The organism is Actomonas spartinae (assembly GCF_051209155.1).
GTDB lineage: Bacteria > Verrucomicrobiota > Verrucomicrobiia > Opitutales > Opitutaceae > Actomonas.
The window spans coordinates 1,032,720-1,263,405 of record NZ_JBPJGB010000001.1 but is presented as its reverse complement, the minus strand read 5'-3'; the positions used below and the strand labels follow the sequence as shown (position 1 = coordinate 1,263,405).

Here is a 230,686-nt window from a genome sequence, read left to right as displayed (position 1 = left end):
CCCCCAGCGAGCACGCTTCATCGCCGTTCCCACAAACCCCCGTAATGGTCAGTCCCAATTCCTCCGATTCGTCCGAGGGCTCCCCCGCCCCCGGCGCTACCAAATCCATCAACGACGTCGTCATCCGCCTCGCCGGAAACTCCCAGGACGGCATCCAAACGATTGGCGGCTTCCTCGCCCGCCTCGCTGGCCGCAGCGCGCAGGAGGTCATGACCTACATGACCATCCCGTCGACGATCTCCGGCGGTCCCTCGATTTTTCAAGTGCGCATGGGCACCGGCGACATCCTCAGCTCCGGGGACGAAGCCGACTTCCTCGTCGCGTTCTACGAGCACAGCTACAAGAACCACATCGATCACCTGCGGAAGGGCGGCATCCTCATTTTCGACAGCGACCACGTCTCGCCCGAACCCAGCCATGATTACCTCGCCGTCGGCGTGCCCTTCACCAGCGCGACCATCGAAGCGGTCGGCGGCTCCGCCAAGGAAAAGGGCAAAAACATCTTCGTGCTCGGCCTGCTTTGCCGCCTCTTCGACCTCGATGTCGCCAAGCTGACCGGCCTCATCAAGGAGCGCTTCGGCAAATTCGGCGAAGACGTCGTGCGCAACACCATGCTGGCCTTCGACGCCGGCTACGCCTGGCCCGCCCAGAACATCCGCGACATCTACCACAAGCTCGCGACCCCCGACGCGTCCAACGGTCACCCGCAGATCACGACCGACGGCAACACCGCCATGACCCTCGGCCTCATCACCGCGGGCGTGCGCTACGGCGCCGGATACCCGATCACCCCGTGGTCCACCATCATGGAGACCCTGCGCACCGAGCTGCAGAAATACGGCGGCCTCTTCGTGCAGGCCGAGGACGAGCTCGGCGCCATCGCCTACGCCCTCGGTTTCGCCTACGCCGGCCACCTCTCCATCACCGGCTCCTCCGGTCCGGGTCTCTCCCTCAAGATGGAGGCCCTCGGTTGGGCCACCATGGCCGAACTGCCGCTCATCATCATCAACGTGCAACGCGGCGGCCCCTCCACCGGCCTGCCGACCAACGTCGAGCAGTCCGACCTGATGCAGGCCATCTACGGCTCGCACGGTGACTCGCCCCGCGTGGTGCTCGCGCCGCAGAACGTCGAGGACTGTTTCTACATCGCCCTCGAAGCCTGCCGCATCGCCAAGGAATACTCCACGCCGGTCATCATCCTCACCGACCAGGCGCTGTCCTCCCGCATCGAGGCCTTCGACGAACCCGATGTCGACGCGCTCATGGTCGCCCCCGACCTCGACCTCACGCCGCAGGGCGCCGACTTCAAGCCCTACCCGATCGACGGCCTCACCCGCCACGCGCACCCGGGCACCAAGATCGAGGGCGCGCCCTACCCGACCGTCACCGGTCTCGAACACGACGAGCACGGCCATCCCTCCGGCAACCCGGCGCAGCACCAGAAGATGACCGCCAAGCGCCGCAACAAGATCAAGCAGCTCGGCAAATCCCTGCCCCGCCCGGAAATCCACGGCGATCAGGAAGGCGACATCCTGCTGGTCGGCTGGGGCTCCACCTACGGCCCGCTGCGCGAAGCCGTCAACCGCGCCCGCAAGGACGGCCAGAAGGTCGGCCACATTCACCTGCGCCATCTCAATCCCCTGCCGCCCGAGCTCGAGCGCATTTTCTCGCGCTTCCGCCAGGTCTTCGTCGTCGAGATGAACGACCAGGGCCTCTACGGTTACGGCCAGCTCGCCACCCTGCTGCGCGCCCGCTACGCCAACCCCGCCATCCGCTCGATCACCAAGACCGACGGTCTCGCCTTCAAGGTGCGCGAAATCCTCAACGGCATGGCCGAGCTCTCCGGCTCCCGCTACGCCAGCGTCTCCGGTTACCCCGACGTCTGAGCGCGCGTTGCGAGCAAATCCCAACTCTCAAAATCCCAAATCCCAACCAGGAAGCCGGTCTGACCTCTCCCGTCTGACATCAGACTTCATCCTTCCAAACTTCTCCTTCCGCCATGTCCGCTACCGCAGAAGCCCCGGCCCCCGACCAGCCCAAGCTCACCAAAAAAGCTCTCACCGCCGACCACCCGACGTGGTGCCCCGGTTGTGGTGACTTCGCCGTGCTGGCCTGTTTCTACCGCGCCCTCGAGCAACTCAATTACCCGCACGAGTCCATCGTCACGATGGCCGGCATCGGTTGCTCGTCGCGCTTCCCCTACTTCGTCAACACCCACGGCGGCCACTTCATTCACGGCCGCTCCGTCCCCTTCTCCGCCGGCATCAGCCTCTCGCGCGATGACCTCAAGGTCTTTGTCTTCGGCGGCGACGGCGACGGCTTCTCGATCGGCGGCAACCACCTCGATCACGTGGCCCGCAAGAACGTGAACCTGACCTACGTCATCATGGACAATCAGGTTTACGGTCTCACCAAAAAGCAGACCTCGCCGACCTCCCCCGAGGGCTTCCGTTCCAAGACCGACCCCTGGGGTGCGATCGACCAGCCCATCAACCCGATGCGCAAACTGGTCAACTCCGGCGCCACCTTCGTCGCCCGCTCGCACGCCACCCAGATCAAGCACATGACCGAGATGATGGTGCGCGCGGCCGAGCATCCCGGCTTCGCCGTCGTCGAAATCCTCTCCGAGTGCGTTGAGTTCCACCCCGGCGCCTTCGACTCCGCCAATCCCCGCAAGGGCGGCGGCTTCGAACTCATTGACGAGGCCACGCACGACAAAACCGATATCACTGCCGCCATGGGCCTCGCCAGCGAACCCTGGCCCGGCAAGTTCGGCGTGTATTACGAGGTGCAGCGCCCGACCAAAAACGCCCTCGAGGCCGGCCTCATCGCCAAGGCCCGCGAGAAGACCAAACAAGCCGACGACGCGACCCTGCTCAAGCAGACCTTCGCCCGCATGCGCTGAGCGTCTTCGCAGCGCGCCTCCCTCTCAAACCGCCGGCCAAGCACCGGCGGTTTTTTTTGGCGCTCGGCGACCGACGCCTTCGCGAACGCGGCGGCGCGACGCCGAGGGGCAGACGGGTGCGGATGCGGTGAGGCAACGGGTTATCGAACCGCGAAGAGCGCGAAGACACGCGAAGCCACTCCACCGCAGCACCGCGTCCGGAGGTCGCGTTCGCCGGACAGGGACCACGTTCCCGCGAACCATCGAGGAACGCTAATCGACGCTGATTTTCGCTGATTGGTTTGAGCGAAGATTAGCGCCTATCAGCGTTCCCAAGCATGTTCTGCCCCGTCAGCCGGAGCTTCAGCGAAGGCGGGCCTCCCAGCATCTGCGCCCATCCGCGTCATCGGCGGTTCAACCAAGTAATCCACTCCGCCGCAGCACCGCGTCCGGAGGTCGCGGTCCACCTTTTCCGATCAGGTGGACGCCGACGCCTGTCCCGCGAACGCGGTGATCCCCGACGGCGTCGCGCATGCCTCTCCGGCTCTGTGCTCCGCTGTGCGCTCCGTGGTTAAAAAACTCCCTGCCCCTCAGCATCTGCGCCCATCTGCGTCATCTGCGCTTAACCACCACGCATACCGCTCTGCTTCGCGTCATTTCGTGATCGACTGCGTCCAGCCCGGCAACCGCCCGATCGCATCCACAGCTTGCGCTCGGCTCCAAGCCCGCATGAGGTGGCCCCCATGACCGACACCACCCGCGCCGACGGCCGCCTGCCGCATCAGCTGCGCCCGATTTCCTTCCAGGCCGACATCGCGCCCAACGCCACCGGCTCCGTGCTGGTATCGTTTGGCCACACCCGCGTCATCTGCGGCGCGACCATCGAAGCCCGGGTGCCCGGCTGGATGCGCGCCCAGAACGTGTCGGGCGGCTGGATCACCGCCGAGTATTCGATGCTCCCCTACAGCACGCACGACCGCAAACAGCGCGACAGCTCCAAGGGCAAGGTCGACGGCCGCTCCGTTGAGATCCAGCGCCTCATCGGCCGCTCACTGCGCGCCATCGTGGACCTCGAAAAACTCGGCACCCACACCCTTTGGATCGACTGCGACGTGCTCCAGGCCGACGGCGGCACCCGCACCGCGTCCATCACCGGCGCCTACGTCGCCGCCCGCCTCGCCGTGCAGAAGCTGCTCGACGTCGGCCGTATCACCGAGAACCCGCTCAAGGACTCCATCGCCGCCGTGAGCGTGGGCATCGTCAATGGCACCCCCATGCTCGACCTGCCCTACACCGAGGACCGTGACGCCGAGGTCGACGCCAACATCGTGATGACCGGCAGCGGCCAATTCGTCGAGGTGCAGAGCAGCGGCGAGGAATCGACCTTCTCGCCCGAACAGTTCTCCACCTTGCTCGCGCTCGCCCAAGGCGGACTCAAGGAACTGGCCGCCGCCCAGACCGCGTTCCTCACCCAGCAGTTGCTCGGCGCCAAATAAGGCGCCCCGCGCGGCGCGGCGTTTGATGAACAAGTTCTCATCTTAAGCTCACGCAGCGTTCATCTGCCGGGAGTTAGCTCATCGATCGGAATCCTTCCGATTCGATGTCCGGCACCACCTCCCCCACCGCAACCTCCCGCACTCTGCCCTCGCGCCCGTGGCTCCTGGGTCTGGGCCTGCTGGTGATTGTGCTCACCTGGGGCATCTCGTGGTCGTGGCAGCAACCCCTTGAGGGTATCGCGCTCGACCAACGTTTCCGACTGCGCCGCCACCTGCGTGCACCCCGTGGTCCCGCGCCGCTCATCGTCGGCATCACCGACAGCAGTTTCACCCTCGCCGAACGCGCCCCCGAACTCGTGGCCGCCGATCCCGCCCTCGCCCGCTTACAGGCCGGCTGGCCCTGGGACCGATCGATGTTCGGCGACACCGTGCGGCGCCTGCGCGCGGCCGGCGCCAAACTCATCGTGTTCGACATCGTTTTTGCCGGTCCCAACCCCGGCGATGCCGACTTCGCCGCCGCTCTGGCCGAACCCGGCGCCCCGGTTGTGCTCGCCTCGCTCTGGCAGGTGGAACACCGCGCGACCGGCGAGGCGGTGGCCGTGCTGCGCGAACCCTCCGCGCCGCTGCTCGCCGCCGGCGCCCGCCACGGCTTCGCCAATGTCTGGGCCGACCCCGACGGCGTGCTCCGCCACAGCGAAACCCAGCTCGACGACGCCAGCCTGCTGGGCCTCGCGCCCGACCCAAGTGCCGCCGTGCCTTCGCTCGCCTTGGCGGCCGCTCAAACCCTCGCCGCCGAGTCGCGCGCAACCAGCCCGCTCATCGACTACCGCTTCGCCGCAGCCGACATCCCGGTCGTGCCCATCGAGGACCTCTTTTTGCCCGATCGTTGGCAGGGCGACTGGCTCGCCGACGGGGAATTTTTTCGCGATCGCATCGTGTGGATCGGCCCCTTGTCCGAGATCCAATTCAAAGACGTGCACCTCACTCCGCTCGGCCGCATGCCCGGTGTGATGGCGCAGGCCCAGGCGGCCGACTCCTATCTCAACGATCGCGCCCCGCGCAGCTTCCCGCCGGTGTTGGGTGCCGTGCTGGTGCTCCTCCTCGCCGCTGCCGGACTCGGGCACACTGCGCGCCCGCGCCGCGCCAGCCGACAGGGGTTGCTGGCGATTGGCGGCGGCGCGCTTTGGCTCGTGCTCGCGCTGGCGGCGTTCGTGCTGGCCGATCTGGTCGTGCCGCTGGTTGCGCCCGGCGCGGCCTGGCTTAGCGGCTGCGCGCTGGGCATCGGGGCGCAACTGGTGAGCGAACAACGGGAGCGCCGCCGGCTGCGCTCGATGTTGGGACGCTACGTCTCCGAGGAGGTCGCTCAACTCATCGCCGACCGGCCCGACAACTTCGCCCAATCTCTGCGCGGGGAACGTCGCGCCGTGACCGTGCTCTTCGCCGACTTGCGCGGCTTTACGTCCTGGGTGGAGGACGCCGATCCCGAGGCTTTTGTTGGCCAGCTCAACACCTACTTCACCGCCATGGTCGACTGCGTGCTCGCCCACGGCGGCACCCTGCAAAAATACATCGGCGACGCCATCCTCGCGGTGTGGGGCGACACCCGCACGGAGGGACCGACGGAGGACTCCGCCCGCGCCGTCGCCGCCGCCCTCGCCATGCAGGCCGCGTTGCAGGGCCTCAACACGCAATGGGCGACCGAGCCCGGTCGCGCCCAACTTCGCATCGCGATCGGCGTGCACCACGGCACCGTCATGGTGGGCAACGTCGGCCATCCGCGCCGCATGGAGTTCACCGTGATGGGCGACGCCGTGAACACCGCCTCGCGCTTGGAAACCGCCAACCGTCCGCTCGACACCGAGGTGCTGGTGAGCGCGCAGATCGCGACCCTGCTGGAGGGCCGCGTCCGCTTCCTCCCCGTCGGTCCGGCCACGTTGAAAGGCAAACGCACCCCCCTCGATCTGTTCATCCCACTCCACCCCGTCGCCGCGGAGGCTTCGACGTGGTGGGCCGACGCCGCGCGCGCGCAACAGGCATGGAGCGAGCGCGACACGCCGACCGCCAACGCGATCTGGTCCCGCCTCGCGGCGCAGGACGTCCCCTTGCGCGCCTACTTCCACCGCCGCAGCCAACTGGACGCCCCCACCCTCGACCTCACCGCCAAGTGATTTCGCCATGACCACCCGCCCCATCGTCTATCTCCTCTTCGCCGTCGCCAGCGCTCTCGGCGCCCTGGGCGCTCCCCAGGCGCTCGAGCAGTCCGAAGTGATCGAAGCCGTCAACGACGTGACGCTCATCACCATGCCCGCCGGTTCGACCGCGCCCGCCCGTCGGCACGACCAATTGCACGCCCCCGACCGCCTGCGCACCGGTCGCGCTTCCCGTGCCGAACTCCAGGCACCCGACGGCACCATCACCCGGCTCGGGGCGAACACGCTGTTCGCCTTCGACCGCGCCACGCGCTCCATGCAGCTCGACCGCGGCAGCGTCTTGTTTCACTCCCCGACCGGTCGTGGCGGCGGCACGATCAAGTCACCCTCCGCTTCCGCCTCCGTGCTCGGCACCACCATCATCGCGGCCGCCACCGCCGACGGCGGTTTCAAACTCCTCGTGCTCGAAGGTCGCGCCCGGGTCGACTTCACCACCGGTGCCCGCCGCGAACTCAACGCCGGCCAGATGCTGTTTGTGCGTCCCGGCGGACTCGGGACCGGCACGCCTGGCCCGACCATCCACTTCGACCTCGAGCGCCAGGTGAAGAACTCAAACCTGGTCAAAGGCTTCAAACGCCCGCTCGCCTCCCAACCCAAAATCGACCGCGCCATCGCCGACCAGCGCCGCGCCGTCGGCCAGGGCCGCTACCTCGCGACCGGCTTCCTCGTTTACGCCGCGACCAGTGACACGCAGGTCAACGGCATCGAAGCCGCCGGACCGGATGCCGACGACAGCTTGGTCGGCGACTTCAACCAGCACCAGAAACTCGCGCTCAACTCCGACGTCACGCTCGCCTCGGCCACCCTGCCCGCCAACCGCGTCTTCCGCGCCGAGTTCCTCATTCCGGCCACCGAGAGCGAGTTCCTCAACCTCGAGTCCGACACCCTGCTCACCGGTCTGCTCGGCCGCACCGTTACGATCGCCTCGCCGGAGCTCAGTTTCGCCGACGCCGGGGTCCCGGCCTTCAATCTCGTGGGCAAGCAGGCGATCGTCTTCACCGGCTCCACCACCTTCACCAACCTCGCCGCCAAGCTCGACCTGCGCGACACCCACTTCCTGCTGGAGGGCGACTTCTGGGCCGATGCCGGCGACACCGCCGCGCTCACCCGCCTCACCTGGGCGGTGGCCCCGACCGACGCCGTGTTCCAAACCACCGCCGTCAACCTGATCGACGCACAGGCGCTCAACTTTGACGGCTTCGCCACCATCAACCTCGGCGCCCGCACCATCGCGCTGACCGACGTCGCCTTCCCCGCCGGCTCAACCGTGCGGCTGGTGAGCGAGACCGGCCAACTCGCGCCCGCGCCCAACACCGGCGCCGCCGTGCAACCGGGCTTCGTCAACTTCGTGCGCGACGTCACCTACGGCGGCGCGCCGGCGCAGGACCACGTGCCGATCGCGGCCGGCGGCACCGGCCTCGGCACGCCCAGGATCACCATCACCACCCCCAACCCCGGCAACTGATGCAACGCGCGCTCCTTCACCTTGCCCGGCTCGCCGGTGGACTGGTCGCACTCGCGACCCTTTGCGTCGCTCAGACGTCCGCGCCTGCCGCGAACGAAGTCCCGGAACTCTTCGCCGGCGAGTTGGACGACGTAGGTCCGCAATACCTCCTCGTCGCCCAACCCAAACCGCGCCCCTGGGCGCTCTGGGCCGACCTTGAGATCACCGGCACGACCAACGTGACCCTCGTCGAAACCGACGTTTCCGCCTCCACCCTCACGGTCGCGCAGGTCGGCCTCAACCGCGACTCGACCCGGCGACCGCTCTGGAGTGGCACCACCGGGTGGCAACTCGGCGCGCGCGGCCAGGCCTACCGCTACGGCTACCTCGCCGGGGAAAACCAAAAGATCAACCTGGTCGAAATCGACCGGAACAACTTCGACCTCGCCGGCCTGCACGCCCGCGTCGATTGGCAACGCGGCCCGTGGTTCGCGGCGCTCACCGCCCGCGCCTCCACCCTGCGCTCCAACGCCACCGATCACACCTTCTACGAAGAGCTCGCTACCGAGTGGGCCTTGTTCTGGCAAAAGCCGCTCAGTCCCAAACGCACCCTCGCGATCGGCTTGGACGGCGCCCTGCGCTTTTCCGACACCGACTCCTTCGGCCTGCTGCCCCACGATTGGAACAACCGCGTCGAACAGAGCGTCGCCGTCATGATCGACCAAAGCCTCGGCGCGCACTGGCACCTGCGCCCCACCCTGCGTTACCTCATCAGCCACTACACGGCCGAGGAACGCGATCGCTCCGATCAACAGTTTTCCGCGCGCGTCGCCGCGACCCGCCCGCTCGGTCGCCATGCCGAGCTGCGGTTCACCGCCGGCTTCGATCACCGCGAGAGCACCGACCCATTGGTGCCCGATTTCCAGAAGTGGGACCTCGCACTCGGACTCGGTGCGCAATGGCGTTTTTGAAGCCTGTTTTCCGCGCCCAAAGCCCCTCGCTGCTGGTTATTACTTAGTGAAAATCGGTTGCCGTAAGGAGGACTCTCTAAACGCTGGGTAGTGCCAGCTCACCGCTGGTCCCCAACGCGTCACGACATGTCCTCTTCCGCTCCGCTTCGGATTCTCCTCATCGCCCCCGCCGAGTTCCCGGCCGCGGCTTATCAGGAGGAACTGCAGAGCGGTGACTGCCCCGCCGAAATCGACCATATCGGTTCCATCCAAGAGATCGCTGCAAGCGATCGCGTCGGCAGCTGGAGCACCGTCGTGGTCGCCCGGGACCTGATCGCACTTGAGGCGGACGCCATCGACCAACTGCGGGCCACCTGCCGGGGCAGCCCGCCGGTGCTGGTGCTGGCCCCCACCGTGACCGTGGCCGACACCAAGACCGCCCTCGACGCCGGTGTCGCCGCGATCATTCGTCACGACCAACCCAACGAAGTCGCGGCCGCCATCGTGCGCGCCAAGCGCTACGAACGCCACCGCCAGCAACACGAGGCCGACCTGCGCAAGGTCGCCGCCAGCGAACGCCGCTTCGCCACCCTCTTCCACAGCAGTCCGATCGCCGCCATCATCACGGAGATCGAAGACGGCACCATCGTGGACGTGAACCCCACCGCGTGCAGCCTCGTCGAACTCGAGCGGGACGCCATCGTCGGCCACAAGACCATGGAGTTCGGCGCCTGGGCCGATTTCTCGCAACGGCGCCGCCTGGTCGCCGACGCCCTGTTCGGTGGCGTGGGCCACACCATCGAACGCGAAGTAAAGATTCCGGGTCGCGCGACCAAGACCGTATTGGCATCGTTCTCCAGCTTTGAACTCGAAGGCCGTAACCGCCTGCTCGTGATGATGCAGGACATCACCCAGCGCAAAGCGGCCGAGCACACCCTGCGCGAAAGCGAGGAACGTTACCGCCTGCTGGTGGAGAACTCCCACGACCTCATCTGCGAGGTCGATGCCTCCGGTCGCTTTTGTTATGTGAGCCCCAACCACCTCGCGGTCACCGGCTACATTCCCGATGAACTCGAGGGTCGGCAGGTGCAGGAGTTCATTCACCCCGACGAGCTCGACGACGTCGCCGCCCTGCTCACCCAACTCCAGCACCGCGCCGAGGTGCGCCTGCAGTTCCGCCACCGCAAGGAACATTGGCTCACCTTCGAATCCTCCCTGCAGGTCTACCACACCTCGGCCGGCGAGCGCCGCGCGGTGGTGATCTCGCGCGACATCACCGCGACGATCAAAGCCAGCGCCGATCGCCAGGCGCTCGAGCAACAACTCCGTCAGGCGCAGAAGATGGAGGCCATCGGCACCCTCGCCGGCGGCATCGCCCACGATTTCAACAACATCCTCACCGCCATCTTCGGCTACCTCCAACTCGTGCAGTTGGAGATGCCCGACGATTCACCGATCCGCGAAGAACTGGTCGGCGCGCTCGAGGCCAGCGAACGCGCCCGCGATCTGGTGAGCCAGATCCTCACCTTCAGCCGCCGCCGCGAACAGCAGCGCGCCCTCGGCAAAATCGCGCCCATCATCCACGACGCGCTGCGCCTGCTCCGCGCCTCCCTGCCCGCCACGATCGATTTCAAGGTCGAGATCGACGAGAGCGCACCGCCCGTGCTCTGCGACGGCACGCAGCTGCACCAGGTCATCATGAACCTGGGCACCAACGCCGGCTACGCCATGAACCAGCACGGCGGCGTGCTCACCCTGCGCCTCACCCAGGGCCAGGCGGAGCCCGCGCTCTTCGACAGCTACCCGCAGCTCGCCAACCGCCAGACCCTCTGTCTCAGCATTTCGGATACAGGCGTGGGCATGGACGCCGCCACCCGCGAGCGCATCTTTGAACCCTTCTTCACCACCAAGCCGTCCAACGAGGGCACCGGCCTCGGTCTCGCGGTGGTGCACGGCATCGTGCAGGACCATGATGGCGCCATCATTTGCGAAAGCGAACCGGGCGCCGGCACCTGCTTCCGCATTTATTTCCCCACGGTCGATCCCGCGAGCCTCGACGTCGTCGCCACCCCGCACGATCTGCCCAAGGGCTCCGGTCAGCGCGTGCTGCTGGTCGACGACGAGGAATCGGTCGTCAACATCGGCAGCCGCATGATCAAGCGCCTCGGCTACGAGGTGGAATCCTTCACCATCTCCGGCGAAGCGCTCGAGCGCTTCACCCGCACACCGCAGGACTTCGACATCGTCGTGACCGATCTCACCATGGGCGGCGCGACCGGCGTCGACATCGCCCGCCGTGTGTTCGAGCTGCGCCCCGGCCTGCCGCTCGTCATCGCCACCGGCTTCATGAACGCGCGCGACGTCGATACGGCCCGTGCCCTCGGCGTGAAATGGTTCCTCGAAAAACCCTTCTCCTTCCACGGCCTCGCCACGCACCTGCAGAAGGCGTTGCAACACGCCGCGCCGGTCGACCCGCGGTGAACCGTTCCGAGATGTGGCCGCGAGCGTGAGCGCGTGGGCGTCGCACCGAGCCGCTGCTGTAGCCGGGGTCGTCCCTGCCCGCCATAGCTTGGGCGTCGGCGGGTGACCCCGGTCCCCCATCTCGCCTTAGCGTGTGTCTGGGAAAGCCGAGGGGGCATCGCTGGGAACGCAGCCGGAGGCAGGCAGGCGGAATCAGGCTGACTGTGCCCGGGGGCACAGTGGTCCGGTGCCAACGCCGCGCGAGGCCCTCTTCCCACTCACGCGGGCCCCTCGTCTTTCCCAAACAAACCCTACGCCGACTTCTCCTGCGTCAACTCCTCACGGATGCCGCGAAAATTCCCCTCTTCGGCCGCCCGCACAAAACCTTCGGTCACGCTCTTGAGATTTTCCCACTGTGCGCGAATCCGGGCCGCCTCCAGGTCGGTGATCTGCTGGTCTGCCGCCGAGGCGGCGATCACGCCCAACATGTCCGCAAACTGCTGCACGATGGCGTTGGTCGAGGGAATGAGCGCAGCGCTGGAGCTCGTCGCCTTCGGGTTGTGAATGAAAAAACCACCGGCGCGCTCGGCCACCCATTGCGCGATGCGCACGTCGCCCGTCGTCTTGAGCAACTGCTCCACGCGATCCAGCGGATTCACCGCGCCACTGCCCGCGCTGGCTGACGGCGGCTCGGCCCATTTGTAGATGAGCGAAAGCGAAAGGCCCATGTCGGAGCACACCTGCTTGGCACTGGTTTTTTTGAGCAGTTCCTTGAGTAAAGCGTGCGACTCCATGATGGCGAAAGATGGTGCCGATCGATCACATGGCAATCCCGCGGTGCGCGGGATCAGGCCGCCCCGGCGTTGCGCAGGTCGTCACCCAACAGGCCGGTGATGACCTCCATCCAACCAAAGGGTCCGCGGCCGTCTGACCGCCGCAGCCCAGGCAGATCGAGATCAGCCCAGGTGCCATCCTCCCGCGCCACGAGAAACGGCAGGTCAACCGCCTCGAGCAAGGGCACGTCGTTGGCGCTGTCGCCGAGACCAACCGACTGCACCGGCCGGCCGTAGGCGCGCTCGTAAAGGTCGACCACGCGACGCACCGCCTGGCCCTTGTCGGTCCCGGCACCGGTGACCGTGTGGAAGCGTCCGCCGTGGCGACACTCCAAGCCTTCGGCCGCAAACTCGGCCTCCAAGGTCGACCACGTTTCCGCGGGCAGGTCCTCGATCAAGGTCTCGCTGTAGTGGCGGCGCCGCGCGCGCCCGGCCGCTTCCAGACTCAAGCCGGTGAGGGCCGCGAGATCTTCGTCGGTGATGTTGCGATAACCGCGCAAGGCTTGGCCGGTGCGTTCGCGCACCCGATCGAGTCGCGCATGAATGTCCTCGGCGACCAATCCGAGCGCGAGCGCGCTGCGCCCGGGTTCACCCGGAGCGGGCGGCCAGCCCCCGGTGGGCAGTCCGGTGGAATCGGGCGTGATGATGGCAGCGCCGTTTTCGACGATGGCGGGGATGGAGCGAATGCCCAGTTCCTGCCGCAAGGCACGTTGTTCACTCGCGGTCTTGGAGGAGCAGAAGATGACGGGCACGCCCATCTCGCGCAGCCGGAGCAAGCCCGGCCGCGCCGCTTGCGGCGAGAAGCTCGACCACTCGAGCAGCGTGCCGTCGAGGTCGGTGAACACCAACCAGGGCCGGTGCGGGTCCAACAATGAACTCAGAGACATGTGGGGCAGATCGCGTGGGTTCAGTTCAGCTCGCACCGGGAGCACCCGACGACATCGGCACGGTGGTGCCCGTGCTACCGCCGCTCGAAATGGCTTCCTGCGCGGTGTCGAAGAACACATCAAAATCCATCCGATCGAGGCTCTTGTAGACGCGCATCGGCGCGAGCTGCTCGCCCTCCTTCAGATAGTTGCGGCGCTGCAGGTCGCGTTCGATTTCCTCGCGCAGGGATTCCGGGCAAAGTTTCGAGTGATAGATCGTGCTCAGCGAGGCCGCGATCATGTCCTCGACGTGCTCGTCTCCCTTCACCTCATGCAGGTGCGGGTTGCGCGACTCGATCTGACTGATCTTGACCATGCGGTGCATGTCCTGCCCGACGCCTTCGCCCTCGGCCAGGATGCCACCGTATCTCTCCAGCAGGTGCACGTAGTGGAAGGTCTCGACGGCATAACCGGTCGCATAGTCGATGCCCATCGCGAGCTCGGTGGTGAGCGCGTGTTCGCCGGCGTTGCCGGTCTTCACAATCTCGGTCTCGAAGCCGGTGTGGTGGCCGACGAGACGATTGAGGAAGAGGTTCGAATGCCGCGAGCTGCGCCCCCACTTCGCGAAGTAGAGCGAGTTCTCCACCACCTTGGGCTTCGAGTGCCAGGAGATGCGCACCATGGCGTGGTCACTCGGGTTGAGACAGAACCCGGCGGCGTATTCCTTCACATACTCGTTCACCGCGCCGGGGAAGTAGTTGTCGCTGTCGACGAAGCCGACGTATTTGCGGCCCATCAGCTTCGCCAGCAGGGAACCCATGATCATGCCCTCGGCCTTGCCGTTACGCACGAGCTCCTTGTCGTCGAGGATCTCGGTGTAGCCGGCGGCGGCAAAGGCCGCGGCGATGGCCGGATCCTTTTGATGCACCACCAACACCTGCTTGCGGGTAAAGCGGCAGAAATTGTTGATCGCCTCCTGCTCGAGGAAAAATTTGTCCACCGGCGCGCGCGGGCTGTTGGACACCACGATCACCAGGCAGTCGTGCGGAATGCCGACCAAGACGCCTTCGATGAGCTTCAACCGCTCATTGCGCACCGGCACCACGATGGCCATCTGGCTCTCGATCTCGTGCAACGCTTCCGACGGCACCCGGCGCACCACCGAGTCATCATCATTGCCCGGCGAGGCATGCTCCGGACCGGCATCGAGCTCATAAACTTTTTGCAGGCCATAAATGCGCACGGCCCCCAAACGCTCAAACTCCCGCGGGGATTCAATGCGCATGCGCGACCCCCTCGTCCCTACCCCAAACCGGGCGCGTCAGCACGCTGCCGCCGGTGTTATCAATATGAGAAACATGCATAGCCCCATTTGAGCAAGATGGATGCCAGCAGCCGAAACCCTGGGTTAAGACTCATTGAAATCCACTTGCATCCACACGGGAGCCGACTGTGGTCGGTGCCTTCGTCATGAGCTCCGCCACGCCAGCTTCGCCCCCGCCGGAGGTTTCGCCGCGCATCGAGGCCCGGATCGAGGCGGAGATGTCCCGCCTGCTGTTTCGCTCCGTCCGCACCGGTTTGATTTCCAACTTCGTGCTGGCGGCGCTGCTCGTCGCCGGTTCGTGGATTTATGTGAACCAGACACTGGCCTTGGCGTGGCTCGCGGCCAGCGGCGGCGTCGTGTTGGCGCGCTGGTGGCAACTGCGTCGCTTCAATGCCGCCGCCCCCACCGATGATGAACTCCCGCGCTGGCGGCGCGCCTTCGTCCTCCTGCTGCTGCCGGCCGGCCTGCTCTGGGGGGTGGGTTCGTGGATCTTCATCAACAACACGCACCTGCTCCCGCTCGTGCTGACGATTCTCATCGTCGCCGGCCTCAACTCCGGCGCCGCGCGATCCCTCGCTTCGGTCAAGGCTGCTTCGCTGTCCTACATCGTCGCCACCTTGACGCCCGTCAGTCTGCACTTCGCGCTGCGCCCTGAGATCGGCAGTTGGACCATGACCGCCTGCACCCTCACCTTCGCCGTCTTCCTCAACAGCACCGCGCGCCTGCACCGACAAGACCTGCGCAAGCTCCACCGCTTGAATTTCCAAAACTCCGAACTCGTGGAGGTGCTCAGCGAAGCCAAGGACCGCGCCGAATCGGCCAACCGCGCCAAGAGCGAGTTCCTCGCCGTCATGAGCCACGAGATCCGCACCCCGATGAACGGCGTCATCGGCATGCTCGACATCCTGCGCCATTCCGATCTGCCGGAGCCCCAACAAAAGCAGGTCGACATCGCCATGAGTTCGGCCGACTCGCTCCTGCACCTCCTTAACGACATCCTCGACCTCTCCCGCATCGAGGCTGGTGAACTCACCTTTGAGACGACCCCCTTTGCCCTGCGCAACCTCGTCGGCGAAGTGGGCGCCCTGCTCGCCGCGCCCGCCTCCGCGAAACGGAACCACATCCGCGCCGCCATCGACGATGCCGCGCCCGACCACGTGGTGGGCGACCCCCTGCGGCTGCGCCAGGTCCTGCTCAATCTTCTCGGCAACGCCGTGAAGTTCACCGCCAACGGATCGATCGACCTCGAGGTGGAAACCGTCGCCTGCGACGCCCGCTCCGCCACCCTGCGCTTCGCCGTCATCGATACCGGCATTGGCATGTCGCCCGAGGTGAAGGCCAAGCTCTTCCAGAAATTCAGTCAGGGCGACAGTTCGACCACCCGCCGCTACGGCGGCTCTGGCCTCGGCCTCGCCATCTCCCAACGCTTGGTCAAGGGCATGGGCGGAACCATCGAGGTGGAAAGCGTGGAGGGTCAGGGCTCGACCTTTGCCTTCACCCTCACCCTGCCCCTGCCCACCGAACCGCCGCTTGCGCCGGCACCTGTCCGGGTGCCCGGCAACTCCCCGCCCCCGCGGCTCCCGCGCGTTTTGGTCGCGGAGGACGACCGCACCAACCTCGCGGTCGTGCAACGGCTGCTTCACTTCCTGCAGATCCAGAACACCGCCTGCGGCAATGGTGCCCAAGCCGTTTCACTCGTGCTCAACGAAAGCTGGGATCTCATCCTGATGGATGTGCACATGCCCGAGCTCGATGGCATCGAGGCCACCCGTCGCATCCGCGCCAACCCCACGACCGCCGAGCTCCCGATCATCGCCCTCACGGCCAGCGCCTCCCCCGAAGAGCACCGCACTTTTCTCGAAGCCGGTTTTTCGGCCGTGCTCACCAAGCCCATCACCCGCGAACGCCTGGCGGAATGCCTCGCGGAGTGGTTGCCGGTTTGACGCCTGCAACGCGGCGGCTTGAGATGGCGATCTCCCTTTCGTCATGTCCACGCCCGCCAAACCCAAGAAAGTTGCCCTTCTCACTGCCGGTGGCCTCGCCCCCTGCCTCAGCTCCGCCGTCGGCGGCCTGATCGAGCGCTATACCGAGATCGCCCCCGACATCGAAATCATCGCCTATCGCGGCGGCTACAAAGGCCTGCTGCTCGGCGATTCCTACCAGGTCGGTCCCGCCGAACGAGCCGCCGCCGGCATCCTCCACCGCCACGGCGGCAGCCCCATCGGCAACAGCCGCGTCAAACTCACCAACGTGAAGGACTGCGTGAAACGGGGCCTCGTCGCCGAGGGTCAGGACCCGCAAAAGGTCGCCGCCGATCAATTGATCAAGGACGGCGTCGATGTCCTCCACACCATCGGCGGTGACGACACCAACACCGCCGCCGCCGACCTCGCCGCCTACCTCGCCAAGCACGACTATCCCCTCACCGTCATCGGCCTGCCCAAGACCATCGACAATGACGTCTTTCCCATTCGCCAATCCCTCGGCGCCTGGACCGCGGCCGAACAGGGCGCCCGTTACTTCCGCAACGTCGTCGCCGAGCACAACGCCAACCCGCGCATGCTCATCATCCATGAGGTCATGGGCCGCAACTGTGGCTGGCTCACCGCCGCCACCGCCGAGGCCTACCGCAAGCTGCTCGCTACCGAGGAGTTTGTGCCCGGACTCGGTCTGGCCCGCGCCAACCTCGACGTGCACGGCGTCTTCATTCCCGAAATGGCCCTCGACCTCGAGGCCGAGGCCAAGCGCCTGCGCGCCGTCATGGACGAGACCGACAACGTGAACCTCTTCATCAGCGAAGGGGCCGGAGTCGAAAGCATCGTCGCCGAAATGGAAGCCAAAGGTGAAGCCGTGCCGCGCGACGCCTTCGGTCACGTGAAGCTTGATGCCGTCAATCCGGGCAAGTGGTTCGGCCAACAGTTCGCCGCCATGCTCGGCGCCGAAAAAGTGCTCGTGCAAAAGAGCGGTTACTTCGCCCGCGCCGCCCCGGCCAACCAAGCCGACCTCGATCTCATCCGCGACTGCGTGCACCACGCCGTGGACTGCGCCCTGCGCAACGAGGGCGGAGTGATCGGTCACGATGAGGACCAGAACAACGTGCTGCGCGCGATCGAGTTCCCGCGCATCAAAGGCGGCAAGCCCTTCGATCCCGCCACAACTTGGTTCAACGATCTCCTCGGCGCCATCGGCCAACCGCGCGGCGCCACCGTCGAGACCTCGCACTGAGATCACCTACCCGCCAACCGCGGATCGCGACCGATCCGCCCTCTTCCTTCCCCGGACCATCATCATGATGGTCCGTTTTTATTGGCGCGCGTGCTTCGAGACAAAACCTCCCCAACCTCGTCCCCGGGTCCGAACGGATAAATCAATAGGCCTGTTTGTCTTCAGGATAGGCCAGACATAACCCCGCCATTCATGTCATATCGTCCTGATTTATACGTATTTACGAGATTTTGGCTCGAATCAACCATGCTTCGGGCTACGATTCCCTCGTCGACGATCCATGCGCCTCCCGAGGAACATCCCCTATGCCCTTTTGCGCTGCTGCCTCCTGCTCGGATGCGGTGCGGGCCTGCCGGCGGTGCACGCGCAGCTGACGGTTGATGGCATCATTTCGAGCGACTACACCAGCTACAACGCCGTCCTCGCCTCAGACGGCACCTACCTGCAGGACCTGCGCGCCGATCAGCAGACCGGCCAGTATGCTGACGATTTTGTCGGCGGCACGACGGACAATCCCGGGTTCATGATGAACCTCGCCACCTATGACGCCGGCACCTCCGCCGGATCGCTCGACTACATGGTGATCCGCGTGCGGATGAACACCTACGATCCGAATGGTTACAACAACAACGGCAAGTTGCGCTTCGGCATCGATGCCGACGCCGACAACGACGTGGACTTGTTCTTCGGCATCGACGGCACGCAAAGCGGTCCGCCCACGCTCGGTTTCCAAGATCCGGGCACCGACCTCAACATCAGCCCGAGCACGAGCTCCATCGGCAACAACTTCACCCCCACCTTTGAGTCCGGCGACGCGCTTTTCAGCCTGAGCGCCGCCGAGATCACGGCGCTCATGACGCTGACCGAGGGCACGACCTACAGCTACCACGACGCCGCCACCATCGACGGCTCCATGCCCGGCTTCAGCATCTTCGCCACCAACAAGGTCAATCAACCGGACGCCGACGCCTACGTCACCTTTGCCATCCCCGTCCTGTTGCTCGCCGAAGCCATCGAGGACTACAACCCGTCGATCAGCTTCGATACCAATTCGGCCATCCGCATGATCGCGTTCACCGCGACCAACAACAACACGATCAACCAGGACCTTTTCGGGTCCAACGGCATCGATGGCGCGACCACGTTCGACAGCGCCGGCTTTTCCGCCGTCATGACGCCCGATGGGGTCGTGCCCGAACCCGCCACCTACGCGCAACTCGGGGCCATGCTCTTCGTCGCCGGCGGCTTGGCGTGGCGCCGACGCCGCCAGCACGCTCGCGACCTCGCCAACCGTTGATGGCCAAGTCGAGGTCCAGCGCCGCTCCGTTCTCGCGGGCAAACCTCGATAGTTGGGCCATCGACCTCATCCGCATCGCGTGGGGGTTGATCGCTTGGAACGCCCGTAAAACCAAGTTCCGGCTCGGCCTCAGTCGCCGTTGTCCCTGTCAGGCACCCAGCGATTCCGGCATCGCCGGCGAAACCCGCTGCGAGGCCTCCTTCCTGCTCGATCGGCCCACCCGTTTTCAGTTTGTCTGCCCGGCCTTGCGCAACACGCCTGCCGGCTGGCGTTGCCATCACGACCGCGCCACCGTGCGACCCTACTGGGGTCGCTGCATCCTCACCTACGCGACCCTCGCCCTGCTGTTGTGGGTCACCGGCGCCACCTTGTGGTTTGGCAGCTTGCGCATCGGCGGCGTGCACAGGGTCGCCTGGCTGGATTGCGTGTGGCCGCCGCGGCACGAACGGGTCGGCGAAGCCCGCGCCGAACACTTTCGCAACCAGTTCCAACACGCCATCTCCGAGGGCAACATCCCGGCCGCGATCGTCGCGCTCCACTCCGCCTTCGTCTCCTGCGACACCTGCTGGCGCGACGGTTTGGTGCTCGCACAGATCTACGAACGCACCGGCCAATTCGCCGCCGCCGATCACATCTTTGACCAGGCGGAACAACGCGCGCCCGATCATCACACCACCATCACCGTGGCCCGCCATGACGCATTGCTGCACTCGCGCCGCTTCCGCTCCCTGGCCGAACTCGCCTGGCGGGAATTCCAGCACGCCACCAACGATCGTGAAACGTGGCTCGTGCCGCTGGCGCATGCCCTCGCGGCCGATCCACTCGCCGTCAAGGTGCTGCCGCCGACCGACGAACGAAACGATCTCACCTCCGGCGAACGCGCCCTCCTGGAACTGGCGGCAAACCACCAGCGGCCCCTGCCTGCGTTCATCCGCAACCAAATCATCACCACACCGGCGAACAATCCGACCCAGGCCATCCTGCGCTGGCGGCTCCTGCTCGATCAGGGCGACCGTCTCGCCGCGCTGCAGGCGATCAATCGCGACACGGCAACCCTGAGTCGTTTTGAACTGGAGCTCGCCCGCTGGGCGACGATCGACCCGCGCACCTCCGCCGCCCAGGCGGCCCAATGGTGGCTGGACCTCATCCCCCTCGACCCCGCGCCCGCCCACATCGCGCGGCTGGTGGCGGTGGCCCTGCGTTCCCCTTTCCAGGTGCCGCTCGCGGCGCTGCGGGTGCGCCTGCCCGATGACGACCGCGCCTCGCTGGCCGCGCTCTGGGTCCTCGCCGTCCGACAAGGAGACGCCAACCTCGCGACCGATCTGCTCAAGGACATGGGCTACTTCCCCGAAGCCAACGCGCTGCCCCTCGACCCCAATGCCCTCGCGGCCCGGCTCCCGATCACCGCGACCCTGTTGCCCATCCCCCGCGAGGTGCTCTACGCGCTCATGCCCTCGCCCGGCCAGGCGGGTGCCGCCGCGACGGTTGATCAAATCCTGCAAGGTTCGGAATAAGGTGGCGGAGCGCCGGCTCCGACCCGCCATGACCTTCCTTCCCCGTCCCGTTTGCCTCGCCCTCACCGCTGCGACCCTGCTCGTGAGTCACGCCTTCGCCGCCCCATTGCCCATGGGTGCGGAAAACACCCGCCCCGTTGGCGTCGGCACCGAGATGATGTCAGCCGAGCTGCTCGACCTCGAGGGCAAGGCCGTCGATCTCCGCGACCTCGTCATGGCCAAGCCCACCGTGCTCATTTTCTACCGCGGCGGCTGGTGTCCCTACTGCAACACCCACCTCGGCGAGCTGGCCACCATCGAACCGGAGCTCGACGCCCTCGGCTTTCAGGTGATCGCGATCAGCCCGGAACGTCCGGAGACCCTCGCCCAGGCCCTCAAGGACAATCCGCCTCCTGCTTCGCGCATCCTCCTCTCCGACCGCAATATGGTGGTCTCATCCTCCTTTGGCCTGGCCTACCAGATGCCGCCGGATCTGGAGAAAAAGTATCGGGAATACGGCATCGATATCGCACCGATTCCGGACAATCCGGATCACCATTGGCTGCCGGTGCCGGCGGCCTTTGTCTTCGATCGTGGCGGCAGCGTGACCTACGCGTTCTTCGATCACGACTACACCAAACGCGTCGAACCCGCCGACCTGCTCGCAGCCGCTCGCGACGCGCTCAAGTAGGCCTCCGGCCCGCGGCGCGCCAAATTTCTGCGTCGCATCCCCAGAGGGGTTTGTTTCGCTGCGGTCACACACCCGACTGCATGACTGAACCCACTTCCTCCCCCGTCGCCGCCGACTCCACCAACGATCGCGGCGGCATCGGCGGCCACCCTCGCGGCCTCTCCACGCTCTTCTTCACCGAAATGTGGGAGCGTTTTTCCTACTACGGCATGCGCGCCTTGCTCGTGCTGTTCATGACCCTCGCGATCACCGAGGGTGGCCTGGGATTCTCGACCGAAAAAGCCGCCAACATCTACGGCACTTACACGATGAGCGTGTATTTGCTCGGCATACTCGGCGGCTTCATCGCCGACAATTTTATCGGCGCGCGCCGCGCCGTGCTCATCGGCGGCATCATCATCGCGAGCGGCCACTACTCGATGGCGCTGCCGTCCGAGACGACCTTCTTCATCGGTCTCTTCCTGGTCGCGGTGGGCACGGGGCTGCTCAAGCCCAACATCTCCACCATGGTGGGCAGCCTTTATTCACCCGAGGACGCCCGCCGCGATGCCGGCTTCTCGATCTTCTACATGGGCATCAATATCGGTGCCCTCACCTCCGCCCTCGTTTGCGGTTGGCTGGCGCAGTCCGACACCTTCCGCGGCATGTTGGAAAGCTGGGGCATGAACCCACACGGCAGTTGGCACTGGGCCTTCGGTGCGGCCGGCGTCGGCATGACCTTCGGCCTCATCTCCTACCTGCGACGCGCCGGCACGCTCGCCCACGTCGGCCAGGCGCCGTCGCGCGAGGCCGATGGCAGTCGCCCCTGGGGCAAACTCGGTCTGGTCGCAATCGGTTCGGCCGCGCTCATCGTGCTCATGGTCTTGGCCGAGACCTACACCGCGATCGTCTACGTGCTCTTCGCCGCGCAAATCGGCGCGGTGTTGTTCTTCGCCTTTCGCCCCTCCGATGAGAGCCGGCGCATGGCCGCCATTCTCGTGCTCTTCATCGCCGCCCAGGTATTCTGGGCCATCTTCGAGCAAGCCGGTTCCTCCGTGCAGCTCTTCGCCGATCGTCTCACGCGCAATCAGGTGCTGGGCTTCGAATACCCCTCCACGTGGTGGCAATCGGTCAACTCGATCTGGGTCATCCTCATGGCGCCCTTCTTCGCCTGGCTCTGGATCAAGCTCGGCAAGGGCGGTCCCAGCAGCCCGATGAAGTTTGTCTTCGGCCTCCTCCTCGTCGGCCTGTCCTTCATCTGGATGATCCCCGCCGCCAAGCTCGCGGCGGAAGGCCTCGTGAGCCCGGCCTGGTTGCTCGGCCTGTTCTTCCTCCAAACCGCCGGCGAGATGTGCCTGAGCCCGGTCGGCCTCAGCACCATGACCAAACTCGCCCCCGCCCGCCTCACCGGCCTCGTGATGGGCATCTGGTTCCTCGCCGCCGCACTGGGCAACAAACTCGCCGGCCTGCTCGCCAGCGGCTTCGACGAAAACGACCTCGCCAGCCTGCCCGACTTCTTCCTCACCCAGGCCCTCTTCGTCGGCGGCGCGACCGTCGTGCTGCTCGCCCTCGTCCCGTGGGTGAAGCGCCTGATGGGCGGCGTGCACTGAGGCGGCACAGTCATTTCAGCGTTTCCGCATTTCCGCTTTTCAGCTTTCTAGAAGGCCATGCCCGCGAATCTGCACTTCCCGACCTACGTGTATTGCGAGTCCCTTCAGCCCAAGGGACTCGACAAACTCAACGCCGAGCTCGTGACCGAGTGCGACCAGTTGCGCGCCTTCGATGTCGCCGGGCGCAAGTGGTCGGAATCCAACTACCCCGGCGGCTACACGAGCTACGCCTCGATGAACGAGCTGCACCGCTTCTCCAGCACCTTCGAGGGACTCGAGCGAAAGATCGCCAAACACGTCAAAGCCTACGCCAAGCTGCTCGAGTTCGACCTGCGTGGCCGTGAGGTCTACATGACCGACTGCTGGGTGAACATGATGCCCCCGGGCACCAGCCACGGCCTGCACATTCACCCCCTGTCCTTCATCAGCGGCACCTACTACGTGCAGACCCCGCCCGGCTGCCCGGGCATCAAATTCGAAGACCCGCGCCTCGACCGCTTCATGGCCGCGCCGCCGCGCAAGACCAAGTGCAAGCCCGAGCACGAAGCCTTCGTCACCTACCCCGCCGAGGCCGGCAACGTCGTGCTCTTCGAGAGCTGGTTGCGCCACGAGGTCCCGGCCAACCAAGTCTCGGAAGAGCGCATCTCCATCTCCTTCAACTACGCCTGGCACTGAGACCGGCGCGAAGGCGCCGGAACTCCCAACCGCACAAACCCCAAATCCCAACCCAAGCAGCGGGGACAACTTTCACTCGTTGGGGTTTGGGATTTCGAGAATTGGGATTTTCATGGCGCAGTCATGATCGTAATTCGCCGCATCGTCGACCGCCGCCGGGCCTACACCGGGATATTCCTCCCCGGCGAACCGGCGCGGATCTTCCCGACTGACGACGTGCAACACGCCCGCATCCTGCAGATCTACAAGCAGGACAAACGCTACGAAGACGTGCTCAACGACTTCACCGACTTCGGCCTGAACCAGCCGCCCGCCCCCAACTTGTCACGTCCGACGTGACAAACTCCCCCGCCCGGCCGGCGGGTTCATCGCAGCGAGAAACCGGTTCGTCGCAATAATAGACCGGTTCGTCGCAGAGTGGTCGCCGCTCCGGCACACCGGTCCAACCTGTGGACCCACCATGAAGCAGATCGAGGTCACCGACGACGTTTACGAGGCCCTCAAGCGCCTCACCACCGATTTCAACCAGAGTCCCAACGACGTTCTCGCGTCACTCCTGCACCTGCCGGTCTGCTCGGCCACGCAGGAGGACCCGCTCACCGGTTACCTGCTCAGCCCGGAATTTCGCAGCAAGTTCACCGACGCCGACAAATACCTCGCCATCCTCGGCTGGGTCGCCGAGCAGCACCCCGCCGATTTCCGCGAATACATCGAATCGCTCAACCGCGGGCGCCGCTACCTGAGCATGAGCCGCGAGGACATCATCGCGCAGTGCCGCCACAATCAGGCCCGCCAGATTCCCGGCACCCCCTTCTGGGCCATCATGAACATCGACACGCCGACCAAGCGCCGCTTCCTCTCGCGCGTCCTCGAGTTCTGCGGCTACCGCGAAGAGCTGATCGACTTCACCTGCAATGTCATCGGCATGCGCCGCCCCGCCCGCCGTATCTCCTTCGCGGCCTGACCGGCCGCCCATCGCCCCCAGTCGGTTTCGCAGGGCGCAAGGTTCGTCATACGAACATGGCGTTGATGCTTGGGTAGCGAGCGGTCGCGGTGAACGTGCGGGGCGCGGCCCGTCGATAAGGCTTTCGCCTCGCGGGCTTACCGCCCACGATGCCGCGCTCGTGAGCGCGTCCCCCGACCCAGCATCCTCCCCCGCCGGCAATCCCTCAGCGCCGGAACCGGCCCCGGCCGCCCCGACCGCCGCCGCCGGGGGCGACATCGAAAACAAGACCCGCGACCTGCGGAACTTTTTCGCCTCGATCCGTTATTCGGTCGAGGGCTTCGCCGCCGCCGTAAAGCACGAACCGTCCTTCCGCGAGGACCTGTTGTTCGTCATCCTGTTGGTGCCCTTTGCGGTCATCCTGCCGGTCAACGCGGTGTCGACCGCCCTCATGATCGCGGTGCTGGTCCTTATCATGATCGTCGAGCTGCTCAACTCGGCCATCGAGTGGACCATCGACTACCTGCGCCCGGAAATCCATCCGCTCGCCAAACGGGTGAAGGACATGGGCAGCGCCGCGGTGTTCTTGAGCTACATCAATGCGATCGTTGTGTGGATCATTCTCCTCTGGCCTTCCAACTCGGTTTGGCGCCGATTGGCCGATTGGTTTGCGGGGAGCTAATCCCCGCGCCAGCTTGCCCCGAACCCGACCTGTCTTTCTGCCCCTGTGAGTCTTCCTCCCGTTTCCCGGCTCTTTGCCGCCCTCCTGCTGGCTCTGCCCGCAGTCGCCCAACCATCGATTCAGGCCAGCGCCGAAGCCCTCGCGGCTCAGCTGCCCCAGATCGATCTCAATCGCCTGCCCGTGGCCAACGCCGAGGCTTTGATCAAACAGATCGCCCCGCCGCGTTCCGTGTTCGCGACCCTGTCGCGCGACGGCCGCCACCTCGCCTTCACCGTCAACGCCGGCGGCCAGACCCGGGTGGACGTCGTGGCCACGGACGCGCCCTACGAGAAACAGTCCATCTTCCTCGGCGACATTCGCGGCGCCCAGATCCACGCCCTGCACTGGACCTCGTCCGATCGCCTCGTGCTCGCCACCGAAGATTGGGCCATCGTCACCCTCTCCCTCGCCGACGGCTCCGCCCGCATCGTGCTCGATCCCGACCGTTTCTCCGCCCGCATTGGCGATGATTACGACGCCGACAGCCGCGACAACCCGCTGGGGCTCGAAACCTACGCGCGCCCCCCGCGCCTGCTCCGCCTGGCGCCGGATGCCGACGACGAGGTGATCGTCGAGGGCGTTGTGGGCACGCACCTGCGCAACGCCATCGCCACCACCGCCCGTCTCAACCTCGTGACCGGCGAGTGGAAACGCATCGACACCGTGCGCATCACCGAACCCGCCAATCGCATGTGGACCGATGCCCAGGGCCGGTATCGCCTCCTGCTCGACCGCACCAACCTGCCCATGTCCTGGCGCGTGCGCGCCACCGACGACGACGGCGACCTGCGCGGCTGGCGCTCCCTGCGCAGCGTCCTGCCCGACACACTGGCCGACGCCTTCTCGGTCGATGCCAAACGCCTGTGGACCGATCGCGCGGTGCCCCTCGGTTTCGGCGCCGATTCCCGCCTGCTGTTTTTCGCCACCAACCTCGGCCAGGACACCTACGGCATCCGCGCCTGGGACTTTGCCACCGGGTCTCCCGCCGCTCTGGAAATTGATCATCCCGCGGTCGACCTCGCCCCCCCGGTCGCCGATTTCGCCCCGCGCCTGCTGGGCCTGCACGAGCGCAACCAACGCCGCAACAACCCCGCCGTCTACTACACCGACTTCAGCGCCAAGCCGCCGCCCAACCCGCTCGTGTTTGACCGGGCCGATCCAAGTTTCCTCGTCGGCGTGCGCACCCCCGTGCTGGCGGCCGGCGCCCACTGGCTCGATCCCACCCTCGCCGACCTGCAAGTTCAGCTTGAGGCCGATCACCCCGGCCGCGCCGTGCAGATCCTCGACTGGGACGACCGCCGCCAACGCTTCCTCGTCAACGTCTCCACCGAAGCCTCCACCGGCCGCTACTACCTTTACCGCACCGCCGACGACGCCTGGGTCGAGCTCTTCCGCCGCGATGCCATCGACCGCGAGGACGAGCGCCATGTCGTCGAGACCTTTGTCCTGCCCGCCGATGCCGACCACCCCACGCCCTTGCGCGGACGGCTCACCCTGCCGCGCATGCCACTTGGCAAACGCCCGCCGCTGGTCTGCTTCCTCCCCGACGGCCCCTGGCAACAACCTCACCACGCCCGCTCCGCCCCCGCGCAGATGTTGGCCGAGTTCGGCTGCGTCGTGCTCGAGTTCGAGCCGCAAAACGTCGCCGGTCGCGGCACCGCGGCCCTGCTGCGGAACCGCGACCAACCCGCCGAAGGCACCACCCGCGAACTCGATCGTGCCCTCGCCTGGCTCGAGGGCCGCCAACCCTTCAATCCCAACCGCGTCGGGCTCATCGGTGTCGGCTACGGTGGCTGGCTCGCGCTGCGCGTAGCCGAGCTGCGCAGCGGCCGCATTCGGGCCGTCGCTTCCCTCAACGGCTTCGACGACCTCGATTACCTCTTCACCGCGCCGCCGCCGCGCGAGCGCCTCGAGACGGCCAGCCGCGGCCTCGAACGCGCCAACAACATCATGCAGTATTTCGACGCGGTTCGTTCCGACCTCGACCGCCTCGCCGCCGTCACCTCCGGCGCCGGCAGCACCGAGCCCACCGACGCACGCTCGTTCTCCGCGACGCCCCGCAGCGATGAGTTTGAAACGCCCTCCACCGTGAGCGAATCCAGTCCGTTCGCCTCACGCCTCGCCGTCGCCCAGCGCATGGACCGGGCCGAGGAGCTCACCCCCGCATCGCTGCAAGTCGGTTTCGCCCGCTGGTTCTTCGGCCGCGACGCGGCCAAGGATCCCGCGTATTCAGTGACTGAACACATCGCGGACCTGCAAAGCGCGGTCTTCCTCTGTGCCTCGCCCGACCGCGAGAACCGGCCCGTCGACGACACGCGTCGCATCGCCTCCGCGCTGGAACGGGTGCAAAACCCGGCCGACGTCTGGATCATGCCCGCCTCGCCCTGGGGGCGCCCCTTGGCCGATCGCAGCGAGGTCTGGCTGCGCGTCGCCGCTTTTCTCAATGAAACCTTGGTCAACTTCGACGTGCAGATCGGCACCGTTAAGGAGGTAAAAGAATGATCCGCATCCCCTCACTGGCCCGCCGCGGCCTGACTCTTCTTTCCCTGGCCGCGCCGTTCACGCTGCCCGCCGCCGAGACCGCCCCGGAGTCCGACGCCGTCTCCCTGCCGCCTTTTTTCGTGGAGTCCTCCACCCGCGAACAACGTTGGTATCTCGCCACCGGCCCGGACTTCGAGCTGCTCACGACCAACGACACGGAGTTCGCCCGCGGCTACGCCCGCCAGTATTACCAACAACTGGCCTTGGTCCGCCTGCTCGTGCCGGAACGCTACCAGTGGAAACCCTTCCTCCCCACGCAGCACCTGGTGGTCGGCACCGACAGTCGCCGCCAGGAAACCGACGCCGCGATGCAGGAGGCCATCAATCGCTTCAAGACCGAGAACCAGAAGCGCGGCGAGGCGGCCGCCAAAACGAACACCAAGTTTCTGCCCAACCTGCGCATCAGCGGCCACGACAGCAGCGCGGTCTTCGCCTTTCAGGACGAACCCGAGCGCGATACCACCAACGACTCCTTTGCCATGCGCGTCCTGCGCCCCGGTTCCCGGAGCGGCGGACGGGATACCCCCGGCTTTCACTTCACCGCATCGCGCCTGGAGGAACTGCTCAGTCGCCGCACCCCGGCCCTGCCCGCCTGGTTCATCGCCGGCATGACGCGAGTCTACCGCAATTGCTTCTTCAGCGACGACGACATTCAGGTCGCCACCTTGGTGTGGGAATCGTCGGATGTGTCCGGACTGCTCCGCCGCGATGCCGACTATCCGCGCGAGATGATGGTGCTGCCCGACCTGCTCTCCGCGCCGCCGCCAGCCGCTCCCGCGCGCCGCGCCGTCTGGGAACGCCAAAGTGAACTTTTCGTCCGCTGGGCCCTGTTCGCCGACGAGGGCAAACACCGCGAGGCCCTGTGGTCCTTTGTCGACCGACTCGAAGTCCAAGCGGTTTCCGACAAACTCTTCCAACGCCACTTCGGCTTTGGCCTCGCCGAAGCCCGCGACCGCTTGAGCGACTACCTGAATGTCGCCGTCAGCGAAACCTTCGAGCTCGCCCCGTCGGAGAAATTTGTCCCGCCCGAGATCGTCACGCGCCGCGCCGATCCCGCCGAGGTCGCCCGCATCAAAGGCGAATGGGAACGCCTCGAGACCGCCTACGTCCGCCAGCACGTGCCGTCCCTCGTCGAGCTCTACCTCAATCGCGCCCGCGGCACCGTGCACCGCGCCCGCCAAAACGCCGACACACCGGAGCTGAAGGCACTCGCCGGCCTCATCGAATACGAGGCCGACAATTTTGCCTCCGCCCGCACCGAGCTTGAAGCCGCCGTCGCCGCCGGCATCCGCCGACCCCGCGTCCTGCAGGCACTGGCCAACCTGCGCTTCCGCGAACTGCGCGCCCGCTACCCGCAACCCGCCACCATTCCCGCCGAAGCGATCGGTGCCGTGACCGTGCTGCTGGACGCCGCCGTGCAAACCGATCCTCCCATCGCGGAAACCTACCTCCAACTGGTCGAATTGTGGCTCAACACCGATGCCACGCCGGACGCCGATGACCTCGCCGCCTTGGCCGCCGGCACCCGTGCCTTCCCGCAGTGGCCCACCCTGGTCGCCAACATGGCCATCCTCCAGGCACAGCGCGGCCAGCCGGCCTCCGCCCTGCAGATCATCGGCTACGCCCGCGCCCGCGTCCGCGATGCCAAGACGGCCCAGTTCCTCGATACCCTTCACGCCCAGATCACCGCCGCGCTCGGCCCCCGGTAACCGCTCCACCCAAAAAGGCGGAACAAGCTACCGCCCCCCCTAGTCCACAGCGGAAACGCGGCGCTACCCCTCCGCCCCTACCCGCCATGCTTTCCCCCTCCCTCCTTCGGCCGGTCGCCGCCGGCCTCCTGCTCCTGTCCTCCGTGCTGCATGCGCAGCAACGACCGCTGATCACCTCCGCCGACCTGCAGGCCCTCATTCCGCACCTCCAGTTTGAGGGTCGACCCGTCGCCAACGCCGACGCGCTCGCGCTCAAACTCGCGCCCTTCCGCACCCAACTCGCCAGCCTCTCGCGCGACGGCCGCCTGCTCGCCTACACCGTCACCGAAGGGCCTTACACCCGCATCGACATCCGCGACCTCGATCGGCCGGCCGAGGTGCATCGTGTGCAACTTGGCGACATGGCCACCGCGGAGGTGCTCTCCCTGCGCTGGACCTCACCACGTCAACTCGTCTTCACCACCGAAGACTGGGTCGTGGCCGCGGTGGACTTCGATGCCCAACGCTCCCGCAAGCTCATCTCCCCGCGCATCCTCCAGGCGCGCCTCACCGACACCTACACGATCACCGAGGGCCGCGCGGTCGATCCCTACAACCGCTTCGAAATGGACCGACCCGCCCGCGTTTATGGCGTCGATCCGAGTCGACCTGACAGCCTGCTGCTCGAGTCCGTGGTGGGGAGCAACCTGCGCAACGCCCTTTACCAAACCTTGCGCCTCGACGTCCGCACCGGCGAGTGGGAGTTCCTCGATGAAACCCGGATCACGCGACCGGCCGTCCGCCTGCTCTCCGACCAGGCCGGCCACGTCCGTCTGCAGGAAGACCGCACCAACTTCCCCTACGAGTGGCGTGTCCGGGTTTTGGATACCAACGGCCGCCCCAATCGCTGGCGCAATCTCGACGACGTTTTGCCCGCCGAACTCGCCGCCTCCTTCGAAGCCCCCGTGGCCGACCTCTGGTCGCGCCGCAGCATTCCCCTGTGCTTCTCCCCCGCCGACCCCAACGTCCTGCTCTACGCGACCAACCTCGATTCCGACACCTTTGGCGTGCGCTCGGTCGACCTGCGCACCGGCGAGCCGGCGGCCTTCAGCGTCGGCGCCGCGGATATGGACCTGGTCGATCCGGTTGGAGAAATCGCTCCCCGCGCCATCGGCCGCAGTGAACGCTACATGCGCGCCGAGATCGCGGCGATGTATTACACCGACTTCCAACCCGCCCCGCCCCGCGATCCCTTGGTCCGCGACCGCACCGATCAACGCATCGTCGGCGTGCGCACGGCCTCGTTTGCCACCGGCCGGATGTGGTTGGAGGACGAGCTCAGCGCCGTCCAGGCCGAGGCGAGCGCCCAGTTTCCGCGCCGCCGGGTGCTGCTCGAGGAATGGAACGACACGCGCGAACGCTTCCTCGTGCGCGTTGAATCTCCCGGCGACCCCGGGCGCTTTTTCCTCTACGACCGCCCGCTCGGACGCTGGGTGGAACAAATCCGCATCGCGCCGCAGCTCGCCCCGGCGGACCTTCATCCCACCATTCCCTTCGCCGCCACCGCGCCCGACGGCGAACCCATCACCGGACTTCTCACCCAGCCGCGCGACCCGCTGCTCAAAAAACCCCCGTTGGTCATCTACTTCGCCGACGGCCCCTGGCAGACCGCCCCGCGCGCCTACTCCGGCGCGGTGCAGATGCTGGCCGAGTTCGGCTGCGCCGTGCTCCAACTCCACTATCGCGGCAGTGCCGGCCTCGGGCGCAACAAACTCCTCGGGGCGCGGGAAGCTCCCGACCTGATGGCCGCGCAGGATACTGCCGCGGCGCTGGATGCGCTGGCCAGCGACTACGGCTTTGACCGCCGCCGGGTCGCGACCATCGGCGTCGGCTATGGAGCCTGGCTGGCCTTGCGCACCGCAGAGATTCTGCCCGATCGGGTGCGTTGCGTCGTGTCCCTCAACGGCTTCAACGATCTCTCCCCACTCCTTCGTGCGTCGCCTGACCGGGAACTCCCGGGGCAGCGCAACGAGAACCTCGAACGCGCCCAAAACGCCATGGCGATGTTCGACGAAATCAAGGCATCCGTTGAGAGTCTGCTCGACTCCGCCGAAGAGGAGGACCCGCGCAACTCCGCCGGCAGCGGCAATGACCTTTCCGCCGAACTCGCCCAATCCGGCGCCACCGAACGCATGCCCTCCAACGACGACTTTGGGCTCACCAGCTTTGATTTCGACACCGAGTCCGCCAGCGAAGGGGAAGACTCCGGTATGAATGATGTTTTCTGGGCCAACAAACGACGACTGGACGCTGCCCAACGCATGCGGGATGCGGTGGAGGCCACCCCGGTCGACGCCCGCGCCGCCTTTGCCGCGTGGTATTTTGAACCCGCCCAGGCCCGGGGCGAGGACCTCTCCGTGCTCACCCACATCGACCAACTGCAGGCCGAGGTGCTCATCTGTCAGGAAACGCTCAACCCGCACGCCCCCACCGAAGACGCCGTCGCCCTGCGCCGCGCGCTCGACCGCGTGCGCAACCCTCCGGAATATTGGGAGATTCCCGTGCACGCCTGGAGTCGCCCGCTCGACCAACGTCCCGAGGTCTGGCTGCAGGTTGCCCGCTTCTTCAACGAAAACCTCTACAACTTCGACGTGCAGATTGGCACGTCGGTGGAAGTCAAATGAGCCCGCACCCGATGAAGCCCCGCCCTCTCTTCGCCGGCCTGCTGGCGCTCAGCCTCTTGCACCCGGTTTCCGCCCAGGACACCGCCCCGCCGCCACTGCCGGCCGACGAAGAGGTCTACATGCTCCCGCCCTTCCTCGTTGAAAAATCGGTGCAGCGCCGCGTCTGGTCCTACCTCGCCACGCCGGACCTCGAGATTCTCTCCACCGGCTCCAACCAGGCCGCGCAGGAGTTCGCCCGCAACTACCACCAACAGGAAGCGGTGCTGCGACAGCTCATCCCGGAACGTTTCCTGTGGCAGAGCCCGATCCCGCAGGTGCTGCTGCTGGTCGACGACAACGACGGCGACCTCGTATCCGACGAGGCCCTACAAGCCTTCTTCGCCCGCCACGACACCGTCGTGGGCGGCGGCCGCCCCATCCGCACCACCCCCAACCTGCGCCTGGTCGACCGCGACCGCACCGCGGTTTTCGCCACCCACAACTTCGAGGAAAAGGACGTCGATTTCCTCCAAGGCACGCGCGACCTCGAGGTCAGTTGGTTCGCCAAACAACGGGAGGCCGACGCGAACCGACTGCACCTCGTCTTCACCGCCGACCGGGTGGCCTTCCTACTCAATCAACGCGCGCCCCTGCTGCCCGCCTGGTTCCGCGCGGGGTTCCTCAACCTCTACCAGCAGGTTCAGTTCGGCGAAGACGCCCTCGGCTTCGGCGAGGCCGCGTGGCGCACCCCGGCCGAGGCCGACCGGCTGCGCCTCGACCCGGACTACCCCCGGGAGATCGAGCCCTTTGCCTCCTTCTTCACCGTCAATCCCAGCGAGCTTTCTCCCGCCCGCCAGTTGGCCTGGCGCGAGCAGGCGACCCTGCTCACCCGCTTTCTGCTCTTCGGCGACGACGGCGCGCACCGCGACGCGCTCTGGGCCTACCTCGACCGCATCGCCCTCACCGGCGTCTCCGAGCGCAGCTTCATCCGTTGCTTCGGGTTCGACTACGTGGAGGCCCGCGATCGCCTGAGCGATTTCCTCCCCTCGGCGGTGCTCACCTCCGCGGTGTTCGAACTGGCCGAGATCCCGCCGGCGCCAAACTACTCGATTCGCCGGGCCACGCCCTTGGAGGTCGCCCGCATGCGCGCCGAATGGGAACGGCTGGAGGTCAACTTTGTGCGCGAGCAGCATCCCGAACTGGTCGACGCCTACCTCGGCCAGGCCCGGGCGACCGTGCAAAGCGCCCTCGCCAAACTCGACGACACCGCCGATCTCGAGGCCACCGCCGGTCTGTTGGAATACGATGCCGGTGATCACCCCGCCGCCCGTCGCCACCTCGAGGCCGCCGTGGCCCAGGGGGTCGCCCGACCGCGCGTGCTGCAGGTGCTGGCCCAGCTGCGCTACGATGAAGCGCGCGCCCGCCTGCCCTCCGACGCGCTCCTCACCACCGAACACACCGGCCCGCTCCTGCACCTGCTCCGCGCCGCCGCCGCCCAGCGGCCGCCACTGCCCGAAGTGTATGCCTTGCTGGGTCGCATCTGGATGGAAGCTGACTACGCCCCGGCGCCGACGGACTTCAATCAGCTGCTCGAGGGCGTGAAATACTTTCCCGACCAACCGGCCGTGATCACCCGCACCGCCATCGTGCTCGCCAGTCACGGCCACCTCGAACGCGCGCTGCGCCTCATCGCCCACGGCCTCAACTACGCCCGCAACGACCACACCCGCGCCACCTACGAGGAGCTCCAACAACGGCTGCAACAAGCGCAACAGGCGCACCTGTGAGGCCGCATCCGGGAATCCAACTTTTTGTCGCGTCCCCCTCGCCGGTCCTCTTTAACTGACTTCCGTTCTGGCCCCGCTGCTTCCCTGGATCGACTGACTCCCGATCGCCCCGCTTGCCCGCCGCTCCATGACCCTCTCCGGCCCTTTGCTCCGGACCTGCTTCTTTTGCGCCAGTTTCGGCACGGTCACCGCCACCGTCGCGCAGGCGCAGGCTGACCCGACTCAAGCCCCCGTCGTCCTCCGCGAGGACCAGCTCACCACGGCCTCGCTTTCCCCCGACGGGCGCTTCGTGGCGGCCGCCTTCACGATTGGCCACACGACCCGCATCGAGCTCACCCCCGTCGCCGACCCGGCCGCTCGCACCATCGCCTATCTCGGTGCGCCGCCCAATCCGCGCGTGACGGATTTTGTTTGGGCCCACGATGGCACCCTCGTCTTCGCCACTGAGGACTGGGTCATCGCCGCGGTCCGCCCCGGCCAGTCCGCTGTGGAGGTGCTCACCGACCCCTCGGCCATGGAAACCACCTTTTCGGTGCCCGTGGTCTCGGCCCGCACCCTCAGCGACAGCGCCGACACGGACTATTCGGCATCGGAGCGCCTGCCCCGCATTCCCCGCCTGCGCGGTCCCAATCCCACCGAGCCCCACGCCGTCATCATCGAGTCGGTGACCGGCAACGCGCTCGACAACGCCGACATCCGCACCCACTCGCTCGACACCCGCACCGGCGAGATCAGCAACCTGGACTGGGAGCGTATCAACCATTCCGATACCCGATTTCTCAGTGACGCGGCCGGCCGTTTGCGCCTCATCACCGAGCGGGTGGGTCGGGAGTTCACCGGCAAGGTTCGCCTCGATACGGGAGGTCGCCTGGGCAAGTGGACCCCGCTCGACCGGGTCCTTCCGGCCGACTGGGCCGCGTCCTTCGCCTTCGCCCTCGATGACGCCCACCGGCAGCGCAGCCAGGCCATCGCCTTCGGCCCGGCCCCCAATCAATTGATCTTCGCCTCCAATCTGCCCGACGGTTACTGGAGCCTGTTCACGATCGACCTCGGTTCCGACGAGCCGCCCGCACCCTACCTGCAGCAAAGCGCCGCGCACAGCGTCTACCCCCGCGACTATGGCGCCCCCCGGCCCTACGGCCGTCTGGAGCAGCGCACCCGTGAGGCCTTGGCCGGTATGATCATGACCGATTTTGCGCCGAACTCTTTTCCAGCGGTGCGGATCTCGCCCGGCCCCGGCGGCCAGGACGTGCTGCTCGAAACAGCGGGCGAACCGGCCGATCCGGTCTGGCGGAGCGAGGCCTGGAGTCGGCTCACCACGCATCTCGACCGCGACTTTCCCGGCCGCCGTCCAGTCGTGTTGGACTGGAGCACCGATCATCGTCGTTGGCTTGTTCGTTTCGAATCGGCCGAGGAGCCCGCCCGGGTTTTCCTGCACGACCTCGACTCCGCCAGTTGGGTGGAATACTACCGAACAAGCCCCGCCCGGGAATGGACCCAACGGAATCGCGTCGAGGCGGTCACGTTGTCCGCCCCCTCGGGAGACTTTCGCGCCCGGCTCATCCACCCCCACGCGCCGCGGGTGACCCGACCGCCCTTGGTGTGTTTGTTTTCCGACGAACCTTGGGAAAGCCCCCGCCCGTCCTTCAACCCGGTGGCGCACTATTTTGCCGATGCCGGCGCGTTGGTGTTGGAGTTGGAAGCCCCCCTGCCCCTGTCTCCGCACCAGCCGCTCCCGCTGGCCCCCGATGCGCTGACCGCCAGTCGCGTCGAGACCGTGCTCACGTGGCTGGACCAGGAACACAGCATCCGCCCTGGCAAGATGGCCACGGTCGGCTGGGGTTTTGGCGGTTGGCTCAGTCTGCGGGTCGCCCAACTCCTGCCTGATCACTTCGATGCGACCGTCGCGCTGAATCACCAGAACCGCCTGCGCGAGGCGTTCTACCCGCCTAAATTTTTGAGCCGCGGGGTGCGCGTGCAAAACCAGCAGCAGGAGACCTTGGCCATGGCCACGGCCCTGCTCGACGGCCTGCGCCGCCAGGGCGAGGAACTGCTCAACAACGGGCAATCCTTCGGCACGAGCTCGTCCGCGGGCTCGCCGTCGGATCCATTCGATCCCGATGAGACGGACGAAGACGGGAACAACCCCGCCTCCAACGAATACCGGCCGCCAAATCTCATCCTCTCGGCCATCACCCAGCGCACCATGACCGGTGCCCGTTCGCTGCGCGCGTTGGAATCCCAGCCGCTGACGCCCCTGCTCCTCCAACAAACCCTGCGCGACCTGCCCGAGGAGGCCATGAAACGCTCCTTGGTCGAAGATGCCGAACACCTGCCCGCCGCGGTGTTGCTCGGCGTGGAGGAGGGCAACCCCTACCTCGGGGACAACCCTTCCGGTCCGCTGGTCCGAGCCCTGCGCCGGCAGGACAAATCGGTCGAACGCTGGATGATCGATGAAGCCAGCTGGTCCCGCGACCTCACCGAGCGCACCGACGTCTGGCACCATGTGGCCGCCTACCTCGCCGCCAACCTCTACAACTACGACGTGCAACTGGGGCCCGCCCAACGGATGCCATGACCACCCGCTTCAATCGCCTCCTGCGCTCCGGTTTGCTCACCCTCGCCACCGTCTGCTGTCTTTCGGCCGAGGAGGAAACCACCGTCGTGCTCCCGCCCTTCGTCGTCGATGAGGGCCAGCAGCTGAAGTGGCACTTCGTGCGCGCCGAGGGCTTTGAGATGCTCACCACCGCCAAACCGGATGTTGCTCGCGAGTTTGCGGAAAACTACCTGCTGCAGCAGCGCTTGCTGGACTGGTTCATCCCCGCGCGCTTCCGCTGGCACTCCAGTCAGCCCGACCGCTGCATCATCCATGAACTCCCGCGCAGCCGCATGCAGTCCCACGAACTTTTGGAGGACCTCTTCGGCGACGCCGATCAACGCAAAAAGTTGATCGATGCCGGAGCCGATGTGTTGCCCAACCTGCAAATCGCCGAAGGCGACAGCAGCATGATCTTCGGCCTGCGCGAATCCTTCAACTCGCTGGTCACGCACTCGGTCAGCGAACTGCGTCGCCAAGGTTACGAAGTCACCCCCGAAAACATCGCCGTGCTCACCGGTCAGTCCTACCGCTTCACGCCGGAACGCATCACCTGGCTGCTGCAACACCGCACGCCCCCGCTGCCGCCGTGGCTGGTCAATGGGCTGGCCGCCCTCTACGCCGAAGCCGCGGTGGGTGAAGGTGAGCTGGCGGTCAATCCCATCTCGCGTTTGGGCACGGTCGAAGCGGCCGAACGGCACCGCGTGTCGGACTCGAGTCCGCGTGAGCTCTATCCCTTTGCGCAACTCTTCACCGGACCGCCCGAGGGCGACACCCGGCTCTGGGTGGACCAATGTCGCCTCTTCCTGCATTGGATCCATACGCAGGAGTCCCCCCGCTATCGCGAGGCGCTGTGGGCTTTGGTCGACGACCTCGCCACGCACGGGATGAACGAGGCCTTGTTCCGGCGGCATTTCGGTTTCGGCTACGCCGATGCCCGCGACCTGCTCAGCGACTACCTGCCCGAATCTGTCTCCCTGCAAAAACCCCTGCAGGCGCTGACCTCCGCCGTCTTGCCGGAGATCGACGTGCGTCGCGCCACCCCGACCGAAATCGCGCGGCTACGGGCCGAGTGGGAACTGCTGCAGGTGGCTCACGTGCGGAAGCACCAACCGCAGGTGCTGGACCTTTACCTCAACAAAGCCCGCGCCCAAGTCGCCTCGCTGCTCCAGTCCTCCGATCAGGATCCCGCCACGCAACTGGTCGCGGGTTTGATCGAGTTTGAGGCGGGCGACTCCGCCGCCGCCTACCCTTATTTGCGCAACGGTCTCGCCCTCGGCGCCAGCCGCCCGCTCGCCCACTTTGCCCACGCCCGCATCGAGTTCGACCGCGTGACCGGCACGCAAATGACGACCGAGGAGGCCGGCCCCATCCTCGCCCATCTGCAACAGGCCCTCACCGCCGCGCCGCCGCTGCCGGAATGTTACCAGTTGCTCGCCGAATTCTGGCTCAAAGCGAACCGGGCACCAACCCGCCGCGAGTTGGCCCAGTTGGACGAGGGCGTGCTGCATTTCCCCACCGCGCCTCAAATCGTTGGCCGCGTCGCCATCCTGCATGCCAATCAGGGACGCGTGCAACGCGCCCTCGCGGTGCTGGATCACGCCTTGCGCCTGCTGCCCGCCGGCAATCAACGCGAGCTCCTGCTGGGCTTGCGCCAGCAACTGGCCTCCGCCGGCTGAGCCGCGCGCTCAGCGCGTGCGGAACATCAGCACCACCCCCAGCACGAGCATCACGAGGTTGGGCGCCAAGGCCGCCCAAATCGGGTCAATGGCCGCGCGCGCGCCGAGGGCCGTGCTGGCGCGGAAGAGGATGAAGTAGAGCAGAAACAGACCGATCGATTTCGAAACGCCCACCGCCGGATTGGTGCGCACCCCCGCCACCGCAAAGGGCACCGCGAGCGAGATGATGATCAGCGGGCCGAGCGTCTCCGCCAGCAAACCGTAGTAGCGCACCGCGTAACGCTTGAGCTTGGGGTCATCGGTCGCGCGGTGAAACGCCATCACCCGCTCGAGCTCGAAAAACGACAAATCCTTCGGCTTCTGGTCGAACACCAACATCAACTCCGGATCCTCCTGGTAGTGCCGCACGGCTTTCTCCTCAAAGGCCAGCGTGCGCTGCACCTCGGTGGTCTCGGGATCGATCCACGTTTCGCGCCCATCCACAAACACCCAACTTCCGGTCGCCGCGTCATACCAGGCCTCGCGGGCTTGGAGGCGGGTCTTCTCCCGGCGCTCTTCATCCAACTCCGTGACCATCACGCCGTAGCCGCGATTGGTGTAGCGGCTGAATCGATTCATGAACCACATGCGGTCCTCGCGCCGATTGTCGAATGCGACCGAATACACCGCCTCCACCCGGTCGGCGCTCTCGATCCGCCCCTGCCCGCGCACCCGCAGGTCCTGCAGAATCTCCCGCGAGGTCTCGACCGACCAGGGAATCACCGTGCCGTTCAGATACCACGTCGCGCCGCACAGCACCAAACCCGCCAACCAAATCATCCGGGTGATGCGAAAGAAACCCATCCCCGCCGCGCGCATTGCCGTGATCTCCAAGTTGCGGTGCAGGCGACCGAGCGCGTAGAGCAGCGACAACAACAACGACAGGTTGAGCACCACCGAGAGAAAGCTCGGGAGCTTGATCAGAAAATAGAAACAGATGTCCACCGCGCCTGCCCCCACACTCGTGAGGTCGGTCAAGTCGTCGACCATCGCCGACATCAACAGCAGGCCCATGGTCGCCCCCAGCACGAGCCCCAGGGCCCCGAGCCACTCCCGCAAAACGTATCGATCAATCAAGGACATGGGGGAAGTGATGTGTGAAAGTGAAGGGGAGTAAGGGATGAGGATCACACCGACAACCACCGACTTGTCGGATGTTCGCCCCGACCCCCTTTCACTCACTCCCTTTCACTCCCGACTCAACCGAGTCGGGTTCCGCCGGCGTCATTGTCCAGCCGGTGAAGCCATAGAGCAGCGAAATGAGCGGGTTGAGCAGGTTGAGGAAGGCAAAGGGCAGATAGGCCAGCGGGAATACGCCCAAGGTCGCGAACATGTAGGCGCCGCAGGAGTTCCATGGAATCAAGGGCGAGGTGACCGTGCCGCCGTCTTCCAAACAGCGCGAAAGGTTCTTCGCATGCAGCCCACGGCGCGCGAACGCCGTGCGATACATGCGCCCGGGCACCACGATCGCGAGATACTGGTCCGAGGCCACCACGTTGATGCCCACACACGTCGCGAGGGTCGAACCGACCAAACCGCCGCGCGTCTTCGCCAAACCCAGGATGGCATTGGCGATGCGGCTCAGCATACCCGAGCGCTCCATCACCCCGCCAAAACACATCGCGCAGAGAATGATCCCCACCGTGCCATACATGCTGCTCAAACCGCCCCGCGTCAGCAGGTCATCCACCGCGGCGAGTCCGGTTTCCGCCACATAACCGTCGTAGGCGATGGTCAGCACCTCCGCGAGCGAGACGCCCTGCAAGGCACTCGCCGCCAGGCCTCCCACCGTCGCACCGAGCAGCAACGCCGGCAGCGCCGGCACCTGCAGGACCACCAGCCCGATCACCAATAGCGGCGGCAGGAGCAGCCAGGCCGACAACTGGAAGTGGCTGCCGATGCCCTGCACGATCGCGTCGACCGCGCTGCCATCCACGTCACCGCCGCCGAATCGCAGCCCCAGCAGCGCATACAAACCGAGCGCGATCACAAAACTCGGCCCCGTGGTGGTGAACATGTGTCGCACGTGCTCAAACAGCTCGGCCCCCGCCACCGCCGGCGCGAGGTTGGTCGTGTCCGAGAGCGGCGACATCTTGTCGCCAAAGTAGGCCCCGGAAACAATCGCGCCCGCCACCATGGGCAAGGGCACCCCCAGCCCCTGCCCGACCCCGATCAGCGCGACCCCCACCGTGCCCGCCGTCGTCCAGGAACTGCCCGTCACCAGCGACACGATGCCGCAGATCAAACAGGTCGCCGCCAGAAACACGCCCGGCGAGAGCAGCTTGAGCCCCCACACGATGAGCAGCGGCACCACCCCGCTCGCGATCCACACCCCGATCAACACCCCCACGATCAACAGGATCAACACCGCCCCCAGCGACAGGCGAATACCATCGAGGTAACTGCGTTGAATCGACCGCCAGTTCATGCCCAACCGCCACGCCAGCAGGGACGCCACCGCACTCGCCGCGATGAGCGGGAGGTGCACCGGTATCGACGCGTTCAATACACTGCCCAGATAGGGCACCCTCGCCAGCGCCCGCAGCAGCGGCGTGACCACCGCGATCTCCGGCAGCTCGTTGAGATTGAGCACGGCGCCCGCCAAAAAAACCACCAGACACCCGACCGGCACCAACGACTCGCCCAAAGTGGGCTCACGAACGGTTGACGAGTCGGGCGGCATGATTGCGCGCGACTCTAGGCGCCGATCGAATCGTTTGAAGGCAGAACTGCAGCCACCCGCCAAACCGCGTCCGGGGGTCGCGGTCCACCGCCACCCCACCTGTAGCCGGCCTCGGTGCGGTCGGTCCAAGGTCGGCGTCCCCGGCTACAGCCCGACCGCGCCTCAAACCCTACCGCGTTGCCGCCAACCACGCGTTCACAAAAGCGTATTCGATGAAGTTGGCCACCCCGAGCTCACGCGAGGCGATGAGATCGTTCCGACGCCCCGCGGCGGTCTGGCCCGGCGCAAACGCCAGCACAAACAGGGCTTCGCAGCGCTTGCCGAGCGCGACCGATTCCCGGCCTTCATCGGCTTCGATCAGGAGTTGATCGCGACCGACTTCGCCTTGCAGCGCTTTGGCGAGCCGGACCACCCACTCATCGCTTTCTTCATCGGCGTAGAGGGCGATCGCCTTCTCCAGCAGGTCATCCCGCCGCTCCCCCGCCAGCACCGCCGCGCAATACGCGTAGATCGCGGCGTAGGCCCGACGGTCGGTCGGAATGGATACGTTCTTAAATCCGCGCTCAAAGGCCTCGCTCGCCGCCATCCATTCCCCGGTGAAAATGTAGCTGTTGCCCACCGTGTAGAACGTCGCGCGCATCCGGCGATCCGCCCGCAACAGGTCCGTGCGCGCCGCGACCACCGCGGCGGGATCGCCCCGCGTCATCGCCAGCATCAATCGCTCGCGGCCGACATCCACCTCCAATCCCGTCAAAACCGCCGCTTCACTCAGCGCGCGATCAGCCACTTCCAGATCGCCCATCATGCGCGCCGTTTCAGCCCGCGCCAACATGGCGCCTTTCTCCACCAACTTGGTCGGTTCGCCTTCCATCTCGCGCAGCACCACGTCCGCCTGCCGCTGCTGCAGGGCGATGATGCCGCCGTGCACCGCCGAAACCGGCATCGCGGGCGTGCCTGTCGGGTCCGGCCGGGAGACATGCAATTGCGCCAACTTGGCCGTGCTCGCCTCAAGCGCTTCCAACAGGGTCGCCGCGGTTTCCTCCGGCAACACCTGGGGCAGCAACTGTCGCAGGGCGGCAAGGTCACTGTCCCGGTAGGCTCCGGATTCCGCGGCCCGCATTCGCACCGCACGCACCGCCCAATCGGGCAGGCCGATGCGATCAAAGTCCGCCATCAGCTGCTCCCAATCCGCCGCGGTGAGATTCAAGACCTCGACGGGATCCACCTGCAGCATCTCGTCGATGCGCCGAGCGGCATCGCCCGCCTCGCCATTGGCTTTGATGATCGCGGCCCGCATGGGACGTTGCGCCTCCAACACCTCCATCGCGCGTGGTTCCGCGGCAAGAATCTTGTCGCGCATGCGCTCGTCCTCCCCTTCCGCAATCAGGTCGATGTCCGCCAGATCCACCCGCATCTGCAACACAGCCATCGCCGCCGTGGCCGACTCCGGATACATCACCTCCAGCTTCTTCACCGGCTCCCACCGTTCCTCCGGCGGCAGGCCGCCGACTTGGAACAACTCGATGCCCGGCGGGGTGATCGTCCACGCGTCGATGACGCGCATTTGCGCGGCGACCCGATCACCCAATTCGTCGTCGAGCAAGGGGCCCGCGCGCACCAGCTCCAGCACATCCGCCGCGCCCTCGATGTGACCCGCCGCCGCGAGAACCATGCCTTCGAGAACCGGCAGCGTGGTGTCCCCCGGTTCCATCTCAAGCAGCGCCTGCCAATAGTGCGGGTTCTCCGTGATCAACTGCGCCGGATCGAGCATCTCGTAGCTGCCACCCAGCCCCGCGTCCACCCGGGCGGCCGCGTCCCGCAGATCTCGCACCAAGGCCGCGATCCCCGGGTGATCGTCGGCGTCGAGTTGGGCGAGCTCGTTGGTGAGCGCCTGCACATTGGCCCAGGCTTCGTCCTGCACTTCCCCCGCCGTCGCCGCGACAATGTCCGGGCTGGAGTCGATCGACGCGCAGCCGGCGCTGAACAGCAGCACCGCGGCCAGCGCCACGTGTGCCCATCCTCTGGATACAAGGGAGCGTAAAGGGGTTGATTGAGAGATCATGCCAAATTTGGTCACTGGGGTTCAGGACGGGATCGACCACGACGGGCTCGCGCCCCGGATCCAATCCTGCTCGTCCGCCGGCGCGCCGTCGTCGCCTTCCGGTTCCGGTGGCGGGGCGACGGTTGGGTCCCACACCTCCGGTTCGAGCTGACGCAGGCGCAGCAGCGAAGCGGTGTATTCCACGAAGTCGACCACGCCGGTCGCGACGCAGCCCTCGAGCAGCGCGCGTTGGCGCTCGGGATCGAGGCCACGTTGAAAGGCCCGATAAAAACGCTGTTCGCACACGCGCCCGGCTTCGGTGATTTCGCTGATGTTGTCGCCCACGGGTTCACGGCTGGTTTCGCCCGCCATGCCGCGGGCGAGCAGACTCACCCAGTCATGCCCCTGCGCCAGTTCGCGCGCGCGCTCGATCAGCGCGTCGGCCCGGACGTCGTCGCCGCCGAGGCGATTAAAGGCGGCGCCCATCAAGGCGTAGTAGGCGCGGTATTCGGTCTCGTTCTCCTCCGCCTCCGCCGCGGTCACAAAGATCGTCGCGCCGTCGTTCCAGCGGCCCTGCGCGGCCGCCGCCAGGGCCGGCAGCGCCGGCGCGGTGAGCGCCAGCCCCGGCTCCAAGGCCGCGACGCGGGCATCGATGTCGTCCACCCGTCCGCTCCACAACGCCAGCCACACCCGGGTCGGCGCGCCGGCGTCGGCGATCTCGGTTGGCAAGGCATCGAGCGCGGCCTCGGCTTCATCCCAGCGCCCGAGGTGACCCAGCGTCTCGGCCTTCGTGACGAGCGCGTAGGCGGTCTCCTGCGGACTCGGATCCGATTCGCTGAGGCGACGTTCCGCTTCCTGCAAGCGACGCACGGTGCGATCGGCAATGATCGGGTGCAAGGGCAGCACGGCGACGCCGTCGGGGCCGTTGCCCACGTTGAAGAACGCCACCGGACGCAGGCTGCCGTCCTGTGCGGCCTGGCGTAGCTGGTCGGTTTCCTCTTGGCCGATGAGATTCGGCAGCCAACGCCACCACTGCTCCAAGGCGCCGGGCAAGGCGAAGCCACGCATGCCGGTGGCGCGACGGGTCGTCTGCAAAGCCTCGGCATAGAGGCCGGCCTCGGCCAGCGCATCGGCCAGGCGATTCAAATCACGTTCGCCATAGGCGCCGCGACTTTCGCCGAGCTGCCCCAGGATCTTGTCCACTCCGGCCGCGGCCCGACGAACCTCCGCCTCCGGGTGAAACCGGGCGGCCGTCAAGGGGCTTTGCCGGGCGACAACTTTCCAATCCTCAATCATGTTGGCCATGAGGCCATCGACGAGTGCGGCCTGCTCATCCATCCGCTCGAGGTCCACGCCACCGGCGCGCAGCCGCAGCATGAGGCCGGTGACCGTCCAATCGAGGTCGTCGGGGCGGAAGGACTGCGCGGCGCGCACCGCGCCCATGATTTCCTCGGGTGGCAAATTGGCGAGCAGGGCGTTGCGGCGTTGCAACTGGCGCCGACGCACCCTGCCCATTTCCTCGCCCATGCCGTAGGTCAGGCGGTGCACGGGCATCGGCAAGGTCGGTCCGTAAATCTGCAGGTCGATGAGCCAGGTCGCCCGATCGAAATAACCGCGCGCGGCCCACAACATCTGTTGGTAGAGGGCGACCACCGGGTCCTCCGGCGTGGTCTCCATCATCGCCCGCCAGAAAGCCGGATTCGTCGAGGTGAGCGCGACCGGGTCGATCGCTCCCACGCGAATGGTCTCGTCGCTCTCGATCTCGGCCGCGAGGGCATCGGTCTGCTCCACCAGTCGCGCGATGCCCGGAAAATATTCGGCCGGCATCTGCCGCCACATTTCGACGATCGCCTTCACGTGCTGCCAGGCGGCGTATTGGAGGGTTTGCCGATCGCGTTCGAGTTCGCGGTTGGCCGCTTCGGCCTGCTCACGGGCCGCGGCGACCGCGGCATCCACTTCGGCCGACGCGGCGTCGGTCGCGCCCACCGGGGCGGACGTTTCCCCCGGTGGCTTCGCAGTCGTCCCGGTCGATTCGCAACCCACCAGTCCGAGCCCGCACGTCCAGACGACTCCCGCGCAAAGGAGGTAGCGGCTCCATCGAGATTGTTCGGCCATACGGTTCATGAGTTTCTTCGCGACGATCTCATTGACGAGGTCAATCGGGCAAAGTTCCGCCCGACCGGCGGGCATCAGGCGACCCATCCGTCGCTCGCGGACAAAAACACCGTTGCAGTTACGGCGGGTGGCCTTAGGCGGTTGGGCCCATGTCTGCCCCCAAAGAGGCGTGGTCCTCCCGACTCGGTGTCATTCTCGCGGTTGCCGGTAGCGCCGTGGGTCTCGGCAACTTCCTTCGCTTTCCCGGTCTGGCCGCCCAATACGGCGGTGGGGCCTTCATGGTCGCCTATTTTATTTCGCTGCTGCTGATCGGCATTCCGATCTGCTGGACCGAGTGGACGCTGGGCCGCTACGGCGGCCGCAAGGGTTACCACTCCACCTCGGGCATCTTCAACGCGCTGCTCAAGCACCCCGCCGCAAAATACCTGGGCGTGATCGGCTTCGTCGTGCCGGTCATCATCTACATGTATTACGTCTACATCGAGGCGTGGGCGCTCGGTTACGCGCTCAACGCGCTCATGGGCAACCTCTCCATCGACGGAAAGGACTACGGCACCTTCTTCGCCAACTTCACCGGCGCGGGTTCGGACGGCGTGGCCTTCAAGTTCGGCCTGCGCGACGTGGGCATCTTTGTGGTGGTCGTCTACGTGGTGAACTTCTTCTTCATCTACCGCGGCATCTCCAAGGGCATCGAGGTGGTCTGCAAAGTCGCGATGCCCGCGCTCATCTTCATCGCGATCATTATCCTCGTGCGCGTGCTCACCCTCGGCACGCCCGATCCGGCGAAGCCCGACCAAAACGTCATCAACGGCCTCGCCTACATGTGGAACCCCGGTGACGTCGCCGCGGGGTTGAAGAACCCGCAGCTCTGGCTCGCCGCCGCCGGCCAGATCTTCTTCTCCCTGTCGGTCGGCTTCGGCGTCATCATCACCTACGCCTCCTACCTGCGCAAAACCGACGACGTGGTGCTGTCCGGCCTCACCGCCACCGCCGCCAACGAGTTCTGCGAAGTCGGCCTCGGCGGCCTCATCACCGTGCCCGCCGCCTTCGTCTTCCTCGGCGCCGCCGGCATCGTGGGTCAAGGCACCTTCGGCCTCGGCTTCAACGTGCTGCCGCAGGTCTTCGCCGCCATGCCGGCCGGCCATCTGTTCGCCTCGATCTTCTTTGTCCTGCTTTTCATCGCGGCGGTCACCAGCTCCTTGTCCATGCTGCAACCCGGCATCGCCTTCCTCGAGGAAGGCCTCGGCATCGAGCGCAAGGCCTCGGTCGCGCTGCTCGGCCTCATGACCGCCGTCGGCACAATGTTCGTGTGGTATTTCTCCAAGGACCTGAAGGCGCTCGACACGATGGATTTCTGGGTCGGCACCGTGATGCTCTTTGTCCAGGCGACGATCCTCGTGATCATCTTCGGCTGGGGCCTCGGCATCAAACGCGGCTTCGAGATCGCACACGAAGGCGCCGAGATGCGCATCCCCAATATCTTCGGAGTCATCATCCGCTACATCACCCCCACCTACCTGTTGGCGATTTTCCTGATGTTCCTCCTGCAAAATGTCTTCGGCTGGAACTACTCCTTCAGCGATCCGGTGTTTGAACCCACCGGCTACATGAAGGACCTCGTCGGCGATGAGCCCAGCCACGTCGCCCGCATCACCGTGGGCTTCATCCTCATCATCACGGTCTTTGCCCTGGTGTTCGTGAACATCGCCGGCAAGCGGTGGACCACGAACCCACCGCGGCCCCTCGAAGACTAAACCCACCCCGAACCAAATCTCACCATGCTTCTCGCGACCATGACCATCGGCGGCTGGATCAACATGCTGCTCTCCGTGGGTTTCGTTACCTGCCTCTTCGTCTACTGCATCACCCGCGTCCTCCGCGGCCCCGGCGCCAAACACCAACACGAGCTGGCCCACGTCGAACCCCTCGACGAAGACGAGAGCGCCTCACGCTAAGTTTAACCAAACCCACCCCGCTTGGAGCCCGGCCGCCGTCGCGCAGCCGGGCTCTTGATTTTCCGGAAAATCGCTTAAAACTTCCGGCCCTTCAATTTTGGCGTCCGCTCCGCGGAGCGCCCGTTTGTCGAAAATCGAAAATCCGAATTCGAAAATCCAAAATCCAACCATGCCTGAAACCCACGAGTTCCAAGCCGAGATCAAGCAGCTGCTCGATATCGTCGTTCACTCCCTCTACACCGAAAAAGAGATCTTCGTCCGCGAACTGGTCTCCAACGCGTCCGACGCGCTTGAGAAGCTCCGCCACACCCAGCTCACCGAGAAGGACATCTTCGAGGGCGACAAGGAGCTGGAGATCAACCTCACCACCGATGACAAGGCGCACACCCTGACCATTCAGGACACCGGCATCGGCATGACCCATGACGAGCTGGTCAAGAACCTGGGCACCATCGCGCACTCCGGTTCCAAGGCCTTCCTCCAGGCTCTCAAGGACGGCGGCGCCAAAAACGACAACCTGATCGGCCAGTTCGGCGTCGGTTTCTACTCCGCCTTCATGGTCGCCAAGTCCGTCAAGGTCTACTCCCGCTCCTGGCAAAGCGCCGAGTCCGGCCACGTCTGGACCTCCGACGGCTCCGGTTCCTACTCCGTCGAGGAGGTCGCCGACCTCTCCCGCGGCACCAAGATCGTGATCGAGCTCAACGACGACTCGCACGAATACGCCACCGCGGATCGCGTGAAGGCCATCCTCGAGCGCTACAGCGCCTTCGTCACCTTCCCGATCAACCTCAACGGCGACCGCGTCAACAAGGTCTCCGCCCTGTGGCTCCGTTCCAAGTCCGAGATCACCGACGAGGAATACACCGAGTTCTACAAGTTCCAGGCCCACGCCTACGACGAGCCGCGCCTGAAACTGCACTTCTCGGCCGACGCCCCGCTGGCGATCAACTCCATCCTCTTCGTCCCGCAGAACAACCCGGAGAAGTTCGGCATGACCCGCGCCGAGCCGGCCGTGTCCCTCTACTGCCGCAAGGTCCTCATCGATCCGTCGCCCAAGGACCTCCTCCCCGAGTGGGCCCGCTTCCTCAAGGGCGTCATCGATAGCGAGGACCTGCCGCTCAACATCTCGCGCGAAACCATGCAGGATCGCGCCCTCATCGACAAACTCGGCAAGGTCGTCACCAAACGCTTCCTCAAGTTCCTCGGCGAAGAGGCCAAGAACCGTCCCGACGACTTCGACAAGTTCTACCGCGAGTTCGGTTATTTCGTGAAGGAGGGCGCCGCCACCGACTTCACCCACAAGGAGCAGCTCTCGAAGCTCCTCCGTTTCGAATCCTCCCTCACCGACAAGGGCAAGCAGACCTCCCTCGCCGACTACGTGTCGCGCATGGGTGAGGAGCAGAAAGAGATCTACTTCCTCATCGGCCCGAGCCGCGATGCCATCGAGCGCGGTCCCTACCTCGAAGGCTTCAAGGCCCGCAACCTTGAGGTGCTCTTCTGCTACGAGGCCGTTGACGACTACGTCATGCGCCACCTCGGCGAGTTCGACGGCAAGAAGCTCGTCGCCGCCGACTCCGCCGACGTAAAGCTGGCCGACAAGGAGCAGGAAGGCGAAGCCCTCTCCAAGGATGAGATGGACGCCCTCGCCAAGTGGCTGAAGGAAACCCTCGGTGACCGCGTCAACGAGGTGAAGGCCTCCGACCGCCTCGTCGATTCCCCCGCCGCCGTGCTCAACGCCGACAGTTTCATGACCCCGCAGATGCGCGCCATGATGAAGGCCATGCAAAAGGACGGCGAAGAAGGCGCCGCCCCGCCGCCGCTCAAGGTCAACCTCGAGCTCAACCCCCGCCACGCCGTGATCAAGAAGCTCAGCGCCGGCAAGGACACCGACGCGGAGAAGAGCGGCCTCGTCGCCGAGCAACTCTTCGACAACGCCATGCTCGCCGCCGGTCTGCTTGAGGACCCCAGCACCATGGTCCAGCGCCTCTACAAGCTGCTCGAACAAGTCTGAGTTCCTCGACCCACTCCGCTTCATGCTTTCAAGCGCGCCCGAAACCGGGCGCGCTTTTCTTTTGGCCACCTTGCCAATCAGCCCACCGGTCCGCATTCTCGCCGCCATGAAACGCATCCCGAGCGCGTGGCTGGGTGCCGTGGTGCTGCTGATGCTCGCCGGCTGCCGCTCGACTCCGCCGACCTTCGAGCTGCAGGCGCCGCGCTGGAGTTTCGACTTCGACGTGAACCAGTTTCTGACCGGTCCACCCAAGACCGAACTCAACCTCGCCGAACTCGGCTTCGATGCGCTGGCGGCGGTCAACCACGACCACTTCTTTCCGCCCGACACCCAACGGGCGCTCATTTCGGACCAGGCCGCGGAGGCCGGGTTGTTCCATCTGCGCGAACCCCTGCAATCGACCCTCTACGGCCGTTCGCCAGACGGCGCCTGGCACACTGCGGGTGAAATGATGCAGGGGACGCTGCGCGCCGTCCTCAATCTCGAACAGCTTCGCGAAGGGCGACGCTACCACTTCTGGTCAACCGGCTCGTTCACCGCGCTCTATTGGGCACCCGACAGTCGTCGCTTCGCCGCCACTGAGGTTCGACTCGATGGCCGCCGCAATACCTTCCTGATCGATACCCTCGAGCTCGACCAACAACGCATCGACATACGCACCGACGAACTGGATCCCTTCATCGCGGCGGCCCAGTTCGCGCGCGCCACCCAGAACGAATTCCACGGGTGGCTCAACCCCACCCAGTTTCTGCACTGGGTGTTCGGCGCCCCCGACGAGAACGGGCTGCCCCGCTGGGGCGTCGAGTTCGTGATCGACGCCACGCTTCCCCCACCCGCCCTGAACGCCCGCGTTCTGCGCGCCTACGTCCGCGATTGACCCACCGGGCATCTCCCGGCGGTCTGTTCTCATTCCTCCCGTGTGGTTCGTGGGCCCACCCCGTCCTCTCGTATGCAGCACAACATCGTCAATGACGCTCACGGTCCGCTGACCGCGCCGATGGCCCAGGCCGTGGAGAAGTGCGTGCATTGCGGCTTTTGCCTGCCGGCCTGCCCGACCTATCGCGAGCTCGGCACCGAGATGGACAGCCCCCGCGGGCGCATCGTGCTCATGAAGGAGGTGTTGGAAGGCACGCTCTCCGTCGCCGATGCGGGTCCGCACGTCGACGCCTGTCTGGGTTGCCTCGCCTGCGAACCGGCGTGCCCTTCCGGCGTGCCTTACCGCGATCTGGTCAGCGCCTATCGCGCCAACACGGAACCGCAGCGCTCACGGCCGCTCATGGAAAAACTCCGACGCAAACTCGTCTCGGCCACGATTCCCCATCCGGCTCGGTTTCAATTCGCCGCGCGGGCGGCTCGATTGGCCAAACCGTTGGCGAAGGTGCTACCCACGGCGCTGCGGCCGATGCTTGAACTGGTCCCCGACGAACCGCTCGCGCCGCTCGTGGTTTATCCGCCGAGCATCCCGCCGCCCGATGGCGTTCCGGTGCGCGCCCGGGTCGCCCTGTTGCTGGGGTGCGCGCAGCAGGTGCTCGATGCCGACATCAATGACGCGACCGTCGAGGTGCTCAATCGCAATGGCATCGAGGTCATTGTGCCCGAAACCCAAGGCTGTTGCGGCGCGCTCAGTTGGCATGTCGGCGATCTGCCCGCCGCGCAGAAGTCCGCCATCAAGAACCTCGCCGCCTTCCCGGCCGACGTGAATGCCATCATCACCAACGCTGCTGGCTGTGGCTCGGGCATCCACGAATATCCGCTCATCCTCAAAGGCACGCGGGCTGAAGCCGCCGCCGTCGCCTTCGCCGAACGCACCTGCGACATCAGCGTGTTTCTCGCGAAACTCGGCGCCGACCTCGCGCCGATTCCTACGCCAACCCGCCCCTTGCGCATCGCCTACCACGACGCCTGTCATCTTTCGAATGCACAGGGTGTCACCGCGCAACCCCGCGACCTGTTGCGCGCCATTCCCGGCGTGGAGGTGATCGAAGTGCCGGACGGCACCACCTGCTGCGGTTCGGCCGGCAGCTACAACATCGATCAACCGGACATCGCCGCGTCACTCGGCCGCCAAAAGGCGCAACACCTGCGCGCGACCGGCGCCGACCTCGTAGCCACCGGCAACATCGGCTGCCTCACCCAGATCAAGACACACTTGGCCAAAGACGGTGGTCCGCCGCTGCCGATTCGCCACACCATCCAAATCCTGCGCGACGCCTACGCCGGGAGGCTGTGATGAATCGCCGTTACCTCGTCGTGCTTTCGAGCCTCGTCCTGGTCATTTCACTCGGGATTACGCTCACACAGCGCGGTGACTCGGCCAGAACTGAAGATCCATTCGACTACCGCACGCCGCCTTGGCGCCTGGTTGAGCCCTCCTCGGAGTCGTCCGCCTTGCTCGCCCGGATGTGCGACGATCCCCGCGCTTTCCTGGCGGCGATGCAGACGGTGCCCATCGATGACCGCGTGCGGGTGTGGGCGGGATCATGGATCACCCTGGAGAACCAACAACGCTCGCTCCTCGCTCGAAAAATGCCGGAGGAGGTGCGCGGCCAGGTCTGGGCCGACGGCGAATTCCGCGATTGGCTACCGCAGGATCCGCTCCACGCCCTGCAGGTGGTCCGACGGCTTGCCCCCGAGGACAACCCGGGGGGCCATGCCATCGCGGCTCTCGCCCTCTGGGCCAGCCGCGATTCCGTCGCCGCCTCGCTGTGGCACCGCGACCAAGCCGCCTCCTTTCCGCATGGCGGCTTGGATTCGGCCGCCGGCGAAATCGCCGCCCAATGGTGTCGCCAGAACCCGGCGGCGGCGGGGCGCTGGGGCCACCGCCTCACCGGCGACGCCCGTGATCACGCGGCCTACGCGATGGCCACGGAATTGATGTGGTCCGCGCCGGCGACCGCGGCTACGTGGACCAACAGCATCCGCGACGGAAAACTGCACGCGGCCGCCGTGTGCCAAGTCGCCTTGTTCTGGCTCAAGCACGACGCGGCGGCGGCCCGGCGGTGGATCGCCGGAGATGCGCTGCGTGAGGCGGAGCGCACACTCGTTTACCGTCATTTCGGCCTGGAATAGCCAGGCGACGGCGGCAGCCATATCGTCCAGATCATCCGTGACGCTGGCTCAGACCTAAGGTAACCTCAACGTCGTGCACTCCCGGCCTACGTGGCAGCGTCCACTCAACACGCTCCTGCAACACGGAGGCGCGATCGTGCTCTGTCTGCTTCTCGTCAAAGCCCCACTCAGCGCCGCCGCACCGTTCGATTACCGCCTGCCGCCGTGGCAGGAAAAAACATCCAGCAACCACAACCTGCCGCTGCTCGCCGAGATCAGCGCCGATCCCGCCGCGTTTCTGGCCCGACTCGCCGCCATCCCGATTCCCGAACCAGAAAGCCGGCTCGTTTCCTGGCGGATTCCACTCAAAGATCAACGGGCAGCGCTGGAAGACAGGCTTCCATCCGGCGCTCACACCGGCATCGCGGGGGACACGGCGATCCGGGACTGGTTGCCCGACAATCCCGACCAGGCCCTCCGCAACATCTCGCTCTTTCCGCTCGAGAAGGACCCTGGCCTCTATGCGGAGTTAAGTCTCGCCCTCTGGGCCAATCGTGATCCCGTCGCCGCCTCCCAGTGGCATCACGACCACGCGGCAACCTTTCCCCACGGAGATATGGACCGGGCCGCCGGTGAAATCGCCGCCCAGTGGTGCCGCAAGGACCCGGCGGCGGCGGGGCGCTGGGTCCACCACCTCAACGGTGACGGCCGTGGTCACGCTGCCTACGCGATGGCCACCGAGCTGATGTGGAGCGATCCAAGCAATGCGGCCAAATGGATCGACGAGATCCAAGACGAGCGCCTGCACCGCGCGGCGGTTTGCCAAGTGGCTTTCTTCTGGTTGCACGTCAGAACAACCGACGCCCTCACCTGGATTCAGTCAAACGCGCTGACCGAGGCGGAACGATCGATCGTCAGGCGTCACTTCGATCTGCCCTAAACTGCGTTTCGCAGTATCCCGAAGGAAGCGGTGTTGCAGATTGCAGGACCAACGGAACGTGTTCGCTGCGCCATCGGCACTTACACAACTGGCATGGGCTTTGCGCTTTTGGAGGCATGGTTAATCGCAACAAGAACCCACAATCCCTTGTAACCATGAAAACACTACGCATTCCCCTTCTCGCCTCGCTCGTTCTCGCGCTCGGCCCGGCTTCGTCGCTGCATGCCGATCACCATCAAGCCGAGATGAAGCATCCCGACGGCGTCGTGAGCGTCGAATTTGAGGACATGGCCGACTTCACCGACTTCGGCACCTCCATGCACCCGGTGCCGGCCGAACAGCAGGCCCTCGCCAAGGAGCTGCGCGCACAGATCAAACGCATCGCGCCGCGCTACATTCCGGCCGACCGCCATCTGGAGCTCACCTTCCTCGACATCAACATGGCCGGCGAATTTGAACCCGACATCACGCCGGGCGACGACGACGTGCGCATCGTGCGCGGCATCTACACCCCGAGCTTCCTCGTTGAGTATCAGGTCACCACGCCCTCCGGTGAGGTCGTGAGCAAGGGCCAACGCCGCATCTCCGACACGGCCTTTCAGCAGATCATCAACTTCCGCAGCAGCGACCAACTCTTCTACGAAACCGAGTTGGCCCGGCAGTTGATCTACGACATCTCCCGCTCGATTTCCTGATTCTGGCGTGAGCCAACAATAAAAAAGCGCGACCCTTCAACGGGTCGCGCTTTTTGCATCCGAGTTGTCCGGGAGCCTTCAGTTCATCGCTTCGAAGAACACTTCGTCGCGCGAACCATCCGTCGGGCCGGCAATCGCCGCGACCTTGGGCTTCGCCGGCGAGCCCACGGGTCGGGCAACGGCCGCAGTGGTCGACCGGACGGCGGGCGCATCGTCGTATTCGGCCATTTTCATGCCGACAAGATCGGCCAGCAGGTGGGCGGCGCCGCGAAGTTCGGCCGACTGGGCGTTGAGCTCTTCGGCCGCGCTGGCGGTTTCCTCGGCGTTGGCCGCGCCGGTCTGGGTGACGCTGTCCATCTGCGTGATGGCCTGGCTCACCTGATCGAGCCCGGTCGTCTGTTCGGCCGAAGCGTTGGACACTTCAACCACCAGTCCATCGACCTCGCGCACGCGGGTCACGATATCCTGAAGGGCGGCCACCACCCGACTGGAAAGGTCAACGCCCTGGTGGCTGCGCTTCATCGCATCGTCGATCTTTTCGGCCGTGTCGCGAGCGGCGGCCGCGGAACGATGCGCCAGGGCCCGCACCTCATCGGCGACGACTGCAAAACCTGCACCGGCCTCGCCGGCCCGGGCGGCTTCGACCGCGGCGTTGAGCGCGAGGATGTTGGTTTGGAACGCAATCTCGTCGATGGTCTTGATGATGCGGCCGATTTCCTCGGAGGACTGCTGGATGGCCTGCATGGCCGCTTCCAGGCGTTCCATCTCCTCCACCCCGGTCTCCGCCGACTGCCGGGCAATGTTGGCGACCTCCTTACTGGAAGCCGCATGGTCACGGTTGCGCCGGGTCATGCTCACCAGTTCCTCCACCGAGGAGCTGATCTCCTCCAGCGACGCGGCCTGCTCGCTGGCGCCTTCGGCGAGGGTCTGGCTTGAGCCGGAGACCTGGGTCGCCGCCGTCGCCACCTGCATCGCGCCTTGATTGATCGAGCCGGCAATGGATGTCACCAAACGATTGATACTGCGCACCGTGAACCACGCCAATCCCACGCCCACCAAGCCCGCCAGCAACGCGCCGGCGATCGAGCTCGTCGCAACGGCGTTGAGGCCGAACGCCGTCGAGTCGGCATACTCCTTGGTGCGTTCGAGCGAACGCGTCATCACCGCCGCCGTGACGTCGTCAAACCGATCGGCCGACTTGGTGCGCCGCACTTCGAGTTCGGCGATCTTCCGGTTTAGCGCAATGATCTCGAGAACCCCGTCCCGGTAGCCCGTGATCGACTGCCGCACATCGGCAAGTTCCTGACGGTCGACCGCGAGATGGGTGACCTTGTCCAGTTCGTCACACTTGCGAATGATCGCATCAAAGGTGGGCAGCGCGGCTTCGAGAACTCCGGTATCGCGCAAAACCTGCCCCTTATAATTGGCCACCCGCACCTCGTTCCCCAGCTGAAGGATCTCCTTCGCCAAATTCAGTTTTTCGTGGCGTTCCACCAGCGCGGCCTCGTCGGCGCCGTCCGCAATCTCCCGCTTAAAAACCTCACTTTGGTTGGCGCTGAAGTCGGAGACCGAACTGACAAAAACCTGCGCGGTTTCATCCAGGGTCTGCCGAACACCGGCCAGCTTCTCCTGCGTCTCCTGCGTCTCCGCGATGCCCACCTCATAATCTTCGAGCGCCGATTGCGCGTCGACCACCGCCTGTGCCAAGGCCGTAAGCTCCGGATGCGCCTGCACCAGTTGGTTGGCATTCTTCATGTCATTCGAGAGCTCCGCCAGCCCGGCCCTCGCCGTCTCCATGTAGGCGGCGTTACCCGTGAGTCCGTAGGAACGCACCGCCCGGCTCATCACCGCCGCGTGCTCGCTGAGCTCCGACGCGATCGTGACCTGCGGCACGATCGCTTCCGAGAGGAAGGACGCTCCCGAAGCCGAGGTATACATCCGCCAGACTGCCACAGACCCGAGGGCTCCGCAGAGTGTTAACAAGAGGGCATAGCCGAAGCCGATGCGTTGCGCGAGAGTGCGGGGACTTTTCATGACTGCGTTGAGTGCGCCCTCTCTTTCGTCACGGCTTGAGCTCGTTCGTAGCCCGTTTTTTTTGGGAAAAATACCCACGCAATTCTTGCGCTTGCACCGAACAACCCGCGCTTGGGGCCGCGACCTGACGCAAGCCCGCCAGGACGCGCCGCTTTGCGACGTCTACGGTCCCGGATAACGCCCCGCGACGAGAGCATCGACCACTCGGTTCGCCACAAGATATGCGGACATTTTGGCCGGCGTCCCTCCGGCCGGATAGGGCGCGGTCGTGCTCCAACCGGCATCCTTGCCCGGAGGAGGCATCGAAAAGTTGCTCGCGGTCCGCAGGACCAACACGCGCTGCGGGTCGACCAGATTGGTCTGAGCCAGGCGATGCAGCGCGGTCAGCGTGCCATTGTCTTCCATGTTGCTCATGACGAAGTTGGCCGCGCCGTCGGTGTGCAGTTTCATCCAGTCGTTCGCCCAGGCATTGAGCAGGGCGCCGTGCCAGTAGGTGCTCGAACCAAGTGAGTCCCCAATGAGCACAAAGGGCGGACGGGCCGCCGCCGGAAACTCCTCCGCAAACTGCGCCCGAAATGCAGCCAGCTCGGGGTCGTCGGGCAGGACCACGTCTTTGGTGATTGAATACGCCCACTCCACCAGCTCCGCGTTCAACTCAAAGGCGATGGTTTCGACGGTCCATCCGTCTTCCAAGGTGTTGGGTTCGTGCGCGCCCAGAGCGACGAACCCGTAGGGCCAGTCGGCCGGAATCTCCCGACCATCAATTTCATAAGCAAGGTCACCGTCGACCACCCACTTGGCCCAAGCGGCCGAACCCAGCGAGCAGTCGTTCGGATCCGCCCCCGCAATCCCCGCGATGACCCAATAGGCCTCGCGCAGGTCAAAGCGTTGATCGAGTCCCAAGGCCATGATCGTCGCCGTCGCGTTGGTCACCCCGCCGCCCGTGCAAATGAGCAACACGCCATCCTCCCGCCAATAACCGGCGCGATGACCCAGCGGAAAGGTGACTTTCTCGTCGAAGCCCCCCCGCTCCACCCAAGTCTGCAGTTCGCCGAGACCATCGCCCGTGTCCTCGCCGATCTCATACATCGTGACGACAACCACCTTCACCTCCTTCATGGCCAACGCAGAAGCGCTCGCCGCGAGTGCGGCCGCAAACCCCAAGCTCAACCCCTTCAGCCAGCGCCCAAGTGTTCGTTTCATGCCCGCCAACCAAGCAGGCGGCGTGCAAGTGCTCCAACGAAATCAAGCCACCGTCGACGCGCCCGCGCGCTCGTCCCGTGCCCGCCACGCCAGGGCGGCCTCCACCATTCCCGCCAAACGCCGCTGGCGCTCCAGGTCGCCATCGCAAAGGTGGCCCAACAGCAACGCCCGCACCGCGTGGTCGGCTTCCATCAATACACGCAACAACTGGTCGTCATTGCGCTCCGTGGCTGACGCCAAAGGGGCGGAATGCGTCGAGAAGGGGGATGAGGTGAGGTGCATCGAGTGATGTATGCGGACTCACGAACCCAAAGGGGTCATTCGGACCCGTTTTAAACTTCCCAATGGGGGTATTATTCCCGCCTCCGCCCCTGACCACGTGCCCCCGGATTCCACCGACCAAAAACCTCCCCGCGCTTGCACCAAATCAGCCCGCCCCGAAGACTTGGCGCAAATGGGTGACGTTACGCTCTTGCTGGCGCAGATCGAATCCGGGGCCCCCGAGGCCCAGGAGCAACTCATGCCGCTCGTCTACGACGAACTGCGGCGCATTGCCTCGAGCAAACTTTCCCGCGAGTCAGCCAACATCACCCTGCAGCCCACCGCCCTCGTCCACGAGGCTTGGCTGCGCCTCGGCGGCGACGACCAGGCCGCATGGCAAAACCGCCGCCATTTTCTGGGAGCCGCGGCCGAAGCCATGCGCCGCATCCTCATCGACCGGGCCCGGCGGCGGCAGACGACGCGACGCGGCGGCGACATGGTCCGCGTGGAACTGCCCGACGACGTCACGGACGACACCCTGCAAAACGACCAGCGTCTGCTCGCCCTGAGCGAATCGCTGGAACGCCTGCGCCAGGTCGACGAAGCCAAATACGAGCTCGTGCGTCTGCGCTACTTCGCCGGCCTCACCCTCGAACAGGCGGCCGACACGCTCGGCGTTTCCCTCGCCACCGCCAAGCGCTGGTGGGCCTTCGCCCGGGTGTGGCTCCTGCGCGACATGACGGCGGAGGCCGGCGGCGATTCGCCAGCCACACCGTGATGCCCCCGCCTTCCCCGCGGCCCTTTTTGCCCCGACCGTGAGCCAAACGGCTCACAAATCGCGCCATCATTGAGCGGAGTTGAACGACCCCCGGATAGAACTCGAGGAAACCCTCTTCATCGCCGCGCTCGAACTGCCCGTCGACGAGCGCGAGGCCTTCTTGCGCACCCACTGCGAGGGCGATGCCGACCTGCTTAAGAGCGTGCGCATGTTGCTCACCCTGCACAGCACCGAAGATGACATCGAATCGGTCGTGCATGACCGCCTCAACGAAGAGTTGCACGAGGTCGCGACGGGCAAAGGCGACCAGGAACTGGTTGGCGCGCAGCTCGGACCCTACCATATTCTGGAGTGCCTCGGCGCCGGCGGGACCGGCGTCGTGTATCGGGCGCGCCAGGACGAACCCATCCGCCGCGAAGTCGCAATCAAAGCCATCAAACCCGGCATGGACACCCGCGAGGTCCTGCTGCGCTTCGCGGCCGAGCGTCAGACCCTCGCCCTCATGGATCACCCGGGCATTGCGCGCGTCATCGACGCCGGCGCGACCGATCTCGGCCGGCCCTATTTTGTCATGGAGCTGGTGGAGGGTGAGCCGATCCACCATTTCTGCCGTCGTCACCAGCTCGGGTTGCGTGCCCGGCTCGAGCTCTTCCGCGAGGTCTGCCACGCCGTCGAACACGCGCACCGCCGCGGTATCATTCACCGCGACCTCAAACCCTCCAACATCCTCATCGGCGGCGAAGCCGACGCCCCCCGTTGCAAGGTCATCGACTTTGGCATCGCCAAGGCCATGGCCGCCCGGGCGCCGGAAGACGGCGACCTCACCCGCCAGTCGGAGTTCATCGGCACGCCCGCCTACATGAGTCCCGAGCAAGCCGCCGGCGAACTCGACCTCGATACCCGCAGCGATGGCTACAGCCTCGGCGCTGTGCTGCACACACTGCTGGTCGGTGTCCCACCGCTGCCGGACGAGGTGCGCACGCTCAACGAGATCGCCCAGCTCCATCACCGCCTGCGCGACGGCCCCGCGTCGCGCCCGAGCGCGGCCTTTGCGCAGCGCGACGCCACCGCCCAAGCCGAGCACGCCACCACCGCCGGCGCCACATCCGCCGCCTGGTCCCAGGCGCTGCGCGGTGAACTGGATTGGATTGTGCAACGCTGCCTCGATCCCGACCGCGAGCGGCGCTACCCCACCGTCGGCGACCTCGCCGAAGATCTGCGCCGACATCTCGACGACGAACCCGTCGCAGCCGTCGCGCCCAGTCGGCTCTACCTTTTCGGCAAATCCCTCCGCCGCCACCGCTACGCCTACCTCTCCACCGCGATCGTCGCGGCCGCTTTGGTCGCCGCGACCATCGTCAGCCAGACCCAGGCCCGTCGCGCGCTGCGCGCCGAGCAACACGCCGCCGCCGAAGCCGCCACCAGTCGCGCCGTCGTGGAATTTCTGCGACAGGACGTGCTCGCCCAGGCTTCGCCCGACGCACAGCCGGATCGGGACATGAAGATCATCACCGCCCTCGAAAACGCCGCGACACATATCGAGGACGGACGCTTCGCCGGCCAACCGCTCGTCGAGGCCGATGTGCGCTTCACCATCGCCCAATCGCTGCACGATCTCGGTGCCTACGAAACCGCTCACGACCACTACGATCGCGCCTGGCAACTGCGCCGCGACCAGCTGGGAGCGGACGCCCGGCCGACGCTCGTGGCGCAGGAAGCCCTGCTGACGAATCTCCTGTCGCTGGGCCGCTACGACGAGGCCGAAGCGGCAATGGGCGCGGATTACCTTGCCCGCCTCGAAAACGTGCTCGGCGTCGACGATACCCTCGTCCTCGAGGCCACCGGCCGGGTTGGCCTCATGCGCCGCCTGCAAAGTCGTTTTGACGAAGCTTTTCCTCTGCTGCGCAAAGCCGCCTCCCGGCTCGAAGCCAAACTCGGCCGCCTCAACCCGGCCACCCTCCGCGCCCTGAGCGAACTCGCCGCCTGCCTTGGCATGACCCACCAATACGTGGAGGCCGAGAACCTGCAAAAGGACCTCATCGCGCGCCAGACCGAGGTTTACGGCCCCGAGCATCCCGCCACCCTGCGCACCCGCCAAAGTCTCGCCAACAACTACAACCGCCAGATCCGCAGCGACGAGGCCCTCGCGCTCTACCAGGATATCTATCGGATCCGCCGGCGCGTGCAGGGAGAGCACCATCCGGATACGCTCGGCACGCTGCAAAACATGGGCTCGGCCTACTCCCGCCAATTCCGCCTGGACGAAGCGGTCGACGCCTTCACCCGGGCCCGCGCAGGCTACGCTTCGACCCTCGGCCCGGACCACCCGAACACCCTGCTGATCCTCTTCAACCTCGGCAACGTGCTCGGCGACCTGAATCGCCGCGACGAGGCCGTCGCCGTGCTGCGCGAATGCATCGAACGCGCCTCGCGCACCCTCGGCCCCGACCACTACCGCACGACCGACGCCATGACGGTGCTCGCGCAAAACCTCGGACGATTGGGCCGACGCGACGAAGCCGCCGCGATCTTTGAAAAAGCGCTCACCTCCCGCCGCGCCCAGTTCGGCGAACGCAGCCCGCGCGTCTTCGTCACCGCATTGCTCTACAGCGAGTTGCTCAACGAAATGGACCGCGGCGCCGAAGCCGTGCCCATCATGGAACGCACCCTGGCGGGCAGCGTGGAGGTCAACGGCCGCGATTCCATCAACACCGCCTACATGGCCGGGCAACTCATGCGCGCCCACCTCTTGACGGGCAACCCCACTGCCGCCGCCGAGGTCGGCCACCGTTTTCTCGACGAGTTGCTCGCCCGCTACCCCGACCGCCACATCATGGCGCTTTATCAGTATTGGCTCGCCCGCGCCGAAGCCGGGGCCGGACACCCGGAGATCGCGCGGCAATTGGTTGACGCCGGCACCGCGCTCTATGCCGCGCAGGAGGCAAAGATCCCCGAGGCCGACCGCGCGGCGTTCGCCACCGCCCGCGCCGCCGCCCTTGAGGCGATCGCAAAGAAATCGCCGGCACAGTGAGCCGATCGCGCGAGCAACCACGCATCATGAGGCACGCGATCCGTGCTCCTCATGTCGTCCTCTGCCTCCACGTTCCCGTCCACCTCCTCCCCGCCACCATCCGCTCACTCCGCGCCACACCAGCAAACCGCCTGGGTCCTCCGCGGCGACTCTCCCACGCCCGCTGCGACCAAAACTTCTCCTGACTGGGTGGCGGATTGTTACTGTGCCGTCCACGACGTCGATCCGGCGGATTTCATCGAACACTTGTTCCGCCGTTCGCTCTACCCGCATGCCCGCCTGCTCCGGCCGGTCATCGAAGCACTTCACCCCGGCGCATTCCATCTGGATCGCGAGTTCATCGCGGCACTCGCCCATTTGCGTTCCCGCCGGGATTTCCCCCTCGAAGCCAACGATTTCTTCGACCAAAGCCGCCGGGAACGACGCTGGCGTCATCGGCTCCGCCTGCGGGTATCCGCCGAACGCGCCCGCCGGGTAATCTGGAATCTCACGCGGGAGAAGGATTGAGCGCGGTCGCGGGATCGCGTGAACTGACGGCATGCCCCGCCCCCCCTTCTTCGGCGCGCTGCGGTGCGCGCTGCTCCTTGCCTGCGCGCTCCCCTCCGTTTCCGCTCAAACCGTAAAGTCGGCCGCGCCCGCCCAACGCTGGTTGGAAAAGCAGTGGGTCGCGCAATGGATCGCCCCGGCTGGCGCCCCGGCGCGCGGCTACGGCGTGTATCACTTTCGCAAGCACATCGCGCTCGACGCCGAGCCCGATCGTTTTGTCGTCCACGTTTCGGCCGACAACCGCTACCGCCTCTTCGTCAACGGCACGCCCATCCACATCGGTCCCGCGCGCGGTGACCTCAAACACTGGCGCTTCGATTCACTGGACATCGGCCCCTTCCTGCGCGCCGGCGACAACGTCATTGCCGCTCAGGTCTGGAATTTCGCCGAACACGCCCCGGTCGCTCAGCTCACCGACCAAACCGCCTTCATCCTGCAGGGGGACGGCGACCTCGAAGCAATCGCCAATACCGACGCTTCGTGGACCTCTTTCACCAATCCCGCCTACCAGCCGATCGGCGACATGGGCAGTCGCCTCTGGACCTACATCGTCGTCGGACCGGGTGACGAAGTGGACGCTGCCCGTTATCCGTGGGATTGGTCCGACCCCGCCTACGACGACGAAACCTGGACTCCCGCCCGCCCCCTGCGGCCCGGCCGCCCACGCGGAATCGGCACCGACGGCATCTGGCTGCTGGTGCCCCGGGAGATTCCGCTCATGGAGTCAAATCTCCTGCGCCTGGCCACCGTGCGTCGCAGCTCCGGAGCGGACGTCCCAGCCGGGTTTGTGCGCGGCACCGCCCCCGCCACCGTGCCCCCCAACACGCACGCCACCATCCTGCTCGACCAAGCGGAACACACCACGGGCTATCCCGAACTTCAGGTGAGTGGCGGCGCCGGCAGCACGGTCAAGTTGACCTACGCCGAATCCCTCTACGAGGGCGACGGCACACCCGCTTCCAAGCTCAAGGGCAACCGCGACGCGATCGAGGGGAAACACATCCTGGGCTTCTTCGACCTATTCCACCCGGACGGCGCCGACGATCGCGTGTTCCGCCCCTTGCGCTGGCGCACCTGGCGCTACCTGCAGATCGATATCACGACCGCCGATGAGCCGCTGGAATTGGCTGACCTCACGGCCGAATTCACTGCCTATCCTTTGATCGAGAAAGCACGGTTCGTCAGTCCCGCCGCGGAGCTCAAACAGATCTGGAACATCGCCTGGCGCACGCTACGCACCGGGACCCACGACATCTTTACCGACAGCTCCTACTACGAGCAGCTGAGCTACGTCGGCGACACCCGCATCGAAGCCTTGGTCAGCGTGGTGGTTGGCGGCGACGACCGGCTGATGCGCAAGGCCATCTTCGCCTTCGACGAGAGCCGCAACCCGAACGGGCTCACCTCCTCGCGCTGGCCCGATTCCCGGCACCAAATCATCCCGCCCTATTCACTGGTCTGGATCAGCATGGTGCATGACTACTGGATGCTCCGCGACGACGAGGACTTCGTGCGCGCGCGCCTCCCCGGTGTCAGAGAAGTGCTGCGCTACTACGCGGAACACTCCGATCCGACCACCGGCGTCTACACCGGCCGCAGGTGGTGGAACTACATCGACTGGATTCCAGGCTGGGGCCGCGATCCGGTGACGGGACTGGGGGGCGTGCCGCCGCGGGACGCCGATGGGGCCTCGGCCATCCTCGACCTCCACCATGTCTACACGCTGCAACAGGCCGCCGAACTTTTTGCCGCATTCGGGTTGGCGGATGAGGCACGCACCTATGTCGAACGGGCGGCAAACATTCGTCGCCACGTTCTGGATACATGCTGGAACGCGAACCGCGGTTTGGTGGCCGACACACCCGCGCAGCAGACCTACAGCCAGCACGCCAACACCTACCTCATTCTCACCGCGCCACCGGAGGAAAAGGCTCAAATGTCCGCTGTCGCCAAGCGGATGTTGCGCGACACAGATCTCGCACCGGCGACCTTCTACTTCAGTTTTTACACCCACGCGGCGCTCGTGCGCGCCGGCTTCGGCGATCGCTATCTCGACTGGCTCGAGCCATGGCGCGACGTTTTGGCCATGGGGCTTACCACGGTGCCGGAAACGCCGGCACCGGACTCGCGTTCCGACGCCCACGCCTGGGGATCCCACCCGATGCTCGGCCTGCTCAACACGGTGCTCGGCATCCAGCCCGCCGAACCCGGATTCAAGTCGGTGCGCATCGCTCCGCACCTCGGCAAGTTACCCCGCGCCGAAGGGTCGCTGCCCCACCCACTCGGCGACATCGCGGTCAAACTGCTCGCGACGCCTGAGGGTGGCATCGAGGCCGTCGTCACCCTGCCCGACGATCTCAGTGGCACCTTCGAATGGCGCGGCCAAACCGTGCCCCTCACCGCCGGCACCCAAAACCTCAGCTTGTAGCCGCGAGCGTGAGCGAGTGGTCGTCGGTTACTCCGCCCCGGTCGCCACCGGACGCGTCGGGTCCGCCACCCACTCGCTCCATGAGCCCGCGTAAAGCCGTGAGCCGCCCAGTCCGGCCAGCTCCATCGCCAACAGGTTCACGCAGGCCGTGATGCCGGAGCCACATTGATGAATGACCTCGGCCGGATCACGACCGGCCAAAACCCCCTGCCACGCGGCCCGCAGCTCATCCGGCGCCCGAAACGTGAGGTCGGCGTTCAGGTTCAGATTGTAGCAATGATTGACCGCCCCGGGTATGTGCCCCGCCACCGGATCCAAGGGCTCCACTTCGCCGCGGTATCGCTCAGGCGCCCGCGCATCGACCACCAAACCGGCGCCGGCCTGCACCGTTGCCGCGTCCACCCATCGCGTATCGTCGGGCCACGGCGTGAGATTGCCCGGTATCCCGACGGGGATGACGGTCTCCAAGGGGCGCGACTCCGCATTCCACTTTTGCCAGCCCCCATCGAGCACGGCGACCTGCGGATGCCCGATCCATCGGGCCATCCACCACAGGCGCGCGGCATACTGGCCGCCGACCTGATCGTAGGCGACGATCGTGGACTGCGCGGTCACTCCGGCGGCGGCGAGAAACACCGCGAACGCATGCGGCGAAGGCAAGGGATGACGACCGTTGCGGCCATCGGGCGGGATGGACAAGTCCGTGTCCACGCCAGCGAAGCGAGCGCCCGGCACATGCCCGGCCTCATACCACGCCCGACCCGCCTCGGGTTGACCCAAGTCATGGCGGCAGTCGAAGACGACGACGTTGGGATCCGACAAACGCTGGGCGAGGGACGCGGTGCTGATGAGCATGATCACGATCTGAGTCGGAACTCCGTCACCGAACAACACATTCCCCGCAACAAGCTCGCCAAACGTCGGTGTGGGCTCCAATCCTGCGCGCCATGAGCGAATCGTCCGCCGTCAAACCTCCCGTTCTCTCCCCCGCCGATCCCTGCCCCTGCTGCTCGGGCAAGGCCTACGCCGAGTGTTGCGAGCCTGTGATCCAAGGCACCCGGCCGGCCGCGACCGCCGAGGAGACCATGCGCTCCCGCTACACGGCGCACGTGACGCACGACTTTCGCTACCTCCATCGCACCTACGCGGAGAGCAAGGACACGCCGTTCGATGAAGCCGAATACGGGATCGACATCAAGTGGACCAAACTCGAGGTGCACAGCCACGAACCCGAAGTGCGTCCCGACGTTTCGCACGTTGATTTCTCCGCGCACTTCGAGGAGCGCGGACAAAAGGGGGTGATGCACGAGAAGTCGGAATTCAAGCGCATCGACGGCGAGTGGATCTTCACCCGCCCGCTGCGCGAGGGACCTGCTCCCGTGATCAATACCGCCAAGGTCGGCCGCAACGACCCCTGCCCCTGCGGCTCCGGCAAAAAATACAAAAAATGCTGCGGCGCCTGAGCAACCGCAGCATCTGAGTTAAGTCGGGGTTAACGAGCGGATCAGCCCGCCGCCTCGGCGGCTTTGCGCTCGGCCAGAGCCGTCTCAATCTCCGCCATCTTCTTCGCATCAAGCGGATAGGCCCAGATCGCCCACGCCTTGATGAGCGCGAAAACCGCGGGAATAACCGAGAACATCAGCGTAATGCCGAGGATGGAACGCTCGGTTTGCACCTCATTGGCAACGAAACCGAAATAGGCCAACAGGGCACCGGCGAGCGACCCAGCGATCATGCTACCCGTCTTCAATGAGAAAAGCTGAGCCGAGTGAACCAGACCGGTCGAGCGGCGACCAAACTTGTATTCACCGTAGGCAGCCACGTCTCCATACATCGACCAGATGATCGCCGCCGTCGGACCATAAACGAAGGTGCCGATCGTGTTGACCGCGATCATGAGACCGAACTGATCGGCCGGGATGAAAAAGAAGGCCAGAACACTCAAAGCCGTGATCAAGCAAAGCACGACGGCCAAAGGCTTCTTATCGTAGTTACCCAGGAAGAGTCCGACACAGAGAATACCCGCGACATTGGATAGCTTGGCCGCCCCCAGAAACAACGAGGCTTGGTCGAAAATCCACCAATACTTCTCATCGCTCACTCCGACGACGTATTTGAAATACTGAATCGTGACCGAGTCGCGGAGCACCAGAAAAGTGGTCGAGGCCACCGCGCCGTAGAAGAGGATCACCCAAGGCTTGTTCTTGAGCAGTTCGCCCAGCTCTTCCTTGAGATTGTGCTGCTGGTTTGCCGGCGGCTGCACCCGCTCCCGAGTCGTGAGGAACGTGACCAGGAAGAGTGCCACCGAGGCCACCGCGAAGATCGCCATGGCGTGCTGGAACCCCTTCACCTCGTCGCCCGCGCCCAGGGCCTCCACCATCGGCCGCACAAACAGAGAGATCAGAAAACCACCGCCAAAGGCGCAGGCAAAACGGAAACTCGAGGCCACCGTCCGCGCTTTGGAAGACGGACTGAGCACGCCCATGAGTGAACAATAGGGGACGTTGATCGCGGTGTAGATCAGCATCATGGCCGAGTAGGTCACGTAGGCGTAAATGAGCTTGGATGCCCCCTCGAGATCAGGATTGGCGAAGATCAGGTATCCGCAAATTCCATACGGGATGGCCATCCACAGCAGGTAGGGGCGGTATTTGCCCCAACGCGTCTTGGTGCGGTCCGCGATCGCGCCCATCGCCGGATCGGTGAAGGCGTCGATCAGTCGCGTCAGGAAGAACATCGTGCCCGCCGCCGCCGGCTCGATGCCGAACACATCGGTATAGTAATACAGCAGAAAGATGCCGAAGGTCTGGAAGAAGAAGTTCGACGCCATGTCGCCCAGGCCGAAGCCGAGGTTCTCCTTAAACGACAAGCGATCGCCCTTCGCGGACGCAGATGGGGTTTGGGGCATGGCGCGACCGTAGGGCTCGACCGGAGACGAACAAGCGCGAAAGCGCCCAAGGCCTTGCTCCATGATAAACAGGATCGACCCGACGCGCGTCCGCCCGCTCGATGGAGTCCGCCGTGACCAGCTTTGCCGAGATCTACAGCCATCCCGACATCGTGCGCCAGTTCGACTTCTCTCGATTGGAATTCACCGAGGGCGAATTCCTGCGCGCCGTGATGCGCCATCCCGGAGACCCCTACTTTCTTGACCTCGGTATCGGCGCCGGTCGCACGACGCGTTTTTTTGCGCCGCTGTGCGGTCGCTACGTCGGCGTCGATCTCGCCCCGGGGATGGTGGCTCACTGCGAAGGTCTTTTTGCGACCCAGATTGCCCAACACGGTTGGCAAATCGAACAAGCCGACGCCGCCGACCTGAGCCCTTGGGTCGAGGCGTCCTTCGACTTCGTATTTTTCAGTTTCAACGGCTTGGACTGCCTGTCTGTCGCGGACCGGAAACGGTGCCTGCGAGAAATCCACCGCGTGTTGCGCCCCGGAGGCCAGATGCTGATTTCATCCCACAATCTGCAAACTATCCCGGTGACCTATCACGCGGACAACCCGGAGATCACGCCGGAGCGCTGGTCAGACATCCAGCGGAACAACCCGCCCTTGGCCGAGCTTGCCGACCAACCTGAAACCCTTTTCTGGGACGGCGTCTATGGCGCCGACGAAACCGTGCGCCACGTGTATGTGCGCCCGGTCCATCAATTGGCCGAATTGGCCCGACTGGGCTTCATCGATGCCGTGGTCATGCAGGGCGAAAACGGTGCCGAGGTGGCGCCCGCCGAACTCGACCACCTGACGACATTTTCGCTCTATTATCGCGCGACCAAACCGCCTAATCCCGTGGCCACGGAAACCGCGTCCGGCCCGAGGTGAGCGGGTGCTCGGCTTTGCGGCCGTCCATGTAGACGGCGACCCACTCGGCGAGACGTTGGCCGAGACGGCGGCAGGCTTCGACCTCGCGGTCCGTGCGCGGCTCGCCGGCCACCGTGGCCCCGTAATGCAGGGTGAAACCCTGCGCCACGTAATCGGTCACCCCGAAGACGAGGAAACCGTAATTCATGAGGATGGTGTTGAGCGTTTGGCAGGTGAGTTCCGCCCCACCGCTCCAACCACCCTGAGTGGCAAACGCACAGCCGATGCGCCCATCGATCTCGGCCCACGCGGGCTGCACCTCCACGTCCCAGAAACGTTTCATCTCCCACGGCACCGTGCCCATGTTGGTGGGCGCGCCGAGCGCGATGCCGTCGCACCATTTCACGTCGGCCAAGGTGGCTTCGGTGATGTTGCGCAGGCGCACCTCGATCCCATCGATCCGGCGCGCCCCTTCGACAACCTGCTCGGCCATCTTGGCGGTGTTGCCGCTGGCCGAAGAATAGAGAACCAAGACGTTACCCATACCGCTAAGCTGGCCCGCCGCGATCGAGCGGCAAAGGGCAAAAACTTATTCGACTTCGCTGCAACCACGAGACGTTCACCGGTGTCCTTCGCACCATGAGTTCCCCCACGCGCCGCGCCGCTTTCCTTGCGTTTCTCCACCGCCAATGGCGGGAATGGCGCGGGTTCCTGCTGTTTTTCTGCCTGGTCCTGCTGCCGGTGCGGTCGGCGGTGATCGACTATAGCCCCGTGCCAACCGGCTCGATGAACCCTACCATTCTGGAAGGTGACGTGGTGTGGGTGGATAAACTCGCCTACAGCCTGCGGGTGCCGCTCACGCGGATTCATCTCGCCGACTGGGCGGAACCCCAACGAGGCGACATCGTGGTGGTCTTGTCGCCGGCGGCCGATCGCACCCGCCTGGTGAAACGCGTGATCGGGGTGCCGGGCGATCAAATCGAGATGACGGGCCACCAACTCATCCTGAACGGCACGCCGCTGAACTATGAAGCGCCCGAGGCCGACTACGCCGCGCAAATCGGCAGCCAGCTTCGGCCCTACGCCTTCTTCGCCGAAGAGCAGCTCAGCCCGGAACTCAATCACGCGGTAATGGGATTGCGCACCACGCGACCGCCCCCGAACTGGGGCCCGGTGACGGTTCCGGCCGGGCGGCTTTTTTTGATGGGTGACTCCCGCGACAACAGCCACGACTCCCGGGCATTCGGATTCGCCGACCGACAGGACGTGCTCGGCCAAGCCAAAGGCGTGCTGGTCTCGCTCGACTTGAACGACACCTACCTGCCGCGCTGGGAGCGGTTTTTCACCGCCCTGCGCTGACACTGCTTCGGCCGTCCTAGATCAAATCAACCAGCACGCGGCGGCCGGAGCGCATGGCGTCGTAAATCGCTTCGACGATGACCATGTCGCGCAGACCCATGGCACCGCTCACTTTGGACTCGCGGTCCTCCTTCACGCACAGCGCAAAGTCATCCATCTGCGCGGCCTGTTGGTTGAAAGGTGGATACTGGATTTCGCCCTCGGGTGTGAAGAGGCGGATGCCACCGTAGCCGAAGGCCGGGCCAATCCGACACCACCCCTTCGCGGCGCTCGCCTCGAAGCGGTTGCCGCGGTCGTTGTAGCTCGTGCGCCCCTGCAGGACGGCGCCATCGGCCCACTCCATGGTCCATTCGAGGGTCTCCTCCACATCGGCGAAAAACTTCGGGCGTTGTTTGGGCAATGCCTGGGCCGTGACCGCGATCGGCGGCACTTCGGCTTTCGCCATCAGGGCTTCCTGAATCACATACACGCCCAAATCCATCAGCGGCCCCCCGCCGGCGAGGGCATGCTGCGCCCGCCATTGCGGTCGATCCATGACGAAACTGAAATTTCCGTTCATCTCCTGAAACGGACCATAGTGCCGGGTCGCAGCCAGTTTGCGCAGCACTTCGTGATAGGGATCAAAATGCAGGCGATAGCCGATGGAGAGTTTCACGCCCTGCTTCTGGCAGGCCTCCATCACCGCCACCGCTTCGCTCACGGAAACGGTGAAGGGCTTTTCACAAATCACATGCTTCCCGGCCATCGCCGCTTTGATGGAATGCTCGGCGTGCAGGGCGTTGGGCGTCACCACATACACGATGTCGATGGCATCGTTTTCGGCCATGCGATCCATGCTGTCGTAACCATAAACCGATGACTCAGGGAATCCATATTCCTGCGCCCACCGTTTCCCCTTCGCCTGATCTCCCGTCACGACTCCCGCAAGCTGGCAGTGCGCCGTCTCCTTCAGCGCCGGACCCAGTTGGTAGGTGGAGTAGGAGCCGAGCCCGACGAGGGCCACCCCCAGCTTGCGCCCTTCGCCCGCCGCGCGCAGCGAGCGAGGTAGCACCAACGCTGCCGCTGCCGCCAGCGAACCGGACTTCAGGAATGAGCGACGGGAGAAGGGGATGAACTCGGATGGGGGCATGCCCGCATTCCAACGGGCCCTTGCCGCGTCTGGCGAATCAATAGGCCCCGCAGCGCGGCGACCGTTCAACGGAGTTTGGCGACCTACGGGTGCTTCAGTCCCAGCTTGTCCAACTTCTTGTAGGCGATGCTGCGCACGTAGGGGTGGTTGGGATTCCGTCGCACGAAATCCTGGTGGTAGTCCTCCGCCGGATAGAACGTATCCAACATCACGATCTCGGTCGCGATCGGCTTATCAAAGTGTTGCCGCGCTGCATTGCGGGAGTCGCGGGCTGCCTCGAGCTGGGTTGCGTCGTGGGCCAGGATGATGCTGCGATACTGCCGCCCGAAGTCCGGCCAAACGCCGCGCGGATCCGTGACATCGTGGGTTTTCCAAAAGTAATCGATGAGCTCGCGGTAACTGGTCTTTTCCGGGTCGAAGGTGATCTGCACCACCTCGGCATGGCCGGTCGCACCGGAACTCACCTGCTTGTAGGTCGGATTCTTCTCCTCCCCCCCCGCGTAACCGGAAACAACATCCAACACCCCCGGGAGCTGTTCATAAACCGCTTCGACACACCAAAAGCAGCCGGCGCCGAGCGTCGCCTTTTGCGGTTCGCCACCAATGACCAGGCGCGAAAACGAGAAACAGGCGAACAAGAGGAAAGCGAAACGTTTCATAGGCGGGAGAACCACGAGTCTAGTCGCTTATTCCCCGCGGCGCGAATCAGACGACGAATTTGCCCGCGCTTCGCAGGACGACCGCACCAGAGTCGCGCGGGGGAAACCACTTGCCGCCGCGAGGGGGTGGCGCAAGGTCACTGGCTTCGCTCCATGGCCCCCTCCCCGTCGCGCCAGTCCAACCGCAAGGCCTTCATCTTCGTCGCCCTGCTCGCACTCGGTAGTGCCATCGCGCCCTGGGTGCACAATCACGACTACCTGCGCGACTTCATGGACTACGGCTTGGTCATGTCCGCGGCGGGGCGAATCAACGCCGGTGAAGCGCCCTACGTCGACTTCGTGACCCCAATTCAAGCCGGTTTCCTCCACCTCAATCGGCTCATCGAAAAGGCGGGCGGCGGCACCTACCTTGGCATGACCCAGGGAGCACTCTGGGCCGTCATGCTGGGCGGGGCGGGCATCTTTTTGCTGCTCCGCCCTTCGCTGGGGGGAGGTATTGCGCTGGGCGCGGCGTGGAGCCTGGTGGTCTGCGCACCAGCACAGCACACGATCCTGTGGCACAATACCTGGGGCGTGCTGACCGCCTCGTTGGCCTGCATCGCGGCTGCGCGGCTCTTTGGGGACAAAGACGCAAAGTCGGCCGGGGGCGGGCTCTGGATTGTGCTGGCGAGCGCACTTTGTCTCGGCGGGATCAACAAGCTCAACTTCCACCTGATCGCGCTCGCCGGCGTCAGCGGCATCGTTCTGCGCGGTATCTTCCTCGGGATTCTTTCGTGGCGGAAAGCCACTGCGGCAGGGCTCATCGTTCTCGGCTGCGGACTTGCCGCCCCCTTGGCCATCGAGCTCGGTGCCACCGGAGCAAGCTGGTCGACCTGGCGCTACAACGTCATCGATCTCGCCGCTGCCGATCGCGCCGCTTATCTGAAGTTTCTGCTGCAACCCGGGTTCTACCTGACGACGGTGCACGACTATTACGGCCGACTCCGCTTCCCTTGGATCGGCGCTGCGAGCGTGGCGTGCTTCGCTTTCGTTGTCGTGGCGGGCTGGAACAAACGACCATGGCTCGACCGTTTCGCCTTGTTGGTCGCGGCCATCGGCGGCGCCGCCGGAACGCTGGCGGCACTCGCCACCAATCAGGACATCGCTTACGTCGCCTACGGTTTGGCCGTGGGGCTGGCGGGTGCGTTGCTGGTCACCTTTCGCATTCGCCCACGCCATCGCTTCGCCGTGACCGTCGCGGCGCTGTTGGCCTTGTTGCCCGCAATCGCGGCATGGGAGTCGGCGTGGCAGGGAAAGCGCTCACAATTCGGGCATGCTTTGAGTCCGCGCTCCGCCTACGAGGTGCTCGCCGATCGGGATCCGCAATTCGCCTATATCGCGGGCCTCCACATCCCCCCCAGTATGGCCAACTCGCTGGAGCTGATGGGCCAGAGTCTACCGGCGCCGGAGGCGAGCGGCGCGTATCCCGTGTTTTACGCGCAGTCGTTGGAATGGCTTCAACGTATCTGGCCCGCCGTGACCGTTCGCGGCGTGCCCTTGTGGATGCACAACGGCACCAGCTATCAGGAGAGCGAACGCCAATTGGTGCACCGATTGATCAGCACACCGTCACGCTTCGCCGCGATCTATGATTCGGTGGCGTGGAATTTTTGGCCCTCCCCGCTCGACGTGCCGATCAACATGTTTTGCCGGACCCACGAAATCGGCAGCGACATTCGACAGCGGGTGCCGATTCCGACCCTGAATCGGGAGGCCGACGATATGTTCACCATCAATACGCTGGGAATAAATTATCTGCCGGAGCTCCTCCATCTGGAAAAGGGATACTTCTATACGACCGAGACCGGCGCGCTCTTCATGGGCACACCGGAAGATCGCGCGGTCGTTCGCTTCGATGGCATCGCAAACCAGCTGGTTGTGCGTGCCGTCATCAAGCGCCTCGCGGCCGGATCCGATGAGGAAATCGCGGCGCGCTTCCTCTTCGAATACGACATCGATGGCGTCTGGCACAAACTCCAGGAGCAGACCCTCACCTTGCCGGCTGGTGAATCCGAACTCGTCCAGGAAATCGCTTTCGACGGTCGTCGGCATTTCATTCGGTTTACCGCCGAGGCGTTGGATCGTCCGGCCAACGACGCCATCGTTGGTTGGTTCCCGCCCACGATGTTGCACTCGCTTGACGAGAACACTCCACCCCCACCCCTGTTCCGAAACCCCAATCCCGTCATCCCGGTGCCGGACGGCTTCACGGCCGCCGCGATCCAGACGGACTGGATACCCGATGAAATCTTCCTGCGGGGTGGATATTTGGAGAACGGCGCATGGTGGCTTCGCGACGGCAGCCAGATCTGGCTGAAGAGCGCCGAAGGGCTGGGCGCCTTTGATGGAGAAATCACCGTCACCGATCCCGGTGAGGGCCGACTACCAACCGTTCGAATCGTCTGGTATAAAGGCGGGCGCCTGCAAGTGATGGAGCAGTTCACCCTTCCGCACGACTCCCGCACCCGCGGTTTCCATGCCTGGTCCTCCGGACCCGACGGTTGGTTCGGCGTTTTGATCGACGCCGGCAGCACAACGCTGCCCGCCCAAATCAAAATCACCAAAACCGCCAAACCCTGAGCCCCACGAGCCGGCCGAAGCGTGCGCGCAAATCCGCATTGACAACCCCCGCGCAACCTTGGTTTCTTCACGCCTTTTTCCGCTATGACCACTTCCGAAGAAACCCAGCGCAGCCTCACTCCGGAGGAGATTCCCTTCTCCACCCCGCAGGCGCTCAAGCAGTATACCACCGACACGGGCAAAATCCTCCCGCGCAAGTATACCCGACTTTCCGCGAAGCAGCAGCGCCGCATCACCAAGACGATCAAGCGCGCCCGCAACCTGCTTTTCGCTCAATAAGAACAGCTTAGCAAAGTTCACTGAGCCGGTGCTTTTTGACAGCTCCGGCTTTTTTGTGCCCCCACGTGAACACCCAGATTTATTCACCCACGCCCGAAAACCTCGCGTTTCTCGCCGAGAAACTGCGAGCTGGTGAATTGGTCGCCGTGCCGGCCGAGACGGTATATGGCCTCGCCGGAAACGGCCTCTCCACCGCGGCCTGCGAACGCATCTTCGCAGCCAAGGACCGGCCGGCCCACGATCCACTTATTTTGCATCTCTCTTCGGCGGACGACGCGCCGAAACACTGCGAATGGACCGCCAGCGCCCAAAAACTCGCGGACACGTTCTGGCCTGGTCCCCTTACCCTGGTGCTGCCGAAGCGCAGTCACGTGCCTGACATCGCGACCTCGGGCCTGCCCAGCGTCGCTCTGAGAGTGCCGCAGCACCCTGTTTTTCAGGCCCTGCTGCGATTGCTGGATTTCCCTTTGGCCGCACCCAGTGCCAACCCCTTCGGGTATATCAGTCCGACCTGCGCCCAGCATGTGCTGGATAACCTCTCCGGCCGGATTCGATACATATTGGACGGGGGAGAATGTGCGGTGGGGGTTGAATCGACCGTCCTGGATCTGCGGGACCCAAGCCAACCGAGGGTATTGCGCCCCGGCGTTGTCACGGCGGCAGCCATTGGCGAATGCCTCGACATCCAACTCACTTCCGACCACGCGACGACGATCGCAAGTTCGGTCGCCCCAGGGCAACTGGACAAACACTACAGCCCGCGCACGCCGCTCGAACTGGTTGATCAACTGCCCGGTGAACACGCCCCCGATGTCGCCCTTGTTTCATTCCGTAGGTTGACCGCGTCGGCACGGGCACCCTGCTACCACTTGAGCGACGATGGATCGGGAGAAACCGCGGCGCACAATCTCTTCAAACTGCTGAGAGCGCTGGATCAAAAAACGTATCGGCGCATCTACATCGAACGCCCCCCGCAAGGAGTGCGGTTTCGGGAGGCCTTGCTCGATCGGTTGAACCGCGCCGCTCAAAAATAAAGGCGGAACGCATCGTTCCGCCTTTCGATGTGCAACCAGGATCAGTCCCGCTCCGGGGTGTCGTCCTTCTGCGTCGCAACGACGTAGTAGTCCTTGTAGGACTTGTCGTAGTATTGCGCGTAGTAGTAACCCGAGACCGCGAGGTTCAGGCCGTTGAGCACTGCGCCAAACACCGGGACATTGCTTTCCAGCAACTTCTTGGCGGCATATTGGGCCGCTTTTCGACGGACCTTGTTGAAGAAGATGGTGAAGAGGGAACCGTCCACCAAGGGCAGGATGATCATCGCGTCTGAAACAGCGGCCAACGGCGGGGTGTCGACAAAAACGCGGTCGTAGCGTTTGCGCAAATCCGCGACCATGGCCTCGAAGTTGCGGGAGTTGAGCACGTGCGTGGGGTTCTTGGCTCGCCCGCCGGTGGGGATCACATCCATCCCGGGGAACACGTCCTTGATGACCACATCATCAATGGAGGCCTCGCCCCCCACGATATCGATCACGCCCTTCACATTCTCCAATTGCAGCGTCTTGTGAATGTTCGGCTTCCGGAGGTCGCAATCCACGATCACGACCTTTTCGCCGTGCGCCGCGAAAGTCAGGGCAAGATTGGTCGTGGTGAAAGACTTACCTTCGCCGGGAATCGTGCTCGTGGTGAGGAAACACTTGGCGTTCTTGGACTCTTCTTTGAGCCGCAGCGAAGAGTGCAACGTGAGGAAGGCCTCCGAAACCTGGCGGTCGGAATTGTTCGCAACCACCTGCGCTTTCTCCACCGGATCCAATTTCTTGATTTGCGGAATGACGCCCATCAGCGGGACGCCGATCACCGATTCAATATCGAAGGAGCTCTTCACCCGGTCGTCGATGAAGGCGACGAAGAAGGCAAAACCCAGTCCCAGACCAATACCGCCCACGAATCCCAATCCCAGATTGAGAATCAAGTTCGGAGACACGTAGTTACCCTCGCGCGGAGGCTGTGCGTCATCAATTACGCGAGCGTTCTGATTGTCCATCGTGGTCCCCAACGTCGTCTCCCGCATGCGGGACAAGATGTGATCGTGGAGCTCTTTGTTGATCAGGTATTCCCGCTCCTTCTTGTCATACTCAACGGCAGCGCGGCTGAGGGCCAGTGACTCGGTTTCCTGGTCCACCAACTCGGCCTTGGCCTCGGCCAAACTCCGCTGTGCGGCCTCATATTGTGACTCAATCTGACTGACGACGCCACGGATCGCGGATTCCAGCTCCCGATTGGTCTGCTCAAGCTTCCGCTTGGCCTCAATCATGCGGGGGTGCTTGTCGCGGTAGCGCTCTTGCAGCTCGGCAATCGCGATATTCTCGGCGGCAATCTCCCGCTTCAAGGCGGCGATGTGCTCATCGGTGGCGACGAAAGGAAGTTCAGCGATTGCCCGCAGATCCCCGTCGCGTTCCTGCAGCTGATTAAACCGGACTTCGACTTCCTTGAGTTGGGTCGAAACGGTCGTGACGTAATTTCCCAACGCCTTGAGACGATCGGTCACGATGTCGCGTCGCTCATCCAGAGAGACCATGTTGTTCCGCTCGCGGTAGGCCTGCAGTTCTTGCGCGAGCTCGTCGACCTTCTCGCCTTGGGTCTCCGCGCGGACCTTCAAATCATCAACGGCCTTCAAGGACTCGGCGATACGTTGCCGATTGTTGAAGTTAATGAACTCATCCGTGAAATAGTTGGCGACCTTGGCGGCAATGACCCGATCAGGGTGCCGAAATTGGATCGCAATCACCAAGCTGAGGCGTTGCGGAACGATCTTTCGGTTCTCCGCAAGGATTCCATGGGGAGTGACCGGATCGCCTTCTTTCCCCTTCTGGTAGGGAGCGAGGAACTTCACCAATTCATCGCCAGTGATACGATCAGCGACTTTCTCGATGAGGTTCATGCTTTCCAGCAGCTTGACCTGAGTATTCAGATCCTCAGCACCGCGAATCTGGGTGTCGACCACGTCCTCCACTTGCAGGACCGTAGGGTCGTCCCGCAGCAACTGAATCGTCGCAGTCGACTCGTAGATCTTCGTCGCGCTGACGGTGTAGACCAAGGCCGAGGAAAATACGACGAGGAAGACGACGATGATATACCAGATCCGCTCGCGAAGGATCAGCACGTAATCCTGAAGGCTACGATGAGCGGTGCCGTCACCTTCGCCATAGCCGGAGGAACCGTAGCCTGAATAACCGCCGTAGCCATATCCCGACTCACCGCGACTCGGACCAACCTCTTTCTCAGAAGAACTCATTTAAAACAATCCTTACAGGATTCGCTCCGGGACATAGATAAGATCGTCCGTTTGCAGAACCCAAAGTTCACTAGAATCTCCCTCAATGATATCGTCGGCGTTGATGGTGACCGTCTCTGCCTGACCCTCTTCGCCCTTGCGGGTGAGCTTGATTTTGCGCCGATCAGCCAGGCGGGTGAATCCACCGGCACGAGAGATCGCATCCAAAAGGGTCAATCCCTCTTCTCGCGGGAACTCCACCTCGCCGGGTTCACCCACCGAACCAAGAACGTTCACCGTGCGACGAGCATACTCGAGCACGACGATGTTGATTTGGGGATTCACCAAGTAATCCCGATCATAGAGTTCGGCAACATGACGTTCCGCGTCGCGGATCGTCAGCCCTTTCAAGTTCACTCGCCCGATCAGTGGCAGAGAGACAACCGATTCCCGGGAAATCCGAACCTCACGGTCCATTTCTTCCTCCTGAAAAACTCGAATTTGAAGGAGGTCGAGCGGTTGAAGGATGTAATCGTCGGTCTGCCCAGAATCGGCTTTGGCCTCACTAGTAACCGCGTCGAGGTCTTGCCCCCAAACTGAGCTCGAAAAAAGAACGAGCGAGAGCAACAGAGCGCGTTTCAACGATAGCATTGGGAAAAAAAAGAAGAAGACCCTACGGGCCTTCTTCCCAGAATTTCAAGATACTGAAAATACCTCCCGCAATATCAGTAGCGGAGTTGGGCAGTGAGGGAGAAGATGGTGTTGTCGAAGTCACCACCAACCAGGCCACTGTCGTTGTCGCTATATTGGAACGAGCCGCGGAGCTTGAGGTATTCGTTCACGATGTAGTCACCGCTGACACTGCCGGACAGGTAGGTGTCGGAAGCGCGGGTGAAGTAGTCGATCTTACGAACCGAAACGCGGGAGCTCAGCTCAAAGTCAGGAGCGATCTTGGAGTTGAATCCGACGAACGCGTCGAAGTTCTCCTGCGAAGCGCCGGTGCCGGAGGTGCCGAAGTCATTGCCGACACCAAAGGTGAGGCTCGTCTTCTCAGAGTAGAGGTATTTGAAGTCGGACTTCAGACCAAAGGAGGTGCGGCCACCGCCACCACCCAAGCTACGATCGGTCACACCCACACGGAGGAAACCACTGAGCTTCGGAGAGAATTCACCACGAGCACCCACGCTGTAGAACCAGTCTTTCGAGTCGGAGTTAACAATCGGGGTGTCGATTTCGCGGTAGCGAACGCCAAAGCTCATGTCGACCTTGGGCGAGAGCTCGTAGAAGTAGCGGACCGGAAGCTCAGTGCGAACGCGGTCAAGGAAGCCCACGTTCTTGTAATCGGTGTCCGTGTAATCGAAGCCGAAGAGCAGGGACGATTTCGCCGTCATCTCCATCTCATGCTCCACACCGGCATTCAAAACGTCACGGCGGTTGAGGATCGGAGAACGGGAATCGACCGTGTTCTGATTGAGCTGGCGGAAGGACATTTTACCCTTGGTCGACGACTTCTCATCCTTGTGTTGGATGTTGAAGGTCACATCGGAGAGCTCCGAATCCAGATCATCGTTGTCGCTAAAACGGGTGATGTTCTCAACATACGAGAGGCTGCCATTCACCAGCGCGTTTTTGCCGAACTCATAGGAGAGACCCGGGGAGAAGCGGAAAATCGTGTCGTCGCGCACCGGGTTCGACGCACTGGTGGCGCCTGGCGCCACGTAGTCACTACCGAGAGTAACGTTGTCATTGATGTCGATGCCGACCTTCGCGGTGACAAAGAGCTCAGCGCTGCTGCCGATAGCCAAGAAAGGCGCGGCGTAGGCCGAGACTCCGAGGAGCGCGGACGCAACGGTAGCCGAGAGGATATGCTTATTCATAGTAGTCTGTGAGGTGATTAGGTCGTCGCAGTTAGGATTACTTAGCTCTGAAAAGAAAGGTAAATCTTGGCGGTCTCGCCGAGAGCGAACCACGAAGAAAGGGCGCCGGATGGAAGCAAACCAGAAAACGAATTCATTCGAGAGGCACGGGCGTCAATTGCAAAATAGTTGAATTCTCCAATCCTCGCTGAGGAGCAAGGAGGAGCTTGATGAATGGCCCCGCTCCTGCAAATTCCATGCCATTACCATGATTGACAACACTTCGGGCGCGTCAGCCAAAGTCGGCCCCCCAGTCAAGGTCGTCAAAGGTTGGAAACGGCTGCTGCCGCTTATTCCCTACCGGTCGCGGAATGGATGGCGCGTTCGGGTATTCCCCGGCATGCTCATGGTGTGGCTCTTCAGCGCAGCTGCGGGGACCTACTTCAGCGGAGGCGTCGCCCTCTACGTCAACGATCGTTACCGGAACCACCTCGACGGCATCTCGCTGTTTGACCGCCTCTATCCGCCGAATTGGCCGAAATACCGCATCGCCCGCGGCGAGAGCCTCATTCGAAATGGCCGCGAGGCCCTCGACAAAGGAGACGTGGCAACGGCCATCCACCTGCTGCGAACCGGCCTCGCCCGCAGCCCGGCCAACCTGGAAGGAAGGCAACTTCTCGCCGATATTTTTGCCTACGCCAAGCGTAGCGACCTCGCAGAAACCATTCTCATGGATGGACTAAAACCGGACTCCTTCGATCCAACGAATGACGCCTACCTCCGGCGAACGTTGGCATTCCTCTTCCAGCGGCAACGGGATGAGGTCGTCATCGAACTAAGCGAAGAGATGTTGAGCAGCTTCGAGCTCCCCTCTCGTGTCGCCGCTGATCTCGCTTTCGCTCAGGCCAATGCCTATTTTTTCCGGGGCAATTTTGATCAAGCCGAGAAAACGCTGCGCAATTTCGACCTACAAACCACGCTCGAAGGACGGCTGCTCTCCGCGCGAATTGAGTGGGAACGTGGTTTTCAGGAACTGGGCTTGGTCTTGATCAACCAACTCGCGCACGAATTTCCCGATCACCCAGAGGTTTATCGGTTTCGAACCGAGTGGCTGGCCGACTCCGGTGAGGTGGATCTCGCCCGCCAAGTCAGCCTGCTGCGACGCATTGATCGGCCAAACGACCTGCGTCCACGCTTGGATTTCCTCAACGCCCTCCATCAGTCCCAAGATGTCGCCGCCATCGCGGCGGAAAGCACCGCGCTGCTGCAAAGTTTCCCGGATCAGCCGGAGGCCTATCTCCTCCTGGGTGATTTCGCCGCGAATGCAGGCCTCCCCGAAATCGCCAAACTCGCCTACGACGAGGCCGAAAGACGTGACTTCCCCACCAGCGGTCTGGCGCTCATGCGAGTCGAGGCGTTGATCGTCGCCCGGCGCTACCAAAACGCCGTCAACCTCTCCCACGAACTGCTCGATCAAAACCCGGACTGGGAAACGTCCCTCGCCCCCGTTTTCAATGGGCTCCAATCCATCGCTCACTACGCACTGGGCGACCGCGAGTCCGCCGACCTCTATCTGGACGATTTCCTCAACCAACGAAACCTGCGGGCCGAAAACCTCATCGCCGTTTCCAATCGCCTCGATTCGGTCGGCGCCAGAGATCAAGCGCTCACAGTATTGCAGCGCGCGGTGCAAGTGGACCCGGCCAACCAGCCGGCGCTGTCAGCATTGGTGAAGTTTGAACTCCTCGCGCCGGACTCGCCCGAATTGAGCACTCACCTTGCGCAGCTCCTCGGGATGCGACGTCCCTCACCGGAGTTGCTGCGCCAAGCGTATCAAACCTTGGGACAGGATCGCTTCATTTATCTCTCAAACCGCGAGGAGCTGATCCAATCCGTGAAGCAATCCTTGATCGGCCGAAACCGGACCGCATCGCGCTGACGCCGCCGCCGCGCCCGCAGATCTCGCCTGCCCACGTTCAGGCCTCCGACAGGTAGCTCGCCAGGGCCTCCAGAAGCCGGGCGTTTTGCGCCTCGGTGCCGATCGTAACCCGCACCCACTCGGGCAAGCCGTAGGGTCCCACCGGTCGCACAATCACCCCCACCCTCTGCAGCGCGGAGAAACAAGCCCCTCCATGACCGACCTTGATCAGGAGAAAGTTCGCTTCAGAGGGGACATACTCGACTCCCAACTCGTCGAATCCACGCGCCAACTGCGAAAGGCCTTCACCATTCGCCCGCCGACAAGCACGCACCCATTCATGATCCGCGAGTGCCGCCAACGCTCCCGCTTGGGCAATCGCGTTCACATTAAAGGGCTGCCGCACCCGCTGCAGCATGGCCGCCAGTTCCACCGTGCTGAGTCCATAGCCGATGCGCAGACCCGCTAATCCGTAGATCTTCGAAAACGTGCGCAACACGACCAAATGGCGCACCCCTTCGCCCTGTAGCAGATCCGTCCAATCCGGCTCGTTTTCGAGATACTCGGCGTAGGCTTCGTCCAACACGACGACGACATGCGCCGGGAGACGATCGATCCACGCCCGCACTTCAGCGGCCGGATTCAAGGTGCCGGTGGGGTTGTTCGGGCACGGTAAAAACACGAGTTTCGTTCGCTCCGTGATCGCGCGCTCCATTGCCGCCAAGTCGTGCACGTGGTTCACAAGCGGCACCTCCACCGGCGTGGCTCCAAACAACAGGGTCACCAACTTGTAGACGATGAACGCCGGCGCTCCCATCACCGCCTCGTCGCCCGGCCGCAGAAACACGTGGCCCAGCAATTCAAGCAACTCGTTCGATCCGTTGCCCACGACGACTTGGCTGGGCTCGACGCCGTGCCGCCCCGCCAAGGCCGCTCGCAGTGCCACGCACCCACCATCTGGATACAACTCACAGTCCGCCAACGCCGCGGTCATCGCCTCGATCGCTCGCGGCGAAGCGCCCAACGCGTTCTCGTTTGAGGCCAACTTAATGATACCCGCCGGGTCCAGTCCCAACTCCCGCGCCACGTCCTCGATCGGACGACCCGGCTCATACACCGGTTGAGTCAATACACTGGGGTTCACGAGATCGCGCAGCTTCATCACCGCGAACCAACACGATTCGACAACGCCACAAAAGCCAAATACGACCTCACCCATGCGTCGCGTTTCGCCATTCACCTCCTGCTTTGTGCTCCTCGCCGCCACGCTCGCCGTTGTCGCCCGCGCTGAGCCCACACGCCTCCTGACGGGCGAGATTGACGGCGCCTTCTACACCGTTGCCGCTCCTCCCCACGATTCGGCCTGGAACGGCCACCTGCTCCTCATCGCTCATGGCTACCGGCCGGAAACGGCCCCGCTGGTGGCCGATCTCAACCCGGAACAAAGTGCTTACGCCACCCTGCTCGCCGAAGGTTGGATCATCGCCAAAACCAGCTACCGCCGCAACGGCATCATCGTGAACGACGCCATCCGCGATCTGCGCAACCTGCGCGACCACGTGGCGAAAACCTTTGGCAACCCGCGTCGCACCTTGCTCACCGGCGATTCGATGGGCGGCACCATCGCCACCTTGCTGGCCGAAACGGAAGACGCCCCCTACGATGGACTCATCGCCATCGGCGCCGCGCTCGATCTCAAGGAGCCCAACGGCTCGACCGGCGTCGCCCTGCGTCCCCGCCATCCCCTGCTCTTCATCGCCAACCGGTCCGAGATCGCGGGTCCCCGCAGCTACCTGGAGACCGTTCTGAGCCAACCCTCCTCCTTTGGTTCGCTCCCCCCGGCGCTTTTCCGCATCGACCGAGATGGCCATGTGAATGTGAACCAAGCGGAGCGGCTCTACGCCGTGCGCGCGATGTCAGCCTGGCTGGACCGCGGTCGCGACGTCCTGCCGGCCAACAGTCCGCGTCAGCCGCACGACGCCACCCAAACCCCGCCGGCCCAACCTTCGCAAGTTGCCTTCGACGGCGACCAACGCGGTTTCACGGCGACCGTCACCGAAGTCTCCGCCATCTACGGCAATGTCTGGCTCGACGCCCAACCTGCCGACTTCGAAACCATCGGTTTGACGACCGGCCTCTGGGCCCAACTCGAGGCCGGCGGCGACACCTACCGTTTCCGCCACGGCCGCGATTTCTCCGACGTCGAACGCGGCGAGTGGGTCGCCTTCCCCAACGCCGACGGTTTCTACTGGTTGTCGCGCAATTGGGGGAACGCCGCCGCCACCGCCAACCTCCAGGTTGGCGACACCGTGCACATCCGACGTTTCGAGCCGACCAACAACTGAACCGGCCCGCCGCGCCTAAGTGCGACTGGGCACCCGCACCACATCCATGCCCGCGGCCACGGCCGCCCGCACCCCCGGTTCCGCATCCTCGAAGACGACGCACTGCGCCGGCGCCACCCCCATCCGCCGGGCAGCCTCCAGGAACATGTCGGGCTCCGGCTTGCCCCGCCCCGGGGCGACGTCCTCCGGCGTCACCACGATCTCGAACAGCGCGTCCAAGCCGGTCGCTTCCAACGCCGGGTGCGCGATCAACGGCGCGCCACCCGTGGCGATCGCGACGGGCGCCCGCTTCGCCACGTCGCGGGCGAAAGCCACCACCGGCTCGATCATCTTCACTTCGCGCAGGCACTCGAGATAGAGGTGCTCCTTTTCGTGCGCGACTGCTTCGGCATCGATGGTCAGCCCGTAGTGCTTGGCCATCAAGTCCGCCACTCCGACCGTGGGCACGCCACCGAGGCTGTAGAAGAGGTCCTCATCCAACGGCCCCGGCACGCCGGCCTTCCGCATGGCAAGATCCCAGGCCCGGTAGTGCACCGGCATGGAATCGATGAGCGTGCCATCGAGATCGAAGATGTAGCCGGCGTAGGCGTGGGTCGGGAACTGGATCTGCATAAACCCCCAGCCAAGGGCAGCAGACCCAAGTCATGCAACCCTGGGCGCACCGCGCGCCGCGACCGTCACCAGAAGATCACGTAAAAGATCACCGTCAGCACACAGACACCGATACCGACCAGCTTCGCACCGGAGGACGTCTCCAGCTCGATCGCGTCGTTGGTCGGCATCACCACCGGCTCGGGCAGAGGCTTGAACTTCGTGACCAACGCGCCCACCGCCAACACGAGGAAGAAGCACAGTGCCATGCGATCGAGGAAGGCCATCTCGCCGGAATACCACCAGCCATTCGAAACGAGCCACGGCCCCAACACCCACTTAAAGGCGGCATACGATACGGCGTTGATCACGATACCCAGCCACCCGAAGAACCGCGGCGTGCGCGGCGAGAAAAAGCCAAAGATGAACACCGCCAGAATGCCCGGCGAGATGAAGCCTTGGAACTCCTGGATGTAGGCGAAAATGGAGGTGAGTTTGTTCAACTGCGGCGCCAGCAACGCGGCGAGCACCACGAAGATGGTCACGAAGATCTTACCCATGCCGACCAACTTCATCTCGTCCTTCTCGCCGGTGAACTTCGCATAAAGATCCATCGTCGCGATGGTCGAAGCCGAGTTGAGCATGGACGCAAGCGAGCTGATCACCGCACCCGCCAGCGCCGCCAATACGAACCACGAAATGAGCGGCATGGGTTTCACCAACTCACGCACCAGCACCGGAAACGCGCTGTCGTAATCGTAGCCTCCACCCGGCAGCGCCATCTGCTCACTAAAGAGGTTGAAAGCCAGGATACCCGGAATCACGACCAGGAAGGGAATCAACAGCTTCAGGAAGGCCGCGAACACGATACCCTTCTGCCCTTCCGCCAGTGACTTCGCACCCAGCGTGCGCTGCACGATGTATTGGTTGAGCCCCCAATAGAAAAAGTTGGGAATCCACAGGCCGACCAATAACGCGGTCCACGGGATATCCGAGTCCTCCACCGGTCGCACCATGTGCACCTTGCCGCCCGCCGTGTTTGGGCCGTTGCGCACCTCGGCCTCACCGTCCTTGCCATCATTGAGCAACATGAACCGCTCCCACGGCCCCGCCGCCTCGAGGTCGGCGACGGTCGCCGATGAATTTTGCACCTTGGTCAAGATCAACTCCTCCGCCGGCTTCTCGGCCAAAGTCGTGAAGGCGAGCACGGCGACGATGAATCCGCCCACGATCAGCGCCGAGCCCCACACGAGATCGGTCCACGCGCAGGCCCGCAGACCGCCGATGTAAACATACACCGCCGCAAAAATCGCGATGAGCCAGCAGCAGGCCGTGAGGCTGTTGAGCACCGGCACGTCGTGGTAATACTCCGACACAAACTTCGCGCCGGAGAAAATCACCGAAGCCGTGGTCACAAACACCAGCGTCACGATGGCCGGGATCGCCATGGCCATGCGCGACACCGTGCCGTAGCGATACTCCAAAAACTCCGGAATCGTGTAGAGGCCGACCTTGAGGAACTTCGGCAGGAACCAGAACGCCACCACCACCAGCGTGATCGCGGCCATCCACTCATAAGAGGCGATCGCCATGCCGAGCCAATTGGCCGACGAGCCCGACATGCCCACAAACTGCTCCGTCGAAATGTTGGCCGCGATGAGCGAAAAGCCCACCAGCCACCAGGTCAGACCGCGACCGGCCAGGAAGTAGCCGCTGGCACCGGCCTCGGAGCCGGCACCCTTGCTCTTCCAGATACCAAGCCAAATGACGCCGACGACGGCGGTGACGAACAGAACGACTTCGAGTAGGTGCATGAGAATAAACGTGAGAGGTGGAAACCGGGAACTGCGGCGCGACCCAAGGCTGCCAGGTCAAACCAACCGTCCCCCCAAAGTGCCGAGGGGATCAGGCGGTCGTGAATTGAAAGCTGGTGACCGAACGATAGGTCTCGCCGGGCCTTAGGATCGTATCCGGAAACTCCGGACGGTTCGGGGAATCCGGGAAGTGTTGCGTTTCCAAACAGAAACCGGATCGCGGCTGATAAACCGCCCCGTCCTTGCCGGCGTCCCCCGGCTTGATGAAAGCACCGCTGTAAAACTGAACCCCCGGTTCGGTGGTCCAGACTTCCAATACCCGCCCGCTCATCGGCTCCATCACCTTCGCCGCCAAGTGCCGCGTGCCGTCCGCCTGATCGAAGGCCCAGCAATGGTCGTAGCCCTGCCCGATCGCGATCTGCGGGTGCGCGTCATCGATCCGCGAACCGATCGGCCGTGGCGCCCGGAAGTCAAACGGCGTGTCCGCCACCGGCGCGAGTTCGCCCGTCGGGATCTGGCCTTCATCCACCGGCAGAAAGCGCGATGCATGCTGCATCTGCAGGATGTGGCCCGTGATCGCGCCGGAGCCCGCCAGGTTGAAGTAGGTGTGCTGGGTGAGGTTGACGGGCGTCGCGGCGTCCGTCGTGGCGCTGTAGGTCACTTCCAGCGTGTTGTCCGCCTTCAGCAAGTAGGCCACCGTCGCGTCCAAATTTCCGGGATACCCGGCATCACCGCTCGCGCTGTGCAGGGTCAGGGAGAGGCGAGCCTGCTCGCCTTCGGCCACCACCTTCGCCTGCCATACCCGCCGATCAAATCCCTTGGGGCCGCCGTGCAAGTGACACGGGATCCCTCCCGGCGAATTGTTGGTGGGCAGCGAGAACGTTTCGCCATCGAGCGAAAAGCGCCCCGCCGCGATGCGGTTCCCAAATCGTCCCACCACCGCGCCGAAATAACTTCCGCCGGCCTCGTAGGCCGCCAGCGTGTCGTAACCCAGCACGACATCGCCCATCGCCCCGTCCCGATCGGGCGCCAGCCAACGCACAATCGTTGCCCCGTAGTTGCTGATGTCGACCCGCATCCCGCGGGCGTTGGTGAGGCTGAAAAGCTCGGTGGACTCACCGTCGCGAGTTTCGCCAAAGGGCTGGCGCGAGACGGTGGCCCAGTTGCCGGCACCGGTCAGGTCGTGGGGGTTCGACGACATTGCGTATTAACGAGGTTTGGGTTGAAGGGGACGCTGGACTCAAGGGTATCCGCCCGCCCAGCACAAGACCCGCTTGCCCCAGCCGCTTAATCAGCCCGCGGCGACGGCAAATGCCGAGCCACCGCCGCCTGCAGCGTCGCCGCCAATGCTTTACGGTCGCCCGTCGCGGTCAGCACCTCCCCCCAGCGCACGCCGGCACGCACCCATTCAAGTCCCGCGAAACCCAACAGGTGCGGCGCCAAAGGCATTGTCCCCCACCATGCAACCTCCGTCCGCGGGTCGGCGCCATCCGGCACTTGGTAGTTTAGGGTGACCGGGCAAACCAACCAGCCGCCCTTCACCGCCGGCTCCAACATCGAGGGCCGAAAGGTCCGCACCCTCGTCCCGTCGGTGCTCGTGCCCTCCAAAAACACCACCAGATTCACGCCCGCCGCCATCACCGGCGCCAACTGCTCCCCGACCCGCACCACATCCGCCCGCACTTCGCGCCGTAGAAACAGCGTGCCCGCTCGCCGCGCAAACCAGCCGAACAGGGGCCACCCCTTCACTTCCGCCTTCGCCACAAACACCGTCGGCGCGAGCGCAGAGAGGACCAGAATATCCAGGTAACTCACGTGATTGGGCGTCAACATCACGCCCTGCGGCGGCGCCGGCTGATTCGGCTCCACCTCCACCTCCATCGCGCGCAACGCTCGCTGACAGGTGCGCTGCAGCCACCGCGCCCGCCCGGCGACACTGTTTCGCTCCGTCCTGGGCATCGCCAAATACCCCACCCCGCTGGCCGCTGCGCCGAGCAACAATTTCCCGACCCGCCAAAAAGCGCGAATACTCCAGCGCCATGGGATCGGGGGGGACTCGGGCAGTGATCCATCTACGGCCATGGACCCGCCATCACGGCAAATCCCGGACTTCAGGCGAGGTATTTTCGCGCAAACCGCGACGACATGTTCGCGATATCCAACACCGTGAGGAAGTCGATGGTGCCAAACTCGCGGTCGATCGCCGGCTCCCCGCACACCCGCGCTCCGGCGCCCAAATAGGCCACCATCAAGCGTGGCACCGCCAAGGGCTCCGCCGGCGCCGGTCGGCAACGACAGCCGTCCACCGGCCGCGTCCGCCACCCCTCATCCGCCAGAAACCGGGCCGCCAGTCCCTGATACGTGACCAACGCCCCCGCCTCATCCTGCGAAGAAAGCGAGCTGCAACCGATCAGGTAGCGCAGACCGCGCTCCCGCGCCCGCTGGAAGATGCCACGCCAAAGCAAGGAGAGCACGGTCTGATTGCGATGTTCCGCCGCGACACAAGCCCGACCCAGTTCGAGCACCTGCGCCCGGCGATCGGCGAAGGGCGCGAAGTCAAATTCCTGCGCGCTGTAGTATCCATAATTTCGCGACGCCGTGACTCCGTCCTGCATGCGGTAGGTTCCCACGACCGCGCCGGTCGCCTGATCCAACACCAGCAGGTGCTCACAGGCCGGATCAAATTTGTCCTCATCCAGTCCGGTCAGGTGGGACGAAACCAAGCCTTCGTTGAGCTCCAAGTTGAAGACCTCAAAGCGCAGTCGCTGCGCCCGTCGCAGGTCCGACTCGCCCTTCGCCCAATACGCCCGATAACGACTGGTTCCGACCGACCCGACAGTAGCGCGCACACTCATGAAAACGAAAGCGCTGCCCAACCCCCATTAGCCGGTGCAGCAGTTCATTCCCCTGCGAACCGGGCGGCAACCGTGCAAGCGCCCTCCGCGCCCGTCGGCGATTTGTCACCATTGTCACGCGGCGCTCACTCCGTCGCAACGAAACCGTCGCCTTCGTCACCCTAAAGCCGCCATGCGGCGGTCAGGACAGATACTTGCGCAGCACCCGCAACGGCAGGGACTCGAGGTCGAGCCAGGTGAGGAAAACAATCGTGCCAAACTCGCGATCGAGCGACGGCTCCCCGCATATGCGCGCCCCGAGCGCCAGATAGGCCGCCATCAACTTCGGCACCTTCAATGGCTCCCCCGCCGGCACGCCGCAACGCCAGGCCGGCAAGGGCAACGTCCGCCAACGCGGCTCGACCAAGCAGCGTTTGGCGAGTTGTTCGTAGGTGCCCATCCCCCCCGCCGCATCCTGCGAGGTGAGTGAACTGCAGCCGACCAGATAGCGCGACCCGTGCAGCTTGGCGTAGCGCGCGATGCCTTTCCACAGCAGGCCGAGCACCGTTTGATTCCGATGGCCTTCGGCGACACAAGCCCGCCCCAGCTCCAGAATTTCACCGCGCGCCGGCTCCATCGGTGAGAGGTCAAACTCCGTCGCGCTGTAATAACCGTGATGCCGCGCGGCACTCTCCCCGGTCTGCATGCGGTAGGTGCCCACCACCGTCGCCGAATCGCGTTCGATGACCAGCAGGTGGTCGCACACCGCATCAAACCTATCCTCATCCCGGCCCGTCGCATAGGATTCGATCAAACCTTCATGCAACTCGAGGTTGAAGACCGCGAAGCGCAATCGCTGCGCCGCCTCGAGATCGGCGGCCGAGGTGGCCAGGCGCAGGACGTATCGATCGGTTTCCGCGCTGAGCGGGTGAGCCAAGGTAGGTGAGGTCATGTTCATGCTTCCCGGTGTTCGCGCAGCAATTGCCGCAGTTCGCCCAAGGTCCATACGCGCGCCCCCGACCGTCGATTGGCGGCGCCGATTTCGAAAGCCAGACGCCATTGCCGACACAGGGTGCGCCACCCAAACCACACCGAATGGCGCGGATCATACATGCTGGTCGCCTCCGACGTGACGCCATTGAGTTCGATCACTTGGAACCGCCCCGCTCGCATCGCCTCGACCGACTCCGCCCGCAAATCATAGCGGCCAAAATAGAACCCCTCGTAGGCCCGACTCACGCGATCGACCGCCGCCGTCAGCTCGGGCGTGATCTGATCTTCGCCATCCAAAAACAATGCGCCGCGGCAGTGCGTGCCGAGTTCGCTCAAGGCGATCTGTTCGCCCTCGGCCGGAATCTCCGCCAATCGCGCGGAAAATTTTTCGAGGAAGAAACGCGCCATCCCGATCGCCCGCCGATCCTGCAGGATGAGTCGCTCCAAGGTGCGGCGGCCATCGCCGGTCACATGCACCATGCGTTTGTCGGTCACCGCGAAGATGCGGCCCTGCGCATCCGCCGGATGACGCACGTAGAAGACCCCCCACTCCATCCCCGGCACGTAAGCCTGCGCGATCAAGGGTCCCGACTCACCACGCAACGCCGCCTCCACCGCGACCGCATCCCGGGCAATGACCACCCCGCTGCCGCGTTCACCACGATCGGGCTTCAACACAATCGGATAACGTAGATCGTTCTCCGCCATGAAGCGTCGCACCGCCGCGTTGCGCGCCGGAAAAGCGCCAGGCTCGATCACGGCCCAGGTCGCCACCGCCTCGCCCGCGCCAGCCAAGCCGCGCAAAATGGCCGCTTTCGAAAAACCCACCACGCCGCCGGCCGCCGGCATACCGGGGTTCACCGCCGTGAACAGCATCGCCCCCCGGTGGCGGACCGCGAGCCAGAGACAGGTCAGCACCACCGGCGGATAGATCGCCCAGATCGGCCAATACTCCCACCGCGTGAACCGCGTCCACGCCGACACGAGCAGACGCCAACGCCGCCAGCCGACCGAGGCGGGTATCACGGCGTCGAGCGAGTTGCGCAATGCGCGCTCGTCGAGCTCACTTGTCGCGTAGTTTGGGCCAGTTTGCATCGGCCTGTTTGATGAATCCGGGAATATCCGACTCCCAGGTCTTTTGCACCTTGGCGGAGTAGTTGAGATAGAGTTTGCCGTCGACGATGCGCCAGGCGTCCGGATCGATCGGCGCGGTCTTGCCCTGGCTCACCGCCCAGGCACAGAAGCCACCGTATTGTGGCGCATACTTTTCCGGATTGGCGGCAAACAGATCGCGATTTTCCGCACTGGCGAATCGCCAGGTGGCATCCCGCCACTCAAACTCGAAATCGCTGTCGCCCTCGACCGGACGACCGGCGGTAAAATAGGCGACCGGATCGTAGCCCTTGATGGCCAGTCCCCGCCAATTGGTATAGATCTCGTCGGCCTTCGCCGCGGCGGCGAGCCCGACCGCCATCAGGGCGCAAAGTATCAGCTTCTTCATTACAATTTACCTCCGATGACCGGCAGCGTTTTACGGTAAAGCCAGAGCACGAACGCGCTACAGACCCACACCACGAGGGCGAGGACGAACAACGAACCACCGTCGTCGTTCACAACCACCCCGAGTTTCGTGAGGTGAAAGAAGATCGCACCGCTCATCACCCCGACCGCCAACGCCGCACCGACCGCGACCAGCCCGGGAATGAACAACAGCACGCTCGCCAGGAGCTCAACCACCCCGGACCCGATGCGCCCCCAGGGCTCCTGGCCCACGGCGGTAAAAATGGCCACGGAGTCCGGATGGCCACTGAACTTAAAATAGAGGGTCTGCAGCAGGATCACCGCCGCGACCACCCGCGCCACCCAGCTCACGATGGTGAGACCTTTGCTTAATTCCAGGGTTGTTTTCATATGGGGCGTGCGAGTTGCGGTGGGTCGGAGCTATTCCGGAAATGTGGGAGAAATCGCCAGCACGCGGGGCAATCGCCACTGGCGCTTGCCGCCACCCACGCGCGGGGTGCCCGGCCAGTTCTGCGGTTCGTAATCGAAGACGACCCACTCCGCGCCAATGCGAATGCAGCTGATGCTGCGCGTCGCCGCGTTGTCACGGCTCATGTTCACCGACGCAGCCGAGGCCTCCGTATCATGGGAGTGGTGAAAGGCGGCGATGGCGGCGGCGTCATTACACTGCGGATACGCCCGTCGCCGGGCGGCCGCGATCCGCGTGGGTTGATGCGACGACGAGGTGATCGGCCCCACCACCTGTTGATCGAAGTCGATGCGCCGTTGGCAACCGTTCCAGCGCAGACGCGCCACGCCCCCCGCCCCATCGATCGCCACGAGCTCAAACGGCGGAGTGCGCCCAAGATCCACGTCCTCCATCGTCGCGATGGCGTCATGCGCATGGCTCGCCGCCATCGCCAGGGGGGCAAGACGCCCGCGGCTGTCACGATGGCCGTCGGCCGGAGGCGACCACGGCGAAGCGTAGTCGTTCAAAAGCGCCGCCGTGACGCCGAACTGGTTGACCGCCAGCCAAGTGCCGCCGCTGTCGGGATCTGTCGGCGCCAGCCAGGTCACCCCGCGATCGGTCGCAAACTCCCGCGGAGCCAGCTCGGCCGCGCGAGTATGCAGTTCATCGCGGTTGAACCACAGGGTGTAACCATCCGCGTCGCGATGCGGCAGCCAGCTCAGCGTGCACATGCCGGTGCGAGGGTTTGACGGTATTTAAGCGTGGACGGCGCCATGCCAAAATCGGCCGGCAGCACCACGCCATGCGCATGCGCGATCACGGCGATGAGCGCAAAATGGTGCACCGTGTGGTTGACCAAAAATTCCAGTTCGCGGGCCAAGGACGTGACCAGCACGCCGCCTTCGCTGGTCTCCGCGGCCAGCCGCAGCGTGCGATCCGTGACGCCGCCGCCGGCAAAGTGTTTCAATCCGCTTTCGATCTCACGCCAAATGGCGACGGCATGGTCGGCTTCCGTTTCGATGCGGATGTCGCGGGCACGGTTTTCGTAGTCCAGTTCGCCCTCCTCGAGCGCGCCGATCAGCGCTTGGTAGTGCTCGATCGCATGCCGGAAATGGCCGCCGGCCGAGGAGTTGAAACAACCCGCCACCGGCACCGTGTAGTGAGCAACGCCGAGGCGCTGCACGACTTCGATACCTTGGGCCACCAAAACGAGGTTGGCCCTCGCGGCGGCGGAAACGAGAACGGAAGGGGTCACGACGGGAGGCGATTGCATTCGGGCATGAGAGTCGAGCCGCGCAAATTTATTCCGCGTAACAAAACGGTCACAACCCCACCGGCTCGACTCCGGTCTGGAGCCAGGGGGGGGCCAGCGGCCCGTCGTGAGTTGCGGCAGCATCGCCTTCTCCCTTGCGCTGTCGCAGGTCCCTTGGCGTCGTGCATGTCGCCGACCGGACCTGATCTGGCGGTCAGCCGCAACCGCATGAAGCCAACACCAGCCCGCCCCATCCTAGGTTACCGCATCCTCGAATGGACGCTCTACGGACTGCTCTTGGCGGTGTTGGCAAAAGCGGCAGCTGACCTCCTGTTCTCGACCTTCATGATCTACGACGACGAGGGCTACGTGCTGATCACCTTGCGCAATGCCTTCACCGCCGGCCCGCTGTTTGACGAGGTCTACACCCAATACGGACCGTTTTTCTACCTCTGGCACAAAGGTCTGGCCGCGCTGGGGGGATGGGAATGGACCAACACCACCGGCCGATGGATCACTTGGTTTTATTGGCTGGGATTGAGCGGGCTTTGCGCGGATCTGGTTCGTCGGCTCAGCGGCAGTGTGATCGCCACGCTATCGACCCTGAGTATCACCTTTACTGCCGTCTGGGTCATGATCAACGAGCCCATGCATCCCGGTGGCATGATCGCGTTCTTGGTGGCACTGGCCGCATGGCTTGGAGTGTGGCGCGACCCCAGCCGCCACGCGTGGTCAGCCGCGGCCATCGCCATGGTGGGCACGGCGCTGGCCTTGAGCAAAATCAACACCGGGCTGTTCCTGCTTGCCGCCCTGTGGTGCTGGTTGGTGCTCGCCGGTCGCGATACCCGGACCGGCAAGGCCGTGGCCCTACTGACCGCCGCTTTGTTGCTCGTCGGCCCGATGGTGGTGATGAACGGCCTGCTGGACACCGATTGGGTGACGACGTTTGCGCAAGTCAGTGCGCTGGCGCTGGTGACGACCTACGCGGTGGGTTGGCGCAGCGTTGAGTTGGCCACGGATTCCGGCCGGGTCTGGCGCGCAGTTGGGTTGGGTGGATTGGCGGTGGCGGTCGCCATCACCGGCACCACGCTCGCGTTGGGCACATCGCCCGGTGGATTGCTCAATGGCGTGTTGCTGGGACCGTTGCGCCACCCCGGCGCCTATTCGTTTCCGATCCTGTGGCGGCCCGGAACCCGGGAGTTGAGTCTGCTGATCGCCATCCTCATCGTGGCCGCGCTTCGCTGGTCCGACGCCCGATGGATCAACCCGCTCATCCACACGCTTCGCGCGGCGCTGGCGCTCGCGCTCATCGCCGCGATCTGGCAATGGCTGCCCGCCAGTATCATCGCCCTCGGCGTATCTTACGCACTGCCCCTCTCCGCGGTGTTGGCCTACCCGCTGATCAAAGACAAGGCGGCCACCGGACGGTTCTGGATCGCGATGCTCCTGACTTGGCAAGCATTGCATGCCTATCCGGTCGCGGGCAGTCAGCTCAACTGGGGCACGTTTCTTTGGGTGCCGCTCATGTGCTTGGCGGCGCACGAGAGCTTGCGCTGCGTGCCACCGGTATCGTTTCGCCGCTGGGCCTTGGGCGCCGCGGCCGCGGCCGGCCTGTTGGGCGGCGGGCGCGCCGCGGCTGAGTTGGCCATCCGCGGTTGGCACAACCAGCACGCTGGTGATCGACTGGAACTCCCGGGAGCAGAGTCGCTGTTATTGCCCAGTCGAATGACGAGCAACCTGCAGTTCCTGACGCGCAACGCTTCGGCGCATATCTCAACTCTTTTCAGCCTAACCGGCGTCTACAGCTTCAACCTTTGGACCGGACTCCCCACTCCCACGCTCGCCAACGCGACCCACTGGTTCTCCCTGCTTTCCCCCGCCGAACAACAAGCGATCATCAACCGCCTCGAGAACGATCCCCGGGCGGGCGTCATCGTGCAGCTCGACGTGGTGCGCTTTCTCTTGCGCGATGGCCGGGATATCTCCGGACCGTTGGTCGACTTTCTCACCCGCAACTTCACGCCCGTCCTGGAAATCGACGGCTACGGCCTGTGGCTGAAAAAAGATCGCCAGGTAGAGATCCTTGGCCTTGCCCGCTGGAGCTCGCCAGGGACCCTGCATTTCTCTTTGTCGGAACCGCTGCCCGAGTTTTCCGCCGTGGAGCTGTGGGAGTTGGACGACCCCTTCCGCCATCGCCTCGTCAAGTCATCGCCCGGGGACTACGAACTCCGGCTCGATCACTCCCCCACGGTCGATTCATGGTTTGGCTATACGCTCGACCTGCCGACCGGATCACCGGGTATCGACGGCGTGCTCATCTTCCGCGACGAGGCCGGCGATATGGTCCAGTCGCTGCGCGTCCCGCCCTGGCCGGCCGAAGCGTCAACGACGACGGGCGACCAATAACAAGCTCACTCCCAACGGCACGAAGACACGCTTCGTCGCCGGAGTCACGAAGGCCCACCGCGCGAACCGATTGAGCCACGCCGGCGGCACGGTGTCTTCGCTGCGAGTCACCGCTTTGATCAATCCGAGTTGACGCAGCAATTTGCGTCCGCGACGCAGGAGCAAAACCGCGGGGAAGGCCAAGGTGTTGGTGTAGCTCACGTGCTCGACCACCCAATCGGATTCAGCAAACAAAGCCGCGAGTCCCGCCCGCCGATACCGACGAAAATGGTGCAGCGACTCGTCCCACTCGCTCCACAGCAACATGAAGGCCGGCACCGTGACCACCACCGTGCCACCCGGCCGCAACAGCCGCGCAAACTCCCGCACCACCGCCTGGTCGTCGGGCACGTGCTCGAGCACATCGAGCGCTGTCACCATGTCGACGGAGGCGTCGCCCAACGGCACTTTGTCGCCCGCCAAGCCGATCACTTGCTCCGGCGAAAATCGCTGCCGCAGCCGCTGAATGGACTCTTCGTGGTCATCAAGCACCATGACGCGACAATCCGACTGCATCTCCTCCGCAAACGCCCCGGTGCCAGCACCGCAATCGAGCAGCAGGGCGTCGCTGCGCAAAGCGCCGACCCGCCGCAACCAGCTTCGCACGATCTCCCGTTTGCCGGTGTAATACCAGTGGTCGGTTTCGATCGCGGCCAGGTTGTCGTATTCAGCGGAGTCCATGCATCGGGCGATTCAATCTTGTCGGCAGGCTTCGACCGCCCAATAGCTCTGTCGATGAAATTTTCGGCGACATGAGGATCGAATCGTTGCGCGCAACGATACCTCGATGGGGTCGACTCGGCGGGATTCTGTGCCTCGTTTTGTTGCACCTCGGTCTATCGATCTGGGGCCTCCGCGCCGCCGGCCCAACCAGCGACGAAATCGCCCATTTCACCGCCGGCTATTCGTATTGGAAATACAACGACTACCGCCTGCAGCCGGAGAACGGCAACCTGCCGCAACGGTGGGCGGGGCTGGCCCTGCTCCTGCAGGAACCGGCCTTGCCAGTCGACGGCCTGGAACACATCTGGCGCGCTTCCGATGTGTGGATGATCGGGGAGGTATTTTTCTTTCGAGCGGGCAATCCGATCGACCGCATGTTGTTCCTCACGCGCTGCGCCATGCTCGTTTGGCCGCTGGCCTTGGGCGCCCTGGTGTTTTTTTGGTCCAAACGACTGTGGGGCGAAGCCGGCGCCTTTCTCTCCACCGCGCTGTATGCCGTCAGCCCAACGGTGCTGGCCAACGGCGCATTGGTGAACTCCGACACCACGGCCGCGGTCGCGCTGCTCACCGCAACCTATTGCTGGTGGCGTTGCCTGCACCGGGCCGGTTGGCGCACCGCCGCATTGAGCGTGGGCGCCACGGGTCTCGCCTTCGTATCCAAATTTTCCTGCGTTCTCCTGATCCCGGTTTTCGCCATCCTCGCTGGTTGGCGCTGGTGGCATCAGCGTGACGAGCTCGGTCGCTTGGCCCGACTCACGCTCATCCATGGTTTCGGCGCTTGGTTGGCGATCTGGTTGTTCTTTGGCCTTCGTTTCACTCCCGAAGGCGCGGGCATGCCGCCCGTCGAGAAATACTTCCTGCCGTGGGATCAGATGCTGAGCCTCGGCGGCCCCATGAACACACTCATCGAGTGGGCGCGCGATTGGCGCATTCTGCCCGAGGCGTTTATCAACGGCTTCGCGCATGTGCGTTACCAAGGAAACGCGCGCAACGCCTTCCTCTTCGGCGAATTCAGTCGGACCGGCTGGTGGTGGTTCTTCCCGGCAACCTTTCTGCTCAAAAGCACCGTCGCCGAGTTGATCACCGCCATGGCCACCACCGCGGCGGGGATCCACCGGCTCGCCCAGGCCCGCCTGCGTCGTCTCAACCCGGCCTCGCCGATGTGGCCCTTGCTCGCCTTCGCGCTGGTTTACGGCGTTTTTTCACTGACCAGTAACCTCAACATCGGTCACCGCCACATCCTCCCCCTTTACCCGATCCTGTTCATCGCCGCCGGTGGTCTGGTGACCGCAATCCCCAACGTTTCAAAGCGCTGGTTTCTCGGCGGTCTCCCCCTGCTATCACTCGCCGGTTGTCTCGCGGTCGCCCCTCACTTCCTCGCCTTCTTTAACGTCACCTCCGGCGGTCCCGATCGGGCCTGGACCAAGTTGGTCGACAGCTCACTCGACTGGGGCCAAGGCCTGCCCGCGACCGCCCAATGGATGCGTGACCATCGCCAGGACGATGAACCCATCTACGTCAGTTATTTCGGCACCGACAGCCCCCGCTTTCGCATGCCGGACGCCATTGAGCTATCGCCCTTCTACAGCCACTACCGACCCCGCCCATGGGTCCCCCTCCAACCAGGACTCTACGCGGTCGGCGCCACCATGCTGCAGGATGTCTACAGCCCTTTCGCCGGAGAATGGAATCCGGACAAGGAGGCAGGCTACCAGTTTCTTCGCCGCACCTTGCTACCGGCGATCGAATCAGGTGAGCAAGACGCCACCATCATCGACTTCGGCTACGGCGACACCGAACAAGTCTGGAAGTTTGACCGCCTGCGCTTCAATCGACTGGTGGCTTACCTCCGCTTCCGGCGCCCCGAAGCGACCCTGAACCACTGCATGATGGTGTATCGTCTCACCGCCGAGGAAGTGAGGGTCGTCGCCGCCGGTAGCAGCCAGGAACTGGCGGACCTCATGGAAGCAGCCCGCGACCAACATCACTGAGAATGCCCCCCTCCCCGCGAATGACTTGGTCCTCAAGGCGCACCCTGGCCATCGCCGCCGGCCTGCTGGTGCTACATGTTCTCCTGGCCACCTTCGGTCTCTCCCGCGTGGGCTTCACCAACGATGAAACCGCCCACCTCACCGCGGGCTACACGTATTGGAAATTTAATGACTATCGCCTCCAGCCGGAGAACGGCAACCTGCCGCAACGCTGGGGCGCCCTTCCCCTGCTCGCGCTCCAGCCGGACCTGACGCCGGCAGATCACCCCGAATGGTGGCAACAAACCGAACTGTGGCTGTTGTCGGATCACTTTCTCTTCGGTTCCGGCAACGATCCGGACCTGCTGCTGCGGTGGGCGCGTCGCGCGATGGTGGTATGGAGCGCGGCACTGGGCCTGCTGGTTTTCATCTGGTCACGTCGGCTGTGGGGCGACGCCGGGGCCCTGGTTTCACTTTCGCTCTACGCCTTCAGTCCGACCCTTCTGGCCCACGCCCCCTTGGTCACGTCCGACGTGACAGGAGCGTGCTGCCTCCTCGCCGCGGTCGGCGCCTTTTGGCGGGCCTTGCGGCAGGGCGGAAAGTGGCTGGCCGTGAGTGGGATGGTCACCGGACTGGCTTTCGTCGCCAAATTTTCCTGCGTGATGCTGCTGCCGGCCTTCGCGTTGCTGGGAGCATGGCACGTGGCTTTGCCGCCGGGGGATAAGCCGTCGCGCGCTGCCGCCGGACGCACCTTTGCGCTGCTACTCTTGCTCAACGGGGTGGCCGCCGTCGCGTCGATTTGGCTATTCTTCGGACTGCGCTACGGAGCGAGCGGACCGGCGATGCCGCCGATCGAGAAATTCATGCTTCCGTGGGAGGAAACACTCTCCCTCCCCGGCATGGTCACTGCGGTCATTCAGTTTGCCCGCGACCTCAAGCTCCTGCCCGAAGCCTACATCGAAGGCTTCGCCTTCGTGCGCTATTTCGGAACCGCCCGCGGAGCCTTTCTCGACGGGGCCTACAGCACCACCGGTTGGTGGTGGTTCTTTCCTGCTGCGTTTTACTGGAAAAGCACCGTCGTCGAGCTGCTGTGCACGGGCGCGCTCGGTGCGCTGTTCGTCGCCAAAATCCGGCGGCCGTGGCCCCACCAACTCCGCAGCCTGACCCGCTTGGCCCCATTGCTCGTCTGGGCAGTCGTCTTCGGGACCTTCTGCCTCACCAGCAACCTGAACATCGGCCAACGACATATTCTCCCTCTCTACCCCGTCCTGTTCATTTTGGCCGGAGCTTTGTTTGCCACCGTGCCGTCCCGGTTTCGAAAAGGCATGATCCTGCTTCCGCTGACGTCCGCGATCATCGCGCTGAACATCGCCCCGCACTACCTCACCTTCTTCAATGCGCTGTCCGGGGGACCGAAGCAGGGTTGGAAAAAACTCGCCGACAGTTCACTCGACTGGGGCCAAGGGCTGCCGGAACTCAGCCGCTGGGTGCAAGAAAACCGCCAACCCGACGAGACCTTGTATGTGTCCTACTTCGGTAGCGATGCATTGGCCCGGCGTTTGCCCGATGCGATTCCTTTCGCCCCGATTTACGATCACTTCCGCCTCCGTCGTTTCGAAGAGCTTGAACCTGGCCTATACTGCATCGGCGCGACGATGTTGCAGGACGTGTTCAGTCCCGTGAACGGGCCCTGGGACGCCGCCAAGGAAGAGGCCTACCGCGCCGGTATGGCCTGGGCTCGGCAACAACTCGAAACCGGCCAGCTGGAGAATCGCATCATCGATTTCGGCCGCGCCGGCACCGCGGGCCTCTGGCAGGTCGAGCGACTGCGCTTCGCCCGCCTGATGCTATACCTGCGCGAGCGTCGCCCCGACGCCATCGTGGCCAACACCACCCTGGTCTTTCGCCTCAACGAGCTGGAGCTGCGGGCCATGATCGATGGCCCCCCGACGGTGGTCGAGCGGATGATCGAAGCGGCCAAGCGCGGAGAGATTCCCGGACGCGACAGCTGATTACGGCAGCTTCCGAATCCACTCGTTGAGGGCTTCGGCATCATATGGCACCGTTGTCACCTCAGCCGCCGCGGCGTCCGGGTTCATGGTTTCGAACTTCTCCGCCCAAGCTTTTAACAACTCCAGATCGACTGCCTGCACGCGGCTCACCCGGATCACATAGGTTGGAGCGAAGGTGCGTTCCATGACCAGGTCCAAGGTGAAGGCCGAGCCATAATCCTGATCGACGGAAACGAAGCGAGTCCCCGAGGCCAGATCCACGATCACGCGTTGAACCACGTAGACGCCATCGAAGGTCTGGCGATCAAAGTGAAATACGAACTCGTCCAGGCGTTTCGCGAAGGTGAATGGGTTCAACGACGATTGATCGTGCAGGAACCACATCACGTCCGCCGCCGGATCAATGACCAGAATCCGGTTGCCCGCCGCGGTCTGTTCCTGGGCGAAGTCCTGTAGCCAGTTGGCTGTCCGCGCCGCATAGTTTTCCGCGTTGTATTCCTGCCGCGTGATCGCAGGCACGCTCCAACCCAACCATTGAAAACCAGCCAAGCCCGCCAGGATCCACCAGGACCTCCGCAGCGCCGGCACCCGGGACCACACCCAGATGATCGCCATCACCAACAAGAGGTGCGCCGGCAACGACAGGCGCCGGATCACCGGGTCATCCCACTTGCCCCAAAAATAACAAAGCATCAACAGGGTGTGAGCCATCAGCCCGAATATCGTGATGAGCAGGGCCGTGTCGGCCGGCTCCCGCCGCAGGACCTCCAAGCCCTGCTTGTAGACCAACAACCCGAGGAAGCCCAACGCCAGAATGCCCAGCGCGCCCAGCAGCCAAGCGTTCGGCTGCGACCCATCGAAGGAGAAGAAAAAGTTCAGCGCATGCCCGATGTTGTCGTAGAAATAACCGAACCCGAATGGCGAGGTGGCGCCTTCCACATCCTTCAACTGCCAGGAAGCTTCGCTCAATTTGAAGACGTTCTGCAGCCAAGGAACCGGCAGGAGGAGCAGCGGGGTCGCAAAAGCAGCAAAGGGCAGATGGATCGCCCGACGGCGCCACCACCCGTAGGCCACGACCACGCCAGTCGGCACCACAAACAGCGCCGACTCATACCGCACCTGAGCCAGTAGAACCGTGGCGTAGAGCAAAGCCGACAATCGGTCGTCATTGGTCGGCTGCTCCGCGAAGCGCATCCCCAGCAAAGCGACGAGCAGGATCATGACCAGATTCAGAAGTTCGAATCCGGCACCGACGGCATTTTGCACCACCAGCGGCACCAAACAGACCCAGGCGACCGCGACCACCCCGGCCCAATTTCCACCAAACCGGCGACCGAACAGAAAAAGCAACGTGGTGAACGCCAGTCCCAGCAGCGCATTGAGGACAAAGACGTTTTCGAACCGATAACCCGTGGCGTCGTGCAACAGCGAAATCAAAAACGGAAAGAACAAGGGACGCTTATCCACCCGCGTGTTGAGCGTCACAAAGTTGCCGCCAAAATCGTAGGCCCGCAATACGATCGCCCCTTCGCGATGCTCGTGCAGCTGTTTGGCGGTGGAGCTCAGTAGGTATTCGTCGGCGACGATCTTAAACCCGTGCGGTTCGACCACCTGGAGGTAAACCGCTCCCAGCACCGCCGCCAAGACTCCGGGAACCAATCGCCGCCAGCCCACGCTCGAAGCGGCCGACGCCTGCGGATCGCGCCTGGCGCCACGCACCAGGTCTCGCCCCAGATGATACACCAAGCCCGCGAAAGCCGCGGCGACGAACCAGAACCCGTAATCGCGCACGGCTTCGACCGCCTGCACCGGCGTCAGCGCGACGAAACCCAGCAGGACCGCCAGCAGCCCCACCAAGCCAAACAATACCAAGCGTTTGAACATAAAAAAACCGCCCGCACAGTGTGCGGGCGGTCGGAAGATTCAATGCCTAAACCTTACTGGAGGTAGGTCAGGGTGCGAGCGCCGGCGATGCCGGAAACGATGATCGCGTTACCCTGGGTGTAGTTGGCCGGGTAGGACTCGCTGGCCACCGTGGAGAGCGACTTGATGTAGGCGTTGGCGCCGACGAGCGAGGTGATGTCGACCGTGGAGGTGCCGTTCTCGAGGAAGTATTGGTCAGCGGCGGAACCCAGCTGGCGCATGTTGTTCAACACGGCCTTGTCCTGGGAGGACTGACGAACCTTCTGGAAGGCCGGAATGGCCATGGCGGCGAGGAGGCCGATGATGACGACCACGATCATGATTTCGACGAGGGTGAAACCCTTGGAGGAATTGGAACGCTTCATACTGATTGGATTGGTTTTGATGATGATTATAGAAACGCCCGGGGTGCGGACGTCACTCCGAGCAAGTAAAACCGGCCATTCTTTCGCAAGTTCAATCTCGCAAATGATTTGTGCGTAGTATTACGCAAACTTGGCTGAGGCGGATGCCCCACCCTCTACCTCCCAAAAATGCATTTTGGCGCGAAACCTAGCCACCCGCCAACGATTTGCGCATATTCAACCTAGCCCTGAGCGGCAAATGGGCTCCTATTGGAGGCCGAATATGCACCTGCTGAACCGCCTTCCCTTTCGCGCGCTGTGGGTCGGTTTGGCTATCGCGGGAGTGATGGCCAGCCGTGCCGATGAACTGCGTCTTGCCAACGGCGATCGTATTTCCGGCGACTTGATTCGGCAAGACGACAGCCGGGTCGTCTTCCGTTCCCCGGTGCTCGGCACCCTCGACTTGGCGGCCGAACAGGTTGCCGAGGTCATCAAGAGTCTCCCGGCCAGCGACCTCGCCGACCCCGCGGCCGCGGAAGCCGCCAAAGCTGTGGCCGCCGTCACCCCTCCGGCGTCCCCTGAGCCCAAACCCACCGCCCCGAAGGCGCCCGACGCGCAACCGAAGCCCAAGTCCCGCGCGGAATCCACCGCGTGGTCCGGCAAACTGGAACTCGGCTACCGCCAATACGACGGCAAGCGCGACGACACCAACTTCGACTTCCGCGCCTCCGCCGAGAAGAAGATCGGTCCCAACGACCTGAAAGCCGCCGCCCGCCTGCTCTACGGCAAACAGAGCGAAAAAGTCACCACCGAGCGTTACGACGCGAGCTTCCGGTGGCGCCGCGAACTCGGGGAGCGCACCTTCGCCCAATCACTCACCAGCTACTACCGCGACCCGATCAAGGACATCCTCAACAACTTGGAGCAAAACGTCGGTGCCGGCTATCGCCTCCTTAAAACCGACGACCACGTGGTCAACGTCGGCGCCGGCCTCACCGCCCAATACCGGACCTCCGAATTCGACGACGGCAGCGTTTATGCCCTGGTTGAGCTCTTCCAGGACTACAGCTACCAGATCAACAAGCGGGTGAAGTTCTCGCAAAATGCCGTCGCGCAGTATTCGCCGGACGGTCAATCCCGCTTCATCACTGTCAACAACCAGCCGTCGCAAGTCTCCACCGGCGAGTCCAACTACAAGTTGCGCTTCGATACCGCCCTCCAAGGCAAGCTCACCGACAGCATCTCCCTGAATCTGCGCTTCGAATACGAATTCGACAACGCGGTCGTGACCGAGAGTGCCCGCGCCGATCAACGCATCACCAGCTCGATCGGCTACGGATTCTAGGGCGCCTCACTTCGCAGGCTTGCGCGCCGGAGCCTTTTTCGTGGCCGCTTTCTTGGCCGGGGCCTTCTTGGCGGGAGTCTTCTTGGTCGCGGCCTTCTTCGTCGCGGCCTTCTTTTTCACCGGTTTGGGCGCCGGCGGCGGTGCCAGCAACTCCTCGACCGAAATCTCCTCCGCGTCGCGCCAGAGTTGCTCGAGTTGGTAGTTCTCGCGCTGCTCCGGCATGAACAGGTGGATCATGATCTGGTAGGCGTCGAAAACGATCCACCCGCTGCCGTCACCCGATTCGACGCCCGCGATGGGCGCGCCCGCAGCGTCGAGCACGCGCTCGGCCTCGATGCGCAGCGCCCGCAGGTGCGGGTTGGCCATACCGGTGGCCAGGATCAGAAAATCGGTGATGCTCGAATGCTCTCCGACCGCGAGCACGCGCAGATTCTCCGCCTTCTTGGCGTCGAGCGCCTTCACCAAATCGGTGAGCAGGGCGCGGGCATCGGGCAGTTTGGCCAGGGAGGTGGCAGCGGTTTTGGACGTGGCAGGCATGAAGTTGGTCAGCGGTATAGGCCCTTTTCACGAATGAACTCAATCGTCTTGTGGGGCATGAAATAGTCGAGCGAGAGGCCTTGCCGCATCCGCTCGCGCAGTTCCGTCGAGCTCAACTCGATCAAATGGCCATCGCAGCGGTGCAACCTCAGCCCCGGCACCTCGGGCGCTTTTTTGGCCGGATGCCCGGGGCGTTCGAGGAAGATGAACTCGATCAAACCGGCCAATTCCTCGATCGCGTGCCATCGGTCCAGCTTCGGCACCTGATCACCGCCGATGATCCAAAACAACTGCGCCTCCGGGTAACGTTCCCGAAAATGCCGCACCGTATCGACCGTGTAGCTGATCCCACCACGTCGCACTTCAAAGTCAGATACTTCAAAGCGGTGATCCCAATCAATGGCCGCCCGCACCATCGCCACCCGGTCCGCTCCCGACGCGCTCACCTCATAGTCTTTCAAGGGCGCCTGCGCGGCCGGCACGAGCACCACGTGGTCGAGCCCGTGTTGCTCCAAAGCATCCTGTGCCGCGATCAAATGACCGAAGTGCACGGGATCAAAACTGCCGCCCATGAGACCAATCTTCATGGCGCGGTTGTGAGGGGCATCGCACTTGGATAGAAGCGCGAAGTTCAGCGCTACTCCACCGGACGAACAAAACCCCGCTTGTCTTGGTGGGGAAGTTCACCCTTAAAACTGCCCTTTCCTCACCCCGCGCCCCGGTGGTGGAATGGTAGACACTGGAGACTTAAAATCTCTTGGCCGCAAGGCCGTGACGGTTCGAGTCCGTCCCGGGGCACCAACCTTCGCTCCGCTCCCACGGCGCTTCGGCTGGCGAGGCCAGCTTCCTCCCATCCCTCCCCGTTTTGGCCGCTCCCCCCTCCTCTGTTCACGACGCGCTGACGCAGCCGAATCGCTACGGCTTGCGGCAAAAGATCGGCGCCGTGCTGGGACCGGTCCTGTTGCTGGCTTGTTGGATCTTGCCCGCCCCGAGCGGGATGAGCGACGAAGCGTGGCGGACCGCTGGGGTCGCTGCGCTCATGGCGGTGTGGTGGATCAGCGAATCGGTGCCGATTCCCGTCACCGCCCTGCTGCCGATCGTGCTCTTTCCTCTCGGTGAACTCGCGCCGATCAAGACCATCATGCCGGCCTACGCCGATCCGATCGTGTTTCTCTTTCTCGGCGGGTTCCTGCTCGCGCTGGCCATGGAACGCAGCGGTCTGCACCGGCGCATCGCCTTCGGACTCATTGGCATCATGGGCCTGAAACCGCGCCGTATCCTCGGCGGATTCCTGCTGACGTCCGCCTTGCTCAGCATGTGGGTCAGTAACACCGCCACCGCGCTCATGATGCTGCCGATCGCCCTCTCTGTCGCTGCCTTGATCGCGGATGACGAAAGCAGCCCCGCCCAAACCCGCGCCTTCCGCGCCGCCTTGCTGCTGGCCGTTGCTTACGGAGCCACCACCGGCGGCATGGGCACCCTCATCGGCACTCCGCCCAACGCCCTTCTGGCCGGTTTCATGCAACGCACCTATGGGGTATCCATCGGCTTCGGCCAGTGGATGTTGATCGGCGTGCCGGTCGTGCTGCTGGCTCTCCCGCTGGTCTACCTGGTGCTCACACGGATCGCCTTCCGCGTCGGGTCCCAACCGCTGGAAGCGGTCGGTCGTCTGATCGCGGCTGAAAAGCAACGCCTCGGTCCCTTCGCCGGCGCCGAGCGCATCGTGGCCATCGTCTTTACCCTCACCGCGCTGTCCTGGGTGTTTCGCCACTACCTCGCCGAACTGTCGCCGATGATCTCCGACACCACCATCGCGATCGCGGGCGCGGTCGTGTTGTTCATGATTCCGGACCCGCAAAAGCCGGGTCGCTTCGTCATGAGTTGGGATGCCGCCAAAGCGCTGCCGTGGGACGTGCTCCTGCTGTTCGGCGGCGGCCTCTGCCTCGCCGGTCGCGTGCAGGCGAGCGGGCTGTCCGCCTGGCTCGGCGACCAAGCCGCGACCTTGGACGGCATGCCCTTCGTGCTGATTGTCGCGACCGTTTGCCTCGGCATTCTGCTGCTCACGGAACTCACCAGCAACACCGCGACCGCCGCGACCTTTTTGCCCGTCATCGCGACCGTCGCCATCAGCCTCGGCCAACATCCCCTGCTCCTGCTTGTGCCCACCGCGCTCGCGGCCAACTGTTCCTACATGATGCCGGTCGGCACGCCGCCCAACGCCATCGTTTTCGGCAGCGGCGCAATTCCCCTGCCCGTCATGGCGCGCACCGGTCTGTGGCTCAACCTCCTGCTTGTGCCGCTCATCGTCGCCGTGATCTGGCTGCTCGGGCCCCATGTTTTCGGATTCCAAATCGACGTCCTGCCCGAATGGGTGGCACCGGCGATCCCTTGAATTTTCTTTGAGGGGCGACGCGGGCGGCGAACGTATCAATCAGGGTATGAAGACCCTGTTCTCTCTCCTCCTTGCCCTCGCTCTGCCCGCCGCCGCGTTTGCCGCGCACCACGAAGATGGCGAAAAGACCGCCAAGACGGACGACTACCCGCTCAAGACCTGTGTCGTTTCCGGCGAAAAACTCGGCGGCATGGGCGATCCCTATGTGATCATGTATCAGGAGGCCGGCAAACCCGACCGCGAAGTCCGCCTCTGCTGCGAGATGTGCAAAGGCCGCTTCAACAGCAACCCGGCCAAATACCTCGCCAAACTCGACGCCGCCCACGAATCCGCCGACCACGCGGATCAAGAAAAGCCACAGCCTCACGCGGCCGCCGAGAAGCACGACCACTCCTGATGTCTTCCCGCGGGTCCAGCTCTTGGCTCGGCTACCTGGCGGTGGCCGCGCTCGCCGGTGCGATCGGTTTCATCGCGGCCCGGTCCGGTCAAAACGAACCGATGGCGATGAACGCCGACGGTGCTTCGTCCGGCTCCACCACGGAACGCAAGGTGCGCTTCTACCAAAGCCCCATGCACCCGTGGATTACGTCCGACAAACCCGGCCGTTGCACCATTTGCGGCATGGCCCTGGTCCCCGTCTATGAAGGCGAGGCCGGATTCGGCGACGGAGAGACGGTCAAACTCTCCGACGCCACCGCCGCCGTCATCGGTGTGGCCACCAGCCCCGCCTGCGTCACCGAGCTCACCCGCACCCTGCGCGTCAACGGCACCTTTGAGGCCGACCACACCCGCCACCGCGTGCTCTCTGCCCGCGTGCCCGGTCGCATCGAAAATCTCAATGTCGACCAAGTCGGTATGAGTGTCGCCGCCGGCGACCCGCTCGCCACGCTTTACAGCCCGGCCATGCTCACCGCCCAACGCGTCTACTTGGAGCGCATCGCCGTGGGACCGAGCGCGATTTCCACCTCCGAGATCTCCGCCGCTCGCGAGCGTCTGCTCGACCTCGGCGCCGACGAAAGCGACATCGCCCGACTTGAGCGCACGCGGAAACCCGAGGCCAACGTGACCGTGCGCGCTCCCTTTGCCGGCACCGTGATCGCCCGCGGCCCCAGAGCCTACGAGGGCGCTTACGTATCCGAGGCCGAGAGCCTCTTCGAACTCGGCGACCTGTCGTCGATGTGGTTCGTGTTCGACGTCTACGAGTCCGACCTCGCCCAGCTGAATGAAGGCCAAACGGTTCAGGTCACCCCAGCCGGAGCGACCGGAACGCCCCTCACTGGCCAGATCTCGTTCATCGATCCCAACCTCAATGAAATGACGCGCACCGCCCGCGCCCGCGTCGTGTTGCCCAATCCGGACGGCGCCCTGCGCCACCGGCAGACCGCCACCGCCAGCATCACGATCGACTTGGGCACCACGCTCACGGTGCCGCGCAGCGCCGTGCTCTTCACCCGCACCGAGCCCACCGTCTTTCTGTCCCTCCCCGACCAAGCCTACCAGCCCCACACCGTCAAAGTCGGCCGGGCCAACGCCGACGTCTACGAGATCATCGCCGGACTCAATGAAGGTGACGAGGTCGTCACCCGCGCCACCCTGCTCCTTGAGGGTCAGGCCCAGCTCTCCGCACCGGCCGGCGGCATGGCCATGGAGGGTATGGCGGTCATGCCCGCGGCCACCGACGCCGCCGACGACATCGCCGCCCTGGAACCGCTCATCTTCGCCGCCGCTGACGCCGCCGCTGCCCTCGCCAACGACGACGTCACCGCCTACGCCGAAACCCTGCCGCGTATCCATGAAGCTTGGACAGCTTACCTTACGGCCACGCCGCACGCGGCCGACGGTTCGCTCGCCGCCATGGTCGATGACCTCGTCGACGGCCCGACCCTGGAGGAGGCACGCACGCCGTTTGAGCCGTTCAGCACCCAGGTCGCCGATCTGGCCCGCAGCGCCGGGCTGCATCGCCAGGGCAAGGTCAGCATCTTCCAATGCCCGATGTCCCCCGTGCTGGGCACCGGCCGCTGGGTGCAACGTGACGATGAGCTGCGCAATCCCTTCTTCGGTGAGATGATGCTCACCTGCGGTTCCCTCCTCGAATGATCAACCGCCTCGTCCATTGGTCCCTGCACAACCGTTTCGTCGTGTTGTGCGCCTTCCTCGTCCTCTGCGGTTGGGGAGTGGTTTCGCTGCAGCGCGTGCCGATCGATGCCATTCCGGACCTCTCGGAGAACCAAGTCATCGTCTACGCCGATTGGCCCGGACGCTCTCCGCAGGAAGTCGAGGACCAGATCACCTACCCGCTGTCGGTCGAGCTGCAGGGCTTGGCCGGCGTGAAGACGGTGCGCGCCTCCTCGATGTTCGGCTTCTCGTTTCTCACCGTCATTTTCGACGAGAAGACCGACAACGCCTTTGCCCGCACCCGCGTGCTCGAGCGGCTCAATGCCATCGGCGAAGGTCGCTTGCCGAGCGGCGTCACCGCCCGCCTCGGCCCCGACGCCACGGGTCTGGGTTGGGTTTATCAATACTACCTCAACGACGAATCCGGCACGCAGGACCTCGGCTCTCTCCGCACCCTCCAGGACACCTTTGTGCGCTATCAAATCGGCGCCGTGCCCGGTGTCGCCGAGGTCGCGTCGATCGGCGGGTTTGTGCAACAGTTCGAGATCGAGGTCTCGTCGGCCAAGCTTCGCCAATACGATGCCACCCTCGGTGAGGTGCTCGACGCCGTCGCGGCCAGCAACGCCAACGTCGGCGGCAAAACCATCGAGGAAAACGGCACCGAGTTCATCGTGCGCGGCGTGGGTCTGATCGAGTCCGTCGAGGACCTCGAACTCATCGCCGTGCAAGCCCGCGACGGCACGCCGCTGCTGTTGCGGGATCTTGCCCAGATCCGCATCGGCGGCGCGTTCCGGCGGGGCGCGCTGGACGTCGATGGCCGCGAGGTGGTCGGCGGCATCGTGGTGATGCGCTACGGCGAAAATGCGTATCAGGTTATCCAGGACATCAAAGCCCGCATCGCCGCCATCACGCCAGGCCTGCCAAGCGGCGTGACCATTGAGCCCTTCTATGACCGCAGCTCTCTCATTGAGCGTGCGATCGACACCCTCAAGGGCGCCCTCACCGAGGAGATCATTCTCGTGACGCTCGCGCACGTGCTCTTCCTCTTTCACTTCCGCAGCATCCTCATCGTGACCCTGCCGCTGCCGGCCTCGATCCTGATTTCGTTTATCCTCATGGATCAGTTCGGCATCCCGTCGCACATCATGTCGCTCACGGGTATCGCCATCTCCATCGGCGTGCTGGTGGACGCCGGCATCGTGATGACCGAGAACGTGATCCGCCATTGCGAACGGGAGCAGGAGGAACGCGGCGCAGGGGCTCTCACGCGCAAACGCGTCTTCGAGCTGACGCTCACCGCCGCCCAACAGGTCGCCCGCCCCATCGCCTTCTCGATGGGCATCATCATCCTGGCCTTCGTGCCGGTGTTCCTCCTCGGCGGGCAGGCCGGCAAACTCTTTCATCCGCTTGCCTTTACCAAGAGCTTCGCGCTCATCGGCGCCACGCTGCTCGCCGTCACAGCGGTGCCGGTGTTCTGCACCCTGCTGGTGCGCGGGCCTTTTCGTTCGGAGGACAACAACGTGCTCATGCGTTTCCTGCTCCGCGGCTACGATCCGTTGCTGCGCGCCGCGCTGCGGAACCGGGCGGTGGTGCTGATCGGCGCCGTCATCCTGCTGGTCGGCACGCTGCTTTACGCCTTCGGTCTGCCGCGGGCATGGAACGAAAAGTTGCCCGACTCGATCGCGCGCCACACCCAGGGCTTCGGCCGGGAGTTCATGCCTCCCTTGGAGGAAGGTGACCTGCTCTTCATGCCCGTGCTGTTGCCCGCCACCTCCTTGTCGGAGGTGAAACGCATCATGTCCTGGCAGGACGAGGTGATGAGCCATCATCCCGAGGTCGTGCGCGTCGCCGGCAAGCTGGGTCGCGCGGACACCGCGACCGACCCGGCGCCGGTCGAGATGATCGAAACCACCATCACCCTTAAGCCCAAGGATCAATGGCGTCCGGGCGTGACCAAGGAGCAGATCGTCAATGAACTTTCCGAGCTGCTCACTCAGGTGCCCGGCTACGTGCCCGGGTTCCTCATGCCGATCGAGAACCGCATTCTGATGACCAGCACGGGCATCCGCGCGCAGGTCGGCGTGAAGCTCTTCGGCGACGACCTCGACGCCCTGCAGCAAAAGGCCTTCGCCATCGAAAAGGTCATCCAAACCATTCCCGGCGCCGCCGGCGTCGCGCCGTCCCGCGTGCAAGGCAAGCCCTACCTTGAGATCCGTATCCGCCGTGCGGATATGGCGCGCTACGGATTGCGCGCCGCCGAAGTGCTGCGACTGGCCGAGACCGGCATCGGCGGCACTGTCCCGACCAGCACCATTCGCGGGCGTGAACGCTGGCCCGTGCAGGTGCGCCTCGACACCGCCGATCGCGGGGACATCGAGGCGCTCGGTGAGATCCCTCTTACCACGCCCAGCGGCGCGATCATCCGACTTAGTCAGGTGGCCGACATCGTGCGCGTGCTCGGTCCCAGCGAGATCGCCTCCGAAAACGGCCGACTGCGCGTCTTCGTGCAGGCCAACGTGCAGGACCGCGACCTCGGTTCCTTCGTCGACGAAGTGAAACGCCGCGTCGAAACCGAAGTCGCGTTGGATCCCGGCATGACCATCGCTTTCGCTGGCGAATACGAAAATCAGCTCCGCGCCCGCAACACCCTGCGCCTGATGGTGCCCGCCGTGATCGCGATCATCTTTGTGCTGCTGGTGATGACCTTTCAATCGGCCAAGGAAGCCGCCCACGTCGTCCTCGCGGTTCCCTTCGCCCTTACCGGCGGATTTCTGCTGCAGGGTGCTCTCGGTTACCCGTTTAGCGTCGCGGTGTGGGTCGGCTACATCGCGCTCTTCGGCACCGCGATCCAGACCGGCGTGGTCATGGTCGTTTATCTCCAGGAAGCCGTGGAAAGCGCGCGGCGTGAAACCGGCCGCGCGCTCACACCGACCGAACTCACCGAAGTGGTGATCGCCGGAGCCAAGCTGCGTTTGCGTCCCAAGGTCATGACGGTCGCCACCACCGTGGCCTCGCTCACGCCGCTCTTTTGGCTCGATCGCAGCGGTGTCGAAGTGATGCGCCCGATCGCCGCGCCCGTCGTCGGTGGCATGGTGTCGAGCCTGTTGCACATCCTCATCGTCACCCCGGTGATCTTTCTTTGGCTGCACAGCCGACGCGAAGGAAAAGCAGAACCCGCGTAGTCAGCGCCGGGATTCTCGAATAGGTTGATTCATATGGCCGACGACCCCAGCTCCAACGAGATCGTCTACATGGGCATGCCCCATGAGCGCGTGCTGCGGCCGCGCTTCTACGTTGCGGTGGCACTCACCCTGCCGGTCCTGATCATCGCCATGGGGCCCATGCTCGTCCCTGCCTGGGCGCACGGTTTTCCCGGTCTCTCCCACGCCGCCAACGGCTGGTTGCAGGCATTGCTGGCCGCCCCGGTCTTTTTCTGGAGCGGACTCTTCTTCATCCGGCGCTGGTGGCTTTCCATCAAGGAGCGCGACACCAACATGTTCACGCTCACCGTCACCGGCACGGGCGTGGCCTACTTCTACAGCCTTGTCGCGCTGATCTGGGGTGAACATTTTCCCACCGCGCTGCTCACGGATCACGGCGCGCCGCTCTATTTTGAAGCCACGGCTTTCATCACCACCGTCGTGCTGCTGGGACAGATCCTCGAACAGCGCGCGCATTCCCGCACCGACGCCGCAATCCGCGGGCTGATGGACCTGACTCCGCCGACTGCGCATCGGCTTGATGCCGACGGCAACGAGGAGGACGTGCCTTTGCAGGAAGTCCAAGTCGGCGACCGCCTCCGCATCCGTCCCGGCGAAAACGTGCCAGTTGACGGCGAGGTCGCAGACGGCCGCAGCGAGGTCGACGAAGCCATGCTCACCGGTGAACCGGAGCCGGTCCTGAAAAAGCGCGGCGACACCGTCAGCGCCGGCACCGTCAACACCTCCGGCACCCTCGTCATCACCGCGCGCGGCGTCGGCGGCGACACCCTGTTGGCCAAGATCATCAAACTCGTCGAGGAGGCCGCCGACAGCGAACCGCCCATCGCGCGCCTGGCCGATCGCGTCTCCAATATTTTTGTCCCGTCCGTGCTCGCAATCGCGGTCGTCACCTTCGGTGCGTGGACGCTTCTCGGCGGCGACGAAGGCTGGCTTTGGGGCCTGTTGAACGCGGTCGCCGTGCTCGTGATCGCCTGCCCCTGCGCACTCGGACTCGCCACGCCGGTTTCCATCGTCACCGGCATCGGTCGCGGCGCTCAAGCCGGAGTCTTGGTCAAGGACGCCACCGCGCTTGAGCGCCTCGCCCACGCCAACACCCTGCTCATCGACAAGACCGGCACGCTCACCGAGGGACGCCCGCAGGTCGTGGGCCTCGAATCTCGCGACCAACAAACCAACGAGGATCAACTCCTGGCACTCGCTGCCGCCGTGGAAACCCACAGCGAACATCCGCTGGCCCGCGCCATCATCGACGCCGCCAAGGACCGGAATCTCACGATTCCCGACTCCATCGACTTCGCCAGCGAACCGGGTCAGGGCGCACACGCCACGGTCGACGGCGACACCATCACCGTCGGCCGAGCCGATACCAACGCTCAGATCGACGAGCACCCGCACGCCTCCTTGGTTGCGGTGCGACGGGGCGAAACCTTGCTCGGGCACATCGCCCTCGAGGATAAAATCAAATCCAGCACCCCCGCCGCACTGAAAGCCCTGCACCAACGTGGTATCAAGGTCGTGATGGTGACTGGCGACCGCGAGGCTTCCGCCCGCCGTATCGCCAACGAACTCGGACTCGACGCGGTGCACGCCGAAGTGACCCCTGAACGAAAACAGGAGCTGGTCAAAGCCGCCAGAGCCGACGCGACTGGCGGCGCCACCGTCGTCTTCGCCGGCGACGGCATCAATGACGCGCCCGCCCTCGCTGCCGCCGATGTCGGCGTGGCCATGGGCACCGGCACCGATGTCGCCATGAACAGCGCCGGTCTCGTGCTCGTGCGCGGTGACCTCGCGGCGCTCGCCGCCGCGGTCACGCTGGCGCGCGCCACCCTGCGGAACATCAAGCAGAACCTCTTCTTCGCCTTCTTCTACAACAGCCTCGGCCTGCCTGTCGCCGCCGGTTTGTTTTACCCGCTCACCGGCTGGTTGCTTCACCCGATGTTCGCCGGTGTCGCCATGAGCCTAAGCTCCATCAGCGTTGTCTCCAACGCCCTGCGGCTGCGACGAGTCCGCTTGGACGACTGAGCGTTGGGCCAGTGCGTCGAACCCGCGCACATCAACCATTGGGCGGGGGCAAAACGGACCTACTGAAGGCCGATTTAAGGCCCAGTCTGGTCGACATAAATGGCTTTTATTTCGTTTCTTACGAAATTTCATCGCGTTGCATTCTGCACTGACTCAGGGCTGCGAACCCGAGGGGCTCTCCTCTCGATTTGTCCAACAGCCCATCGACCCAGCTGGGCGCTTCAACAACCCACTACTCCCATTCGACTCATGAAACGATCTGCGTTCATCTGCGCGGTTGCGGCTACGGCATTGTCCTTTGCCACCGCCAATCCGCTCTCGGCCCAAGGCCGCTCCAACACCAACGGCGGCAGCACGCCCAACGGAAAACCGTTCGTCTACCTCAACGAGCTCATCGCCAACAACTCGGCCGCGATCGCCGATCTCGAATCCGACTCTTCGGTTCTGCTCGCCGGCCTCGCCGCCCTGGAAAGCCGCGTCAGTGCCAACGAGGGCAACATTGCCGCCAACGCCGCCGCCATCGGCGGAATCCTCGACGAGATCGGCGCGATCAACGGCACCATTGCTGCTCAGCAAGCGGAGATCGGTGACCTTCACGCTCAAATCGTTCGCGTCGATGCCGAAGCCGATCAGGACAAGGCCGAACTCGAAGCAGCCTTGGCCGCGCTTGGGCAAACCGTGTCCAACGGCTTTGCCTCGCTGCAGTCGCTCTACGCCAGCCTCGCCGCCACGCTCGATGCCCAGGCGGCCGAACTCGCCGCGTTCAAGCTCGAGGTCGCCGATCAAAACGCCGCCGCGCTCGCTCAGATCGACGCGATCAACGCGACCATCGCCCAGCTTCGTTCTGAAATCCCCTCTCTTTCCGACATCAACGCGATCGTGGCCAACAACACCCTGGTCATCGACCTGCAACAGAACGTCGCCACGCTGCAAAGCGCGGTTTCTGGAATCAACAACGACATCCTTGCCCTCGACGGTGAGCTGACCCTCGTGCAGGCCAGTATCTCCGATCTGGATACGCGCGTCACCGCCAACACCGACGCCATTGCCGATCTGAACGTCCGCATCGACACCCTCGGCAGCAACACCGGCCTGCCCTCGCTTGACGACGAAGTCGCTTCTCTGCCTGCCCTGCTTGGCAACGTCACCGCCGTCCTGCCGAACGCCTACGCCTTCAACTACGATGGCAACAACTACAACAGCTCAAACCTCATCTACGACGGTGGCCGCGACATGTATGACGCCGGCAACATACTGCAGTCTCCACTACAGAATAACGGAGCGCTCGACTACTGGCCCGGGGTCGCGACGGCCATGATCCCCTACACCAACGGCCAGTTGGCGAATGGCGACGATGCCTACGGCACCGACTCATCCTACTACACCATCGAAGGCAGCGGCGTGTTCGTGCTGTCGGTTCGCAACGCGACCGTCGACCGCGCGTGGATCTCCGGCAACCTCGGTGCCGACGGCAGCGGCGCGGTGGTCGGAAACGCGTTTGAAGTCACGTTTGAAGGTGCGACCTACCAGGTGTTCACCAAATCCGTCACCGACGCCTATGGTCGTGACCCGTCTGTGGTGCACGTTTGGATCCTGCCCGCCGGCGTGGAAATCAACCACACCTACTCCAACAGCACCAATTCGGACTTCGACCAGATCGCGACCGTCGGTGGTGAGCCGCTGGGCGACTTCTACTACCTGCTGCTGTCCTCGCATCCGCCCTTCCACCCGTCGCAGGCGCAACTTGAGCAAGTCGTGGCCGAGTTCTTCGCCGCCACCCGTGGCTAACTCGAGCCGTTAAACTCACGCAGTCTTTTCAGGGCGCCCATCACGGGCGCCCTTTTTATGCCCGACAGCCCGGGGCCGCCGAACCGCATCGTAACCTTTGTGACATTTGCCCCTTGGTGACACTCCCGTGTCGACCACGTGACGTCGGCGTTACAGTTTGGCGACATGATGCGCCGCCTTGTGAGTCTGTCTGCCCTGTTGGCGCTGGCCGGCGCCGGCTGCCAATCCGTCAGCACCCGCGCCCGCCAGCACGCGGAGGTCTTCCAAAGCCTTGCTCCCGCAGTGCAGGCCAGACTGTTGACCGGCGAGGTGCGCACCGGTGACACCCCGGCGATGGTCGAGATCGCGTTCGGCACACCCGACGACGACAAATCCCTCAGCACCAGCAACGGTCGCATCCGCCGAAGTTGGGTGTATACAGAGAAGCAATACATCAAGGAAGGCTCCCAGCTGCTGCGCGTCGACGAACGCCGCCACTCCGCCGAAGTCGCCGACGTTTACCGGGTCGTTCACGTGTTGGTGCGCGAGGTGACCTTTCTCGACGACCTGGTCGTCCAGGTGCGCGATCCGCGCCGCGAAGCGCAGGCGCTCGCCGCCTTAAAATAGCAGCGCGCCCGCCCCGCCACAGACCAGCACCACCGCCCACGGCGGCAACTTGGTGAACTTCAATCCCACGAAGGCCATGGCCGCGAACGCGATGCGCCGCGTCGAGGTCATTGCGGCCGGCCAAATCGGATCAATCAGCGCCGCGACCAGCAGTCCGACCACCGCCGCGTTCGTGCCCCGCAGCGCCGCCTGTGCCGCCGGCAGGTGGCGCAGGCGCTCCCAATACGGCATCGCACCGAGCACCAGCAGCCACGAGGGCACATAGATCGCCACCAAGGCCAACACGCCACCGGCAATCCCCCCCGGACCCGTCGAGATCGATGCGCCCAGAAAACTGGAGAAAGCAAACAAGGGCCCGGGCAGGGCCTGCGCCGCACCGTAGCCCGCCAGAAAGATCTCCGGATCCACCCAGCCCCGGCCCACCGTAAATGCGTCGAGCAGCGGCAGCACCACATGCCCACCGCCAAAGACCAAGGCACCCGCCCGGTAGAACCCATCAAAAACAAGCAGCCCCTCACCGCCCACCCCGGCGCCCACGAGCAGCGGCAGTCCGACCAACAGGGCGAAAAAGCCGGTCAGCCAAATCCAACCCGGCAGCACGACTGACTCGCTCGCAGCAGTCACCGCGCTCGACCGCTCCGCCGTATGGCCGCGAAACAGGATCCAACCCGCCAACGCACCGGCCAGGATTGCGACTACTTGCCATCCCGCGCCTTCGGTCGCGACCAACAGCACGGTCGCAGCGAGCGCGAGCCCGGCGCGCGGAACATCGGGACACAATTTGACCGCCATCCCCCAGATCGCCTGCACCACCACCGCGACCGCCGCCAGCTTAAGCCCGACCACCCATCCGGCCTGGCCGACGTCGCCCAACGTTGCGACGCCGAGCGCGAACCCGATCATGAGCACCGCCGATGGCAGCGTGAACCCCACCCACGCCAGTAGGCCGCCAACAAACCCGCCCTCGCGCAGCCCGATCGCATACCCCACCTGACTGCTCGCCGGTCCCGGCAAAAACTGACACAGCGCCACGAGGTCGGCGTAGTCCGCATCGCTCAGCCACTTCCGTCGCTGCACAAATTCGGTTTGAAAAAAACCGAGGTGGGCCACCGGGCCGCCAAAGGACACGCAACCCAGTTTGAGGAAACACCAGAACAACTCGGACAAGGTGACGCGGCGGGCAGGCATGAACACGGTTTGCATACGCAACTCGACGCCTCCCGCAACCGATTCCGGCACGTCAACGTCGGCCATCGCGGTCCGGGGTTAGCACGATGCCGCCTTGGCCACCGCACCCTCTTCCGTTCAAATTCGAACCATGCGCTTGCAACCCCTGCCCCGCCCGCTGCGCCTGTGCGCCGTCGTATTCCTATTGGCCGCGCCTCTCGTCCGCGCCGCCGACGATCTTCCGTTTTTAAGCAATCTCTTTGGCGATCACATGGTGCTGCAGCGAGACCAGCCCAATCGCTTCTGGGGCTGGACCCAGCCCGACACTTCGGTGGCGCTCACGCTCGACGGCACCACGTATCAAACCACCTCCGGCGAAGATGGTCGCTGGCAAATCGCCTTCACACCGCCCGGCGTTGGCGGACCCTACACGATCGAGATCCGTGGCGAAGGCCACGACCACGTGCAGCTCACCGACATCCTCGTCGGCGACGTTTGGCTCTGCTCCGGCCAGTCGAACATGGCCGTGCCCGTTGGTTTCATGGACGGAGCCGACGAGGTGCTCGCCACCGCCGACAACGACGCCATCCGCATGTTCGCGGTGCGTGGGCGCGCCGCCTATTCGCCACTGCCCACCGCCGGCGGCGAGTGGATCGTGAGCACGGCGGACTCCGCCCGACGCTTCTCCGGCATCGGCTACCTGCTCGGCCAAGGCCTCAATCGCGAGCTGGGCGTGCCCATCGGGCTCGTCTCCGCCGCCGTCGGCGGCACCGCTATTGAGTGTTGGATCAGCCCGACGGGCCTCGCCTCGTTCGACGAGTTCAGCGCCAAGCTCGCGGAAATGGAGCGCCTCGTCGCCGCCGGCGTGGAAAACGAATACGGCAGTTTCCTCATGCACTGGCTCGACGACTACGACCTCGGGCAGGACGCCGATCCGGCCTGGTCGGCGGTCGAACTGGATGACTCCGATTGGACCGACGTCGAAGTGCCGACCGGCTTCGGCAAGCTCGGGGTCGGCGAGGATCCGGGCGTCATCTGGATCCGCCGCACCTTCACCCTGCCCTACCCGCTGCCGGAGGGTGAAGCCCGGCTCTTTCTCGGTCAGGTCGACAAGATGGACAGCTCCTACATCAACGGCACCTGGGTTGGCGCCAGCTCGTGGGTGGGCAATCCCCGCCGTCACCGGGTCGCGGCCGATTTGCTCAAACCGGGGGAGAACGTTGTCGCCATCCGCATCTTCAAACGCACCGGCGCTGGCGGCATCCCGGCCAACGAGGAAGGCATCCCCTATCTCCAGCTCGGCGACGAATCGAAGATAGATCTCGCCGGCACCTGGAAGGGCAAACTGAGCGTGCACGCCGCTCCGCCGCACCCGCTGCCGCTCGATTTCGAAAACTACCCCACCGCGCCGATCGTCGAGTATCAGGGTTTCATCGCCCCTCTCGCCGGTTTGGCGATCAAGGGCGCCATCTGGTATCAGGGCGAAGCCAACCAGGAATATCCGGATTCCTACTACGACCTGCTTCCAGCCCTCATGGCCGACTGGCGCGAACATTTCGGCCAGGGCGACTTTCCTTTCCTCGTGATCGGTTTGCCCCAATTCATGGGCCGTAGCGACGAAGCCGGGTTCAGCAACGGTTGGACCAAGATCCGCGACGCCCAGTGGAACGCCACCCAGCACACTCGTCGCAGCGGTTTCGTGAATGCGACGGATACCGGTGATCAGAACGACATCCATCCCCGCGACAAACAACCCGTCGGGGCCCGTGCGGTGTCGGCCGCGCTCGCCGTCGCCTACGGTTACGACGTCGTCTGGCAGGGCCCGACGCTCAGCGGCTATGACGTCGAAGGATCGTCCGTCCGCCTGCACTTCGACCACACCGACGGCGGACTCCACTTGCGCGAAGAAGGTCGCGACCAAGCCTTTGCCGTCGCCGGAGCCGACCGCCAGTGGCACTGGGCGAAGCCCCTCATCGACGGTGACACCATTGTGCTGCGTTCGCCCACGGTTCCGCATCCGGTCGCCGTGCGTTACGCTTGGCAATCGAGTCCGCACACGCCGCTCAGCAATGGCGCCGGCCAGCCCGCCGTCCCTTTCCGCACCGACCAGTGGTAAACCGGCCGCCGTCGCTGGCGTCAAAGCCCGACCTGGCTAGGGTCGGGCATGTCGAAACGTTCGTTCGCCACCCTTTCCGGACTCCTCTCCTCGTTTTTCTTTTGGGTCGGATGCCAAAGCGGACCGCAGCGCGGCACGCCGCCGATGGCCTTGGCTGAATTCGTCGACCTCGATCGCTTCATGGGCACCTGGTATGTCCACGGCTATACTCCGACGGCCATCGACAAGAACGCTCACAATGCGACCGAAACCTACGCACGCAGGGAAAACGGCCGAATCGAAACCACCTACCGCTTCAACGCCGGCGGACCCGATGGCGAGCTGAAGACCTACCGCCCGACCGGCCGGGTCTTCGATACCGAGAGCAACGCCGAATGGCGCATGACCTTCTTCGGGCTCATCACCTCGCCCTACCTGATCCTGTATGTGAACGACGAATACGACCAGACCGTGATCGGCCACCCCGATCGCGACTTGGCCTGGATCATGACCCGTTCACCACAGATCGACGAAGCGACCTACGAAAAGCTCCGCACCGAGCTGGTGCGCCGCGACTTCGACCTGAGCAAACTCCAACGCGTGCCGCACACGACCCCGTGACTCAAGCGACAAACATCGTGTTCGACTCAATACCATCCGCCAAGCGGCGGTAGATCGCGTCCAGCGACTGGCCGGCGGCATGGGCGCGTTGCAGGCGTTCGGCGAGCGGACCGTGTTGCAGGATGACCGCGAGAGCTTCCTTCTCGTTGACCGATCCGGCGGCGCAAGGATCGAGTCGTTTAGCGACTTCGCGCCAGAGCTCCAACATGGTGGCGGACGCACCCGAATGGCCGAAGGCGCGCAGGATGAGCGGGTCGGTGACCACGGCGCCGCTGCCCTGCTCCACCGCCGCGTCGAAGAGCGCGCGGAGTGGTTCAACCTGGGCGGTCTGCTGTTCGGCGAGGGAGAGGTTGGCCTCCGCCACGAGTTCGCGCAGCAGCGCGATGATGACGCGCAGGACCGCGAGGTCCGCCGCCGGGCATTCCTGAATGTCGAGCACGCGGATCTCGATGGCATCGCGGTCGAAGCGCGCGATGGCGCCACGGGAGTTGGAAAAACGGGCTTCGAGCACACCGTCTTTGTCGTGCGGAGCGAGCTGCTCGGCGATGGGGCCGAAGATGACCCGTTCGTAGTCAGCGCGCGAATACACCGGCTCTGGGATCACGCGACCGCAGAGCGCGGGCAGTTTGATCGAGTTGTTGCGGTAGAACGCGAGGCGGTTGTCGGCGCAGCCGGTGGACTGGCCTTCCACGAACGGTGACGAGGCGGCCAGCGCCGGCAACAGCGGCAGCACGAGACGGATGGCGGCATGCAGGCGCGCGAACTCGGCGTCGTCGGCAAAGGGCAGGTTCAGGTGCACGCTCTGCAGGTTGGACCAGCCGTGGCCACGGCAATCGAAGATGCGGTCAAAGGCCTCGTAGACCTCGGAGAAATCGTGCGTCCACAGCACGGCTTCCTCGGGCCGCATGGTCGGGTGCATCGCGGTCGGCAGCACGCAGACATTGTGCGGTGCGAGGCGACGGTTGGCCTCGGCGACCTCGGCGGCAAAGGCTTCGGCGAGTCCGTCGAGCGATTCCTCGGGCAATGTCGTTTTGATCTCCAGCACGTGGGCAATGAGTTCGTTGGACCAGGTGAGGCGACCACGCTCGATGTCGGAGATCGGTTTGCCCGCGTCGTCGATCAGGATGCGATCGGCCCACGGGCGCACGCTCAGATCGTCGCGATCGACGAGCATGTATTCGAGTTCGACGCCGAAGTAGGCGAAGAGGTGCGGAGGTTTCATGGAAAGGGATGTCGGGCGGGAGGCGGAAAGACGAATAGCCGCAAAAAGGCGCAAAAAATCTCAACTGCGGGCGGTCACGTGCGTGCGCCGATAGGCGCGGGGACGACTGCGTCCTTCCTAGTCTTCATTTTTGCGCCTTTTGCGCCTTTTTGCGGCCAATCCTCACGTGACTTATTCCTCGACCCGCCGCTCCTTGCGACGATCGAGTTTGGCGACGAAATATTCGATGATGCGTTCGTAGAGGCTGTCCTTGAGCAGCACGTCTTCGTAACCGGCGTCGATGGAGGGATTGTCATTCACCTCGATGACGTAGGCCTGGCGACCGGATTGTTTCACATCGACGCCGTAGAGGCCGTCGCCGATGAGCGAGGCCGCCTTGACGGCCGTGCGCACGACCGACTGCGGGACCAGCTCGACCGGCACTGCCTCGACCTTGCCGTAATCGGCGCCGCCGCCGGCTTGGTTGGAGATGATCTGCCAATGTTTGCGGGCCATGAAGTATTTGGCCGCGTAAATGGCCTTGCGATCGAGCACACCGATGCGCCAGTCGAAGTCGGTGACGAGAAATTCCTGCGCGATCAGGAGATCGGTGTCCTCAAAGAGTTGCGCGGTGACTTCGTCGTATTCCTCGCGGGTCTTCACCTTCTTCACGCCCAGCGAAAAGGCGCTGTCGGGTTGCTTGAGGATGATCGGGAAACCGAGTTGGGCAGGCGCCTCATCGACATTGTCCTTGTGCACGATGATGGTGCGCGGCGCGAGGATGTCGTGGCGGTCGAGCAGCTCGGCAAGGTAAACCTTGTTGGTGCAGCGCAGGATCGACTGCGGGTCGTCGATCACCACCAGGCCCTCGGCCTGGGCGCGGCTGGCAAAGCGGAAGGTGAAGTGGTTGACCGCGGTGGTTTGGCGGATGAAGAGGGCGTCGAATTCGGCCAGGCGTGAATAATCGTCACGCGAAATGACCTCGGCCTCCACGTCGTGGTTCTCCGCGGCACGAATGAACTTCTGGATGGCCTTCTCGTTGGAGGGGGTGTGCTCCTCGGTCGGATCATGGAGGATGGCGAGGTGGTAGCGCGGCGGCGTCTTGGGTTTGCGAGTCGGGCGGCGGCCGGCGAAGAAGTCTTTCGCGACCTCGGCCACAAAGGAGCGATGGGATTCCGGCACGTCGGCGGCCGAGATGGAACTGATGTCCTGCATATCCCAACGGTCCTCGCGGCGCACGAAGGTCGCACGCATGAGCGGCGCCTGGAACTGATTGTAAAGTTGCTGACAGAGCCGGTCGTAGGCGCGGGCGGTGTTGCGCGCGAAGTAGATGCTCAGCACGAAGCGGTCACCCTTGAGCGGCGCGAGCGACTTCTGGATGAGGTCGTCGATTTCCTGCGAAAGGATGCGGGCAACGACCGGCGACTTCAGGTCCTGGATGGTCGACACGCTGGGCAGCGGCCGATGGCCGCGCGCCTCGGCCAGCAGCGAAACGTAGTATCCAACTGTTTGATACCGATAGGAACGGCACAGGTTGTAAACCCGCACGTGACGCTGGGCGGTGAAGGCCGGATCGGTGAGATAAGCCCGGGCGGCGACGACTTCGACGCCGGGAATGGAGAACGGCCAACGCTCGGGATGGTTGACCACGATGAGACTGCGCATGACAAAACCTGGGACTCAGGCGGACGGGGGTTCGAGGATGATGAGGTTGGCGTCGTAGGTGAGGACACCGAGCAGGATGGAGGACATCACGCGGTTGATATCGATGGCGTAGCGCCGCGTGGGTGAATGGGGATTGGACTGCAGGGGGTCGGCAATCTCGACGAGGCGCTCCTTGCGGTCGTAGCCGCAGAGCACGACGAAGTGCCCGGAGGGGTTGCCGCGCAGATCGTCGTCCTCGTCATCGGGACCGTATTCCCGCATCGCCTGGTAGAGGTAAGTCGAACTGAGCCCCGTGAGGATGGGACGGTCCCGCCGCAGGTGACGACGGATGAGCGCGCCACTGATGGGCTCGAAATGCAGGGTGCCGCCGAGTTCGAGAAACTCGACGTAGGCGGCCGAGGCGAGTTTGAGCTTCTCGGAACGACGCACCTTTTGTTGGGCGACGAGCTTGGCGATCAGTTCGCCCGACGGCAGGCTGAACCAGGTGGGGTCAAAGACCTGCAGGTTGTAGCTGTGAATCGAGGCGCGATAACCACGGCGCAACGCGTCGATCGCCAAAAGGACGCCAAGGGTGCCGCCGGTCGGGAGACGGGGCACGGAACGGATGAGCTCGGGCAAGGGCACCTCGCGATCGAAGTAACGGTAGATCGCGTGCAGGCAGGTCGGGCCGCAGGTGGTGTCGTCGGGCTGGGAAAGGATCTCGAAAGAGAGCAGGTGCCGGGGAGGCGAATCGGTCGGTGACATTTACGATGTCGAGGGACGCTGATTAGCACGGCGCCCCACGCTGCCAAGCAAAGCTTGTGAAAGGTTTTTGTAATCGATGTGCGGCCTCGACGCGGCGTCAAACCGGCGACAAGGTTCTCGCACCATGAAACGTGTTGCGCGGGTTGGACTCGGATTGGTCGTGCTGTGGGCAATGGCCGGCTGCGAAACGGTCGGCACGCGCATCAAGGAACGCGAGGCGGTCTACCGCGAATGGAACCCGGTGACGCAGGAGCGCGTCGCGCGGGGAGAGATCAAACCCGGGGACAGTTTCGACATGGTCTACGTGGCGCTCGGCAAACCCGGTGACATGGAAACCTTCACCGCCAATGACGGCGGGATCGTCACAATCTGGAACTACCCGAAGGTTTCGCAGCGCAAGGTGAGCGAGGAGACCGTCGACTATGAGGAGATCACCGAATTCGACGTGCGCACCGGCCAGCAGATCAGCTACCGCATTCCAGTGCGGGAAGCCGTCTACCAGCGCGAGGAAAAGCGCGGACTGCAGGTGATCTTCCGCGACGGTGCGGTCGCCAGCGTGCGGTAAGTGCGCAGTCGGTCAAACCCAGCACGGGGTCGACGACCCCGGCTACGATTGGTCAGCAGTTGGCGGCTCAGCGGCCGTGGCACTGCTTGTATTTCTTGCCGCTGCCGCAAGGACACGGGTCGTTGCGACCGACCTTGGGCATCGTCTGCACAGGCTTCGGCTTGGGCATCGGCAACTTGATGTCACTGGCCGGTCTGCTTGTCGGACCACCCGGCAGGCCACCTACCCCGCCGCCAGTGACGGTGGAGCGAACCTGGACCCGCGGGGCGCTCGGCGCGGTGGATGCCGGTGCGTTTTCCGGCCCCTCGGTTTTCGCGCCGCGACTGAGCATCTGCAGCATGTTTTCGAAGGCCTGAATGTTGGACGCGCTGCGGAAGAGACCCGTGCAAATCTGCACCCGCACGTTGGCCATGAGTTCCTCGAAGTATTTGAAGGCCTCGCCCTTGTATTCGACGAGCGGATCCTTCTGGCCGTAGGAGCGCAGGCCGATGGCGCGGCGCAGCTCTTCCATCTCGGTGAGATGCTCCTGCCAGTGGCGGTCAATCGCGTTGATGATGACGTAGCGTTCCAGAGCGCCGAGGGCCTCCGGGACCTCGACGGATTCCTTCACCGAGTAGGCGCGTTTGACGCGCTCCAGCACCACGGCGGTGGCGGCTTCGAAGTCCTTGTCCTTGAGTTCATCGATCTTGAGACCGACCGGGAAGTGGGTGTTGAACCAACCGACGAGGTGATCGACGGCGTCTTCGGTCGCGCCGGACTTGTCTTCCCATCCAGCGGCTTCGAGGCGTTCTTGGATCTCCTCCTCCACCTGCTCGAAAATGATCTCCTTCGGACGCTCGGCGTGGATCGCGCCATTGCGGATGCCGTAGATGACCTCGCGCTGCTGGTTGAGCACGTCGTCGTATTGGAGGAGACGCTTGCGGATGGAAAAGTTCTGCTGCTCGACCTTCTTCTGGGCGCTTTCGATGGAGCGGTTGAGCAGCGAGTGCTCCAGCTCTTCGCCCTCGCGCATGGAACCCTCCATGAGGCGGGAGGCCAGGTTGCCCTGGAGGAAGAGGCGCATGAGGTTATCTTCCAGCGAGAGGAAGAACTTGGTCGTGCCGGGATCGCCCTGACGCGAGCAACGACCTCGCAACTGGCGGTCAATGCGGCGTGACTCGTGACGTTCGGTGCCGATCACGTAAAGGCCGCCGAGCTCGCGCACGCCCTCACCGAGTTTGATGTCGGTGCCACGACCGGCCATGTTGGTCGCAATGGTGACGGCGCCGCGGTGACCAGCGCGGGCGACGATGTCGGCCTCCTGCTCGTGGAACTTGGCGTTGAGCACGGTGTGGGTGATGCCGGCACGCCGAAGCATGCGGGAAAGCACTTCGGACGACTCGACCGACACGGTGCCCACGAGGACGGGCTGGCCGCGCTTGTTGGCCTCCGTGATCTCCGCGACGACCGCGTTGAACTTGTCGCGTCGGGTCTTGAAGATGGAGTCGTTCTTATCGACGCGGATGTTGGGTTTGTTGGTCGGAATGACCTGGACGCCCAGGCGATAAATTTCGCTGAACTCGGTGGCTTCCGTCTCAGCTGTGCCGGTCATACCGGCCAGCTTCTCATACATGCGGAAGTAGTTTTGGATCGTGACCGTCGCGTAAGTGCGGGTCTCACGCTCAATGGTCACACCCTCCTTGGCTTCGACCGCCTGGTGCAGGCCATCGGACCACCGGCGACCCGGCATGACACGACCGGTGTTTTCATCGACAATGTTCACCTTGCCCTCCTGCACGACGTATTCGACATCGCGCTCGTAGAGGCAGAAGGCGCGCAGGAGTTGGGAGATGGCGTGAATCTCCTCGGAGACCGCGGCGTATGCTTGGTGCGAGGCGTTCTTCTTTTCTTCGCGCTGCTCGGGCGTGAGGGACGCGTCGGCATCGATGGCCGAATGTTCGGTGGCGAGGTCGGGCAGGACGAAGGCGTCGGGGTTGTCAGGACGCAGGGTCGAGCGGCCGATTTCGGTGAGGTCAGCCTGGTGCTGGCGCTCGTCGATGGTGAAGAAGAGCTCCTCTTTGAGGGCGAACATCTCGGTCTTCTGCAGATCGGAGTTCATCTCGGTCTCGATCTTGTCGAGCGCCTTGCGCGCGGCGGGGATCTCGAGGACGCGCAGCAGTTGTTTGTTCCGCGGGCTGCCGAGCTTCACCTGAAGCAGCTTGCGCATGGCCTCGTCCCGAGCCTCGGCCGAGGCGTTCTCGTCCTCGATGACCGGCTTGGCTTCGGAGATGAGGCGATTGCAGTGCTTGAGCTGCATGTTCACGAGCCGCTCAACCGTGGGCTTGAGGCGCGTGAAGGGTTGCTCGCGCTCGATGGGCGCGGGACCGGAGATGATGAGCGGGGTGCGGGCTTCGTCGACGAGGATGGAGTCGATTTCGTCGACGATACAGAACCAGTGGTCGCGCTGGACCTGGTCCTCCTTGCGCGTGGCCATGCCGTTGTCGCGCAGGTAGTCGAAGCCGAACTCCGAAGCGGTGCCGTAGGTGATGTCGCAGCCATACATCTCGCGGCGGACCGACGGCGACATCTGCTGCTGGATACAGCCCACGGTAAGACCGAGAAACTTGTAGAGGTGGCCCATCCACTGCGAGTCGCGGCGGGCGAGGTAGTCGTTGACGGTGACGAGCTGCGAGTTGCGACCGGTCAGCGCGTTGAGATACAGTGGCAGGGTGGCGACCAGCGTCTTGCCCTCACCCGTGGCCATTTCAGCGATTTTGCCGCGATGAAGCGCGATGCCACCGATGAGCTGCACGTCGAAGTGCACCATATCCCAGGTCTGCTCATGTCCATTCACCTCGGCGGTGGAACCGACGAGACGGCGGGCCGCATTTTTGACCGCCGCGTAGGCCTCGGGAAGCAAATCGTCGAGGGACTCTCCGTTCTTAAAACGCTCGCGAAACTCGACCGTTTTGGCCTGCAACTGCTCGTCGGTGAGCGACTGATACGAGACCTCGAGCTCGTTGATCTTGGCCACCGTGGGCTTAACGGACTCGAGGAACTTGCGGTAGTGACGACCGGCGAAACGTTTGAACAGAAAGTCGAACATGAGGAACCGGCCAGCGTAGGCCGGGCCACGGCCTTGGCAAATGACAAATCGGGATGCCGCTCAGAGGTAACTTTCGCGGAACTCGTCGACGCGCGCACCGGTTGGAGTCGGCACGCGCGAGCCGATGTGCGCCAGCATGGCGCACATGATTGAGACAGGTCTGCGCCGTTTTATTTGACCTCAACGGTGACCGCCTTGGCGGGCGGCGTGCTCCAGTTGTTCCACGACGTTTCCCAATCCAGGGTCTCGCCCCGGTAGTCGACATCGCCGTCGCTGCCGCCGCGGAACGCGATGCGCGCGCGGATCATGACCGTGGAACCAGGGGCACCGGAACGAATCTCGGCGGAGCGGGACGCCCGGGGACCGAGATCCTGGTCGTAGGAGATGCCGGTCCAAGTCTCGCCCCCATCGAGCGAATACTCCGCCTGCAGGAAGCCAATCTGTTCCCCCTTCGCGTCGGTGCTGGCGCTGATCACCGCGTTCACCGTGCCGCCGGAAGGCACCTTGGCCGGAGCCGAAAGCGCGAATTCACGATTGGCCGCCATCGCCGGCAAGGCGAACAGCGCAAGAGCGAGGAATGTGATAACAGGGCGGATGGATTTCATGATGTTTGGATCGGATGTTGCGAAGAAGCGGATCGGCAACCCGCCAAGAAAAGGAGACCCCTCCGGACCGCGAACCCGCCATCGCGGTTCCCGCCGAGGGGCGATTGCCAGGCAGGCGGGTCAGACCTGGGTGCGAAAGTAGGCGATGGTGCGCTCGAGGCCATCCTGCAAGGGCACAGTTGGGGCCCAGCCGAGATGATGCTGCGCCAGCGAGATGTCGGGTCGGCGTTGCTTCGGGTCGTCGGCCGGGAGCGGCAGGTGCACGATTTTGGAGGAGCCACCGACGAGTTTCAGGGTGAGCTCGGCGAGTTCCAGCATGGTGAACTCGCCGGGATTACCGATGTTCACCGGGCCCACGGTTTCGTCCTGCTGCATCAGGCGCACGAAGCCTTCGATAAGGTCGTCGACGTAGCAGAAGGACCGGGTCTGCGAGCCATCGCCGTAGACGGTGAGGTCCTCTCCTTTGAGCGCCTGCACGATGAAGTTGGACACCACCCGGCCATCGTTCGGGTGCATCCGCGGACCGTAGGTGTTGAAGATGCGCACGACGCGAATATCGACGCCGTTCTCCCGGTGGTAGTCGAAGAACAGGGTCTCGGCGCAGCGCTTGCCCTCATCGTAGCAGGAGCGTTGGCCGATCGGGTTGACGTTGCCCCAGTAGGACTCCGGCTGCGGATGCACCGCTGGATCGCCGTAGACTTCGCTGGTGCTCGCTTGAAAGACGCGCGCCCGCACGCGTTTGGCGAGGCCGAGGCAGTTGATCGCCCCCATCACGGAGGTCTTCGTGGTCTTGATGGGGTTGTATTGGTAGTGCGGCGGGGACGCGGGGCAGGCCAGATTGTAGATCTGATCGACCTCAAACTTGAAGGGATCGATCACATCATGGCGCACCAGCTCGAAGTCGGGATTGCCCAGCAAGTGGGCGATGTTGGCCTTCCGCCCCGTGAAGAAGTTATCGAGACAAACGACCTCGTGGCCGTCGCCGAGCAAACGATCGCACAAGTGAGAGCCCAAAAAACCGGCTCCGCCGGTGACAAGGATGCGCATGGTCGCAGTCGAGGCCCTCCACCCGTTCGTGTCGAGCCATGAGCACGCGCCAGCACCACGACCACGGAAGGGCACACGGCAAACATGTTTTCCTCAACCTCCCGCCCCGGCACCCGATAAGCCTCCGTAGTGTAGCCGTGTGCCCCCGCGCAACCGCCCGGGCCGCATCATGCATGACCATTCCTCATGACGCCCGCCTCCCCCAGCTCCCCGCCGGTCTCCTCGCCCCAGCTACCGGGCCGTGACGGTTGTGCCCGGGCTGCCGCCAAGGCCCTGCCGCTGGACGATCCCGCCCGCGTGAACGCCCTGCGTCGACTGGACCTGTTCAACACCGACGAACGCGACACCTATCACCGGTTTGCCCGCCTCGCTTGCCAGTTTCTCCACTCGCCGATCAGCTTCGTCGCGCTGGTGGGCCGGCAAAGTCATTTTCTCAAAGCGATCGAAGGCTTGCCAGCCGACGGCGAGGTCGATCGCCGCCACCCGATCGCCCTCGCGCTCAACCAACAAGTCGTCGCCAGCGGCCACGCCTTGGTGTTGCCCACCCTTTCCCCGGCTCCGTCCACCGCCCCGGCCGTGGGCGCCTACCTCGGATTCCCGATTCGCACGCCCGATGGTTTTGTTGTGGGCGCGTTCGGCACCCTCACCCACGAGCCGCGTGACTGGCAGCAGCACGAGATCGAGTTGATGCACGACTTGAATGCCCTCGTGCAATCCGAGGTCGCTCGCGTGCATCATCGACGTCTCAGCGACGCCGCGCTCCAAGCCACCGAGGATCGCCTCGAGAAACTGCTCGCATGGGCGGACTGCCTGGTGTGGGAAGCGGAGGTAAGCTACACCGGCGCCGATTGGGACTGGAAGTTCAACATCCAGCCCTCGGGCCTCAACCAACGCCTGTTCGGAAATCGCGTCATCGAGAACCGCGACGGCCTGTGGTATAAACTCGCCCTCCCCGACCAGCCGGAGATGGACCGGCGCTGCCGCCACGCGCTCCACAACGAATTGCCCGGTTACGATCAGGAGTTTCGCGTCGTCGCCGATGACGGCACCGAATTGTGGATACGCGAAACCGTCACCATCACGCGCATCGGTCCGCAACGCTTCTGGCTCGTGGGCGCCGCGACCGACGTGACCCTCCAGAAACGCTATCAGCGGGACATGCAACGCGACCGCGACGAAGCCCTCGAGGCCTCGCGCGTGAAATCGCAGTTTCTGGCCAACATGAGCCACGAGATCCGCACGCCCATGAACGGAATCGTGGGCATGGCCAACCTGCTGATGGACACCTCCCTCGACGCCAACCAGCGCCGCATGGGAAAGGTGATCTGCGAAAGCGGCGACGCCTTGTTGGCCATCATCAACGACGTGCTCGACCTGTCCAAGATCGAGGCCGGCATGATGCGAATAGAAAACGAGCCGACCGACCTGCGCAAAATCGTCGACGACGTGGTCGCGCTGATGCAACCGCAGGCCAAGCACCGCGGCATTGAAATGCATGCGCCGACCATGGACCCGCGTATCCCCGATCGCGTCGTCGCCGACAGCCTGCGCCTGCGCCAAATCGTGACCAATCTTGTCGGCAATGCCGTCAAGTTCACCGAGCAAGGCCATGTGCAGGTGACGGTCGAAGTCATCGCGGAGAATAGCACATGCTGTCAGATCAAAGCGACCGTGACCGATACCGGCATTGGCATCTCTCCGGCGGAACAATCGCAACTTTTCGCCCCCTTTGTGCAAGTGGACGGGTCGCATTCCCGTCGCCATGGTGGCACCGGTCTGGGCCTCGCCATCTCCCGTCAATTGGTTGAGATGATGGGCGGCTCGATCGACTTCCACAGCGCGCCCGGAGAGGGCTCCTCCTTCTGGTTTGTTCTCAAACTGGCGAAGGCCGCCGCCCTGCCGGATATCGCTGGGTTAGCCCCCCGACCGGCGTCTCCGCCAACCACCGGCAATCGTCTGGATCCACGGGCAGCGCCCACCGCGCCTGCGTCGTCGTCAGCACCTCCGGCTGCCTGTGGCCGCAAGGTCCTGTTGGTTGAGGACAACCCGACCAATCAGATGGTCGCCTCGCTCCTGCTCGAGAAAATGGGCTTGCGCTACGTCGTCGCTGGCAACGGCGCCGAGGCACTGCAAAAAGGACCGGAGGGCCCGTATGCCGCCGTGCTGATGGACTGCCAGATGCCGGTCATGGATGGCTACACGACCACACAGCGCATTCGCGAAGGTGGGGTTCCCGGAATTCCAGCAGACATTCCCGTCATCGCCCTCACCGCCTACGCCATGAAGGGGGACAAGGAACGCTGCCTCGCGGTCGGGATGAACGACCACGTGACCAAACCCATTCGCTCCGACATCCTGCGCGACGTATTGCAACGCTGGCGCGTGATCGCCCCTACCCCACTCGTCCCCACTGCGGACGGGCAGGAAAACGGTCACGAGCCCTTGTTGGACGCGGAGCTTATGGCCGAGTATCGGGAGCTGCCCGGACAGACGCACGCGACCTTGCTGGAGGACTTGGTGCACAACTACTTCGTCACCATTGAGGAGCGCTTGGGCGAACTCCAGGAGCTACTCAGTCAACACCAGGCCGAGGCCGCGGCCCGTTGCGCCCACGCCATCGCCGGCAGTAGCGCCAACCTCGGTTCGCGCACGGTCCGCAGCGCGCTCATCGCGGTGGAAAAGGCCGCACTTGCGGCCGACTGGTCCCTCGCGGCCGATCGGCTCGTGCAAAGCATGGACCTCATCGCTCAACTCGAAGTGGAGGCCCGGCAATTATTCCCCGGTCTGAAAGCCGCGTGACCAGAAGGTCAGCGGGCCGCCGCACCCGCTTCGTAGCGCTCGATCCAAGCCCGGTGCCACGGCCCGTAATCCCCGGCCTCGATGTGAGCCCGCGCCTGACTCATGAGATCGAGATAAAAGTGCAGGTTGTGCAAGGTGAGCAGGGTGCCACCGAGCATCTCCTCGGCGATGATGAGGTGCCGCAAATACGCCCGCGAAAAGTTGCGGCAGGTGTAGTTCGCGAGCCCGTCCACAATCGGATTCGGATCATCGCGAAAGCGTTCGTTGCGCAAATTGATCGGGCCGTCCGGCGTGAAGACGAGGCCGTTGCGGGCAACGCGCGACGGCAGCACGCAGTCAAACATGTCCACCCCTAGCGCCACCATCTTGAGCAACTGCGGCGGGGTGCCGAGGCCCATGGTATAACGAGGCTTGTCGGTCGGCATGTGCGGCGTCGTCGCGCCCACCTGCTTGAGCATTTCCGGTTCCGGTTCACCGACACTCACGCCGCCGACCGCGTAGCCCGGCAGGTCGAGCGTGGCCAGCTGCTCCGCCGCCTCGCGCCGCAGGTCGTCGAAGGTCGAACCCTGCACGATGCCGAAGAGGTGATGCCGCTGCGCGAGAAATCCCGAATCGACCGCGATGTCGCGACACTGTTTCGCCCAACGAAAACTCCGCTCGACCGCCGCCGCGCAGGCGTCGCGTTCGCAGGGCCAGGGCGGGCATTCATCGATCACCATGGCGATGTCGCTGCCTAGATTGGTTTGGATCGCCATGACCTCCTTCGGGCCGAGAAAGAGCGTCTTTCCATCGAGGTGGCTCTGAAACTCGATGCCGTCGTCCTTGAGTTTGCGCAACTTGGCCAAGGAGAAGACCTGGAACCCGCCGCTGTCGGTCAGGATCGGTTTGTCCCACCCCATGAACTTGTGCAGTCCGCCCATCTCGGCGACCAATTCGCTACCGGGCCGCAGGTTGAGGTGGTAGGTGTTGCCGAGAATGATTTGCGCGCCGATCTCCCGCAGGTGCGCCGGGGTGAGGGCCTTCACGGTGCCTTGGGTGCCCACCGGCATAAAAATCGGTGTCTCCACGATCCCATGACGGGTGCGAAGCCGACCGCGGCGGGCGGCCGTGGCTGTGTCGGTGGTAATCAGGTCAAAGTGAGCGGGCATGGCGGCACCCACAGCCTACCCGGACGCTTGACCCCGGTGTCAATCCGCCAGCTAATGCTCGGCTACTCTCCCGCCCCGTGCTGCTCGTCATCGACAACTACGACTCCTTCACCTTCAACCTCGTCCAATATTTTGGCCAATTGGGCGTGGAGCAGCGTGTGTTTCGCAACGACGAGATCACGCCCGACGAGGCCCTCGCGCTTCAGCCCGACCGCGTGCTCATCTCCCCCGGCCCCTGCTCGCCGCGCGAAGCCGGCGTCTCGCTGGCCATGATCGCCGCCTTTGCCGGCAAAGTGCCCCTCTTCGGCGTATGCCTCGGCCACCAGTCCATCGGCCATCACTTCGGCGGCAACATCGTGCGGGCCGACCGGCTCATGCACGGCAAGACCTCGCCCATCACCCACACCGACACCGACGTGTTTGCCGGCCTGCCGCAGGGCTTTGCCGCGACCCGCTACCATTCCCTGCTCATCGAGCGCGCCACCCTGCCCGACTGCCTCGAAATCACGGCCGAGACCGCCGAGGGCGAGATCATGGGTATCCGCCACAAGTCCCTGCCGATCTGGGGCGTGCAATTCCACCCTGAGTCCATCGCCACCGAGGGGGGCATGAAGATTTTGGAGAACTTTCTGGCTCTGAACTGATCCCACTCCGCCGCCATGCGCTGTCCCAAATGCACTTCGATCGATGACAAGGTCATCGACTCCCGCATCAGCAAGGAGGGTAACACCATCCGTCGCCGTCGTGAATGCCTGGAATGCGGGCACCGCTTCAGCACCACGGAAACCCTCGTGCGCGAAGGCCTCTCCGTGATCAAACGCGACGGCCGCCGCGAGGACTTCGATCGGTCCAAGCTCGCCCGCGCCATCAACGCCGCCTGTCACAAACGCCCGATCGACGACGAGCAGATCGCCATGCTCATCGAGGACGTGATCGACGCGCTCGAAGCGCAGTTCGATGCCCACATCCCTTCGCGCCACATCGGTGACGCGGTCATGCAACGCCTCTCCCGCATCGACCAGGTCGCCTACGTGCGCTTCGCCAGCATCTACAAACAGTTTCGCGACGCCTCGGAATTTATCCACGAGATCAACGCCCTCGAGCCTCGCCCCAAGGCATGACGAAACCGCAGCGCGAAGACCTTCGTCGCCTCCATCACATCAACGCGATCTTTGCCCACGTCACCGGGCAAAACCTTTACCTCGCCGAGCAGATCAAGAGCGCGATCACCTTCAGCTTGGCCGAGTTTGAAGAGCAGACCCGCGAGCACCCCGAGTTCGCGGCCCGCTACGACGCCGCCTTCAACACCGCCGCCGCCAAACTGCTGGAGGAGTCCTTCAGCCACCTGCCTCGTCACGGCTTCTTTCACTGGGACGCCACCTCGACCGCAACCGCCGTCGAGCCGCTCTTCGCCCGCGCCGAACTCATGACCGGCCTCAAGCGCCTCGCGCCCTTTCGCGAGTCGACCCTGCTCGTCACCAACCTGCGCCCGGCGCTCCTGCCACCAGACAAACGCCAGACGCAAAAGCGCAAACAAGCCTACGCCGACGCCCTCGCCTTCATCCGCGAATTGGCCGCCGCCCGCACCGCCCCATCAGCCAACCTGAATCTCTTGTTTCTCTAAACGCAGCCGGCCAGTCTTTCCGCATGCCCACCCTGTTTGAAAAGATCATCGCCCGCGAAATCCCCGCGAAGATCGAACACGAGGACGAGCACTGCATCGTGATCCACGACATCCAACCGCAGGCACCCGTGCACGTGTTGGTGATTCCCAAGAAGCCGATTCCGCGCGTCGGCGAAGCGGCGGACGAAGACCAAGCCGTGCTCGGCCACCTGCTGCTCACCGCCCGCGACGTCGCCAAAAAACTTGCGCTCACCAACGGCTTCCGGGTCGTGATCAACAACGGCCCGGACGGCTGCGAGAGCGTCCCCCACCTGCACGTCCACCTGCTCGGCCAACGCCAGATGCAGTGGCCCCCGGGTTGAGCTGAGCGACGGTGTCGCCCCCTATGTCTTCCCCGGCTGACGACAACTCCACCTCTCGCCAGACCTCGACCGGCATCCTGCTGGCACTGGTCCTTATTGCCAGCATCTGGTGGTTTTTCGGGACCGCGTTCTACGATCGGGTGATCCCGTTCTACGACAGCCTCACTTACCAGGAAGGTTATCGAAACATCGCCTCCATCGCCCAAGCGGAAGGGATCTCAAGCGCGTTCACCCGGGCTTGGACCGAAAACGGTAACAACGTCATCCTGCACAAACTTTTCGCGGCGATCGCCGGCCCGGTCCTGCCGGAGCCCCGGGAGGGCATGTTCGTTTACCTCTTCGCGATTCATCTTCTGGCTGGTTGGTCACTGTTCTCAACCGTGCGGCGCCTGTGCCAAAGTCCCGCGCCCGCCTGCTGGGCCCTCGCCACGTGGCTGGCCACCGTTCCTTTTGGCCTGTTGCGCGATGGTATTGGGGACCAACGCCTGGATCTGGTGACCGGCGCGTTCTACCTGCTCATCGCAACCCAGGGCCTGCGCTGGTTGGAGCGCCCCACCGTCGGCACCGCCGCCATCACCGGACTCATCGCCGCCCTCGCCGCCCTGCATCGCCCGCTGCTGGTCCCAACCCTCGCGCTGGTCGGTCTGCTCCTCGCGGTCGTAGCGTTCGCACGACATCGCCAGCGCGCGAAACAATGGGGCCTGCAGGGTCTTGCCGCCGCCGCCCCCGTGCTGGTGCTCACCACCCCCTGGGTGCTGCGACACCTGTCAGCCCTGCAACACTACTACCTCGATTTTGGACCGGATGTCGCCAACGCCGCTTTCGCCGAGTCCGCCCGTTTCAATCTATCCGCCTTCGCCACCTCCTTCGGCTGGGCGGCCGGCGCGGTGCTGCTGCTCGGCATGGTTTTCAGTGTTCGCCTCCAGCCCCGCCCTCGTATCCAAGTCTTTGCGACGGTGCTGGCTCTCGGCGCCCTGCCCCTGCTCACCTTGGTCGCATTCCGCACCACCGGGAACGTCTTCGTGCAACAAACGAGCCTGTTCATCCCCGCGCTGCTGTTCGCCGCATTCCCGTCCTCGAAACCCAACGCGAAGGCGCACATCCGGATGGCAGGCGGGGCCCTCGCGCTGGTCATCGCGTTGCTGCCATTCCGCCTGCACCGCGCCCTGGCTCAGGAACGCCCGGGCGCGCGCGCCGAAATTGTCCACGTGGTGACGACGATCGCGGACCTCGACAGCGACGCGCGGGTCACCGGTTTCCATGACCTGCCCGCCAGTGTGGCGGCCATGATGCCCGTCGCACGGGCGGAAGGCCTGGCCTTGAGCGCCGGCTCGATGCCTTTTTACCCGCAGGACTTTGGTCTCTCCAGCGACGCGGCCGACGACGTTTCCAGTGAAGCCGCGCGCCAGGCCGTTCGCACGACCCTGCAGCGCCTCGCGCGGGAAAACGATTTCGTCCTGCTCCCCACGGCCGACACCGCTTTTCGACTCTGGGTCGGTTTGTATTCGCACCGGCTGCTGCCGCTCATTCGCGCGGAGCTCGAGCAGGATCCCGGTTTCGAGCACATCACTCGCGTGGGCCCGGTGAACGAAGTTTACTTCGACCTCTACCGGATCAAGTGAGCTCGTAACGACCGTCGGTGCGCTTCGCGAGACGGCGCTGGAGTTCCAGCATCATCAGCGCCGTGCTCACCTCGCTGATGCCCAGGCTGGTGAGACCGGTCAACTCATCCGGACTCAACTGCGCGCCGCCGGCGAAGCAGGCCATGACCCTTTCCTCCGTCGGTGACATCGGCGGGCCATCATCCACCGGCAACTCTCCCTGCCCGGGGATGGGCTGCGGTTTGAGCCCATCCAGAAAACTGAACTCGGCGAGGATATCATCCACGCACGTGACCAACGTCGCGCCATCGCGAATGAGTTGGTGGCAACCCGCGCTCGTCGGCTGGTCGATGCGTCCCGGCACCGCAAAAAGTTGCCGCCCCTGCTCTCCGGCGAAGCGCGCTGTGATCATCGAACCGCCGGCGACATCGGATTCGATCACCAGCACGCCCTGCGACATACCGGCGACAATGCGGTTGCGCATGGCAAAGGACTGTCGGTCGGCCCGGCGCCCAAACGGAAACTCGCTCACCACCGCGCCATTTGCCGCCGTCTTCCGGTAGAGGTCGAGATTCTCCGGCGGGTAGATAATGTCCATGCCGGTGCCGAGCACGCCAACGGTCGGGCCACCCGCCTCCAGCGCCCCTTCGTGCGCATGGGTATCGATGCCCCGGGCGAGCCCGCTGACGATGGTGAACCCGGCCCGCGTGAGCTCGGCCGCCAAGGTGCGCGCCACCTTCTGACCATAGAGCGTCGTCTTGCGGCTGCCCACGATCGCAAAGCCCGGCCGCTCAAACGTGTAATCTCCACGCTGATACAATCCGATCGGCGGATCATAGATCTCGCGCAGCGCCGCCGGATAATGCGCGTCCACGCAGGTCACAAACTTCGCCTTCGCCTTGGCGATGCGGGCCTCCTCCCGGGCCAGGTCAAAATGCTGCTCCCAGCCAGTGATGGTCGCGCTGGTTTTGGCGCCGACGCCCTTCACCTGTTCGAGCGATATGGCGCTGGCGGCGAGCACGGCGCAGGGGTCTTCGCCAAAAGCCTCCAAGAGACGTCGCAAGTTCACCGGCCCGATATTGGGCAGCGCGTTGAGCACCAAAAAGGCCTGATCTTTTGAAAGGCTCACGATCCGATCTCCTCGCGCAGAACACGATTCAGGTGCGCAATGATCTCAGTGGTGCACACAGCCACCTCGCCTCGTTCCCGCGCCAGCGATCGCGCCGCCAGCCCCTGCCAAACCACCGCTCGCGCCGCTGCCACCACGCGATCGTCCGGGTCGCCCGCCAGCAGTCCGCCAGTCAGTCCCGCCAGGATGTCGCCACTGCCACCGCGCGCGAGCACCGGCCCACCGTCGATGCCGTGATAATCCACGCCGTCGTGTCGAAGGCGCGTGATGGGGCCCTTCAACACGAACGTCGACCGGGCAGTGTCGACCGCCGACTCGATGCGCGCCCATTCGCCGGCGTGTGGCGTGAGGATTCGAGGCGCCGAGCCGAGCGCCACGAGTTCCGGCTGCAAGGCATCGGCATCCAGCACCAGCGGCACTTCCGCCCCGCGAATGAGTTCGGCCACCAGCGTCTGCGTCTCGGGTTCTCGACCCAATCCCGGCCCGATGACCATCGCTTGAGCGCGGCGGAGTTTGTCGCGAATCGCGAGTCCACTTTCCATCGCGATGCCACCATCGGGCGTTTCCGGGCACCCCATCCACATGGCCTCGGGCCACCGCGCCGCCATCGCCGGGGCGATCGATTCCGGCACACAAGCGGAGACCAATCCCGCGCCGCTGTGCAGTGCCGCCGCCACACTCATTGCCACCGCGCCCGGGTAGGATCGGGACCCGCCGACGATCACCACATGGCCAAAATGCCGTTTGTCCGAGCGGGCGGGACGGAGCCGGCGCAGAGGCGCCAGAACTTCGTGGGTCAGCACCCGTCGCTCCCCCGGCGAAGGATCATGGAAAAATCCGAGGTCCAGATAGCGCAGTCGTCCCGCATTGACGCAGTCGAGCAGCGGTGTCTTGAGGATGCCCGTCGCGTAGGTCACGTCGGCGCGAAATGCTCCCGAGTCGTCCAGCCCGCTCGGCAGATCGACCGCCGCCCTCACCGCCACGTCCACTTGCGACGCGGCATCGATCCAGGCCAAGGCAGGCCCGGGCAAGGGCGGGCGGAACTGAAAACCAAACACGCCATCGAGCACGGCAGCATACGCTCCATCAATTTGTTCGCGGCGCACCGGCCGCACCCGCCCCTGACCGCCGGCTTCCTGCAGTCTCCGCCACGCCGCTTGCGCCAGCGGACGCAATGGGGCCTGACCGAAAACAAATCCAACTTCGACCTGCCAACGGGAGTGGGGGGAGACCAACAGTTCCGCCGCGGCCAACATGGCGTCGCCGCCGTTGTGTCCTTTGCCCACCAGCAGCAAGAGTCGCCCTCCCCTCACCGACCTTCCGGCGACCTGCAAATCCTCGCGCAATGCCTCCGCGACGGCGCGGCCAGCCGCCTGCATGGCCGGCCATTCGCGGGTCTCGTCCCCGGCGAACAGCTCCCGTTCAAACGCCGCCGACGCGGCGCAATCCAAGATCGGGTGCGTGCCGGCGAGGTAGGTCATCCCTACTCTCCGCCGGGCGGACGGGGCACGGTGTTGAACTCCACCGGACTTGGCTTGGCCGGGGGCGGCGGCGCCTTGTCGGGATTGGCTTGGATGTAACGCTTGGCGCGTTGTTCCGCCGTTTCGGTGAAGAGGATGGGGCTGTTTTCCGGCCCATAACCCGGGATCGGCAAACGCGAGAACGCCGGGATGGCGCGGAAGTAATCGGCGTCCGGCAGACGGATGATTTCGAAGTGATCGCTGAAGCTCAGCGTCGCACTGTTCCACACCGCGATCTCGGTGCGGTCATCGGTCCAGAACGCCCATTCCCGGAGCCCGGCGAACAGGTCCTGCACGATCTCAATGCTCGGCTTGCCGCCCTGGCTGAGCGGATTATCGGCCGGCGGCTCGGGTGGCGGGCGCGGCCGTTCCACCGGGACTTCGGCGATCACCGACTCTGTCGGCTCCGACTCCTCCTGGCCACTTTCGAAAAACCACATCGTGAGCACCCCGAAGACAAAACCCAACAGCACCCACGAAGGGGTCTGCGACGGTTTGGTGGGGTTGTCGGAATCGTTTTCGAGACTCATGGCGAAGGGGGTTTCAAAATAGCCGCCACCGCCATCGCGGCGGTTTCAGTGTGGGACAGGGACACCAACACATGGGAACCCCCCACCTGTTGCAACAACGCCTGCCCCTGCGCGTCCAAACGCACCAGCGGTTCGTGGCGCGCGCCATGATAGACGGAGACGGACTTCCACCCGAGCTCCGCGCCGATGCCGGTGGTGAAGCACTTGCTCACGGCCTCCTTGGCCGCGAAACGGGCAGCGTAGTGCTTGTGCGGATGCTTCATCCCATCGCAATACGCTCGCTCTTCGTCGGTAAACACGCGGCTGAGGAAACGCTCACCCTGCCGCTCCAACACGCCGCGGATTCGGTCGACTTCGATGAGGTCGCAGCCGAGGCCGAGGAGAATGCCACCTGGGGGAAGGTCGATCATGGGACTGCCCACGGAATACACAGAACCGGCGGAAGAAAAACCGATTTTCCGGGTTTTCCGGCACGGCGCCGATCGCCGCCCGTTCAGGTGTTCAGTCGCGTGCGCATCTCCCGCACGGCTTCATCGATACCGGTAAAAAGCGCGCGGCTGATGATACTGTGGCCGATGTTGCACTCGTGCAGGTGCGGCAGCCTGCGCATCTCGGCGACGTTGACGTAGTTGATGCCGTGGCCGGCGTTGACCGTCAGGCCCAGCGCGTGCGCCTGCTCGGCGCCGCGCACCAGGCGCGTCCATTCGGCGGTGCGCCGATCCTCCACGTAGTAAGCGTTCGCCCAAGAACCGGTGTGCAACTCGATGCAGGGCGCACCGAGTTCGGCCGCGAGCGCGATCTGCGGTTCGTCGGGATCGATGAATAGGCTCACCGTCACACCGATTTCGCCCATGGCATCAATGATCGCCTTCACGCGGTCGCGTTGACCGACCACATCGAGCCCCCCCTCGGTGGTGATTTCGGCCCGGTTCTCCGGCACCAGGCAAACCGAGTCGGGCTTCAGCTTGCGCGCGATTTCGGTCATCTCCGCGGTGCAGGCCATCTCAAGATTGAGCCGCGTGGCGATCGCCTCCCGGAGCCGCCAGACATCGGCATCGATGATGTGCCGACGGTCTTCGCGCAAATGCACCGTGATGCCGTCGGCGCCGGATCGCTCGGCCTGGACGGCCAGGGCGACGGGATCGGGTTCGACGGCAGGTTCCGCCCCGGCCGGCACCGCCCGATAACGGGCCTGCCGCACGGTGGCGCAGTGATCGATGTTGAGACCGAGGAGAATCATGGCGGACAAGCAGTGAGGTGATAACGGACGCTCCCCGCAAGATTGCACCCCTTCCGGCTTTCCTGAGGCGGAGTAAAGCGCCTTGATGCTTCCCCATGCCGCCGCCCGCCAAACGCGAGAACCTCCTCGTCAACCTTCTCTTCAACATCGCCGTGCCGTCGCTGTTGCTCGCCAAAGCCAGCACACCGGATCGGCTGGGGCCAGTCTGGGGTCTCGTCATCGCCCTCGCTTTCCCGCTCGGCTACGGCATCTGGGATTTCGTCCAGCGCAAGCAGGCCAACTTCATCTCCATCCTGGGCTTCGCCAGCGTGCTCCTCACCGGTGGACTCGGCCTGACTGAAGCCGACCGCTTCTGGTTTGCGGTGAAAGAGGCCACGGTGCCAGGGCTCATCGGTCTCGCGGTGTGGGCCTCGATGTTCACGTCGCGTCCCTTGGTGCGCCAATTCATGTTCAACGATCAGGTGCTCGATGTGGGCAAAATTGAAACCGCGCTGGCGGAGCGCGACCGCCAAGCCGAGTTCGACGCCCTACTCAAGTCGTCCACCTATCTGCTGGTCCTGTCCTTCATCCTTAGCTCCATCCTCAACTTCGTGCTCGCGCGGTGGTTGCTGCAAAGCCCAACCGGCACCCCGGAGTTCAACGCCGAGCTGGGTAAGATGAACGCGCTGAGTTGGCCCGTGATCGTGGTGCCCACCATGGTCATCACGATGTTCGCGCTGTGGCGTCTCGTCACCGGCATCACCCGCCTGACCGACCTCAAGTTCGAGGAGATGCTGCACGCCGAGCACCAAAAGTGATGCGCACCAAAAAAAAGAGTAAGTGTGCGGCACCATTCTGCTTTCACGACCGCATGTAATTTGAATCAACTTTCTCATGCTCCGACGTTCCTTCTCGTCCCGCCGCGCGTTCACCCTCGTCGAAATCATGATTGTCGTCGTCATCATCGGCCTGCTGGCCGCGATGGCTATTCCGGCATTTTCCCGGGTGCGCGAAAAGTCGCGCCACACCACGCTCGCCAACGACATCCGGGCCTTTGCCGCCGCTTTTGACACGTATGCGCTGGAGAACGGAGGCTTCCCCCCGGACGTGGGCATCGGCGTGCTCCCGCCTGAGATGCTGAATGGCAACAGCACGCTCGACCGCGACGCCTTTACCGCCACCACCCCGATTGGCGGCAGCTACGATTGGGATTATAACGCCTTCGGGATCCACGCGGCCGTATCGGTCGCCGATGCAACGATCTCAACGGAGGAACTCACCCGCTTCGACGCCGAGTTCGACGACGGCGACCTGACCACCGGCCTGTTTCGCGGCAACACCGGACGCTACTCCTACATCCTGCAGATGTGAGGTTTGCATTGCGGAGCTGCGCTATCGGCCCAGCCAGCGGAACAGCTCCAAGCGCAGGTCGGCCACATCCCATTGTTTGGGGCGCACCACCAAGCGATAGCTGACTTCCCACACTTCGCCCGGTTCCAGTTGCACCGGCTGGTCACCCAGCAAGGCCGCCACGACTTCGCGACGATCGCGATCCACTTGCCACGCGTGCGGCCCCAAAGTGCTGCGCGGATCCGCGACCAGCCCAATCGATCCCGGATGCCGGGCCGACGGATAAAGCTCCGTGCCAAAACCCCCGGCCAACACCAACCCGGCCGAGGGCTCGGTTTCATCATACCGACCAACGAGCGGAACCTCGACGAGGTCCAGCGGCTCGTTCCCACCGGCCAACGGCAGGTGCAACCCGGCCCGAAGGTCGGGCCCGTCTGCCAACCAGGCTCCCACCTCTCCGGCCGTGAAATGACCGGTCCAGTCGACCGTGTATTTGCCGTTGCGACCCACCGCGGAAAAAACGAGGTCGCGATACTCGGCCAGGTCGCGCCGCCCAGTCGGGTGCACATAGTCAATGCGCTGGCGCACGACCGCGCCGCCGTCGGGCAGCACCTCCACCCGCGGCGCCGTCCACTCCACCTGCGGCACGGCATCGTTGATCCGCGGCCAACCAAATCGTGCGCCCGGCTCCCGCAACAAAGGCGCACCACCCGGGATGCGCAGGTGGGTCAAAGTCGGCGCCGCAACCGACGCGGCATCGAAGGCCACGCGCCAAACCCAATTACCGTCTTCGCGCCAACCGATCTGGGTGTCGTCCTGTTGGAGTTGTCCGGCCATCGCGATGAGATCGCACAAAAAACCGCCGCGGGCAAACCGCGGCGGTGAGAGAATGGCAATCGGAGTGGAGGTCCCAGCTCAGCTCGCCGGCACGTCGCGCGGCACCGGACCCACGTAGATCTGGCGCGGGCGATTGATCTTCGACTTCGGATTGGACGCGACCTCGTGCCATTGCGCGATCCAGCCCGGCATGCGACCGATGGCGAACATCACGGTGAACATTTCCACCGGGATCTTGAGCGCGTTCATGATGAGGCCGGAGTAGAAATCGACGTTCGGGTAGAGCTTGCGCGAGATGAAGTAGTCGTCGTTCAAGGCCGCCTGTTCGAGGTGACGGGCAATGTCGAGCAGCGGGTCATCGGTGATACCGAGGCTCTCGAGCGCCTTGTCGAAGCTGCCTTTGATGATCTTGGCGCGCGGGTCGTAGTTCTTGTAGACGCGGTGACCGAAGCCCATGAGGCGGGTTTTGCCGTTCTTGGCATCTTCGATGAACTTGGAGCCGTCGTCGCCCGCGGCGTGGATGGCATTGAGCATCTCCAACACGGCCTGATTGGCGCCGCCGTGGAGGGGGCCCCAGAGCGCGTTCACACCGGCAGCGGCCGAGGCGAAGAGGTTGGCGCCGGCGGAAGCAACCATGCGCACGGTCGAAGTGGAGCAGTTTTGCTCGTGCTCGGCATGGAGGAGCAGGAAGAGGTTGATGGCGTGGGCGACTTCAGGGGTGGCGACATACTCGTCGTAGGGCACCGTGAACATGAGGTGCAGGAAGTTCTCAGCGTAACCGAGATCCTTGCGCGGGTAATTCAGCGGCAGACCGTTGTTCACCCGGTATGTGTGGGCGGCAATGGTGCGGACTTTGGAGAGAGCGATAGCCGCGGCTTCGTCGAAATGCTCGAGGTCCCGCTTGTGGTTGTTGGAAGCGATGTGCGGGTAGTAGGCGCCCAGCGCGTTGAGCGACGATGAAAGCACCGCCATCGGGTGGGCATCGCGCGGGAAATTCTGAATGAAGCGCTCCATCCCGGCGCGCAGCGGTGCCTGCTCGGTCAACGCGGCGGAGAAACGGGCGCGTTGCTCCGGCGTGGGCAGTTCGCCGTAGATGACGAGGTAGGCGACGTCGACGAACTTGCAGTGCTCGGAGAGCTGCTCGATCGGGTAACCGCGGTAGCGCAGGATGCCCTTTTCGCCGTCGATGTAAGTGATTTCGCTCTGGCACGAGCCGGTGTTGCCGAAGCCTTCATCGTAGGTGATGTAGCCGGTCGTGGCGCGCAATTTGCGCACGTCGACCGCCTTCTCACCCTCCGAGCCCACGATTACGGGCAGTTCGAGCTCCTGGTCGTCAATCTTGAGGGTCGCGGTCTTCTCCATAAGGCGGAAAACGAAAAGCATCTTCCGCCTCCTTGCAAAGCAAAGACCGAACCAAAGTTGCGTCATTCGGGCAACATTAGGCAGCCCGTTGCGAGAATTAAGCTCAGCGAATCACCCGACGCGCTCAGGAAACCGCGAACGCGCCCGCCACCGTCGCAAAGTTGCGGTAAATCTGCAGCCCCTTCGCCTGGCTCTTTTCCGGGTGAAACTGGGTGGCAAAACAGTTGCCGCGGGCAATCGCCGCCGTGAACGGGCCGGCATAGTCCGCCTGCGCGAGCACCAGGCTCGAATCCGCCGGCACGCAGTGGAAGCTGTGCACGAAGTAGAACGATTCACCTTCCTCGGCCAAATCGACTCGCAGCGGGGACTCGGGCTGCGTGAACCGCACGGTGTTCCAACCCATGTGCGGCACCTTGAACTCCGGCGGCAGACGGAAGCGCTTCACTTCGCCCGGGAAGACCCCGAGGCCCTCGATGCCGCCTTCCTCCGAACGTTCAAAGAGTGCCTGCATGCCCAGGCACACACCGAGGAACGGACGGTCGGCCGCGATCCACTCCCGCACGGCATCGGCCAAACCGGTCGCGCGCAGGGAGGCTACGCAGTCCCGCAAAGCACCGACGCCCGGCAGGACCAGGCCCGTGGCGTTGGCGGCAGCGAGTTCGGCCGGGGTGCGGATCACCTGTGGCGCAGCGCCCACCGCCTCGAGGGCCTTGGTGACACTGCGCAGGTTGCAGATACCGTTGTCGACGACAGCGATCATGGTCGGATTCCAATCGCTGAGCGTTTAGATCAGGCCCTTGGTCGACGGCAGGCTGTCGGCCGCGCGCGGATCAATCGACGTCGCAATATCGAGCGCGCGGGCGAGGCCCTTGAAGATGGCTTCGGCGACGTGGTGCGGTTCTTCGCCGTAAATCAGCTGCACATGCAGGTTGGCGCCCAGCGCGTTGCTGAAGGCGCGGCAAAATTCCTTCACCAGCACGATGTTGAAGTCGCGCACAAACATGGTGGGCGCCTCCGCACTGTAAACGAGGTGCGGGCGGCCGCCGATGTCGACGACCACGCGAGCCAGCGATTCGTCCATTGGCAGCAGGAAAAAGCCGTAGCGCCGGATGCCTTTCTTGTCCCCCAGCGCCTGCTTGAGCGCGTCGCCGAGCACCAGGCCGACGTCCTCCACCGTGTGGTGATAATCGACGTCCACATCGCCGTCGCAGCGGATCTTCAAATCGAAGAGGCCGTGCTTTGCGAACAGCGTGAGCATGTGGTCGAAAAACGGCACGCCGGTGGCCACCTCGGCCACGCCGGTGCCATCGACGGCGAAGGTGAGCTCGATGTCGGTTTCCGCGGTTTTGCGCGATACGGTTACGGTGCGTTGGTCAGCCATGCTTGAATTGCTTCATCGACGGCGAGCATCTCGTCGTCGGTGCCGACGCTGATTCGCAGGAAGGATGCGGTCAAGGCGTGGCTCGGGAAGGCGCGGACGAGGATTTTGCGCGTCTGCAGGAACTTAAAAAGCGACGCCGCGACTTCGGGTCCGGCTTCGCCGGCACCGTTGCGCGGCTCGACAAAAAGGAAATTGGTCGCCGACCGGTAGATGAACCAATCGCGCTCCGCCCACTCCATCGCCCAGTGGTCACGCGTGCGTTTGATCTTACCGATGATGGCGGCGTAATAAGAAGCGTCGGCCAGCGCCGCCGCCGCCGCGACCTGGGAGAGGCGGTTGACGTTGTAACTGTCCCGCACGCGATCGAGCAGCCCGATCGTCTCCGCCGCGGCGAGGGCGTAACCCACGCGCAGGCCGGCGAGCGCGTGCGCTTTGGAGAGCGTGCGCACGACGACGAGGTTGGGATACTCAGCGAGAAGCGACACCGCATTCTCCTCCGCAAACGGCGCATAGGCTTCATCGACCACCAGCATGCCGGGGAAGGCATCGAGCACCTCGCGCAATTCCGCGTTGCTAAAGCCGACGCCGGTCGGCGCGTTGGGTGAAGTGAGGAAGAAGGCTTTTGCTCCGGACTGGGCGAGGCGAGCGACCGGAAGGCGCATGCTGCGGTCAAACTCGATCACCTCGTTGCCGCCGTCCTGGATCGCGATCAGCACCGGGTAGAGGGAGTAGCTCGGCAGCGTGAAACCCGTCGACTCCCCGGCCCCGCCAAAGACGCGCACGAGAAGGTTGAGAATGTCATCGGACCCGTTGCCCACGATGACCTGCTCTGGCGCGACGCCGTGCAGTTTCGCGATCTGGGCCCGCAACGGCGCACTGGTCGGACTCGGGTAGAGGCGCAGCTTCGCGCCGCCATCGCTCAGTTCCGCCGCGATCGCCTCGGCCACGCGGGGGCTCGGCGGGTAGGGGCACTCATTGGTGTTGAGCTTGATCCAGCCCGCCTCGGTCGGCTGCAGGCCCGGCGTGTAGGCATGCAAAGCCGGCACGTGTGGTCGGGCGAGTTCGGAAGGCGTGGACATGGTGGCGAAAGGAGATACGGCGCAGGCGCGGCCTCGCTCAAGGTGTGGCCCTACTCGACGCGCATGGTCGCACTGCGACCGTGGGCGTCGAGCTGCTCCATCTTGGCAAAGGCGGCAACCACCTTGGCGCCGGCGGCGATCGACTGCTCGTCGTAACGGATGATGCTGGTGCGGCGCAGGAAATCGGCCACTCGAAGACCGCTGAAGAAACGTCCGGCACGACCCGTCGGCAGCACGTGACTCGGACCGGCGGTGAAGTCACCCAGCGCCGTCGCGGTGAGGTTGCCGATCATCATGGCGCCGGCGGTCGTGATCGTCCGCTCAAGCTTCTTGGCGGTCGCGGGCTTGACCAACAACTCAAGGTGTTCCGGCGCGACGTAGTTGGCGACCTCTGTCATCGCTTCGGGCGAGTCCGCGACAACGGTCAGGAAACCGGCATCGAGCACCCGCTCGGCTTTGACATTGCGGCCGAGCGACGGGAGCTGGGCCTGCACTGCGGCGTGAATGGCATCCGCGATCGCACGGGTCTTGGTCACAAGGTAGATCTTCTCGCGACCGGAACCATGTTCGGCCTGCGCCAGCAGATCGGCGGCCGCGAAGTCGACGCGCGCCGATTCGTCGGCGATGACCATGACCTCGCTGGGGCCCGGGAGACTATCGACGCCCACGGTGCCAAAAACCTGACGCTTGGCTTCGCAGGTGTAGGCGTTGCCGGGCCCATAAACTTTGTCGACCGCGGGAATCGTTTTGGTGCCGTAGGCCATGGCCCCAATCGCATGCACGCCGCCAATGCGATACACCTCGTCGACGCCGATCAGGTGCAGCGCAGCCAGCAGTCCGTCGGCCACCTTCCCTTTGGCGTTGGAGGGGGTGAACACTGCGATCTCGGGACATCCCGCGATCTTCGCGAGGCTTGCGGTCATGAGCACGGTCGACACGAGCGGCACTTCACCACCCGGGACATAGAGGCCGACACGGCGAATCGGATGATGACGCTCCCCCACCTCGGCGCCCTGCGCGTTGGTGCTGGTCCAATTCTGCGGCAGGCCCTGCTGGTTGTAGGCCCGGATGTTGGCGAGCGCCGCCTTCATCGCCTTCAGCTGGTCGGCGGGCAGGCGTTTGACGGCAGCGGCAAGTTGCGCCGGGCGCACGCGGAATTGACTCGGCTTGAGCGAGGCACCGTCGAAGCGATGCGCGTAGTCGGCCACAGCGGCGTCACCGCGTTCCCGCACATCGGCAAGGATCGCGGCCACGCTGTCTACGATCTCCGGCGGCACGACCGCACCGGCGCAAAAGGCGGCGAGGTCGCGACGAGCGGACTTGGAGGCAAAGTTGATCAGGCGCACGGTTGGAAGGAAACCGGTCAGCGTTAGCGCCGACGGCCACGACGGGCCAGCCGGAAAAAGCTCGAGCCGAAATCAGTTGGTCTTCGGCGCAACGGACGGCACGCGGAAGAGGTCGGCCGAAAACGTCTCGTTGATCGTCACTTTGTCGAAGACCACGCGAACCTGTGAACTGCCGCCGTCGGCCCGGCGGGAGATGGTGACCACCTCACCGGGAAAACGAATCCCTTGCACCATGGTCTCGCCCTCTTCGCGAATGATCGCGCCGTTGTCGGTTTCGCTCACGATGAGCTCGCCGGTCGCCGGATCGAAGAAGCGGTGGAAAACGATGCCGTAACCGTGGTCGAAGGAGAGCTGGTGCAGCTGCTGGCCGTCGCGCTCCACGAGTCCGCCGTCGGTCACTTTGCCGCCCTGCTTTTCCAAACCCGCAAAGAAGGCGAGGTTTTCCCAGGTATTGGCGCGGAGGCGACGAACCTGCGGGGTGTCGAGCAGGGACATGCGCCACTGCGAGGGGTTGGCCGGATTCTCCACCTTTTGCCAGGCTTCGTAGGTATCAAGTGCGGTCACTTCGGACTTTTCGTCCGTGCTGATGGCGATGCGTTGGTAGAAGGGTTTCGCGAAGATGATCTCAATCTCCGCGCGGTCGGTCTGCGGCTCTCCTTCGGCCGGTGTGACGGTGGACTCCAGCTGACCGTGGTAGTGCACCGATTTGACGCTGTTGAGAGCGGCATCACCGCCCAGATAGGCACGGGCCTTGGCAATCACCGCCGCAGAATCGGCCAAGGCTGGCAGGGCGGTGAGGGCAAGCAGGAGGGGAAGACGACGAAGGGAGTTCATGGTGCGCGAACGAGACAGGACGTTAGGGGAGCGCCGAAGATCAGTGATCGACGGCGGGATTGCAAGTGACGGGAAGCACCGTGGCGGCGCTCACTCCCATTCGATGGTCGCGGGCGGCTTCGAACTGATGTCCAACACCACGCGGGAGACCTCGCGCACCTCGTTGGTGATGCGGTTGGAAATGCGTTGGAGCAGATCGTAAGGCAGGCGCGACCAGTCGGCGGTCATGGCATCGATGCTTTCCACGACGCGGACCGCGATCACCCACGAATAGTTCCGTTCGTCGCCAATGACGCCGACCGACTTCACCGGCAGGAAGACGCAGAACGACTGCCAGGTTTTCCAGTAAAGTTCGGTCCGCTTCATCTCCTCGATGAGAATGGCATCCGATTCGCGGAGCACTTCGAGTTTGTCCTTCGTGATGGCGCCGAGCACGCGAACTCCAAGACCCGGACCCGGGAAGGGTTGACGCCACACCACCTCGCGCGGCAGGCCGAGCGCAGCGCCGACGGCGCGGACCTCGTCCTTGAAGAGTTCGCGCAGCGGCTCGAGCAACTTGAGTTTCATGCGCTCCGGCAAACCGCCGACGTTGTGATGGCTCTTGATCAGAGCCGCCGGGTTGTTGCCGATGGCGACCGACTCGATGACGTCCGGATAGAGCGTGCCCTGCGCCAGGTAGTCGGCGTGACCGATCGACTTGAGCGACTTCTCGAAAACCTCGACGAAGGTGCGGCCGATGATCTTGCGCTTCTGCTCGGGCTCCTCGACGCCCTTCAGGCGGCGCAGAAAGAGCTTCGAAGCGTCAACCACGCGCAGATCGATGTGGAAGTGGTCGCCATAGAGCTTTTCCACCGCCTCGCGCTCGCCCTTGCGCAGCAGACCGTTGTCGACGAAGACACAGGTGAGCTGCTTGCCGATGGCCTTGTGTATCAGCGCGGCCGCTACAGAGGAGTCAACCCCACCGGAGAGGCCGAGAATGACCCGGGACTTGCCAACGGTTTTCCGGATCTCCTTCACGGAATGCTTGATGTAATCCTTGGTGGTCCAGTCCTGGGCCGCACCACAGACATTCACGAGGTAGTTGCGGATGACGTCCACGCCGCGCTCGGTGTGGAAAACCTCCGGGTGAAACTGGATGCCGTAGAAGTCGCGCTTGCGGTCTTCAATGACGGCAAACGGCGAGTTGTCCGTCGTGCCGATGGGGGCGAAACCGGGGGGTAATTCGGTGACCTTGTCGCCGTGGGAATTCCAGACCCGCAGTTTGCGCGGCAGCTTGCGGAAGAGGCGGCCGGGTTTGGTGATGGTGAGGGTGCCGTGGCCAAACTCACGCTCTTTGCTCTTGGCCACTTTGCCGCCGAGCATCTTGCCCATGAGTTGCAGACCGTAACAGATGCCGAGCACCGGCACGCCCATTTCAAAAACGGCTTTGTCGGGAATCGGCGCATCCTTGGCGAAAACGCTGTTGGGGCCGCCGGACAGGATGATGCCGATGACACCGTCCTTCTTCAGCTCCTCAGCTGAGGTCGTGTAGTGGTAGATCTTGGAGTAGACCTCGCACTCACGAATGCGACGCGCAATGACCTGCGTGTATTGGGAACCGAAATCGAGGACGGCAATCGTCTGAGCCATGGGGGAGCAAAAGCACCCGTTATGCCGGAATCAAGAGGCGAAGCACCGTGAACGGGTTTTCGTGCCTTCGTCTAGAACCGAAGACGGCCGTTTTCATGGCCGCAACGCGGGCAGACCGCGGCGTCCACCCTACCCCGGGTCGAATACACCTCGTCGCAGCGCACGCAGTGAAAGATCGTCTTGCGCTTCTCTGCCTCAAAACGAGCGTGATCCCGCCGATCATAATAGATCCACAAACCGAGAAAAAACGCCGCGAGCCCGAGACAGTAGACGACAGCGGCGGTGGTGAGATCGATCATGAGTCGACGAGCGTGTGCACGCAGAGGGCACCGGGACAAAGCAAAACGCCGTTCCGCGCAAGCGGAACGGCGTCGAAAGATTCGGAGCGAGTCGGACGCTTAGTCCTTCTTCTCTTCTTCGGTAGCCGGAGCCTCGGCGGCCTCAGCCTCGGCGGCGGGCGCCTCTTCGGCCGCCGGAGCAGCCTCTTCCACCGCGGCCGGAGCCGGAGCGGCTTCCTGCTTCGCCTTGGCGGCCTTCTTCTTCGGCTTCTTGTAACCCGGATCGTCGGCCTTCACGAATTCGATGAGGGCCATCTCGGCCGCGTCGCCGATACGGGCGCCGAGCTTGTAGATGCGGGTGTAGCCGCCCGGACGATTGAGGAACTCCGAGACCTTGTCGTCGAAGAGCAGGTTGATCGCGGCGGTGTCGCGCACATCGCGGAGAGCGAGACGGCGCAGGTGCAACTTATCCTTCTGCTCGGTCTTGGCGTGAGCCTTCTTGGCCTTGGTGACGACCTTCTCAATGAAGGGACGCAGGGCCTTGGCCTTGGTCAGGGTCGTCTTAATCCGACCATGGGTGATCAGGGAGACGGACATGTTGGACAACATGGCCGCGCGGTGCTCGCGGGTAACGCCGAGGGACTGGCGATGAATTTTGTGACGCATTGTGGTGTGGTTTGGTGGTGGGTGATCTCCGATCGGCTACCGGGCTGCAGCGTTGAGCGGCACGGCGGCGCGAAGACCAAGGGATTTTCGATTCTGGATTCTCGAATTTCGATTCGGATTCTCGACCGCCGCAGCAATCGAAAATCCGAATTCAAAAATCCAAAAGACCTTAGATTTCCTTCTTCGAATCGAGAAGACGCTCGTCGAACTTCATGCCGAGCGAAAGACCGAGGGCCTCGAGCTTCTCCTTGATTTCGTTGAGCGACTTCTTGCCGAAGTTGCGATACTTGAGCATCTCCTGCTCGGTCTTCATGGCGAGTTCGCCGACCGTGGTGATGTTCGCGTTGTTCAAGCAATTGGCCGCGCGGACGGAGAGCTCGATCTCGTTGACCGACATGTTGAGGAGTTTGCGGAGCTTGTTCTGCTCCTCGCTGACCTCGGACTGCTGGTTGTCGAATTCGTAGGCCTCTTCCGACACACGGTCGAACACGTCGAGGTGGTGCTTGAGGATGGAGCCGGCCTGCTTCAGGGCATCGTCCGGGGAAATGCGACCATCGGTCCAGATCTCGAGGATGAGCTTGTCGTAGTCCGTGATCTGACCCACGCGGGTGTTCTCCACGGCATACTTGACGAGCTTGACCGGCGAGAAGAGCGAATCGATCGGGATGACACCGATGGCCTGTTCTTCCTTTTTGTTGAGCTCGCCCGGGCAATAACCGCGACCGGTCTTGACGGTGATTTCGGCCTCAAAGGTCTGGGCCTTGTCGATGGTGCAGATGACCTGTTCCGGATTGACGATGGTGATGTTGGCGTCGGCCTGGATGTCGGCGGCGGTCACAGGACCTTCACGATCCACCTTGATGGACAGCACGACCTCGTCGCGGTTGGCGGTCGAGACGATCAACACCTTCTTGAGGTTGAGCACGATGTCGGTGACGTCCTCGACGATGCCGTCGACGCTCTGGAACTCGTGGTTGACACCCTCAATCTTGATCGAGGCGATGGCGGCACCCTCGATGGAGCTGAGGAGCACGCGGCGGAGGGAGTTGCCGATCGTATGGCCATAACCGGCCTCGAAAGGCTCGGCGATGAACTTGCCGTAGGTGGCGGTGGAGCCTTCCTCCACCTTCGTGAGCTTGTTGGGGAGTTCGAACTTACCGAGGCGTTTTGGCATGATATTGATGGAGAAGTTTTAAAACAAAGAGTGAGGTTTAGGCGGAGCGGCTGGATTTCTTCAATACCAACCTGCTCCCCCAACCAAGCGGGCAGCGCCGATCAGAAGCGCGAGTAGAACTCAACGATGAGCTGCTCGTTGATGTCCTGGGTCATTTCTTCACGGGTCGGCAGGCGATTGACGACACCGGTGTAGGTCTCGGGGTTGAGCGTGAGCCAGCCCGGGACGTTGCGAGCGCGGGTCTCTTCCAGATTGCGGGTGGCGATCTGGCGGGAGGTCGGCGTGTCCTTGATCATCACCTCATCGCCGGCGACGACGGTGTAGGAGGAGATGTCGACCTTGCGACCGTTGACGCGCACGTGGCCGTGGTTGACCAGCTGACGGGCGGCGGCACGGGTCTTGGCGAAGCCGAGCGAGTAGACGGTGCTGTCGAGGCGGGTTTCGAGGAGCTGCAGGAAGCGCTCACCGGTAACGCCCTTCTCGCGCTTGGCCTTCTCAAAGGTGCGGCGGAACTGGCGCTCGAGGAGGCCGTAGACGTAACGCAGCTTCTGCTTCTCATCGAGGCCGATCGCGTATTCCGACTTTTTGCGGCGGAGACGGGGACCGTGCTGGCCGGGCGGGTAGGAACGCTTCTCGTAGGCCTTGGTGGCGCCAAACAGCGGCTGGCCGAAGCGGCGGCTGAGGCGGGTGGTGGGTCCGATGTAACGAGCCATGGGATGTTATCCTTATTTATTGAAATGGATTGAGTTGCGCGGTGCTCGCTTAGACGCGGCGACGCTTGCGGGGGCGGCAGCCGTTGTGCGGGACCGGGGTGACGTCGATGATGGAGGTCACCTCGAGGCCGATCGCCTGGATGGCGCGCACGGCGGAATCACGACCGAGGCCGGGACCGGACACTTTGATCACGACGTCCTTGAGACCGTGAGCCATGGCGGCGCGGGCGGCGTCCTGGGCGACGATCTGGGCGGCGTAGGCAGTGGACTTGCGGGAACCGCGGAAGTTGCACTTGCCGGCGCTGGACCAGGAGATCACGGCGCCCTTCGGATCGGTGATCGAAACGATGGTGTTGTTGAAGGAAGCGAGGACGGAAACGACACCGGAGGTGATGTTCTTCGAGCCCTTGGCCTTGCGGATTTTGACCGCGCCCAACTCTTCCTTGAGGAGGTCTTCAGCGGTGGGCTGCTTCGGCACGCCACCGACGAGCTCGACCTTCTTTTCAGCGGGAGCCTCGGCAGCACCTTCCGGCGCGGCACCCTCGGGAGCGGCGGCGGCGGGCTTGGTTTCGTTTTCGGGTTGGGATTTCTCTTCGGCCATGACGGTGAGGGAAAAGGATTATTTCTTGGTGACACCGACCGTGCGACGCGGGCCCTTGCGGGTGCGGCTGTTGGTCTTGGTGCGTTGACCGCGAACCGGGAGGCTGCGGCGATGACGGAGACCACGGTAGCAACCGATGGCCTGGAGACGCTTGAGGTTACCGGTGATCTCACGGCGCAGATCGCCTTCGACGACCCACTTGTGCTCGGTGATCACATTGAGGATCTGATTGAGCTGTTCCTCATTCAGATCGTTGGCGCGCATGTCCGGATCGAGTCCGGTTTCCTGCACGATCAGGTCGGCCCGCTGAGGACCGATACCGTAAATGTAGCGAAGGGCGTAGGAGAGCTTCTTCTTCGCGGGAATGTCGACGCCAAGGAGACGAGGCATGATGGAAGGAGTTGGGTGTTGGAGGGAAGTTTAGTGTGTGAGAAAAGGCAGGGCGGCTCAGGCCAGGAGGGCGTGAACCGTCGGAGACGAATCAAGGTTCGGGATTGTGAGGATCTCAGGGCCTTGTTCGGTGGTGAGCACCGTGTGTTCGAAGTGAGCGGAGTCGGAATTATCGACGGTGGAAATCGTCCAGCCGTCGCGCAGGGTCTTGGTGCGCCAGTTGCCGACGTTGACCATCGGCTCGATGGCGAGGGTCATGCCGGGACGGATGACCTCACCTTTGCCGCGGCGGCCAAAGTTCGGAATCTGGGGTTCCTCGTGCATCGAGACCCCCACCCCGTGGCCAACCATGTCGCGCACGACACTGAAGCCGTTGCGCTCAACGTGGTTTTGCACCGCAAAGGAGATGTCGCCGATCCGATTGCCGACCGTGGCTTGGGCAATGCCGAGCCGGAGGGCTTCTTCGGTGACGCGTAGCAGTTTCTGGCGCTGCTTGGAGATGGCTCCAACCGGCACGGTGATGGCGTTGTCGCCAATGTAGCCCTGGTATTCCACCACCACGTCGAGCGCGATGATGTCACCGTCGGCCAACACCCGTTTCATGCTGCCGATGCCGTGAACAACTTCGTCGTTCACCGACAGGCAGGTGTAAGCAGGAAATCGGCGCGAGCCGATCTGGTAGCCGTAACAGGCACTGCGAGCGCCGAGCTTCGTCATGAGCTCACGGCCAATTTGGTCCAAGTCGTAGGTGGTGATCCCGGGCGCGACATGCTCTTTTAAGGTGTAGAGCACCGTCGCGGCAATCGCACTCGCCTCACGCATCTTTTCGATGGCAGGTCCATTTTTGATCGGAATAGCCATCAGGCGGCGAGGAGTTGGGTGGCATCGATCAGGTCGATGCCTTGGGTGCGATAATGCTCGACGAGTTCGGAAGCCGAGTGCGCATCCCAAGCACAAGCTGTGAGGGATGAACCGCGAGTCTCGAGCCACTCGTCGAATACTTTTGCTTGGAGCAACGTAGCCGGGAAGTCCGTGAGGACGAAGCCCGCATCGGGTTTGCGCGCCCAGAACCACCGACGCATGACGCCGAGCAGTTTGGTCTCGGGAAGGGGTTGCCCCTTTTCCCGGGCACGCTCAGCAGCTTGGCCGATGGGCGTGCGACGCGAAATCTCCTGCTGAATCAGTTCAGCAGCAGAGACGTGCTCGAAATTCAAAGAACGGGATCGTTCGGCCAGGGCCGGTGACGATGAACCAAGGACAAGGACCTTGGCCTTGGCGGGCATTCCGCCAAGCGAAAGGGGGCAGAACGTGGAGACCGCCGACGCCAAAGTAAAGTGCTATTTTTAGCCGCCGAACTGACGCCAAAGCCAGATGGCGAGACCGAGACCGAGCAGGGTGCACATGATCGTGACCAGCTTGGTCACCGCCTCGGCGCTGGCAGCATCACTCGTTGCACCAGCGCGGGTTTGACCGGCGGAGCGAGCGCGCACCCTCCCCTTCTTCAGGAAGCCGTCGTAGTGACGCTGAAGGAGGAAGGTTTCGATCTGACGCATCGTGTCGAGCACGACGCCCACGGTGATGAGCATGCCGGTGCCACCAAAGAAGATGGCAATGCGCTGCGGGACGTTGAGCTCGAAGAGGAGCACGTCCGGCAACACGGCGATAATGGTTAGGAAGATCGCGCCGGCGAGAGTCAGACGCGTCATGATGAAGTCGAGGAACTTGGCCGTCGGCTCACCGGGACGCACGCCCGGGATGTAACCACCGTATTTCTTCAGGTCGTCCGCGATCTGGATCGGCTTGAACATCACCGATACCCAGAAGTAGCTGAAGAAAAGGATGAGGAAACCGAAGCCGGCGTAGTAAACCCAGTGACCGCGCAACAGGTTGTTGGCGAACTCCACCAGGAAATCCCAGCCCACCGCGGCGCCCAGCTGCGACATGATCTGCTGCGGGAACATCAGAATGGCGCTGGCGAAGATCACCGGCATGACGCCGGAATAGTTCACCTTGAGCGGCATGAAGGAGCTCTGCCCGCCCATCACCTTGTTGCCGACCACGCGCTTGGCGTATTGGACCGGGATCTTCCGCTGCCCCTGCACGACCATGACAATACCCATGGTGACGGCGATAAAGAGACCGAACATGATCAGCCCCTGCGGCAGGCCCAGCGTCTGCACCCCAACCGGAGCGAAGAAGAGCTGATAGGTGGCCTGCGCGGCGCCCGGGATATCCGCCAAGATACCGACCGTGATCAAGAGCGACACACCGTTACCGATGCCGCGCTGGGTGATCTGCTCACCGAGCCACATCAGCAGCATGGTGCCGGCCGTCATGATGATCACCGAGGTAATGAGGAACCATACCTTGCTCACGATCACGATATCACCGTAGGCGTTGATGTCGTAACCAGAAAAGAGACGGGCAGGATTCTCCAGCGCGAGAATGAGCAGGGTGCCCTGCACCAGACAGATCAAGACCGTCGCATAGCGCGTGTATTGGGTCAGCTTCTGACGCCCCACATCGCCTTCCTGTTGGAGGCGGCTGAGCGCCGGAACCACCGCCGTCATGAGCTGGAAGATAATCGAGGCACTGATGTAGGGCATGATGCCCAGAGCGCCGATCGCCCCTTGCACGAGCGCACCACCCGTGAACATGTTGTAGAGTCCAACGAGCGCCCCACCACCTGCGGCCGTTTGATCGGCGAAGAACGCCTTGAGCGGCGCCGGATCGAGACCGGGCAGCGGCACGACGGCCGCCACGCGAGCGATGAACAGCAACGACAACGTATAGAAGATACGCTGGCGGAGCTCAGGAATCTTCAGCGAGTTCGTAAAGGCAGAGAGCACGGGGGATTTTTGAAATTTTCGATTTTGGATTCCCGATTTTCGATTCCCTCTTCCAACCCGTTTGCCGCTCACGCGGCCCGGTCGGAGATCGAGAATCGAAAATCAAAAATTCGGCGGAGCTTACTCCGCCACGATGGCTTCACCGCCGGCCGCTTCGATCTTGGCCTTGGCGGCAGCGGAGAACTTGCTCGCAGTGATCTTGAGCGCGCGGCTGATTTCGCCGTCGGCCAAAACCTTCACGTAAGTCTCACCAGCGCGGATGATGCCAGCCTTGGCGAGCACCTCAGCGTTGACCTCGGTGACGGAGTCGTCGAGGCGAGCGAGGTCGCCGACGTTCAGGACGGCCGGCTCGGTGCGGAAGTTGAATTGGTTGAAGCCGCGGTGCGGGAGACGACGGTAGAGGGGCATTTGGCCACCTTCAAAACCGATGCGGATGCCGCCGCCGGAGCGAGCCGTCTGGCCCTTACCGCCGCGACCGGAGGTCTTACCGTGGCCGCCGCCTTCGCCGCAGCCGACCCGTTTCCTGCGGTGCACAGCACCTTTAACGTTCTTCAGTTCGTGGAGTTTCATATCAGTTTCCTCAATGGACGCCCCGGCAGGCGTTCGCGCCGGCCGGGACTCGGATTAGTGGTTTGGAAGAGATCGGAAAAACGACGGATCAGGCGTCCGCACTCGCCTCGATGGGCGCGCGGAGGGCCTTGATGGTGTCGCGATTGCGGAGCTGCTTGAGCGCGTCGAAGGTGGCGTTGACCACGGCCTGGTGGTTGTTGGAACCGAGGGACTTGGTCAGCACGTTGTGGACGCCAGCGGCCTCGAGGACGGCGCGCACACCGCCACCGGCGATGAGGCCCGTGCCGGGGGTGGCCGGACGGATGAGAACCTTGCCACCGTCGGCGATGCCAAAGGCCTCGTGCGGGATGGTGTCGTTCTTGATCTCGACCTTGGTCATACGCTTGCGGGCGCCTTCGGTGCCCTTGCGAATGGCCTCGGGGACCTCGTTGGCTTTGCCGAGGGAAACGCCGACCTGGCCCTTGCCGTCGCCGACCACCACGAGGGCGGAGAAGCTGAAACGGCGACCACCTTTGACGACCTTGGCGCAGCGGTTGATGAAAACGACCTTCTCGAAAAGCTCGGGACCGTCGTCTTGGGACGGGGCGTTGTCGCGACCACCGCGACGACCGTCACGACGGGGACCACCCGGACCGCGGTTATGGCCACCGGGGCCACGACCGCCACCGGGACCACGATTCTGGCCGGCGGGAGAGTTGTTGGAAGGATTGGCGGAAGGAGTGCTCATGGCCATGTCGTGCTTAGAATTTCAGACCGCCTTCGCGGGCGGCGTCGGCGAACACCTTGACCTTGCCGTGGTAGCGGGCGCCGTTGCGGTCGAAGACCACATCGGAGAGACCGGCGGCGCTCGCCTTGGCGGCGAAGGCCTTGGCGAGGGCCTCGGCTCCGGCAACGTTGGCGGAGAGGTTCTGCTTGCGCAGCTCGGCGTCGAGGCTGGACAGGTAGACCAAGGTCTTGCCGGCTTCGTCGTCGATGGCCTGGGCGTAGATGTGCTTGGAGGTGAATTTGACGGAAAGGCGCGGACGCTCGGCGGTGCCGGTCACTTTCTTGCGAATGCGCCATTTGCGCTTCTGGAGAAGCTTGGCTTTTTGAATCGTTTTCATGGGTGCGGTTACCTTTCTGGGCGTTAGGCGACGGTCTTGCCTTCCTTACGGCGGACGCGCTCGTCGGAGTATTTGACGCCCTTGCCCTTGTAGGGCTCGGCCGGGTAGTAGGAGCGGATGTTGGCGGCGACTTCGCCGACCAGCTGCTTGTCAACGCCCTCGACCTTGACCTTGGTCTGATCGGTGACGGTCACCTTGATGCCATCCGGCACCGGGTAGAGAATCGGGTGGGAGTAGCCCAACGCGAGGTCGAGCGTGCTGCCCTTGAGGACGGCTTTGAAACCGACGCCGGAGATCTCGAGATCCTTCACGAAGCCCTCGGTCACGCCCTGCACCATGCCGGCAATGATCGAGCGAGCCGTGCCATACATGGCATTGGCGAAGCGCGAGCTGTCGGCCGGGGACACCTTGATCTCGTTGTCTTCGACAGCGATCTTGGCGGCGGCGTTGAAGGTCTTGGCGAGTTTACCCTTGGGGCCCTCGACGGAGACGGTTTGGCCGGACACGTCGACTTTGACTTTGTCCGGGATGGAAACGGGTTGTTTGCCGATGCGGCTCATGGTCGTGGGCTCCTATTACCAGATGTTGCAGAGGAGCTCGCCACCGGCCTTGTTGCGGCGGCAGTCCTGGTCCTTCATGAGACCTTGGGAGGTGGAGAGAATGCTGATGCCGAGGCCGTTCAGAACACGGGGAATCTCGGTGTAACGATAGTAGAGGCGGCGGCCCGGGGTGGACACGCGCTTGAGGCCGGTGAGGGCCGGGGTGCCACCGACATACTTCATCTTGACGATGAGGGTCTTGTGGCCGCGGGCATCGGTGCCCTCCTCGGCGTCTTGGATGAAGCCTTCGGCCTTGAGGATGCCGGCGAGGCTGGCCTTGAGCTTGGAGTGCGGAACGACGCACTCCTCAAGCTGGGCGCGGCTGGCATTGCGCAGGCGCGTCAGGAAATCTGCAATGGGATCAGTCATTTGGGTGGATGTTTATTTTTAGCTCGGCCGGTGGGTCATATCCGGGCCCCGCGGTGTGCGGGACGAACCCCCATCGGCTGAAAGGATTTACCAGGAAGACTTGATGACGCCCGGGATCTTGCCGGCGAGGGCGAGTTCACGGAACTGGATACGGGAGACACCAAACTTGCGGATGTAGGCACGCGGGCGGCCGCTGAGGGAGCAGCGGTTCTTGACGCGAACCGGGGAGGAATTGCGCGGAAGCTTTTGCAGCTTCTTTTGCGCGGCGAAGAAGTCCTCGTCGGAAGTTTCCGGATTGAGGAGAGCGGCCTTCAACTCAGCGCGCTTGGCGGCGTATTTGGCAGCCAGCTTCTGGCGCTTGAGGTTGCGGTGAATGGCAGAGGTCTTCGGCATGGCGAAAAAAGGCTTAGGCGGCTTGGGCGGTTTCGGCGGCGCGACGGAAGGGCATGCCGAGCAGCTTGAGCAGCTCGCGACCTTCGTCGTCATTTTGGGCGGTGGTCACGATGGTGATGTCGAAACCGATGGTGCGCTTCACGTTCTCGACGGAGATTTCCGGGAAGATGGAGAAGTCGGCGATGCCGAGCGTGTAGTTGCCCTGGCCGTCGAGGCGGCTCGGCACCCCGCGGAAGTCGCGGATGGTCGGGAGGGCCACCACCATGAGACGGTAGAGGAAGTCCCACATGGCGTCGCCGCGGAGGGTGACGTGCGCGCCGATCACTTGGCCCTGACGGAGCTTGAAGTTGGCGACCGACTTGCGGGCCTTGGCGGTGACGGGCTTCTGACCGGCGATGAGGCCGAGGTCGCGGAGGATGTCCGCGATCTGATTCTTATCGAGGTCGGTGCCGAAACCGGAGTTGATCGAGACCTTCACCAGGCCGGGGACCTGATGCGGGTTGTCATAACCGCGGCTCTCTTTGAGAGCGGGAACGACCGTGTCTTTGTAGTGGGCCTTGAGGGCGGGATTGTAGGAAGAGCTCATGGGAAATGTCGCTGGATTACCGACCCAGCGGCGGCAATTGAGTTAATTGCGGGAAAAAGAGGACGAGTAACGCAGTCGCCGCGCCGCTTTGGCAAGGGCTATCTTGCCGGGTGGCGCGGTCGCGGGAATCAGGCTTCGGCCGAGGCAACGGCGCGCTTCTTGGAGGCGTCGTAGCGGCTCTTGAGCATGAGGTTGGACACGTGCACGGAGCCTTCGCGTTCGATGATGGCGCCGTTCGGGTTTTCCTCGGACTTGCGCGTGTGGCGCTTGACCATGGCGACACCCTCGACGCGGGCACGCTGCTTGGCCGGGAGGAGTTCGAGCACCTTGCCGGTCTTGCCCTTGTGGGCGCCGGCGATGACGACGACGTCGTCGCCGCGTTTGATGTGGAATTTCTGCATGTTAGAGGACCTCCGGAGCGAGCGAGATGATCTTCATGAAGTTCTTCGCGCGCAGTTCACGGGCGACGGGGCCGAAGATGCGGGTGCCCTTCGGGTTGCCGTCGGCGTTGATGATAACAATGGCGTTGGAGTCGAAGCGAAGGTAGCTGCCGTCGGCGCGACGGATCGGCGCCTTGGTGCGAACGACGACGGCCTTGGCGACCTCGCCCTTCTTCACCGAAGCGTCGGTGGAGCTATCCTTGATGTTGACGGTGATGATGTCACCGACGGCGGCGACGTTGCGGCCTGCTCCTTTTTTGGAGATCATGTGGGCCTTGCGCGCGCCGGTGTTGTCGGCGATGTCGAGAACGGAACGGAGTTGGATCATGGTGTGCCTCCTTTAGATGGGTGGTCGATGGTCTCAGGCCTCGGTTTCGGTGGTGCCTTCGGCGGCAGCACGATGCGCGGCGACCTCGGCGTCGGCCGAGAGGGTCACGATACGCAGGACGCGGAAGCGCTTGAGGCGGCTCAGGGGACGGGTCTCCATGATCTCAACCTTGTCGCCGACGTGGGTCTCGTTCTTCTCGTCGTGCACGTGCACCACGGATTTACGGTTAATGACCTTCTTGTAGCGCGGGTGCGGGATCTTGTAGGGAATGGTGACCTTGACGGACTTGTCGCCGGAGCGGCTGGTGACGACACCGATGAGGGTCTTGCGGGCGTTGCGGGTCTCAGTGGACATGGCGTGTGCTTAATTGGTGCGGCCCTCAGGCGGCGGCGGTTTTTTTCTCGGTGAGGATGGTTTCCATGCGCGCAATGTCCTTACGGAGGGCGCGCAGCTCGTGCGGGCGTTCGATCTGCCCGGTGTGCTTGCGCAGGTTGAGCTGCAGCAGCGCCTCGCGGGTTTCGCGGAGCTTGGTCTCGATCTCAGTCGGCGAGAGTTCGCGGATGTCTTTGGCTTTCATGACGGGTTGATCGAGGGATTAGATGTTCGTGTCGCGAACGATGAAGCGACAGTGGAAGGGCAGCTTGGCGTCGGCCAGGCGGCAGGCTTCCTTGGCGATGGACTGCGGCACGCCGGCGAGCTCGAAGAGCACGGCGCCGGGCTTGATCATCGCGACATAGTGATCGACGGAGCCCTTACCGGAACCCATGCGGACTTCCGCGGGTTTCGAGGTGACGGGCTTGTGGGGGAACACGCGGATCCAGATCTTACCCTTACGCTTGAGGTGACGGTTCATGGTCACACGAGCGGCTTCGATCTGACGGCCGGTGAGAGGTCCGCGGGTCAGGGCTTGGAGGCCGAATTCGCCGAACGCGATGGTGTTGCCACCCTTGGCGTTGCCGGCGTTGGAGCCTTTCATGACCTTGCGGTATTTGGTGCGGGAAGGTGCGAGAGCCATTGGTCTTGTCTCCTATTGTTGAATACAGCGGGCGCGACGCCTTAGGCGGGCTGGTTGCTGTCGGCTTCCGGCTTACAGATCCAGCACTTGACGCCGATCTTGCCGTAGACGGTGTTCGCCTCGGCGAAACCGTAGTCGATGTTTTCACGCAGGGTGTGGAGCGGAACGCGGCCCTTGCGCTGCCACTCCCGGCGGGCGATGTCCGAACCACCGAGACGGCCGGAGCACTGGATACGGATACCTTCCGCACCGAGGGCCATGGCGATCTCAACCGTGCGCTTCATGGCGCGACGGAAGGCGATGCGGCGCTCGAGCTGGAGGGCGACGTTCTCGGCAACGAGCTGCGCCTCGATCTCCGGCTTCTTGACCTCCTGGATGTCGAGGAGGATCTCTTTGCCGGTGAGCTTGGAGAGCTCGTCCTTGATCTTCTCGATCTCCTGGCCCTTGCGGCCAATCACGATACCCGGACGGGCGGTGTAGATCTTGACGCGGACGCGGTTGGAGGCGCGTTCGATGAAGATGCGCGGCACGGAAGCCTGCTTGAGCTTCTCCATGAGTTTCTCACGGATCAGCGCGTCCTCACGGATCAGCGTGGGGAAGTCTTTTTTGTTCGCATACCAGCGCGACTGCCAGTTGCGGCGGACGGCGAGACGGAAACCGATAGGATTGGTTTTTTGGCCCATGGAAGTAGCTTTAGGAGTTGGAGCCGTCCGAGAGGACGATGCGGATGTGGGACATACCCTTGCGACGCGGCTTGGCGGTGCCACGGGCACCGGCCTTGAAGCGCTTCAGCACAGGGCCTTGCTCGATGAGGGCGCGATGGACGATGAGATCGTCGGCCGAGACGTTGTTGTTGTTCTCGGCGTTGGCGATGGCGCTCTTGAGCGTCTTGGCGATGAGACGGGCGGACTTGCGCGGAATGATCGAGAGGAGACCGACAGCTTCCGGGGCCTTGCGGCCTTGGATGGTGCGGGCCACCTCGCGCATCTTCTGCGGCGACATGCGCGCGTAGCGGGTGAGGGCTTGGACTTCCATGTTGGTGGTGAGGATTCCCCGGGAGGGGCGACAGCAGCGGGACCGTGCAGCGGACCGCCCTGCCCTTTTGTTGATTACGAATGAAGGTGTGGTTGAAGAACGAGGAACGTTATTCCTTGCGGGTCATGCCGCCATGGGAACGGAAGGCGCGGGTCGGAGCGAACTCGCCCAGCTTGTGGCCAACCATGTTCTCGGTGACGTAAACGGCGGTGAACTGTTTGCCGTTGTGCACATTGAAGGTGAAACCGACAAACTCCGGGGTGATGGTGGAGCGACGGGACCAGGTTTGGATGGGCTTCTTGGCGCCGCCGGTGTTGTTCGCCTTCTCGATTTTCTCGATGAGGTGATAGTCGACGAAGAAGCCTTTCTTGATGGAACGGGCCATGGGAAATCAGGGCTGAATGCTTATTTCTTACCGCGCGGCTTCTTGCCGTCGTGGCGAACGAGGATGAGGCTGTTGGAAGCCTTGGAGCGCTTGCGGGTCGGGAAGCCCTTGGCGAGCTGCCCCCACGGCGAGACAAGGTGCTGACGACCGCCACCGCCCTTGGACTTACCGTTACCACCACCGTTCGGGTGATCGACGGGATTCATCACCATACCGCGAACGCGGGGGCGACGACCGAGCCAGCGATTGCGGCCGGCTTTACCGAGGGATTGGCGATTGTGGTCACCATTGCCGACTTCGCCGACGGTGGCGCGGCACTTGGCGTTAACGAGGCGGATTTCGCCGGAAGGCAACTTGATCTGCGCGTAACCATCTTCGGTGATCGCGACCAGTTCGACGGCCGTGCCGGCGCCACGCGCCATCTGCGCACCACGACCGGGCAGGAGCTCGACACAGTGGATGCGGGTGGACGGCGGGATGAGGGCCAGCGGGTAGTTGTTGCCGACGTTGAAGTCGTTGATCGTGGCGGTGGTGCCGGCGACGATCTTGGTGCCGACCGCGAGACCATCGGGAGCGATGATGTAGCGCTTCTCACCGTCCTCGTATTGCACGAGAGCGATGTGGGCGGAGCGGTTCGGATCGTATTCGAGCGCGACGACTTCGCAGGGCTGGTCGAGACGATCGAGGCGCTTGAAGTCGATGCGGCGGTAGAGCTGCTTGTGACCGCCACCCCGACGACGCGAGGTGATGCGACCATAGGCGTTGCGGCCACCGGTCTTCGGCTTGGGCTCGGTGAGGGCCTTTTCCGGGCGCTTCTTGGTCAGGCCCTTGGAAGAGCTGAGCGAGGTGAAGCGCTGGGAAGCGGTGGTCGGGCGATGATTATTGATAGCCATGGGATGATATCTCCAGGTTGGGTGATCGGGCTTAGACGAGCTCGATCTTGTCGCCGGCCTTCAGCGTAACGATGGCCTTCTTGAAGTCGGATTTCTTGCCCGGACGGCCGGTGCGGCCGCGGGTGGTCTTGCCGAGGTAGTTTTGCACGTTCACGCGCTTGACCGTGACCTTGAAGGTCTGCTCGACGGCGGCCGCGATGGCTGCCTTGGAGGCGGTCGGGAACACCTCGAAGGTGTATTGGCCCAACTCGGCGGATTGCGCGTTGGACTTCTCGGTGAGACGGACGGTTTTGAGAACTTTGTCGGCTTGCATCAGTTTGCACCTCCGTTGACGCGGGCGAGGATGGCCTCGAGCGCTTTGGAGCTGACGACGATCTTGGCGTATTGGGCCAGATCGAGCGGGTTGAGCTTGGCGGCTTCCTGGAAAGAAACGCGCTCGATGTTGCGGGCGGCGAGAACCGTGGTGTCGGCGAACGGGGCGTCCACCAGCAGCACCTTGCCCTCGGGGGCGATGCGGCCGATGATCTCGTTGGCAACTTTGGTCTTGGCCGGGCTGACGGAGAACTCCTCGATCACGGCGACTTCGCCGGCGACGGCGCGGTCGAACAGAGCGCGGGAGAACGCGAGCGCCTTCACCTTGGAGTTGATCTTCTTGGAATAGTCGCGGGGCTTCGGACCGTGGGCGCGGCCACCACCGACCCAGATCGGGGAACGGGTGGAACCGTGACGGGCACGGCCGGTGCCCTTTTGGCGCCAGGGCTTCTTGCCTCCGCCGGAGACATCACCGCGCGTCTTGGTGCTGCGGGTGCCTTGACGGTTGTTGGCGTTGATCGCGACGATCGCCTCCTTCAGCGCCTGCAGGCCTTTGTCGCCTTCAAACGTCGGGAGGGAGAACTCTTCTTCACGGCTGTTGGTGCCGTCGGGAGAATAGACAGTGAGTTTCATGGTTGCGTGTTCTCCTTATCAGGCGGCGGCCTGTTTTTGACCCTTGATGGCCGAACGCACGACGACGGTGTCGCCGTTGGCGCCGGGAATGCAGCCGCGGACGAGAAGAAGGTTCTTCTCGGCGTCAACTTGGACGATGCGCAGGTTCTGCACGGTGCGACGCTTGCTGCCCATGTGGCCGGGCATCTTTTGATTCTTCCACACGCGACCAGGAGTCTGGCGCATACCGACCGAACCGATGCGGCGGTGGAACATGGAACCGTGCGAGGCGGGACCACCCGCCACACGGAAGCGCTTCACGACGCCGGCGAAACCCTTACCCTTGGAAACGCCGATCACGTCGACCAATTGGCCGGAGGTGAAGGCTTCCACGGTGACGGTGTCACCGGGTTTGGCTTCGGGGGCGTCGGCGAGGCGCACCTCATCGAGGAGGCGCGGGGCTTGCTCGAGGCCCGCCTTTTGGGCGTGGGCGAGCTCGGCCTTGGAGGTGTTCTTGACCTTCTTGGCGGAGTAGCCGAGCTGAACGGCGTTGTAGCCGTCGGATTCGACAGTCTTGACCTGGACCACAGGGCAGGGTCCGGCTTCGACCACGGTGACCGGCACGAGGACATTGTTGTCATCGTAGACCTGAGTCATGCCGATCTTCTTACCGATAATGGTGTTGATCATGGGCTAAGTGGTAGGTGGAGGGTTTCCGTTTGGTTTAGACCTACATTAGCGATTCCGGCGGTTTGGCCCGTCGGAGGTGCCGCTAAACTGTTGGTGAAACTGTTACTGGGTGATGCGCAAAAGTGGGTTGCGGATCAGACGTTGATGGTGATGTCGACGCCGGACGGGAGGTTGAGCTTCTTCAGCTCGTCGACCGTCTGGGCGGTGGGCTCGATGATGTCGATGAGACGCTTGTGCGTGCGGGTCTCGAACTGCTCCATCGACTTCTTGTCGACGTGCGGGGAGCGGTTGACGCTGAGCTTCTCGATGCGGGTCGGCAGCGGGATGGGACCCGAGACGCGGGCGCCGGAGCGCTTGGCGGTCTCGACGATCTCCAAGGCGGATTGATCGATCACACGGTAATCGAACCCCTGGAGCTTGATGCGAATGCGTTGGCCTTTCATGGCGGGTATAAAGAACGAAGGTTAGGTGCGGGCCGGAGCGCGCGTGGAGGACTCCACAATCTTGGTCAGGACCTGTTGCGGAACCTGCTCAAAGTGCGAAGGCGTGATGGTCGCGCTGGCGCGGCCCTTGGACAGCGAGCGGATGTCGGTGACGTAGCCGAAGAGCATTTCGAGCGGGACTTCGGTGTCGACGATGGCGGCACCGGCTTTGCTCTGCATGCCGTTGACGCGGCCACGACGACGGTTGATGTCACCGATCAGATCACCCTGGAACTCTTCCGGAGTGGTGACTTCCACCTTCATAATCGGCTCAAGCACGATCGGGTTGGCGGCCTTCATCGCTTCCTTGAAGGCGAAGATACCCGCCATCTTGAACGCGATTTCGGAGGAGTCGACCGGGTGGAAGGAACCGTCGATGATGGTCATCTTGACGTCCACGACCGGATAACCGGCGACGACACCGTTGTTGCAGGCCTCCATGAGACCGTCGGTGGTGGGCTTGATGAATTCCTTCGGGATCACGCCACCAACGATCTTGTTGATAACCTCGATGCCCTTGCCCTTTTCGTTCGGCTCCATCGTGATGACGGCGTGGCCGTATTGGCCCTTACCACCGGACTGGCGAACGAACTTACCTTCGCCGTTGGCGGTGCCGAGAATGGTCTCGCGGTAAGCGATCTGCGGCTTGCCCGTGGTGGCCTCGACTTTGAACTCCCGCTTCATGCGGTCGATGATGATGTCGAGGTGCAGTTCGCCCATGCCGGCGAGGATGGTCTGACCGGTCTCTTCGTCGGTCTTGACGGAGAGGGTCGGGTCCTCGGCAACGAGACGCTGCAGCGCGGTGCCCATCTTTTCCTGGTCGGCCTTGGAATTCGGCTCGATCGACATCGCGATAACCGGCTCCGGGAAGGACGGTGGCTCAAGACGGATGTCGAAGTCGGCGTCGCACAGGGTGTCACCAGTGATGATGTCCTTCACGCCGACGACGGCGCAGATGTCGCCGGAATAAGCCACGTCGATCTCGTCACGGTCCATGGCGCGCATGAGCACCAGACGGGAAACGCGCTCGGAACGGCGGGTGCGCGGATTGTAAACCGGGGTGCCTTTCTTGAGCTGACCGGTGTAAACGCGATAGAACACGAGCTTACCGACGAACGGGTCGGTCCAGAGCTTGAAGACAAGGCCAGCGAGTTTGCCGGCGTCGTCGACCTCGGCGATAACGGTCTCGCCATCGCTGTCCTGGCCCTTGATCGGCGGAAGGTCGATCGGGGAAGGCAGGTAGTTGACGACGGCGTCGAGCAGACGCTGCACACCCTTGTTCTTGAAGGCGGAGCCCGGCATCACGCCGGTGAACTCGAGCGAGATGGTCGCCTTGCGAACGGCGAACATGATCTCCTCAACGGAAAGCTCTTCACCTTCGAGATACTTCTCGGCGAGGTTGTCGTCAAAGTCGCACAGCGCCTCAATCAGCTTTTCGCGATATTCGGCCGCCTGGTCCTTGTAGTCCTCGGGGATCTCGGTGGTCACCGGCTTCAGGCCGAGCGGATCCTCTTCCGTGCCGAAAATGTAGGCGACGTTCTGCACCAGATCGATGAGACCGGTGAAGTTTTCCTCGGCGCCGATCGGAATGCACAGCGGATGAGCATTGGCTCCGAGCTTTTCACGCATTTCGGTCACCGCGGTAAAGAAGTCAGCGCCGACGCGGTCCATCTTGTTGACGAAAGCGATACGCGGCACGCCATACTTGTTGGCCTGGCGCCAGACCGTTTCGGACTGCGGCTGCACCCCGGCCACCGCGCAGAAAACGGCGACGGCGCCGTCGAGCACGCGCATGGAACGCTCCACCTCGGCGGTGAAGTCCACGTGCCCGGGAGTATCAATGATGTTGATACGCTGCTTGATGCCCTGCCAAGGACCGCAGGAAGCGTCCCAGGCGCAGGAAATGGCGGCGGCGGTGATGGTGATGCCGCGCTCCTTCTCCTGAGCCATCCAGTCGGTCACGGTGTCACCTTCGTGCACCTCACCGATCTTGTGGACGGCGCCCGAGTAGAACAGAATGCGCTCGGTCGTGGTGGTCTTGCCCGCGTCAATGTGCGCGGCAATGCCAATATTACGGGTCCACTCCAGCGGGAAGGGACGCTCTTTGGCGTTAACCTTGTTCGCTTTGGACCGTTCGGTGACGACCTTGATGACGGGATTTTCGTCGGACATGGAAATTCCTTACCAGCGGAGGTGGGCGAAAGCGCGATTCGCTTGAGCCATCTTGTGGGTGTCTTCCTTCTTCTTCACGACACCACCGGTGTTGTTGTAGGCGTCGATGATCTCGTTCGCGAGAGCATCGCGCATGGTGATCCCCTTGCGGGAGCTGGCCGCGGTGACGATCCAGCGCAGCGCAAGGCTCTCTTGGCGCTCGTAGGAAATCTCAACCGGCACCTGGTAGGTGGCACCGCCGACACGGCGGCTCTTGACCTCGAGACGCGGACGGGCGTTCTCGAGCGCACCAATCAGGAGGTCGACCGGGTCACCCTTTTCGAGCTTCTCGGAAACCTTCTCGAAGGCACCGTAAACAATGCGCTCGGCGAGGTTCTTCTTCCCGTCCTGCATCACCACGTTTACGAGGTGGGCAACGAGGGGGCTGTTGTAGCGAACGTCAGGATTGACCTTGCGCTTGGTGGCTCTGTGTCGGCGTGACATGGTCTTAAGTGTTAAAGATTATTTCTTATCCTTCGGGCGCTTCACGCCATACTTGGAACGGCTGCGACGACGCTTCTCCACGCCGGTCGCATCGAGGGCACCACGGACGATGTGGTAACGAACACCCGGAAGGTCCTTCACACGACCACCGCGCACGAGCACGATGCTGTGCTCCTGCAGGTTGTGGCCCTCGTCCGGGATGTAGGAGATGACTTCATTGCCGTTGGTCAGACGGACCTTGGCCACCTTACGGATGGCCGAATTCGGCTTCTTCGGGGTGCGGGTCATGACCTGCACGCAGACGCCGCGGCGAAAAGGGTTGGCGTCGAGGGCAGGCGACTTGGACTTCGCCACGATCTGGCGGCGTCCTTTGCGCACAAGCTGGTTGATGGTCGGCATGTCTGAAACGAGGGTGTGAAGTTGAGAAAAGAGGCGAAACGTGGAGAGCCGCCAAAAGCTGATCAAGCAATTTTTGGCGAAAAAGAAGCAGGCCGCGCGACGACCCGTTATTTGGACGTCTCGCGATAGGAAAAGCGCTTCGGCAGAGAGGTGCTGAACGCTGTTTTGTGGAGAAAAGGAGGGAGATCGCACAGATTCGCGCGGCGAAAGACAAGCTCGGAAATCACCTAGCGAGTGGATTTGTCGCACTTCCCTCCCCGCCCGCACCGACCGGCGCTAGCAGGCCTTCAGCGCAAAGTCGCTAAAAACGCCTCCACTGCGGCTCGGAATAGCTCGGGTTGATCAGCGAAAACCTGGTGCCCTGCCCCGACTACCACCTCGACGCGAACATCGCTCAGTGCCCGCTGATAGGCTTCGCATGCGGAGCTCGGCACCAGGTCCCGGTCACCGTGAAGGATGAGAACCGGTGCGCTGACCTGCCGTAACGCGCCACGATAGTCGTGGCGCCGCCCCATACTGAGATATTGTGCGTGGGTCATCCAACCGCCAGTCGCCGCTCGATCAGGCCCCGAGAGCAGCGCGTCCACCCCGATCGCCTTTCCGAAGTAGTCAGCAAAGGTGTTATTGAACTCCCGCATCTCGTCGTCCGTGCGCTCGAGGAGCCTCGGGAAATCGAGATACTCAGCGGCAAATTTCCGGTAAGCCACCCGGGTGCTGGGCTCCTGACGTTGCCCTACGAGGTCAAAAAGATCCGGTCCCTCGCCCGGCAACAGCAACAGATTCGCGGGCGCCACGAGGATGAGACCACGCACCCGTTCAGGGAACTCCGCGGCGTAGAGTGCGGCCAGAAACCCGCCGTAGGAATGACCCAGCAACACCACGGGTTCATCCGTTCCATTCACCACGGCGCGTCTCACCCGCTCAATGTCGGCCAACTGCGCCGCCAATCCAAGTTGGCGATCAAGGTCCTGCATCTGGGCGTAGGGACTATCGCCAACAGGCCGAACAACGGGGCGGCTCGACCTTCCGCAACCGCGTTGGTCGTAATAGATGAAACGATAGGAAACGCCCAGTGGCTCCAAGGCAGCGATCGGCTCGATAAATGGATGCCCCGGTCCACCGTGCAGCACGATGACCGGTGCACCTTCCCCGGTGGCGAAGTGGTGGATCTTCACGCCGTCCTCTGTTTCCCACGCGCGGTTCGGATCTGCTTCCGAGGTAGGCTTGAAGGACACAATACGAGTGTTGGCCAAGCTACCCGGCTCGTAAAACGGACGACCCATCCACCACCAAATCATCCCACCCACCGCGGCGACCAGGACGGTGATCACGATCGCACCGCTCCAAATGACTCGCTTCCAGTTGCATCGAACTTTCATGCGCCGAGCTTAGTGCAACGGCGAGACCCCGGCTTGATTGGGATTGCGCAGTTCGACCGCGACGAAGTCCGAAACGCGACGACACCTTGCGATTGGGGCAAAAAAATCGCCCGGCCGCGAAGGCCGGGCGAATAAAGACCGCGGAGCTAGGCTCTACACGGTCTTTTTGGCGGGAGGGATTGAAAAGGTCTGAGGTCCCCTCCCCTTTGACAAGCACTTAATTGTCCCAGAAATAAAAAAGCGCCCGACCGGTTAAGGTCGGGCGCATAAGTGTTTAGGCAGCGAGGCTCGCCTTAGCTGGCTTCCGTGGACACCGCTTCGTCCGCGAGCTCCTCAGAGCCAAACGGCAGGCTGATCTTGAGCTTCTTGTAGGAAGGCAGACCCGTGCCAGCCGGGATGAGGTGACCCATGATCACGTTCTCCTTGAAGCCCTTCAGGTTGTCGACCTTGCCGAGGGTGGACGCATCGGTCAGCACGCGGGTCGTCTCCTGGAAGGAGGCGGCGGAGATGAACGATTCGGTTTCGAGCGAAGCCTTGGTGATGCCCAACAGGATCGGCTCGGCCTCGGCCGGCTTGCCACCGGCCTCCTCGATGCGACGGTTGTCGGCGAGGAAGGTCGAACGGTCCACCTGCTCGCTCCAGAAGTATTCGCTGTCACCCGGATCGGTGATGCGCACCTTGCGGAGCATCTGGCGGATGATGATCTCGATGTGCTTGTCGTTGATGGTCACACCCTGGAGGCGGTAAACCTCCTGGACCTGCGCGATGAGGAAGTCGTAGAGCGCGGACGGGCCGAGAATCTCGAGGATTTCGTGCGGGTCAGCGGAGCCTTCGGTGAGGTGCTGGCCCTTGTAGACCACGTCGCCGGGTTGCACGATGATGTGCTTGCCGGGAGCGATGAGGTGCTCCTCTTCCTGCTCGGTTTCCTCGTTGCGGACGACCAGCTTGCGTTTGCCGCGGAGGGTGCCCTCGAAGGACACGACGCCATCGACGCGGGCCATCTCGGCGGCGTCCTTCGGGCGACGAGCTTCAAAAAGCTCGGCCACCCGCGGAAGACCACCGGTGATGTCCTTGGTCTTGGACGCCTGACGCGGGGTCTTGGCGAGCAAGGAACCCGGGGCGATGATGTCACCCTCGTTGACGGCGATCTGCGCGCCGACCGGAATCGCATAGGACGCGAGCGGCTTGTTGGCCTCGTCGCGAACCTCGATTTGCGGATTCAGGTCTTCCTTGTGCTCGATGACCACGGTCGCGATGCGGCCGGAGGCTTCGTCGAGTTCGCGCTTCACGGTAACGCCGGGGATCATGTCCTTGAAGACGAGCGTGCCGCCCTTTTCGGAGAGCACCGGAACGTTGTAGGGATCCCACTGCGCGAGCAGGTCGCCCTTGCCGATTTCTTCACCATCACCGACCGGCAGGTAGGAACCGACCACGATGTTGTAGGTTTCGAGCTCACGCTCCTCGGCATCCACGATCTGGATCGAACCGGTCTTGTTGAGCACGATGGAGGCGCCATCGGCGGTCGGCACGAGACGGAGACCGCGATACTTCACGGTGCCGCTGTTGCGCACGCGGATTTCAGGATTCTTGAAGCCGCCGGACGCCACACCACCGATATGGAAGGTGCGCATGGTCAGCTGGGTGCCAGGCTCACCGATGGACTGGGCGGCGATGATGCCGACCGAGTCACCAGTCTTGGCGACCTTGTTGGTGGCCGGGTTGATACCATAGCTCTTGCCATCGATGCCGTGACGGCTGGTCGAGGTGAGCGGGGACATGACCTTCACGCGCTCGACACCGGAGTCGACGATCACATCGGCCATTTCCTCGGAGATGAGTTCGCCGGACTTGACGAGAATCTCCTCGGGGCTGAGCGGATTGAAGACGTCATCGCTGGAGCAGCGGCCCACGATACGTTCCTTGAGGCCGACGATCTCGTCGTCGCCCTCGTAGATGGCCTTCTTCCAGATACCGTCGCGGGAACCGCAGTCTTCCTCGGCGATGACCACATCCATGGCCACGTCGCAAAGCTTACGGGTGAGGTAACCGGCGTCAGCGGTCTTGAGGGCGGTATCCGCCAGACCCTTACGGGCGCCGTGAGTGGAAATGAAGTATTCGAGAACGGTGAGGCCTTCGCGGAAGGACGATAGAATCGGGCGCTCGATGATTTCGCCAGAGGGCTTGGCCATGAGGCCGCGGGTGCCGCACAGCTGGCGAACCTGCTGTTTGTTACCACGGGCGCCGGAGTCCATCATGATGTAAACCGGGTTCACTTCCTCGCGACCGTCGTTGCCCTGGAGAATGCCGAACACCTCCTTGGCGATCTTGTCGGTCGCGCCGGTCCAGATGTCGACCACCTTGTTGTAACGCTCGCCGTCGGTGATGATACCCTTGGCAAACTGCGCCTCAACTTCGGCGATCTTCTTCCGGGACTCCTTCACGATGTCCTTCTTCGCGTCGGGGATGATCATGTCATCGATACCGATCGAAATACCGGCCTGGAAGGCGGTCTGGAAACCGAGTTCCTTGAGCTTGTCGAGGGAAACGACCGTCTCAGCCTCATTGGTCACCTTGTAGGTGTTGAGGATAATGTCGCCCAGCTTGCCCTTCGGCACCGGGAAGTTCACGAAACCGAGTTCCTTCGGCCAGATCTGGTTGAAGATCACCCGACCAACGGTGGTGCGGAGCACCTTCTTTTCGGAGTTGCCGTAAACCGTGCCTTCGACGCCGCGATCAGGATTCGGGAGATCGACCCAATCGTGCACCGTGAGGGCGCCATCGTCCTTGGCGAAGAGCACTTCCTGCAGGTCGGCCATGAGCGGCACGCGCTGGTCCTTGGCCGGCTTGGTGCGCGGCTCGAGGGTCAGGTAGTAGGCGCCCAAAACGATGTCTTGCGACGGCGTGAGGATCGGCTTGCCGGAGGACGGCGAGAAGATGTTGGAGGTCGCCATCATGAGGAGCTTGCACTCCATGATGGCTTCGAGGGACAGCGGCACGTGCACGGCCATCTGGTCACCGTCGAAGTCGGCATTGTAAGCCGTGCAGACGAGCGGGTGAACGCGGATCGCCTCGCCCTCGATGAGGACCGGCTCGAAAGCCTGGATGGAAAGACGGTGCAGGGTCGGCGCGCGGTTCAGCAGCACCGGATGGCCCTTGGTCACTTCCTCGAGAATGTCCCACACTTCCGGGGACTTCTTTTCGATCATCTTGCGAGCACCACGAACGGTGTGCACGAAGCCAAGTTCCTTGAGGCGGCGAATGATGAACGGCTCGAAAAGCACGAGCGCCATCTTCTTGGGCAGACCGCATTGGTTGAGCTTGAGCTCCGGACCGATGACGATGACGGAACGGCCGGAATAATCGACGCGCTTGCCGAGCAAGTTCTGACGGAAGCGGCCCTGCTTGCCCTTGAGCATGTCGGAGAGCGACTTCAGCGAACGGTTACCGGCACCAGTGACGGGGCGGCCGTGACGGCCGTTGTCGAAGAGGGCGTCGACCGACTCCTGCAGCATGCGCTTTTCGTTATGGATGATAACGTCAGGCGTCTTCAGCTGCATGAGGTTCTTCAACCGGTTGTTGCGGTTGATCACGCGGCGGTAGAGGTCGTTGAGGTCGGAGGTCGCGAAACGGCCGCCTTCGAGCGGAACGAGCGGGCGCAGATCCGGCGGGATGACCGGCAGGACTTCCAGCACCATCCACTCCGGGCGGGAGTTGGAACCGATGAAGCCTTGAATGACCTTCAGGCGCTTCGAGAGCTTCTTCTTGATCTGCTTGGAGCGGGTGGCGCGCATCTGCTCCTGCAGCTCCACCACGGTGGACTCCATGTCCATCACTTGGAGGCAATCGCGCACAGCTTCCGCACCCATCTTGGCAACGAAGGAATCATCACCGTATTCGTCGAGGGCCTGACGGTATTCGACGTCGGTGAGGAGCTGCTTCTGCTCAAGCGGGGTCTTGCCCGGGTCCACGACCATGTAGTTCTCGTAGTAGATCACGCGCTCAAGCGAGCGGGCGGTCATGTCGAGCAGGAGACCGAGGCGGCTCGGCATGCTCTTGAGGAACCAGATGTGGGTGACGGGGACGGCGAGCTCGATATGGCCCATGCGCTCGCGACGCACGCGGGCGATGGTGACTTCCACTCCGCAGCGATCGCAAACGACATCCTTGTATTTGATGCGCTTGTATTTGCCGCAGGCGCACTCGTAGTCGCGCACCGGGCCGAAAATCTTCTGACAGAAGAGACCACCCGGCTCGGGCTTGAAGGTGCGGTAGTTGATCGTCTCGGGATTCTTGACCTCACCCTTGGACCAGCTGCGGATCGTCTCCGGAGCGGCCACGGTGATGGAAACGCAATCGAACGGGTTCTCATCCACGCCAAGGGCAGAGCGAGCTTCCTCGCGGGCTCCGGCGGCGACTTCGTTGGGTTGAATGCTCATGTGTTCGTGCTTCCTGGCAGTTGATTAGAAGTTGCTGGCGCGAGTCTGGATCGACGCGGCGGAAGGCGGCTGCACCGGCGTCAGGTTGCCGAGTGCGTCCTTCTTGTTGAGTTTGATATCCAAGCCGAGGGATTGGATTTCCTTGATCAAAACGTTGAACGATTCCGGCGTGCCGGCCTGCAACGTGTTGTCACCCTTGACGAGCGACTCGTAGATCTTGGTGCGGCCCTGCACGTCGTCCGACTTGACGGTGAGCAGCTCCTGCAGGGTGTGCGCGGCGCCGTAGGCCTCCAGCGCCCACACCTCCATTTCGCCGAAGCGCTGGCCACCGTATTGGGCCTTGCCGCCCAAGGGCTGCTGCGTGACGAGGGAGTAGGGACCGACCGCACGAGCGTGAATCTTGTGCGAGACCAAGTGATTCAGCTTCATCATGTAGATGTAGCCGACCACCACCTGCTGATCGATCTTCTCACCGGTGCGACCGTCGAAGAGCACAGACTTGCCGGAGTTCGGCAGACCGGCGTCCTTGAGGTAGTTACGCACCTGCTTCTCGGGAATACCGTCGAAGACCGGGGTGGCGACCTTGATGCCCAGCTTGTCGCAGGCCCAACCGAGGTGGGTCTCCAACACCTGTCCGACGTTCATGCGCGAAGGCACGCCCAGCGGATTGAGGCAGATCTGGATCGGGGTGCCGTCCGGGAGGTAAGGCATGTCTTCCTCGGGCACGATCTTGGCGACCACACCCTTGTTACCGTGACGACCGGCCATCTTGTCACCGACCTGGAGCTTCTGCTTGGTGGCGACGTAGACCTTGACCTGCTTGATGGCGCCGTTGCCGGCGTCCTCACCGGACTCCACGCCGGCGACCTTGCGCTCGCGGTCGGCGTCGAGTTCGTCGAACTTCGACTGGAAGGAGCCGATGATCTCCATGATCTTGATGCGAACCGGGGACGGGTCGATCTCGACGTGCTTGGAGACGGCGGCGAGCTTGCGCAGGAGGGTCTTGGTGATCTTACGGTTGGCCGGGATGATGATCTCGCCGGTGTCGCCATTGATGACGTCGAGCGGGATCTTCTCACCGAGGAGGATGTTGGAGAGGGACTCGGTCAGCGCTTCGCGCAGCTTGTCCATTTCGGTCTTGTAGGACTCCTGGATCTGCTTGATCTGGCGACGACGGTCAGAAGGCGAGAGCTTCTCCTTCTCAAAGTCGACGCGGCTGGAGACCTTGACGTCCATCACGATACCGGTGGCGCCAGACGGAACGACGAGGGAGGTGTCCTTCACGTCGGCGGCCTTCTCGCCGAAGATGGCGCGGAGAAGTTTCTCTTCCGGCGCGAGTTCGGTCTCGGACTTAGGCGTGATCTTGCCGACGAGGATGTCGCCCGGCTTCACCTCTGCACCGATGCGGATGACACCGTTGTGATCGAGGTTCTTGAGGGCTTCCTCACCGACGTTCGGGATATCGCGGGTGATTTCTTCCGGACCGAGCTTGGTGTCGCGGGCGGTGACTTCGAATTCCTGAATGTGGATCGAAGTGAAGATGTCTTCCTTCAGCACCTTCTCGGAGATGAGGATCGCGTCTTCGAAGTTGTAACCGTTCCACGGCATGAACGCGACGAGCACGTTGCGACCGAGGGCCATCTCGCCCTTCTGGGTGGACGGACCGTCGGCGATGATGTCGCCGGTTTTGACCTTCTGGCCCTTGTCGACGACCGGCTTCTGATTGAAGCAGGTGCCGGCGTTGGAACGCATGAACTTGCGCAGTTCGTAAACGCGAATGCCGTTCTTGTGGTCGCTCTTCGGGTTCTTCTCGAAATTGCGGGGCAGCTCACCATCGCGGGAAACCACAACGCGCTTCGCGTCGACAGAGGCGACGATGCCATCCTCTTCGGCCACGGCGACGATCTTGGAATCGCGGGCGACGCGCTCTTCGATACCGGTGCCCACGAACGGGGACTCGGCTTGGAGGAGCGGCACACCTTGGCGCTGCATGTTCGAGCCCATCAGCGCGCGGTTGGCGTCGTCGTGCTCGAGGAACGGAATCATGCCGGCCGCGATCGAGATGACCTGCTTCGGCGAAACGTCCATGTAGTTGACGTCAGAGGCGTCAACTTCGAGGAACTCGCCGTCCTGACGGACGGTGACCTTGCCGACGAAGTTGTTCTTGTCGTCCAACTCGGAGTTGGCCTGGGCGATGATCTTCCCCTCTTCCTGGTCGGCCGTGAGGTAATCGATTTGATCGGAGACTTTGCCTTCCTTCACCAAACGATACGGCGTTTCGATGAAGCCGAACTCGTTGACGCGGGCGTAGGTGGAGAGGGAGTTGATCAGACCGATGTTCGGACCTTCCGGGGTCTCAATCGGGCAGATACGGCCATAGTGCGAAGGATGCACGTCGCGCACCTCGAAGCCGGCGCGCTCGCGGTTGAGACCACCCGGCCCCAGCGCGGAGAGACGACGCTTGTGCGTCACCTCGGCGAGCGGGTTGATCTGGTCCATGAACTGGGACAGCTGCGAGCGGGCGAAGAAGTCGCGGATGACCGTGGTGAGGGCCTTCGGGTTGATCAGCTTCTGCGGCGTGATCGAATCGACGGATTGATCATACATGGTCATGCGCTCACGCACGAGACGCTCGGTGCGGGCGAGACCCACGCGGCACTGGTTGGCGAGCAACTCGCCGACGGTGCGAACGCGACGGGAACCGAGATGGTCGATGTCATCGACGACACCCTCACCCTTCTTGAGGCGGACGAGATACTTGGTGGCGGCAGTGACGTCGCCGGATTCGAGCGTGCGTTGCTCGAGGTCGACCGACAGACCGAGCTTCTGATTGACCTTGTAACGGCCGACGCGGCCGAGGTCGTAGCGCTTCGGGTCGAAGAAGAGACGCTTGAGGAGAGCCTTGGCGTTGGCGGTCGTCGGCGGCTCGCCGGGACGAAGGCGCTTGTAGATTTCCTTGAGGGCTTCCTCCTCGTTGCGGGTCGGGTCCTTCTTGAGGGCGCGGATGATGGCACCTTCGTCGATGGAGGTATCGATCACGCGGATGACGGAGATGTCGTGCTTCTCGAAGGTGCGGACGATCTGCTTGGTGAGCGGCTCGAAGGCACGGGCGAGCACCACACCCTGCTGGGCATCGATGGCGTCCTCCACGAGCACGAGATTGGAGACGTTCTCCATGTCCAGCGCCTGCGAGACCGACAGTTCCTGGATCTCGTAGAACAGATTCAGGATGTCGACATCGCTGGAGTAACCCACGGCGCGGAGCAGCGTGGTGATGAGGAACTTGCGCCGCCGACGACGGCGGTCGAGGTAGACGTAGAGGAGGTCGTTGTTATCGAACTGGACCTCGAGCCACGTGCCGCGGTCCGGAATGATGCGGAAGGAGTGCAGCGGCTTGCCGTTGGCGTGCGGGGTCACCTCAAAGGCGATACCCGGCGAACGGTGGAGCTGGGAGACAACGACGCGCTCGGCGCCGTTGATGATGAACGAGCCGCGCTCGGTCACCATCGGGATTTCGCCCATGTAGATCTCCTCGTCCTTGATGAAGTCTTCCTCGCGAAGGCGGAGCTTCACGTAGAGGGGCACCGAATAAGTGATGCCTTCGCGGAGGCACTCGATCTCGGAGTTCTTCGGGTCACCAATGGTGTAGGAGACGTATTCGAGGGTCAGGCGACCGTCGTAGGACTCGATCGGGAAGACCTCGCGGAACACCGCTTCCAGGCCCTGATTCAGACGCTGCTTGTCCGGGGTGCCTTTTTGCAGGAATTCGAGATACGAGCTGATCTGGAGTTCGATCAGGTTCGGCGGCTGAAGCACTTCGCGGAGTTTACCGAAGTTGATTCGATCGGCTTGGTTTTTGCGGACGGCCATGGGTGTTCCCGGTTATGTTGATGGAATGAAAAAAGTGGTGGCAGCTCGGCGGAGCCGCCCTCCCCGCCCCTCAGACAGACCCGCCAATCCGGCGGTCAAATTGAGGCGAAACTGACGGAAAAAGAACGGAACGAGAAAAGGCAAAGGACAGGCCGCGTGCAGACACGGCCTGTCCCGAAGTAAACGGACGATTTTCGTCGGATTGAGACAAGCGGCAGGGCCTTACTTGAGCTCGACCTTGGCGCCGGCGGCCTCGAGCTTCTTCTTGATCTCTTCGGCTTCTTCCTTCGAAGCGCCTTCCTTGACGGGCTTCGGGGCGCCTTCGACGAGGTCCTTGGCTTCCTTGAGGCCGAGGCCGGTGATGCCACGGACTTCCTTGATGACGTTGATCTTCTTGTCACCGGCGTTGGCCAGGATGACGTCGAATTCGGTCTTCTCCTCGGCGGGAGCAGCAGCGGCGCCGCCAGCGGCGGGAGCTGCGGCCACGGCCACGGGAGCAGCGGCGGAAACGCCCCACTTCTCTTCGAGGTCCTTGACGAGGCCGGCGATTTCGAGAACCGACTGGCCGGAAAGCCACTCGATGACTTGGTCTTTGGTGATGTCGCTCATGATATGATCTCCTGCTTCCAAATAGCGGCCTCAAACCGGAGGCGCGTTTAAGAGACGTATCTCCTATTTAGTCGCGGTTGATTTTTTGGGCTTTCATCAGGCGCGCCCAACGTGAAGTCGGCGCGCTGTTGAAAAGGGTTGGGTTAAAATGGTGATGGTTGGAATTACTCCTCGCCGCCTTCGGCGCGGACCTTGGCCTGCAACACATTGGCCAGATTTTGGGCCGGGGCGTTGAGCAGGCGGACGAACATGGTGCCGGGCTGGTTGAGCAGACCGAGCAACTGGGCGCGGAGCGCCTCGAGGGACGGCAGCTCAGCGAGGGCTTTGACGTCGTCGGCCGAAATGACCTTGTCGCCGAGGATGGCGGATTTCACTTCGACCTTCTTCTTGTCCTTGAAGAAGGCGGTGACGGTCTTGGCCGCACCCGGAGAGTTGTTGCCACCGACGATGATCGCGGTCGGGCCGCTGAGGGAATCATCGACCTCGGGCAGACCGAGAGCCTTGGCGGCCACGCGGAAGGAGCTGTTCTTCACGACGTGGAACTCGGCGCCGTCGGCGGCGAGCTTGTCGCGGAGTTCAGCGGTCTCTTCAACCGTGATACCGGCGTAGTTGGTCAGGATGACGTAGTCGGACTTCTTGAGGTGGGCCTCGACCTCGTCGATGAGGTATTTCTTTTCAACGCGCATGTCGGGATCCTCAGAATTGGTTGTATTCGGTGCTGGCGACGCGAACGCCCGGGCTCATGGAAGCCGAGATGGAGACGTTCTTGATGTAGGTGCCTTTGACGGCGGCCGGACGGGCTTTGCCCACGGCCTCGATGACGGCCTTGGCGTTCTCCACGATCTGGTCGTTGGAGAAGGAACGCTTGCCGATGCCCACGCCGATGTTGGCGGTCTTGTCCATCTTGAACTCCACCCGGCCGGCTTTGACGGCCTTGATGGCGGACTCGATGTCGTCGGTGACGGTGCCGCTCTTGGGATTCGGCATCAGGCCCTTGGGACCGAGCACTCGAGCGATGGTGCGGACGGACTTCATCGCTTCCGGAGTCGCGATGGCGACGTCGAAGTCGAGCCAGCCTTCCTTGCACTTGTTCATCATGTCTTCGAGACCGGCATGGTCGGCGCCGGCGGCGAGGGCGGCTTCGGCGTTCTCGGTGAAGACGAGGACGCGCACCTTCTTGCCCGAACCGTGGGGCAAGGGCGTGGTGCCGCGCACCATCTGGTCACCCTGCGTCGGGTCGACCGTGAGACGGAAGGAGAGTTCAACGGTCTCGTCGAACTTGGCCTTGGGGAAGTTCGCCAGGGCCTTGACGGCGTCGGCGAGCGCAAACTCCTGCTTCAGATCGGTGCTGGAAGCGGCGGAGCGATATCGTTTGCTGTGTTTCTGCATTATGGACTCCTTGCGGTGCGAACGTTCCGGGTGGAACTCCCGCGGTGAGTTGGATTACGGGTGAAATACGGTGTCGCTTAGTCGACGACCTCGAGGCCCATGTTGCGGGCGGTGCCGGCGATGATCTTGACGCCAGCGTCAACGTCGCGGGCATTGAGATCGTTCTTCTTGATCTCGTAGATCTCCTCGAGCTGCTTGCGGGTGACCTTGCCGACCTTGTCGAGGTTGGGTTTGGCGGAACCGGAGGCGATGTTGGCGGCCTTCTTGAGCAGCACCGCGGCGGGCGGCGACTTGAGGATGAAGGTAAAGGACTTGTCGGTGTAGACCGTGATGACGACCGGCAGGATCATGCCGTTCTGGTCCTTGGTCTTCGCGTTGAACTCCTTACAGAACGCCATGATGTTGACGCCCTGGGCACCGAGCGCGGGACCGACGGGAGGAGAGGGATTGGCGGCGCCAGCAGGCAGCTGGAGACGAATGTAACCTTGAATCTTCTTAGCCATGGAGGTGAATGAATTGGCGGGTGATGAGTGACGTTGGTGGGACTTGCTGAACGTCGGCGGTGAGAAAGAGGCGTCGCGTTACTCGGTAATGCGTTCCACCTGCCAGTATTCGAGCTCGACCGGGGTGAACCGGCCGAAAATGGAAACGGAGATCTTGAGCTTGCCGCGCTCGGGATCGATTTCGTCGATGCGACCGGTGAGGTTGGCAAAGGCGCCGTCGGTGATCTTGACGTTTTCGCCCACTTCGTAGGCGACCTTCGGCACTTCCTTGCCGCTGGCGGCCTCGATGCGGGCGCGGATTTCATCCACCTCGGACTGACGGAGGGCCGCCGGGCTTTCCCCGCCAACGAAGCCGATCACGCCGGTGGTCTCTTTGACGAAATACCACGGCTTGTTGATCAGCTTCTTGTCCTCGCCGTAGAGGCGCATGTTGATGAACACGTAACCCGGGTAAAGTTTGCGGGTCTTAGTGCTCTTCTTGCCGTTCTTGACCTCGGAAACGACCTCGGTCGGGAGCAGCACTTCAAAAATGTAGTCGTCGAGTTCCTCCGCCTTTTTGAACTTCTCAATATACGTCTTCACCTTGCCCTCCTGGCCGGAGAGCGTGTGGAGCGCGAACCATTGTGCGCTGGCGGGGGCGGTGCTGGTGGACTCGGACATGTGGTTTAGCTGACCCAGGAGGTGAGCAGGTCGACGACTTGATACAGCGCGAAATCGCTGATGCTGGTGAAGACACCCAGAATAACCGCAGCGATGATCACCACGATGGTGGAGTCGCGGAGTTCGGTGCGAGTCGGCCAAGAGGCCTTCTGGAGCTCGCCAATCATCTCACCGAAAAAGATACGGGTGCTGCGGAATGGGTTTTTCATCAGACAGGAAAGTGGCAGGCGCGGAGGGACTCGAACCCCCAACCGACGGTTTTGGAGACCGCTACTCTACCAATTGAGCTACACGCCTTTGGGATAGTTATTCTTTAGACGACGCAGCCGAGGCCCCTTTGCGAGGCCTCGGCGGTCGGTGAAACGACTGAAACGGTTTATTCGGTGATCTCGACGATACGACCGGCACCGATGGTGCGACCGCCCTCGCGGATGGCGAAGCGCTGGGTCTTCTCCATGGCGATCGGGCAAATCAGCTCGATGTCGACGGAAACGTTGTCACCAGGCATGACCATCTCGACGCCCTCGGGGAGGGTGATGACGCCGGTCACGTCGGTCGTGCGGAAGTAGAACTGCGGGCGATAGCCGTTGAAGAACGGGGTGTGACGGCCACCTTCGTCCTTACCGAGCACGTAGATCTCGGCCTTGGCCTTCTTGTGCGGGGTGATGGACTTCGGGGCAGCGATGACCTGACCGCGCTCGATGGAGTCCTTGTCGACACCACGGAGGAGGAGACCAACGTTATCACCGGCCTGGCCGCTATCGAGCAGCTTGCGGAACATTTCAATACCGGTGACGACCGTGTTGGCGGTGTCCTTGATACCGACAATTTCGACCGGCTCGTTGAGCTTGACGATACCGCGCTCGATACGACCAGTGGCAACGGTGCCACGACCGGTGATCGAGAAGACGTCCTCAACGGACATCAGGAACGGCTTGTCGGTCTCGCGGGCCGGCTCCGGAATTTCGGCGTCGATGGCGTCCATCAGGTTGCCAATCGCTTCGGCACCACCCGGCTTGCCTTCGAGAGCGGCAGTGGCGGAACCACGCACGATCTGGGCATTGTCGCCGTCGAACTGATACTTGGAGAGGAGTTCGCGGATCTCCATCTCGACGAGCTCGAGGAGCTCTTCGTCGTCGATGAGGTCGACCTTGTTGAGCCAAACCACGATCTTCGGCACGCCAACCTGACGGGCGAGGAGGATGTGCTCGCGGGTCTGCGGCATCGGGCCGTCAGCGGCGGAAACAACGAGGATGGCGCCGTCCATCTGGGCCGCACCCGTGATCATGTTCTTCACGAAGTCGGCGTGGCCGGGGCAATCAACGTGAGCGTAGTGACGGTTGGCCGTCTCATACTCAACGTGAGCGACGGAAATGGTCACGATCTTGGAAGCATCGCGCACGGTGCCGCCCTTCGCGATGTCCGCGTAGGACTTGAATTCCGCCAGACCCTTGTCGGCCTGAACCTTGAGGATAGCCGTGGTGGTGGTGGTTTTGCCGTGGTCGACGTGGCCGATGGTGCCGACGTTGACGTGCGGTTTGGTGCGCTCGAATGTGCCTTTAGCCATTTGGGTTGGAGACGATTGTTATATACGTGTGAGGAGAATGTGTTTTTTGGCGTCGTCTACATGGAGCCCAGAACCAGAGTCGAACTGGCGACCTCACCCTTACCAAGGGTGTGCTCTACCAACTGAGCTATCTGGGCGACACGAGACTTCGTCAAAAGACGAGAAAAGAGTGCCGAACGTGGAGAGCACAAAAATCACCGTCAACTGCAATTTTTCAATTACAGCTAAATTCTAGGGCCCGAGGGAGATACGATAAATTCCTCGAGTCAAATGGGCTCCCAAATCAACCGATTTGAGCAGTTTGGCCGCTTCATCCAAATCGACTTGCTGCTGCCCGAAAAGCGGGAGGGTCCCACCCCCGGCCACGACATTGAGGGTCCCGCGCTCGGTGAGCATCCCAGCGTCGTTGACCACCACCAGCGTTTCCATCGGCACCAAGGCCAGGCGCCCGGCGGACTCGCGCTTGATTTCCTGCCGATAGGCCAACGCACCGTCGGCGACCCGGTGAACTTCGATGATCGCCGCCCGGGGTGACATGGCCCGCGCTCGGGTGTCCGCCCGAGCGAGCTCGCCCAGATTCACGTCTGGCGCCAGGCTTTCCATGACATCAAGCGCGCGCGATTGAACCTGCACCACGTCCGGCACCGCCAAACGATTGTCCTCTTCCGGGAATACGAGCTTCGAGGGGAAGGCTTCAAATGACGTGCCGGGCGAACGCTCGGTCGTCATCCGCGGATCCACTTTCCCGCTGTTCATGCTCAGTGGCAAAAACAGGGGGGTCGGATCGTTCAGCGACAACTCGGCCCCGGGTTGCGACCGCAACGCTTCCTCCCCCGCCCCGATCGCCGTCAGACCGATTTGCCCCCCATCTCCTTGTGGATAAATACCTTCTCCTGTTTCTCCCGGCCCCCCCAGATCGACGAGTGCGACCACTCCCACCACCCCGATCGCCGCCACGATCGTCGCCCCCAGCCACGGAAAGGTTTTCCCGGAACCAGCCACGTTTCAGCGCTCCTCCTGCACCTGCAGGACATCACGAGGATTCTCCAAGGCCAACTGCACCCCCGAAAACCCCGCTGCCGTCGCCATATCTGAGAGCCGCGCCAGATCGCGCGCAGTGACCCGCACGTCGGCGCGCACCAGCAGCCGGGATTCCTTCTCACTGCCCCGCGCCACCTGCGTGGGCAACCATCTCGCCAGCTCTCCGTAAGTCATTCTGCCATCGGAGGTGAACACCATGTCGGACCCCAGCACACTGATGACCGAAGTCGTGCTGGCACCCGATGTCGCCGGCGACGTCGCGGTGGGCAGCACCAGGTTGGCTCCGCCAAGCTCCACGCTGGGTGAAATCACAAAACGGGACCCAAAAAGCGCAAAGAACAGGCCCAACAAAACCAAGTTCGCGTAAAACACACTGTCCATCATCCGCGGCGCTGGCCGCAGTTTGGACGCCAAATCCAACGGCCGGGTGATCATGCGTCGCGCTCCTTGGTATCGGCCGCACTCCCCGCGCTGCCGTCGGCGGCCTCCAACTTGCGGTAATCCACCAGCAGGAACCGCATGATTTCGTTCCCCGCCCACTCGACGTCGCGCACGATGGCCCGCACCCGCCCGCTCAGGAAGTGGTAACCCAGATGCGCCGGGATCGCCAAGGTGAGGCTGCCGATCGTCACCAACAGGGCCTGCCACATCCCATCGGCCAAGGCCCGGGCGGTCGCATACTCCGCGCCCCCTGTCATGAAGGCATAAAACGTCGTCGCCATGCCCAATACCGTGCCGAGCAACCCCACCAACGGCGCCACCTGCGCGATGGCCGCGATCGAACCCATCCGCCGCTCCAGTGCCGGAACCTCCACGATACCCGCCTCCTGCACTGCAAAACGCATCTTCGCTTCGTCGTCGTGCACGTGCAGCAAGGCCGCCTTCACCACCGCCGCCACCGGCCCCGGTGTCTCTTCGCAAACCGTCAACGCCTCCATCACCCGGCGCTTTTCCAGGATGTTCTTGATCCCTTCCACAAACGCGGTGGAGCGGATCTGACCTCGATGCAGGTAAAGCGTGCGCTCCACAAACAACACCACCCCGGCCACCGCCATGACCAGCAGGACCAGCATCATCGGGCCACCGCGCGTCAACAAACTGAAATCAAAATCACCCATGAGTCGTTTTCGTCGTGTGTTAGAGATTCATGCCGCTCTCGCGTCAATCGCCCGGCGCCCCCGCCACGGGTTGCCGACCGCCAAGCCGGTCCAGCTGCGCCGCCGCCCAATCGGCCTGCGGTAATCCCGCGTCCACCATCATCGCGTAGGCCTTGCGCGCCTCGAGCGGCCGTTCCTGCCGCTCCAACAGCGCGCCCAACTGCGCCAGCAGTCGCGCCAACCAATACCGTCCCTTCACCCCGAGATCGATCTCCGGCGCAGTGGCGACCTCCGCCGGTTCCACCAGAAACTCGTTCGCGACCTGCCACCAGGTTTCGGCAGCGCGCTCCGGCGCCCCGTTCTGGACGAGCACGCTGCCCGCTTTGTATCCTGCCTCCACCCGCAACGGGATCGAAGCCGTGGGCAAATCCCGCAAACGCTCGTAAATCGCGCCCGCGCTTTCGCGCAGCGCCGGCTCCGACAGTCCCGCCTGCGCGTTCAAGGTGTCCGCCAGCGCCAGTTGCGCCGACCACACATCCGGGTGCTGCGGATACCGGTTGGTGATCAACTCATAGACCAGTCGCGCCGGTTCCCATTGGTTCAGTTTTCGCAGCAGGTCGCCCTGCTTGAAGCGGGCATAAAAAACCAGCGGGTCATCCGGGTAAGTCGTGACGAGCTCCTCGATCTTGGTGATCGCCTCCTGCAGATAGCTGTCCTCCCGCCGCCCTTCGGCGACCAGGGCCGATTGATACAAGGCGAACGGAGCGTATCGGTGCTGCGGATACTCTTCCACCAGCTCGGTCAACAGCCGCTGCGCCTCCACCAACTGCCCCCGACTGGCCTGCACATTCGCCTCCTCGATGTAGGAATACACCGCCGCATCCGTATCCGGCGCCTCGTTACGCAGGGTTTGCAGCACCGCCAGCGCCTCATCGTAGCGATCGAGCGCGAAAAACGCCTCGGCTTCCAGCAGGCGCAGCGAGGACTCAATTTCGCGCCGCAGCACCGGCGCGATGTTGGCCAAACGTTCGCGCAATGCCGCCGCCGCCGCCAAGGCCCGGTCGGGTTCCCCCACGTCCAACGCCAGCCGCGCCTCGAGCCACGCCATGCGCACCGACAGATCCGGCGGCAGGGCCGCGCCCGCTCCGCGTTCGCGCCGTCGCAGCTGCTTCACCCGCTCGTCGGCGTCGAACATCCGCCCCTCGGCCTGCAGGGCGCGCGCCAGGTTCCACTCGGCCTGCCAGCGGTTGACCACGTCGAAGCGCGGGTCATTGGCCAGCAGATCGATGCGGTTCGCCGCCGCCGTGAGTTGCTGGTCCCGGATACGCGCCAGCACCTCCTGGAAAATCATGTCTCCCGCCGACATTCCCAGCGGCAGATTATCCAACGCCGCCGCATAGGCATCGGCCGCGCTCCGGTAATCGCCCGCCCGGAAAAACGCCTCCGCCTGCAGCACGGCCAACTGCGCCTGCACCTGCGCATCCCCTTCCGTCAACTCCCGCAGCGCCTGCGCCGCATAGCCCGCCGCCGCCCGGTAACGCTGCTCCTCCCACGCCGCACTGACCAACACCCCCAGCGCGATCGGCCGCAGATCCGACGCCGGATAATCCTCCAACAACGACAGCGCATCGCGCGTCGCTTCCTCCGCCGTCGCCGCCAACTGCGCGCGGAAAAGCAACAAATCCTGTTCGATCGGGTGCCCGCCCTGGCGGTTGGCCGCGCCGCTGAGCAACTCGCCCAGCGTGGCGCGCAATGCCGCCCGATCGGCCGCAGTGAACGCTCCCTGCGCCAGCATCCGCAGCGCGATCCGTTGCTTCTGCCGACTCACCCCATCGCGCAACAACTGCTCCAAGCGCAAACGACCGCGCTCGTCCTCCGGCCCCGCGATCAAACCCAACAACAGCCGGAAATCGTCCTGCTGCTCCCGCTCCGCCGACGGCAACGCCAGCAGTTGATTCTGCAAAAACGCGATCGCTTCCGCCTCCCGCCCGAGCGCCGCCAGGATGGCCGCATAACGCTTGGCCATGTCGTAACCAATCTGCTCGCCGACATACTCCTCCATCCGGCGCCGCACGGTTTCCAACTGCGCCTCCGTCGGCTCCGCCACCTGCCAGGACGATCGCAGGTCCGCCAGCTCCAGCCGCGCCTTCAACACGCCGGATGGCGCCGCCGCCACCGCCGCGCGATAAGCTTGGCGCGCGGCCTGCGGTTTGTTGCCGGCATCGGCCATCGCGCCGATCGCATAATGAAACCACGCCCGTTCGCTCGCCGGCAGCCGGTCGGCCGAAAGCTCGCCCAACACCGCCTCCGCTTGGTCCGCGTGCCCGCGGGCCAGCTCGATCAAAGCCCGCCGCAAGCGCACCCGCGGATCATTCGCGTTGCCGATTCCCTGCAGCGCGGTGGCCGCCCCCGCCACATCCTGCGCCTCCAGCAAGGCCATCGTCCACTCCAGCCGCACCGCATCCTGCGCCGGACCGGAGGGAGTGGCCGCCGCGACCTTTTCCCACAAGCCCACGGCGATCCCCGGAAACCCCATCTGCGTCGCCCGCCGGGCGGCCTGTTGCGTGGCCAGCACCTCCGCCACGTCGACCGGCTCCGGCACCCCGGCCATCAACGGCGGAGTCGCCACCGCATCCTGCGCACGCCCCACCACGCCACTCGCCAAGAGGAGCTGAAAGCAATGAAAGCACACGAGAACCCGACCGACGCGCATGGGCCGCAACGTGCGCCTCGGCCCGCTCCGACGCAAGTCCGCGCCTCACCATCCGCTTGCAACGTTCCGGGTTTGCGCCGCGGCCCGGCTTCAACCACCACTTCCCTCCTCCGCCATGACCGTCGCCCAACGCCAGGAATCCGTCGTCGAAGCCTTCGCCATCATTGAAAACAAACAGGAACGCCTCGGCGCCGTCGTCGACGCCGCCCGCGCCCTGCCGCCTTTCTCCGCCGCCGAGCGCACCGACGACCTCCTCGTTCCCGGCTGCACCTCGCGGGTCTGGCTGCGCGGCGAACTGCGCGACAACGGTTGCCATTTCGCCACCGACTGCGACTCGCCGATGGTCAAAGGCCTCGTCCACTTGATCTGCCAATGCTGCGCAGGCGCCGCGCCGGCCGAGGTCGCCACGGCCCAAATCGACGTCATCGAAAAACTCGACCTCTGGCGCGACCTGTCCCCCACTCGCCAGAACGGCCTGCGCGCCGTCCGCGAACGCATCGCCAGCCTCGCCGTGGCTTGGGCCACCTAAATCCTCCCGCCCGATGTTGTTCGACGCGCACAATCACCTGCAGTTCGCCGAACTCGCGCGTCACGCCGACGCCATCCTGCCCGCCATCGAAGCCCTCCCGATCGGCGGCGCCGTCGTCAATGGCACCCATCCGCAGGACGATTGGGACGCCGTCACCGCCCTCGCCGCCCGCCACCCGTGGGTCGTGCCCAGCTACGGCATTCACCCATGGGACGTCGGCAGCCGCCCGGCTAACTGGCAGCAGCTGTTCAACGCCCAACTGACCGCGGTGCCTCAGGCGGGCGTCGGCGAGATCGGCATCGACCGTTGGATGACCGACGCCGCCCGCCCGGACCACCCCATGCTCGAAGGCGTCGTCCGCGCTCCGATCGACGAACAGGTGGAGGTCTTCCAATGGCAACTCCGCTGGGCCGCCGATCAAAATCGCCCCGCCTCCATCCACTGCCTGCACGCCTGGGGGCAACTCTTGGACCTGCTGCGCGCCCAGCCCCTGCCCGCCCGCGGTTTCCTCCTCCACGCCTACGGAGGCTCGGCCGAGATGGTGCCCGCTTTCGCCGAACTTGGTGCGTTCTTCTCGTTCAACACCTCCTTTCTCGATCCGCGCCGCAGCAAACAACGCGCCGCCTTTGCCGCGGTTCCGCTCGACCGCCTGCTGGTCGAAACCGACGCGCCCGCCACTCCGCCACCCGTCCCGGCGCACGCCCTGCCCCCCGGTCCAAAGGGTTTTGTGCTCAATCACCCGGCCAACCTCGCGCAGGCCTACCTTCGCCTCGCGGAGCTCCGCGACCTGCCCCTCCCGACGCTCACCGAACACGTCGCGACGAACTTCCACCGCTTATTTCTTGCCTTTTGACCGTCCGGTAAACGCCCGCGTCAAAATACGCGCACGATCCGCCAATCGTCGCGCGACTGTGACTCATTCCGTCCTTGGCGCCCCCCTTTGCCGCGCTCCATAGTGGCGCTCCCGCACGCCGGCACCGACGCCTTCCCCACTGCGCCGATCTTGGCCTGCCCCCCGTTCTTTAAGTCAGATCCCTTATCAATCGCTGGGGTGACTCCACTGCGCATTCCGGCCCTTTTCTCCTTCCTCCTATGGTCGCATCCAAACCCAAATACCCCGGCATCCGCATCACCACCAATGGTAACCAGCTCGTCGCCTCCTACACCGAGGCGCGCATTACCGAAGCGGGCATTTTTTATCCGATCACCCCTTCGACCGAGATGGGCGAGATGTATGAGTTCGCCCGCGCCAAGGGTCAGCTCAACGTCTTCGGCCGACCCACCATCGCCATCGAATGTGAAGGTGAACACTCCGCCCAAGGCGGCGCCATCGCGACCAGCGTCACCGGCAAGCGCACCGTCAACTTCACTTCCGGCCAAGGCATCGTCTACGGCATCGAGCAATACTACCACGCGCCGGGCAAGCTCTCCACCATGGTCCTCGAGGTCGGCGCCCGCGCCCTCACCAAGCACGCCCTCAACGTGCACTGCGGCCACGACGACATCTACGCCGCCCTCGACACTGGCTGGACCATGCTCTTCGCCAAGGACGCCCAGCAGGCCGCCGACCAGGCCGTGATTCTGCGCCGCGTCACCGAGCTCTCGCTCACCCCGGGCATGAACATTCAGGACGGGTTCCTCACCACCCACCTCGAGCGCACCTTCCTCAAACACGAGTCCGAGCTCCTCCGCGAATACCTTGGCTCGCCGGACGACATCATTCCCTGCCCGACCGAGGCCCAAAAACAACTCTTTGGCCCCACCCGTCGCCGCATTCCCAAGGTCATTGACCTCACCAACCCCGCCCTCATCGGTCCGGTGCAGAACCAGGAGCACTACATGAACGGCGTGGTGGCTCGCCGAAACAACTTCGCCGAGCACATCCTGCCCATGCTGGAGGACGCCTACCACGAGTGGGCCCGCCTCACCGGCCGCAACTACGGCCTCGTCTCCGAATACAAGAACGACGACGCCGAGGTTACCTTCGTCACCCTCGGTTCCGCCGCCGAAAACATCGAGGCCGCCGTCGACCATCTCCGCGCCACGCGTGGAGCCAAGGTTGGTTCCGTGCACGTCAACGTGCTGCGCCCCTTCCCCCAGAAGGCCATCGTGAACGCCCTCAAGGGCAAGAAGTCGGTCATCATTCTCGAACGCACCGACGAGCCGCTCGCCGGTGACAACCCGCTCGCCCGCGAGGTGCGTGCCGCCCTCACCAAGGCCTACATCCATCCCGGTTTCCCCCACCGCCCCGGCCTGCCCGTCATCGAGCAGCACGAGGTGCCGCGCAACTACTCCGGTTGCTACGGCATGGGCTCCCGCGACTTCCGCCCCGAGCACATCATTGGCGCCTACGAATTTGTCGCCGAGGGCCGCGCCCGCCAGGACGGCAAGACCGCCGCGCAGGGTTACACCTTCTTCAACCTCGGCGTCGATCACCCCTACTCGGTCTGCGCCGACGAAACCCCGTCGCTCCTGCCCGACAAGGCCATCGCCGTCCGCCTCCATTCCATCGGTGGCTGGGGCATGATCACCACCGGCAAGAACCTCGCCGAAATCATCGGCGACCTCGGCACCCACGTCGCGGAGCGCGACAACGTCACCGACGCCAACGGCAACCCCAAGGAAGTCGTTCACGTTTCCGCCAACCCGAAATACGGTTCTGAGAAGAAGGGTTCGCCCACCTCCTACTTCCTCACCGCCGCCCCCGAGCGCGTGCGCGTCAACTGCGACCTCAAGCACGTCAACGTCGTGCTCTGCTGCGACCCCAAGGCCTTCACCCACATCAACCCGCTCGAGGGTCTGGTCGAGGGTGGCGCCTTCGTCTGGGAGTCCGCCGAGTCGCCCGAAAAAGCCTGGCAACGCATCCCGGCCAAATACCGCCAGGAGATCATCGAGAAACAGATCAAGGTCTACATCCTGCCCGGCTTCGAAATCGCCAAGGCCGCCACCAACCGCCCCGACCTGCAGCTGCGCATGCAGGGCAACTCCTTCCTCGGCGCCTTCTTCAAGGTCTCGCCCTTCCTCGAGCAGTTCGGCATCTCCGAAGACCACTTCAAGGACGTCGTCCGCGCCCAATACCAGAAGAAGTTCGGCAAGTTCGGCGACGCCGTCGTCGACTCCAACATGCAGGTCATGACCGCCGGCGGTTCCCGTCTCCAGCAGGTGCCCTACGGCCCGATCGACGCCCCCGACGCCTCCTCCATGCGCGGCGAACTCCTCCTGCCGAAGAACTCCGATTGCGGCGGCGCCTGCGGTTGCACGCCGTCCGAGGAGCAGCCCGACGGCCTGCCGATGTATAAGACCGAGACCTTCGACAGCGAATACCGCGCCGGCCTCGGTTACAACCAACCCGCCTCACCCCTCGCCGCCGTCGGCGTCATGGCCGCCGCCTCCGGCGCCACCGCCTCCAAATACGGCGCCCGTCGCGAGACGCCCAAATACTTCGCCGAGAACTGCACGCAGTGCATGGAGTGCATCACCTCCTGCCCCGACACCGCCCTGCCCAACACCGCGCAGGACCTGCAGACCATCCTCAACACCGCGGTCGACAACTACGTCACCGACCCGGCCCAGCGTGCCGCCATCCACGAGGCCATCCCCGACATCGATGGCGCCATCCGCGAACAGATGCTGGCCAACGCCAAAGCCAAGGAGGGCGAATCCGTCCGCGAGTTGGTGATGAACATCGTGCGATCTACGCCGACCATCTCCGAAGACGCCGCGCTCGAGCTCGACGGCATCCTCAACATCCTGCCGCTTTCCTACCTCAAGGTCCCGGCGGTGTTCCTCTCCAAGGAGCGCAAGGACAAGGGGGCCGGCGGCATCTTCTCCATCTTCGTCTCCGACCTCTGCAAGGGCTGCGGCCTCTGCGTCGAGGAGTGCGGCGATCACGACGCGCTGCGCATGATCGAGGACACCGAGGACTATAACGCCGAGCTGCTCTCGGCCACGGCCTTCCTCCGCCTTCTGCCCGACACCGATCAAAAATACCTCGGTCTCTACCAGAACGACGCACCGGAGCAGTCGCGCCCCGCCGCCCTGCGCAATCACATGATGGTCAACCGCAACTACGACGCCCTCGTCTCCGGCGACGGCGCTTGCGCCGGTTGCGGCGAGAAGCCCGTGTTGCACGCCATCGCATCGGTGACCGAGGCCTACATGCGCCCGATCTTCCACGCCAAGGCCGACCGCCTCACCGAGAAGTTCGGCAAGCTGAAGCGTGAGGGCACCACCGCCCTGGAAAAGCTCCGCGTCGAAAACCCCGCCGCCTACGCCACGTGGAAACGCATGGTCGCCCATATCATCATGGGGCTCGGCGGTGACTCCGACCAAGACACCGACACCCGCCTCGCCGCCCGTGGTGAGATCACCGACCAGGAGGCCGTCAACGCCATCTGCGCCGTGATCAAGCAGGAAGCCTTCAACCACAAGATCCTGCAGACTCTTGATGGCCGCCTCTCCAACGGCATGTCCGTCATGGCCATGGGCGCCCACACCGGCTGCAACACGGTCTACGGCTCCACCCCGCCCAACAACCCGCACCCCTACCCGTGGCTCAACTCCCTCTTCCAGGACGGCGCCACCATTTCGTGGATGATGGGCGAAACCTTCATGACCGAGAACGCCCGTCGTTCCATCATCCCGGAGCGTCTCATCGACCACCTCTTCGCCGGCGACCAGCTCGACCAGGCCACCTACTTCAACTACACCCACTTCACCGACGCCCTGATGACCGACCAGGAAATCAAGGAGCTGCCCAAGGTGTGGTGCGTCGGCGGCGACGGCGGCATGGGCGACATCGGCTTCCAAAACGTATCCAAGGTGATCCTACAAAATCGCCCCAACGTGAAGCTGCTCATGCTCGACACCCAGGTGTATTCCAACACCGGCGGCCAGAACTCCGATCACTCCCCCATGACCGGAGGCTTCGACATGAACCAGGCCGGCGCCGCCTCCCAGGGTAAGCTCAACGAGATGAAGAACATCGCCGAGTGCTTCCTCAACGGCCACGGCTCGCCCTTCCTCGCCCAGGTCTCCATGGCCGACTCCGCCAAACTCTACCAGTCGATGATCTCGGCGCTGGAGTATCGCGGCACGGCCTTCTTCCAGGCCTACACCACCTGCCAGCCCGAACACGGCGTGGCCGACAACATGGCGACCAAACAGGCCGAGCGCGTGCGCGAGTCGCGCTGCCTGCCGGAGTTCGTCTTCGATCCGCGTCTCGGCGAGTCCTACACCGAGGCCTTGTCGCTCAAGGGCAACAAGAACCCCGACCGCGATTGGTGGATGACGAAGTATTCAGATACTGATGACACCTACGCCTACACCATCGCCCACTGGGCCTGCACCGAGGCGCGCTTCCGTCAGCACATCAAAAAGGCCTCTGCCGAGGAAGTGGAACACATGGAACACCTCGAGGACGTGCTCCTCCGTGTCACCCAGCAGGACATCGTCTACCGTCGCTACAACGACCCGGCCAGCCGCGCCTACATCCCCGACTTCGGGGTTTATATCAAATACGACGCCGGCAACGGAAAGCACATCCCCATGAAGATGAGCCGCCAGATGGTGCTCTTCAACGTGGAGCGCCGCAAAGCCTGGCGCATGCTGCAGTCCCACGCCGGTCAGGAAAACAAGGACTACCAGGCCCAAAAGGCCCTCCTCGCCAAAGTCGACAAGGGAGACATCAGCATCGAGGACCTGAAGGCCAAGGGCCGCGCGCTGCTCGAAGCCGAAGCCGCTGCGAGCTAAGCTTCCCACCCACCGTTCCATCATCAGACGGCCGCCCACTCCGGGCGGCCGTTTTCTTTCGTTTGGGCCGGGACAGACGGAAGGAATGCCCGGTCAACCAGCGGCGGATACGCCGCCGTTTCGTCGCAGCAGTTCCACCATCGCGTCGTCGCCTCTTTTCCGGGCGACATCGAGCGGCGTCTCTCCCCAGAAATTCTCCTCGTTCACATTGCTGACACCGTGCGTGATCAACCACTCAGCCATCGTGACCGTGCCGAGTTGAGCTACGCCGCGTAGCGCCTGGTTAAAATGCTCGCCCCGATTGCCGCCCAGCCGTGCGGCGACGATTTCCGTGAGGCCGACTCGGCCACTGAGCGCCGCGTGAAAGAGCAGCGTCAGAAAGTGCGGTCCCCGCGTTTCACAGAGCGCCGGCTCAGCCTCAAGCATGGCCTCAACCGCCGCGGCGCGGCCCAACATCGCCAGGCTGAACAGATTCGCCCGCGCGCCGTGCTGCAGCAGGAACTCCACGGTCTCGGTTTGCGCCATATGACTGGCGCCTTCGAGCGCGGTTTCCCAATCGCCATTGCCCCAGTCCCAGGCGGCGTTGATCAGGTTGGGCTCGTCCGCGAGCATCGCCTTCACCGTCTCCAGGTCGGAGTGCGCCGCTTGCACAAAGGTCTGAACACGAGCGAGCGCTTGCCGCGGCCGCGCCGGATCGTCGGGCGGAACAGAGGGCGATCCCGGTGCTTGAGCACGAGCAAGGCCGCCCGCAAACGGCAACAGTAGCGTGGTGGAACCGAGAAGAAAACGGCGACGGGGAACATTCATAATGTGGTGATGCAAATTGTGCGGAGAGGTGGCTCAGGCATGGATCGCCTGCAGCAGCGGTCGGTTGGTGATCGCCAGAATGTTGCCATCGGGGTCCGCCGCTTTGCAGATGCGCAGATCCCCAAATACCGCGACACGGCCGGCTTTGACACCGCGGGCGATGAGCTCTTGGCGAAGTCGTTCGACGTCCGGAGTGAAGAAACTGATTTCGATCGTCGATGCTTGCCGCTCCGCGCCGCGCTTGGTTGCCGGGTGCAGCACCAGCACCGATCCCCCGGCGTCGAACTGCGTAAACTTTGGATCCGGGTCGATCACCGGCAGTCCGATCACCTCTTGGTAGAAGGTCGTCAGCGCTTCCAGGTGAGCCGTGAAGATCATCACCCCGCGCATCTTCAACGGCACCGACCAACCCACGCTCGAACGGGTGGCGTGGTTCGACGCCTGCAAATCGGGCAATCGCTTGAGCCGTCGAGCCTCGCCCGGCGTCAGCCAGGTGGTGTCGCGAAACGCCCGCGTGAAGGTCTGCTGCGACTCGAACTGATACTCCAACGCAATGTCGACGATCGGACGACGCGTGGCAACGAGCTCTGCCGCCGCCGCATTGATCCGCAGGCGGCGCAAAAACAGCCCGACCGTGACATTGGTGGCTTCGAGAAAACGGCGCTGCAACGTCGACTTCGAGAAGCCCGCCGCCCGCGCGATATCCTCGATGCTCACCGACTGTTTGAGGTGCTGTTCCATGAACGTGATGGCACGTCCGATTGAAGGGGTGGTCGGCATGACAAAGGTTGCCCCATCCTAGCCCAGGTTGCCCACCCGAAGATTGGCAATTTTTACCAAAAGCGATCGACAGCGCATCGCTGATCCCCGGCCAAGGATGTCTTCGAATCGATCATCAGGCCAACGACCCGCGGCCCATCAAAGGCCAAATCCTTTAACCGTCATATCTGGTCCGGGCTCCGTGCGGTGGTCATCACGGTTAACAGTTCCTCCACTGCCGAGGGGGACCAGCATGCAGAAACCACCGCGGTAAGCGAATACATCGCAGGGGCTTACACCATAAGCACATTTCACCCCGCCGCGGTGGAAATTGCTGAGTTATTCAACCTCCCGCTACGAGTGACGATGGGGAAGATTGAGCTCAATCATGTCCGCTTCGTCCCCTCGCCCCCGTATCAAACCTTTGGGTCGGCAACTGCTGTTGCTGGCCACGATCCCGATTGTGTGCGCGCTGGGCTTCGGCGCCGCATTTTCCTGGTCACGTATCAGCGCCATGCACGAGTTCGAACGCTTCGCCACCATCATGAGTCTGGCCGACGCGCTCGCCGAGATGAGCCAAGCCAACAACACCGAACTAAGCTTCGTCTGGGCCTACAACGATTCGGCGGTGGCGGAAAACGGCGCCGCCGTGGTCGAAGCCGCCAAGCAAAACCACCGAGAGGTCGGCAAAGTGTTGGATCGTCACTTTAAAGCCGCCCAAGCCATTCGTCAGTCGATCGATTGGGCCCGCCATGATCCCGGTCTGCAGCCGATCATTGACCATGTCGATAAGCTCTATCGTCAAATCGCCGAGCACCGCGCCACGATCAAAGTAGGAGACAACTACTTCGATCTTATCTCCCCCTACATCGAGATGCGCACCGGCATCCAGACAGTGTTTCCCGCCCTGCTCAAGGAGACCACCGACAAAGAACTCGTCCAACTGCTCAACGCCTACAGCGTGTATGCCGACTATCACGCCTGCGTCGTGCAATACGTCGGCACGATGATCTGGGCTCACCAGATTCCTGATCTCCCCCCCGGCGGTTATACGGGCTATGAATCCAACTTACTCGCCAGCGAGTTGCTGCTGAAACACTTCCGGCTCCTCGCCCCCGCCCCGATCCTCGAACGCCTCGACGCCATCCTACAGGCTCCCGACGCACAATGGGTCGAGCAACAAGCCCAGTCGTTCGTGCACACCCACCGCACGCAATGGTATGACTTTCCTTTCGACCGCACCGTCGCAGAACGCTTTAAGGCCAAGGCTGAGGCACGTTCCGTGGCGTTGGAGGAGATTCTTGAACTCCTCCGTGCCGACATCGACCACCACACGGCCACTCACATCAAAAGCTTGCGCCGTGACAGTGCGATTGCAGCCGGCATCACCGTGATCGCCTCGACGTTAACCATCATTTTCTGCATTTCCCTCGCACGCTCGCTACGGCGCAACTTGAGGCTCATCACCCACGGCATCACCGAAAGCGCGCGCAGCGTCTTCACCACCGCACGCGCCGTGCAGCGTTCCAGCGAGAACTTCTCCCGCAGCGCCACCGATCAGGCCGCCTTGGTCGAGGAGACCAACACCCGTCTCGAACAAATCCTCGAGGTCACCACCTCGACCGCAGAAAACGCCCGCTCCGCCACCACCTCGATGCGATCGACCAATGCGGTGATCGAAACCAGCAAATCGACGGTGGGCCGACTCAACACCGCCATGGACGAGATCGCGTCCAGCAGTGACCGCACCCAGCAGATCATGGAGGCCATCTCCGAGATCGCCTTCCAGACCAACCTGCTCGCGCTCAACGCCGCCGTTGAAGCCGCCCGCGCGGGCGAGGCCGGCGCAGGCTTCGCCGTGGTCGCCGATGAGGTGCGCAACCTCGCCAAACGTTCCTCGACCGCCTCGGCCGATTCCAGCCAGCTCATCGAGAACTCCCGACGCAACATCAGCACCGGGGTGCAATTCGTTTCCGGCACCAATGAGGCTTTCGCCGATGTTGCCCGCCACGCCGAAGAGGTCATGCGCTTCGTCGCTGCCATCGACAGCGACACCATCCGGCAGGCCCAGGCTCTCGAATACATCGAGGCCGCCGCCCGTCGGGTCGACGAAACCACGCGCAGCAACGCCCAATACGCCGCCGAGTGCTCCGAGGCCGCCACCGCCCTCAACCAACAGGCCAACTCCCTCGAGCGCTACGTGCGCGATTTGTCCTTCCTCGTCCACGGCCCATCCGCCAGTGCTCCCGCCGCCAGTCCGTCTACGCCTCCCCCGTCCGCCCCCCCGCCCACGAAGCCGCCCACGTCCCGCAGACCGAAATCCGACGCTGCCCCCGCTGCCGCTTCCGAGGTCACCCTCTTCTAAACAATCCGCGTGAGTAGGTAGTTTCCCCCTTCAAACTAGGGCGGCTCCGCCATTCACTTACTCCCTCTCTGTGACGATGGCACGATGAGTCCTCGTCCAGTCAACATGCCCTCCCTCGACCGCCAGTCGCACTCCGTGTCGTTGCGCCGCCAGCTCGCGCTGATCACCGCTGTGCCCATCCTCTGCGCACTGGGGTTCGGCGCCTCCTTTGTTTGGCAACGCAGTGCGACTCTGAGGGAGTTCGAATCTTTCCGCGTCGCAAGCGAACTGGCCGAACTCCTGTCGGAGATCGGCGAACAGAACGTCATCGCCCTGGACTCCGTTTGGGCCTTCACCGACGGCGCCGTTGAGAACAATGGTGCGCAGGTGGTGGCGAACACCAAAGAGCGCTTCAACGTCGCCTGTGCCCGACTTGACGAGCGGTATACCGCCACGATGGCCGTGATCAAAGAAGTGGATCGCAGCCAGTTCAGTCCCACTTTCCAAGAGGCCATGGCCCAGGTGAGCCAACGCTACGATGAACTCGTCGTGTTGCGCCAAGCCTTCCATGACGACCAAGCCTTTACCGAACTCACCGCCCCGTTCATCGCGCTGCGTGACGCAATCCGGCACGTGTTTCCCGCCATGATGACCGAGACTTCCGATCGGGAGCTCATCGTCCGCCTCACCGCCTACAGCCTTTTCACCGACTACTTCACCACCCTAACCGCCTGCACGGGCACCTTGATCTGGGCTCACCAAATTCCGGACCTGCCGGTCGGCGCCTACGCTAGCTACGAGGCCGAATACGAAACCAGCGAAGCCTTGCTTCGCCAGTTTCTTGAAATCGCACCGCCCCATTTGGCCGCGCAGGTCCGTGAAACGCTCGCCTCGCCAAACTCAGTCTGGCTGCAGGAACTGGCGCAGTCATTCCTCAACCGCCATCGCGACACCTGGTTCGATTTCCCCTTTGATCGCACGTTCGCCGAAAACGTGCTGAAACCGCGCGCCGATGAGCGGCGTGTCGCGCTGTTGGGCATTTTCAAAGTCATGCGCGACGACATGCGGGGGCAAATCGATCAGCGCATCGCCTCCCTGCGTCGCGACAGTCTCGTCGCTCTGCTCACCACCATCGGCTGTGTCGCGCTTGGCATCATCATCAGCGTGCGTTTGTCCCAACGCCTGCACCGCGCCCTCAGCCATATCACCCGTGGCATCTGCCGCGGCGCGCGCCAAGTCACCGAATCCTCCCACGCCGTCGAGGAATACAGCGCCAACTTCACCCGCAGCGCCGCCGATCAGGCCGCGCTCGTCCAGGAAACGAATCGCCGGCTCGAGCAGATTCTCGAGGTCACCACCTCCACCGCCGAAAACGCCCGGTCCGCCAATTCCTCGATGCGCTCCACCACCGCGGTGATCGGCGCCTCCCAAGCCACCATCGCCCGGCTCAACGAGGCCATGGCTCACATTTCCGACCACTCCGAACGCACCCAAAGGATCATGGAGACGATCACCGAAATCGCCTTCCAAACCAACCTCCTCGCCCTCAACGCCGCCGTCGAAGCCGCCCGTGCCGGCGAGGCCGGCGCCGGCTTCGCCGTCGTCGCCGACGAGGTTCGCAACCTCGCCAAACGCTCCTCCACGGCATCGGCCGATTCCTCTCAACTCATCGAGTCATCCAAAGCCGACATCGCCGAAGGCACCGAGTTTGTCGGTGGCACCAACACCGCGTTTGCCGACATCGCACGCCACGCCGAAGAGGTGAAGAAGTTCGTCGCCGCCATCGACCACGACACCATCCGCCAAGCGCAGGCCCTCGAGCACATCGAGGCCGCCGCCCGCCAGGTCGACGCCACCACTCAAAACAACGCCGCCTACGCCGAGGCCGCCGCCCAGTCGGCCCAGAACCTCAACACCCAGGCCGCCGAGCTCGACCGATACGTCCAAGAGCTCACCCGACTCGTTTACGGCACCCCGCTCACCTCAGCGCAACCACCGGCTTCGCCGCGTGCTCCAAAGGGAAACAAACGCCAGCTTGTGTCCGCCTGAGCCTTCTTCGACCGCGGCCGAGCCACCGCGATTTGCGGAGTAGACTCGCCCAAATCGCTCCGGCAACGTTGCCCGGAACATGGCTCTGCTGGAATCCGGACTCAGATTCGCGCTGATCATCGCTGGTCTTTTGTGGCCAGGATGGGGTTGGGCCAAGGCGGCCTCGGTGCCGCTGCGAAGTCTGGCCGCCGGTCTCGGCTCCATCCTGCTGCTTTTTTTGGGTGTGCTCGCCCTGCAGGCGTTCTCGCTCCCGATCACCCTGCCCAGCCTGACCGTTTGGCTGCTGCTCACCGGACTGCCCGGCTGGTGGCTCAGCCACCGGCGTCACCGCCCGCCGATGGTCACTCAGCCCGCGGTCCTGCCGCTGGGTTGGGGCTGGTTGCTGGCCGCACCGGCCTTGGTTGTCGCCGCCCACATGTCCCTCATCCAACCCTTATCCGGGGACGACCACGTCTTTCGTTGGGAACACCTCGCGCGCCTCATCTTCACCCACCACCACCTGGATTTTTATCCCCCGGTCTCATCCGCCGATTTCTCCATGTATGTCTGGGCCGACGGGATCGCGCCGCTGGTTTCTGCGACCTACGCGTGGTGCTTCCTCGGGGCCGGCAATTCGGCTTCTGTTTGGACCGCCCCCGCGGTGATCGCGCAGGTGATCGCGCTTTTCATGCTGGCGGCCCAACTCGCCGGTTTATTCGGCGCCCGCGTCGCCGCCTCCTTCGCCTGGGGGATCATGGCCACCTCGACCCTGCTTCAGTTTGCCTTCAACATCGGCCAAGAAACGGGACTCACCGCGATCGGGGCGGGCGCCATGGTCTACTACCTTCTGCACTGGAACGCCCAACCTGAGCGACGATCCCTGCTTATCTACGCTGCGCTGGGCGGAGCCGTCGCCGCCTGCGCCCGGGAGTATGGCGGCATCGGCGCCTTCACGGCCGGCCTTTGGATCTGGCGCACCAAGGGAGACCTGCGCTCCGCCCTCGTATTCACGGTCGGAGCAGCGCTCCCCGCCATGGTCTGGCACCTGCGCAACGCGGTGCTGACCGGGAATCCGTTTTTCAGCCACGACCTCGCCTCCCTGCCCACCAATCCCGTCTTCGCCCAACTGATGAGCTACTACCGGGCGGTGTTCGGCATGGATTGGCACAGCGCCGGCAGTTGGCTGGAACTCCTTCGGCTATTCGCGCTCAATGCGCTGCTCCCCATGGCGGGTCTGGTCACCGTTGTCGCAACCCGACGCATGCCTTCGGCCGCCCGAACGCTGCTTGGGGCGGTGAGTGCAGGATTCAGCGTGGCGTGGTTGTTTTCCATCTCTTCCACCGCGGGTGGGCTCCACTACTCCATGCGCGTGCTAAGTCCGGTGCTCCTGCTCGGCGCCGTGGGCGGTGGCGCATGGCTCAGCCTGCGAACGCGTGAGCTCAGGCTTTCACGCACGCTTCTGGTCGCGCTGTTCCTCCTGAGCTTGGTCGCCTCGATCCGGGCATGGGTTTATCCTTACAACCCGGTCTTCTTGAGCCCCGCCCAATGGCCGGTGGCCTCGCGCGACTTTCGCGCGGCGACCAGGCAGGACACCGCGGACTTCATCGAGCAGACCGCGCAACAGGTGAACGGACGCATCCTCAGTGACCACCTCTACCTCTACGGGTATTTAAAACCCCATGAGGTCACCGCTTCTCCGTTTTGGAGTCCCGAGGTCGCTTGGCTCTTCACTGCAATGTCCGACGAGGACCTCGACGCGGGGACCCGGTTAATCAACCTGGGCTTCTCGCATATCCTGCTCACCAAATCGGATCTGTTCTCCCTTTTCCTCCAGCAGCACCACGCGTTCGAAAACTTGAAGCGCTGCCTCGTCGCCGAGGCTGCCACTGCTGAGTTGGTCCTCTATCGCATACGCCCCCGCCCCGCCCCGGATTCAGCCCCATGAATGCCCTCGAGTTCACGCTCCACTTTACGCCCGACGAAGTGCTGCGCTACTACCGCGGCGAAGCCCGCAATGTTGTCGCTCGGCTCGACGACGGTCGCTCCATCCAGTTCCCCGCCGGCGCCCTGCAAAAAGTCGTGACCGAAAACGGTGTGCACGGCCGCTTCCGCCTGCTTTTCGACGCCAACCACAAATTCAAAGGCTTGGAGCGCGTGTGAAACCTGCTGCACTGCGCCCATGAAGTTTCGCGCGCCCAACGCCTTTGTGCTCATCGCCAGCATCATGGTCGCCATGATGGTGGCCACTTGGTTCATCCCCGGTGGTCGCTATGGCCGCGAGGTGCGCGAGTTCGAGGGCTACGGTAGCAAGGAGATCGTCCTGCCCGAGCAGTTCGAGTCCGTCGAGTCCGTTCCCCAGACGCCCTTCGACCTCCTGCTCGCGCCCATGAAGGGCGCCGAGCAGGCCGCCGAAACCCTCGCCTTCGTGCTGCTCATCGGCGGCGCCTTCGGCGTGCTCATGCACACCGGCGCCCTCATGGCGGGGCTCAAGTGGCTCACCCTGCGCGCCAAGGGCGCCGGCCGCTACCTCGTCATCCCGGTGCTGATGTTCGCCTTCAGTTTCGCAGGCGTGCTCTTCGGCATGGCCGAGGAATGTCTCGTGTTCGTGCTGCTCACCGTGCCACTCGCCATCTCGCTGGGCTTCGATGCCACCACCGGCGTCGCCATCCCGTTCATCGGCTCGCAGGCCGGTTTCGCCACCGCCTTCGTGAACCCTTTCTCCTTCGGCATCGCCAAACAGATCGCCGAGCAACCCACCGATGTCGGCTTCGGCTACCGCGTGTTCTGCTGGCTGCTCATCACCGGCGTCTGCGTCGCCATCGTCATGTGGCACGCCCGCCGCGTCGCCCTTGATCCGGCGAACAGCCTCACGCCCGCAGCCGACGCCAACTGGCGCCGCCGTCTCGCCGCCGAATCCGGCGAGGAACCCGACGCCGACAGCGTGATCACCCCCTCGCAGATCGTCACCCTCGTGGTCTTCGGACTCATGATGATCGTGCTCGGTTATGGTTCCATTGCCCTCGGCTGGTATGTGATGGAAATCGCCGCAGTGTTCCTCGCCATGGCGCTGTTCTGCGGACTCGCCGCTCGCCTCTCCCTCAACGCCATCGCCGACTCTTTCATGGCCGGCGCCCGCGAGCTCTGCGCCACCGCCGTGCTGGTCGCCTTTTCCCGCGCCATCGTGGTGCTCGCCGAAGATGCCAACATCATCGACACCATCCTGCACAGCGTTGCCACGCGCATCGATCACCTCGGCCCCGATCTCGGTGTGTTCGTGATGTATAGCTTCCAGAGCTGCCTTAATTTTCTCATCCCCAGCGGCAGCGGTCAGGCCGCCCTCACCATGCCGATCATGACCCCGCTCTCCGACCTCCTCGGCATCCACCGCGAAAGCGCCATCCTCGCTTTCCAGTTCGGCGACGGCTTCACCAACATGATCATCCCCACCAGCGTGATCCTCGTCGGCGTGCTCTCCAGCGCCGGCATCGGCTACGGCACTTGGTTCAAGTGGTGGGCCAAGTGGCAACTCCTCCTCTTCGCGCTCGGCGCGGTCCTCCTCTACGCCGCGCCGTGGAACTGATTTGTTCTACAGGAGGCAATAGAGGGCAACAGAGCCTTCAGCCTGATAAAGTTTTACAGAAGGCAACGAATAGAACGAAGGCTAGTTAAACCTCCGTTCCCCTCCCTTTCCTCCTGTGCAAGTGATCACGTTGGATTAGCCTTCGTCCCCTTCTGTAGGAACAACCCCTTTCTCCGCCCCACCCCATGCAGGCTCTCGTTCTCGAAAAACAAAACAAACTTTCCCTTCGCGACATCGACATCGCCGAAACGCTCGGCCCGCACGACGTGCGCATCGACATCAAGACGGTCGGCGTTTGTGGCAGCGATGTGCACTACTACACGCACGGCCGCATCGGCCCCTTTGTGGTCAACGCCCCGATGGTGCTCGGCCATGAGGCCGCCGGCGTGATCAGCGAGATCGGTTCCGCCGTCACCCACCTTGCCGTCGGCGATCGCGTTTGCATGGAGCCAGGCATCCCCAACCCGCTCGGCCGCGCCACCCAGCTCGGGCTCTACAACCTCGACCCCGAGGTGCGCTTCTGGGCCACCCCGCCGATCCACGGCGTGCTGCGCCCGTCCGTCGTGCATCCCGCCGCCTTCACTTTCAAGGTGCCACACAACGTGAGCTTCGGCGAAGCCGCCCTCGTCGAGCCCCTCGCCGTCGGCATGCACGCCGCCACCAAGGCCAAGGTGAAGCCCGGCGACGTCGCCATCGTCATGGGTGCCGGCACCATCGGCATGGTCACCGCGCTGAGCGCCCTCGCCGCCGGCTGCAGCCGCGTTTTCATCACCGATGTCGCTCAGCCGAAACTCGACCTTGCCGCCACCCTCGGCGCCATCACGCCGGTCAATGTCGCCGCGGAAAACCTCACCGAGGTGATCAACGCCGCCACCGGTGGTTGGGGCGCCGACCTCGTCTTCGAAGCCAGCGGCAACGCCCGCGCCGCCGCTTCGGTCTTTGAGGCGCTTTGCCCCGGCGGCTGTGTCGTTTTTATCGGCATGCCGGGTGGCCCGATCCCCTACGATGTCGTCGCGGCGCAGATCAAAGAAGCCCGCGTCGAACACGTCTTCCGCTACGCCCACGTCTACCCGCGTTGCCTGGCGCTGATGGGCAGCGGCCAGCTCGACGTGAAGCCGCTCATCACCGAAACCTACCCCTTCGCCGACAGCATTGCCGCCTTCGACTACGCCAAGGCCCCCCAGCCCACCTCGGTCAAAGTCCAGATCGAGCTGTAGTTCGTTTTTTCCACCGGAGAAAAGAGAGGTTAACAGAGCGCTCCTATCCCCTTCGCTCCCTTCGCTCCCTTCGTTTCCTTCTGTAAAACCCCTCAGGCTGACGGCTCCGTTACCCTCCGTTGCCTCCTGTAAAAGCAAAATGTCTACCCCGACTTCGCCGAACGGCGTCACCCCGCCCCGTTCCCTCGCCGCGTCCCTGCGCTACATCGGCCCCGGCCTCATCCTGACCGCCGGCATCGTCGGCACCGGTGAACTGGTCGCCACGCCCAACGTCGCCGCCGAGAGCGGCTTCACCCTGCTCTGGCTCATCATCCTTGGGTGCGTGGTGAAGGTTTTTGTGCAGGTCGAACTCGGGCGCTATGCCGTCGCAACCGGCACGCCCACCCTGCGCATGCTCGACATGGTGCCTGGCCCGCGTCTGCGCGTCGGTTGGATGGTCTGGGTCTTCCTACCCGTCTTTGTCGCTATGATCTCGGTGATCGGCGGTATGCTCGGCGGCACCGCCGAGGTCATGCACCTGGCCGGCATCGACGCCTCGGCCTCCACCCTTGCCATCGTGCTGGGCGTCTCGCTTGCACTCCTGCTGGGAGTTGGCCGCTACAAACTCGTCGAACGCTTCTCCATCGGCCTCGTCATCCTCTTCACCGTCTCGACTGTCTTCGCCTTGTTCGCGTTGCAGACGACCGACTTTCGCGTCACCTCCGCCCAAGTGTTGCGCGGACTCGAGTTCCGCCTGCCCGAAGATTTTTCCGCCGCGTTTGTCGCCTTCGGCATCATCGGCGTCGGCGCCGCCGAACTCATTTATTACCCCTACTGGTGTCTGGAAAAAGGCTACGCCGCGCGCGTCGGATCCCACGACGCCGGCTGGCTCGACCGCGCCCGCGGTTGGATGAAGGTGATGAAAGTCGACGCCTTCGCCTCGCTCGTGCTCTACACCACCGCGACGGTCGTATTCTTCCTGCTCGGCGCCGCGGTGCTCCACGCCAAGGACGTGCAACTCTCCGACGACGGTTTGGTTGGGTCGCTCGCGCACATGTATCTGGAGAGCTTCGGTCCGCTTGGCTTCTGGATCTTTGTCGTCGGTGCCTTTGCCACCCTCTATTCGACCGCCTTCGCCGCCACCGCCGCCAACGCCCGACTCATGGTCGACGCGCTGCCCATGCTCGGGCTCATGTCCGAAACCGATGACCCGGAACGCAAGGCGCGCCGCATCAAATGGCTCGGAGTCACCCTCCCGCTCTACGGCACCGTGCTCTACGTGGCCTGGCCCAATCCCTATTCGCTCATCATCATCAGCGGCGCCGGTCAGGCCATCCTGCTCCCCTTCCTCGCGGCCTGCGCACTCTACCTGCGACATCGCCGCCTGCGCCCCGAGCTTCGCCCGGGTCCCGTTTGGACCGCGTGCCTGTGGCTCTCCGGCGCCGCCCTCACCTTTGTCGGCGCGTGGCAGTTGATCAGCCGTTTCTAGCTTAAACTTCCACCAACCACCGCACCGCTTCCTGCGCAGCGGTGAGGCCCATGGCGCCGGTCACCCAGACCGCGGTGCCAAAACCGCTGGCGCAGTCGAGCTTCAGGTTGCTGCCCGGCTCCGCCTCGGTGCTGCAGGTGCCGTCGGCCCAGGGGTAGACCGGCTTCTCCGCCGACCATACGCAGCGCACGCCGTAGCGGTTGCCTTCGCCACGAGCGAAACCGTGGTCTTTGCGCAGTTTGCGGCGGACCATCTTCAACAATTCATCGCCGCCCGCCTCGCCGAGGTCCCCCACGCGCAGTTGCGAGGCGTCGCGCTTGCCGCCCGCTCCCCCGACCGTCACGCACCGCTTGCCGAGGCGCACGCAGGCCGCAATGAGCTCGGCTTTGTTGGTCGTGCCATCGATGGCGTCCACCACCAGATCGAAGGCCGGCTCCAGCAGCCGGGCGGCGTTGGCGGCCGTGATGTATTCGGTAACCGGTGACACCACGCAGGCAGGGTTGATCAGGCGCACGCGCTCCGCCAGCGCGTCGACTTTGGGGCGACCGAGATTACCGTCGAGCGCCGGCAACTGGCGGTTGGTGTTGGTGATGCAAAGGTCGTCGAGGTCGATGAGCGTGAGCGCGCCGACGCCGCTGCGGGCGAGTCCTTCCACCGTCCAGGAACCCACGCCGCCCACGCCGATCACCGCGACGTGCGCGCCGCGCAGACGATCAAGCGCCGCCAAACCGAAGAGCCGGCCGACGCCGCCGAAACGATCTTCGTAGTTGGAACTCATTCGGCCGAACGCGGGATTTCCACGGCTTCGCTTTCCCGCGCGGCCCGCAGCGCTTCCATGCCTCCACTCACGTCGGAACCACTCGGGTGCTGATACACCTCGAGGTCGAAGACCTTGGCGACGGCCAGCATGTGATCGAAGATATCCGATTGAATGCCTTCGTAGACCGCCCAGGCGGTGTTGTTGGCGAAACAATAAATCTCCAGCGGCAGGCCGTGCGGCGTGGGCTGGAGCTGACGCACCAGCAGGGTCTTGTCCTGTGCGATGCGGGGATGCGTCTTCAGGTAGTTCAGGCAATAGGCGCGGAAGGTGCCGATGTTGGTGAGCCGGCGTCCGTTGCCCAAAACACTGGCGTCGGGACCGAGCTTCTCATTGTCGGCCGCGATCTCCTTGCGCTTGGCGTCGAGGTGCTCGCGCACGTGGCCGATCTTGGACCACCGCGCGAGTTGATCTTCGTTGGCAAAGGTGATCGAGCTCACGTCGAAACAGATCGAGCGTTTGATGCGGCGGCCGCCCGAATCGGACATGCCGCGCCAGTTGCGGAAAGAGTCGGAGATGAGGCTGTAGGACGGGATCGTGGTGATCGTCTTGTCCCAGTTCTGCACCTTCACGGTGGTCAGGGCGACGTCGATCACATCGCCGTCGGCGCCCGCCTTCGGCATCTCGATCCAGTCCCCCACCCGCACCATGTCATTGGCGGAGATCTGGATGCCCGCCACGAAGCCGAGGATCGCGTCCTTGAACACCAACAACAGCACCGCAGTGACTGCGCCCAGGCCGGAGAACAGCAGCACCGGCGATTTGTCTAGGACGATGGCGAGGATGAAGATCACGCCCACCACCACTGCGACAAGCTTCACCGCCTGCGCGAAACCCTTCACCGGCACGCCTTTGCGGCCTTTCTTTTTTTCAATGCCGCCTTGGATGGCGTTGAGCAGCGCAAACAGCACGCCCAGCCAGATGCAGATCAGGTAGATGCTGACCGCGCCGTGCACGATCTTGGACAACAAGGGCTCGTTGCCCAACACCCCCGGCCCGAAGGTGTTGATCACGATCGCCGGTGCCAGATGCGACAGCCGCGTGAACACCCCCGTCTCCAGCAACTGGTCGTCCCACGTCATGCGCGTGCGGCGGATGACCGTGTGCACCACCTGCAGGATGACCCGTTTCGTGATGAGGTTCGCCAGCACGGCAAGCAACACCACCAACACGATGCCGGCGGTTGTGCCGAGCACCTCGGCCCAATACTCGGAGACCCGGTGGTCCGTCAGCCAGGCCTGCCAGTTTTCAAGAAGCGCATTCATGGACCGGCCAGCGAAGGCCAGCCCTCGCGCCTCGTCAATCCACCGTGGTCGCTTCTGTCACCGGCACCGCCTCACGCGCCACCGTCACGTCGGCGGCGACCTCGTCGCGGATGAGCGCCCAGTGGAAAAGGTTGTCCTCGTTGGCGGTGAAAAAGTTGTGGTTGTAGTGGGTGAGCTTCATGTCGCGGTAGAGCGGACGCGTGATCGCGATCACGTCGTCCCAATGCCGCAGCGCCTGCTCCAACCACCCCACCGCGGCGGCCTGACGCTCGGCCTCGCCGGTGATCCGGAAGGTTTCCAACGCGACCGCGCCCCGCAGCTTGGCGGCGAGGTGCAGGCCCAGGCTGGCCCAGGTCCGGATATCCGCCACTTCGTAACGCAACGAAGCGTTGCCGGTCGTGTCGATGTCGGCGGTCAGCCGATACGCTTCGCGGCAATCGCGCTCCAGCATCTCGGCCAGAATCGGGGGCGTGATCCGACCGGACGCAAAGCTGCCGCCGCTCAGGATCGTTTCCACGTAGTCCTTCACCGCCACGTATTCGGACGCCATCGTCGGCTGGTTGATCAAGGCGTCCACGCCGATGTAGTTCGTGTAGGTGCCCTGCAGCGCGAGGAAACCTTCGCTGTAGAGCGTGAAGTCCCAGCGCGAATCGTAGAGCGAGGCAAGGCGAAGCTGGGTCGAAGAGGCCAGCGACATGGCCTCGAGCAGATTGCGACCCGCGTCGCCGTAGCGTCGCTCATACTCGGCCGCAAACACCGCGTCAGGCGTCTCCGGATCGTAGAGCAGGCGACCCCAGAGTTTGTAGAACAACCACTGCCGCTCGAAGGCCCAGGTCCAGTCCACCGGATCATCGATCGCGGTGAAATAATCCAAGGCCGGGATGTAGCACTCCGAACCCACGAAGTAGCCACCCGAGTAGGCGTGCTCACCATTGAGCGCGATGTGTTGGCGGATGAAATCCGGCACGCCCCAGCGCAGGGCAAAGAAATCCTCGTTACGCGCCTGCCACGTGACGCGGTAGTTGCTCGGCGTCGGTTCGAAGTAGGTGTCGCCCAGTTTGCCGCCGTGAACCTTTTCCAACTTCGGCGTCGAGTGGGCGTGCGACCAGTTGAACTTCATCTCCACCCAGATCGGGCCCTCAAACGCGTCGCCCAATCGTTCCATCGCCTCCCGCGTCACGACCTCCACGTTCTTGCTCGTGCTGCCGCCGGAATCGAGATTGGCCGAAAACGGCACGCGATGGATGAGCTTCACCGGACGTTCCTCCGCCGCCTCCAACATGCCTGCGATGATCACGTCATCCATCCACTGCTGGCGCTCCAGCGGCGTCATGCCCGCCATGCCCTCGCCGTGCGAAAGGCCGATGCCATCGAGGTCCGGATACTCCGCCAAAACCTGCTTCACGCTCTCACGGATATAGCGCCGGACCAATTCCGATCTCTCGCCCTCCACGTAGTAATAAGGGTAAAAATTTCGCTCCGCCAAACCGTGCGCCTCAGCCAGCTCACGGCTTACAAAGATGCTCCAGTGCACGATGTAGGTGTCCAAGCCACGGTCTTTCGCCATGGCGAAGATCTGACGGTAGAGCGCCTGCCATTCGGCAAACTCCTCGGGGCCCCACGGACTCGCCTCCGGAAAATTCGTCGGCTGCACCATGAAGGTGAACGGGTGCATGTTCCAAAGACTGATCGCGTTGAAGCGGTTCTCCACCATCATGTCCAGAAACGCCTCCCAATACTTCGGATCCTTCGCGGTCGGGATGTGTTGATCGAGCGCCGAGCTCGGCCGGTAGGTCTCCCACGGCAAGTTGAACTTGATGCCCCGAAACGCCTGGTCGGGCTGCGCCGCCTGCGCCGCGATCTCACCCAACGGCGTGCCCGCCTGCAACTCGTCGACGAGGGCCAGCACCCCGTAGACCATGCCCAATCCATCGCCGCCGTAGACGGTGATCACCTTGCCCTCGGGAATGATCTCAAAGCCCTCCTTCGCCAACCGGGTCGGATGCGTCGAGAAACTCACCAGATAATCATACCCGATCGGCGCCGCACTCACTTCGTGCCCGGCCTCGATCAAGGCCGCCGTCAAACGCGCCTCAGCGTAGTCGCTCGTGCGCTCGGAATGATCGGGCACCACCCGCACCATGTCGGCGCGTAGCAACGACGCGACCAACCAGACCAAACAGAAAAGCGAAACAGCACGGCGGATACACATGGGGATAAATCGGGGTTGTGCCGACTCGACCACAATCCGGCACCGATCGCCACCCCCGACCGCGCTGAACGTCGCCCAGGGCGCCACCACGTGTTCATAGACCGTGCTCGCGCAGCGCAGCGACCGCGCTCGCCACCCGCGCCTCGCCCGCCCCACTCACCACCGCGATACGATCCGCCACGTCCGCATACGCCGACCGCAGCCGCGCGGCCGCCGCCTGCCACGCCTCCGGATCGTCGAAACAGCGTTGCGGGTCCGCCTCCCAGGGCAGGTCCGTCTCACACCATAGAAACAAGGCATAACGCTCCCGCCGCCGCGCCGCCTCCTCCCGCACCCACGGTGCGATATGTCCGCCATACATCGCGTCAGCCCAAAAAACATTGGTCGTCAGATCGGTATCGCAGAACACCACCCGACGCGCGGCCAACGCCGCCACCTCCTCGTTGACGATCTGCCCACGCGCGATGGTGGCCAAATCCCACGACGTGATCCGCCCCGCGCGTCGATCCCAAAACGCCCGCACCGCCTCCACCGCCCACGTTTCACCCCAACGCTCCGCGAGCGCCGCCGCCAGGGCCGACTTGCCGGTCGATTCCGCCCCGATGATCGCGACGCGTCTTACGGCTTTAGACATGCTCGGTCTCCCCGGCGCGCTCGGCTTGCATCGCCCGCCACCAACTCCACCACCCCGTCAGCCCCATCACTAAAAACACCGCGTAGAGAAACGAGGTGTAGGCCAGCCCGGCCGCCCAGTAGGTTACGACCGCCACGCTGTTGACCGCGACCCAACCGGCCCAGTTCTCCAGGCGTTTGCGCACCTGCAGCACCTGCGCCGCCATGCTGAACGAGGCGATGAACGTGTCGCGATAGGGCATCGCCGCATCCGTGTGCGTGCTCTGCCACCAGCCCCAAATCAGCGTGAGCCCGGTCGCCGCCGCCAACCAGCCCGCTCGCGCCGACCAACCCTGCGTCGTGATCGGCAGCTCGGGCGCATTGCCCTTGTGTTTCACCCAGTGCCACCAGCCGTAAGCCAGACAGCCGAAGAAAAACACCTGCAGCTTCGCGTCCGCATAAAACGTCGCCCGCCAAAAGAGCACGCCCTGCACCGTCACCGCCACCAGGCCCACCGGAAACGCCCACAGGTTGCGCCGAATCATCAGCAGCACCCCGGCGATTCCCAACACCAGATTCAATTGGTCCAGCGGACTCCCTTCGCGGAACCCATGGATGACTTCACTTATCCAAGACGGCATCACCTCCGTTCATCACCCAAGTTCGGTGCTTTGAACAGCGCTTTAATCAGTCAATCCAATCGGACCCACCCGTCCTTCGGCGTCTTTGTAATCGGCCTCAAGCGCTATTGAGTTCGCCAAAGCGACCCACGAAATTCGCGAAGAACAACTACACGTAGATACCACTGAATTTCATATCGCCCCCGCAAGACTCACCCTTCTTTGGTCGAGTTATCTGGCCTCTTCAGTGCTGCGTTTCCGCACGAATCTCCATGCGCTCCTGTTCTGCCCTTCCTCGTCGCCGCTTCTGCACGCTGCTTCTCGGCGCTTTCGCGGCTGCGTCGGGTCTCTTTGCCCAAACCGATCGCACGTGGACGGGCAACAACAGCGCCCAGGACGACTGGAACCGCCGCCAGAACTGGTCCGGCAACGACGAGCCCGACACCTCCACCGAGCGTGCCTTGTTCGATACCAATGGCCTGCTGACCGCGATCGAGGTCACCGCCGCCGACACCACCGGCGGCATCCGCTTCGCCAGCACGCTCAATGACTCGATCACCTTTTACGGCGCCGGCGACCTCACCCTGCTCAACACCTACGGCATCACCAGTGCGTCCAACGGTGTGCAGACCTTCTCGGTGCCGCTGTCCCTCAGCAGCAACCAAACCTGGTCGATCACCTCGACCTCGGGCGACCTCATCTTCGACGGCGGCCTCTCTCTCAACTCCGCCACGCTCATCCTGCTCGCGACCAACGTGGCCAACGATTTCGCCTTCAGTGGCGTGGTCTCCGGTTCCGGCGGACTCACCAAGACCGGCTCCGGCACGCTCACCCTTTCCGCCGCCAACAACTACGCCGGCGCCACCACCATTTCCTCCGGCACGGTCGCCATTTCCAACGCCGCCGCCCTCGGCGCCACTTCCGCCGGCACCACGGTGAGCTCCGGCGGCACGCTCTCGCTCACCGGCACCGGCACGACTTTCAACGCCGAGTCGCTCACCCTCAACGGCACCGGCGCCGCCAGTGCGGGTGCCCTCGCCAATACCAGCGGCAACAACACCCTCACCGGCAACATCGCCCTCGCCAGCGCCTCCACCATCCGCGTCGCCTCCGGCACCACCCTCACCACCAACGCCGGCACCATCTCAGGCTCCGGCAATCTCACCAAAGCCAACACCGGCACCCTCGTCCTCGGTGGCACCAACACCTACTCCGGCTCCACCACCGTATCCGCCGGCACCCTGCGCGTGAGCAACACCGCCGGCCTCGGCAACACCTCCGGCGTCACCGTCTCCACCGGCGGCACCCTCGAACTCGCCACCTCCGGCGGCACCTACGACCAGTCGCTCATCCTCAATGGCACCGGCACCGCCGGCAACGGCGCGCTCGCCAACACCACCGGCAGCAACACCTGGTCGGGCAACATCGCGCTCGGCTCCGCTGCCAGCATCGGCGTTTCCAGCGGCGCCTCCCTCACGGCCGGCGGCGTCCTATCGGGCAGTGGCAATGTCTCCAAATCCGGCACCGGCACACTCACCCTTTCCGGCGCCAACACCCACACCGGCACCACCACCGTCGCCGCCGGCACCCTCGTCGCCGCCCACAGCGCCGCCCTTGGCTCCACCGGCGCCGGCACCACCGTCAGCAGCGGCGCCACCCTCTCTCTCGCCAACAACATCGCCGTCGGCGCCGAGGCCCTCACCAACCAGGGCACCCTCAACAACCTCTCCGGCAACAACAGCTATGCCGGCACCATCTCCGGCACTGGCGCGGTCACCACCACCGCCGGCCAACTCACCCTTTCCGGCAACAACAGCTACTCCGGCAACGTCACCGTCACCTCCGGCTCCACCCTCGTCGCCAGCTCCAACAACGCCCTCGGTTCCGGCGGCGGCACCACCACCGTTCAATCCGGCGGCACGCTGCAACTCACCGGTGGCATTTCTGCCGCGAGCGAAACCATGATCAACCTCGCCGGCACCGGCGTGGGCGGCGCCGGCGCCGTCGTCAGCTCCTCGGGCAACAACACCCTCGACGCCCCCTTCACCCTCACCGGCCACACCACCATCAGCGCCACCTCCGATACCCTCACGCTCGGCACCCAGTCCAATTCCCCCTACTTTTACCTGGGCGGCTACAACCTCACCCTCAACACCAACGGCGGTAACATCGTGTTTGAGGCCGATTTCACCAACACCGGCAACGTCACCAAAACCGGCTCCGGCACCCTCACCCTCAACCACGGCGAGGCCTATCCCTCCATCCTCAGCGCCTCCACCGCCTTCTACCTCAACGAAGGCACCACCATCCTCAACACCTACAACAACGAGAACTCCGGCATGAAAGGCACCGTTGTCATCGGCGACGGTATCGGCGCCGCCGGCTCCGCCATCCTCCAACAAGGTCTCTACGAGAGCGGCGTCGACGTCTCCAGCGAACTCATCGCCAACACCTCCAACGTCACCATCAACGCCGATGGCTACTGGGACCTCCAGGGGCACAAGGAGACCGTCAACCACGTCACGCTGAACGGCGGCACCATCGAAGCGAAGAATAACTCCGGCACCGGCGACCGTCTCGACATCATCGGCACCCTCACCGCCTCCAACAACGCCACCTCCACCATCGACGGTCGCCTCGGCATGAACAACGACGCCGCCAAGTCGATCGTCGTGAACAGCGGCTCCACCTTGCAGATCAACGCCGTCCTCTCCAACGGCGGCTTCAACAAGACCGGCGACGGCACCCTCGTCCTCGGCGGCGCCAACACCTTCACCGGCACCGCCAAGGTCTCCGACGGCATCGTGCGCGTCGACAACAACTCCGGCCTCGGCGCCGTCGCCGGCGGCACCCAGGTCCTTTCCGGCGCCCAGCTCCAGCTCAATGGCGTGACCATCGGCGCCGAATCCCTCCAGCTCGCCGGCACCGGCCATAACTCCGATGGGACCGGCGCCTTGCGCGCGCTCACCGGCACCACCAACTCCTGGGCCGGCAACGTCACCCTCACCGCCAACAGCGAGATCCAGACCGAGTCCGGCGCCTCCCTCACCATCGGCGGCAACATCACCGGCTCCGGTAAGACCCTCACCGTCGAGTCCATCGGCAACACCACCTTCACCGGCAACAACACCTTCAACACCCTGGAGAAGAACGGCGCCGGCACCCTCACCGTCACCGGCATCAACACCTACGCCACCACCAACGTGAACGCCGGCACCTTCGCGCTCGGCGCCAGTAATATCCTCACGGATACGATGGACATCAACCTCGGCGCCGCCGGCACCTTCAACGTCGGCGCCTACACCGAGACCATCGCCGACCTCAACGGCTCCGGCACCCTCACCATCGCCTCCGGCGGTGACCTCACCATCGACCAGCTCGGCAACACCAGCGCCTTTACCGGTGTCCTCGACGTCGACGGCATCCTTACCCTCAACGGCGGCACCATCGGCGCGGCCGACGGCACCGGCTCCACCGGCACGATGGAGCTCACCGCCTCCAACACCCTCAACATCGCCGCCAATTTCACCTTCGGCGGCACCCTCGAGCTCGGCGCCAACACCACCCTCAACCTCGTCAACGCCGGCACCACCTTCAACGTTGGCACCCTCCACATCACCGGCGACACCGTCATCGACTTCGCCGGTGTCGACGTCGCCACTTTCAACATCGGCACCCTCATCATTGACCCCGGCGCCGCCGTCACCGCCACCGGCTGGGCCAGCTTCTACGACCTGTGGACCGCCACCAACTTCTCCGGCGCGACCCTCGACAATCGCAACAGCACGACCGCCCAGATCACCTTCCAGGGCTTCACCGCCGCCGAGACCATCTGGCTCACCTACGACTACGGCGCCAACGAGATCACCGTGCCCGAGCCGTCCACCTACGGCGCCATCTTCATGGGCATCGCCCTCGCGGGATTCCTCTGGCGCAAACGCCGCGCCTACTGCGCGGCGACGAACGCTTCCAAGGCCTCGCGCGTGACCACGTGACGCGCGCTGCAGCGCGGACAACGGATCTCGATCGCCGGGTCGCCCGCAAACAGCTCGTCGCCCTCCGCCTGAAACGCCGGCGCCAGGACCTGCAACATGCGTTGCTGATTGCAGCCACAGTGCCAGCGCTGGATCCGCCGCTCCATCAGGTTCGTCGTCTCCGTTTCGTGGATATGGGTCACCGCATCTCCATCGAGTGACTCAAACCAGGCCATGTCGCAGTCCGGGTGCTCACTCACCAGCGCGAAGGTTTCTTCGGCCAGTTGAAAATAGCGCGCGCCGCGCTGTTCGCTCTGCCGGTAGAACGCCTCCACCGCCACCAGCGCATCGTCGCCGGTGAAACCCACCGAGCTCCGCCGCTTCTCGCCGCGACCGCGAATCACATCGGCGTAGAACAGGTTGTCTGCCATCTGCTTCACGTTCTCGTCAAACACCCGCCCGGTGACCGCGCCATTCTCATTGTCACCGGTGAGGAACAGGTTCACCAGCGGCTGCTGGAAATTGATCGTCCACGCCGTCATCTCGTTCCACGGCCGCGACGCGCAGTGCAGGACGAAACCCGCCAGCGCTCGCTTGAACATGGCGTCATGCTCCGGCGACAGCTTGATGCCGTGATCGTTCAGGTGGAGGTAATAATCCACGAACAAGGGGCCGAAGTCAGCCTGCGCCAACAGCGCATTGCGCTCGCGCACAAAGAAGGTCCGGACCTCGAGGCCCGATTCCGCGTCATTGACCGGCGTGGATGCATCCCTGCTCATGCGCGCCAACATTCAGCCAACCCGCCCCCTGTCCACTCCCGATCGCAGAATTCCCACTACCACGCAGCCGCGAGCGCAAGCGAGTGGTCCTTGCGCCCGCCCCGGCAAGCTGCCGTCATCGCCCCATGTCCGCCAACTTCGAGGAGCTCGATTACCAAAATACCCCGCTCGGTCCGGTGAGCCTGCGCCGCCAGGTGCTCAAGATGTTCGATAACCGCGAGATCCACGAGGTGAAGCTCGGCCAAGACTACCTCATGTCGTCGCTCTTCACCAAAGTCGAAGAGGAGCTCTCCCACCTCAGCCTCGTCCAGGTGAAGGCGCCCTCGGCCGACATCGTGGTCGGCGGACTCGGTCTCGGTTTCACCGCCTGGGCCGCCCTGCAACACGACCACGTCGGATCCCTGCTCGTCGTCGACTACCTCGCCCCGGTCATCGATTGGCACCAACGCGGACTCGTGCCCCTGGGCCCCAAACTCACCGCCGACCCGCGCTGCCGCTTCGTGCACGGCGACTTCTTTGCCCTCTCCGCCGCCGACAGCGACGGCTACGATCCCGAGCAACCCGGCCGTCGTTTTCACGCCATCCTCCTGGATATCGACCACTCGCCCGACCACCTGCTGCACCCGCGCCACGCGGCCTTCTACGATGAGGCCGGGTTGCGCGCCTTCGCCCAAGCCCGACTCCATCCCGGCGGCGTCTTCGGCCTGTGGTCCGACGACCCGCCCGAAGACCGCTTCCTGCACAACCTCCGCCAGGTCTTCGCCACCGTCGATACCCACGTCGTCGCCTTCCCCAACCCCTTCCTGCACCGGGATTCCGAAAGCACCGTCTACGTCTGCCGCCTGGCCGAATAGCCACCGGCAAGTGGATGCGGACGTCCCCGACCGCGTCTTCCCCTGCCCTCCGCTCGACCGCTGCGTGGTTCTACCCAAGCCCGCCGGGGCATCAGCCCGATTCCCCTGCGGACCGCAAGTCTGCTAGACTTTGGCCCATGGATGCAGCCCGAGCCGAGAATGTCGCCCGTCGTCACGAAGTCTACCAAGCCCTCGTCAAAAAGGAAGCTGTCGAACAGGACGCCGCCGCCAAAAACGCCCTCGCCGAGGGCCTGCACCTGCCGGTAAAAAAAGCTCACGCCGCCTTGCCCGAAACCGTCGGCAAGTCCCTCAACGTCCAAGCCTGATAGGCCGCTTCAGTCGCACGAATACGTGCGAAATTTCCGAGCAGGTCGGCAACCTTCGCCGGCGAACGGGGTATTATACGGAAACATCACCGCAACCCGTTCCCACCGTATGGCCACCACCCAACTCCTCCATCTCATCCAACTGCGCACCCGTCGCGTCGCCGACTGGCTGCGTGATCAGGTTCAACTCGCCTGGATCGACACCCTCGATTCCGACTACCGCGACTGGAAACCAGAAGGTCAGATTTACGAACGGCTGATTCGTTAAAACAAAACGCGATCTGCTGTCCGTCTGCGCCGCCGTCCCCTTCATCGGGATGGCGGCCTTTTTTTGTCGAGACCCCGCGCCCAACCCCGCTTGCTCGCGCCGTGCCCGCCCGCCCGCGTCTCGTTCCCGCGCTCAACGTCTCCCCCGAGGCCGCGCGCCACTTCGCCCTGCTCGCCACCGGCCTCACCGTGCCGCACCCCGATCTCGGCTCAGGGCTCGTCCACCACGGTTTCATCCAGATCGACCCCATCAACGTCTGCGGACGCATGCACGAGCACATCGCCCGCACCCGCGTCGTCGGTTACCACGAAGGCGACCTGCACCGCCACGTGCATGGGCTCGACGACGACGCCGTGCACGGCACCCCGACGCTCCCCGCCGAAGAACGCACCGCCTTCGAACACTTCCACCCCGGCCGCATCGTGCTCGCCGCTTTCACCACGGAAGCCTGGCCGCACCTGCAAAGCCTCATGGCCCGCCGCTCGCGTCTGCCCGGTTCCTGGGGCGGCAAACTCACCGCCCCCGAACGCCGGCTCGCCACGCAAGTGCTCGCCGAGATCGAGACCCGCGGTGCCCTCGCCTCCGAACACTTCGACCACGACGCCCGCAGCCACAACGGCTGGAACTCCTCGCGCCTCGTCAAAGTGGTCTTGGACAAACTCTTCGCCCACGGCCGCCTCCTCATCGCCCGCCGCCTCAACGGCCGCCGCGTCTACGACCTGCCCGAGCGCCTCCTCCCCGCCGCCGTCCTCGCGCAACCGCGCCCCACCGCCCGCGCCACCGCCCGATGGATCGCCCACCTTAAACTGCGTCAACACCGCCTCGTCACGCTCTCCCGCGATGAGCTTCCCCTCGTCGCCGACCTCGTGCAGCCCCTCACCGTGCAGAACTGCCCGCCGCTCTACGTCCTGCGCGAAGACCGCCCCCTGCTGGAAGCCGCCGTCGCCGGGACCGCGCCGCCGCCGCCCGCGCCGCGCCTGATCGCCCCGCTCGATCCGCTCATCCTGGATAGGAAGGTCGTCCAAAAGCTCTGGGGCTTCGACTACACCTGGGAGGTCTACACCCCCGCCGCCAAACGCCAGCGTGGTTACTACGCGTTGCCCCTCCTTGCCGGCGACCACCTCATCGGCCACGCCGACCTCAAGGCCGACCGCCCCGCCGGCCGCCTGCGCACAATCGGCCGCCAATGCCCCCGCCCCCACCGCATCGCCCCCGCCATCGCCACCGTCGCCACCTTCCTCGGCCTCAAATAACCCCAGCCCCCCGCGCAACACCCCCCGCGCCCTCGCACAACTTGTCACTTAGCAAGTGACAAACTCCACATATGAACTGTCACCCATTAGGTGACACTTCATCTTAAGCCTTTTAGGGATAGGGTTTTAAATTCGCCTATTGTCAGAATAGCCCGAGTTGCGCACCGGGGAGTGCGTCCTCCGCCGGCTCCACCTCACCCGGCCACGCCGCGGGCGCCGGCACGGCTTCGGGACAGCGGTCGTGCAGCATCGACTGAAACCGCCGCGCCAGCGGCGGGGCGTGCAGGTCATCCGGGTGATGCAGGAAAACATACGGCTCGCGCCCTTCGTCCAACCAACGCGCCACCACCTCGACCCACTCGCTGAGCCAAGGGTCGTTGTCCCCTCCCGTTGGATCAGCCACCCAGCGCACAAACGGCCGCCGACCCGTCGCCGTGAAGCGCGCCGGCACTCGCGGTTTTTTGCGCAACGCCGCCTGCCCCTCCTCGTCTTCCGGATGAACCTTCGCCGCAAACAGCGGCCGCGTGTCGAAGTTCACCCGATCCACGCCGACCTCCGTCAACATCGCATCCAAGGCCGCCTCCTCCGACCCGCCCCTGAAGAACGCCCGGTGCCGCAACTCCACCGCGTAGGTCAAGTCCCGCGGCAGACTCACCAAATAGTCGCGCAACAACCCCAACCTCTCCGGCCCAAAACTCTGGTGCAGTTGCAGGAAAAACGGCCCGCAGCGATCCGCCACCGGTGCCAGCCGCGCAAAGAAGGCCGCCGTGTCCTCCCCGCAGTTCAGCAGCGCGCGTTCATGCGAAATCGTCCGCGGAAACTTGAAGGCAAACCGCCACCACGCCGGCGCCTCGTCCGCCCAGCGCGCCACCGTCTTTTCGCTCGGCAAACCGTAGAACGTCGCGTTGCCCTCCGCCGTCGCGAACACGCTGGCGTATTGCCCCAAAAAGTCTTCCCGCCTCGCGCCGCGCGTGAAGAGGTTCCCCGCCCAAGGTGCATGCGCCCACACCGGGCACCCGATCCGCACCCGGGTCGAAACCCCACTTGCACCAGCCTCAGACATACCTCCACCGAACGCATAAAATCCCCGTCGCACAACTCCACCCTTTCACTCTTCCCGCTTCCCTCTTCACCTTCCCCCCGTGCCTGAACTGCTGGACACCCTTCGCACGACTTTTGGTTACGATCGTTTTCGCCCCCTCCAGCGCGAAATCATCGAAGCGCACCTCGCCGGCCGCGACGTTTTCGCCCTCCTCCCCACCGGCGGCGGCAAGTCGATGTGTTTCCAACTCCCGGCCCTGGTCCGCGCCGACCGCGGACTCACCGTCGTCGTCTCGCCGCTCATCGCGCTGATGAAGGACCAGGTCGACCAACTCTCGGCCGCCGGCGTCCCCGCCACCTACCTCAATTCCACCCTCTCCGCCGCCGAAGCCCGCTCCCGCCTCGCCGGCCTGCACCGCGGTCAGTTCCGCCTGCTCTACGTCGCGCCCGAGCGTCTCATGCTCGACAACTGGCAACAGAATCTCACCGGCTGGAACGTCGCCGCCATCGCCATCGACGAAGCCCATTGCGTTTCCGAATGGGGCCACGACTTTCGCCCCGAATACCGCCAGATCGCCCAGCTCCGCGACATCCTGCCCGAGGTGCCGATCATGGCCCTCACCGCCACCGCCACCGAGCGCGTGCGCGAGGACATCGTCAGCCACCTCAAGCTCCGCGATCCCGGCGTCTTCGTCGCCTCCTTCAACCGTCCCAACCTCACCTACAAGGTCCTGCCCAAGGACGGTCCCGCCCGCCAGATCATCGACTTCATCAAGACCCGCCCCGACGAAAGCGGCATCGTCTACTGCGCCACCCGCGCCACCGCCGAACGCACCGCCGAGGCGCTCTCCAGCCGCGGCTACTCCGCCCGCCCCTACCACGCCGGTCTCAGCAACGACGAACGCGCCGCCAACCAAGAGTCCTTCCTGCGCGACGACACCCGCATCATCTGCGCGACCATCGCCTTCGGCATGGGCATCAACAAACCCAACGTCCGCTGGGTCATCCACTACGACCTGCCGAAAAACATCGAGGGCTATTACCAGGAAACCGGCCGCGCCGGCCGCGACGGATTGCCCGGCGATTGCCTCCTGCTCTTCAGCGCCGGCGACGCCGCCAAACAGACGCACTTCATCGACGAGATCACCGACGAGCACGAACGCACCGTCGCCCGCACCCAGCTCCGGCAAATGCTCCACTATGCCGAGAGCGCCGGCTGCCGGCGGGTCGAATTGCTCGGCTACTTTGGCGAGGGCTTTTCCATCGATGGCTGTGGCGCCTGCGACAACTGCCTCGAACCCCGCGAAACCTACGACGGCACCATCCTCGCCCAGAAATTTCTCTCCTGCGTTTACCGCATCCGCCAGGTCACCCAGTTCGGCTGCGGCGCCAATCACATCATCGAGGTCCTCACCGGCGCCGACACCGAAAAGATCCGCCGCTGGGGCCACGATCGCATCTCCACCTACGGCATCGGCAACGAACTCTCGCGCCCGCAGTGGGCGGCGGTCTTCCGCGAACTCCTCCGTCTCGGCTACCTCATGCAGACCGACGGCAAGTTCCCCACCGTCGAGCTCACCCAGGAGGGCGTCGACGTATTGCGCTCCCGCGAACCCATCACGCTCACCAAACCGCTCATCGTGCCGAAGGCGCAAAAAGTCCGCCGCCGCCGCGAGGGCGAAATCGCCTGCGACGAGATCCTCTTCGACCAACTGCGCAAGCTCCGCAAGTCCCTCGCCGACGAACGCGGCGTGCCCGCCTACGTCATCTTCGGCGACGCCACTCTTCGCCAAATGGCGCGCGAGTATCCGGAAAGTCCCGACGCCATGCACGACATCTTCGGCATGGGCGCCAAGAAACACGCCGAATTCGCCGAGACCTTCGCCACCACCATCCGCACCTACCTCCAGGAGCACGGCCGCCAGACCTTCAACGACTGAACGCCTCCCGCCGCAGGGCCCGGATCCCCCTTGGGCTCACCCTCACCCGAACATCAGGTTCAGGAGCACCACGGACAGCAGCGACCAGACCACAATGCTGGCGAGCTTCGCCGCGCCGGCCACGGCCACCGCGCGTTTCAACGAGCTGGCGTGGGTAAACTTCATCAAGGTCACCAGCAGCACGAGGTAGGACAGCGCGTGGTCGACATGAAACGTGTCGGTCACCCCCAAAATCTTGTTGGCCGAAAACTCCACCACCGCGCGCATGGCCACGGCCGCGAAGGCCGGCAAAAACATCTGGCCCCAGTCTCCGTGGATATCCGACCACGCGAAGGCCCCCTTCAGGATCACGACCATCACCATCAAACCGATCAGCATTTCCACCCCAAGATAGGCCATCTCCTGGCCGATCGAGAGTTCATAGTCGTAGTCCTCTCCCTCGCCGTATTCGCCGTTCAGATACGCCTCGGTCTCCTCTTCAAACTGCTTCCGCTCCTCCGCCCAGGCGGCCTCCATCGCTTGTTCCTGCCGGAGTGCCTCCTCCGTCGCCAGCCGCTCGGCCTCCGCCTCGGCCGCCGCGGTCGCTTCAGCTTCCTGCCGCATTTGCATGCTGACCGACTTTGTCACGGCGCCATTCACACCATCGACTGGCAGCTGCCGAATCGCGGTCACTTTCCCGTCAGTAAAGGTCACGCGACCGTCCGCCGGATACATCCATATATCGCGCCCGCCGGCCGACATGGTCGACTGCGGTTTACCGAGCTCCTCCAACACTTCCTCGGGCAACATGCCGTATTGCAGCGCCTGCCCGCTGGCCAGGGTCGCCGTCCATCCGAAGAGGAGTGAGATCAGTAAACGTCTCATGGACCGGAAGCTAGGTAAGCCGCCAACCACCGCCAATCACCGTTTTGCCAATGCCTGGCTTTTTACGTTTTCAGAACTCGATGCCGCGCTGCGCCTGCACGCCAACGGCGAACGGGTGCTTCACTTCCTGCATCTCGGTCACCAGGTCGGCGCTCTCCACCAAGGCATCCGGCGCGTCGCGTCCGGTGATCACCACGTGCTGCATCGCGGGTCGACTCACCAGAGCCGACAACACGCGCGCCAACGGCAGGTAGTCGAGGTGCAGCACGACATTGAGCTCATCGAGCACGACGAGGCTCACGCTCTCGTCCTGCATGGCGGCTTCGGCGATCGCCCAACCTTTTTCGCACAACGCGATGTCGGCGGCACGATCCTGCGTGTCCCACGTGAATCCCCCCCCGCAGGCATGCCAGGTCAATTGGTCGCAACGCAGCACCTTCTCCGCCGCGTCGGGCGTCGCTTTGATGAACTGCACCACCACCACTTTGCCGCCATAGGCCAGCGTCCGCGTGATGACGCCGAAGGATGCCGTCGACTTTCCCTTGCCGTTGCCCGTGTTGACGATGACCAGGCCGCGCTTGTCGCGGGCGATCTTCATCTTCGCCTTCATCTTCACCTGCAACGCAGCCATCTCGCGCTGATGCTGCGCATCGTCGCGGGTAGCCTTCGTTGGCTTCGAGTCGTCTTCGTTCATGGCAGTTCGAGAATCATGCTTGGTGCTTCGCGCATACGCACGCCGAATACTTGTCGCACGCGTGCTTCCGTCAGCACCTCGGCCGGCGCGCCCACCGCGGCCAAGCGACCCCGGTCCAGCATCACCACCAAATCCAAACAATGCGCGATTCGCAGATCATGCAGCGAAAACACCACCGTCGCGCCCGCCCGCGTGAGTTGCCGGGCCCGCATCAGGACCTCCAATCCGTGCCGCACATCCAACGACGCCAAAGGTTCATCCCAAAACTGCAGCGGCGCGTTGTTGGCCAGCGCGCGGGCCAGCATCACCCGCTGCCGTTCGCCGCCCGACAGGCGATTCACCGGTCGCTCCGCGATTCCCGTGAGATCCATCGCCGCCAACGCTTCCTCCACGCCGGCCGCATCGTCCCCGTGCGCAAAGCGGCCCTGCGCCACCACCGAACGCACGCTGAAGCCAAACCCAAAACTCGCTTCCTGCGGCACCCACGCCGCCCGACGGCCGCGCTCCGCAAAGTCAATCTGCGCCAAGGACTCGCCCGACCATCGCACCTCCCCCGCACTCGGCAACAGTCCGGCCGCCACGCTCAACAGCGTCGACTTGCCGCTGCCATTCGGCCCGACCAGCCCGATCATCTGCCCGCGCATGAACGCCAGGTCCATCGCCTGCAGCCGGCCCTCCACCGCAATCCCCTGCAGCTCCAGCACCGTCATGCGAGGCCCTCCACCGCAGATTGTTTTACAGGAGGGAACATAGGGGAACAGAGCCACTCCTCTGAAACGTTTTGAACAAACCCGCTGCCTCTAGGCCTCTGTTGCCCTCCGTTCCCTCCTGTAAAATTCATCGTGCCGCAGGCGTTCATGCTTCCGTCCTCCGCAGCATCCACAGGAAGAACGGCCCGCCCACCAGCGCGGTGACGATGCCGAGGCGCACGTTGCCGGCGGTGCGCCCAAGCACATCGCACAGCAACACGAACGCCGCGCCGCCCAACAGGGAGATCGGCACCAGCCGCCGGTGCTCCGGACCAAACACGAGTCGCAAGAGGTGTGGCACCACCAGCCCCACGAAAGCCACCGTGCCCGCGACCGCTGTGGCCAACGCCGTCAGCACGGTCGCCAGGATGAGCATGCGACGCTGCACGCGGCGCACATCGACGCCAAGCGACTGCGCCTCCACCGCACCCAAGCTCAACAGATCCATTTTGCGCCCCATCGGCCACAACAACGCCGCGCCGATCACCACGGGGGAGGCCATCCAAACGTGATCCCACGTGCGATCCTCGAGTCCACCGAGCAGCCAAAAAATGATCTGCGCGTTGCGCTCATAACTCAGCGTGAAGTTGGACAACACGTAACTCGTCACCGCGCCCAACAGCGCGTTCAGCGCCACGCCCGCCAGCAGCAGTCGCTCCGTGCTCGCGCCGCGTTTGGCAAGGCCCACCACGGCGAGCGTGGATAGAAACGCACCCACCACCGCCGCCGCCGGCACCGCGTAAAGCGACGCCGTCGCCCAACCGGCCGAGATCGCAATCACCGCCCCCGCCGAACCGCCGGCACTCACACCGAGCAAACCCGGACTCGCGAGGCTGTTGCGAAAAAACGCCTGCATCACCACGCCGCTCGCCGCCAACGCCGCCCCGATCTCGATCGCCACGATCGCCCGCGGCAGGCGGATGTTGCCCACCACCGTGCGCGCGAGTTCGTCCCCCTCGATCACCGCCGCCCACAACATCCCCATGTCGCCCACGCCCAAGGCAGCGATCAACGCCACCACCAGCGCTGCCGTCATCCACAGGTAGGGCGCGATCGCCGATCGCGCCAAACGCGTTGCCCCGTCGACCTCACTCATCGGCAAACACTTCCGGATGCAGCTCGCGCGCGAGCTGTTCATACGCCGCCACGCGATGATGCGACACCGCGCTCAACATCCACGGCGCGATGAGCGCGACCCGCCGCTCCTTGACCGCCGGCATGAAGCGATAGGGCGTCAGCGCGACATACGGTTCCAACGCCGCGGCGGCATCGTGGCCCGCGACCACCAGCTTCTCCACCGGCCACGCCAACATCTGTTCGCGCGGAATCTCACCGTGCCCGATCACCCCACCCAAGGTCGTGGCGAGATTCACGGCTCCCGCATGGTCACACAGATCCTGAAAGGTCGTGCCTGCTCCGCCAATCACCCCATAGGTCGATGGCGCGATCACCTTCACCGGCCGCACCCCGACCAGCTTGCGCGCCAGCGCTGCGGCCCGCGCCGAGGTTTTTGCGATGACCTTCTCCGCGCGTTCCATCGCCTCCGGGCCCAGTTCCGCGGCCAGCATCCGCAGGTTGGCATAGGCGTCGTCGAGCGTGCGGTAGCGCGTGAACTTCAGCACCCGCACACCCGCGCGTTCGATCTGTTTCACGAGGTCGGCGCGGCTGTAATCAGCCACCAGCACCAAGGTCGGCCGATACTGCAGAATGTTCTCCGCATCGCCGCCTTTGATGAGCACCGGGAAGTCCCGCGCCGCCTCGACCACCGCGGAGAAATCCCGCTCGCGCGCCAAATGGCTCAGCGACGCGATCTGTTCCGGCGCGGCGACCGCGAGCAACAGTTCATCGGTCCCGACCGTCTGCGAAACCACCCGCACCGGTTCGGCGGAGCAGAAGCTTAGGCCCACGAAAAGACCCGAAAAGGCACGAAAAGACCGAACCATGATGGTCAATATTCGGGGGCGATTCATCCGGTCCAGTTTCGTGACTTTCGTGTGTTTCGTGGGCCCACCCCATCAATACACCCACTCGACGCCGACGTAGCCGCCGATGCCGGGCTGGGGATAGCCATGGACCTGTTCGTAGCTGGCGTCGAAGGCGTTCTCGATCCGGGCCCGCAGCTTCACATTGGGGCGCGCCTGCCAGGCGCCGTAGAAGCGGGCGACCAGGTAGTCCTCCGCCTCGATCGTGCTGAAGTTCGACGCATGCACATCCTGGCGGTCGGCCACAAAACCGACCCCGGCGCCGAGATCGAAGCCGTTGCCAAAGTCGTGCCAGAGGTCGACCCCACCGGAGTGCCGCGGGCGGCGCAGCAGGCGGATGCCCTGCGACAGATTGGCGGCCTCGAGGTAGGTGTAGTTGGCCTTGATGAGGGTCTCCGCGCCAAGCGACCAGCTCAGGCTGGACTCCACGCCGCGCATGCGCGCGCGCTCCACGTTGGCGGTGGTGCCCGGAAACACGCCGAAGTCGAAGATGATCAGGTCATCGTAGTTGGAATCAAAATACGTGACACTGGCGGCGCCCTGTCCGTCGGCAAAGGTGGCATCCACGCCCACATCCCAACCGTCGGCCTCTTCCGGCTTCAGGTTCGGGTTGCCGGCGTAATACGAGCTCTCGCCGTAGAGATCGAGGAAGCTCGGCGAGCGGAAAGCCGTGCCGTAACTTCCGCGCAGTTTCACGCGATCCGGCACGACCTGCCAGGCCAGCGTGGCGCGGCCGGTGGTGGCGCGACCAAAGGTATCGTGATCATCACTACGCAGGCCGAGCGTCAGCCAGGCGGTCTCACCCAGATCGATCTCGTCCTGGGCGAAGAAGGCCAGCAACGACTGGCTCTCGTCGATGTCGCCGAAGCCGTCGTTGCGGGTGTGGTTGGCCTCGGCGGTGAAACCGGCGGTGAAACGATGCCCGGCCAGGCCGGTGTAGGAGGCCTGACCGTCGAGCACACCGCGGCGGTTCTTCACCGTCGTGACCTGCGTGCCGAACGCGCCCGGGTTGGTGGAGACGAACTCGCGCATCTGGCCGCCCAGCGTGAGTCGCGCGGTCAGGTCTTCACCCGCGGTGAACTCCACAAACGCCGTGGCGAGCCAGTTGCTCTCGTCCTCGGTGTTGTCGGGGTCGTTGGTGAAACGCGTGCCGGGCGATTCGTAGCGCCCCTCAAAACCACGCACCGTCGCGCCGATGACGGCGCCGTTGGCGAGCCGCTGGTCGACGCGACCGACGAGATTGGCACTGTCGAAGGCGTTGTGCGGTCGGTCGTTGTCGGTGTGACCGCCGGTGAGCGAGAGCACGTAGGACGTATCGCCGCGTTCGCCCTGGGTGTGCACCGAACCCTGCACGGTGCCGAACGATCCGGCCTCAAAACTGAGGCGCGAACTCGCATCACCGGAACCGGGTTGCGCCGCGATCGCCACGACGCCGCCCATGGCCTCGCCGCCATAGAGCGTGCTCTGCGGTCCGTGGGACACCTCGAGGCTGTCGCAGGCACTCAGGCAGGAGCCGCCGAGGAACAGGTTGTAGTCGGTATTGGGATCGTTGAGGCGGATGCCATCGACGAGGAACAAGGTCTGGTTGGAGTTGGAACCGCGCAGGAACAAGGAGGCCGAGGCCCCCAGCGCGCCCGAGGCGAAGTTGGGCGTGCCCGGCACCGTGCCGAGCGCCCCCGCGAGCGTGTTGACCTGACGGCGCTGCAGATCGGCGGCCGAGATCACATCGACGGCCGAGCCCAGCTGCGCGGCCGACACGGGCGTGCGCGTGGCCGTCGTGATGAACGGATCGAGTTCGGTCGCAGGCGCGGTTTGCGCCGAGGCCGAAAAGGCGAGAACGGAAGCCACCGCGGCGGCTCCGAGAACGGAAGGTTTCATGGGAATACGAATCACTGACTCTTCTGGGTAAGAGCAGATTCGCGGTTCCCGCGGATGTATCATCCGGCGAACTTCGCTGGGCTGCCCTCACGCTTCATTTTTGCGATGAAGGTTGCACGTCGGCCGCGCGCAAAAGTTTCGCGGCCCACGCGTGAGCACCTCGAGACACCGTGTTCGGACTTCCCACTTCCCCGTTCGCGCCTCGCGCGAGCGTGCCTCCGCCCCGCCTTCACCGCCGATGGATTCTCTTCGTGCGCCGAACCACTGTAGCCGGCCTCGGTGAGGCCGGTCCGGGGTCAACGCCCCCGGCTACAACGGAAACAACATAGAAAAGATTCCTTCGTCGATTGGCTTTACTCCAACTCGCACGGAAGCGAGCTGGATGGAGCTTTGGACTGGTGAGTTACCGCAGCGCAACTGTGGCCGAGTTTCACGACCTTCCCTGCGCCTCGAAGCGATTTGCGAAAGAACCCGAGCACTCTCCGCCCCCCGGTCTCGATAAAGCAACCCCCAACCTTGCGCATGACTTGCGGCCGTTCCGTCGCATCTTGGCCCTGTTCACAAAAATCATATCATCGCATTTTAATGTAATGATATGTTACTTGCATCCGATAGCTTAATGGCCTTCAACAGACCCCCCATGTCCGCAACGTTTGCCGAATCTCCCTCTACCACCGCACTCCGCGAGCTTTTCGCCCAACGGATCGCCGTGCTCGACGGCGCCATGGGTTCTG

Annotated in this window: 199 protein-coding genes and 3 tRNA genes (1 of these 202 running past the window's edge); 83 read left to right on the top strand and 119 right to left on the bottom strand. The window is 63.9% G+C overall.

What is annotated here, in order from left to right; all coding sequences use genetic code 11:
* Nucleotides 1-44 precede the first annotated feature (44 nt).
* The 7 genes from AC0MRV_RS05170 to AC0MRV_RS05140 all read left to right on the top strand — a co-directional run bounded on the left by AC0MRV_RS05170 (nucleotide 45) and on the right by AC0MRV_RS05140 (nucleotide 11,465).
* Nucleotides 45-1,886: a 2-oxoacid:acceptor oxidoreductase subunit alpha gene (locus AC0MRV_RS05170; RefSeq protein WP_472763368.1), complete on the top strand. Its 1,842-nt coding sequence runs from the start codon at nucleotides 45-47 to the stop codon at nucleotides 1,884-1,886.
* 113 nt (nucleotides 1,887-1,999) lie between these two features.
* Nucleotides 2,000-2,905 (top strand): thiamine pyrophosphate-dependent enzyme, encoded by a 906-nt coding sequence (locus tag AC0MRV_RS05165; RefSeq protein ID WP_472763367.1) that lies wholly within the window; start codon nucleotides 2,000-2,002, stop codon nucleotides 2,903-2,905.
* 722 nt (nucleotides 2,906-3,627) lie between these two features.
* A complete protein-coding gene (gene rph / locus AC0MRV_RS05160) occupies nucleotides 3,628-4,380 on the top strand; it encodes a ribonuclease PH (protein ID WP_472763366.1) in 753 nt (250 codons plus the stop codon).
* A gap of 104 nt (nucleotides 4,381-4,484) precedes the next feature.
* Nucleotides 4,485-6,548, top strand: coding sequence for a CHASE2 domain-containing protein (locus AC0MRV_RS05155; protein WP_472763365.1), 2,064 nt, complete (start codon nucleotides 4,485-4,487; stop codon nucleotides 6,546-6,548).
* A 7-nt stretch (nucleotides 6,549-6,555) separates the two neighbouring features.
* On the top strand, nucleotides 6,556-8,055 hold the full coding sequence (locus AC0MRV_RS05150) for a FecR family protein (RefSeq protein WP_472763364.1): 1,500 nt from the start codon (nucleotides 6,556-6,558) through the stop codon (nucleotides 8,053-8,055).
* Nucleotides 8,055-9,005, top strand: a complete 951-nt coding sequence (locus AC0MRV_RS05145) for a hypothetical protein (RefSeq protein WP_472763363.1) — start codon at nucleotides 8,055-8,057, stop codon at nucleotides 9,003-9,005. The genes AC0MRV_RS05150 and AC0MRV_RS05145 overlap by 1 nt, the downstream gene beginning before the upstream one ends.
* 126 nt (nucleotides 9,006-9,131) lie before the next feature.
* Entirely contained in the window at nucleotides 9,132-11,465 is a 2,334-nt protein-coding gene (locus AC0MRV_RS05140) for a hybrid sensor histidine kinase/response regulator (protein WP_472763362.1), read from the top strand.
* Between the two features lie 290 nt (nucleotides 11,466-11,755).
* Here AC0MRV_RS05140 and AC0MRV_RS05135 read toward each other — a convergent pair whose 3' ends face one another.
* The 3 genes from AC0MRV_RS05135 to mpgS are packed head-to-tail and all read right to left on the bottom strand — an operon-like array spanning nucleotide 11,756 to nucleotide 14,428.
* Nucleotides 11,756-12,238 (bottom strand): hypothetical protein, encoded by a 483-nt coding sequence (locus AC0MRV_RS05135; protein WP_472763361.1) that lies wholly within the window; start codon nucleotides 12,236-12,238, stop codon nucleotides 11,756-11,758.
* Between the two features lie 53 nt (nucleotides 12,239-12,291).
* Nucleotides 12,292-13,164 carry an HAD-IIB family hydrolase gene (locus AC0MRV_RS05130; protein ID WP_472763360.1) on the bottom strand — a complete coding sequence of 291 codons (873 nt, stop codon included), beginning with the start codon at nucleotides 13,162-13,164 and terminating at the stop codon, nucleotides 12,292-12,294.
* A gap of 25 nt (nucleotides 13,165-13,189) precedes the next feature.
* Nucleotides 13,190-14,428 (bottom strand): mannosyl-3-phosphoglycerate synthase, encoded by a 1,239-nt coding sequence (gene mpgS / locus AC0MRV_RS05125; protein ID WP_472763359.1) that lies wholly within the window; start codon nucleotides 14,426-14,428, stop codon nucleotides 13,190-13,192.
* A gap of 185 nt (nucleotides 14,429-14,613) precedes the next feature.
* Between mpgS and AC0MRV_RS05120 the strand changes: the two genes are divergently transcribed.
* From AC0MRV_RS05120 to AC0MRV_RS05045, 16 genes are all read left to right on the top strand, one after another.
* Complete coding sequence (locus tag AC0MRV_RS05120; RefSeq protein WP_472763358.1) at nucleotides 14,614-16,410, top strand: ATP-binding protein; 1,797 nt, start codon at nucleotides 14,614-14,616, stop codon at nucleotides 16,408-16,410.
* A 43-nt stretch (nucleotides 16,411-16,453) separates the two neighbouring features.
* Complete coding sequence (locus AC0MRV_RS05115) at nucleotides 16,454-17,692, top strand: pyrophosphate--fructose-6-phosphate 1-phosphotransferase (RefSeq protein ID WP_472763357.1); 1,239 nt, start codon at nucleotides 16,454-16,456, stop codon at nucleotides 17,690-17,692.
* Nucleotides 17,693-17,972: 280 nt separating this feature from the next.
* Nucleotides 17,973-18,989 carry a PEP-CTERM sorting domain-containing protein gene (locus AC0MRV_RS05110; RefSeq protein ID WP_472763356.1) on the top strand — a complete coding sequence of 339 codons (1,017 nt, stop codon included), beginning with the start codon at nucleotides 17,973-17,975 and terminating at the stop codon, nucleotides 18,987-18,989.
* Complete coding sequence (locus AC0MRV_RS05105; RefSeq protein ID WP_472763355.1) at nucleotides 18,989-20,503, top strand: hypothetical protein; 1,515 nt, start codon at nucleotides 18,989-18,991, stop codon at nucleotides 20,501-20,503. Before AC0MRV_RS05110 ends, AC0MRV_RS05105 begins: the two co-directional genes overlap by 1 nt.
* 28 nt (nucleotides 20,504-20,531) lie before the next feature.
* Complete coding sequence (locus AC0MRV_RS05100) at nucleotides 20,532-21,173, top strand: peroxiredoxin-like family protein (protein ID WP_472763354.1); 642 nt, start codon at nucleotides 20,532-20,534, stop codon at nucleotides 21,171-21,173.
* A gap of 80 nt (nucleotides 21,174-21,253) precedes the next feature.
* On the top strand, nucleotides 21,254-22,762 hold the full coding sequence (locus tag AC0MRV_RS05095) for a peptide MFS transporter (RefSeq protein WP_472763353.1): 1,509 nt from the start codon (nucleotides 21,254-21,256) through the stop codon (nucleotides 22,760-22,762).
* Nucleotides 22,763-22,819: 57 nt separating this feature from the next.
* Nucleotides 22,820-23,437 (top strand): TIGR02466 family protein, encoded by a 618-nt coding sequence (locus AC0MRV_RS05090; RefSeq protein ID WP_472763352.1) that lies wholly within the window; start codon nucleotides 22,820-22,822, stop codon nucleotides 23,435-23,437.
* A 123-nt stretch (nucleotides 23,438-23,560) separates the two neighbouring features.
* Nucleotides 23,561-23,776 carry a hypothetical protein gene (locus AC0MRV_RS05085; RefSeq protein WP_472763351.1) on the top strand — a complete coding sequence of 72 codons (216 nt, stop codon included), beginning with the start codon at nucleotides 23,561-23,563 and terminating at the stop codon, nucleotides 23,774-23,776.
* A 121-nt stretch (nucleotides 23,777-23,897) separates the two neighbouring features.
* Nucleotides 23,898-24,401, top strand: coding sequence for a hypothetical protein (locus tag AC0MRV_RS05080; RefSeq protein WP_472763350.1), 504 nt, complete (start codon nucleotides 23,898-23,900; stop codon nucleotides 24,399-24,401).
* 160 nt (nucleotides 24,402-24,561) lie between these two features.
* Nucleotides 24,562-25,062 carry a diacylglycerol kinase gene (locus tag AC0MRV_RS05075; protein WP_472763349.1) on the top strand — a complete coding sequence of 167 codons (501 nt, stop codon included), beginning with the start codon at nucleotides 24,562-24,564 and terminating at the stop codon, nucleotides 25,060-25,062.
* A gap of 45 nt (nucleotides 25,063-25,107) precedes the next feature.
* Nucleotides 25,108-27,603, top strand: a complete 2,496-nt coding sequence (locus AC0MRV_RS05070; protein WP_472763348.1) for an alpha/beta hydrolase family protein — start codon at nucleotides 25,108-25,110, stop codon at nucleotides 27,601-27,603.
* Nucleotides 27,600-29,351, top strand: a complete 1,752-nt coding sequence (locus AC0MRV_RS05065; protein WP_472763347.1) for a hypothetical protein — start codon at nucleotides 27,600-27,602, stop codon at nucleotides 29,349-29,351. Before AC0MRV_RS05070 ends, AC0MRV_RS05065 begins: the two co-directional genes overlap by 4 nt.
* 86 nt (nucleotides 29,352-29,437) lie before the next feature.
* The gene (locus AC0MRV_RS05060; RefSeq protein ID WP_472763346.1) at nucleotides 29,438-32,014 is read left to right on the top strand and encodes an alpha/beta hydrolase family protein; all 2,577 of its coding nucleotides are present in this window, start codon (nucleotides 29,438-29,440) and stop codon (nucleotides 32,012-32,014) included.
* Between the two features lie 11 nt (nucleotides 32,015-32,025).
* Nucleotides 32,026-33,780: a hypothetical protein gene (locus tag AC0MRV_RS05055; protein ID WP_472763345.1), complete on the top strand. Its 1,755-nt coding sequence runs from the start codon at nucleotides 32,026-32,028 to the stop codon at nucleotides 33,778-33,780.
* Between the two features lie 127 nt (nucleotides 33,781-33,907).
* A complete protein-coding gene (locus tag AC0MRV_RS05050) occupies nucleotides 33,908-36,358 on the top strand; it encodes a dienelactone hydrolase family protein (RefSeq protein ID WP_472763344.1) in 2,451 nt (816 codons plus the stop codon).
* Nucleotides 36,355-38,055: a hypothetical protein gene (locus AC0MRV_RS05045; protein ID WP_472763343.1), complete on the top strand. Its 1,701-nt coding sequence runs from the start codon at nucleotides 36,355-36,357 to the stop codon at nucleotides 38,053-38,055. Before AC0MRV_RS05050 ends, AC0MRV_RS05045 begins: the two co-directional genes overlap by 4 nt.
* A gap of 9 nt (nucleotides 38,056-38,064) precedes the next feature.
* Here the strand turns inward: AC0MRV_RS05045 and AC0MRV_RS05040 are convergent, their stop codons facing one another.
* The 4 genes from AC0MRV_RS05040 to AC0MRV_RS05025 form a co-directional block, all read right to left on the bottom strand.
* Nucleotides 38,065-39,177, bottom strand: coding sequence for an LptF/LptG family permease (locus AC0MRV_RS05040; protein ID WP_472763342.1), 1,113 nt, complete (start codon nucleotides 39,175-39,177; stop codon nucleotides 38,065-38,067).
* 91 nt (nucleotides 39,178-39,268) lie between these two features.
* Nucleotides 39,269-40,777, bottom strand: coding sequence for a Na+/H+ antiporter NhaC (gene nhaC, locus AC0MRV_RS05035; RefSeq protein ID WP_472763341.1), 1,509 nt, complete (start codon nucleotides 40,775-40,777; stop codon nucleotides 39,269-39,271).
* A gap of 169 nt (nucleotides 40,778-40,946) precedes the next feature.
* Complete coding sequence (locus tag AC0MRV_RS05030; protein ID WP_472763340.1) at nucleotides 40,947-42,785, bottom strand: hypothetical protein; 1,839 nt, start codon at nucleotides 42,783-42,785, stop codon at nucleotides 40,947-40,949.
* A gap of 75 nt (nucleotides 42,786-42,860) precedes the next feature.
* Entirely contained in the window at nucleotides 42,861-45,008 is a 2,148-nt protein-coding gene (locus AC0MRV_RS05025; RefSeq protein WP_472763339.1) for a hypothetical protein, read from the bottom strand.
* 74 nt (nucleotides 45,009-45,082) lie between these two features.
* Between AC0MRV_RS05025 and AC0MRV_RS05020 the strand changes: the two genes are divergently transcribed.
* The 8 genes from AC0MRV_RS05020 (at nucleotide 45,083) to AC0MRV_RS04985 (ending at nucleotide 53,582) form a co-directional block, all read left to right on the top strand.
* Nucleotides 45,083-46,687 (top strand): sodium-dependent transporter, encoded by a 1,605-nt coding sequence (locus AC0MRV_RS05020; protein WP_472763338.1) that lies wholly within the window; start codon nucleotides 45,083-45,085, stop codon nucleotides 46,685-46,687.
* Nucleotides 46,688-46,711: 24 nt separating this feature from the next.
* A complete protein-coding gene (locus AC0MRV_RS05015; RefSeq protein WP_472763337.1) occupies nucleotides 46,712-46,888 on the top strand; it encodes a hypothetical protein in 177 nt (58 codons plus the stop codon).
* 169 nt (nucleotides 46,889-47,057) lie between these two features.
* Nucleotides 47,058-48,899 (top strand): molecular chaperone HtpG, encoded by a 1,842-nt coding sequence (gene htpG / locus AC0MRV_RS05010; protein WP_472763336.1) that lies wholly within the window; start codon nucleotides 47,058-47,060, stop codon nucleotides 48,897-48,899.
* A 106-nt stretch (nucleotides 48,900-49,005) separates the two neighbouring features.
* Nucleotides 49,006-49,776: a hypothetical protein gene (locus AC0MRV_RS05005; protein ID WP_472763335.1), complete on the top strand. Its 771-nt coding sequence runs from the start codon at nucleotides 49,006-49,008 to the stop codon at nucleotides 49,774-49,776.
* A 72-nt stretch (nucleotides 49,777-49,848) separates the two neighbouring features.
* A complete protein-coding gene (locus tag AC0MRV_RS05000) occupies nucleotides 49,849-51,129 on the top strand; it encodes a (Fe-S)-binding protein (protein ID WP_472763334.1) in 1,281 nt (426 codons plus the stop codon).
* Complete coding sequence (locus AC0MRV_RS04995; RefSeq protein ID WP_472763333.1) at nucleotides 51,129-51,968, top strand: hypothetical protein; 840 nt, start codon at nucleotides 51,129-51,131, stop codon at nucleotides 51,966-51,968. Before AC0MRV_RS05000 ends, AC0MRV_RS04995 begins: the two co-directional genes overlap by 1 nt.
* 73 nt (nucleotides 51,969-52,041) lie before the next feature.
* A complete protein-coding gene (locus tag AC0MRV_RS04990) occupies nucleotides 52,042-52,887 on the top strand; it encodes a hypothetical protein (protein WP_472763332.1) in 846 nt (281 codons plus the stop codon).
* Between the two features lie 155 nt (nucleotides 52,888-53,042).
* Entirely contained in the window at nucleotides 53,043-53,582 is a 540-nt protein-coding gene (locus AC0MRV_RS04985) for a DUF3016 domain-containing protein (protein WP_472763331.1), read from the top strand.
* Nucleotides 53,583-53,660: 78 nt separating this feature from the next.
* Here the strand turns inward: AC0MRV_RS04985 and AC0MRV_RS04980 are convergent, their stop codons facing one another.
* The 3 genes from AC0MRV_RS04980 to AC0MRV_RS04970 all read right to left on the bottom strand — a co-directional run bounded on the left by AC0MRV_RS04980 (nucleotide 53,661) and on the right by AC0MRV_RS04970 (nucleotide 57,101).
* Nucleotides 53,661-55,616, bottom strand: coding sequence for a methyl-accepting chemotaxis protein (locus tag AC0MRV_RS04980; RefSeq protein WP_472763330.1), 1,956 nt, complete (start codon nucleotides 55,614-55,616; stop codon nucleotides 53,661-53,663).
* Between the two features lie 162 nt (nucleotides 55,617-55,778).
* A complete protein-coding gene (locus AC0MRV_RS04975; protein ID WP_472763329.1) occupies nucleotides 55,779-56,819 on the bottom strand; it encodes a purine nucleoside permease in 1,041 nt (346 codons plus the stop codon).
* Nucleotides 56,820-56,861: 42 nt separating this feature from the next.
* Nucleotides 56,862-57,101, bottom strand: coding sequence for a hypothetical protein (locus AC0MRV_RS04970; RefSeq protein ID WP_472763328.1), 240 nt, complete (start codon nucleotides 57,099-57,101; stop codon nucleotides 56,862-56,864).
* A gap of 172 nt (nucleotides 57,102-57,273) precedes the next feature.
* On the opposite strand from AC0MRV_RS04970, the gene AC0MRV_RS04965 reads away from it, so the two are divergent.
* The 4 genes from AC0MRV_RS04965 (at nucleotide 57,274) to AC0MRV_RS04950 (ending at nucleotide 63,863) form a co-directional block, all read left to right on the top strand.
* Nucleotides 57,274-57,858 carry an ECF-type sigma factor gene (locus AC0MRV_RS04965; RefSeq protein WP_472763327.1) on the top strand — a complete coding sequence of 195 codons (585 nt, stop codon included), beginning with the start codon at nucleotides 57,274-57,276 and terminating at the stop codon, nucleotides 57,856-57,858.
* Nucleotides 57,859-57,937: 79 nt separating this feature from the next.
* Entirely contained in the window at nucleotides 57,938-60,889 is a 2,952-nt protein-coding gene (locus tag AC0MRV_RS04960; protein ID WP_472763326.1) for a serine/threonine-protein kinase, read from the top strand.
* 51 nt (nucleotides 60,890-60,940) lie between these two features.
* A complete protein-coding gene (locus tag AC0MRV_RS04955; RefSeq protein ID WP_472763325.1) occupies nucleotides 60,941-61,396 on the top strand; it encodes a hypothetical protein in 456 nt (151 codons plus the stop codon).
* Between the two features lie 31 nt (nucleotides 61,397-61,427).
* Complete coding sequence (locus AC0MRV_RS04950) at nucleotides 61,428-63,863, top strand: family 78 glycoside hydrolase catalytic domain (RefSeq protein WP_472763324.1); 2,436 nt, start codon at nucleotides 61,428-61,430, stop codon at nucleotides 63,861-63,863.
* A gap of 27 nt (nucleotides 63,864-63,890) precedes the next feature.
* Here AC0MRV_RS04950 and AC0MRV_RS04945 read toward each other — a convergent pair whose 3' ends face one another.
* Nucleotides 63,891-64,718 (bottom strand): sulfurtransferase, encoded by an 828-nt coding sequence (locus tag AC0MRV_RS04945; RefSeq protein ID WP_472763323.1) that lies wholly within the window; start codon nucleotides 64,716-64,718, stop codon nucleotides 63,891-63,893.
* Nucleotides 64,719-64,810: 92 nt separating this feature from the next.
* Between AC0MRV_RS04945 and AC0MRV_RS04940 the strand changes: the two genes are divergently transcribed.
* Nucleotides 64,811-65,326 carry a YchJ family protein gene (locus tag AC0MRV_RS04940; protein WP_472763322.1) on the top strand — a complete coding sequence of 172 codons (516 nt, stop codon included), beginning with the start codon at nucleotides 64,811-64,813 and terminating at the stop codon, nucleotides 65,324-65,326.
* 41 nt (nucleotides 65,327-65,367) lie between these two features.
* On the opposite strand, the gene AC0MRV_RS04935 is transcribed toward AC0MRV_RS04940, so the two are convergent.
* Nucleotides 65,368-66,771, bottom strand: a complete 1,404-nt coding sequence (locus tag AC0MRV_RS04935; RefSeq protein ID WP_472763321.1) for an MFS transporter — start codon at nucleotides 66,769-66,771, stop codon at nucleotides 65,368-65,370.
* A 113-nt stretch (nucleotides 66,772-66,884) separates the two neighbouring features.
* Here AC0MRV_RS04935 and AC0MRV_RS04930 point away from each other — a divergent pair, with 113 nt between their 5' ends.
* Nucleotides 66,885-67,685, top strand: coding sequence for a class I SAM-dependent methyltransferase (locus AC0MRV_RS04930; RefSeq protein WP_472763320.1), 801 nt, complete (start codon nucleotides 66,885-66,887; stop codon nucleotides 67,683-67,685).
* On the opposite strand, the gene AC0MRV_RS04925 is transcribed toward AC0MRV_RS04930, so the two are convergent.
* A complete protein-coding gene (locus AC0MRV_RS04925; protein WP_472763319.1) occupies nucleotides 67,645-68,196 on the bottom strand; it encodes a flavodoxin family protein in 552 nt (183 codons plus the stop codon). The two genes, AC0MRV_RS04930 and AC0MRV_RS04925, sit on opposite strands and share 41 nt — an antisense overlap.
* A 107-nt stretch (nucleotides 68,197-68,303) precedes the next feature.
* Between AC0MRV_RS04925 and lepB the strand changes: the two genes are divergently transcribed.
* Complete coding sequence (lepB, locus tag AC0MRV_RS04920; RefSeq protein ID WP_472763318.1) at nucleotides 68,304-69,023, top strand: signal peptidase I; 720 nt, start codon at nucleotides 68,304-68,306, stop codon at nucleotides 69,021-69,023.
* 16 nt (nucleotides 69,024-69,039) lie between these two features.
* Here lepB and AC0MRV_RS04915 read toward each other — a convergent pair whose 3' ends face one another.
* Nucleotides 69,040-70,152 (bottom strand): Gfo/Idh/MocA family protein, encoded by a 1,113-nt coding sequence (locus tag AC0MRV_RS04915; protein WP_472763317.1) that lies wholly within the window; start codon nucleotides 70,150-70,152, stop codon nucleotides 69,040-69,042.
* An 83-nt stretch (nucleotides 70,153-70,235) separates the two neighbouring features.
* Nucleotides 70,236-70,811: a peptide-methionine (S)-S-oxide reductase MsrA gene (gene msrA, locus AC0MRV_RS04910; RefSeq protein ID WP_472763316.1), complete on the bottom strand. Its 576-nt coding sequence runs from the start codon at nucleotides 70,809-70,811 to the stop codon at nucleotides 70,236-70,238.
* A gap of 153 nt (nucleotides 70,812-70,964) precedes the next feature.
* Here msrA and AC0MRV_RS04905 point away from each other — a divergent pair, with 153 nt between their 5' ends.
* From AC0MRV_RS04905 to AC0MRV_RS04895, 3 genes are all read left to right on the top strand, one after another.
* Entirely contained in the window at nucleotides 70,965-73,430 is a 2,466-nt protein-coding gene (locus AC0MRV_RS04905; RefSeq protein WP_472763315.1) for a hypothetical protein, read from the top strand.
* An 84-nt stretch (nucleotides 73,431-73,514) separates the two neighbouring features.
* Nucleotides 73,515-73,709 carry a 30S ribosomal protein S18 gene (rpsR, locus tag AC0MRV_RS04900; RefSeq protein WP_472763314.1) on the top strand — a complete coding sequence of 65 codons (195 nt, stop codon included), beginning with the start codon at nucleotides 73,515-73,517 and terminating at the stop codon, nucleotides 73,707-73,709.
* A 65-nt stretch (nucleotides 73,710-73,774) separates the two neighbouring features.
* Complete coding sequence (locus AC0MRV_RS04895; protein WP_472763313.1) at nucleotides 73,775-74,743, top strand: L-threonylcarbamoyladenylate synthase; 969 nt, start codon at nucleotides 73,775-73,777, stop codon at nucleotides 74,741-74,743.
* A 41-nt stretch (nucleotides 74,744-74,784) separates the two neighbouring features.
* On the opposite strand, the gene AC0MRV_RS04890 is transcribed toward AC0MRV_RS04895, so the two are convergent.
* From AC0MRV_RS04890 to AC0MRV_RS04880, 3 genes are all read right to left on the bottom strand, one after another.
* Nucleotides 74,785-77,001: a GumC family protein gene (locus tag AC0MRV_RS04890; protein WP_472763312.1), complete on the bottom strand. Its 2,217-nt coding sequence runs from the start codon at nucleotides 76,999-77,001 to the stop codon at nucleotides 74,785-74,787.
* Nucleotides 77,002-77,013: 12 nt separating this feature from the next.
* A complete protein-coding gene (locus AC0MRV_RS04885) occupies nucleotides 77,014-77,622 on the bottom strand; it encodes a polysaccharide biosynthesis/export family protein (RefSeq protein ID WP_472763311.1) in 609 nt (202 codons plus the stop codon).
* Between the two features lie 83 nt (nucleotides 77,623-77,705).
* Nucleotides 77,706-78,857: a hypothetical protein gene (locus AC0MRV_RS04880; RefSeq protein WP_472763310.1), complete on the bottom strand. Its 1,152-nt coding sequence runs from the start codon at nucleotides 78,855-78,857 to the stop codon at nucleotides 77,706-77,708.
* A gap of 247 nt (nucleotides 78,858-79,104) precedes the next feature.
* On the opposite strand from AC0MRV_RS04880, the gene AC0MRV_RS04875 reads away from it, so the two are divergent.
* Entirely contained in the window at nucleotides 79,105-80,775 is a 1,671-nt protein-coding gene (locus AC0MRV_RS04875; protein WP_472763309.1) for a tetratricopeptide repeat protein, read from the top strand.
* A gap of 37 nt (nucleotides 80,776-80,812) precedes the next feature.
* Here AC0MRV_RS04875 and hisC (AC0MRV_RS04870) read toward each other — a convergent pair whose 3' ends face one another.
* Nucleotides 80,813-81,916 carry a histidinol-phosphate transaminase gene (gene hisC / locus AC0MRV_RS04870; RefSeq protein ID WP_472763308.1) on the bottom strand — a complete coding sequence of 368 codons (1,104 nt, stop codon included), beginning with the start codon at nucleotides 81,914-81,916 and terminating at the stop codon, nucleotides 80,813-80,815.
* A 55-nt stretch (nucleotides 81,917-81,971) separates the two neighbouring features.
* Between hisC (AC0MRV_RS04870) and AC0MRV_RS04865 the strand changes: the two genes are divergently transcribed.
* Nucleotides 81,972-83,099, top strand: coding sequence for an SAM hydroxide adenosyltransferase (locus AC0MRV_RS04865; RefSeq protein ID WP_472763307.1), 1,128 nt, complete (start codon nucleotides 81,972-81,974; stop codon nucleotides 83,097-83,099).
* A 15-nt stretch (nucleotides 83,100-83,114) separates the two neighbouring features.
* Here AC0MRV_RS04865 and AC0MRV_RS04860 read toward each other — a convergent pair whose 3' ends face one another.
* The 11 genes from AC0MRV_RS04860 to AC0MRV_RS04810 all read right to left on the bottom strand — a co-directional run bounded on the left by AC0MRV_RS04860 (nucleotide 83,115) and on the right by AC0MRV_RS04810 (nucleotide 92,555).
* Nucleotides 83,115-83,711: an HAD family hydrolase gene (locus AC0MRV_RS04860; RefSeq protein WP_472763306.1), complete on the bottom strand. Its 597-nt coding sequence runs from the start codon at nucleotides 83,709-83,711 to the stop codon at nucleotides 83,115-83,117.
* Nucleotides 83,712-83,776: 65 nt separating this feature from the next.
* Nucleotides 83,777-85,504: a sodium:solute symporter family transporter gene (locus tag AC0MRV_RS04855; RefSeq protein ID WP_472763305.1), complete on the bottom strand. Its 1,728-nt coding sequence runs from the start codon at nucleotides 85,502-85,504 to the stop codon at nucleotides 83,777-83,779.
* Between the two features lie 91 nt (nucleotides 85,505-85,595).
* Nucleotides 85,596-86,705 (bottom strand): aldose epimerase family protein, encoded by a 1,110-nt coding sequence (locus AC0MRV_RS04850; protein WP_472763304.1) that lies wholly within the window; start codon nucleotides 86,703-86,705, stop codon nucleotides 85,596-85,598.
* 86 nt (nucleotides 86,706-86,791) lie between these two features.
* Nucleotides 86,792-87,463, bottom strand: coding sequence for a lysophospholipid acyltransferase family protein (locus AC0MRV_RS04845; protein WP_472763303.1), 672 nt, complete (start codon nucleotides 87,461-87,463; stop codon nucleotides 86,792-86,794).
* 152 nt (nucleotides 87,464-87,615) lie between these two features.
* Nucleotides 87,616-88,359: a GNAT family N-acetyltransferase gene (locus AC0MRV_RS04840; protein WP_472763302.1), complete on the bottom strand. Its 744-nt coding sequence runs from the start codon at nucleotides 88,357-88,359 to the stop codon at nucleotides 87,616-87,618.
* A 181-nt stretch (nucleotides 88,360-88,540) separates the two neighbouring features.
* Nucleotides 88,541-89,290, bottom strand: a complete 750-nt coding sequence (locus AC0MRV_RS04835) for a GNAT family N-acetyltransferase (RefSeq protein ID WP_472763301.1) — start codon at nucleotides 89,288-89,290, stop codon at nucleotides 88,541-88,543.
* Nucleotides 89,291-89,292: 2 nt separating this feature from the next.
* Nucleotides 89,293-90,426, bottom strand: coding sequence for a hypothetical protein (locus AC0MRV_RS04830; RefSeq protein WP_472763300.1), 1,134 nt, complete (start codon nucleotides 90,424-90,426; stop codon nucleotides 89,293-89,295).
* Nucleotides 90,395-90,832, bottom strand: coding sequence for a YHS domain-containing (seleno)protein (locus tag AC0MRV_RS04825; RefSeq protein WP_472763299.1), 438 nt, complete (start codon nucleotides 90,830-90,832; stop codon nucleotides 90,395-90,397). The genes AC0MRV_RS04830 and AC0MRV_RS04825 overlap by 32 nt, the downstream gene beginning before the upstream one ends.
* Nucleotides 90,832-91,242 (bottom strand): DoxX family membrane protein, encoded by a 411-nt coding sequence (locus AC0MRV_RS04820; protein ID WP_472763298.1) that lies wholly within the window; start codon nucleotides 91,240-91,242, stop codon nucleotides 90,832-90,834. Before AC0MRV_RS04820 ends, AC0MRV_RS04825 begins: the two co-directional genes overlap by 1 nt.
* 30 nt (nucleotides 91,243-91,272) lie before the next feature.
* Nucleotides 91,273-92,031: an NRDE family protein gene (locus AC0MRV_RS04815; protein ID WP_472763297.1), complete on the bottom strand. Its 759-nt coding sequence runs from the start codon at nucleotides 92,029-92,031 to the stop codon at nucleotides 91,273-91,275.
* On the bottom strand, nucleotides 92,019-92,555 hold the full coding sequence (locus AC0MRV_RS04810) for a hypothetical protein (protein ID WP_472763296.1): 537 nt from the start codon (nucleotides 92,553-92,555) through the stop codon (nucleotides 92,019-92,021). The genes AC0MRV_RS04815 and AC0MRV_RS04810 overlap by 13 nt, the downstream gene beginning before the upstream one ends.
* Nucleotides 92,556-92,780: 225 nt before the next feature.
* Here AC0MRV_RS04810 and AC0MRV_RS04805 point away from each other — a divergent pair, with 225 nt between their 5' ends.
* Nucleotides 92,781-94,958, top strand: a complete 2,178-nt coding sequence (locus AC0MRV_RS04805) for a hypothetical protein (RefSeq protein WP_472763295.1) — start codon at nucleotides 92,781-92,783, stop codon at nucleotides 94,956-94,958.
* Here AC0MRV_RS04805 and AC0MRV_RS04800 read toward each other — a convergent pair.
* A complete protein-coding gene (locus AC0MRV_RS04800; protein ID WP_472763294.1) occupies nucleotides 94,935-95,678 on the bottom strand; it encodes a class I SAM-dependent methyltransferase in 744 nt (247 codons plus the stop codon). The genes AC0MRV_RS04805 and AC0MRV_RS04800 overlap by 24 nt on opposite strands.
* A gap of 71 nt (nucleotides 95,679-95,749) precedes the next feature.
* Between AC0MRV_RS04800 and AC0MRV_RS04795 the strand changes: the two genes are divergently transcribed.
* The gene (locus AC0MRV_RS04795; RefSeq protein ID WP_472763293.1) at nucleotides 95,750-97,711 is read left to right on the top strand and encodes an ArnT family glycosyltransferase; all 1,962 of its coding nucleotides are present in this window, start codon (nucleotides 95,750-95,752) and stop codon (nucleotides 97,709-97,711) included.
* 20 nt (nucleotides 97,712-97,731) lie between these two features.
* A complete protein-coding gene (locus AC0MRV_RS04790; protein WP_472763292.1) occupies nucleotides 97,732-99,702 on the top strand; it encodes an ArnT family glycosyltransferase in 1,971 nt (656 codons plus the stop codon).
* Here the strand turns inward: AC0MRV_RS04790 and AC0MRV_RS04785 are convergent, their stop codons facing one another.
* Complete coding sequence (locus tag AC0MRV_RS04785) at nucleotides 99,703-101,586, bottom strand: glycosyltransferase family 39 protein (RefSeq protein WP_472763291.1); 1,884 nt, start codon at nucleotides 101,584-101,586, stop codon at nucleotides 99,703-99,705.
* Between the two features lie 53 nt (nucleotides 101,587-101,639).
* Entirely contained in the window at nucleotides 101,640-101,990 is a 351-nt protein-coding gene (locus AC0MRV_RS04780) for a type II secretion system protein (protein WP_472763290.1), read from the bottom strand.
* Between the two features lie 262 nt (nucleotides 101,991-102,252).
* Here AC0MRV_RS04780 and AC0MRV_RS04775 point away from each other — a divergent pair, with 262 nt between their 5' ends.
* Nucleotides 102,253-103,314, top strand: coding sequence for a DUF481 domain-containing protein (locus AC0MRV_RS04775; protein WP_472763289.1), 1,062 nt, complete (start codon nucleotides 102,253-102,255; stop codon nucleotides 103,312-103,314).
* A 6-nt stretch (nucleotides 103,315-103,320) separates the two neighbouring features.
* Here AC0MRV_RS04775 and rsfS read toward each other — a convergent pair whose 3' ends face one another.
* Both rsfS and nadD read right to left on the bottom strand, forming a co-directional pair.
* A complete protein-coding gene (gene rsfS / locus AC0MRV_RS04770; RefSeq protein WP_472763288.1) occupies nucleotides 103,321-103,851 on the bottom strand; it encodes a ribosome silencing factor in 531 nt (176 codons plus the stop codon).
* 8 nt (nucleotides 103,852-103,859) lie between these two features.
* Nucleotides 103,860-104,438, bottom strand: coding sequence for a nicotinate-nucleotide adenylyltransferase (gene nadD, locus AC0MRV_RS04765; RefSeq protein WP_472763287.1), 579 nt, complete (start codon nucleotides 104,436-104,438; stop codon nucleotides 103,860-103,862).
* A gap of 128 nt (nucleotides 104,439-104,566) precedes the next feature.
* Between nadD and AC0MRV_RS04760 the strand changes: the two genes are divergently transcribed.
* From AC0MRV_RS04760 to AC0MRV_RS04725, 8 genes are all read left to right on the top strand, one after another.
* Nucleotides 104,567-104,652: transfer RNA gene (locus tag AC0MRV_RS04760), tRNA-Leu, on the top strand.
* A 64-nt stretch (nucleotides 104,653-104,716) separates the two neighbouring features.
* Nucleotides 104,717-106,243, top strand: a complete 1,527-nt coding sequence (locus AC0MRV_RS04755; protein WP_472763286.1) for an SLC13 family permease — start codon at nucleotides 104,717-104,719, stop codon at nucleotides 106,241-106,243.
* Between the two features lie 46 nt (nucleotides 106,244-106,289).
* The gene (locus tag AC0MRV_RS04750; protein ID WP_472763285.1) at nucleotides 106,290-106,640 is read left to right on the top strand and encodes a hypothetical protein; all 351 of its coding nucleotides are present in this window, start codon (nucleotides 106,290-106,292) and stop codon (nucleotides 106,638-106,640) included.
* On the top strand, nucleotides 106,640-108,340 hold the full coding sequence (locus AC0MRV_RS04745; RefSeq protein ID WP_472763284.1) for an efflux RND transporter periplasmic adaptor subunit: 1,701 nt from the start codon (nucleotides 106,640-106,642) through the stop codon (nucleotides 108,338-108,340). The genes AC0MRV_RS04750 and AC0MRV_RS04745 overlap by 1 nt, the downstream gene beginning before the upstream one ends.
* Nucleotides 108,337-111,540, top strand: coding sequence for an efflux RND transporter permease subunit (locus tag AC0MRV_RS04740; protein WP_472763283.1), 3,204 nt, complete (start codon nucleotides 108,337-108,339; stop codon nucleotides 111,538-111,540). Before AC0MRV_RS04745 ends, AC0MRV_RS04740 begins: the two co-directional genes overlap by 4 nt.
* A 33-nt stretch (nucleotides 111,541-111,573) precedes the next feature.
* Nucleotides 111,574-113,601: a copper-translocating P-type ATPase gene (locus AC0MRV_RS04735; protein ID WP_472763282.1), complete on the top strand. Its 2,028-nt coding sequence runs from the start codon at nucleotides 111,574-111,576 to the stop codon at nucleotides 113,599-113,601.
* 249 nt (nucleotides 113,602-113,850) lie between these two features.
* A complete protein-coding gene (locus AC0MRV_RS04730; RefSeq protein WP_472763281.1) occupies nucleotides 113,851-115,389 on the top strand; it encodes a hypothetical protein in 1,539 nt (512 codons plus the stop codon).
* Between the two features lie 165 nt (nucleotides 115,390-115,554).
* Complete coding sequence (locus AC0MRV_RS04725; protein ID WP_472763280.1) at nucleotides 115,555-115,995, top strand: hypothetical protein; 441 nt, start codon at nucleotides 115,555-115,557, stop codon at nucleotides 115,993-115,995.
* Here the strand turns inward: AC0MRV_RS04725 and chrA are convergent.
* Nucleotides 115,987-117,249, bottom strand: a complete 1,263-nt coding sequence (gene chrA / locus AC0MRV_RS04720; protein ID WP_472763279.1) for a chromate efflux transporter — start codon at nucleotides 117,247-117,249, stop codon at nucleotides 115,987-115,989. The two genes, AC0MRV_RS04725 and chrA, sit on opposite strands and share 9 nt — an antisense overlap.
* Nucleotides 117,250-117,313: 64 nt before the next feature.
* On the opposite strand from chrA, the gene AC0MRV_RS04715 reads away from it, so the two are divergent.
* Together AC0MRV_RS04715 and AC0MRV_RS04710 are read left to right on the top strand one after the other, a co-directional pair.
* Complete coding sequence (locus AC0MRV_RS04715) at nucleotides 117,314-119,278, top strand: sialate O-acetylesterase (RefSeq protein WP_472763278.1); 1,965 nt, start codon at nucleotides 117,314-117,316, stop codon at nucleotides 119,276-119,278.
* A gap of 48 nt (nucleotides 119,279-119,326) precedes the next feature.
* Complete coding sequence (locus tag AC0MRV_RS04710) at nucleotides 119,327-119,878, top strand: lipocalin family protein (RefSeq protein WP_472763277.1); 552 nt, start codon at nucleotides 119,327-119,329, stop codon at nucleotides 119,876-119,878.
* 1 nt (nucleotide 119,879) lies between these two features.
* Here the strand turns inward: AC0MRV_RS04710 and AC0MRV_RS04705 are convergent, their stop codons facing one another.
* From AC0MRV_RS04705 to AC0MRV_RS04695, 3 genes are all read right to left on the bottom strand, one after another.
* Nucleotides 119,880-121,100, bottom strand: coding sequence for a carboxylate-amine ligase (locus AC0MRV_RS04705; protein WP_472763276.1), 1,221 nt, complete (start codon nucleotides 121,098-121,100; stop codon nucleotides 119,880-119,882).
* Nucleotides 121,101-121,271: 171 nt separating this feature from the next.
* Entirely contained in the window at nucleotides 121,272-122,744 is a 1,473-nt protein-coding gene (locus tag AC0MRV_RS04700) for a RimK family protein (RefSeq protein ID WP_472763275.1), read from the bottom strand.
* Nucleotides 122,745-122,759: 15 nt separating this feature from the next.
* Nucleotides 122,760-123,488: a cysteine peptidase family C39 domain-containing protein gene (locus AC0MRV_RS04695; protein WP_472763274.1), complete on the bottom strand. Its 729-nt coding sequence runs from the start codon at nucleotides 123,486-123,488 to the stop codon at nucleotides 122,760-122,762.
* A gap of 124 nt (nucleotides 123,489-123,612) precedes the next feature.
* On the opposite strand from AC0MRV_RS04695, the gene AC0MRV_RS04690 reads away from it, so the two are divergent.
* Entirely contained in the window at nucleotides 123,613-124,053 is a 441-nt protein-coding gene (locus AC0MRV_RS04690) for a hypothetical protein (RefSeq protein WP_472763273.1), read from the top strand.
* A 67-nt stretch (nucleotides 124,054-124,120) separates the two neighbouring features.
* Here AC0MRV_RS04690 and secA read toward each other — a convergent pair whose 3' ends face one another.
* From secA to AC0MRV_RS04675, 3 genes are all read right to left on the bottom strand, one after another.
* The gene (gene secA, locus AC0MRV_RS04685) at nucleotides 124,121-127,138 is read right to left on the bottom strand and encodes a preprotein translocase subunit SecA (RefSeq protein ID WP_472763272.1); all 3,018 of its coding nucleotides are present in this window, start codon (nucleotides 127,136-127,138) and stop codon (nucleotides 124,121-124,123) included.
* Between the two features lie 170 nt (nucleotides 127,139-127,308).
* Nucleotides 127,309-127,743, bottom strand: coding sequence for a hypothetical protein (locus AC0MRV_RS04680; RefSeq protein WP_472763271.1), 435 nt, complete (start codon nucleotides 127,741-127,743; stop codon nucleotides 127,309-127,311).
* A 120-nt stretch (nucleotides 127,744-127,863) separates the two neighbouring features.
* On the bottom strand, nucleotides 127,864-128,790 hold the full coding sequence (locus tag AC0MRV_RS04675; RefSeq protein WP_472763270.1) for a UDP-glucuronic acid decarboxylase family protein: 927 nt from the start codon (nucleotides 128,788-128,790) through the stop codon (nucleotides 127,864-127,866).
* A gap of 186 nt (nucleotides 128,791-128,976) precedes the next feature.
* On the opposite strand from AC0MRV_RS04675, the gene AC0MRV_RS04670 reads away from it, so the two are divergent.
* Nucleotides 128,977-131,589, top strand: coding sequence for an ATP-binding protein (locus tag AC0MRV_RS04670; RefSeq protein ID WP_472763269.1), 2,613 nt, complete (start codon nucleotides 128,977-128,979; stop codon nucleotides 131,587-131,589).
* Between the two features lie 8 nt (nucleotides 131,590-131,597).
* Here the strand turns inward: AC0MRV_RS04670 and tgt are convergent, their stop codons facing one another.
* On the bottom strand, nucleotides 131,598-132,737 hold the full coding sequence (gene tgt / locus AC0MRV_RS04665) for a tRNA guanosine(34) transglycosylase Tgt (protein ID WP_472763268.1): 1,140 nt from the start codon (nucleotides 132,735-132,737) through the stop codon (nucleotides 131,598-131,600).
* A 77-nt stretch (nucleotides 132,738-132,814) separates the two neighbouring features.
* Between tgt and AC0MRV_RS04660 the strand changes: the two genes are divergently transcribed.
* From AC0MRV_RS04660 to AC0MRV_RS04640, 5 genes are read left to right on the top strand one after another with little or no spacing between them, the layout of a single operon-like run.
* Nucleotides 132,815-133,381, top strand: coding sequence for an anthranilate synthase component II (locus AC0MRV_RS04660; RefSeq protein WP_472763267.1), 567 nt, complete (start codon nucleotides 132,815-132,817; stop codon nucleotides 133,379-133,381).
* Nucleotides 133,382-133,396: 15 nt separating this feature from the next.
* Complete coding sequence (gene nrdR, locus AC0MRV_RS04655) at nucleotides 133,397-133,858, top strand: transcriptional regulator NrdR (protein ID WP_472763266.1); 462 nt, start codon at nucleotides 133,397-133,399, stop codon at nucleotides 133,856-133,858.
* Complete coding sequence (locus tag AC0MRV_RS04650) at nucleotides 133,855-134,361, top strand: hypothetical protein (RefSeq protein ID WP_472763265.1); 507 nt, start codon at nucleotides 133,855-133,857, stop codon at nucleotides 134,359-134,361. The genes nrdR and AC0MRV_RS04650 overlap by 4 nt, the downstream gene beginning before the upstream one ends.
* A 23-nt stretch (nucleotides 134,362-134,384) precedes the next feature.
* On the top strand, nucleotides 134,385-134,723 hold the full coding sequence (locus tag AC0MRV_RS04645) for a histidine triad nucleotide-binding protein (RefSeq protein WP_472763264.1): 339 nt from the start codon (nucleotides 134,385-134,387) through the stop codon (nucleotides 134,721-134,723).
* A gap of 23 nt (nucleotides 134,724-134,746) precedes the next feature.
* The gene (locus AC0MRV_RS04640) at nucleotides 134,747-136,345 is read left to right on the top strand and encodes a hypothetical protein (protein WP_472763263.1); all 1,599 of its coding nucleotides are present in this window, start codon (nucleotides 134,747-134,749) and stop codon (nucleotides 136,343-136,345) included.
* Here the strand turns inward: AC0MRV_RS04640 and dprA are convergent.
* The 5 genes from dprA to AC0MRV_RS04615 all read right to left on the bottom strand — a co-directional run bounded on the left by dprA (nucleotide 136,338) and on the right by AC0MRV_RS04615 (nucleotide 140,743).
* Nucleotides 136,338-137,453, bottom strand: a complete 1,116-nt coding sequence (gene dprA, locus AC0MRV_RS04635) for a DNA-processing protein DprA (RefSeq protein WP_472763262.1) — start codon at nucleotides 137,451-137,453, stop codon at nucleotides 136,338-136,340. The genes AC0MRV_RS04640 and dprA overlap by 8 nt on opposite strands.
* Nucleotides 137,450-138,934, bottom strand: a complete 1,485-nt coding sequence (locus tag AC0MRV_RS04630; protein WP_472763261.1) for an NAD(P)H-hydrate dehydratase — start codon at nucleotides 138,932-138,934, stop codon at nucleotides 137,450-137,452. Before AC0MRV_RS04630 ends, dprA begins: the two co-directional genes overlap by 4 nt.
* Before the next feature lie 2 nt (nucleotides 138,935-138,936).
* Nucleotides 138,937-139,503: a hypothetical protein gene (locus tag AC0MRV_RS04625; protein ID WP_472763260.1), complete on the bottom strand. Its 567-nt coding sequence runs from the start codon at nucleotides 139,501-139,503 to the stop codon at nucleotides 138,937-138,939.
* Complete coding sequence (gene acpS / locus AC0MRV_RS04620) at nucleotides 139,500-139,913, bottom strand: holo-ACP synthase (RefSeq protein WP_472763259.1); 414 nt, start codon at nucleotides 139,911-139,913, stop codon at nucleotides 139,500-139,502. Before acpS ends, AC0MRV_RS04625 begins: the two co-directional genes overlap by 4 nt.
* Nucleotides 139,914-139,996: 83 nt before the next feature.
* Nucleotides 139,997-140,743 carry a pyridoxine 5'-phosphate synthase gene (locus tag AC0MRV_RS04615; protein ID WP_472763258.1) on the bottom strand — a complete coding sequence of 249 codons (747 nt, stop codon included), beginning with the start codon at nucleotides 140,741-140,743 and terminating at the stop codon, nucleotides 139,997-139,999.
* A 95-nt stretch (nucleotides 140,744-140,838) separates the two neighbouring features.
* Here AC0MRV_RS04615 and AC0MRV_RS04610 point away from each other — a divergent pair, with 95 nt between their 5' ends.
* Both AC0MRV_RS04610 and AC0MRV_RS04605 read left to right on the top strand, forming a co-directional pair.
* Nucleotides 140,839-141,540 (top strand): VC0807 family protein, encoded by a 702-nt coding sequence (locus AC0MRV_RS04610; RefSeq protein ID WP_472763257.1) that lies wholly within the window; start codon nucleotides 140,839-140,841, stop codon nucleotides 141,538-141,540.
* A gap of 76 nt (nucleotides 141,541-141,616) precedes the next feature.
* Complete coding sequence (locus tag AC0MRV_RS04605; RefSeq protein ID WP_472763256.1) at nucleotides 141,617-142,093, top strand: type II secretion system protein; 477 nt, start codon at nucleotides 141,617-141,619, stop codon at nucleotides 142,091-142,093.
* A gap of 21 nt (nucleotides 142,094-142,114) precedes the next feature.
* Here AC0MRV_RS04605 and AC0MRV_RS04600 read toward each other — a convergent pair whose 3' ends face one another.
* From AC0MRV_RS04600 to AC0MRV_RS04325, 56 genes are all read right to left on the bottom strand, one after another.
* Nucleotides 142,115-142,909 carry a hypothetical protein gene (locus tag AC0MRV_RS04600; RefSeq protein ID WP_472763255.1) on the bottom strand — a complete coding sequence of 265 codons (795 nt, stop codon included), beginning with the start codon at nucleotides 142,907-142,909 and terminating at the stop codon, nucleotides 142,115-142,117.
* A gap of 78 nt (nucleotides 142,910-142,987) precedes the next feature.
* Nucleotides 142,988-144,271: a citrate synthase gene (locus tag AC0MRV_RS04595; protein ID WP_472763254.1), complete on the bottom strand. Its 1,284-nt coding sequence runs from the start codon at nucleotides 144,269-144,271 to the stop codon at nucleotides 142,988-142,990.
* A gap of 124 nt (nucleotides 144,272-144,395) precedes the next feature.
* Nucleotides 144,396-145,031 (bottom strand): imidazole glycerol phosphate synthase subunit HisH, encoded by a 636-nt coding sequence (gene hisH / locus AC0MRV_RS04590; RefSeq protein WP_472763253.1) that lies wholly within the window; start codon nucleotides 145,029-145,031, stop codon nucleotides 144,396-144,398.
* 24 nt (nucleotides 145,032-145,055) lie between these two features.
* Nucleotides 145,056-145,652 (bottom strand): imidazoleglycerol-phosphate dehydratase HisB, encoded by a 597-nt coding sequence (hisB, locus tag AC0MRV_RS04585; protein WP_472763252.1) that lies wholly within the window; start codon nucleotides 145,650-145,652, stop codon nucleotides 145,056-145,058.
* Nucleotides 145,631-146,731 carry a histidinol-phosphate transaminase gene (gene hisC / locus AC0MRV_RS04580; RefSeq protein WP_472763251.1) on the bottom strand — a complete coding sequence of 367 codons (1,101 nt, stop codon included), beginning with the start codon at nucleotides 146,729-146,731 and terminating at the stop codon, nucleotides 145,631-145,633. The genes hisB and hisC (AC0MRV_RS04580) overlap by 22 nt, the downstream gene beginning before the upstream one ends.
* Nucleotides 146,732-146,781: 50 nt before the next feature.
* Complete coding sequence (gene hisD, locus AC0MRV_RS04575; RefSeq protein WP_472763250.1) at nucleotides 146,782-148,077, bottom strand: histidinol dehydrogenase; 1,296 nt, start codon at nucleotides 148,075-148,077, stop codon at nucleotides 146,782-146,784.
* Between the two features lie 72 nt (nucleotides 148,078-148,149).
* Nucleotides 148,150-148,911 (bottom strand): hypothetical protein, encoded by a 762-nt coding sequence (locus AC0MRV_RS04570; protein ID WP_472763249.1) that lies wholly within the window; start codon nucleotides 148,909-148,911, stop codon nucleotides 148,150-148,152.
* Nucleotides 148,912-149,001: 90 nt separating this feature from the next.
* Nucleotides 149,002-150,540 carry a glutamine-hydrolyzing GMP synthase gene (gene guaA / locus AC0MRV_RS04565; RefSeq protein WP_472763248.1) on the bottom strand — a complete coding sequence of 513 codons (1,539 nt, stop codon included), beginning with the start codon at nucleotides 150,538-150,540 and terminating at the stop codon, nucleotides 149,002-149,004.
* 71 nt (nucleotides 150,541-150,611) lie between these two features.
* A complete protein-coding gene (locus AC0MRV_RS04560) occupies nucleotides 150,612-150,839 on the bottom strand; it encodes a hypothetical protein (protein ID WP_472763247.1) in 228 nt (75 codons plus the stop codon).
* Nucleotides 150,840-150,938: 99 nt separating this feature from the next.
* Nucleotides 150,939-151,484, bottom strand: a complete 546-nt coding sequence (gene rplQ / locus AC0MRV_RS04555; protein ID WP_472763246.1) for a 50S ribosomal protein L17 — start codon at nucleotides 151,482-151,484, stop codon at nucleotides 150,939-150,941.
* A 169-nt stretch (nucleotides 151,485-151,653) separates the two neighbouring features.
* Nucleotides 151,654-152,658 carry a DNA-directed RNA polymerase subunit alpha gene (locus tag AC0MRV_RS04550; RefSeq protein ID WP_472763245.1) on the bottom strand — a complete coding sequence of 335 codons (1,005 nt, stop codon included), beginning with the start codon at nucleotides 152,656-152,658 and terminating at the stop codon, nucleotides 151,654-151,656.
* A gap of 101 nt (nucleotides 152,659-152,759) precedes the next feature.
* The gene (rpsD, locus tag AC0MRV_RS04545) at nucleotides 152,760-153,371 is read right to left on the bottom strand and encodes a 30S ribosomal protein S4 (RefSeq protein ID WP_472763244.1); all 612 of its coding nucleotides are present in this window, start codon (nucleotides 153,369-153,371) and stop codon (nucleotides 152,760-152,762) included.
* A gap of 49 nt (nucleotides 153,372-153,420) precedes the next feature.
* Nucleotides 153,421-153,807 carry a 30S ribosomal protein S11 gene (gene rpsK, locus AC0MRV_RS04540; protein ID WP_472763930.1) on the bottom strand — a complete coding sequence of 129 codons (387 nt, stop codon included), beginning with the start codon at nucleotides 153,805-153,807 and terminating at the stop codon, nucleotides 153,421-153,423.
* Nucleotides 153,808-153,990: 183 nt separating this feature from the next.
* Entirely contained in the window at nucleotides 153,991-154,362 is a 372-nt protein-coding gene (gene rpsM / locus AC0MRV_RS04535; RefSeq protein WP_472763243.1) for a 30S ribosomal protein S13, read from the bottom strand.
* A 57-nt stretch (nucleotides 154,363-154,419) separates the two neighbouring features.
* On the bottom strand, nucleotides 154,420-155,223 hold the full coding sequence (map, locus tag AC0MRV_RS04530; protein WP_472763242.1) for a type I methionyl aminopeptidase: 804 nt from the start codon (nucleotides 155,221-155,223) through the stop codon (nucleotides 154,420-154,422).
* Entirely contained in the window at nucleotides 155,223-155,645 is a 423-nt protein-coding gene (locus AC0MRV_RS04525; RefSeq protein WP_472763241.1) for a nucleoside monophosphate kinase, read from the bottom strand. Before AC0MRV_RS04525 ends, map begins: the two co-directional genes overlap by 1 nt.
* 60 nt (nucleotides 155,646-155,705) lie before the next feature.
* Nucleotides 155,706-157,211, bottom strand: coding sequence for a preprotein translocase subunit SecY (secY, locus tag AC0MRV_RS04520; protein ID WP_472763240.1), 1,506 nt, complete (start codon nucleotides 157,209-157,211; stop codon nucleotides 155,706-155,708).
* A gap of 120 nt (nucleotides 157,212-157,331) precedes the next feature.
* Entirely contained in the window at nucleotides 157,332-157,781 is a 450-nt protein-coding gene (rplO, locus tag AC0MRV_RS04515) for a 50S ribosomal protein L15 (protein ID WP_472763239.1), read from the bottom strand.
* A gap of 88 nt (nucleotides 157,782-157,869) precedes the next feature.
* A complete protein-coding gene (gene rpsE, locus AC0MRV_RS04510) occupies nucleotides 157,870-158,508 on the bottom strand; it encodes a 30S ribosomal protein S5 (protein WP_472763238.1) in 639 nt (212 codons plus the stop codon).
* A gap of 13 nt (nucleotides 158,509-158,521) precedes the next feature.
* The gene (gene rplR / locus AC0MRV_RS04505; RefSeq protein ID WP_472763237.1) at nucleotides 158,522-158,884 is read right to left on the bottom strand and encodes a 50S ribosomal protein L18; all 363 of its coding nucleotides are present in this window, start codon (nucleotides 158,882-158,884) and stop codon (nucleotides 158,522-158,524) included.
* 23 nt (nucleotides 158,885-158,907) lie between these two features.
* On the bottom strand, nucleotides 158,908-159,444 hold the full coding sequence (gene rplF, locus AC0MRV_RS04500) for a 50S ribosomal protein L6 (protein ID WP_472763236.1): 537 nt from the start codon (nucleotides 159,442-159,444) through the stop codon (nucleotides 158,908-158,910).
* A gap of 15 nt (nucleotides 159,445-159,459) precedes the next feature.
* Complete coding sequence (gene rpsH, locus AC0MRV_RS04495) at nucleotides 159,460-159,852, bottom strand: 30S ribosomal protein S8 (RefSeq protein ID WP_472763235.1); 393 nt, start codon at nucleotides 159,850-159,852, stop codon at nucleotides 159,460-159,462.
* A gap of 87 nt (nucleotides 159,853-159,939) precedes the next feature.
* Nucleotides 159,940-160,245 carry a 30S ribosomal protein S14 gene (rpsN, locus tag AC0MRV_RS04490; protein ID WP_472763234.1) on the bottom strand — a complete coding sequence of 102 codons (306 nt, stop codon included), beginning with the start codon at nucleotides 160,243-160,245 and terminating at the stop codon, nucleotides 159,940-159,942.
* Between the two features lie 13 nt (nucleotides 160,246-160,258).
* Nucleotides 160,259-160,831, bottom strand: coding sequence for a 50S ribosomal protein L5 (gene rplE / locus AC0MRV_RS04485; RefSeq protein WP_472763233.1), 573 nt, complete (start codon nucleotides 160,829-160,831; stop codon nucleotides 160,259-160,261).
* A gap of 128 nt (nucleotides 160,832-160,959) precedes the next feature.
* On the bottom strand, nucleotides 160,960-161,232 hold the full coding sequence (gene rplX, locus AC0MRV_RS04480; protein WP_472763232.1) for a 50S ribosomal protein L24: 273 nt from the start codon (nucleotides 161,230-161,232) through the stop codon (nucleotides 160,960-160,962).
* 1 nt (nucleotide 161,233) lies between these two features.
* Nucleotides 161,234-161,599: a 50S ribosomal protein L14 gene (gene rplN, locus AC0MRV_RS04475; RefSeq protein WP_472763231.1), complete on the bottom strand. Its 366-nt coding sequence runs from the start codon at nucleotides 161,597-161,599 to the stop codon at nucleotides 161,234-161,236.
* A gap of 33 nt (nucleotides 161,600-161,632) precedes the next feature.
* Nucleotides 161,633-161,953, bottom strand: coding sequence for a 30S ribosomal protein S17 (gene rpsQ, locus AC0MRV_RS04470; protein WP_472763230.1), 321 nt, complete (start codon nucleotides 161,951-161,953; stop codon nucleotides 161,633-161,635).
* A gap of 25 nt (nucleotides 161,954-161,978) precedes the next feature.
* Nucleotides 161,979-162,176: a 50S ribosomal protein L29 gene (rpmC, locus tag AC0MRV_RS04465; RefSeq protein ID WP_472763229.1), complete on the bottom strand. Its 198-nt coding sequence runs from the start codon at nucleotides 162,174-162,176 to the stop codon at nucleotides 161,979-161,981.
* Between the two features lie 18 nt (nucleotides 162,177-162,194).
* A complete protein-coding gene (gene rplP, locus AC0MRV_RS04460) occupies nucleotides 162,195-162,614 on the bottom strand; it encodes a 50S ribosomal protein L16 (RefSeq protein ID WP_472763228.1) in 420 nt (139 codons plus the stop codon).
* Between the two features lie 41 nt (nucleotides 162,615-162,655).
* A complete protein-coding gene (rpsC, locus tag AC0MRV_RS04455; protein ID WP_472763227.1) occupies nucleotides 162,656-163,297 on the bottom strand; it encodes a 30S ribosomal protein S3 in 642 nt (213 codons plus the stop codon).
* A gap of 10 nt (nucleotides 163,298-163,307) precedes the next feature.
* Nucleotides 163,308-163,649, bottom strand: coding sequence for a 50S ribosomal protein L22 (gene rplV / locus AC0MRV_RS04450; RefSeq protein ID WP_472763226.1), 342 nt, complete (start codon nucleotides 163,647-163,649; stop codon nucleotides 163,308-163,310).
* A 109-nt stretch (nucleotides 163,650-163,758) separates the two neighbouring features.
* Complete coding sequence (gene rpsS / locus AC0MRV_RS04445) at nucleotides 163,759-164,034, bottom strand: 30S ribosomal protein S19 (protein WP_472763225.1); 276 nt, start codon at nucleotides 164,032-164,034, stop codon at nucleotides 163,759-163,761.
* 20 nt (nucleotides 164,035-164,054) lie between these two features.
* Nucleotides 164,055-164,927, bottom strand: coding sequence for a 50S ribosomal protein L2 (gene rplB, locus AC0MRV_RS04440; RefSeq protein ID WP_472763224.1), 873 nt, complete (start codon nucleotides 164,925-164,927; stop codon nucleotides 164,055-164,057).
* A 31-nt stretch (nucleotides 164,928-164,958) separates the two neighbouring features.
* Nucleotides 164,959-165,240 carry a 50S ribosomal protein L23 gene (gene rplW / locus AC0MRV_RS04435; RefSeq protein ID WP_472763223.1) on the bottom strand — a complete coding sequence of 94 codons (282 nt, stop codon included), beginning with the start codon at nucleotides 165,238-165,240 and terminating at the stop codon, nucleotides 164,959-164,961.
* Nucleotides 165,240-165,872 (bottom strand): 50S ribosomal protein L4, encoded by a 633-nt coding sequence (rplD, locus tag AC0MRV_RS04430; protein ID WP_472763222.1) that lies wholly within the window; start codon nucleotides 165,870-165,872, stop codon nucleotides 165,240-165,242. Before rplD ends, rplW begins: the two co-directional genes overlap by 1 nt.
* Nucleotides 165,873-165,890: 18 nt before the next feature.
* Entirely contained in the window at nucleotides 165,891-166,541 is a 651-nt protein-coding gene (gene rplC / locus AC0MRV_RS04425; RefSeq protein ID WP_472763221.1) for a 50S ribosomal protein L3, read from the bottom strand.
* A 134-nt stretch (nucleotides 166,542-166,675) separates the two neighbouring features.
* Nucleotides 166,676-166,984, bottom strand: coding sequence for a 30S ribosomal protein S10 (gene rpsJ / locus AC0MRV_RS04420; protein WP_096055068.1), 309 nt, complete (start codon nucleotides 166,982-166,984; stop codon nucleotides 166,676-166,678).
* Nucleotides 166,985-167,005: 21 nt separating this feature from the next.
* Entirely contained in the window at nucleotides 167,006-169,195 is a 2,190-nt protein-coding gene (gene fusA, locus AC0MRV_RS04415) for an elongation factor G (RefSeq protein ID WP_472763220.1), read from the bottom strand.
* Between the two features lie 9 nt (nucleotides 169,196-169,204).
* Nucleotides 169,205-169,678, bottom strand: coding sequence for a 30S ribosomal protein S7 (gene rpsG, locus AC0MRV_RS04410; RefSeq protein WP_472763219.1), 474 nt, complete (start codon nucleotides 169,676-169,678; stop codon nucleotides 169,205-169,207).
* A gap of 18 nt (nucleotides 169,679-169,696) precedes the next feature.
* Complete coding sequence (gene rpsL, locus AC0MRV_RS04405) at nucleotides 169,697-170,077, bottom strand: 30S ribosomal protein S12 (protein WP_221030064.1); 381 nt, start codon at nucleotides 170,075-170,077, stop codon at nucleotides 169,697-169,699.
* A 287-nt stretch (nucleotides 170,078-170,364) separates the two neighbouring features.
* Nucleotides 170,365-171,456, bottom strand: a complete 1,092-nt coding sequence (locus AC0MRV_RS04400) for an alpha/beta fold hydrolase (protein WP_472763218.1) — start codon at nucleotides 171,454-171,456, stop codon at nucleotides 170,365-170,367.
* A 293-nt stretch (nucleotides 171,457-171,749) separates the two neighbouring features.
* The gene (gene rpoC / locus AC0MRV_RS04395) at nucleotides 171,750-175,892 is read right to left on the bottom strand and encodes a DNA-directed RNA polymerase subunit beta' (RefSeq protein WP_472763217.1); all 4,143 of its coding nucleotides are present in this window, start codon (nucleotides 175,890-175,892) and stop codon (nucleotides 171,750-171,752) included.
* 24 nt (nucleotides 175,893-175,916) lie between these two features.
* On the bottom strand, nucleotides 175,917-179,762 hold the full coding sequence (rpoB, locus tag AC0MRV_RS04390) for a DNA-directed RNA polymerase subunit beta (protein ID WP_472763216.1): 3,846 nt from the start codon (nucleotides 179,760-179,762) through the stop codon (nucleotides 175,917-175,919).
* 222 nt (nucleotides 179,763-179,984) lie between these two features.
* Nucleotides 179,985-180,371, bottom strand: a complete 387-nt coding sequence (gene rplL / locus AC0MRV_RS04385; RefSeq protein ID WP_472763215.1) for a 50S ribosomal protein L7/L12 — start codon at nucleotides 180,369-180,371, stop codon at nucleotides 179,985-179,987.
* Between the two features lie 164 nt (nucleotides 180,372-180,535).
* Nucleotides 180,536-181,057 (bottom strand): 50S ribosomal protein L10, encoded by a 522-nt coding sequence (gene rplJ, locus AC0MRV_RS04380; protein ID WP_472763214.1) that lies wholly within the window; start codon nucleotides 181,055-181,057, stop codon nucleotides 180,536-180,538.
* Between the two features lie 10 nt (nucleotides 181,058-181,067).
* Complete coding sequence (gene rplA / locus AC0MRV_RS04375) at nucleotides 181,068-181,760, bottom strand: 50S ribosomal protein L1 (protein WP_472763213.1); 693 nt, start codon at nucleotides 181,758-181,760, stop codon at nucleotides 181,068-181,070.
* A 77-nt stretch (nucleotides 181,761-181,837) separates the two neighbouring features.
* Entirely contained in the window at nucleotides 181,838-182,263 is a 426-nt protein-coding gene (gene rplK / locus AC0MRV_RS04370) for a 50S ribosomal protein L11 (protein ID WP_472763212.1), read from the bottom strand.
* 78 nt (nucleotides 182,264-182,341) lie between these two features.
* Nucleotides 182,342-182,923 (bottom strand): transcription termination/antitermination protein NusG, encoded by a 582-nt coding sequence (gene nusG, locus AC0MRV_RS04365; protein ID WP_221032145.1) that lies wholly within the window; start codon nucleotides 182,921-182,923, stop codon nucleotides 182,342-182,344.
* Nucleotides 182,924-182,928: 5 nt separating this feature from the next.
* Nucleotides 182,929-183,132 carry a preprotein translocase subunit SecE gene (secE, locus tag AC0MRV_RS04360; RefSeq protein ID WP_472763211.1) on the bottom strand — a complete coding sequence of 68 codons (204 nt, stop codon included), beginning with the start codon at nucleotides 183,130-183,132 and terminating at the stop codon, nucleotides 182,929-182,931.
* Nucleotides 183,133-183,144: 12 nt separating this feature from the next.
* A tRNA-Trp gene (locus AC0MRV_RS04355) sits at nucleotides 183,145-183,220 on the bottom strand.
* Between the two features lie 79 nt (nucleotides 183,221-183,299).
* Complete coding sequence (tuf, locus tag AC0MRV_RS04350; protein WP_472763210.1) at nucleotides 183,300-184,490, bottom strand: elongation factor Tu; 1,191 nt, start codon at nucleotides 184,488-184,490, stop codon at nucleotides 183,300-183,302.
* Nucleotides 184,491-184,551: 61 nt separating this feature from the next.
* A tRNA-Thr gene (locus AC0MRV_RS04345) sits at nucleotides 184,552-184,627 on the bottom strand.
* A gap of 94 nt (nucleotides 184,628-184,721) precedes the next feature.
* The gene (locus AC0MRV_RS04340) at nucleotides 184,722-185,447 is read right to left on the bottom strand and encodes a hypothetical protein (protein ID WP_472763209.1); all 726 of its coding nucleotides are present in this window, start codon (nucleotides 185,445-185,447) and stop codon (nucleotides 184,722-184,724) included.
* A 48-nt stretch (nucleotides 185,448-185,495) separates the two neighbouring features.
* Nucleotides 185,496-185,966, bottom strand: coding sequence for an ExbD/TolR family protein (locus tag AC0MRV_RS04335; RefSeq protein WP_472763208.1), 471 nt, complete (start codon nucleotides 185,964-185,966; stop codon nucleotides 185,496-185,498).
* Nucleotides 185,963-186,607, bottom strand: coding sequence for a MotA/TolQ/ExbB proton channel family protein (locus tag AC0MRV_RS04330; protein ID WP_472763207.1), 645 nt, complete (start codon nucleotides 186,605-186,607; stop codon nucleotides 185,963-185,965). The genes AC0MRV_RS04335 and AC0MRV_RS04330 overlap by 4 nt, the downstream gene beginning before the upstream one ends.
* Nucleotides 186,608-186,692: 85 nt before the next feature.
* Nucleotides 186,693-189,341: a tetratricopeptide repeat protein gene (locus AC0MRV_RS04325; protein ID WP_472763206.1), complete on the bottom strand. Its 2,649-nt coding sequence runs from the start codon at nucleotides 189,339-189,341 to the stop codon at nucleotides 186,693-186,695.
* 115 nt (nucleotides 189,342-189,456) lie between these two features.
* Between AC0MRV_RS04325 and AC0MRV_RS04320 the strand changes: the two genes are divergently transcribed.
* The 3 genes from AC0MRV_RS04320 to AC0MRV_RS04310 all read left to right on the top strand — a co-directional run bounded on the left by AC0MRV_RS04320 (nucleotide 189,457) and on the right by AC0MRV_RS04310 (nucleotide 195,621).
* Complete coding sequence (locus AC0MRV_RS04320) at nucleotides 189,457-189,870, top strand: SufE family protein (RefSeq protein ID WP_472763205.1); 414 nt, start codon at nucleotides 189,457-189,459, stop codon at nucleotides 189,868-189,870.
* A 13-nt stretch (nucleotides 189,871-189,883) separates the two neighbouring features.
* Complete coding sequence (locus AC0MRV_RS04315) at nucleotides 189,884-190,723, top strand: TatD family hydrolase (RefSeq protein ID WP_472763204.1); 840 nt, start codon at nucleotides 189,884-189,886, stop codon at nucleotides 190,721-190,723.
* A 239-nt stretch (nucleotides 190,724-190,962) separates the two neighbouring features.
* Nucleotides 190,963-195,621, top strand: a complete 4,659-nt coding sequence (locus tag AC0MRV_RS04310; RefSeq protein ID WP_472763203.1) for a 2-oxoacid:acceptor oxidoreductase family protein — start codon at nucleotides 190,963-190,965, stop codon at nucleotides 195,619-195,621.
* A 93-nt stretch (nucleotides 195,622-195,714) separates the two neighbouring features.
* On the opposite strand, the gene AC0MRV_RS04305 is transcribed toward AC0MRV_RS04310, so the two are convergent.
* A complete protein-coding gene (locus tag AC0MRV_RS04305; RefSeq protein WP_472763202.1) occupies nucleotides 195,715-196,428 on the bottom strand; it encodes a hypothetical protein in 714 nt (237 codons plus the stop codon).
* Nucleotides 196,429-196,461: 33 nt separating this feature from the next.
* Complete coding sequence (locus tag AC0MRV_RS04300) at nucleotides 196,462-197,208, bottom strand: VOC family protein (protein ID WP_472763201.1); 747 nt, start codon at nucleotides 197,206-197,208, stop codon at nucleotides 196,462-196,464.
* 367 nt (nucleotides 197,209-197,575) lie between these two features.
* On the opposite strand from AC0MRV_RS04300, the gene AC0MRV_RS04295 reads away from it, so the two are divergent.
* The 7 genes from AC0MRV_RS04295 (at nucleotide 197,576) to AC0MRV_RS04265 (ending at nucleotide 207,824) form a co-directional block, all read left to right on the top strand.
* Nucleotides 197,576-199,552, top strand: coding sequence for a methyl-accepting chemotaxis protein (locus tag AC0MRV_RS04295; RefSeq protein ID WP_472763200.1), 1,977 nt, complete (start codon nucleotides 197,576-197,578; stop codon nucleotides 199,550-199,552).
* Nucleotides 199,553-199,657: 105 nt separating this feature from the next.
* A complete protein-coding gene (locus AC0MRV_RS04290; protein WP_472763199.1) occupies nucleotides 199,658-201,580 on the top strand; it encodes a methyl-accepting chemotaxis protein in 1,923 nt (640 codons plus the stop codon).
* A gap of 79 nt (nucleotides 201,581-201,659) precedes the next feature.
* Nucleotides 201,660-203,504: a hypothetical protein gene (locus AC0MRV_RS04285; RefSeq protein WP_472763198.1), complete on the top strand. Its 1,845-nt coding sequence runs from the start codon at nucleotides 201,660-201,662 to the stop codon at nucleotides 203,502-203,504.
* Nucleotides 203,501-203,719, top strand: coding sequence for a DUF2835 domain-containing protein (locus AC0MRV_RS04280; RefSeq protein ID WP_472763197.1), 219 nt, complete (start codon nucleotides 203,501-203,503; stop codon nucleotides 203,717-203,719). The genes AC0MRV_RS04285 and AC0MRV_RS04280 overlap by 4 nt, the downstream gene beginning before the upstream one ends.
* Nucleotides 203,720-203,738: 19 nt before the next feature.
* Nucleotides 203,739-205,139 (top strand): YfcC family protein, encoded by a 1,401-nt coding sequence (locus AC0MRV_RS04275; protein WP_472763196.1) that lies wholly within the window; start codon nucleotides 203,739-203,741, stop codon nucleotides 205,137-205,139.
* 185 nt (nucleotides 205,140-205,324) lie between these two features.
* Complete coding sequence (locus AC0MRV_RS04270; RefSeq protein WP_472763195.1) at nucleotides 205,325-206,356, top strand: NAD(P)-dependent alcohol dehydrogenase; 1,032 nt, start codon at nucleotides 205,325-205,327, stop codon at nucleotides 206,354-206,356.
* Between the two features lie 139 nt (nucleotides 206,357-206,495).
* Nucleotides 206,496-207,824 carry an Nramp family divalent metal transporter gene (locus AC0MRV_RS04265; RefSeq protein WP_472763194.1) on the top strand — a complete coding sequence of 443 codons (1,329 nt, stop codon included), beginning with the start codon at nucleotides 206,496-206,498 and terminating at the stop codon, nucleotides 207,822-207,824.
* 1 nt (nucleotide 207,825) lies between these two features.
* Here the strand turns inward: AC0MRV_RS04265 and AC0MRV_RS04260 are convergent, their stop codons facing one another.
* From AC0MRV_RS04260 to pnuC, 5 genes are all read right to left on the bottom strand, one after another.
* Nucleotides 207,826-208,602: a tRNA threonylcarbamoyladenosine dehydratase gene (locus tag AC0MRV_RS04260; RefSeq protein ID WP_472763193.1), complete on the bottom strand. Its 777-nt coding sequence runs from the start codon at nucleotides 208,600-208,602 to the stop codon at nucleotides 207,826-207,828.
* A complete protein-coding gene (locus AC0MRV_RS04255) occupies nucleotides 208,599-209,906 on the bottom strand; it encodes a mechanosensitive ion channel family protein (protein ID WP_472763192.1) in 1,308 nt (435 codons plus the stop codon). The genes AC0MRV_RS04260 and AC0MRV_RS04255 overlap by 4 nt, the downstream gene beginning before the upstream one ends.
* Nucleotides 209,907-209,940: 34 nt before the next feature.
* Nucleotides 209,941-212,118 (bottom strand): hypothetical protein, encoded by a 2,178-nt coding sequence (locus AC0MRV_RS04250; protein WP_472763191.1) that lies wholly within the window; start codon nucleotides 212,116-212,118, stop codon nucleotides 209,941-209,943.
* 94 nt (nucleotides 212,119-212,212) lie between these two features.
* Nucleotides 212,213-212,752 carry an AAA family ATPase gene (locus AC0MRV_RS04245; protein WP_472763190.1) on the bottom strand — a complete coding sequence of 180 codons (540 nt, stop codon included), beginning with the start codon at nucleotides 212,750-212,752 and terminating at the stop codon, nucleotides 212,213-212,215.
* The gene (gene pnuC, locus AC0MRV_RS04240; RefSeq protein WP_472763189.1) at nucleotides 212,745-213,371 is read right to left on the bottom strand and encodes a nicotinamide riboside transporter PnuC; all 627 of its coding nucleotides are present in this window, start codon (nucleotides 213,369-213,371) and stop codon (nucleotides 212,745-212,747) included. The genes AC0MRV_RS04245 and pnuC overlap by 8 nt, the downstream gene beginning before the upstream one ends.
* 251 nt (nucleotides 213,372-213,622) lie before the next feature.
* Here pnuC and AC0MRV_RS04235 point away from each other — a divergent pair, with 251 nt between their 5' ends.
* Entirely contained in the window at nucleotides 213,623-217,345 is a 3,723-nt protein-coding gene (locus tag AC0MRV_RS04235) for a beta strand repeat-containing protein (protein ID WP_472763188.1), read from the top strand.
* Here AC0MRV_RS04235 and AC0MRV_RS04230 read toward each other — a convergent pair.
* On the bottom strand, nucleotides 217,297-218,103 hold the full coding sequence (locus tag AC0MRV_RS04230) for an Hsp33 family molecular chaperone HslO (protein WP_472763187.1): 807 nt from the start codon (nucleotides 218,101-218,103) through the stop codon (nucleotides 217,297-217,299). The genes AC0MRV_RS04235 and AC0MRV_RS04230 overlap by 49 nt on opposite strands.
* Nucleotides 218,104-218,228: 125 nt before the next feature.
* Between AC0MRV_RS04230 and AC0MRV_RS04225 the strand changes: the two genes are divergently transcribed.
* The 4 genes from AC0MRV_RS04225 (at nucleotide 218,229) to AC0MRV_RS04210 (ending at nucleotide 220,804) form a co-directional block, all read left to right on the top strand.
* On the top strand, nucleotides 218,229-218,957 hold the full coding sequence (locus tag AC0MRV_RS04225) for a polyamine aminopropyltransferase (protein WP_472763186.1): 729 nt from the start codon (nucleotides 218,229-218,231) through the stop codon (nucleotides 218,955-218,957).
* 137 nt (nucleotides 218,958-219,094) lie between these two features.
* Nucleotides 219,095-219,283 carry a hypothetical protein gene (locus AC0MRV_RS04220; protein WP_472763185.1) on the top strand — a complete coding sequence of 63 codons (189 nt, stop codon included), beginning with the start codon at nucleotides 219,095-219,097 and terminating at the stop codon, nucleotides 219,281-219,283.
* A gap of 109 nt (nucleotides 219,284-219,392) precedes the next feature.
* A complete protein-coding gene (locus AC0MRV_RS04215; protein ID WP_472763184.1) occupies nucleotides 219,393-219,551 on the top strand; it encodes a hypothetical protein in 159 nt (52 codons plus the stop codon).
* A gap of 101 nt (nucleotides 219,552-219,652) precedes the next feature.
* Complete coding sequence (locus AC0MRV_RS04210) at nucleotides 219,653-220,804, top strand: DNA glycosylase AlkZ-like family protein (RefSeq protein WP_472763183.1); 1,152 nt, start codon at nucleotides 219,653-219,655, stop codon at nucleotides 220,802-220,804.
* 142 nt (nucleotides 220,805-220,946) lie between these two features.
* Here AC0MRV_RS04210 and AC0MRV_RS04205 read toward each other — a convergent pair whose 3' ends face one another.
* Nucleotides 220,947-221,867 (bottom strand): DUF72 domain-containing protein, encoded by a 921-nt coding sequence (locus tag AC0MRV_RS04205; RefSeq protein ID WP_472763182.1) that lies wholly within the window; start codon nucleotides 221,865-221,867, stop codon nucleotides 220,947-220,949.
* Between the two features lie 79 nt (nucleotides 221,868-221,946).
* On the opposite strand from AC0MRV_RS04205, the gene recQ reads away from it, so the two are divergent.
* Nucleotides 221,947-223,785, top strand: coding sequence for a DNA helicase RecQ (recQ, locus tag AC0MRV_RS04200; protein ID WP_472763181.1), 1,839 nt, complete (start codon nucleotides 221,947-221,949; stop codon nucleotides 223,783-223,785).
* Nucleotides 223,786-223,827: 42 nt separating this feature from the next.
* On the opposite strand, the gene AC0MRV_RS04195 is transcribed toward recQ, so the two are convergent.
* The 6 genes from AC0MRV_RS04195 to AC0MRV_RS04170 all read right to left on the bottom strand — a co-directional run bounded on the left by AC0MRV_RS04195 (nucleotide 223,828) and on the right by AC0MRV_RS04170 (nucleotide 229,952).
* Complete coding sequence (locus AC0MRV_RS04195; protein ID WP_472763180.1) at nucleotides 223,828-224,649, bottom strand: hypothetical protein; 822 nt, start codon at nucleotides 224,647-224,649, stop codon at nucleotides 223,828-223,830.
* A gap of 70 nt (nucleotides 224,650-224,719) precedes the next feature.
* Complete coding sequence (gene cobO / locus AC0MRV_RS04190) at nucleotides 224,720-225,343, bottom strand: cob(I)yrinic acid a,c-diamide adenosyltransferase (protein ID WP_472763179.1); 624 nt, start codon at nucleotides 225,341-225,343, stop codon at nucleotides 224,720-224,722.
* On the bottom strand, nucleotides 225,340-226,053 hold the full coding sequence (locus tag AC0MRV_RS04185; RefSeq protein WP_472763178.1) for an ABC transporter ATP-binding protein: 714 nt from the start codon (nucleotides 226,051-226,053) through the stop codon (nucleotides 225,340-225,342). The genes cobO and AC0MRV_RS04185 overlap by 4 nt, the downstream gene beginning before the upstream one ends.
* 145 nt (nucleotides 226,054-226,198) lie before the next feature.
* Nucleotides 226,199-227,188: a FecCD family ABC transporter permease gene (locus AC0MRV_RS04180; protein ID WP_472763177.1), complete on the bottom strand. Its 990-nt coding sequence runs from the start codon at nucleotides 227,186-227,188 to the stop codon at nucleotides 226,199-226,201.
* Nucleotides 227,181-228,035 carry an ABC transporter substrate-binding protein gene (locus AC0MRV_RS04175; RefSeq protein WP_472763176.1) on the bottom strand — a complete coding sequence of 285 codons (855 nt, stop codon included), beginning with the start codon at nucleotides 228,033-228,035 and terminating at the stop codon, nucleotides 227,181-227,183. Before AC0MRV_RS04175 ends, AC0MRV_RS04180 begins: the two co-directional genes overlap by 8 nt.
* Before the next feature lie 72 nt (nucleotides 228,036-228,107).
* A complete protein-coding gene (locus AC0MRV_RS04170) occupies nucleotides 228,108-229,952 on the bottom strand; it encodes a TonB-dependent receptor plug domain-containing protein (protein WP_472763175.1) in 1,845 nt (614 codons plus the stop codon).
* 640 nt (nucleotides 229,953-230,592) lie between these two features.
* Between AC0MRV_RS04170 and AC0MRV_RS04165 the strand changes: the two genes are divergently transcribed.
* Nucleotides 230,593-230,686: the 5' portion of a homocysteine S-methyltransferase family protein gene (locus AC0MRV_RS04165; RefSeq protein ID WP_472763174.1), read on the top strand. It continues 980 nt past the right edge of the window; only the first 94 of its 1,074 coding nucleotides appear in the window; the start codon lies at nucleotides 230,593-230,595; its stop codon lies off the right edge, out of view.

Bases quoted from the DNA above. Each gene is read 5' to 3' on its own strand.
- AC0MRV_RS05170 (WP_472763368.1), top strand. From the start codon at position 45: ATGGTCAGTCCCAATTCCTCCGATTCGTCCGAGGGCTCCCCCGCCCCC.
- AC0MRV_RS05165 (WP_472763367.1), top strand. From the start codon at position 2,000: ATGTCCGCTACCGCAGAAGCCCCGGCCCCCGACCAGCCCAAGCTCACC.
- rph (WP_472763366.1), top strand. From the start codon at position 3,628: ATGACCGACACCACCCGCGCCGACGGCCGCCTGCCGCATCAGCTGCGC.
- AC0MRV_RS05155 (WP_472763365.1), top strand. From the start codon at position 4,485: ATGTCCGGCACCACCTCCCCCACCGCAACCTCCCGCACTCTGCCCTCG.
- AC0MRV_RS05150 (WP_472763364.1), top strand. From the start codon at position 6,556: ATGACCACCCGCCCCATCGTCTATCTCCTCTTCGCCGTCGCCAGCGCT.
- AC0MRV_RS05145 (WP_472763363.1), top strand. From the start codon at position 8,055: ATGCAACGCGCGCTCCTTCACCTTGCCCGGCTCGCCGGTGGACTGGTC.
- AC0MRV_RS05140 (WP_472763362.1), top strand. From the start codon at position 9,132: ATGTCCTCTTCCGCTCCGCTTCGGATTCTCCTCATCGCCCCCGCCGAG.
- AC0MRV_RS05135 (WP_472763361.1), bottom strand. From the start codon at position 12,238: ATGGAGTCGCACGCTTTACTCAAGGAACTGCTCAAAAAAACCAGTGCC.
- AC0MRV_RS05130 (WP_472763360.1), bottom strand. From the start codon at position 13,164: ATGTCTCTGAGTTCATTGTTGGACCCGCACCGGCCCTGGTTGGTGTTC.
- mpgS (WP_472763359.1), bottom strand. From the start codon at position 14,428: ATGCGCATTGAATCCCCGCGGGAGTTTGAGCGTTTGGGGGCCGTGCGC.
- AC0MRV_RS05120 (WP_472763358.1), top strand. From the start codon at position 14,614: ATGAGCTCCGCCACGCCAGCTTCGCCCCCGCCGGAGGTTTCGCCGCGC.
- AC0MRV_RS05115 (WP_472763357.1), top strand. From the start codon at position 16,454: ATGTCCACGCCCGCCAAACCCAAGAAAGTTGCCCTTCTCACTGCCGGT.
- AC0MRV_RS05110 (WP_472763356.1), top strand. From the start codon at position 17,973: ATGCGCCTCCCGAGGAACATCCCCTATGCCCTTTTGCGCTGCTGCCTC.
- AC0MRV_RS05105 (WP_472763355.1), top strand. From the start codon at position 18,989: ATGGCCAAGTCGAGGTCCAGCGCCGCTCCGTTCTCGCGGGCAAACCTC.
- AC0MRV_RS05100 (WP_472763354.1), top strand. From the start codon at position 20,532: ATGACCTTCCTTCCCCGTCCCGTTTGCCTCGCCCTCACCGCTGCGACC.
- AC0MRV_RS05095 (WP_472763353.1), top strand. From the start codon at position 21,254: ATGACTGAACCCACTTCCTCCCCCGTCGCCGCCGACTCCACCAACGAT.
- AC0MRV_RS05090 (WP_472763352.1), top strand. From the start codon at position 22,820: ATGCCCGCGAATCTGCACTTCCCGACCTACGTGTATTGCGAGTCCCTT.
- AC0MRV_RS05085 (WP_472763351.1), top strand. From the start codon at position 23,561: ATGATCGTAATTCGCCGCATCGTCGACCGCCGCCGGGCCTACACCGGG.
- AC0MRV_RS05080 (WP_472763350.1), top strand. From the start codon at position 23,898: ATGAAGCAGATCGAGGTCACCGACGACGTTTACGAGGCCCTCAAGCGC.
- AC0MRV_RS05065 (WP_472763347.1), top strand. From the start codon at position 27,600: ATGATCCGCATCCCCTCACTGGCCCGCCGCGGCCTGACTCTTCTTTCC.
- AC0MRV_RS05060 (WP_472763346.1), top strand. From the start codon at position 29,438: ATGCTTTCCCCCTCCCTCCTTCGGCCGGTCGCCGCCGGCCTCCTGCTC.
- AC0MRV_RS05055 (WP_472763345.1), top strand. From the start codon at position 32,026: ATGAAGCCCCGCCCTCTCTTCGCCGGCCTGCTGGCGCTCAGCCTCTTG.
- AC0MRV_RS05050 (WP_472763344.1), top strand. From the start codon at position 33,908: ATGACCCTCTCCGGCCCTTTGCTCCGGACCTGCTTCTTTTGCGCCAGT.
- AC0MRV_RS05045 (WP_472763343.1), top strand. From the start codon at position 36,355: ATGACCACCCGCTTCAATCGCCTCCTGCGCTCCGGTTTGCTCACCCTC.
- AC0MRV_RS05040 (WP_472763342.1), bottom strand. From the start codon at position 39,177: ATGTCCTTGATTGATCGATACGTTTTGCGGGAGTGGCTCGGGGCCCTG.
- nhaC (WP_472763341.1), bottom strand. From the start codon at position 40,777: ATGCCGCCCGACTCGTCAACCGTTCGTGAGCCCACTTTGGGCGAGTCG.
- AC0MRV_RS05025 (WP_472763339.1), bottom strand. From the start codon at position 45,008: ATGCCCGCCGGTCGGGCGGAACTTTGCCCGATTGACCTCGTCAATGAG.
- AC0MRV_RS05020 (WP_472763338.1), top strand. From the start codon at position 45,083: ATGTCTGCCCCCAAAGAGGCGTGGTCCTCCCGACTCGGTGTCATTCTC.
- AC0MRV_RS05015 (WP_472763337.1), top strand. From the start codon at position 46,712: ATGCTTCTCGCGACCATGACCATCGGCGGCTGGATCAACATGCTGCTC.
- htpG (WP_472763336.1), top strand. From the start codon at position 47,058: ATGCCTGAAACCCACGAGTTCCAAGCCGAGATCAAGCAGCTGCTCGAT.
- AC0MRV_RS05005 (WP_472763335.1), top strand. From the start codon at position 49,006: ATGAAACGCATCCCGAGCGCGTGGCTGGGTGCCGTGGTGCTGCTGATG.
- AC0MRV_RS05000 (WP_472763334.1), top strand. From the start codon at position 49,849: ATGCAGCACAACATCGTCAATGACGCTCACGGTCCGCTGACCGCGCCG.
- AC0MRV_RS04995 (WP_472763333.1), top strand. From the start codon at position 51,129: ATGAATCGCCGTTACCTCGTCGTGCTTTCGAGCCTCGTCCTGGTCATT.
- AC0MRV_RS04985 (WP_472763331.1), top strand. From the start codon at position 53,043: ATGAAAACACTACGCATTCCCCTTCTCGCCTCGCTCGTTCTCGCGCTC.
- AC0MRV_RS04980 (WP_472763330.1), bottom strand. From the start codon at position 55,616: ATGAAAAGTCCCCGCACTCTCGCGCAACGCATCGGCTTCGGCTATGCC.
- AC0MRV_RS04975 (WP_472763329.1), bottom strand. From the start codon at position 56,819: ATGAAACGAACACTTGGGCGCTGGCTGAAGGGGTTGAGCTTGGGGTTT.
- AC0MRV_RS04970 (WP_472763328.1), bottom strand. From the start codon at position 57,101: ATGCACCTCACCTCATCCCCCTTCTCGACGCATTCCGCCCCTTTGGCG.
- AC0MRV_RS04965 (WP_472763327.1), top strand. From the start codon at position 57,274: ATGGGTGACGTTACGCTCTTGCTGGCGCAGATCGAATCCGGGGCCCCC.
- AC0MRV_RS04955 (WP_472763325.1), top strand. From the start codon at position 60,941: ATGTCGTCCTCTGCCTCCACGTTCCCGTCCACCTCCTCCCCGCCACCA.
- AC0MRV_RS04950 (WP_472763324.1), top strand. From the start codon at position 61,428: ATGCCCCGCCCCCCCTTCTTCGGCGCGCTGCGGTGCGCGCTGCTCCTT.
- AC0MRV_RS04945 (WP_472763323.1), bottom strand. From the start codon at position 64,718: ATGCTCATCAGCACCGCGTCCCTCGCCCAGCGTTTGTCGGATCCCAAC.
- AC0MRV_RS04940 (WP_472763322.1), top strand. From the start codon at position 64,811: ATGAGCGAATCGTCCGCCGTCAAACCTCCCGTTCTCTCCCCCGCCGAT.
- AC0MRV_RS04935 (WP_472763321.1), bottom strand. From the start codon at position 66,771: ATGCCCCAAACCCCATCTGCGTCCGCGAAGGGCGATCGCTTGTCGTTT.
- lepB (WP_472763318.1), top strand. From the start codon at position 68,304: ATGAGTTCCCCCACGCGCCGCGCCGCTTTCCTTGCGTTTCTCCACCGC.
- AC0MRV_RS04915 (WP_472763317.1), bottom strand. From the start codon at position 70,152: ATGCCCCCATCCGAGTTCATCCCCTTCTCCCGTCGCTCATTCCTGAAG.
- msrA (WP_472763316.1), bottom strand. From the start codon at position 70,811: ATGAAACGTTTCGCTTTCCTCTTGTTCGCCTGTTTCTCGTTTTCGCGC.
- AC0MRV_RS04905 (WP_472763315.1), top strand. From the start codon at position 70,965: ATGGCCCCCTCCCCGTCGCGCCAGTCCAACCGCAAGGCCTTCATCTTC.
- rpsR (WP_472763314.1), top strand. From the start codon at position 73,515: ATGACCACTTCCGAAGAAACCCAGCGCAGCCTCACTCCGGAGGAGATT.
- AC0MRV_RS04890 (WP_472763312.1), bottom strand. From the start codon at position 77,001: ATGAGTTCTTCTGAGAAAGAGGTTGGTCCGAGTCGCGGTGAGTCGGGA.
- AC0MRV_RS04880 (WP_472763310.1), bottom strand. From the start codon at position 78,857: ATGAATAAGCATATCCTCTCGGCTACCGTTGCGTCCGCGCTCCTCGGA.
- AC0MRV_RS04875 (WP_472763309.1), top strand. From the start codon at position 79,105: ATGATTGACAACACTTCGGGCGCGTCAGCCAAAGTCGGCCCCCCAGTC.
- hisC (WP_472763308.1), bottom strand. From the start codon at position 81,916: ATGAAGCTGCGCGATCTCGTGAACCCCAGTGTATTGACTCAACCGGTG.
- AC0MRV_RS04865 (WP_472763307.1), top strand. From the start codon at position 81,972: ATGCGTCGCGTTTCGCCATTCACCTCCTGCTTTGTGCTCCTCGCCGCC.
- AC0MRV_RS04860 (WP_472763306.1), bottom strand. From the start codon at position 83,711: ATGCAGATCCAGTTCCCGACCCACGCCTACGCCGGCTACATCTTCGAT.
- AC0MRV_RS04855 (WP_472763305.1), bottom strand. From the start codon at position 85,504: ATGCACCTACTCGAAGTCGTTCTGTTCGTCACCGCCGTCGTCGGCGTC.
- AC0MRV_RS04850 (WP_472763304.1), bottom strand. From the start codon at position 86,705: ATGTCGTCGAACCCCCACGACCTGACCGGTGCCGGCAACTGGGCCACC.
- AC0MRV_RS04845 (WP_472763303.1), bottom strand. From the start codon at position 87,463: ATGCCCAGGACGGAGCGAAACAGTGTCGCCGGGCGGGCGCGGTGGCTG.
- AC0MRV_RS04840 (WP_472763302.1), bottom strand. From the start codon at position 88,359: ATGAGTGTGCGCGCTACTGTCGGGTCGGTCGGAACCAGTCGTTATCGG.
- AC0MRV_RS04835 (WP_472763301.1), bottom strand. From the start codon at position 89,290: ATGACCTCACCTACCTTGGCTCACCCGCTCAGCGCGGAAACCGATCGA.
- AC0MRV_RS04830 (WP_472763300.1), bottom strand. From the start codon at position 90,426: ATGCAAACTGGCCCAAACTACGCGACAAGTGAGCTCGACGAGCGCGCA.
- AC0MRV_RS04825 (WP_472763299.1), bottom strand. From the start codon at position 90,832: ATGAAGAAGCTGATACTTTGCGCCCTGATGGCGGTCGGGCTCGCCGCC.
- AC0MRV_RS04820 (WP_472763298.1), bottom strand. From the start codon at position 91,242: ATGAAAACAACCCTGGAATTAAGCAAAGGTCTCACCATCGTGAGCTGG.
- AC0MRV_RS04815 (WP_472763297.1), bottom strand. From the start codon at position 92,031: ATGTGCACGCTGAGCTGGCTGCCGCATCGCGACGCGGATGGTTACACC.
- AC0MRV_RS04805 (WP_472763295.1), top strand. From the start codon at position 92,781: ATGAAGCCAACACCAGCCCGCCCCATCCTAGGTTACCGCATCCTCGAA.
- AC0MRV_RS04800 (WP_472763294.1), bottom strand. From the start codon at position 95,678: ATGGACTCCGCTGAATACGACAACCTGGCCGCGATCGAAACCGACCAC.
- AC0MRV_RS04795 (WP_472763293.1), top strand. From the start codon at position 95,750: ATGAGGATCGAATCGTTGCGCGCAACGATACCTCGATGGGGTCGACTC.
- AC0MRV_RS04790 (WP_472763292.1), top strand. From the start codon at position 97,732: ATGACTTGGTCCTCAAGGCGCACCCTGGCCATCGCCGCCGGCCTGCTG.
- AC0MRV_RS04785 (WP_472763291.1), bottom strand. From the start codon at position 101,586: ATGTTCAAACGCTTGGTATTGTTTGGCTTGGTGGGGCTGCTGGCGGTC.
- AC0MRV_RS04780 (WP_472763290.1), bottom strand. From the start codon at position 101,990: ATGAAGCGTTCCAATTCCTCCAAGGGTTTCACCCTCGTCGAAATCATG.
- AC0MRV_RS04775 (WP_472763289.1), top strand. From the start codon at position 102,253: ATGCACCTGCTGAACCGCCTTCCCTTTCGCGCGCTGTGGGTCGGTTTG.
- rsfS (WP_472763288.1), bottom strand. From the start codon at position 103,851: ATGCCTGCCACGTCCAAAACCGCTGCCACCTCCCTGGCCAAACTGCCC.
- nadD (WP_472763287.1), bottom strand. From the start codon at position 104,438: ATGAAGATTGGTCTCATGGGCGGCAGTTTTGATCCCGTGCACTTCGGT.
- AC0MRV_RS04750 (WP_472763285.1), top strand. From the start codon at position 106,290: ATGAAGACCCTGTTCTCTCTCCTCCTTGCCCTCGCTCTGCCCGCCGCC.
- AC0MRV_RS04745 (WP_472763284.1), top strand. From the start codon at position 106,640: ATGTCTTCCCGCGGGTCCAGCTCTTGGCTCGGCTACCTGGCGGTGGCC.
- AC0MRV_RS04740 (WP_472763283.1), top strand. From the start codon at position 108,337: ATGATCAACCGCCTCGTCCATTGGTCCCTGCACAACCGTTTCGTCGTG.
- AC0MRV_RS04735 (WP_472763282.1), top strand. From the start codon at position 111,574: ATGGCCGACGACCCCAGCTCCAACGAGATCGTCTACATGGGCATGCCC.
- AC0MRV_RS04730 (WP_472763281.1), top strand. From the start codon at position 113,851: ATGAAACGATCTGCGTTCATCTGCGCGGTTGCGGCTACGGCATTGTCC.
- AC0MRV_RS04725 (WP_472763280.1), top strand. From the start codon at position 115,555: ATGATGCGCCGCCTTGTGAGTCTGTCTGCCCTGTTGGCGCTGGCCGGC.
- chrA (WP_472763279.1), bottom strand. From the start codon at position 117,249: ATGGCCGACGTTGACGTGCCGGAATCGGTTGCGGGAGGCGTCGAGTTG.
- AC0MRV_RS04715 (WP_472763278.1), top strand. From the start codon at position 117,314: ATGCGCTTGCAACCCCTGCCCCGCCCGCTGCGCCTGTGCGCCGTCGTA.
- AC0MRV_RS04710 (WP_472763277.1), top strand. From the start codon at position 119,327: ATGTCGAAACGTTCGTTCGCCACCCTTTCCGGACTCCTCTCCTCGTTT.
- AC0MRV_RS04705 (WP_472763276.1), bottom strand. From the start codon at position 121,100: ATGAAACCTCCGCACCTCTTCGCCTACTTCGGCGTCGAACTCGAATAC.
- AC0MRV_RS04700 (WP_472763275.1), bottom strand. From the start codon at position 122,744: ATGCGCAGTCTCATCGTGGTCAACCATCCCGAGCGTTGGCCGTTCTCC.
- AC0MRV_RS04695 (WP_472763274.1), bottom strand. From the start codon at position 123,488: ATGTCACCGACCGATTCGCCTCCCCGGCACCTGCTCTCTTTCGAGATC.
- AC0MRV_RS04690 (WP_472763273.1), top strand. From the start codon at position 123,613: ATGAAACGTGTTGCGCGGGTTGGACTCGGATTGGTCGTGCTGTGGGCA.
- secA (WP_472763272.1), bottom strand. From the start codon at position 127,138: ATGTTCGACTTTCTGTTCAAACGTTTCGCCGGTCGTCACTACCGCAAG.
- AC0MRV_RS04680 (WP_472763271.1), bottom strand. From the start codon at position 127,743: ATGAAATCCATCCGCCCTGTTATCACATTCCTCGCTCTTGCGCTGTTC.
- AC0MRV_RS04675 (WP_472763270.1), bottom strand. From the start codon at position 128,790: ATGCGCATCCTTGTCACCGGCGGAGCCGGTTTTTTGGGCTCTCACTTG.
- AC0MRV_RS04670 (WP_472763269.1), top strand. From the start codon at position 128,977: ATGACGCCCGCCTCCCCCAGCTCCCCGCCGGTCTCCTCGCCCCAGCTA.
- tgt (WP_472763268.1), bottom strand. From the start codon at position 132,737: ATGCCCGCTCACTTTGACCTGATTACCACCGACACAGCCACGGCCGCC.
- nrdR (WP_472763266.1), top strand. From the start codon at position 133,397: ATGCGCTGTCCCAAATGCACTTCGATCGATGACAAGGTCATCGACTCC.
- AC0MRV_RS04650 (WP_472763265.1), top strand. From the start codon at position 133,855: ATGACGAAACCGCAGCGCGAAGACCTTCGTCGCCTCCATCACATCAAC.
- AC0MRV_RS04645 (WP_472763264.1), top strand. From the start codon at position 134,385: ATGCCCACCCTGTTTGAAAAGATCATCGCCCGCGAAATCCCCGCGAAG.
- AC0MRV_RS04640 (WP_472763263.1), top strand. From the start codon at position 134,747: ATGTCTTCCCCGGCTGACGACAACTCCACCTCTCGCCAGACCTCGACC.
- AC0MRV_RS04630 (WP_472763261.1), bottom strand. From the start codon at position 138,934: ATGACCTACCTCGCCGGCACGCACCCGATCTTGGATTGCGCCGCGTCG.
- AC0MRV_RS04625 (WP_472763260.1), bottom strand. From the start codon at position 139,503: ATGAGTCTCGAAAACGATTCCGACAACCCCACCAAACCGTCGCAGACC.
- acpS (WP_472763259.1), bottom strand. From the start codon at position 139,913: ATGATCGACCTTCCCCCAGGTGGCATTCTCCTCGGCCTCGGCTGCGAC.
- AC0MRV_RS04615 (WP_472763258.1), bottom strand. From the start codon at position 140,743: ATGATTCTCCTCGGTCTCAACATCGATCACTGCGCCACCGTGCGGCAG.
- AC0MRV_RS04610 (WP_472763257.1), top strand. From the start codon at position 140,839: ATGCCGCCGCCCGCCAAACGCGAGAACCTCCTCGTCAACCTTCTCTTC.
- AC0MRV_RS04605 (WP_472763256.1), top strand. From the start codon at position 141,617: ATGCTCCGACGTTCCTTCTCGTCCCGCCGCGCGTTCACCCTCGTCGAA.
- AC0MRV_RS04600 (WP_472763255.1), bottom strand. From the start codon at position 142,909: ATGGCCGGACAACTCCAACAGGACGACACCCAGATCGGTTGGCGCGAA.
- AC0MRV_RS04595 (WP_472763254.1), bottom strand. From the start codon at position 144,271: ATGGAGAAGACCGCGACCCTCAAGATTGACGACCAGGAGCTCGAACTG.
- hisH (WP_472763253.1), bottom strand. From the start codon at position 145,031: ATGATCGCTGTCGTCGACAACGGTATCTGCAACCTGCGCAGTGTCACC.
- hisB (WP_472763252.1), bottom strand. From the start codon at position 145,652: ATGGCTGACCAACGCACCGTAACCGTATCGCGCAAAACCGCGGAAACC.
- hisC (WP_472763251.1), bottom strand. From the start codon at position 146,731: ATGTCCACGCCTTCCGAACTCGCCCGACCACACGTGCCGGCTTTGCAT.
- AC0MRV_RS04570 (WP_472763249.1), bottom strand. From the start codon at position 148,911: ATGAACTCCCTTCGTCGTCTTCCCCTCCTGCTTGCCCTCACCGCCCTG.
- guaA (WP_472763248.1), bottom strand. From the start codon at position 150,540: ATGGCTCAGACGATTGCCGTCCTCGATTTCGGTTCCCAATACACGCAG.
- AC0MRV_RS04560 (WP_472763247.1), bottom strand. From the start codon at position 150,839: ATGATCGATCTCACCACCGCCGCTGTCGTCTACTGTCTCGGGCTCGCG.
- rplQ (WP_472763246.1), bottom strand. From the start codon at position 151,484: ATGCGTCACAAAATTCATCGCCAGTCCCTCGGCGTTACCCGCGAGCAC.
- AC0MRV_RS04550 (WP_472763245.1), bottom strand. From the start codon at position 152,658: ATGCCAAAACGCCTCGGTAAGTTCGAACTCCCCAACAAGCTCACGAAG.
- rpsD (WP_472763244.1), bottom strand. From the start codon at position 153,371: ATGGCTCGTTACATCGGACCCACCACCCGCCTCAGCCGCCGCTTCGGC.
- rpsM (WP_472763243.1), bottom strand. From the start codon at position 154,362: ATGCCTCGTCTCCTTGGCGTCGACATTCCCGCGAAGAAGAAGCTCTCC.
- map (WP_472763242.1), bottom strand. From the start codon at position 155,223: ATGGCTATTCCGATCAAAAATGGACCTGCCATCGAAAAGATGCGTGAG.
- AC0MRV_RS04525 (WP_472763241.1), bottom strand. From the start codon at position 155,645: ATGCCCGCCAAGGCCAAGGTCCTTGTCCTTGGTTCATCGTCACCGGCC.
- rplO (WP_472763239.1), bottom strand. From the start codon at position 157,781: ATGAAACTCCACGAACTGAAGAACGTTAAAGGTGCTGTGCACCGCAGG.
- rpsE (WP_472763238.1), bottom strand. From the start codon at position 158,508: ATGAGCACTCCTTCCGCCAATCCTTCCAACAACTCTCCCGCCGGCCAG.
- rplR (WP_472763237.1), bottom strand. From the start codon at position 158,884: ATGAAAACGATTCAAAAAGCCAAGCTTCTCCAGAAGCGCAAATGGCGC.
- rplF (WP_472763236.1), bottom strand. From the start codon at position 159,444: ATGAGCCGCATCGGCAAACAACCCGTTTCCATCCCGGACAAAGTCAAA.
- rpsH (WP_472763235.1), bottom strand. From the start codon at position 159,852: ATGACTGATCCCATTGCAGATTTCCTGACGCGCCTGCGCAATGCCAGC.
- rpsN (WP_472763234.1), bottom strand. From the start codon at position 160,245: ATGCCGAAGACCTCTGCCATTCACCGCAACCTCAAGCGCCAGAAGCTG.
- rplE (WP_472763233.1), bottom strand. From the start codon at position 160,831: ATGAGCTCTTCCTACAATCCCGCCCTCAAGGCCCACTACAAAGACACG.
- rplX (WP_472763232.1), bottom strand. From the start codon at position 161,232: ATGCAGAAATTCCACATCAAACGCGGCGACGACGTCGTCGTCATCGCC.
- rplN (WP_472763231.1), bottom strand. From the start codon at position 161,599: ATGATCCAACTCCGTTCCGTTCTCGACATCGCCGACAACACCGGCGCG.
- rpsQ (WP_472763230.1), bottom strand. From the start codon at position 161,953: ATGTCCACTGAGACCCGCAACGCCCGCAAGACCCTCATCGGTGTCGTC.
- rpmC (WP_472763229.1), bottom strand. From the start codon at position 162,176: ATGAAAGCCAAAGACATCCGCGAACTCTCGCCGACTGAGATCGAGACC.
- rplP (WP_472763228.1), bottom strand. From the start codon at position 162,614: ATGGCTCTCGCACCTTCCCGCACCAAATACCGCAAGGTCATGAAAGGC.
- rpsC (WP_472763227.1), bottom strand. From the start codon at position 163,297: ATGGGCCAAAAAACCAATCCTATCGGTTTCCGTCTCGCCGTCCGCCGC.
- rplV (WP_472763226.1), bottom strand. From the start codon at position 163,649: ATGGAAGTCCAAGCCCTCACCCGCTACGCGCGCATGTCGCCGCAGAAG.
- rpsS (WP_472763225.1), bottom strand. From the start codon at position 164,034: ATGGCCCGTTCCATCAAGAAAGGCTTCTTCGTCGACTATCACCTCATC.
- rplB (WP_472763224.1), bottom strand. From the start codon at position 164,927: ATGGCTATCAATAATCATCGCCCGACCACCGCTTCCCAGCGCTTCACC.
- rplW (WP_472763223.1), bottom strand. From the start codon at position 165,240: ATGCAAGCCGACAAAGTTCTCAAAACCGTCCGTCTCACCGAGAAGTCC.
- rplD (WP_472763222.1), bottom strand. From the start codon at position 165,872: ATGAAACTCACTGTCTATTCTCCCGACGGCACCAACAGCCGTGAAGAA.
- rplC (WP_472763221.1), bottom strand. From the start codon at position 166,541: ATGATCAACACCATTATCGGTAAGAAGATCGGCATGACTCAGGTCTAC.
- rpsJ (WP_096055068.1), bottom strand. From the start codon at position 166,984: ATGAAAGGCCAACGCATTCGCATCAAGCTCCAGGGGTTCGATTACCGT.
- fusA (WP_472763220.1), bottom strand. From the start codon at position 169,195: ATGTCCGACGAAAATCCCGTCATCAAGGTCGTCACCGAACGGTCCAAA.
- rpsG (WP_472763219.1), bottom strand. From the start codon at position 169,678: ATGTCACGCCGACACAGAGCCACCAAGCGCAAGGTCAATCCTGACGTT.
- rpsL (WP_221030064.1), bottom strand. From the start codon at position 170,077: ATGCCGACCATCAACCAGCTTGTGCGCAAAGGACGCCGCCAGATCGTG.
- AC0MRV_RS04400 (WP_472763218.1), bottom strand. From the start codon at position 171,456: ATGAAAGTTCGATGCAACTGGAAGCGAGTCATTTGGAGCGGTGCGATC.
- rpoC (WP_472763217.1), bottom strand. From the start codon at position 175,892: ATGAGCATTCAACCCAACGAAGTCGCCGCCGGAGCCCGCGAGGAAGCT.
- rpoB (WP_472763216.1), bottom strand. From the start codon at position 179,762: ATGGCCGTCCGCAAAAACCAAGCCGATCGAATCAACTTCGGTAAACTC.
- rplL (WP_472763215.1), bottom strand. From the start codon at position 180,371: ATGAGCGACATCACCAAAGACCAAGTCATCGAGTGGCTTTCCGGCCAG.
- rplJ (WP_472763214.1), bottom strand. From the start codon at position 181,057: ATGCGCGTTGAAAAGAAATACCTCATCGACGAGGTCGAGGCCCACCTC.
- rplA (WP_472763213.1), bottom strand. From the start codon at position 181,760: ATGCAGAAACACAGCAAACGATATCGCTCCGCCGCTTCCAGCACCGAT.
- rplK (WP_472763212.1), bottom strand. From the start codon at position 182,263: ATGGCTAAGAAGATTCAAGGTTACATTCGTCTCCAGCTGCCTGCTGGC.
- nusG (WP_221032145.1), bottom strand. From the start codon at position 182,923: ATGTCCGAGTCCACCAGCACCGCCCCCGCCAGCGCACAATGGTTCGCG.
- secE (WP_472763211.1), bottom strand. From the start codon at position 183,132: ATGAAAAACCCATTCCGCAGCACCCGTATCTTTTTCGGTGAGATGATT.
- tuf (WP_472763210.1), bottom strand. From the start codon at position 184,490: ATGGCTAAAGGCACATTCGAGCGCACCAAACCGCACGTCAACGTCGGC.
- AC0MRV_RS04335 (WP_472763208.1), bottom strand. From the start codon at position 185,966: ATGATCACCCGGCCGTTGGATTTGGCGTCCAAACTGCGGCCAGCGCCG.
- AC0MRV_RS04330 (WP_472763207.1), bottom strand. From the start codon at position 186,607: ATGATGCTGGTCCTGCTGGTCATGGCGGTGGCCGGGGTGGTGTTGTTT.
- AC0MRV_RS04325 (WP_472763206.1), bottom strand. From the start codon at position 189,341: ATGCGCGTCGGTCGGGTTCTCGTGTGCTTTCATTGCTTTCAGCTCCTC.
- AC0MRV_RS04320 (WP_472763205.1), top strand. From the start codon at position 189,457: ATGACCGTCGCCCAACGCCAGGAATCCGTCGTCGAAGCCTTCGCCATC.
- AC0MRV_RS04315 (WP_472763204.1), top strand. From the start codon at position 189,884: ATGTTGTTCGACGCGCACAATCACCTGCAGTTCGCCGAACTCGCGCGT.
- AC0MRV_RS04310 (WP_472763203.1), top strand. From the start codon at position 190,963: ATGGTCGCATCCAAACCCAAATACCCCGGCATCCGCATCACCACCAAT.
- AC0MRV_RS04305 (WP_472763202.1), bottom strand. From the start codon at position 196,428: ATGAATGTTCCCCGTCGCCGTTTTCTTCTCGGTTCCACCACGCTACTG.
- AC0MRV_RS04300 (WP_472763201.1), bottom strand. From the start codon at position 197,208: ATGCCGACCACCCCTTCAATCGGACGTGCCATCACGTTCATGGAACAG.
- AC0MRV_RS04295 (WP_472763200.1), top strand. From the start codon at position 197,576: ATGTCCGCTTCGTCCCCTCGCCCCCGTATCAAACCTTTGGGTCGGCAA.
- AC0MRV_RS04290 (WP_472763199.1), top strand. From the start codon at position 199,658: ATGCCCTCCCTCGACCGCCAGTCGCACTCCGTGTCGTTGCGCCGCCAG.
- AC0MRV_RS04285 (WP_472763198.1), top strand. From the start codon at position 201,660: ATGGCTCTGCTGGAATCCGGACTCAGATTCGCGCTGATCATCGCTGGT.
- AC0MRV_RS04280 (WP_472763197.1), top strand. From the start codon at position 203,501: ATGAATGCCCTCGAGTTCACGCTCCACTTTACGCCCGACGAAGTGCTG.
- AC0MRV_RS04275 (WP_472763196.1), top strand. From the start codon at position 203,739: ATGAAGTTTCGCGCGCCCAACGCCTTTGTGCTCATCGCCAGCATCATG.
- AC0MRV_RS04270 (WP_472763195.1), top strand. From the start codon at position 205,325: ATGCAGGCTCTCGTTCTCGAAAAACAAAACAAACTTTCCCTTCGCGAC.
- AC0MRV_RS04265 (WP_472763194.1), top strand. From the start codon at position 206,496: ATGTCTACCCCGACTTCGCCGAACGGCGTCACCCCGCCCCGTTCCCTC.
- AC0MRV_RS04260 (WP_472763193.1), bottom strand. From the start codon at position 208,602: ATGAGTTCCAACTACGAAGATCGTTTCGGCGGCGTCGGCCGGCTCTTC.
- AC0MRV_RS04255 (WP_472763192.1), bottom strand. From the start codon at position 209,906: ATGAATGCGCTTCTTGAAAACTGGCAGGCCTGGCTGACGGACCACCGG.
- AC0MRV_RS04250 (WP_472763191.1), bottom strand. From the start codon at position 212,118: ATGTGTATCCGCCGTGCTGTTTCGCTTTTCTGTTTGGTCTGGTTGGTC.
- AC0MRV_RS04245 (WP_472763190.1), bottom strand. From the start codon at position 212,752: ATGTCTAAAGCCGTAAGACGCGTCGCGATCATCGGGGCGGAATCGACC.
- pnuC (WP_472763189.1), bottom strand. From the start codon at position 213,371: ATGCCGTCTTGGATAAGTGAAGTCATCCATGGGTTCCGCGAAGGGAGT.
- AC0MRV_RS04235 (WP_472763188.1), top strand. From the start codon at position 213,623: ATGCGCTCCTGTTCTGCCCTTCCTCGTCGCCGCTTCTGCACGCTGCTT.
- AC0MRV_RS04230 (WP_472763187.1), bottom strand. From the start codon at position 218,103: ATGAGCAGGGATGCATCCACGCCGGTCAATGACGCGGAATCGGGCCTC.
- AC0MRV_RS04225 (WP_472763186.1), top strand. From the start codon at position 218,229: ATGTCCGCCAACTTCGAGGAGCTCGATTACCAAAATACCCCGCTCGGT.
- AC0MRV_RS04220 (WP_472763185.1), top strand. From the start codon at position 219,095: ATGGATGCAGCCCGAGCCGAGAATGTCGCCCGTCGTCACGAAGTCTAC.
- AC0MRV_RS04215 (WP_472763184.1), top strand. From the start codon at position 219,393: ATGGCCACCACCCAACTCCTCCATCTCATCCAACTGCGCACCCGTCGC.
- AC0MRV_RS04205 (WP_472763182.1), bottom strand. From the start codon at position 221,867: ATGTCTGAGGCTGGTGCAAGTGGGGTTTCGACCCGGGTGCGGATCGGG.
- AC0MRV_RS04195 (WP_472763180.1), bottom strand. From the start codon at position 224,649: ATGAGACGTTTACTGATCTCACTCCTCTTCGGATGGACGGCGACCCTG.
- cobO (WP_472763179.1), bottom strand. From the start codon at position 225,343: ATGAACGAAGACGACTCGAAGCCAACGAAGGCTACCCGCGACGATGCG.
- AC0MRV_RS04185 (WP_472763178.1), bottom strand. From the start codon at position 226,053: ATGACGGTGCTGGAGCTGCAGGGGATTGCGGTGGAGGGCCGGCTGCAG.
- AC0MRV_RS04180 (WP_472763177.1), bottom strand. From the start codon at position 227,188: ATGAGTGAGGTCGACGGGGCAACGCGTTTGGCGCGATCGGCGATCGCG.
- AC0MRV_RS04175 (WP_472763176.1), bottom strand. From the start codon at position 228,035: ATGGTTCGGTCTTTTCGTGCCTTTTCGGGTCTTTTCGTGGGCCTAAGC.
- AC0MRV_RS04170 (WP_472763175.1), bottom strand. From the start codon at position 229,952: ATGAAACCTTCCGTTCTCGGAGCCGCCGCGGTGGCTTCCGTTCTCGCC.